At 52.0% G+C, this 230,686-nt stretch carries 179 protein-coding genes, 2 tRNA genes and 1 pseudogene (2 of these 182 cut by a window edge); 95 read left to right on the forward strand and 87 right to left on the reverse strand.

All coding sequences use genetic code 11. The annotated features are described in order from the left end of the window. Nucleotides 1–330: the final stretch of an aromatic ring-hydroxylating oxygenase subunit alpha gene (locus D4L85_RS26045; protein WP_119757054.1), read on the forward strand. The gene continues 711 nt to the left of window position 1, outside the view; only the last 330 of its 1,041 coding nucleotides appear in the window; its start codon lies off the left edge, out of view; its stop codon occupies nt 328–330. A 648-nt stretch (nt 331–978) separates the two neighbouring features. Here the strand turns inward: D4L85_RS26045 and D4L85_RS26050 are convergent. The 3 genes from D4L85_RS26050 to D4L85_RS26060 form a co-directional block, all read right to left on the reverse strand. Beyond that, nucleotides 979–1,533, reverse strand: a complete 555-nt coding sequence (locus D4L85_RS26050) for a hypothetical protein (RefSeq protein WP_119757055.1) — start codon at nt 1,531–1,533, stop codon at nt 979–981. A gap of 128 nt (nt 1,534–1,661) precedes the next feature. Continuing rightward, the gene (xylA, locus tag D4L85_RS26055; protein WP_119757056.1) at nt 1,662–2,990 is read right to left on the reverse strand and encodes a xylose isomerase; all 1,329 of its coding nucleotides are present in this window, start codon (nt 2,988–2,990) and stop codon (nt 1,662–1,664) included. Nucleotides 2,991–3,029: 39 nt separating this feature from the next. Beyond that, nucleotides 3,030–4,529 carry a xylulokinase gene (locus D4L85_RS26060; protein ID WP_119757057.1) on the reverse strand — a complete coding sequence of 500 codons (1,500 nt, stop codon included), beginning with the start codon at nt 4,527–4,529 and terminating at the stop codon, nt 3,030–3,032. A gap of 100 nt (nt 4,530–4,629) precedes the next feature. On the opposite strand from D4L85_RS26060, the gene D4L85_RS26065 reads away from it, so the two are divergent. The 5 genes from D4L85_RS26065 (at nt 4,630) to ctlX (ending at nt 10,638) form a co-directional block, all read left to right on the forward strand. Beyond that, nucleotides 4,630–5,325 (forward strand): NUDIX hydrolase, encoded by a 696-nt coding sequence (locus tag D4L85_RS26065; RefSeq protein ID WP_119757058.1) that lies wholly within the window; start codon nt 4,630–4,632, stop codon nt 5,323–5,325. 497 nt (nt 5,326–5,822) lie between these two features. Beyond that, nucleotides 5,823–7,100: an MFS transporter gene (locus D4L85_RS26070; protein WP_119757059.1), complete on the forward strand. Its 1,278-nt coding sequence runs from the start codon at nt 5,823–5,825 to the stop codon at nt 7,098–7,100. Between the two features lie 102 nt (nt 7,101–7,202). Next, nucleotides 7,203–8,174, forward strand: coding sequence for a GDSL-type esterase/lipase family protein (locus D4L85_RS26075; RefSeq protein WP_160144011.1), 972 nt, complete (start codon nt 7,203–7,205; stop codon nt 8,172–8,174). Between the two features lie 88 nt (nt 8,175–8,262). Further along, a complete protein-coding gene (locus tag D4L85_RS26080; protein ID WP_119757060.1) occupies nt 8,263–9,705 on the forward strand; it encodes an arginine deiminase family protein in 1,443 nt (480 codons plus the stop codon). A gap of 12 nt (nt 9,706–9,717) precedes the next feature. Further along, entirely contained in the window at nt 9,718–10,638 is a 921-nt protein-coding gene (gene ctlX / locus D4L85_RS26085; protein WP_228450636.1) for a citrulline utilization hydrolase CtlX, read from the forward strand. A gap of 86 nt (nt 10,639–10,724) precedes the next feature. On the opposite strand, the gene D4L85_RS26090 is transcribed toward ctlX, so the two are convergent. From D4L85_RS26090 to D4L85_RS26155, 14 genes are all read right to left on the reverse strand, one after another. After that, on the reverse strand, nt 10,725–11,969 hold the full coding sequence (locus D4L85_RS26090; protein ID WP_119757062.1) for a hypothetical protein: 1,245 nt from the start codon (nt 11,967–11,969) through the stop codon (nt 10,725–10,727). Nucleotides 11,970–12,039: 70 nt separating this feature from the next. Continuing rightward, nucleotides 12,040–14,325: a glycoside hydrolase family 65 protein gene (locus D4L85_RS26095; protein WP_119757063.1), complete on the reverse strand. Its 2,286-nt coding sequence runs from the start codon at nt 14,323–14,325 to the stop codon at nt 12,040–12,042. A gap of 57 nt (nt 14,326–14,382) precedes the next feature. After that, nucleotides 14,383–15,033 carry a beta-phosphoglucomutase gene (gene pgmB, locus D4L85_RS26100; RefSeq protein ID WP_228450637.1) on the reverse strand — a complete coding sequence of 217 codons (651 nt, stop codon included), beginning with the start codon at nt 15,031–15,033 and terminating at the stop codon, nt 14,383–14,385. A gap of 55 nt (nt 15,034–15,088) precedes the next feature. After that, nucleotides 15,089–16,063 (reverse strand): carbohydrate kinase family protein, encoded by a 975-nt coding sequence (locus D4L85_RS26105; protein WP_119757064.1) that lies wholly within the window; start codon nt 16,061–16,063, stop codon nt 15,089–15,091. Nucleotides 16,064–16,075: 12 nt separating this feature from the next. After that, complete coding sequence (locus D4L85_RS26110) at nt 16,076–17,014, reverse strand: ROK family protein (RefSeq protein WP_119757065.1); 939 nt, start codon at nt 17,012–17,014, stop codon at nt 16,076–16,078. A 107-nt stretch (nt 17,015–17,121) separates the two neighbouring features. Beyond that, nucleotides 17,122–18,765 (reverse strand): glycerol-3-phosphate dehydrogenase/oxidase, encoded by a 1,644-nt coding sequence (locus D4L85_RS26115; protein WP_119757066.1) that lies wholly within the window; start codon nt 18,763–18,765, stop codon nt 17,122–17,124. Between the two features lie 22 nt (nt 18,766–18,787). Next, entirely contained in the window at nt 18,788–20,266 is a 1,479-nt protein-coding gene (gene glpK / locus D4L85_RS26120) for a glycerol kinase GlpK (protein ID WP_119757067.1), read from the reverse strand. An 11-nt stretch (nt 20,267–20,277) separates the two neighbouring features. After that, nucleotides 20,278–20,988 carry an MIP/aquaporin family protein gene (locus D4L85_RS26125; RefSeq protein WP_119757068.1) on the reverse strand — a complete coding sequence of 237 codons (711 nt, stop codon included), beginning with the start codon at nt 20,986–20,988 and terminating at the stop codon, nt 20,278–20,280. 380 nt (nt 20,989–21,368) lie between these two features. Next, complete coding sequence (locus tag D4L85_RS26130; protein WP_119757069.1) at nt 21,369–21,863, reverse strand: hypothetical protein; 495 nt, start codon at nt 21,861–21,863, stop codon at nt 21,369–21,371. 86 nt (nt 21,864–21,949) lie between these two features. Continuing rightward, nucleotides 21,950–23,296, reverse strand: a complete 1,347-nt coding sequence (locus D4L85_RS26135) for a vanadium-dependent haloperoxidase (RefSeq protein ID WP_119757070.1) — start codon at nt 23,294–23,296, stop codon at nt 21,950–21,952. Nucleotides 23,297–23,373: 77 nt separating this feature from the next. Next, nucleotides 23,374–26,718, reverse strand: coding sequence for a VCBS repeat-containing protein (locus D4L85_RS26140; protein WP_119757071.1), 3,345 nt, complete (start codon nt 26,716–26,718; stop codon nt 23,374–23,376). Then, on the reverse strand, nt 26,718–30,032 hold the full coding sequence (locus D4L85_RS26145) for a VCBS repeat-containing protein (protein WP_119757072.1): 3,315 nt from the start codon (nt 30,030–30,032) through the stop codon (nt 26,718–26,720). The genes D4L85_RS26140 and D4L85_RS26145 overlap by 1 nt, the downstream gene beginning before the upstream one ends. Nucleotides 30,033–30,124: 92 nt before the next feature. Beyond that, entirely contained in the window at nt 30,125–31,639 is a 1,515-nt protein-coding gene (locus D4L85_RS26150) for a RagB/SusD family nutrient uptake outer membrane protein (protein ID WP_119757073.1), read from the reverse strand. Nucleotides 31,640–31,652: 13 nt separating this feature from the next. Then, a complete protein-coding gene (locus D4L85_RS26155) occupies nt 31,653–34,685 on the reverse strand; it encodes a SusC/RagA family TonB-linked outer membrane protein (protein WP_119757074.1) in 3,033 nt (1,010 codons plus the stop codon). Nucleotides 34,686–35,013: 328 nt separating this feature from the next. On the opposite strand from D4L85_RS26155, the gene D4L85_RS26160 reads away from it, so the two are divergent. The 5 genes from D4L85_RS26160 to msrA all read left to right on the forward strand — a co-directional run bounded on the left by D4L85_RS26160 (nt 35,014) and on the right by msrA (nt 42,251). Continuing rightward, a complete protein-coding gene (locus tag D4L85_RS26160; RefSeq protein WP_119757075.1) occupies nt 35,014–36,063 on the forward strand; it encodes a LacI family DNA-binding transcriptional regulator in 1,050 nt (349 codons plus the stop codon). 136 nt (nt 36,064–36,199) lie between these two features. Continuing rightward, complete coding sequence (locus D4L85_RS26165) at nt 36,200–38,611, forward strand: glycoside hydrolase family 31 protein (RefSeq protein ID WP_119757076.1); 2,412 nt, start codon at nt 36,200–36,202, stop codon at nt 38,609–38,611. Between the two features lie 143 nt (nt 38,612–38,754). Continuing rightward, nucleotides 38,755–40,044: an MFS transporter gene (locus D4L85_RS26170; protein ID WP_119758953.1), complete on the forward strand. Its 1,290-nt coding sequence runs from the start codon at nt 38,755–38,757 to the stop codon at nt 40,042–40,044. A 156-nt stretch (nt 40,045–40,200) separates the two neighbouring features. Beyond that, complete coding sequence (locus D4L85_RS26175) at nt 40,201–41,337, forward strand: hypothetical protein (protein ID WP_119757077.1); 1,137 nt, start codon at nt 40,201–40,203, stop codon at nt 41,335–41,337. A gap of 353 nt (nt 41,338–41,690) precedes the next feature. Further along, the gene (gene msrA / locus D4L85_RS26180) at nt 41,691–42,251 is read left to right on the forward strand and encodes a peptide-methionine (S)-S-oxide reductase MsrA (protein ID WP_228450638.1); all 561 of its coding nucleotides are present in this window, start codon (nt 41,691–41,693) and stop codon (nt 42,249–42,251) included. A gap of 197 nt (nt 42,252–42,448) precedes the next feature. On the opposite strand, the gene D4L85_RS26185 is transcribed toward msrA, so the two are convergent. The 3 genes from D4L85_RS26185 to D4L85_RS26195 form a co-directional block, all read right to left on the reverse strand. After that, nucleotides 42,449–42,985, reverse strand: coding sequence for a hypothetical protein (locus D4L85_RS26185; RefSeq protein WP_119757079.1), 537 nt, complete (start codon nt 42,983–42,985; stop codon nt 42,449–42,451). Nucleotides 42,986–43,030: 45 nt separating this feature from the next. After that, on the reverse strand, nt 43,031–43,582 hold the full coding sequence (locus D4L85_RS26190; protein ID WP_119757080.1) for an RNA polymerase sigma factor: 552 nt from the start codon (nt 43,580–43,582) through the stop codon (nt 43,031–43,033). Between the two features lie 77 nt (nt 43,583–43,659). Continuing rightward, nucleotides 43,660–45,093, reverse strand: coding sequence for a CCA tRNA nucleotidyltransferase (locus D4L85_RS26195; protein WP_119757081.1), 1,434 nt, complete (start codon nt 45,091–45,093; stop codon nt 43,660–43,662). 526 nt (nt 45,094–45,619) lie between these two features. On the opposite strand from D4L85_RS26195, the gene D4L85_RS26205 reads away from it, so the two are divergent. After that, nucleotides 45,620–46,705 (forward strand): LamG domain-containing protein, encoded by a 1,086-nt coding sequence (locus D4L85_RS26205; protein WP_160144012.1) that lies wholly within the window; start codon nt 45,620–45,622, stop codon nt 46,703–46,705. Between the two features lie 238 nt (nt 46,706–46,943). Here D4L85_RS26205 and D4L85_RS26210 read toward each other — a convergent pair whose 3' ends face one another. The 4 genes from D4L85_RS26210 to D4L85_RS26225 all read right to left on the reverse strand — a co-directional run bounded on the left by D4L85_RS26210 (nt 46,944) and on the right by D4L85_RS26225 (nt 61,848). Continuing rightward, a complete protein-coding gene (locus D4L85_RS26210; RefSeq protein ID WP_119757084.1) occupies nt 46,944–49,349 on the reverse strand; it encodes a bifunctional YncE family protein/alkaline phosphatase family protein in 2,406 nt (801 codons plus the stop codon). Nucleotides 49,350–49,654: 305 nt separating this feature from the next. Then, nucleotides 49,655–52,042: an ABC transporter permease gene (locus tag D4L85_RS26215; RefSeq protein ID WP_119757085.1), complete on the reverse strand. Its 2,388-nt coding sequence runs from the start codon at nt 52,040–52,042 to the stop codon at nt 49,655–49,657. A 288-nt stretch (nt 52,043–52,330) separates the two neighbouring features. Continuing rightward, complete coding sequence (locus D4L85_RS26220; RefSeq protein ID WP_119757086.1) at nt 52,331–53,356, reverse strand: PorP/SprF family type IX secretion system membrane protein; 1,026 nt, start codon at nt 53,354–53,356, stop codon at nt 52,331–52,333. Nucleotides 53,357–53,445: 89 nt separating this feature from the next. After that, nucleotides 53,446–61,848: a PKD domain-containing protein gene (locus D4L85_RS26225; RefSeq protein WP_119757087.1), complete on the reverse strand. Its 8,403-nt coding sequence runs from the start codon at nt 61,846–61,848 to the stop codon at nt 53,446–53,448. Nucleotides 61,849–62,317: 469 nt separating this feature from the next. Here D4L85_RS26225 and D4L85_RS26230 point away from each other — a divergent pair, with 469 nt between their 5' ends. The 4 genes from D4L85_RS26230 to D4L85_RS26245 all read left to right on the forward strand — a co-directional run bounded on the left by D4L85_RS26230 (nt 62,318) and on the right by D4L85_RS26245 (nt 71,562). Further along, complete coding sequence (locus D4L85_RS26230) at nt 62,318–63,937, forward strand: CTP synthase (RefSeq protein ID WP_119757088.1); 1,620 nt, start codon at nt 62,318–62,320, stop codon at nt 63,935–63,937. Nucleotides 63,938–64,052: 115 nt separating this feature from the next. Beyond that, complete coding sequence (gene yidC / locus D4L85_RS26235) at nt 64,053–65,867, forward strand: membrane protein insertase YidC (protein ID WP_119757089.1); 1,815 nt, start codon at nt 64,053–64,055, stop codon at nt 65,865–65,867. Between the two features lie 158 nt (nt 65,868–66,025). After that, a complete protein-coding gene (locus tag D4L85_RS26240) occupies nt 66,026–68,767 on the forward strand; it encodes an ATP-binding protein (protein WP_160144013.1) in 2,742 nt (913 codons plus the stop codon). A gap of 86 nt (nt 68,768–68,853) precedes the next feature. Then, the gene (locus D4L85_RS26245) at nt 68,854–71,562 is read left to right on the forward strand and encodes an ATP-binding protein (protein ID WP_160144014.1); all 2,709 of its coding nucleotides are present in this window, start codon (nt 68,854–68,856) and stop codon (nt 71,560–71,562) included. Between the two features lie 26 nt (nt 71,563–71,588). Here D4L85_RS26245 and D4L85_RS26250 read toward each other — a convergent pair whose 3' ends face one another. After that, on the reverse strand, nt 71,589–73,175 hold the full coding sequence (locus D4L85_RS26250; protein WP_119757092.1) for an OmpA family protein: 1,587 nt from the start codon (nt 73,173–73,175) through the stop codon (nt 71,589–71,591). 73 nt (nt 73,176–73,248) lie between these two features. Next, nucleotides 73,249–73,848 (reverse strand): DNA-3-methyladenine glycosylase, encoded by a 600-nt coding sequence (locus tag D4L85_RS26255; RefSeq protein ID WP_119757093.1) that lies wholly within the window; start codon nt 73,846–73,848, stop codon nt 73,249–73,251. Nucleotides 73,849–73,942: 94 nt separating this feature from the next. Here D4L85_RS26255 and D4L85_RS26260 point away from each other — a divergent pair, with 94 nt between their 5' ends. After that, nucleotides 73,943–74,791, forward strand: a complete 849-nt coding sequence (locus D4L85_RS26260) for a DUF2911 domain-containing protein (protein WP_228450639.1) — start codon at nt 73,943–73,945, stop codon at nt 74,789–74,791. A gap of 367 nt (nt 74,792–75,158) precedes the next feature. Here the strand turns inward: D4L85_RS26260 and D4L85_RS26265 are convergent, their stop codons facing one another. From D4L85_RS26265 to D4L85_RS26290, 6 genes are all read right to left on the reverse strand, one after another. Beyond that, entirely contained in the window at nt 75,159–75,491 is a 333-nt protein-coding gene (locus D4L85_RS26265; RefSeq protein WP_160144015.1) for a hypothetical protein, read from the reverse strand. A 5-nt stretch (nt 75,492–75,496) separates the two neighbouring features. Beyond that, complete coding sequence (locus tag D4L85_RS26270; protein ID WP_119757095.1) at nt 75,497–75,775, reverse strand: hypothetical protein; 279 nt, start codon at nt 75,773–75,775, stop codon at nt 75,497–75,499. A 141-nt stretch (nt 75,776–75,916) separates the two neighbouring features. Next, the gene (locus D4L85_RS26275) at nt 75,917–76,342 is read right to left on the reverse strand and encodes a nuclear transport factor 2 family protein (RefSeq protein ID WP_119757096.1); all 426 of its coding nucleotides are present in this window, start codon (nt 76,340–76,342) and stop codon (nt 75,917–75,919) included. A 71-nt stretch (nt 76,343–76,413) separates the two neighbouring features. Beyond that, entirely contained in the window at nt 76,414–78,111 is a 1,698-nt protein-coding gene (locus D4L85_RS26280) for a sodium:solute symporter family protein (protein WP_119757097.1), read from the reverse strand. A 175-nt stretch (nt 78,112–78,286) separates the two neighbouring features. Then, nucleotides 78,287–80,815 (reverse strand): PIG-L family deacetylase, encoded by a 2,529-nt coding sequence (locus D4L85_RS26285; protein ID WP_119758955.1) that lies wholly within the window; start codon nt 80,813–80,815, stop codon nt 78,287–78,289. A gap of 142 nt (nt 80,816–80,957) precedes the next feature. Then, on the reverse strand, nt 80,958–81,431 hold the full coding sequence (locus tag D4L85_RS26290; RefSeq protein WP_119757098.1) for a hypothetical protein: 474 nt from the start codon (nt 81,429–81,431) through the stop codon (nt 80,958–80,960). Nucleotides 81,432–81,928: 497 nt separating this feature from the next. Between D4L85_RS26290 and D4L85_RS26295 the strand changes: the two genes are divergently transcribed. From D4L85_RS26295 to D4L85_RS26310, 4 genes are all read left to right on the forward strand, one after another. Beyond that, entirely contained in the window at nt 81,929–83,782 is a 1,854-nt protein-coding gene (locus D4L85_RS26295) for a 3-keto-disaccharide hydrolase (RefSeq protein WP_119757099.1), read from the forward strand. 50 nt (nt 83,783–83,832) lie between these two features. Continuing rightward, a complete protein-coding gene (locus D4L85_RS26300) occupies nt 83,833–85,833 on the forward strand; it encodes a plastocyanin/azurin family copper-binding protein (RefSeq protein ID WP_119758956.1) in 2,001 nt (666 codons plus the stop codon). Nucleotides 85,834–85,935: 102 nt separating this feature from the next. Further along, nucleotides 85,936–86,163, forward strand: coding sequence for a hypothetical protein (locus D4L85_RS34655; RefSeq protein WP_174236173.1), 228 nt, complete (start codon nt 85,936–85,938; stop codon nt 86,161–86,163). Between the two features lie 106 nt (nt 86,164–86,269). Next, nucleotides 86,270–86,593, forward strand: coding sequence for a tetratricopeptide repeat protein (locus D4L85_RS26310; RefSeq protein ID WP_119757100.1), 324 nt, complete (start codon nt 86,270–86,272; stop codon nt 86,591–86,593). A gap of 2 nt (nt 86,594–86,595) precedes the next feature. On the opposite strand, the gene D4L85_RS26315 is transcribed toward D4L85_RS26310, so the two are convergent. Both D4L85_RS26315 and dnaB read right to left on the reverse strand, forming a co-directional pair. After that, entirely contained in the window at nt 86,596–87,381 is a 786-nt protein-coding gene (locus D4L85_RS26315) for a hypothetical protein (protein ID WP_119757101.1), read from the reverse strand. A 96-nt stretch (nt 87,382–87,477) separates the two neighbouring features. After that, the gene (dnaB, locus tag D4L85_RS26320; protein WP_119757102.1) at nt 87,478–89,010 is read right to left on the reverse strand and encodes a replicative DNA helicase; all 1,533 of its coding nucleotides are present in this window, start codon (nt 89,008–89,010) and stop codon (nt 87,478–87,480) included. 230 nt (nt 89,011–89,240) lie between these two features. Between dnaB and D4L85_RS26325 the strand changes: the two genes are divergently transcribed. Continuing rightward, nucleotides 89,241–90,617 (forward strand): UDP-N-acetylmuramate--L-alanine ligase, encoded by a 1,377-nt coding sequence (locus tag D4L85_RS26325; RefSeq protein WP_119757103.1) that lies wholly within the window; start codon nt 89,241–89,243, stop codon nt 90,615–90,617. 38 nt (nt 90,618–90,655) lie between these two features. Then, on the forward strand, nt 90,656–91,459 hold the full coding sequence (locus D4L85_RS26330) for a 3'-5' exonuclease (RefSeq protein ID WP_119757104.1): 804 nt from the start codon (nt 90,656–90,658) through the stop codon (nt 91,457–91,459). Nucleotide 91,460: 1 nt separating this feature from the next. On the opposite strand, the gene D4L85_RS26335 is transcribed toward D4L85_RS26330, so the two are convergent. Both D4L85_RS26335 and D4L85_RS26340 read right to left on the reverse strand, forming a co-directional pair. Beyond that, nucleotides 91,461–92,078, reverse strand: a complete 618-nt coding sequence (locus D4L85_RS26335; RefSeq protein ID WP_160144016.1) for a DUF1684 domain-containing protein — start codon at nt 92,076–92,078, stop codon at nt 91,461–91,463. Nucleotides 92,079–92,118: 40 nt separating this feature from the next. Further along, a complete protein-coding gene (locus tag D4L85_RS26340; RefSeq protein ID WP_119757106.1) occupies nt 92,119–92,913 on the reverse strand; it encodes a M48 family metallopeptidase in 795 nt (264 codons plus the stop codon). A 171-nt stretch (nt 92,914–93,084) separates the two neighbouring features. On the opposite strand from D4L85_RS26340, the gene D4L85_RS26345 reads away from it, so the two are divergent. From D4L85_RS26345 to D4L85_RS26380, 8 genes and pseudogenes are all read left to right on the forward strand, one after another. Then, nucleotides 93,085–93,699, forward strand: coding sequence for a fumarylacetoacetate hydrolase family protein (locus D4L85_RS26345; protein WP_119757107.1), 615 nt, complete (start codon nt 93,085–93,087; stop codon nt 93,697–93,699). Further along, the gene (locus tag D4L85_RS26350; protein WP_119757108.1) at nt 93,668–95,614 is read left to right on the forward strand and encodes a M23 family metallopeptidase; all 1,947 of its coding nucleotides are present in this window, start codon (nt 93,668–93,670) and stop codon (nt 95,612–95,614) included. Before D4L85_RS26345 ends, D4L85_RS26350 begins: the two co-directional genes overlap by 32 nt. A 5-nt stretch (nt 95,615–95,619) precedes the next feature. Continuing rightward, nucleotides 95,620–96,066 (forward strand): annotated as a pseudogene (bcp, locus tag D4L85_RS26355) (thioredoxin-dependent thiol peroxidase); the annotation flags it as partial. A gap of 336 nt (nt 96,067–96,402) precedes the next feature. Next, the gene (locus tag D4L85_RS26360) at nt 96,403–97,251 is read left to right on the forward strand and encodes a transketolase (protein ID WP_119757110.1); all 849 of its coding nucleotides are present in this window, start codon (nt 96,403–96,405) and stop codon (nt 97,249–97,251) included. Between the two features lie 120 nt (nt 97,252–97,371). Continuing rightward, nucleotides 97,372–98,772: a vWA domain-containing protein gene (locus D4L85_RS26365; RefSeq protein ID WP_119757111.1), complete on the forward strand. Its 1,401-nt coding sequence runs from the start codon at nt 97,372–97,374 to the stop codon at nt 98,770–98,772. A gap of 259 nt (nt 98,773–99,031) precedes the next feature. Then, on the forward strand, nt 99,032–100,507 hold the full coding sequence (gene cls / locus D4L85_RS26370; protein WP_119757112.1) for a cardiolipin synthase: 1,476 nt from the start codon (nt 99,032–99,034) through the stop codon (nt 100,505–100,507). Nucleotides 100,508–100,620: 113 nt separating this feature from the next. Beyond that, the gene (locus D4L85_RS26375) at nt 100,621–101,574 is read left to right on the forward strand and encodes a transketolase family protein (protein ID WP_119757113.1); all 954 of its coding nucleotides are present in this window, start codon (nt 100,621–100,623) and stop codon (nt 101,572–101,574) included. Nucleotides 101,575–101,941: 367 nt separating this feature from the next. Then, nucleotides 101,942–102,706 (forward strand): MBL fold metallo-hydrolase, encoded by a 765-nt coding sequence (locus tag D4L85_RS26380; protein WP_119757114.1) that lies wholly within the window; start codon nt 101,942–101,944, stop codon nt 102,704–102,706. 65 nt (nt 102,707–102,771) lie between these two features. Here the strand turns inward: D4L85_RS26380 and D4L85_RS26385 are convergent, their stop codons facing one another. Together D4L85_RS26385 and D4L85_RS26390 are read right to left on the reverse strand one after the other, a co-directional pair. Then, entirely contained in the window at nt 102,772–103,986 is a 1,215-nt protein-coding gene (locus D4L85_RS26385; protein ID WP_119757115.1) for an alkaline phosphatase family protein, read from the reverse strand. 117 nt (nt 103,987–104,103) lie between these two features. Continuing rightward, entirely contained in the window at nt 104,104–104,346 is a 243-nt protein-coding gene (locus tag D4L85_RS26390; protein ID WP_119757116.1) for a hypothetical protein, read from the reverse strand. Between the two features lie 508 nt (nt 104,347–104,854). Here D4L85_RS26390 and D4L85_RS26395 point away from each other — a divergent pair. Then, nucleotides 104,855–104,928 (forward strand) — tRNA-Asp (locus tag D4L85_RS26395). A gap of 205 nt (nt 104,929–105,133) precedes the next feature. Here D4L85_RS26395 and D4L85_RS26400 read toward each other — a convergent pair. From D4L85_RS26400 to D4L85_RS26435, 8 genes are all read right to left on the reverse strand, one after another. Next, a complete protein-coding gene (locus tag D4L85_RS26400; RefSeq protein WP_119757117.1) occupies nt 105,134–107,530 on the reverse strand; it encodes an ABC transporter permease in 2,397 nt (798 codons plus the stop codon). 155 nt (nt 107,531–107,685) lie between these two features. Further along, on the reverse strand, nt 107,686–110,049 hold the full coding sequence (locus D4L85_RS26405; protein ID WP_119757118.1) for an ABC transporter permease: 2,364 nt from the start codon (nt 110,047–110,049) through the stop codon (nt 107,686–107,688). Between the two features lie 250 nt (nt 110,050–110,299). Beyond that, entirely contained in the window at nt 110,300–111,574 is a 1,275-nt protein-coding gene (locus tag D4L85_RS26410) for a hypothetical protein (RefSeq protein ID WP_228450640.1), read from the reverse strand. A 217-nt stretch (nt 111,575–111,791) separates the two neighbouring features. Continuing rightward, nucleotides 111,792–112,190: a winged helix-turn-helix transcriptional regulator gene (locus D4L85_RS26415; RefSeq protein ID WP_228450641.1), complete on the reverse strand. Its 399-nt coding sequence runs from the start codon at nt 112,188–112,190 to the stop codon at nt 111,792–111,794. A gap of 60 nt (nt 112,191–112,250) precedes the next feature. After that, nucleotides 112,251–112,928 carry an SDR family oxidoreductase gene (locus D4L85_RS26420; RefSeq protein ID WP_119757120.1) on the reverse strand — a complete coding sequence of 226 codons (678 nt, stop codon included), beginning with the start codon at nt 112,926–112,928 and terminating at the stop codon, nt 112,251–112,253. Nucleotides 112,929–113,056: 128 nt separating this feature from the next. Further along, a complete protein-coding gene (locus D4L85_RS26425; RefSeq protein ID WP_119757121.1) occupies nt 113,057–115,435 on the reverse strand; it encodes an ABC transporter permease in 2,379 nt (792 codons plus the stop codon). 229 nt (nt 115,436–115,664) lie between these two features. Continuing rightward, complete coding sequence (locus D4L85_RS26430) at nt 115,665–119,477, reverse strand: glycosyltransferase (RefSeq protein ID WP_119757122.1); 3,813 nt, start codon at nt 119,475–119,477, stop codon at nt 115,665–115,667. Then, nucleotides 119,474–120,784, reverse strand: a complete 1,311-nt coding sequence (locus D4L85_RS26435; protein WP_119757123.1) for a glycoside hydrolase family 2 TIM barrel-domain containing protein — start codon at nt 120,782–120,784, stop codon at nt 119,474–119,476. Before D4L85_RS26435 ends, D4L85_RS26430 begins: the two co-directional genes overlap by 4 nt. 350 nt (nt 120,785–121,134) lie before the next feature. Between D4L85_RS26435 and D4L85_RS26440 the strand changes: the two genes are divergently transcribed. The 3 genes from D4L85_RS26440 to D4L85_RS26450 all read left to right on the forward strand — a co-directional run bounded on the left by D4L85_RS26440 (nt 121,135) and on the right by D4L85_RS26450 (nt 124,185). Then, complete coding sequence (locus D4L85_RS26440) at nt 121,135–121,521, forward strand: hypothetical protein (protein ID WP_119757124.1); 387 nt, start codon at nt 121,135–121,137, stop codon at nt 121,519–121,521. 205 nt (nt 121,522–121,726) lie between these two features. After that, nucleotides 121,727–123,277 (forward strand): beta-N-acetylhexosaminidase, encoded by a 1,551-nt coding sequence (locus D4L85_RS26445; RefSeq protein ID WP_119758958.1) that lies wholly within the window; start codon nt 121,727–121,729, stop codon nt 123,275–123,277. Between the two features lie 2 nt (nt 123,278–123,279). Beyond that, on the forward strand, nt 123,280–124,185 hold the full coding sequence (locus D4L85_RS26450; RefSeq protein WP_119757125.1) for a Gfo/Idh/MocA family protein: 906 nt from the start codon (nt 123,280–123,282) through the stop codon (nt 124,183–124,185). A 90-nt stretch (nt 124,186–124,275) separates the two neighbouring features. Here D4L85_RS26450 and D4L85_RS26455 read toward each other — a convergent pair whose 3' ends face one another. Beyond that, a complete protein-coding gene (locus tag D4L85_RS26455; RefSeq protein ID WP_119757126.1) occupies nt 124,276–124,959 on the reverse strand; it encodes a DUF3800 domain-containing protein in 684 nt (227 codons plus the stop codon). Nucleotides 124,960–125,342: 383 nt separating this feature from the next. Here D4L85_RS26455 and D4L85_RS26460 point away from each other — a divergent pair, with 383 nt between their 5' ends. The 3 genes from D4L85_RS26460 to D4L85_RS26470 all read left to right on the forward strand — a co-directional run bounded on the left by D4L85_RS26460 (nt 125,343) and on the right by D4L85_RS26470 (nt 127,405). Continuing rightward, nucleotides 125,343–125,753 carry an RrF2 family transcriptional regulator gene (locus D4L85_RS26460; RefSeq protein ID WP_119757127.1) on the forward strand — a complete coding sequence of 137 codons (411 nt, stop codon included), beginning with the start codon at nt 125,343–125,345 and terminating at the stop codon, nt 125,751–125,753. 69 nt (nt 125,754–125,822) lie between these two features. Next, nucleotides 125,823–126,476: an NAD(P)-dependent oxidoreductase gene (locus D4L85_RS26465; RefSeq protein ID WP_119757128.1), complete on the forward strand. Its 654-nt coding sequence runs from the start codon at nt 125,823–125,825 to the stop codon at nt 126,474–126,476. 68 nt (nt 126,477–126,544) lie between these two features. Next, entirely contained in the window at nt 126,545–127,405 is an 861-nt protein-coding gene (locus D4L85_RS26470; protein WP_119757129.1) for an alpha/beta fold hydrolase, read from the forward strand. Between the two features lie 3 nt (nt 127,406–127,408). Here the strand turns inward: D4L85_RS26470 and D4L85_RS26475 are convergent, their stop codons facing one another. The 6 genes from D4L85_RS26475 to D4L85_RS26505 all read right to left on the reverse strand — a co-directional run bounded on the left by D4L85_RS26475 (nt 127,409) and on the right by D4L85_RS26505 (nt 133,549). Beyond that, nucleotides 127,409–127,819, reverse strand: coding sequence for a hypothetical protein (locus tag D4L85_RS26475; protein WP_119757130.1), 411 nt, complete (start codon nt 127,817–127,819; stop codon nt 127,409–127,411). A 244-nt stretch (nt 127,820–128,063) separates the two neighbouring features. Continuing rightward, entirely contained in the window at nt 128,064–128,381 is a 318-nt protein-coding gene (locus D4L85_RS26480; protein WP_119757131.1) for a phosphoribosylpyrophosphate synthetase, read from the reverse strand. 117 nt (nt 128,382–128,498) lie between these two features. Beyond that, nucleotides 128,499–130,010 (reverse strand): caspase family protein, encoded by a 1,512-nt coding sequence (locus D4L85_RS26485; protein WP_119757132.1) that lies wholly within the window; start codon nt 130,008–130,010, stop codon nt 128,499–128,501. A 29-nt stretch (nt 130,011–130,039) separates the two neighbouring features. Continuing rightward, nucleotides 130,040–130,963, reverse strand: a complete 924-nt coding sequence (locus D4L85_RS26490; protein WP_119757133.1) for a hypothetical protein — start codon at nt 130,961–130,963, stop codon at nt 130,040–130,042. A 70-nt stretch (nt 130,964–131,033) separates the two neighbouring features. Next, nucleotides 131,034–132,464, reverse strand: coding sequence for a caspase family protein (locus tag D4L85_RS26495; RefSeq protein WP_119757134.1), 1,431 nt, complete (start codon nt 132,462–132,464; stop codon nt 131,034–131,036). Nucleotides 132,465–132,919: 455 nt separating this feature from the next. Next, nucleotides 132,920–133,549, reverse strand: coding sequence for a TetR/AcrR family transcriptional regulator (locus tag D4L85_RS26505; protein ID WP_119757136.1), 630 nt, complete (start codon nt 133,547–133,549; stop codon nt 132,920–132,922). Between the two features lie 135 nt (nt 133,550–133,684). Here D4L85_RS26505 and ggt point away from each other — a divergent pair, with 135 nt between their 5' ends. From ggt to D4L85_RS26520, 3 genes are all read left to right on the forward strand, one after another. Beyond that, nucleotides 133,685–135,316 (forward strand): gamma-glutamyltransferase, encoded by a 1,632-nt coding sequence (gene ggt, locus D4L85_RS26510; protein WP_228450642.1) that lies wholly within the window; start codon nt 133,685–133,687, stop codon nt 135,314–135,316. A 145-nt stretch (nt 135,317–135,461) separates the two neighbouring features. Beyond that, the gene (locus D4L85_RS26515; RefSeq protein WP_160144017.1) at nt 135,462–136,502 is read left to right on the forward strand and encodes a sensor histidine kinase; all 1,041 of its coding nucleotides are present in this window, start codon (nt 135,462–135,464) and stop codon (nt 136,500–136,502) included. An 11-nt stretch (nt 136,503–136,513) separates the two neighbouring features. Next, nucleotides 136,514–137,224 (forward strand): LytR/AlgR family response regulator transcription factor, encoded by a 711-nt coding sequence (locus D4L85_RS26520; RefSeq protein WP_119757139.1) that lies wholly within the window; start codon nt 136,514–136,516, stop codon nt 137,222–137,224. A gap of 30 nt (nt 137,225–137,254) precedes the next feature. Here the strand turns inward: D4L85_RS26520 and D4L85_RS26525 are convergent, their stop codons facing one another. Then, nucleotides 137,255–137,962: an RNA methyltransferase gene (locus tag D4L85_RS26525; protein ID WP_335621951.1), complete on the reverse strand. Its 708-nt coding sequence runs from the start codon at nt 137,960–137,962 to the stop codon at nt 137,255–137,257. A 112-nt stretch (nt 137,963–138,074) separates the two neighbouring features. Here D4L85_RS26525 and tamL point away from each other — a divergent pair, with 112 nt between their 5' ends. Beyond that, nucleotides 138,075–140,501 (forward strand): translocation and assembly module lipoprotein TamL, encoded by a 2,427-nt coding sequence (gene tamL / locus D4L85_RS26530; protein ID WP_119757141.1) that lies wholly within the window; start codon nt 138,075–138,077, stop codon nt 140,499–140,501. A gap of 34 nt (nt 140,502–140,535) precedes the next feature. Here the strand turns inward: tamL and D4L85_RS26535 are convergent, their stop codons facing one another. From D4L85_RS26535 to D4L85_RS26550, 3 genes are all read right to left on the reverse strand, one after another. Then, a complete protein-coding gene (locus tag D4L85_RS26535; RefSeq protein ID WP_119757142.1) occupies nt 140,536–141,735 on the reverse strand; it encodes a T9SS type A sorting domain-containing protein in 1,200 nt (399 codons plus the stop codon). 303 nt (nt 141,736–142,038) lie between these two features. After that, nucleotides 142,039–143,241 carry a T9SS type A sorting domain-containing protein gene (locus tag D4L85_RS26540; RefSeq protein ID WP_119757143.1) on the reverse strand — a complete coding sequence of 401 codons (1,203 nt, stop codon included), beginning with the start codon at nt 143,239–143,241 and terminating at the stop codon, nt 142,039–142,041. Between the two features lie 483 nt (nt 143,242–143,724). Continuing rightward, nucleotides 143,725–144,045 (reverse strand): putative quinol monooxygenase, encoded by a 321-nt coding sequence (locus D4L85_RS26550; protein WP_119757145.1) that lies wholly within the window; start codon nt 144,043–144,045, stop codon nt 143,725–143,727. Nucleotides 144,046–144,347: 302 nt separating this feature from the next. On the opposite strand from D4L85_RS26550, the gene D4L85_RS26555 reads away from it, so the two are divergent. The 12 genes from D4L85_RS26555 to dapA all read left to right on the forward strand — a co-directional run bounded on the left by D4L85_RS26555 (nt 144,348) and on the right by dapA (nt 159,026). Continuing rightward, nucleotides 144,348–146,582: a transferrin receptor-like dimerization domain-containing protein gene (locus tag D4L85_RS26555; RefSeq protein ID WP_119757146.1), complete on the forward strand. Its 2,235-nt coding sequence runs from the start codon at nt 144,348–144,350 to the stop codon at nt 146,580–146,582. 152 nt (nt 146,583–146,734) lie between these two features. Next, entirely contained in the window at nt 146,735–147,172 is a 438-nt protein-coding gene (gene arsN2 / locus D4L85_RS26560; RefSeq protein ID WP_119757147.1) for an arsenic resistance N-acetyltransferase ArsN2, read from the forward strand. 363 nt (nt 147,173–147,535) lie between these two features. Beyond that, nucleotides 147,536–149,428 (forward strand): phosphoglycerate dehydrogenase, encoded by a 1,893-nt coding sequence (gene serA / locus D4L85_RS26565; protein WP_119757148.1) that lies wholly within the window; start codon nt 147,536–147,538, stop codon nt 149,426–149,428. 456 nt (nt 149,429–149,884) lie between these two features. Then, a complete protein-coding gene (locus D4L85_RS26570; RefSeq protein ID WP_119757149.1) occupies nt 149,885–150,967 on the forward strand; it encodes an aminotransferase class V-fold PLP-dependent enzyme in 1,083 nt (360 codons plus the stop codon). A 142-nt stretch (nt 150,968–151,109) separates the two neighbouring features. Next, nucleotides 151,110–151,646, forward strand: coding sequence for an RNA polymerase sigma factor (locus D4L85_RS26575; protein WP_119757150.1), 537 nt, complete (start codon nt 151,110–151,112; stop codon nt 151,644–151,646). A gap of 38 nt (nt 151,647–151,684) precedes the next feature. Beyond that, on the forward strand, nt 151,685–152,089 hold the full coding sequence (locus D4L85_RS26580; RefSeq protein ID WP_119757151.1) for a hypothetical protein: 405 nt from the start codon (nt 151,685–151,687) through the stop codon (nt 152,087–152,089). A gap of 11 nt (nt 152,090–152,100) precedes the next feature. Beyond that, on the forward strand, nt 152,101–152,613 hold the full coding sequence (locus D4L85_RS26585) for a hypothetical protein (protein ID WP_119757152.1): 513 nt from the start codon (nt 152,101–152,103) through the stop codon (nt 152,611–152,613). 56 nt (nt 152,614–152,669) lie between these two features. Then, complete coding sequence (locus tag D4L85_RS26590; RefSeq protein WP_119757153.1) at nt 152,670–153,593, forward strand: hypothetical protein; 924 nt, start codon at nt 152,670–152,672, stop codon at nt 153,591–153,593. Between the two features lie 48 nt (nt 153,594–153,641). Next, complete coding sequence (locus D4L85_RS26595) at nt 153,642–155,516, forward strand: M1 family metallopeptidase (protein ID WP_119757154.1); 1,875 nt, start codon at nt 153,642–153,644, stop codon at nt 155,514–155,516. 87 nt (nt 155,517–155,603) lie between these two features. After that, the gene (ligA, locus tag D4L85_RS26600) at nt 155,604–157,616 is read left to right on the forward strand and encodes an NAD-dependent DNA ligase LigA (protein WP_119757155.1); all 2,013 of its coding nucleotides are present in this window, start codon (nt 155,604–155,606) and stop codon (nt 157,614–157,616) included. Nucleotides 157,617–157,656: 40 nt separating this feature from the next. Next, a complete protein-coding gene (locus D4L85_RS26605) occupies nt 157,657–158,142 on the forward strand; it encodes a DUF6913 domain-containing protein (RefSeq protein WP_119757156.1) in 486 nt (161 codons plus the stop codon). Nucleotides 158,143–158,150: 8 nt separating this feature from the next. Then, entirely contained in the window at nt 158,151–159,026 is an 876-nt protein-coding gene (gene dapA, locus D4L85_RS26610; protein WP_119757157.1) for a 4-hydroxy-tetrahydrodipicolinate synthase, read from the forward strand. Between the two features lie 95 nt (nt 159,027–159,121). Here the strand turns inward: dapA and D4L85_RS26615 are convergent, their stop codons facing one another. Together D4L85_RS26615 and D4L85_RS26620 are read right to left on the reverse strand one after the other, a co-directional pair. Continuing rightward, nucleotides 159,122–159,298, reverse strand: coding sequence for a histone H1 (locus D4L85_RS26615; protein ID WP_073131007.1), 177 nt, complete (start codon nt 159,296–159,298; stop codon nt 159,122–159,124). Nucleotides 159,299–159,384: 86 nt separating this feature from the next. After that, a complete protein-coding gene (locus tag D4L85_RS26620) occupies nt 159,385–160,641 on the reverse strand; it encodes an aminotransferase class I/II-fold pyridoxal phosphate-dependent enzyme (protein ID WP_119757158.1) in 1,257 nt (418 codons plus the stop codon). Nucleotides 160,642–160,892: 251 nt separating this feature from the next. Between D4L85_RS26620 and accC the strand changes: the two genes are divergently transcribed. Next, on the forward strand, nt 160,893–162,392 hold the full coding sequence (accC, locus tag D4L85_RS26625) for an acetyl-CoA carboxylase biotin carboxylase subunit (RefSeq protein ID WP_119757159.1): 1,500 nt from the start codon (nt 160,893–160,895) through the stop codon (nt 162,390–162,392). Nucleotides 162,393–162,428: 36 nt separating this feature from the next. Here the strand turns inward: accC and D4L85_RS26630 are convergent, their stop codons facing one another. Together D4L85_RS26630 and D4L85_RS26635 are read right to left on the reverse strand one after the other, a co-directional pair. After that, nucleotides 162,429–163,574 (reverse strand): site-2 protease family protein, encoded by a 1,146-nt coding sequence (locus D4L85_RS26630; protein ID WP_119757160.1) that lies wholly within the window; start codon nt 163,572–163,574, stop codon nt 162,429–162,431. Next, nucleotides 163,564–164,235, reverse strand: coding sequence for an HAD family hydrolase (locus D4L85_RS26635; RefSeq protein WP_119757161.1), 672 nt, complete (start codon nt 164,233–164,235; stop codon nt 163,564–163,566). The genes D4L85_RS26630 and D4L85_RS26635 overlap by 11 nt, the downstream gene beginning before the upstream one ends. Nucleotides 164,236–164,272: 37 nt before the next feature. Between D4L85_RS26635 and D4L85_RS26640 the strand changes: the two genes are divergently transcribed. Next, a tRNA-Ile gene (locus tag D4L85_RS26640) sits at nt 164,273–164,346 on the forward strand. 133 nt (nt 164,347–164,479) lie between these two features. Here D4L85_RS26640 and D4L85_RS26645 read toward each other — a convergent pair. Together D4L85_RS26645 and D4L85_RS26650 are read right to left on the reverse strand one after the other, a co-directional pair. After that, a complete protein-coding gene (locus D4L85_RS26645) occupies nt 164,480–165,394 on the reverse strand; it encodes a PD40 domain-containing protein (RefSeq protein ID WP_119757162.1) in 915 nt (304 codons plus the stop codon). A gap of 173 nt (nt 165,395–165,567) precedes the next feature. Further along, nucleotides 165,568–166,041 carry a hypothetical protein gene (locus tag D4L85_RS26650; RefSeq protein ID WP_119757163.1) on the reverse strand — a complete coding sequence of 158 codons (474 nt, stop codon included), beginning with the start codon at nt 166,039–166,041 and terminating at the stop codon, nt 165,568–165,570. A gap of 429 nt (nt 166,042–166,470) precedes the next feature. Here D4L85_RS26650 and D4L85_RS26655 point away from each other — a divergent pair, with 429 nt between their 5' ends. The 12 genes from D4L85_RS26655 to D4L85_RS26705 all read left to right on the forward strand — a co-directional run bounded on the left by D4L85_RS26655 (nt 166,471) and on the right by D4L85_RS26705 (nt 176,506). Next, a complete protein-coding gene (locus D4L85_RS26655; protein WP_119757164.1) occupies nt 166,471–167,331 on the forward strand; it encodes a heme/hemin ABC transporter substrate-binding protein in 861 nt (286 codons plus the stop codon). A gap of 7 nt (nt 167,332–167,338) precedes the next feature. Continuing rightward, nucleotides 167,339–168,406, forward strand: coding sequence for a FecCD family ABC transporter permease (locus D4L85_RS26660; RefSeq protein ID WP_119757165.1), 1,068 nt, complete (start codon nt 167,339–167,341; stop codon nt 168,404–168,406). After that, entirely contained in the window at nt 168,406–169,218 is an 813-nt protein-coding gene (locus D4L85_RS26665) for a heme ABC transporter ATP-binding protein (RefSeq protein ID WP_119757166.1), read from the forward strand. The genes D4L85_RS26660 and D4L85_RS26665 overlap by 1 nt, the downstream gene beginning before the upstream one ends. A 40-nt stretch (nt 169,219–169,258) precedes the next feature. Further along, nucleotides 169,259–170,335: a hemin-degrading factor gene (locus D4L85_RS26670; RefSeq protein WP_119757167.1), complete on the forward strand. Its 1,077-nt coding sequence runs from the start codon at nt 169,259–169,261 to the stop codon at nt 170,333–170,335. Nucleotides 170,336–170,339: 4 nt separating this feature from the next. Further along, entirely contained in the window at nt 170,340–172,490 is a 2,151-nt protein-coding gene (locus D4L85_RS26675; RefSeq protein WP_119757168.1) for a TonB-dependent receptor plug domain-containing protein, read from the forward strand. Between the two features lie 30 nt (nt 172,491–172,520). Beyond that, nucleotides 172,521–173,150 (forward strand): HmuY family protein, encoded by a 630-nt coding sequence (locus D4L85_RS26680; protein WP_119757169.1) that lies wholly within the window; start codon nt 172,521–172,523, stop codon nt 173,148–173,150. A 46-nt stretch (nt 173,151–173,196) separates the two neighbouring features. Then, on the forward strand, nt 173,197–173,526 hold the full coding sequence (locus tag D4L85_RS26685; RefSeq protein ID WP_119757170.1) for a DUF6686 family protein: 330 nt from the start codon (nt 173,197–173,199) through the stop codon (nt 173,524–173,526). A 162-nt stretch (nt 173,527–173,688) separates the two neighbouring features. Then, nucleotides 173,689–174,615, forward strand: a complete 927-nt coding sequence (locus tag D4L85_RS26690; RefSeq protein WP_119757171.1) for a S1C family serine protease — start codon at nt 173,689–173,691, stop codon at nt 174,613–174,615. Nucleotides 174,616–174,740: 125 nt separating this feature from the next. Then, nucleotides 174,741–174,914: a hypothetical protein gene (locus tag D4L85_RS34525; RefSeq protein ID WP_160144018.1), complete on the forward strand. Its 174-nt coding sequence runs from the start codon at nt 174,741–174,743 to the stop codon at nt 174,912–174,914. Nucleotides 174,915–174,932: 18 nt separating this feature from the next. Beyond that, a complete protein-coding gene (locus D4L85_RS26695) occupies nt 174,933–175,346 on the forward strand; it encodes a DUF5655 domain-containing protein (RefSeq protein ID WP_228450643.1) in 414 nt (137 codons plus the stop codon). A 182-nt stretch (nt 175,347–175,528) separates the two neighbouring features. Continuing rightward, complete coding sequence (locus tag D4L85_RS26700) at nt 175,529–175,942, forward strand: hypothetical protein (protein ID WP_160144019.1); 414 nt, start codon at nt 175,529–175,531, stop codon at nt 175,940–175,942. A gap of 96 nt (nt 175,943–176,038) precedes the next feature. Further along, nucleotides 176,039–176,506, forward strand: a complete 468-nt coding sequence (locus tag D4L85_RS26705) for an NUDIX hydrolase (RefSeq protein WP_119757173.1) — start codon at nt 176,039–176,041, stop codon at nt 176,504–176,506. A gap of 54 nt (nt 176,507–176,560) precedes the next feature. Here the strand turns inward: D4L85_RS26705 and D4L85_RS26710 are convergent, their stop codons facing one another. Continuing rightward, on the reverse strand, nt 176,561–177,187 hold the full coding sequence (locus D4L85_RS26710) for a MarR family winged helix-turn-helix transcriptional regulator (protein ID WP_119757174.1): 627 nt from the start codon (nt 177,185–177,187) through the stop codon (nt 176,561–176,563). Between the two features lie 106 nt (nt 177,188–177,293). On the opposite strand from D4L85_RS26710, the gene D4L85_RS26715 reads away from it, so the two are divergent. Together D4L85_RS26715 and D4L85_RS26720 are read left to right on the forward strand one after the other, a co-directional pair. Continuing rightward, nucleotides 177,294–178,262: a hypothetical protein gene (locus D4L85_RS26715; RefSeq protein ID WP_119757175.1), complete on the forward strand. Its 969-nt coding sequence runs from the start codon at nt 177,294–177,296 to the stop codon at nt 178,260–178,262. A 164-nt stretch (nt 178,263–178,426) separates the two neighbouring features. Then, a complete protein-coding gene (locus D4L85_RS26720) occupies nt 178,427–178,609 on the forward strand; it encodes a hypothetical protein (RefSeq protein ID WP_119757176.1) in 183 nt (60 codons plus the stop codon). Nucleotides 178,610–178,623: 14 nt separating this feature from the next. On the opposite strand, the gene D4L85_RS26725 is transcribed toward D4L85_RS26720, so the two are convergent. The 12 genes from D4L85_RS26725 to D4L85_RS26785 form a co-directional block, all read right to left on the reverse strand. Next, a complete protein-coding gene (locus D4L85_RS26725; RefSeq protein ID WP_119757177.1) occupies nt 178,624–179,577 on the reverse strand; it encodes a bifunctional helix-turn-helix transcriptional regulator/GNAT family N-acetyltransferase in 954 nt (317 codons plus the stop codon). A gap of 338 nt (nt 179,578–179,915) precedes the next feature. Beyond that, nucleotides 179,916–181,082 carry an iron-containing alcohol dehydrogenase gene (locus D4L85_RS26730; protein WP_119757178.1) on the reverse strand — a complete coding sequence of 389 codons (1,167 nt, stop codon included), beginning with the start codon at nt 181,080–181,082 and terminating at the stop codon, nt 179,916–179,918. A gap of 10 nt (nt 181,083–181,092) precedes the next feature. Beyond that, entirely contained in the window at nt 181,093–181,392 is a 300-nt protein-coding gene (locus D4L85_RS26735; RefSeq protein WP_119757179.1) for an antibiotic biosynthesis monooxygenase, read from the reverse strand. 137 nt (nt 181,393–181,529) lie between these two features. Next, entirely contained in the window at nt 181,530–182,615 is a 1,086-nt protein-coding gene (locus D4L85_RS26740) for a mechanosensitive ion channel family protein (RefSeq protein WP_160144020.1), read from the reverse strand. A 234-nt stretch (nt 182,616–182,849) separates the two neighbouring features. Further along, nucleotides 182,850–184,520, reverse strand: coding sequence for a hypothetical protein (locus D4L85_RS26745; protein ID WP_119757181.1), 1,671 nt, complete (start codon nt 184,518–184,520; stop codon nt 182,850–182,852). After that, complete coding sequence (locus D4L85_RS26750) at nt 184,517–185,692, reverse strand: hypothetical protein (RefSeq protein WP_119757182.1); 1,176 nt, start codon at nt 185,690–185,692, stop codon at nt 184,517–184,519. Before D4L85_RS26750 ends, D4L85_RS26745 begins: the two co-directional genes overlap by 4 nt. 144 nt (nt 185,693–185,836) lie before the next feature. Then, nucleotides 185,837–186,526, reverse strand: a complete 690-nt coding sequence (locus tag D4L85_RS26755; RefSeq protein ID WP_119757183.1) for a hypothetical protein — start codon at nt 186,524–186,526, stop codon at nt 185,837–185,839. Then, complete coding sequence (locus D4L85_RS26760; RefSeq protein ID WP_119757184.1) at nt 186,523–187,275, reverse strand: LVIVD repeat-containing protein; 753 nt, start codon at nt 187,273–187,275, stop codon at nt 186,523–186,525. Before D4L85_RS26760 ends, D4L85_RS26755 begins: the two co-directional genes overlap by 4 nt. Further along, nucleotides 187,275–187,790, reverse strand: coding sequence for an LVIVD repeat-containing protein (locus D4L85_RS26765; protein ID WP_160144021.1), 516 nt, complete (start codon nt 187,788–187,790; stop codon nt 187,275–187,277). Before D4L85_RS26765 ends, D4L85_RS26760 begins: the two co-directional genes overlap by 1 nt. A gap of 202 nt (nt 187,791–187,992) precedes the next feature. Next, nucleotides 187,993–189,084, reverse strand: a complete 1,092-nt coding sequence (locus tag D4L85_RS26770) for an SGNH/GDSL hydrolase family protein (RefSeq protein ID WP_119757186.1) — start codon at nt 189,082–189,084, stop codon at nt 187,993–187,995. 93 nt (nt 189,085–189,177) lie between these two features. Further along, complete coding sequence (locus D4L85_RS26775) at nt 189,178–191,547, reverse strand: ABC transporter permease (RefSeq protein ID WP_119757187.1); 2,370 nt, start codon at nt 191,545–191,547, stop codon at nt 189,178–189,180. A gap of 201 nt (nt 191,548–191,748) precedes the next feature. Further along, nucleotides 191,749–192,255 carry a hypothetical protein gene (locus tag D4L85_RS26785; protein WP_160144022.1) on the reverse strand — a complete coding sequence of 169 codons (507 nt, stop codon included), beginning with the start codon at nt 192,253–192,255 and terminating at the stop codon, nt 191,749–191,751. Nucleotides 192,256–192,792: 537 nt separating this feature from the next. Here D4L85_RS26785 and D4L85_RS26790 point away from each other — a divergent pair. Beyond that, nucleotides 192,793–193,176 (forward strand): hypothetical protein, encoded by a 384-nt coding sequence (locus tag D4L85_RS26790; protein WP_119757190.1) that lies wholly within the window; start codon nt 192,793–192,795, stop codon nt 193,174–193,176. 42 nt (nt 193,177–193,218) lie between these two features. Here D4L85_RS26790 and D4L85_RS26795 read toward each other — a convergent pair whose 3' ends face one another. The 11 genes from D4L85_RS26795 to D4L85_RS26850 all read right to left on the reverse strand — a co-directional run bounded on the left by D4L85_RS26795 (nt 193,219) and on the right by D4L85_RS26850 (nt 203,246). After that, entirely contained in the window at nt 193,219–193,902 is a 684-nt protein-coding gene (locus tag D4L85_RS26795) for a hypothetical protein (RefSeq protein ID WP_119757191.1), read from the reverse strand. A gap of 19 nt (nt 193,903–193,921) precedes the next feature. Next, nucleotides 193,922–195,763 (reverse strand): hypothetical protein, encoded by a 1,842-nt coding sequence (locus D4L85_RS26800; protein WP_119757192.1) that lies wholly within the window; start codon nt 195,761–195,763, stop codon nt 193,922–193,924. Nucleotides 195,764–196,129: 366 nt separating this feature from the next. Further along, nucleotides 196,130–196,783 (reverse strand): cation efflux transmembrane domain-containing protein, encoded by a 654-nt coding sequence (locus D4L85_RS26805; RefSeq protein ID WP_119757193.1) that lies wholly within the window; start codon nt 196,781–196,783, stop codon nt 196,130–196,132. A 52-nt stretch (nt 196,784–196,835) separates the two neighbouring features. Next, nucleotides 196,836–197,348, reverse strand: coding sequence for a DUF2306 domain-containing protein (locus D4L85_RS26810; protein WP_119757194.1), 513 nt, complete (start codon nt 197,346–197,348; stop codon nt 196,836–196,838). 103 nt (nt 197,349–197,451) lie between these two features. Continuing rightward, the gene (locus tag D4L85_RS26815; RefSeq protein WP_119757195.1) at nt 197,452–198,342 is read right to left on the reverse strand and encodes a phosphatase PAP2 family protein; all 891 of its coding nucleotides are present in this window, start codon (nt 198,340–198,342) and stop codon (nt 197,452–197,454) included. Nucleotides 198,343–198,904: 562 nt separating this feature from the next. Further along, nucleotides 198,905–199,441 (reverse strand): RNA polymerase sigma factor SigZ, encoded by a 537-nt coding sequence (sigZ, locus tag D4L85_RS26825; protein WP_119757197.1) that lies wholly within the window; start codon nt 199,439–199,441, stop codon nt 198,905–198,907. Continuing rightward, nucleotides 199,410–200,507: an ArsO family NAD(P)H-dependent flavin-containing monooxygenase gene (locus D4L85_RS26830; protein ID WP_119757198.1), complete on the reverse strand. Its 1,098-nt coding sequence runs from the start codon at nt 200,505–200,507 to the stop codon at nt 199,410–199,412. Before D4L85_RS26830 ends, sigZ begins: the two co-directional genes overlap by 32 nt. A gap of 2 nt (nt 200,508–200,509) precedes the next feature. Further along, the gene (arsB, locus tag D4L85_RS26835; protein WP_119757199.1) at nt 200,510–201,553 is read right to left on the reverse strand and encodes an ACR3 family arsenite efflux transporter; all 1,044 of its coding nucleotides are present in this window, start codon (nt 201,551–201,553) and stop codon (nt 200,510–200,512) included. A 10-nt stretch (nt 201,554–201,563) separates the two neighbouring features. Further along, a complete protein-coding gene (locus tag D4L85_RS26840; RefSeq protein WP_119757200.1) occupies nt 201,564–202,205 on the reverse strand; it encodes a low molecular weight phosphatase family protein in 642 nt (213 codons plus the stop codon). A 44-nt stretch (nt 202,206–202,249) separates the two neighbouring features. Continuing rightward, nucleotides 202,250–202,579 (reverse strand): ArsR/SmtB family transcription factor, encoded by a 330-nt coding sequence (locus D4L85_RS26845; protein WP_119758960.1) that lies wholly within the window; start codon nt 202,577–202,579, stop codon nt 202,250–202,252. A gap of 409 nt (nt 202,580–202,988) precedes the next feature. Continuing rightward, nucleotides 202,989–203,246, reverse strand: coding sequence for a hypothetical protein (locus tag D4L85_RS26850; RefSeq protein ID WP_119757201.1), 258 nt, complete (start codon nt 203,244–203,246; stop codon nt 202,989–202,991). Between the two features lie 162 nt (nt 203,247–203,408). On the opposite strand from D4L85_RS26850, the gene D4L85_RS26855 reads away from it, so the two are divergent. The 24 genes from D4L85_RS26855 to D4L85_RS26970 form a co-directional block, all read left to right on the forward strand. Further along, a complete protein-coding gene (locus D4L85_RS26855) occupies nt 203,409–205,046 on the forward strand; it encodes a hypothetical protein (protein WP_160144023.1) in 1,638 nt (545 codons plus the stop codon). Nucleotides 205,047–205,253: 207 nt separating this feature from the next. Then, entirely contained in the window at nt 205,254–205,901 is a 648-nt protein-coding gene (locus D4L85_RS26860) for a DUF4136 domain-containing protein (RefSeq protein ID WP_119757203.1), read from the forward strand. 11 nt (nt 205,902–205,912) lie between these two features. After that, nucleotides 205,913–206,515, forward strand: a complete 603-nt coding sequence (locus D4L85_RS26865; protein ID WP_119757204.1) for an outer membrane beta-barrel protein — start codon at nt 205,913–205,915, stop codon at nt 206,513–206,515. A gap of 115 nt (nt 206,516–206,630) precedes the next feature. After that, nucleotides 206,631–207,788 carry a BamA/TamA family outer membrane protein gene (locus tag D4L85_RS26870; RefSeq protein ID WP_119757205.1) on the forward strand — a complete coding sequence of 386 codons (1,158 nt, stop codon included), beginning with the start codon at nt 206,631–206,633 and terminating at the stop codon, nt 207,786–207,788. Between the two features lie 64 nt (nt 207,789–207,852). Continuing rightward, complete coding sequence (locus tag D4L85_RS26875; RefSeq protein WP_119757206.1) at nt 207,853–208,383, forward strand: PepSY-like domain-containing protein; 531 nt, start codon at nt 207,853–207,855, stop codon at nt 208,381–208,383. Nucleotides 208,384–208,521: 138 nt separating this feature from the next. After that, nucleotides 208,522–209,319, forward strand: a complete 798-nt coding sequence (locus D4L85_RS26880) for a hypothetical protein (protein ID WP_160144024.1) — start codon at nt 208,522–208,524, stop codon at nt 209,317–209,319. Between the two features lie 41 nt (nt 209,320–209,360). Continuing rightward, entirely contained in the window at nt 209,361–211,706 is a 2,346-nt protein-coding gene (locus tag D4L85_RS26885) for an arylsulfatase (protein ID WP_119757208.1), read from the forward strand. Nucleotides 211,707–211,740: 34 nt separating this feature from the next. Further along, nucleotides 211,741–212,742 carry an HAD family hydrolase gene (locus D4L85_RS26890; RefSeq protein WP_228450644.1) on the forward strand — a complete coding sequence of 334 codons (1,002 nt, stop codon included), beginning with the start codon at nt 211,741–211,743 and terminating at the stop codon, nt 212,740–212,742. 28 nt (nt 212,743–212,770) lie between these two features. Then, nucleotides 212,771–213,553, forward strand: a complete 783-nt coding sequence (locus tag D4L85_RS26895) for a DUF2490 domain-containing protein (RefSeq protein ID WP_160144025.1) — start codon at nt 212,771–212,773, stop codon at nt 213,551–213,553. A gap of 132 nt (nt 213,554–213,685) precedes the next feature. After that, entirely contained in the window at nt 213,686–215,368 is a 1,683-nt protein-coding gene (locus tag D4L85_RS26900; protein ID WP_119758962.1) for an arylsulfatase, read from the forward strand. Between the two features lie 309 nt (nt 215,369–215,677). Further along, the gene (locus D4L85_RS26905; protein ID WP_119757210.1) at nt 215,678–216,415 is read left to right on the forward strand and encodes a LytR/AlgR family response regulator transcription factor; all 738 of its coding nucleotides are present in this window, start codon (nt 215,678–215,680) and stop codon (nt 216,413–216,415) included. A 528-nt stretch (nt 216,416–216,943) separates the two neighbouring features. Then, a complete protein-coding gene (locus D4L85_RS26910) occupies nt 216,944–217,246 on the forward strand; it encodes a hypothetical protein (RefSeq protein ID WP_119757211.1) in 303 nt (100 codons plus the stop codon). 54 nt (nt 217,247–217,300) lie between these two features. Beyond that, entirely contained in the window at nt 217,301–217,867 is a 567-nt protein-coding gene (locus tag D4L85_RS26915; protein ID WP_119757212.1) for a Pvc16 family protein, read from the forward strand. Continuing rightward, nucleotides 217,867–218,919 carry a hypothetical protein gene (locus D4L85_RS26920; protein WP_119757213.1) on the forward strand — a complete coding sequence of 351 codons (1,053 nt, stop codon included), beginning with the start codon at nt 217,867–217,869 and terminating at the stop codon, nt 218,917–218,919. The genes D4L85_RS26915 and D4L85_RS26920 overlap by 1 nt, the downstream gene beginning before the upstream one ends. A gap of 13 nt (nt 218,920–218,932) precedes the next feature. After that, the gene (locus D4L85_RS26925; RefSeq protein ID WP_119757214.1) at nt 218,933–220,771 is read left to right on the forward strand and encodes a phage tail sheath family protein; all 1,839 of its coding nucleotides are present in this window, start codon (nt 218,933–218,935) and stop codon (nt 220,769–220,771) included. Between the two features lie 20 nt (nt 220,772–220,791). Further along, complete coding sequence (locus tag D4L85_RS26930) at nt 220,792–221,274, forward strand: phage tail protein (protein WP_119757215.1); 483 nt, start codon at nt 220,792–220,794, stop codon at nt 221,272–221,274. Between the two features lie 6 nt (nt 221,275–221,280). Further along, entirely contained in the window at nt 221,281–221,742 is a 462-nt protein-coding gene (locus tag D4L85_RS26935; RefSeq protein WP_119757216.1) for a phage tail protein, read from the forward strand. 9 nt (nt 221,743–221,751) lie between these two features. Further along, a complete protein-coding gene (locus tag D4L85_RS26940; RefSeq protein WP_119757217.1) occupies nt 221,752–221,937 on the forward strand; it encodes a DUF5908 family protein in 186 nt (61 codons plus the stop codon). 4 nt (nt 221,938–221,941) lie between these two features. After that, nucleotides 221,942–222,721 (forward strand): CIS tube protein, encoded by a 780-nt coding sequence (locus tag D4L85_RS26945; protein WP_119757218.1) that lies wholly within the window; start codon nt 221,942–221,944, stop codon nt 222,719–222,721. Further along, complete coding sequence (locus D4L85_RS26950) at nt 222,718–224,433, forward strand: phage baseplate assembly protein V (RefSeq protein WP_119757219.1); 1,716 nt, start codon at nt 222,718–222,720, stop codon at nt 224,431–224,433. Before D4L85_RS26945 ends, D4L85_RS26950 begins: the two co-directional genes overlap by 4 nt. A 52-nt stretch (nt 224,434–224,485) precedes the next feature. Further along, nucleotides 224,486–224,794: a PAAR domain-containing protein gene (locus tag D4L85_RS26955; RefSeq protein WP_119757220.1), complete on the forward strand. Its 309-nt coding sequence runs from the start codon at nt 224,486–224,488 to the stop codon at nt 224,792–224,794. Between the two features lie 10 nt (nt 224,795–224,804). Beyond that, a complete protein-coding gene (locus D4L85_RS26960; protein ID WP_119757221.1) occupies nt 224,805–225,242 on the forward strand; it encodes a GPW/gp25 family protein in 438 nt (145 codons plus the stop codon). Beyond that, a complete protein-coding gene (locus D4L85_RS26965; RefSeq protein WP_119757222.1) occupies nt 225,239–229,330 on the forward strand; it encodes a hypothetical protein in 4,092 nt (1,363 codons plus the stop codon). Before D4L85_RS26960 ends, D4L85_RS26965 begins: the two co-directional genes overlap by 4 nt. Before the next feature lie 11 nt (nt 229,331–229,341). Further along, nucleotides 229,342–230,686, forward strand: the start of a protein-coding gene (locus D4L85_RS26970; RefSeq protein WP_119757223.1) for a hypothetical protein. 1,943 nt of this gene lie beyond the right edge of the window; only the first 1,345 of its 3,288 coding nucleotides appear in the window; it begins with the start codon at nt 229,342–229,344; its stop codon lies off the right edge, out of view.

Here is a 230,686-nt window from a genome sequence, read left to right on the forward strand (position 1 = left end):
AACGACGAGATCGTTTCGATCACCTGCCTCACGCCGATCAACGAGCACGAGACCGAACTCAACCATATCTTTTTCACCACCATCGGCTTTGTGAAATACGTCTGGTGGCCGCTGCGCCAACTGGGCAAACAATTCATTCACCAGGATCTCGGTGTGTTCGAGAAACTGAGCGAAGGCCTGAAATCAAAGCCCACCCTAATGCTGCTCGGCGAACCCGACCTGCAAGCGCGCTGGTATCATGAACTGAAACGCCAGTGGGATCTGTCGCAACAGAATAAAACGCCGTTTGTGAATCCGGTGGAGCCGAAGACGTTGCATTGGATCACGTAGCCAAGTGGCAATGATACCTGACGTTCCTCGTGCAAAAGCACGTCACTTCGTAATCGGGAGAAGCGGAAACGACGGGATCAATGCCATTCTCGTTGATCCTTATTATAAAATCAGTCCAGCCACAAGTACGCAACCGCATTTGAATCCCGTAGGGATTCCCCATCATAACCACGGGTGAAACCCGGGGCAAACGAAACACAGCATTCAACCCCGGAGGGGTTACCCGTTCGGATACGCGCGTTCCAAGTACCTACACAAAGTCAATGTGCACTTTACTCTTCCGAATAAAGGCTGCTTCATCACATCATGATGCATTCCTCTACAGAAATTAATTGAAACGCAACCTGTCCTGAGTCGAGGACGTACCCTTGCGATAACTTTAGTTGTTGGGAGATATTTAACAGCAGCCCGGCCAGGGATAGAAATGGAAAGCCCGAAGTGCGTATGCATGCGCGCGGCCGGACTTGTAATGGATAGCCCGGTCCGAGGTTTCCGAGGAGGCCGTCATTCTATCATTATTTTACGCTCGCGATTGCGAACGGACCCCCAATAGGTAACCTGCCTAGGCGGGTTGAGAGCATTTGAGTCTCTTACCCCCGGTTTCACCGGGGTTATGATGGGGAACCCCTAGCGGGGTTAGTTTTTTAGTTACCAATCATCACTATCCTTCTTCTTCCCTTTCTCCACATACTGCAGCTTGTCTGTGAACGACTTGTCAAGAAGACCCAACGTGTTCGGCTTGCACCATTCCTGGTTCATGATGGTGCCGTTGTTTTTGGCGGCGTAGTTGGTGAGATTGTCTTTGGTGGTGATCTTTTTGTAGCCGATGTCGCCGGTGAGTTGGATGGAGCGGACCGTGACGCGATATTTTCCGTCCTTCACGCCGACCGTGACCTTGCCGCTGTACTTTCCGGTTTGGATGATCGAGGGGGTGGCCACTTGGGTGAATTGGAATTTCTTATAATCTACGATGATGTCGTTCATGTCGAACGTGATCTCGTCGCCGGTGGCTTGGAGGTTGGCGGCGAAGGGTTGGGCTTTGTAGAACTCGGTGAGCTTGGCTACGGTGATGGAATCCTGGGCGAACACTTTTTGGTAGAGGATCTCCTGGTCGGCCAGTTTGAAATTGCCGTAGGTCGTGTTGCCCTGGGCGAAGACAACGATGGAACATGCCACGAGGATCAGGGAAAGCAGTGTTTTCATAGGTCGGTTAACTTTGCGGCCAAAGGTACAGAACAAAATGCATTGGCACGGCGGGGCGATCAAAAACAAAGGTCATTCAAACGCGTTGCGCGCTGAATGACCTTTAGCGTATTTTATCGGTTACAACACTAAACGAACTTGTTCAACAAGTTCTCGTAGTATTCCTGTTTGCCGCTGATCTGTTCGGGCTCACCGTTCTTGAGGGCCAGCTTTCTCAACTCTTCCAATCCTACCTTGCCTTGTTCAAACGCTTTGCCTTTTCCGGCGTCGAAAGAAGCATAGCGCGCTTTGCGCAGGTTGGTGTATTCGCCGTTGTCGAGGATGGCTTGGGCGGTGATGAGGCCGCGGGCAAAAGAGTCCATGCCGCCGATATGGGCATAGAAAACATCGGCATTGTCGGTGGAGTTTCTGCGGGTCTTCGCGTCGAAGTTCACGCCGCCGTTCTTGAAGCCGCCGGCTTGCAGGATCACGAGCATGGCTTCGGTCAGCTCATACAAGCTGTTGGGGAATTGGTCGGTATCCCAGCCGTTTTGGTTGTCGCCGCGGTTGGCGTCGATGCTTCCCAGCACGCCGGCGTTGGCGGCCACCTGGAGTTCGTGATCGAAGGTGTGTTGCGCCAACGTCGCGTGGTTCACTTCGATGTTGAGTTTGAAGTCGTCCATCAACTCGAACTCGCGAAGGAAAGCGAGACAGGTGGCGGCGTCGAAATCATATTGGTGTTTGGTGGGCTCCATCGGTTTGGGCTCGATGAGGAACGTGCCTTTGAAGCCTTGTGCACGGGCGTAGTCTTTTGAAGCATGCAGGAAGCGCGCCAGGTGTTCTTGTTCGCGTTTCATGTCGGTGTTCAGCAGCGACATGTAGCCTTCGCGGCCACCCCAGAACACATAGTTCGATCCTCCCAATTCGATGGTGGCGTCGAGTGCGTTCTTCACTTGTGCACCGGCCCAGCACACCACATTGAAGTCGGGGTTGGTGGAGGCGCCGTTCATGTAGCGCGGGTGCGAGAACAGGTTGGCCGTTCCCCACAATAATTTCACGCCGGATGCTTTTTGCTTTTTCTTGGCGTAGTCGACGATCTTTTGAATGCGTTCCTCGGATTCGCTCAGCGTGGGCGCTTCGTCCACGAGATCGTAGTCATGAAAGCAATAGAAAGGTGCGCCGATCTTGGTGATGAATTCGAAGGCGGCGTCCATCTTGTCGTAGGCGCGTTGCATGGCGTCGCTGCTTTGGTTCCAGGCAAAGTTCTTGGTGCCGGGACCAAACGGGTCGCCGCCGGTGCCGCAGAAGGTGTGCCAGTAGGCGATCGCAAAACGGAAGTGTTCTTCCATGGTCTTCTTGCCTACTTTGCGCTTGGCGTCATAGAATTTAAAAGCCAAAGGGTTGTCCGATTCCTTGCCTTCATACTTTATCGGACCGATGCCTTTAAAGTATTCCTTGTCTCCGAGTGTAAGTTTCATGTAATTGTATTTAGCGTTGGGATATTCCAGTTGAAAATTTCAGGAAAGCGCTTTTTGCAAGTGCGCCAGCCAGGTTTGATAAGCATCTTTATATTGACCCGCCAGCGTGGCCGACGGCTGTTCGGTGCGGATGATCTTCAAGCCGCGGAAGGCTTCTTCGAAAGAGCCATACACGCCTGCTCCCACCCCTGCGCCGAGCGCTGCGCCCTTTGCACCGTCGGTATCGTACAGTTCCAGCGGCGCGCCGATGGTGTTGACAAACGCTTCGCGGAACAGTGGACTTAAGAACATGTTGGCATGGCCCGCGCGGATCACTTTTGTATTCAGCCCCATGCCCTGCAAAACATCAAAGCCGTACTTGAGGGCAAACACAATGCCTTCCTGCGCCGCGCGAAACACGTGGGATTGACCGTGACGGTTGAAGTTCAGTCCATGGAACGACGCATCGAGGTTCTTGTCTTCCAACACGCGCTCGGCGCCGTTGCCAAACGGGAGGACGGAAAGCCCATCGGCACCGATGGGTGCTTCTGCCGCGATCTTGTTGATCTGGTCATATTCATAGAGCGACCCACTCCCGCGCGCCTGCTTGCGCAGCCAGCTGTTGAGGATACCCGTACCGTTGATGCACAACAATACTCCGTTGCTTTTCACGGGTTTATTGTCGTTCACGTGAATGAACGTATTGACCCGCGACTTGGGATCGAAGGCATTTTTATCGGTGACACTATAAATGACCCCGGAGGTTCCCGCCGTGGCAGCCGTCTCGCCGGCGTTTAAGACATTTAAGGAGAAAGCATTATTGGGCTGATCACCAGCGCGGTAGCTCACGGGAGTTCCTTCCTTCAGACCCAACACTTGCGACATAGCTTTTGTCACTTTGCCGTGGATAGAAAAGGTGGGTACCTGCGTGGCCAGCATCGACGCGGGGATGCCGTAGAGGGAGAGCAATTTCTCGGAGGGTGCTCCCGCAGCATAATCCCAAAACATGCCTTCGGACAAACCGGATGCTGTGGTGACAACGTCGCCCGTGAGTTTCATGGCGAGGTAATCGCCGGGAAGCATCACTTTATAGATGCGTTCAAAAATGGCAGGCTCATTGTCTTTTACCCATTTGAGTTTAGAGGCAGTGAAGTTTCCCGGGGAGTTCAACAAATGCTTTAAGGAGTAGTCAGCGCCCAGGCTTTGAAAGGCGTTGCGGCCAATGTCAACGGCACGGCTATCGCACCAGATGATGGAAGGGCGAAGCACCTTTTGGTCTTTGTCCACACACACCAGCCCGTGCATTTGATACGAGATGCCGATGGCGGCGATGTCTGCACCGCTGGCACCGGATTTCTTCAAGCAAGCCTGGAGGCTTTTCTGCGCATGTTCCCACCACATCTCCGGATCCTGCTCCGCCCAGCCGGCGTGTACGGCCAGCATGGGCATTTCTTCGGCCGGCGACTGCGCCGAGGCAACGGATTGGCCGGTGGCCGCATCAATCAGCGATGCTTTGATGGAGGAACTGCCCAGGTCATACCCCAACAGGTATTTCTTCATATTTTGTAAAATTACAATCGTTTGAAAGTGCGGTAAATATATAACTTATAGTACATTTGACTACAAGTATCCTAAAATATTTTTTATACCTTAACAGCGTATGACGACCCTACCCTTTCCCGATACCATTATAGATGCCCTCTCCATTGACTGCCTGATCTTTGGCTTTAAAAAAAGCGAGCTCGACATCCTGCTCGTCCAGCACGGTGAAGGCATCAGCAAGGGGAAATGGGCGCTCCCCGGCGGCTGGATCAAATACAATGAAAGCACCGACGGCGCCGCCACGCGGATCCTCAACGACCTCACCGGCGTGTCCAATATCTACCTGGAGCAACTGCGCGCCTTTGGCGACGTGCACCGCTACCCTACCAAGCGCGTGATCACCATTGCTTATTATGCGCTGGTAAAGCCCGAGAACTACACCCTGCACGCCGGTTTCACGGCGGCTGATGCGCAGTGGTTCAAGATCAGTGAAGTGCCGGAAATGCCTTATGATCACAAGATTATCCTCGACGAAGGTCTGGCGTACCTGAAACATAAAGTGCGGCATGAACCCATCGGATTCAATCTTCTCCCCAAGAAATTCACGCTGCTGCAATTGCAGGAGCTTTATGAAGCCATCCTGGACAAGAAGCTGGACAAACCCAATTTCCGACGCAAGCTGATGCGGATGAATCTGTTGGAGCCGTGTAAGGAGAAACAGACGGATGTATCGCATCGGGCGGCGGGGCTTTATCGGTTTGATAAGAGAGCGTACAACCACTTGAAAGAGAAGGGTTTTATGTTTGAGTTGTGAGGGTTCAGGAGCCAGAATCCAGGAGCCAGGAGCCAGGAGAAATGCAAAATGCATCTGTCGATAAAGTAGACTTCAGGTCTGAACGATTTACGCAAGGCTTATAACTCGCGGTATGCGAAAAATCATTTTACGTTCCTCACGCCCCATCCCATTGTTGGCTCCTTAGATCCTGACTCCTGAAAAAACCGCCTGGCATCTGGCTTGACCAATTTCAAAAGATCTTATAACTGACTGTACGAGAAAAAATTATGTCCACAACCTTTATCTTGCAGTCACACCGTACCCGTTCCCGCACCCCTACTGGCTCCTGGCTCCTGGATTCTGGCTCCTGAATTCCAAATCCCCGTCTCAAAAAAAACCGCCCCACCAATAGTCATAAGGACTATAAGTTTTCCCCAATTCTTGTAGATTGCAATCCATTGCATTGTTGCAAGGGCGGATTTTTAACTGCATCTTAACGCCACACTAGACTATAACCTTAAACCTTTTAATTCATCATGGAACAGAAGAATATTAACCGCACCAGCCTGTTTTGGGCAAGTTGTATGTCGCTACTGGTGACATCGCTTTCTTTCGGGATCCGGGCCGGTATCTTAAACAGACTCGGGGTAGAATTCAGTCTTAATGCCCAACAATTGGGTACGATCGCCGCAACGGCTTTCTGGGGATTCCCGCTGGCCGTTGTTATCGGTGGTTTCGTTGTAGACATCATTGGCATGAAACGCCTGCTCGTTATTGCCTTCCTGTTTCACCTTCTGGGTATCGGACTCACGGTATTTGCGAACGGCTACTGGTCCTTGTTCCTTTCCACTCTTTTGATCGGTATTGCCAACGGTACTGTTGAAGCTGCTTGTAATCCGCTAGTGGCCACCATTTACTCCGAAAACAAGACCACGAAATTGAATCACTTCCACCTCTGGTTTCCAGGAGGTATCGTGATCGGTACGCTTATCGTTATGCTGTTCGACAGAATGGGATTGGGATGGCAAGTACAGGTGGCGACGATGTTTCTTCCCACCTTGGTGTATGGCTATATGTTCCTGAAACTGGATTTCCCCGTTACCGAACGCGTAGCATCGGGTGTTTCCACGGGCGACATGTATAAGGCGGTCCTCACTCCTCTTTTCATCTTCATGTTCATCTGTATGTTTGGAACGGCCATTACTGAATTGTTCACCAACCAATGGGTAGGGTTGCTGCTTTCGAAGGCAACGAGCAATTCATTGTTGCTCCTTACCATCACTACCGGCATCATGGTTATCGGCCGTGGTTTTGCAGAGCCTATCGTTCACCGGTTTTCACCTGCTGGCGTACTGTTGGCGTCGGCTATCCTGGCAGCGCTAGGTCTCTACTTAATGAGTACAGTAACCGGAAACATGTTGCTAGTGGCAGCATTGCTTTTTGGAATTGGGGTTTGTTATTTCTGGCCCACCATGCTGGGATTTGTGTCCGAAAATATCCCTAAATCGGGTGCCGTAGGAATGAACCTGATGGGAGGCGCCGGCATGTTTGCCGTGTCCGTTTATACGGCTTTTATGGGTGGTGTTTATGACAACATTATTTCCAAGAATCTCCCTTCCGGTGCCGATCTCAAAGCGTATCAGGCTGCCGGTGCAGGAAGCACGGAGGCGACGGCCTTTGCCAACGCGCAGTTGGTCGCCGGGCCGGAAGTTATCCGTACCACGCTGGTAATTCCTATTGTTCTGGTGGTTGCCTTTATCGGATTGGTGATCTATATGCGCGGTCGAAAAGCGCAGGCACCTGCAACTGCCTAAGAATAACGATTCTAAGAATTAAGAATACAGAGGATGGCCCAAAACCATCCTCTTTCTTTTTTACGTACATTCCATTAAATCCTCCCGGAGGCTTCATTGAGTATGCGTAAACTTATCGTGATATTGCTGCTGCTTTCTTCGACGGCTATGGCTCAGAAACTGATCATTACGGAAAAGGTAAAATTCCTCGCCCTGGGCGATTCTTATACCATTGGCGAGAGTGTGCCGGTAAGTGAACGCTGGCCGGTCCAGTTGATCGATGCCGTTACGTTGAAAGGCCTTGATTGTTTTGAGCCGAAGATCATTGCCACCACGGGTTGGCGCACGGATGATTTAAAAAACGCTATCGCGGCCGCGAAGCTCACCAACGACTACACGCTCGTGTCGTTGCTGATCGGCGTGAACAACTATTACCAGGGGAAAACGGTGGAGAGTTATGCGCCGGAGTTTGAAGAATTGTTGAACACGGCGATCCGGTTGGCGGGTGGTAAAAAGTCGCACGTGTTTGTGGTTTCCATTCCCGACTATGGGTATACACCTTTTGGAAAAGACAAGCAGGCGACGATCAGTGTGGGCGTCGACGCATTCAATGCCGTGAATAAATCCATTTCGCAAAAGCTTGGCGTTCCCTACTACAACATCACAGAAATATCCCGAAGGGGTCTGGTGGATCCCGACCTCGTTGCCCCGGATGGTTTGCATCCTTCCGGTCTCATGTACTCGCTGTGGGTGCAGTTGATCTTGCAAGATGCCACGCTGGTACATTCCGGTACCGATGAAGGAGACAGTGGCAACGATCCGGTGACGGGCGTTGCCGATGAACAATATGGTGTGAACATCTACCCCAATCCCTTTGAGAAGACTATCATCATCGAGAACCTCCCTCCTGCACAAAATGCCCTACGGGTGGAGTTGCTGAACGACCAGGGCGCGGCGGTGACACTGGACGAAACCCTCGCGCCAAAAGGGGGACGCCTTGAACTGGATACCCGGCGGTTAAATGCGGGATTGTATCATTATCGCATTCAAGGTTCGGCTGGCTTTTTATTGCAGGGAAAATTAATCAAGGTTTAAACGGTTTAAACCCACATTGCTGGGGAAAGTGGCGGGGGGATTTGTAAATTAAAAACGGCGTTTGTTCCTTGGGGCCTTTATTCGTTTTATGGCCCAAAAATCAATGCACGTCACCTCCGAGATTGGAACCCTGAGAAAGCTTTTGGTGCATAGTCCCGATAGCAGTTTGGGGAAAGTGGTGCCTTCCAAAGCACAGGACTGGTTGTTTGAAGACATCGTGCACCTGGACACCATCCGCAAAAAAGAATACGACTATTACACACGCATCCTGCTCTACTTCCTCGATCCCGAAAAGATCGCCGGCAAGCTCAAACAGATCGACGCTCCCGAGAACCATCGCAAATTCTATAAACCCGACGACGACGGCTTTCACCGTTCCGAAAAGGTGATCGAGCTGCAATGGCTGCTGGCCGACATCCTGAAAGACCACACCATCAAATTGAAATTGGTGGCGTCGGTTTGCGCCATCGAGTTTTGCTCTTATGAAACCCAAAGCAAACTCTTCGCCTTAGATCACGTGGAGCTTTCCAAGGTGCTCATCAGCGGCACGCTGTTGGATGGACGCATGCTCTTCGCCCCGATTCCCAATTTCATTTTTACGCGCGATATCGGTGTGGTGGTCAACGATCATATTTTACTAAACCGCCCCGCAAAAAAAGCCAGGACGCGCGAAGCGTTGCTCACCAAATATATTTTCTTTAACCACCCCCTGTTTACCTCCTTCGAAAACAAGATCATCGAAATCGAAGACACGTCGCATCACTTCCTGATGCCAAAGGAAAGCGACGACAAGAAGGTGACCCTGGAAGGTGGCGATGTGATGATGGTGAGCACCAATCATTTGCTGGTGGGCGTGAGCGAACGCACCACGGTAGAAGCCGCACACCAGGTGGTGAACCTCCTGTTCGAACGCAAACTGGTCGACAAAGTGACCGTGGTGCGCATTCCCAAAAAGCGCGACTACATGCACATCGATACCGTGTTCACCCAAGTGAAGCGAAACATGTGGGTGATGCTGGGCAACTTCTCGCGAAAGAGCATCAAGAAGGAAGATGCCGACCCGGTGGAGCGCATTTTAGAAAGCAAGAAGAAAGACGATCCGATCAAGATCGTGCAATTCAACCGCCACGATATTGACCGTCCCGTATATTTTGAGACCCTCGAAGACTTGCTGATCAACATCAGCGAAGTGGACCTGAAGAGCCCGGAGAAGACCGCGTTTATTTATTCCGGCAACAGCGAGTTCCCCTATGACGTCCGCGAACAATGGACGGATTCCTGTAATGTGCTGGTGTTGAAAGAAGGTGTTGTGCTGGGCTATGATCGAAACGACAAGACCACGGAAGCGTTCACGGCGCAAGGTTTTAACGTCGTACACGTACACGACCTATTGAATGACCTGGAGGCCGGCAAGGTGCGCGTGGAAGATCTGAAAGATACCGTCATCCTGATGCCATCGGCTGAACTGTCGCGTGCGCGCGGAGGTTTTCATTGTATGAGCCTGCCCTTGCTGCGGGATGAAATCAACTAACCGTCTTTGAGGATGAGCCGCCAAACTACCTCCCATTTATTGATGATCCGTCCCGTGCAGTTTGCTTTCAATGCGCAGACGGCGGTGAACAATGCATTCCAGTCCACTCAAGACACAAACGCTCAGGAGCTCGCGCTGAAAGAGTTCGATAATTTTGTCGGCTTGCTTCGAAAAAAAGGCGTGGACGTGACGGTGGTGAACGATACGCCGGCGCCACACACACCCGATTCTATTTTCCCCAACAACTGGATCTCGTTTCACGACGATGGCAGTATCGTGCTCTATCCCATGTATGCCGCCAACCGCCGCCAAGAACGAAAGCCCCATGTGCTGGAGACACTGGAAAAACATTTCAGCATAAAGCAGCGCATTGACCTTTCCGCGTACGAAAACAACAACGTCTTTTTGGAAGGCACGGGAAGCATGGTCTTGGACCGTGAGAACAAAATAGCCTATGCGTGCTTATCGCAGCGAACCGACGCCAAAGTATTGAACGATTTTTGCGCACGACTGGGGTATACGGCCCAAGCCTTTACCGCCACCGACGCCAACGGCTTTCCCATCTATCACACCAACGTGATGATGTGCGTGGCCGACCGCTACGTCATCATTTGCCTCGACTCCATCCCCGATGCTGCGGAGCGAAAAACAACCGTCACCTGCATCACCAAAACAAACAAAGCGATCATTGCGATCACCCTGGACCAGATGAATCATTTCGCCGGCAATATGCTGCAGGTGAACAATGCGAACGGCGATACATTCCTGATCATGTCATCGCAGGCCTATAAAGCGCTAAGTTCTGAGCAGGTGGAGACCATTGAAAAATACAATCCTATTCTTCACTCCAGTCTCGATACCATCGAAAGAAATGGCGGGGGAAGTGCCCGATGTATGATGGCAGAGGTGTTTTTGCCGGAACGCGCTGTTTAATCTGTTTTTTTCGGCCGTTAGAAAGCAAGTCCCATCGATCACAATCGGAAACGTATAAAAAAATTCAACGCTTGTCTATTCCTTCGTCAGCGATTAAATGGGTACTCGTTAATCCAATGGAATCCGCGATTTAGTAAAAGAAACTCTTCTGAATTTTTGCGCATAGCGACCTGAATGGAATCTTCGTTTAGTTTTCCTTTTAAGGTGTAAAGATTGTCCTTGGCGATGGCATATTGAAAATGGTAGATCGTTGTGGAATCCGGGCTGGAGAGGCGCATCGTGCGCGCCACGGTATCGGCGGCAAAGTTCCATCGGATCGTGGCCCCGTCCATGTACACCAGGCTGCATTTGTCGTTTGGCATGACATAAAGTTTTTTCCAGCGACGGGTTTTGTCTTCTTCCGGAACAGCCATGCCATTGGTCTTGTGTTCTACGACTTCATAGGCATCAAAACGCTCGGGGAAAAATGCAGCCATCTCAGCTTCCCTTTTCATGCCGGAAACAATCAATTGTTGGGCCATGAACAGGATGACGATCGCCTTCCCAATGCCATGGAACAGCCTGGCTTTGGGGTGGGTGAACGCGGGACGGATATTTTCGGGTGCCGTGGCCTTGTTCAAAATAAAAAAGGAAATCAACCTTTTGAGTTGTGGCGCGGCGATCACCATGGCGATAAGCAGAAGATGCGCGGAGAACAATTTCACGGGAACGTCATAGCTCAGGTTCAACATCAGAATGTTGACCATGATCGAAATAGTGATCAAGGCGCCCAGCAAGGTAGTCCGCCGGAAGAAGAGCAAAGTACCCGCTAATATTTCGGCACTGCCGGTAAACAAGTTGTATGTTTTGGAATACCCCATGAAGGTCCACAACAAGCCCATGGGCGAAAATTGCCCGAGCGGTGTTGCCAAGCGCTCCAGCGGCGGGAACGGAAACTGGGTTTTGAAGACCTTGGCGAAGCCATAGACGAGCATCATGTACGCCAGGAAATAGCGTAAGAAGATCAAAAACCAAAACCACAGCTTGTCATAGTCATTGCGTTTTCGATCGAGCCAGGTCCACACTACGGTGCCCACCAGCGAGATCGATCCAATCACCACCAGTTGCACATAGTTCCAGGTCGTGTCGCCGCTCCCGTTGGGCATCACGGTGATATCGATGTTGAAAATGTGATGCCCTGCAAAGACTACGATGGCATTCCAGGGCGAGAATGGGAAGAACTCTACCCACCAGGAAGCCGGCGCATAGCACAGGAGATAGATAAAGAAAAACCGGAAGAGAATTTTAGTACCAGTGGTCCATGACGCCTGGGTGGGTAATACAGTTTCCATAAACGATATCAATAAAAAAATTTCCGACACAAAGTCGTGCCGGAAATCTTAGTGAAGTGCTAATGTTTCTCTAACGCTTCAACATCACCGGCTTGCCATGGAGACAGATCTCCAACGGCGCCCCGGATTCGAGGATCGTTTCCACGTTATCTTTCGAGATCTTTATTTTGATGACCCGCTCTCTAAATTCCAGCCGGAACGAATACGACTTCCATTGATCCGGCGTAAACGGATTGAAGTGAAGCATCCCATCTTTCACGGTCATGCCACCGAAACCTTTCACCACACTCATCCACGTGCCGGCCATCGAGGTGATGTGGCATCCATCTTCGGTGTCGTTGTTATAATCGTCCAGGTCGAGGCGGGACGTGCGCAAATAGAATTCGTAGGCGCGTTCTTTATAGCCCAGCCGTGAGGCAAGGATCACGTGTACGCAGGGCGACAACGATGATTCGTGCACGGTCATCGGCTCGTAGAAATCGAAATTCTTGCGGATGGTCTCAATGTCGTAGCGCTCCTCGAACAGAAAGATGCCTTGCAGCACATCGGCTTGTTTGATGAAACACGAACGCAGGATGCGATCCCACGACCATTTCTGATTGATGGGGCGGTCTTCCGGTCTCAGGTCGCTCACGCGCAGCAATTCTTTGTCAAGGAAGCCGTCCTGTTGCAGGAACACGCCGCGACGCTCGTCGACCGGATAGTGCATCTTGGAGATGATCTCTTTCCAACGGGTGGTCTCCCCTTCGTCAAAATTGTTGGCCTTTGCGATCGCCGTGTAGCGCTCACCGTGTGTCTTCTTCACCTGCGCCAAAGAATCGATCGTGTATTGCAACGTCCAGGTGGCGATGGTGTTGGTGTACCAGTTGTTGTTTACGTTGTTCTCGTATTCGTTGGGGCCGGTAACGCCCAGCATCACAAACTTGTTCTTGTCCGACGACCAGGTGATGCGCTGCGACCAGAAACGCGAGATACCGATGAGCACATCGAGGCCATATTCAGCCAGGTAAGCGTCGTCGCCCGTGTAGCGAATGTAGTCGTAGATGGCAAACGCTATCGCACCGTTGCGGTGGATCTCTTCAAAGGTGATCTCCCATTCGTTGTGGCACTCCTCCCCGTTCATGGTCACCATGGGATACAGTGCAGCCCCTTTGTTGAAGCCCAGTTTGCCCGCGTTCTCGATGGCGCGTTGCAGATGTTTGTGGCGATAGACGAGCAGGTTGCGGGCCACTTTTTGTTCGGCGGTGCCGAGATAAAACGGCAGACAGTACGCTTCGGTGTCCCAGTAGGTGCTTCCGCCATATTTCTCACCCGTAAATCCTTTCGGGCCGATGTTGAGGCGCTCGTCTTCGCCCGTGTAGGTTTGGGTCAGCTGAAAAATATTGAAGCGGATCCCCTGCTGGGCGGCGATGTCGCCTTCGATGGTGATGTCGCACTCGTCCCATTTGTGGGCCCACACTTTGCTGTGGGCTTCCAGCAAGGCATCGAAGCCTTTCGTGGTGGCCTCGGTGAGCACCTGTTCGCAGGCTGCAACCATTTTGTCTTTTGCATGATTTTCGGAAGACAAAATAGCGGCGTATTTGTAAACGACCATCTCCTTGCCTTCGTGCAGATCCAACTGGATCACGTTGCCTGCATACTTTTCGCGCAATTCCATGTTCACCCGGTCGAACGCGGCTTTCTTGCCTTCCTCCAGGACGACATACTTCATGCCGGTGGTCACATGGAAAAATGTTTTCTTGGTCTGGGCGGTCACGATGGCCTTTCCTTCGGCGGCCTCTTTGTAGACCTCTTCCCAGAATTTTTCATCGTAGTTGGAATCTTTGTTCACCACGTCGGCGTCCACATAGATCGAGAGCGTGGCCTTAGCTGAAAAATTTAGCGGCGTGATGGAATAGCGGATGGCGCCGATCTCCCCGTGCGCCATGCTGCAAAAGCGTTTGGATTCGACACGTACTTTTTTGCCATCGGCAAGCGTGGCGGCAAAGCTCCGCGACAGCAGTCCGATCTTCATGTCGAGCACGCGGCGGAAGTCTTCCACTTTGCACTTGGCGAGGTCGAGCTTTTGGTTGTCGATGGTGATGCGGATACCGATCCAGTTGGGTGCGTTCAATACTTTGGCGAAGTATTCCGGGTAACCGTTCTTCCACCAGCCCACACGGGTTTTGTCTGGGTAGTAAACGCCGGCCACGTAGCTTCCGCGCAGCGTTTCGCCGGAGTAGTCTTCTTCAAAATTGGCGCGCTGGCCCATGTGGCCGTTGCCCAGGCTGAAAACACTTTCCGATATTTTATTGTAATGCGGATCGAGACCTTCTTCAATGATTTGCCATTCGTGATGCTTGAGATACTCCTTCATAGCTAAGCCGATATTATGTCTTACAATATGTTTTACCGAGGATGCTCTGCGTTCCTCTTAAAGTTGTTCCAATTCCGCAGGTTTGAACTGCCCCGTTTTCTCGATCACACGCTGGGCTTTCCCCAACTGCACGGGCGATCCCACGCCCACACACTTCATGCCCGCCGCCAGGGCCGCTTCCACGCCGGCCTCGGCATCTTCGAACACCACGCAATCTTTTGAGTCCACACCGAGTTTGCTGGCGGCCAGCAAAAAGATCTCGGGGTCGGGTTTCGAATGAACGACCATCGTTCCATCCACCACCACATCGAAGTATGACTCGATGTGCAGGCGTTGTATCACGGTCTTCGCATTTTTACTGCTCGACGCCAGCCCGGTTTTAATGCCCTGCTTGCGAAGTTGTTCGAGCAGCGCTTTCACGCCGGGATAAATTTCTTCGGGCATCATGCGCTCCACATAATCCACGAACCAGGTGTTCTTTTTATTCGCCAGCGTTTCTTTATCGTGTTGGCTCAAGGCCACGTTGCCCAGGCCCAGCAAGATCTCCATGGACTGCATCCGGCTGACGCCCTTCAGCCGTTCGTTGTCTTCCACCGTAAACCGGATGCCGAGTTCGTCGGCAAGGCGTTTCCAAGCCAGGAAGTGATAGTGTGCGGTGTCTACGATGACACCATCGAGGTCAAAAATGCAAGCCTTCGTCAAAATCAAAAGGGTCAGTTAAAAATGAATCGAATGGGTGTGGGAATGAGTGCGAAAACGAGGTCTAAAAGTACGTTTCCTGGATGAGTTTATTGGTGTCTTCCAGCGACTTAAATACGGCAAACGTTTTCCCCTGTGTGCGCAAGGCCCCGAGCGCGTTGCCATAGCGGGCCGCGCCCACATAGTCGTTGGGCTTTTGGAGCAACCCAAACCCAACGCCGCCGGCAAAAGAGTCGCCACAGCCCGTGGTGTCCACGACGTTGTCTACGGGCACGGCAGGCACCATTTGCTCTACGATCTTTCCTTTCTCTTTGTAGTAGGTCAGACAGCCGCGCGAATCAACCGTGATGTAGACGCACTTCACGCCCATGTTCAGGCAGTGGGCGGCGAACTTTCCAAGTTCTTCGCGATTCACTTCATCACTTTCGATATAATAATCGCTGGTCTCGTATTCTTTTCTGAACCAGGACGCATGCGCTTCCTCGAGATTCATTTTCAACACGTCGATATAGGGCAGCCAATGGTCGCGATCGATCCAGAATTTGCGCTGACGCTCGCCGTTGAACAGACAGGCTGTGGTAGGGCCATGCGCGTCGAAGATGATCGTGCCTTTGCTATTCTCTTTCAGGTATTTCAAGGTGTCGAGCGAGATCTCGTAGTCGCTGATGGGGATGAACACAAACACCTTGCAGTTGAGCAGGTTCTTCACGTCGGCCGGAACGATGGGGTCCATAAAGCCCGTTTGCCGCTCGATGCGGTTGTTCATATCGATGAACTTCAGGCTGATGATATCGCCCTGGTCGTTTTTGGTGGTGAGGTGCTTCGTATTGATACCTTCATAACCTCCGAAAACTTCCTTCACGTTATCGAGGTCCACCTGGCGCACGTGACACACGGGGATGATCTCGATCTTGTCGCCGGCCAACGTTGAAAGGGCGATGACGGGATGCGTGACGCACCCCCACTTCTGGATAAGGTCGCCCTGGTGCGTCACGATGTGATCGCGGGGTATGGGGCCAAGCACGGCGATTCGTTTCATATTGTCAAGTAGTTAACTCACCAGGAAAGCCGCTCCGATCACCCCCGCACTGTCGCCCAGCAACGGGCGGACTACCGGCGTGTCGAGCGCATTGTTGAACACATATTTCCGGAGTGCATCCAACCCCCGGTCATACAGCAGATCGATGTTGCCCACTCCCCCGCCGATAACGATCACGTCGGGGTCGAGTATGTTCACGATCACGCTAAGTGCTTTTCCATAAAATTCTACCAGCCGCAACATGGTCTTTTGTGCGGTGGGGTCCACTTTCGATTCTGCCAGGGCCACAATGTCTTTGAGGGGCTTTTTGTTACCGGTTTCGTCGAAATAATATTTTTCGAGCGCGGGTCCCGCAATCACTTTCTCCACGCAGCCGGTCTTGCCGCAGTAGCACGGCCCACCCGATTCGTCCAGGAAGTTGTGGCCCCATTCGCCGGCGATGCCCTGCAGGCCGATAATGGGTCTGCCGTCGATGACAATGCCGCCGCCGACGCCGGTGCCCATGATCACCCCGAAGACTACGCGCGCGTCGGGAAATTGTTCTTTCACCACCCCATAGCGGGCTTCGGCCAGGGCAAAGCAATCGGCGTCGTTGGCCATTTCTATGGGGAGGCCCAGCAGCTTTTCGAGGTCGGTTTTCATGGGGCGGCCGTTCATGGCCGTGGTGTTGCAATTCTTCATCACCCCCCGTTTGGGATCGAGGGTGCCCGGGGTGCCAAAGCCGATGCGGGCGGGCGTGAAGTTGGCTTCGGTCTTCATTTTGTCGATCAGTTTCTTGGCCTGGCCCAGCATGTGTTCATAACCCTTGTCGGATTCCGTGGGCACCCGGTCGCGGTAGAGCACCTCCGGATCTTTCGCTGATTTCAAAATGACACCTTCGATCTTGGTGCCTCCCATATCTATTCCCCAGAGACTGTTTTCATCTCCAATGCGCGTGCTGGTCTTTGTCATGCAACCCCGATTACAATCGTTATTCCCCCGTAATTTAAGAGTCTAATCGGAAAAACTATCGCCGGGCAGATCTTAAATTTAAGATGAGGTTTTCGTCGTGTTTGGGGTTAGTGAAAGCTTTTCAGCGACGCGATGAATTCGTCGAGTTGATCCAATTGTTCCGCCAGGAGGATGTCGTCCCATTTGAAATAGACCTGGCATTCGCGGGCGATGGTTTCTTTCCATTGGAGCACACGGCCGAGGTCGAAATACGTGAGGCCCGTGCGGCGGATGAGGAAGTCGCTCAAGGTGCACACCATCTCGAAATGAAGGCAGTGCCACAATTCCGCCTTCAACAAGGCCAGGTCAGCCGCCTGGCTGGTCGCCTGGCTCTCGAAGCGCTTGAAGATCGTATCGGCCTGCTGGCCGTAATTCTCCACCAGGTAGGCCGCCGTGTGGGGTGGTAATTTATGCGGGGCAAGTTTGCGCTGCAGGTCGCGCACAAAATCGCGCACCTGCCGCACGCCCGAAAAACTGTGTTCCGACAAGCGGAGCGTCTGGGTCTGACATGGCTTGAGCTTTCGATCTTCGAAATTATTTTTGATGACCAGGTTCACCACCCGCTCGGCCATTTTCCGGTAGCCGGTAAGTTTACCCCCTGCTATAGAGATCAGGCCCGTCGGCGACTCGAAGATCTCGTCTTTCCGCGAGAGCTCGGAGGCCGACTTTCCATCCTCATGGATCAATGGCCTCAACCCAGCCCAACTGGATTCGATATCGGCGACCGATAGGCCTACCGATGGGAAGGTGGCGTTCACCCCCTGGACCAGATAGGTGGCATCCTCCGGGGTGGCCGTCACGTGGTCTTTGTCGCCGTCGTAGTTGGTGTCGGTCGTTCCCACGTAGGTGATTCGCCCCCGTGGAATGGCAAAGATCATCCGGCCGTCGTCCACGTCGAAATAGATGGCTTGCTTCACGGGCAACTTGTCATGGGGCAGCACAATGTGGACGCCCTTGGTCAGGTGCAAGCGTTTTCCGGTTTTGGATTTGTTGATCTCCCGCAACTCATCAACCCACGGCCCCGCAGCGCTGACCACCGTTTTGGCCTGTATAGAAAATGTTTCTCCCGACAATCCATCCTTCACCCTCACCCCCGACACCTGGTCATCGGTATAGATAAAATCCATCACGCGGGCATAGTTCAAGATCACCGCCCCATGGTTGACCGCCGTTTTGATGATCTCCATGGTGAGACGCGCATCGTCGGTTCTGTATTCGGCATAGATCGCCCCGCCTTTGATGTCATCTTTCTTCAGCAGGGGTTCGTAGCGCAGAGTTTGGGCCTTCGTGAGCATTTTGCGCCGGTCTTCGGCTTTCACACCGGCCAACAGGTCATATACCTTCAAGCCGATGGATGTGAGCCAATAGCCCAACCCTTTTTTTTCCGACAAGGGCAGCAGCATTTTCTCCGGCACCACGAGGTGCGGTGCCAGGTTGTGTACCACAGCCCGCTCGCTGCCTACCTCCTTCACCAACCCAAATTCGAGTTGCTTCAGGTAGCGCAACCCGCCGTGGATGAGTTTGGTTGAACGGCTGCTGGTGCCATAGGCAAAATCCACCTTCTCCACCAACGCAGCCTTCAACCCGCGAGAAGCCGCATCCAGGGCAATGCCAGCGCCCGTGATGCCTCCGCCGATGATGACGATGTCGAATGGATTGCCCGTAAGTTGTTTGATGAGGACAGGCCGGTCGTGATATGAGAAAGGGGTCATGAATGAATTTTGTTTTTAAGCCTTAATCTTCCCAGCCTTTTGTGCGCTCTACGGCCTTGCGCCAGCCTTTGTACAGTTTGGCGCGTGTAGCCTGATCCATCGCGGGTTCGAAACGCTTTTGGATCTTGCGGTTGGACACAATGCTTTCCTTTTTCCATAGCCCCACCTCGATTCCGGCCAGATATGCCGCGCCCAGCGCCGTGGACTCAATGATCTCCGGCCGTTCCACAGGCGTGCCCAGGATGTCGGCCTGGAACTGCATGAGCACGTTGTTGGCACAGGCCCCGCCGTCCACTTTCAGGCTGGCCAGGGCCATGCCAGCGTCTTCCTCCATGGCGTTCAGGATGTCCTTGGTCTGGTAGGCCATCGACTCCAGGGTGGCCTTGATGATATGATCCTTACCCGTATCGCGGGTGAGCCCGAAGATGGCGCCACGGGCATACATGTCCCAATAGGGCGCTCCCAATCCCGCGAAGGCGGGAACAACATACACCTCGTTGGAGCCCAACGCCTTCGTGGCAAAATATTCTGTGTCTTTACTTTGGTCGATCAGGTGAAGGCTGTCGCGCAACCACTGCACGGCAGCACCGGCGATGAACACGCTACCTTCCAGCGCGTATTCAACTTTGCCACCCAGACCCCAGGCGATCGTGGTGATGAGCCCGTTCTTGGAGAGCTGGATGTTGGTGCCGGTGTTCATCAGCATGAAGCAACCCGTGCCGTAGGTGTTCTTGGCCATGGCCGGCTCAAAGCACGCTTGGCCAAACAACGCCGCCTGCTGGTCGCCGGCAACACCCGCCAGCGGAATGTCCACACCCTGGTAACTCCAGTTTCCAAAATGGAACGACGATGGTTTCACTTCCGGGAGAATGGCTTCGGGAATGTCGAGTTCTGCCAGCAGGGTTTTATCCCACGTCAGCGTGTTGATGTCGAACAGCATGGTACGCGAGGCGTTGGAGTAGTCCGTGGCGTGCACTTTGCGGTTGGTGAGATTCCAGAGCAGCCAGGTATCTACCGTCCCGAAAGCCACATCGCCTTTGCGGGCGCGCTCGCGGGCGCCGGGCACGGTATCGAGGATCCATTTGATCTTTGTGGCGGAGAAGTAAGAATCGATCACCAGACCGGTGTGGTGCCGTACGTGGCTATCGAGACCCTTCTTTTTTAGTTCTTCGCAGATTGGCGCCGTGCGCTTGTCCTGCCAGACAATGGCGTTGTACAACGGTTCGCCTGTATGGCGGTCCCACAACAAGGTGGTTTCGCGTTGGTTGGTGATGCCGATGGCCGCAATGTCGCGGGGATCGAGGCTATGCTTTTGGACAAGTTTCTCCAGCACCAGCCGTTGCGTGTTCAGGATCTCGCCTGGATCGTGCTCTACCCAGCCCGGTTGTGGGAAGATCTGGCGGAATTCCATTTGTACAATGCCTTTGATATCGGCCCGTTCGTCGAAGAGCACGGCCCGCGAACTGGTCGTTCCCTGATCGAGCGCAATGATGTATTTCATGAAGAAAGGTGTTAAATAACAAACAATGCTTTGAAGCACCACGCCCCCAGGATGCCCCCAATGATCGGTCCGATGACGGGGATCCAACTGTAGGACCAATCGGACGAGCCTTTGCCTGGGATGGGCAATATGAAGTGCACCAGCCGTGGCGCGAGGTCGCGGGCAGGGTTGATGGCAAAACCCGTGGTCCCTCCTAAACTAAGACCAATGGAGATGATGACGCTGCCCACGATCAACGGATTGAGCCCATCGGCAAACTCGTTGGCGCCGATGAAAAGAATGGCCAGCACCAACACGAAGGTGGCGATGATCTCGCTCAACAGGTTGGCGGGTGTGGAGCGTATGGCCGGGGCGGTGCAGAACACGGCAAGCTTCTTGGCGGCGCTATCGGTCCGGCCCCAATGTGGTAAGTACGCCAGCCATACCAAAATAGCACCTACAAAGGCTCCGGCAAACTGCGCAATGATGTAGCCAGCCACTTGTTCTTTTGGAAAGTCGGCCATGAGAAACAGGGCCAGCGTGATGGCTGGATTGAGATGGGCATTGCTGATGCGGCCCACGGCATAGACGGCCAACGTCACCGCCAGACCCCAGGCCACGACGATGGTGAGCCATCCGTCGTTCTCGGATTTCGTTCCCTTCAAAACAGCTCCTGCCACAGCGCCTTCGCCGAGCAGAATAAGGATCATGGTGCCAAAAAATTCGGCGAGGTAAACACTCATAAGAATAGGTTTGGTTCAGTCATGGTACGCAGCATTTCTGATCCGTTCATAGAAGAGAATGCTTTGGTTTTTAAGTTGACGAAGATAAGGAATGAGGCAGGATTTTTCAGGAAGTGGTTTTATTAATTTCCTGAAGGCGTTGCGGTGCGAACCGCTGCTGCGGAGTATGATTTCGCATTAAAATATCAAAGCAAAATGCGTGTTCGCTCGCGTGGAACGTGAAGGCGCACAAAAATGGAGCGTGACAGATTTGTCCGTCAGGGTGTTACGAAGATAATACGTCCTCGAAATCTTGGTAGCGACTTCCAGAGATGACCCATGGTAACGCGGCATTCCGCGCGACAAAAAAAATGTTTTGAATTGAAGGAGGCGCTTTCGAGCTACCGCAACTGGTTGATCTTTTCGTTGACTTCTTCGATAAAGTCGTGGAGATATTCCGGTGTTTCGCGGTTATTGTTGTCGATGTACCAGAATCGTTTGCCGTCCGCTGAATTTATTTCGATGTAAGTACCCCCACCGTCGGCGCAATCCGGACAGCCGATGGTAGTCGATGATTCGGAGAGAAGTTCCTGGGGAATTTTATTGACGAGGTCTTTTACCAATTGATATTTTTCATCACTCAAGGCTTCATAATCTCCCTCATGCGGGGTGCCGTTCTTGGGATATTGGTCTTTTTTATCTTCATAGAGCTTGCCATTGCGAACCAGAAAAAATGCAACGCAATTTTCTCCCTGGCACATGCCGTAGAAGCTTCCAAAACTGAAATAGGCATCTGAGGCCGAGAGCAGGTCTCTCCCGTGTTTATCGTCGTTATCGTGGCATGCGCCGAAGGTGAGGGCAGCAAGGGCTAAGAGGGAAATGCGGAGGAGTTTCATGGTGTTCCGGTGTTGTTTTTTTATTAGACACCGGAATGTTTTGGAAGGTTGGAAGGGGGTAGTGTTAAGAAATCTTTAAGAGGTTGCTAATGGTTTTGGGCGACGTCTTCCTTGCGCGTTTTTATTTTTTGCGCGATGAATTCGCCTACCTGGTGGCCTTGCTTCAGTCCGTTTTCGCAGGCGGGGCGATAGTGGATGCCGCCATACATACGGCTGATCGCGGCCTCGCTACAGGCCGCTTCAAACGACTTGAAGCTGCGTACGGACAGACCGAATTCAACTTCCGTGGAATCGGTGAAGGCAAAGTTGTCGCCAAACAATTTGGTGAGCGCAACGGCCGATGCGCCGGAAATCACGCTATGGCCACTGGTATGCTCCGGGAATGGCGGTGTTTGCAACAGGGGCACCCATTCCTCGTCGATATATTGATTGATGTAGGTCTCGGGACGCACGAGCGTGCTTCTGTATTTTTCATCCCAGCAAGAAATAAACCCGTCCACCAACGAGATGGCCACCCGCGCATAGGCCTCGGCCGACCGCGGGAAGTCTGCTTTGGCACCCAGGCATGCCACGTGGGTGATGTTCATCCAATGGCCGCCGGGAGAGATCTTTTTGGTAGCAAACATCACGTGTCCTTTCACATTCATGACAAAGGGGTTGCAATCCCAAAAGGATGCGATCTGCCGTTGCTCCGGGGTGAGGTTCACGCCCATGTCGTGGACTTCCATGGCTTCCTTATAGAACTGGCTTTTCTTATCGATCGAGAATATCGTGTGTGAACTGGGTCTGAATTGCGATGCGGAATCTATCGCAAAGGTCCTGATCTTGCTCCAGTGGGGCTCCACGGCATCCATGTAGGCCGGTGGTGTGGGTTTCCACGTGCCGGGGTCGTCCTGGATGGAGTATTTGGGGAACGACCGGCTTTGTTTGTAGTTGTCTTTCGACGACCATTTGATGATGTGCTCGGCCACTTCGGTGCCATAGGCAAGGGAGCGCTCGAACACGTCGTCGGGCATGCCGGTGTCTCTGAACTCCTGCATGACGTGATTGTAGAACACATCCATTTTATCTTCCGAAAAGACCAGGGCCCGTCCCACTTTCAGCATGGCTTGCACCGACGCCAGAGGGAAACAATATTCCTGGCCGGCTTGGGGTTGCGGCACTTCCGTGAGGCCATGCAACTGGCCTGCAAAGCTGACGTATTTTTTATCCTGGTGAATGGCCGCTTCATAGCCGGCCACGCTCATGTAGGTGTAGATGCGCGATGCTACCGGCGGCGAGAAAATGTCGTGTACGATAATGTCGGTTACCTGCTTGACAGACCGGTGCAAAAATTCAGGATTCTGAGCTTGCGTTTTCCAGTCGGCGTTGTTCTTCGAGCAGGAGAAAAGTAAAAGGGACAGGCATAAACCTTTCCACAAAAAAGTCTTCATGGGTCGCGGGTATGATTCTCTTCAAAGGTATCAGATGACGGCAACAAAAAAAAGGCCCGGCGCCGACAACCTTTTCGTCATTTCTTTAGCGCAAAAGACACCACCGAATCATTGTTGCGGAAGCCCACATAGTGCACGCGCCCGGCCAGGGTGATGGGTTCGAGTCTGCGGATTTCCCCCTTCAAACAAGCACCCGAATCCTTGTTGGCCATGGCCTTGAAATGCCCTTTGCCATCGCCCACCAGCAACGTGCCATAACTGGCATCGTAGCGCCCCATCTGGATGTTGATGGGATAAAAATTGCCGGCGACAAAAACATCGGTGTGGCCGTCGTGGTTGAAGTCTTCCAGGATCATGACGTTCACGGTCGAGAACTGCACCACCGGGGGCAGCGGGCGCACCTCGAATTTTCCGTTGCCTTTATTTTCGATATAAGCGCTTTCAAACGTGAAGGCCTCAAAGACCTTTGCCTTTTTCAGGGTCTCCTCGTCAAAAACATCCTTGAATGTGGCGGAGGCGAATTTGTTGGCCGAAAGAAATTTCTTTTTGAGGATGGGCATCTGCTTCACCATCTCGTCGCGCGTGTAGAAAGGGTATTCTTTTCCCTGCGTGAAATGCGTGAGCACCTGCTCGAAGCTGCCGTTGTTGTCGAAATCCGAGTAATACATTTTCACGGGTTCGGTCAGGGAGGCTTTGAGTGTTGAATTGAGGCCCAGGTTGCCCGCCACAAGATCCAGGTCGCCGTCTTTGTCGAGGTCGCCCAGCGCGATGTGGTTCCACCAGCCGTTGGTTTTTTCCAGGCCCGAGCCCTCCAAAGGAAGTGGCGCCAGTTTTCCGTTGGTGTTGACGAGAATGGTGATGGGTTTCCATTCCGCAGCCAGGATCAAATCTTCGTCTTTGTCGTTGTCGATATCGGCCCAGACCGATTGTTTGATAAAACCAAACTGCTCCAATATCGGCGCTGCGCTTTTGGTGACGTCGGTGAAATTTCCCTTGCCATCGTTCTGCAGCAAATAGTTTTTCGGTTCTTCACCATACTTGTAGGGAATGGTGCGCACAGCGATGAAAATGTCCGCGTCGCCATCCTTGTCGAAATCGCTGACGCTCACCGAAGATCCGGTGATCATCATTTCCGGGAGCCCTTTGGCCGAAGTGAAATTTCCTTTGCCGTCATTGGTATAGAGCTTGGGCTGGCGATGGATGGAGTTTCCGGTAAATTCATTTCCGCCCGTGACGACGATCAGATCTTTATCGCCATCGCCATCCACATCGACGAATGCTGCATCGACATTTTCCTGAATGCTGTCCTGCTCAAATGAACGCTGAAAAGAGTTGGTGAACTTTCCATTTTTGTTTTGTACAAACAACCGGGACGTCTGCCATTTTCCACCCCCCACAAACACGTCATCCAACCCATCGTTGTTCACATCCCCTATCGCCGCACCGGGCCCTTCCTCCGACAGCATGTGGGGCAGCAACGCTTCGCGTGTAAACTCCACGAACTTGTTTTCGCGGTGCGTAAAGTTGATGCCGAGTGCTGCCGTAGTTTCTTCAAAGATGGGCTTTGCCCGATGGAAGCGGCCGTAGTCAAATTTCCCGCTACTCTTGGATTGATCCAATTCCAGCTGCTGATCGACGGCCACCTGCTTCAATACTTCAAAGGCATCGTTGGGCCAGACGACCAACACGGAGTCGATGGTCTTGTCGTTGCCGGTCCCAAAGATCAATCGGGTATCCACCGCGCTTTGGTAGCCGCGCACGGGTGTACATTCCTGCACTTGCACCTGGCCCCCGTTGTAGAGAAATACTTTTGTGCCCAGGCCGTAGAGGTTCCCCGAGACACCTTTCAATTTCACACCCAGGTAATGGCTGGACTGAGATCCCGGTTCCTTGCTGCGGAAAAGGTTCTCCATCACGAAAGCCTCGTCTTCCACGTTGTTGGTCACCAGGTCCAGGTCGCCGTCGTTGTCCAGGTCGGCATAGGCTGCTCCATGAGAATACGAAATCTTGTCGAGGCCCCATTCCGGCGCTTTGTTGGTGAACGTGGAGTCGCCGTTGTTGTGGTAGAGGTAGTTGGCCAATTTGATCTTTGGCATTTTTTCGATCAGCTTCAAATGCTCCTCGTCCATCTTGTACCGTATGCCTTCCTGTATGGAATCCGTGGTGATGAAGTTTATGTAGTCCAGGTCGTTGGACCGGCGCAAGATGCCGTTGGAGATGAAGATGTCTTTCTTTCCATCGAGGTCGAAGTCGGCAAACAAAGTTGACCAGCTCCAGTCGGTGTTGGAGACGCCGGCGTACAACGCTATTTCGCTGAACGTGCCGTCCTGGTTGTTGAGTTGGAGCGCGTTGCGGGTGTATTGGTAGTTGTAGCCATAACGCAACTTGAAGTCGAACAGGTCATAGGCATCTTCGGCGGCAGAAGCTTTCAGGATGAAAGGGTCTTCCGGGAGCATGTCCATCGCAGCCAGGTCGGGGAAAGCGTCGTTGTTGAAATCTGCAAAGTCGACACCCATCGTATAGCGACTGGTGTGGTTCATGCTTTTGTCCAACACTTCGGCGAAGGCGCCGTTCTTTTGATTGATGTAGAGATAGTCGTTCTCGTGAAAATCGTTGCCCACATAAACATCCGGCCAACCGTCGAGATTGATGTCGCTCACCACCACGCCCAGTCCGTAGCCGATGGCGTTATCGAGAATGCCCGAACCTTTGGTGACATCGATGAAATGCCCGTCGTCGTTGCGCATGAGCTTGTCGCCGGCGAGTGGATGCGAAAGGAAGCGCAGATTCTTGGACGTGCCAAAGGTCCCGTTTTCATGGAGGGAATGGTTGAGCATGAACATGTCGAGGTCGCCATCGCGATCATAGTCAAAAAAGGACGCCTGCGTGGCAAAGCCCACCAGATCCAAACCATACTCCATGGCCCGGTCCGTAAATTTCGGAACGCCGTTCTCGTCGTTGCCCTCGTTGATGAAGAGTTGGTTTTTGCCTTTGAAAATGAGATAGTCTCCCAAATAGCCGACATAAATATCCAGGCGGCCGTCGTTGTTCACATCGGCCATCGTCACGCCTGTAGTCCAGCCGTTGAATCCGGCCACACCGGCCGCATCCGTCACGTCTTTGAACTTGAGATCGCCCTGGTTGAGGTAAAGTTTATCGGGATCCTGGTTGGCTGTGAAATACAAGTCGACCAATCCATCGCCATTCACATCCCCCACCGCTACACCTCCCCCATTGTAAAAATACATATAGTTGAAAATGTTGAACTCCACAGTTTCCTTCAACACGTTGCGAAAGGTGATTCCCGATTCCGAGGAAGGCACAAATCTGAATCCCTTGCCTCCTCCCGTCTTGTCCGAACAAGCCGACAAGCCGAATACCACCAGGACCAAAAAAATATAACGTAAACGTATGCTCAGCATCACTTCGTAGCTTTATAGAATTTTATTGAATCATTGTTCCGGACAAACGCGACCACCTCTCCTGCTTTTGTTTTGAGACGCGTGATGTGCCGCACCTGTCCTTCCAGTTTAATACCCGATTGCTGCGATTTCAGCGGCGTGAAATTTCCCGTTCCATCGCCAACCAAAACCAACCCGTGCAGGGCGTCATAGCGTCCCACCTCCGGTTTCACCGAAAACAAATTGCCGCCCACCACCAGGTCGGGTTTGTTGTCGTGGTTCACGTCGGCAACGTCGATGGCAAACACGGGCGAGAACTGGGCTTGTACGGGAAGCGACTTGCGCACAAATCCTTTCGCGCCTTCGTTCATCAGCACCAGCGTATTGGGTTCATAGAAATTAAGCTTTGTCGCCTTCGCCAGCAGCGCCGGGTCAAAAATGTCGGCGATCGATTTTTGCGCGTAATCCCTGTAATAGACAAACTTCTTTTTCAGACTGCTCATCTGTTTGATCATATCCTGGCGCAACGCCGTGGGATACTCTTCTCCATCTTTGAGAAATGTGAAGATGGGTTCAATGGAACCGTTCTGATCGAAGTCGTTCACGTAAAGCGAAATGGGATGATCTGTGGTCGGCTTGAATTTGGAATTGCGGCCGAGGTTGCCCAGCACAAAGTCGGTATCGCCATCGCCATCCAGATCCGACGCGGTGATGCTGTTCCACCAGCCCTCGGTTTTTTCGAGACCGGGGATGTTTTCCACGCGGGTCAGCTTTTTGCCGTCGTTTTTATAAAGGGTGACGGGCATCCAATCGCCGACCACCATCAGGTCGGGGAACGTGTCGTGATCGTAGTCAAACCATTCGGCGGCGGTCACCATGCCGGCGTGTTTCAGCTGTGGGGCCAGGGTGGCTGTGGCGTCGGTGAAATTTCCTTTCCCGTCGTTCAGCAAAAGAAATTGATCACACGGTAAACCGTAGTAGGACGGCAACATGCGCGTGCCGACAAACAAGTCCAGGTCACCGTCGTGATCGATGTCTGCGGGGCGGACACAACTTCCGGCCTGGTAGATCGTCGGCATTCTCTTCTCGGTTTTCACGAATTCGGGACGGCCGTTTCTCATGCCCTTATTCTCATAAAGCCTGTCCAACAAAGGAATGCCCAGCGAGGCACGCTCCGAGCCGCCGGTAACGACATACAGATCCAGATCTTTGTCGCCATCAAAATCGAAGAACACCGCGTCGGTGTCGTCGGCCAACGAATCGGCAAGAAATAGTTCGGGCTGAAGTTTGCTGAATTTCCCGGAGGCTTGCTGCAGGTAAAGCGCCCCCCCGTGGCCGGCAGAACCACCGAGGAAGAAATCATCCAAATGGTCGTTGTTCAAATCGGTCTTGGCAAACGCCGGGCCTTCCGTGGACAACATGTGGTATAATAAACGGTCCCTGTCGAACTCGTTGAAATCATTTTCTTCGTGTGAAATAACATCGCCATTCGCCAGCTCCGAAAACAGCGCACGCTCAGGCTTGGGCGCTTTTGCTTTTACGGATTTCGCTTGCGCGTGATCGAGTAACAGCTTCTGATTGGTCGGCACATTCTTCAGAACTTCCACTTTATCATCCGGCCACTCCACCACCAGGCTATCGACGGACGTGCTGTTGCCCGTGCCGATCACCATCGTGTAGTCCATGCTGGATTGAAACCCGCGAATCGGCATGTTCTCATAGTAAAGCAACTCGCCTTTTATGTAAGCGTGCACCTTTGCGCCTAGCCCAAACGTGTTTTTATCAAAACCTTTGAACGCGAGCCGCAGCGAAGTATTTTTCAGCAACGTGTCGGCGCGGTTTTGGAAAAAGAAAAGCTCCTGGTTCACGTTGTTCACGATCAGGTCGAGGTCGCCGTCATTGTCCAGGTCGCCGTAGGCCGCACCGTTGGAGAACCCCGGCTCATCCAAACCCCACGCCTTCGACTCGTTTTTGAATTCGAAATCTTTTGTGGGTACAAGCATGTAGTTGCTCATTTTTTGAGACGGCATCTTATCGACAAATTCCTTGAAGTCCACCTTCTTGCCTTCAATGGCCGACCGCATGTTCTCGCTGCTGCCCAGGAACTCCACAAAGTCCTGGTTGATCAGGTCCTTGTAGATGCCGTTGCAAACGAATATCTCTTTGTGAGCGTCATTGTTGAAATCGGAAATCAACGCACCCCAACTCCAATCCGTAGCGGATACACCGGCCAATTGACCGATCTCGCTAAACGAGCCGTCGCTGTTGTTCAGTTGCAGCATGTTGCGCATAAACTGATGGTAGTAGCCGTTCCTGAGACGCAATTGATAGACGTCGTACGTCTCAAAGGCCACGAGTGTTTTCAACCGGTAGTCTTCCTCGGGGAGCATGTCGGTAGAAAAGATGTCGGGGCAACCGTCGTTGTTGATGTCCGCCAGGTCGGCGCCCATGGAAAACATGCTGAGGTGACCCATGTATTTTTCAAGCTCCTCTGAGAAGGTGCCATCGTGTTTGTTGATGTAGAGGTAGTCGCGTTCGTAGAAGTCGTTGGAGATATAGAGGTCGGGCCAGTTGTCGAGATTGACGTCGCCCACGGTCACGCCCAAGCCAAAGCCGATCACGCTGCCGTAGATGCCGGCCTGTTCGCTCACGTCAGTGAACTTTCCGTTGTCGTTGCGGTAGAGTTTATGGCCTCCCAATTCGTCACGCTGGTCACGCAGGTTGCGATAGCCGAGCGTGGACACAGGGCGAAAGGAATTGTTGAGGATGTAGCAATCGAGATCACCGTCTTTGTCGTAGTCGAAAAATGCTGCGTGGGTGGTGAATCCTTTGTCGGCCAGGCCGTATTCTTCTGCTTTTTCGGTAAAGGTGAGGTCGCCGTTATTGATGAAAAGCTCGTTGCCGCGGTTGCCGCCCTTCACATCGCCGGAGTTGCTCACATAGATGTCCAACAAACCGTCGCCGTTCACGTCCGCGAGGCTCACGCCCGTGGCCCACGTCTTGGTGCCGGCCACGCCAGCCTTCTTGGTAATGTCTTCAAATTTCAGGTTGCCTTTGTTGAGGTAGAGTTTGTTTTCTCCCATGTTGGAGGTCAGGTAAACATCGGGTAGCCCGTCGTTGTTAAAGTCGCCAATGCCCACACCGCCCCCGTTGTAGAAGTTTCGGTAGCGAAAGACGTCGAGGTCTTCCTGGACAATGAGGGTATTTTCGAAGTGAATGCCCGTTTCTTCGGCGGAAAGCCGTTTGAAAAGGGTATTTTCATTCTGGGACGTCTCGCTTTTCTCCGGACCGCAAGCCCACAATGCCAGTAACATGAATAGGTAAAATCTCCGCATTCGTATCCAGGGTAATATCAATCTGAAAAGTAAAAAAAAGAAGGCAAGTAAATGAATACTTGCCTCCTGATCTTTTCAACGGCTTACTTCAATTATTTCGCCCCCCCGTAACCAGGGTTTTGGGTCAGGTTCGGGTTGGAGTCAACAGCCTGTTGAGGAACGGGGAACAGCACGCGATAATCTTCCGTGTTGTCTTTATCCTGCCAGGTTTTGCCAAATGATCCAAAGCGGACCAAGTCAACACGACGGATGCCCTCCCAGTAAAGTTCTCTACCTCTTTCGGCCAGCATATCCGCTTCGGTGACCGCACCCAATGCGGGTGCACCACGCAAGGTTCTCAATTGGTTCACCAACTCGAGCGCCGTCTTGTCACCGGTGCCGCCGCGCATAATGGCCTCAGCTTTCATCAGGAACACATCGGCGTAGCGGAGCAGGATGTACTGTCCTTTGTCTGCCGGGTGATACTTGATAACGCGGATACCTTGCTCGGTCGCTGCACCAAGGAGCGGCACTTCGGGTGTGAATGCCAAAGGCTTCTTATTACGCGAATTAATAACCTGCTCGTTCTTGTCGTTGTATTGTTGACCCACCAGAAAACCGCGAGCGATGCCAGAAAATTCTGTTCCATCGGGTGTAGGATAGCTACCTCTGCGTTTATCTGCAGGATCGAACGTTCCATAGAAGTCGGCAAGTGTTGCAAATCCGTTCCAGCCGTCGGGGTGGTTATCGTAGTGCAAGGTCATCCGGTATCTGTTTTCCGGTGTACCTGCAGCGCTCGTGAAAATGATCTCTTTCGATGCCGAAGTGCTGAAGTTTTTGAAGTATTCGGTTTCCAGCGAATAGCCGTCGGCCGTTACCGCATCGCAATACTGCACTACTTTGTCCATGTCGGCCTTGTCGAAAGTGTAGGGTCCGGCAGCATTTTCAGCCTTGTAAACTGCTTTGTTGAGGAACAAGCGGGCTAACATGGCGTTGGCGGCGGCACGGGTGCCTTTGCTGTTGGTTGCAACTGGTCCCGTGGTGGGCAGTCCTGCAATGGCCTCCGTCAAATCCTGAACGATGTGATCAAAGGCTTCCGAACGGCTCAAAACTTTCGGATTAACGTCAGAGCCTTCGGTAACTTCGCGGTAGGGAACTTGACCAAAAAGGTCCATTGCATACCACATGAAAAAGCCGCGGAGGAATTTAGCATGAGTCGCCTCGTCTGCCGAGGGAGATGAACCCAAAATCTGCGTGCATTTGAAAATCCGGTTGTGAATTTGATTCCAGGTGTTCAGGATGTATGAGTGGGTAGGGTCCCAGGTATGCTGATACAACTGGCGCCAAACACCGTTGTCGCCCCAGTCGGTACCGCGTGTAGGTGGAATCAACTCATCGGACGTGTGCTCAAAGAGTGAATAGATGTTGGCCTGATCAGTGAACGCCCCCATATCAGAACTATAGATACCTGCTAAGGTGGTCGTCGGGTTAACCGTGAGAACACCACCGGTCGATTCAACGACGGTAGAATCAAGCTCGTTGTTTTTCAAATCGGTACAAGCCGAAAATACAAGAGTAACACTAAAAACTCCAGCAAAAATTGGTTTTGAAAAAATATGTTTCTTCATAATGCTTGGCTAATTAAAATGATGCATTGACACCGAAAGTAAAAGTTCTCGCCCTTGGATACGATGTATAATCGATGTTCAAAGAAGGTATTCCATTCAGTGACTTGTTGGTATTCACTTCAGGATCCTGACCTGAGTAATCGGTGATCACAAACAGGTTTTGGCCGGTCACAAACACCCGCAGGGAAGAAACGAAGGTGTTCGCCACAGGGATGTTATACCCGAATGTAACGTTTTGCAGTCTCACAAACGAGCCCTTTTCCAGGAATCTTGTCGAAACGTCGGGAGAGTTTGCTCTGCTTTCGCCGTTTCCAGGAACGTCTGTGGTCGTATTTCTACCAGCGGCCAATGCACCGGCTGTGAAGAAGGCGTTTGCGGTGTTGTTGTAGATATAGTGTCCAAATTGACCGTTGAAGAAGATGCTCAGATCAAATTTTTTGTATTTGAAGTTGCTGGTCAAGCCGGCATTAGCTTTTGGAATAGCTGATTTTCCGACAAATTTCTGAACATCACCGCCATTGTATTTGGCGATGCCGTTTTCATCATAGCCGCCGAAATCGCGGACGAACCATGCGAATAAAGGTTGTCCTTGGGCAATCCGTTGTGCAAACGCACCCGACAACCCCTGGCCGTTAATCACACCCGTATCGATCGTGCTGTTGAAATCCTTTACCTCGTTATGGTTGAAGGCTGCGTTGGCAATCAAGGTCCAGGTGAAGTCTGTATTAGCAATCACGTTTCCTGTTAAACTGATTTCCAAACCGCGGTTGATCACGTGGGCAGGAGCATTAAGCCACAAGAATGCATCGGCAGAAGGGAACGGTTGCGCATAAGGTTTCTGGATCAGCAAGTCACTGGTGTTTTTATTGTAGTAGTCCAACGAACCGGTGATCCGATTATTGAAGAAACCAAAGTCAATACCGACGTTCAGTTGCGAAGTGCTTTCCCATTTCAACTTTGCATTGGGGAACGAAACATAATTATAGGCCCCCCCACCAATTGAATTTGATGTATTTAGCGTCCAATCCGAATAACGCTGGCGACCTTGGTAGAGGTTGTGCGGAATTTCCTGGTTACCAGTTACACCGTATCCTATGCGGGCGCTCAGGTCTGAGAACATTTCAGGAACAAAGCCTTCTTCGATCACTCTCCATTTGAACGCAGCCGAAGGGAAATAGCCGTATCTGTTGGATGGACCGAATTTCGTCGAACCATCGGCACGCAACGTAGCCGTAAAGAGGTACCGCTCCTTGATACCAAAATTGACACGTCCGTAGAAAGACTGCAGTTCATCTTTGGTCAATGAAGAGTTGATGGCCAAAGCGGCGGGTTTCGTTCCATCGATCTTGTTCGGATCGGGATATTGCTCATCGACAGCCGCCATGTTGTTGATCATTTGATCTAAGTCGCCTGTTCTGAAATGGGTGTACTGCGAATTGTTGGTGGCCTTCGAAAACGACTGATAGGAATAACCCACCACTGCATTCAAAGATGTATTGGCGAATTTCTTATCGTACGTGAAATAGTTTTCCCAAAGATTGTTGCTGATATCGATGTCACTCACGTACAAGCGGCCGTCGCCAGAGATACCCGATACCAAGAGGTCCTTGGACATGGCTTGTCTGCGCATAGACATTGACTTGTCAAAACCTACCACGGTCTTGAACTTGAGATTTTTGATAATTTCCAATTCTCCGGAAACGTTACCCAAAATGCGCATTGTGTTGGTTTTGTCGCGAGTCAGTCCCAGGATGGCTGCTGGGTTGGGCTCGTTTGTCGAAACCTGGTTATAGCTTCCATCTGCCTTGCGCACCGGCAGTGTTGGATTTGATTTCAACATGGAACCGAGCAAGTCGCCTTCAAAACCGGAGTTATCCGTAATGGGCGCACCGCTATCCTGCGTGTTGGCAGCGGTCAATTGCGTTGAGATTCTAAATCTGTCATTAATAAAGCTCTTCGTGCCGTTGAATCGGGCGGTATAGCGCTTCAGACCGGATATCTTTACAATACCCTGTTGGTCCATATAGCCTACTGAAAATCTGTAGTTGCTGCTTTTATCGCCTTGACCATAGGAAAGATTATGTTGATGGGTCACGGCTGTTCTCAGTACTTCTTTCTGCCAGTCTGTGTTCGCACCACCATCAATGGCAGACGGAGAGGCACCACCATTATAGGCCGACCAGGCCGAAAGATATTGTTCACGATCCAAGAGATCATATTTCTTCGTGACCTTTCCAACGCTAACGTTATAAGAGTAATCCAAAGTACCCTTTCCTCCAGAGCCGGATTTGGTCGTGATCAATACCACACCGTTGGCGCCGCGTGAACCGTAGATCGCCGTAGCCGACGCATCTTTCAATACGTCGATACTGGCAATGTCGTTGGGGTTAAGAAAATTGAGTGGGTTCCGGGCAGCACTCATGCCTAAGCCCGAACTGGAGGCACCGCCGCCGGCCGAAATATCATCACCTGCGAGCGGCACGCCATCGATGACGAAGAGTGGATTGTTACCGGCACGTACCGAAGAGCTACCGCGGATACGAATGTTCACGCCGGCACCAGGTTCACCACTTGCAGATGTAATTTGCACGCCAGCCGCGCGACCTTGAATCAATTGTTCGGGAGACGAAATAACCCCACCGTTAAAATCAGTAGGCTTCAAGGATACAAGAGCACCCGTCGCATCTTTCTTCTCGATCTGACCGTAACCGATAACCACCACTTCAGAAAGTGCGGTCACATCGGGTTCGATCGCTACATTCACGGTAGACTGAGCACCTACCGGAATCTCCTGGGCTTTGAAGCCAACGAACGAAAACACCAAGGTTGCATTGCTGCCGACGGTAATAGAGAATTCGCCGTCAGTATTGGTGATCGTACCGTTACTAGTCCCCTTTTCAACAACGTTCACTCCAGGCAACGAACTGCCGTCTTCCTTGGAGGTCACTTTTCCTGTCACGGTCTTGCTTTGCGACCAGGCCACCGAGGTGACCAGCACAAGCATGACCGCCAAATACCTGCTTACGCACAGATAAAATTTTGTCATACGGTTTTTGTTTGGGTTAGAAATACATTTCGAGGTTTTGAGGGGTACAAATCCTCATAAAACCACATCGTAATGTAGTAGAAAGTACATCAGAATTGATCCCAAAAACGATAGTATTTTTATCGGAATCGAAACCGCAATCGATTACGAAAAATAAAATACTCAATTTTTAATACAACAGAGGGGTAGTTTACACGGCACACGGATTCCCAAAAATGACCCCCGGCATCCCCTTATAGTCAAACTGACCACAATCGTTTGCGGAGATTCTCGAAAAATTGCGCAACGATTTGCGGTGATTGTACCCAAGTATTTTTAAACTTGCAGTATGAAGTACAATCAGGTAACTATTAAAGACATCGCCCGCGAACTGGGCATCTCTCCCTCCACAGTTTCCCGCGCGCTGAAAGATCACCCCGACATCAGCCCTCAAACCAAGAAGGCGGTCAACGAGCTGGCAGAGAAATTGAACTACCAACCCAACATCGTCGCCCTCAGCTTGCGCCAAAGCAAGACCAATACCCTGGGCGTGATCATCCCCGAACTGGTGCACTTCTTCTTCTCCACGGTGATCAGCGGCATCGAAGACGTGGCCTACAGCGCCGGCTACAACGTGATCATCACCCAGTCGAACGAATCGCTCCAACGCGAAAAGACCGATATCAAAGCCCTCTTCAATAGCCGCGTAGACGGCATGCTCATCTCCGTATCGCGCGAGACCAGTAGCTTCGAACACATTGAAAGCATCCTCGCCAAAGGCGTGCCGATGGTGTTTTTTGACCGCGTATATGAGAATGCAAACTCAAGTACAGTTATTGTGGACGACTTGAGCGGCGCGAAAGAAGCCACGCAACACCTCATCGACCAGGGTTGTACCCGCATTGCCCACCTCGAAGGCCCGCCCAACCTGGGCATCACCAAGCAACGCCTCGAAGGCTACGTGCAGGCCCTCAACGAAAACAAGATGCCCGTGCAGAAGGAGCTCATCGTCTCCTGCCCGCTCGGCACCATCGAAGAAGGCAAGATCGCGGCCGAACAGCTCCTCAAAATGCCGAACCGCCCCGACGCCATCTTCGCCACCAACGACCCGGCAGCCATGGGCGCCATGCAAGCCATCAAGGAAGCCGGCCTCAAGATTCCCCAGGACATCGCCGTGGTCGGCTTCAGCAACTGGTTCTTCAGCTCCCTGCTCGAGCCACCGTTGACTTCTGTGGACCAACCCGGTTTCGAAATGGGTCAGGAAGCTGCCAAGCTGCTCATCCGCCAGATCGAATTCAAGTCCAAGGACAACGAAGACCCGGCACCCGAAACCAAAGTGTTGAAAACGCGTCTCATTGTGCGCGATTCCTCTCTGAAAAAAGGCAAGCCAAAGAAATAAATTGTATTCTTCAGCAACATCACCCTACGCAGCGCTCCCACGCTGCGTATTTTTTTTATTCACCGGAATCGTTTCTTGCCCGGCAAGGGCTCTTTTCTTTTTTATCTTTACTTAGATCGCAACGACCCCATTCCCTATGGCAAATCTTCTCAAATCCTCGCTCAGCCAATCCCTGGGCACCCTGCAAAAGTGGACTCCCATCACGGGGGGCCTACACGGGGAAACGGATCAGGGCAGCTTCCGGCTGCTGGTGTACAACGCCAACATCATCCGGCTGAGTGTGGCCCGGGCTGGCGATGCATTCGAGGACTTTTCCTATGCCGTTATAGCGTCGCCGGAAACAGACCATCATCGGGTTTCCGAAAAAGACGGGGTCGTCCGGGTGACCACGACAGCCCTATCGGTCGAGATCACCAAGAGTCCCGTGCGCTTCCGTTTTCTCACCGCCGACGGAAAAACGATCAACGAAGACGACCCGGCCTTTGGCACCAGCTGGAATGGCGACCAGGTGACGACCTATAAAAAACTCCAGGAAGGCGAGCGCTTTATCGGTTTGGGTGAAAAGACCGGGCCGCTGGACCGCCGCGGCCAGGGCTACACCAACTGGAACACCGACAGCTTTGCCTACTCCACGGGCGCCGACCCACTGTACAGCACCATCCCGTTCTACATCGGCGTGCACCACCACCTCAGCTACGGCATCTTTTTCGACAACTCCCATAAATCGTTCTTCAACTTCGGCGCGTCCAACAACCGCTTCTCCAGCTTTGCAGCCGACGGCGGGGAGATGAACTACTATTTTATACACGACACTTCAGTGGCCGGCATTGTGAAGCACTATACGCACCTGACCGGGCGAATGGAAATGCCTCCCCTGTGGAGCATCGGCTTCCAGCAGTGCCGCTATAGTTACTACCCCGACAAAGAGGTGCTCACCCTGGCGCAAACTTTCCGCGACAAAGACATTCCCTCGGATGTGATCGTGCTCGACATCCATTACATGGAACAGTACAAGATCTTTACCTGGAGCAAAAAGGATTTCCCTCAGCCCCAGAAGATGCTGGAGCAACTCAAGGCGCTGGGCTTTCATGTGGTAGTGATGTGCGACCCCGGCATTAAAGTGGAAGAAGGCTACGAAGCCTATGATTCCGGGGTGAAGCAGGAGGTTTTTATCCGGTATCCCGACGGCACCAACTACAGCGGCCAGGTGTGGCCCGGCTGGTGTCACTTCCCCGACTTCAGCAGTCCCAAAACGCGCCAATGGTGGCAGGAACAATTCAAGGCGTATGTAGCCATGGGGTTGGAAGGCTTCTGGAACGATATGAACGAGATCGCCACCTGGGGGCACATGCTCCCGGAAAACATAGAGATGGATTTCGAAGGCAACAAGGCCACCATGCGCCGCGGGCGCAACCTCTATGGCTTCCTGATGGCCCGCAGCACCTACGAAGGCACCAAGGCGTTGCTGAAAGGCAAGCGCCCCTTCAACCTGACACGCTCGGGCTACAGCGGCGTGCAACGCTATGCCGCCTTGTGGACCGGCGACAACGTGGCCTATGACGAACACATGATCATGGGTGCGCGCATGGTCTCCAACCTGGGTCTTGGCGGTATCGCCTTTGCGGGCTATGACGTGGGAGGATTTGTGGGCGATGCCAACACCAAGCTTTATGCCCGTTGGATCTCCATCGGCGCCTTCTCCCCTTTCTTCCGCGGCCACTCCATGATCAACAGCCGCGACTCCGAGCCGTGGGCCTATGGCGAAGAGGTGGAACAGATCTCCCGCAACTACATCAAGTTCCGCTATCAACTCCTCCCCTACATCTATTCGCTGTTCCATGAAGCTGCCGAGACCGGCATGCCCGTGCAGCGCGCACTGGCCCTGGACTATACACACGACTTCAAGATCTACGACGGACAGTTTTACAACCAGTATTTATTCGGCCCGAACTTCCTGGTAGCACCCGTAGAAAGTACGCGCGATTTTGTGAAGGTCTATTTCCCCGAAGGCAAGTGGTACTCGCTGTACGACGGCAAACCCTTTACCGGCAACACGGAGGTGATCGTGGAGTGCCCTGCGCATAGGCTTCCCGTATATGTGAAAGCTGGGGCCGTGATCCCGATGCAGCCGGTGCGATCGCATACCAAAGAAGCCACAGACACCCTGATCGTGCACGTGTACACCGGAAGCGATTCGCGTTTTTGCTACTACACCGACGACGGGAGCACGTTTGCTTATCAACAAGGAGAATTTTCAAAACGCTGGATCACCTATAGCGATCGTCAACGACAAATCACCTTCGAAGAAGTGGAAGGCATGTATACGTCGCCGGTAAAACACCTGGCGGTGGTGGTTCACGGCCTCGACCAGAGCGTGTTGCACGTCCAGGTGAACGGCGAGCACAAGGCCTTCCGCCACGAGACGAATACGTTCTTTGCTGCGCTGGAAAAATTCGATCCCATCTACGATCCGGAGCCGGCGCCCTATGAGGACGTGCACCGCGTGGACGTGGACTATCGCCACGGGGCGATCGTGCTGCAGTGGTAATGTTAACGATTGCTCTTGGGAATTTCGCGGGTTTTGTTCACTTTTAACGGATCACCATCCGCCACTGAGCAACCTAGACCGTGCAAACCGCCACTGCTACCCTAACGGAAAAACCCCGCCTTACCCGCGCGCAAATCTGGAACATGAGCTTCGGATTTTTTGGCATCCAGTTCGGCTTTGCACTTCAAAATGGAAATGCTTCGCGCATCCTGGGCATCTTTGGCGCGGAGGTGGAGCACTTGTCGCTGTTTTGGCTGGCGGCACCGCTCACGGGGATGATCGTCCAACCCATCATCGGCCATTATAGCGATCGTACCTGGACATCATTGGGACGGCGACGCCCATATTTCCTCGCCGGCGCCATTCTTGCGTCGAGCGCGCTCATCTTCATGCCCAACGCCGATTGGCTTGTGAGCCTGCTTCCGCCGTTGTACGTAGGCGCGGGCATCCTCATGATCATGGATGCGTCCTTTAACGTGGCCATGGAGCCCTTCCGGGCCCTGGTGGCCGACCTGCTTCCTTCTGATCAACGTACCCTGGGTTTTTCAATACAGACCTGCCTCATAGGTCTGGGCGCCGTGATCGGCTCTTTCCTGCCCCTCATTTTTGCCGAGCTCATTGGCGTTCCGAAAGTAGCGCCTGCTGGTGAGGTGCCCTTGAACGTAACACTTTCGTTCTATGTGGGCGCCTTCATTTTTCTGGTCGCGATCATATGGACCGTTGTCACCACGAGAGAATATCCACCCAGCGAGGATCAAAAAGAAGATCATAAAGAACAGGCACATCGTGGCCTTTCACAAATATTCCACGATTTCCGGGCTATGCCGAAGACCATGAAACAACTGGGCCTGGTTCAATTTTTTTCATGGTCGGCGCTTTTTACGATGTGGGTTTTCACGACATCCGCTGTATCTACGCACGTCTATGGCGTGCCGCTAAGCGACAGGAGCTCAGTTGGTGCGCAAACGGCAGGCAATTGGGTGAGCGGGTTATTTGGAATCTACAATGGCGTATCGGCCGTGTATGCTATGCTCTTGCCTTATGTGGCCTTTAAGCTGGGTCGAAAATTGGCTTATTCGCTGTCGCTTACAGCGGGTGGCCTGGGCCTTATTTCGATGTATTTCATCTCGGATCCCGGGGTCCTGGTATTTTCCATGGTGGGGGTAGGCATAGCTTGGGCCAGTATTTTGGGCATGCCGTATGCTATTCTGGCGGGGGCCGTTCCCTCTCATAAGATGGGCGTGTATATGGGACTGTTCAATTTCTTCATCACCTGCCCGCAAATTGTGACCAGCCTCGCAGGCGGCCCCATTGTGAAATATGTGTTCCATTCGCAACCGATCTACTGCATTGTTATGGCAGGGACGCTCCTTCTGATCGCCGCGCTTTGTGTCCGGTTTGTCGATGACAAGGATGATCCGATAAAGGCGTGACCCAAAGTGGAAATCATGAAAATCAGAGGGACCTGGACACATGTAACTTTTTCTAAAAGGAAGCGCCTCCTAAACCCGGTTTGACGCTTTGCTGGCTTTTACTTTTCGCGCCATACTGATTACCTTTCGACACTCAAATACAACAGGATCACCCCCATGAAACCAGGACGCCTACTCATCCTCTTTTCCCTTATCCTTCTAGCATGCAGTTCCGGTAAACAGGCCTATGAGCGCGGCGACTACTACGGCGCGGTCATGAAGGCCGTGCAGCGCTTGCGACAAAATCCCGACCATTCGAAATCCCTGGAAACGCTGAAGAGCGCATATCCCCTGGCGGTGGAATATTTCGAGACGGAAGCCAACAACCAGATCGCCTCTAACTCGGCCTTCAAGTGGAAGAACGCCATTCAATCCTACGACCAGATCAACAATCTGTACGAGGCCGTGCGGCAATGTCCCGGTTGCAAGAAGGCAGTGTCCAATCCCAAAAACTACTATGCCGAGATCGGTCCGCTAAAAGAAAAGGCCGCCGATGAAAGCTACAATGCCGGCATCGAAGCGCTGATGAAAGGTGAACGCAACGAAGCCAAAAAAGCCTTCTTCAATTTCTCGGACGCGCAAGTGTTTGTGCCCGGCTACAAAGACGTGGTCGAATACCTGGACAAGGCCAAATTTGAAGCCACGCTGAAGGTGATCATCGAACAAATTCCCGTGCCGGCGCGCTACAACCTGAGCGGAGGGTTCTTCCAGGACAAAGTGGAAGAGTTTCTGCATAACAACTACACGGAAATGACCTTTATAAAATTCTATACTCCCGAAGAAGCTAAAGTTGCCCAGCTTCCCTATGCCGACCAGATCATCCGCATCCAATTCGATGACTTTTCAGTAGGCAATACGTTGATGAAGGAAAAAGAAGAGACCGTGAGCCGCGACAGCGTGAAGGTGGGCGAAACAAAAGTGAATGGCAAAATGGTTCCTGTCTACAACACCGTGAAAGCAAAGCTCACCACCTATCGCAAAGAACTTAGCTCCAACGGTCTGCTGAGCATGATCGTGGTTGATGCCAAGACCAACGGGGTGCTGACACACCGCAAGTTCCCGGGCGAGTATGTGTGGGTGAGCCAATGGGCACGCTTCAACGGCGACGAACGCGCCTTGAGCGACGAACAACTGCGCACGTGCCGGCTGAAAGAGCTCCAACCTCCCGGCCCGCAAGACCTGTTCCTGGAATTCACCAAACCGATCTATAACCAACTGATCCCGTCCGTGAAAAACTTTTACCAGAGCTATTGATCGCCGCCAAGAAAGCAGGAATATATTGATCGTGATAGCCCGGCCGTTATGACCGGGCTTTTTTGTTGGCGCCGCCTTTCGGCGAATGAGAAATCAGGCTTGGGTGGGTGTTTGAACGCTGGATCATTCCTTCGGGCACCCCTTTTGGGTTATGGCCGTGAGCGGTCGGTCTTTTAATCGAGGGAAATGTAGCCTGTCCGACACTTCGGGAGAACCGGGTAAACTATTTTATTCGTATCTAGGTTAAGTAAACAAATCCTATAAATATGCGATCCATCTTCATTTCACTGGCCTTTGTAGCCTTGTTCGCAGGGGTTTCTTGTGGTCAAAAAAACAAAAACACAAAGAAGACAATGACAAATCCTATTCAAACAGAAGGCCTGGAGCTTGCCACTTTCGGTTCCGGTTGCTTCTGGTGTACCGAAGCTGTTTTCCAAAATGTAGAAGGTGTCGAAAAAGTTGAATCCGGTTATTCAGGGGGCAAGGTAAAGAACCCGACCTACAAAGAAGTGTGCAGCGGTCTCACCGGCCACGCTGAAGTGATCCAACTTACCTACGACCCGAAAAAGGTGACCTACGACGAGTTGTTGGAGATCTTCTGGAAGACCCACGATCCGACCACCCTAAACCGACAGGGCAACGACGAAGGGCCGCAGTATCGCTCGGTGATCTTTTATCACAACGATGAACAAAAGCGATTGGCCGAATCTTATAAGGCAAAACTTATCCAGGAGCAAATATACGATCGTCCGATCGTCACGGAGATCACGCCTTTCAGTGTGTTCTACAAGGCCGAAGACTATCACCAAAACTACTACAACCTGAATGGTAACGCTCCCTACTGCTCGTATGTTATCCAACCCAAGGTTGAAAAGTTTAAGAAGGTGTTTAAAGACAAATTGAAAAAAGAATAAATTTTTTTTCGATCCGTGAAACCTACAGCCATGAGTAGCGTTAGTATTCTTGAGTAGAGTAATTCTTCTCATAGGTTTAGGTTTAGGTAACAAAAAAGCCCAGAGACGCTGGGCTTTTTTGCATTTATACCGTTGTGTAAATTCCTTCTTAAATTTTCCTTAAAGCGAAAGCTTAATCAACCACAGAATATTTCCTTCTACACAGATTCTTCCTTCTTTTCTTTCTTATCCTTGTATGATTCACCCTCTTTCTTTTCCAGCGTGTGCAGTTGCTGGTTCAGCAGGTCGATGCGAATGAGGAGATTGAGCACGAGCGCGTCTTTCACTTTCTGGCTGGGATGCGCTTTCATTTCTTCTTTCAACACGCTGTACATCGCCTCGAGCTGTTGAAAATCTTGCGTGAAGCCATTCAGTCCTTCGTTTCTTTGAAACTCGTCGATGAGTTGTACTTTTTCAGAGATCTGGTTGATGTAGAAACGCTCGACATCCCTGAATTCGTTGGCTGCCACCTCGGAGACCGCGGGCTTTGCATTTGTTTTCTGGTAGAACAGATAACCCGACAGGGCCATGAACACCACGGCCGCGGCGCGCCAGAGCGTGAGCGAGTTCCAAACTGTCGTTCGTGAACCTTGCTGTGTGGCGGCATGGATGTTTTTCCACACCCGTTCAGACGGCTCCTTGTCGTCGAAGGCGGCGCGGTTCCGGTGTACAAAATCTTCCAGTTGATCTTTCATATGCGTGCTCGTTTTCGTTCTCTTCTCGATCCCTGATATAGGGTGTTATCTCAGGTGAACCTGGGTTAATAATTGTCTCAATTTACTTTTCGCGCGGTTGAGCTGCGATTTCGAAGTCGACTCCGTGATGCCCATGATCTCGGCGATCTCCTGGTGGTCGTAGCCTTCCAACAAATATAGCGAGAGCACGGACCGGTAGCCATCGGGCAACTGTTCGATACCCCGTTTCACCCGGTCAACCGTGAGTTCATTCCCATAGTCGGCGGGTGGCTCCTCCTCGGCAACATCCCATTTTTCGTCGTCGGGTATGGCTTCGTGCTTTTTCTTGTTCAGAGCGTTGATGGCCTTGTTCACCACGATGCGTTTCAACCAGGCGCCAAAGGTGGCGTCGCCACGGTAGCTATCGAGGTTGCGGAAGGCGTTGATGAAGGCCTCCTGGAGCACGTCCTCGGCCTCCTCCTCGCTTCGGGTGATGCGGTAGCCCACATTGTACATGGCCTTGGCATAGAGCTTATAAAGGCTATGCTGCGCCACGCTGTCGCCCGCCTTGCAACGCTCGATCAGGTCGTGGTGAATGTTTACTCCCGGTTGGTCCACAACGAAGACAGTCTTTTAGTTTTCAAAGACCAAGGTAAACAGAAATGGTTGCATGGAATGGCCGGAAAAATGGGTTGTCATTCCGGATTTGGCAGGGGATCGGCGTTTCTCACCAGCCCCTTTTCGGCGGCGATCCGGTGGAGCAGGGCCAGGGCCTCCTCCTTGTCGTTTCGGATCTCGCCTTCCAGAATGGCTTCCTTGATCTGCTCCTTGATGTCGCCGATGATGCGGCCGGGAGGCAGGTTATACATGGCCATGATCATGTCGCCGGTCACGGGCGGCTGGAAATTGCGGATGTTGTCCTTCTGCTCCACCTCGGCGATCTTCTGCTCCACGAGGTCAAAATTCTTCAGGAACCGGCCCACCTTTTCCATGTTCTTGGAAGTGATGTCGGCCCGGCACAGGGTCATGAGCGCGTCGATGTCGTTGCCCGCGTCGAAGAGCAAGCGGCGGATAGCGCTGTCGGTCACCTCCTTGGCCAATGGAATCGGGCGCAGGTGCAGACGCACGAGGTTCTGGACAAACAGCATGTGCTCGTTCATGGGCAGTTTGAGGCGCTTGAAAATGCCCGGGGTCATGCGCGCGCCACGGTCTTCATGGCCGTGAAAAGTCCAACCGTGGTCTTTGTCATAGCGCTTGGTGGCCGGCTTGGCGATGTCGTGTAGTATGGCCGCCCAGCGCAACCAGAGGTCACTGGATTCCTTGGCGACGTTGTCCAGCACCTGCAGGGTGTGGAAGAAATTATCCTTATGGGCGCGGTTCCCCACGTACTCTACACCGTGCAACGCCACCAGCTCGGGGAAGAACTGGTTGAGCAGGCCACTGTGAAAGAGCAGCTTGAAGCCGTATGATGGTATGGGGCTCAGAATGATCTTGTTAAGTTCGTCCGTAATGCGCTCCTGTGATACGATCTTGAGACGGGCCGCTTGGGTGGTGAGGGCCTGAAAGGTGTCGGCCTCGATGTCGTAATTCAGTTGGGAAGCAAAGCGGACGGCGCGCATCATGCGGAGCGGGTCGTCGGAGAAGGTGACCTCCGGGTCGAGCGGGGTGCGGATGCTTTTTTTGCGCATGTCTTCCTGGCCCCCAAACGGGTCGATGAGCTCGCCAAAATTCCGCTGGTTTAGGCTGATGGCCAGGGCGTTCATGGTGAAGTCGCGGCGCTTCTGGTCGTCGTCGAGGGTGCCGTCTTCCACGATAGGTTTGCGGGATTCGGCACGGTAGGATTCTTTGCGGGCCCCCACAAACTCCAGGTCCATGTTGTCGAACCGGATCTGGGCGGTGCCAAAGTTTTTATAGATGGCCACATGCACATCCGGGCCGAGGGCTTTGGCCACTTCCTGGGCCAGGGCGATACCACTGCCGATGCAGACGAAATCGATGTCTTTACTTGGACGCTTCAGAATGAGGTCACGGACATAGCCTCCCACCACGTAGGTATCCAGACCCAACCGGTCGGCTACAGCGCCGATGCGGCGGAATACGGGGTGATCGAGGGAGGTGGCCAGGTTCATTGTGCGTGAAAGTGTTTCGGTCAAAGTTAGCAAGCAAAAGTCCGATTTAACAAGCCTGCTTTTCAATTGCCTTCTTGATAAAAGAAATTGCTGGTCATCGTCGGCAGAAAGGCCGTAAACCACGGGGCAATTCCTTCGCAGGCGATAGAGAAATCATTTTTCAGTTTGAGGCATGTGGCACACCTCGTGCTGCGTCGCCAAAGTATCAACGACCAATGGCTCGTCGATCCATGGGTAGTTGTGATCGGGAAAGATAGATTGCCTCTGAAGTTTCGATCGATCGCTATCGGTTTGACATAGAGACCCGGTGATGGCCAATCGCCGTCATCATGCCAATAATAACGTACCGAATCACAGCCTTGCCGGGTCTATTTACCCTATATTCTTTTTGGGTAGCGTTGTTTGGTATTTCAAAAAAATAAAACGTTCTTAGCTATCGCCGGCCAATCCAACATGACCCTGATTGGGCAGAGCCAGCCAATTTGTATGTCATTTTAAAAACATTCCAACCATGCTTCCTAATTTTATGAAATTTCGTGACCTGTCCGGGGGTCTTTTGCTTGTTTTGATTTTTGCCATCGTTCTTGAAAGTTGCAAAGACGACGCCCCCGACCCGGTGGTGCCTGTAGTGGTCAATTTTCAAAGTAAGTCCGTGTCCGTCAATGAATCGAAAGTCGATGGCGAAGTCGTTACCCTTGCCTTGCAAGGGCCAGCCACAAGAGACCAGAATGTTAAAGTATCGATCAGTGATCACACGACTTCTTATGGGGACGACTATGTGACAGAGCCTGTTGCCGTTGGCGGTATGATCACTTTGCATGTTGCGAAAGGCGCGACAAATGCTTCCTTTAAAATCGTTCCAAAAGTGAATTCGGCTTTTGATGGAGACAAAGACGTGACCTTTTTCCTCACGGGAACCGATAGCGTTAGCGTTGTGGGCAATGCGGAATCGCGGGCAACCATTGTCGATGACGACTTGGTATTTTTTCTTCCCATGCTGGCATCGATTGCCGACAATTCTCATTTTTCGAATCAGATCTTGGAGGGCTCAGGTTCTTTTGTTCCCGGCACGACTGGCAAACCGGCCACGGCTTATCATTTGAATGGCTATTCCGATCGGATCATCGTAAAAAATGCGTCGGCGTTGGATAAAATTGAAAAGATAACCCTTGCAGCCTGGGTGAAGCCGGAATCCTTCTATGGTAATGGAAACAACGGAATCCTGGAAAAACCCTATCAAACGCACTCAGGCCCGACGTATCAATACAAACTCGGACTGACCGGCGACGAGTATCCGAACACAACGGCCACGTTCAACTTTGCGCTGTCACTGAATCTTCAATATAAAGTAGTGGTTTCGCCTGCCACATGGGTGACCGGACAATGGTATTTCGTCGTGGCGACTTATGATGGAGCGGCCATGTCGCTCTACGTGAACGGAGAACTTTCGATATCTCAACCCGCAACCGGGGTGATCAACCAGTTTGGCCAGAACCTGGTGATCGGCGAGACCTACAATATCTCGTCCTATACTCCAGGAAATTTTGGTGAAATGCGCATTTATAACCGTGCGTTGTCGGCTGCGGAGATCAAGGATCTCTATCAGCGCTAAAGGGGGGACCATTCCACCCCGATCCGTTCCAACAGACAAAAAAGGGTCCTTACGTTCTTCCTTTACGTGAAAAAATGGAAGGCATCAATGAATGGAATTCTATTCTTACAAATTTGACCAGCAAAAAGGAGAGCTTTCATAGAAGGCTCCCCAAAGCTTGTCAAGTAACGCTGACTCCACCCATTGATGGAATTTTATAGTTTCACCTGTGATAAAGGCAGATAGCTTTCATTAGGCGTCAATCATCATCGTTATCGTCTGCCAAGGGAATAACAAAAGCGGCCCGCTTGGGCCCTGGGAACGGGGTCTCCCCTTTCAACCCATGCCAAAGCACCTGATTAAATTCGATGTCGTTGTTTGAATCTTCCTTGTCGAAGGAGAACTGTTCAGACTTTTTCTGCCATTGATTGATCGCAACATTTTTTTCATCCAAACTTACTCTGGGTATGATAGCATGAAAAGAAAAAGGCGCAGGACTTGTATTGAAACAAGACCACATCGGGGTGGCCGCAGCGTCATATTGGGTCATGGGCTCCATGCCCAAGAGCAGCTCCATGGTTCTAAGCATTGACGCCGTTGTGTAAAGCGTGTGATCCACCACTTTTCTTTTGATATAACCTCCGGCAATGTAGGCGGTGCTGCGGTGCGCATCCACGTGATCGGCACCGTTCTGCGCATCATCCTCCACAATAAAGACTACGGTCTCATTCCAGATGGGGCTTTGTGAAAGTGTTTCTATAAACATCCCCACAGCCAGGTCATTGTCGGCCACGTGGGCATAGGGCGAGGGCCGGCCCAGGCGGACGCCTTCGGTGTGGTCGTTGCCAAACCGCACCGTGTTAAACTGCGGAAGCTTGTTGTTTTTTAGCAAGGACAAGAAATCTTTTTTCCAGACATAAAATCGCGTCGTGTCGCGGATCTCCAAGCTGTAGCTGGGGTAGGTCGGACAATTGTGGCCGGCCAGTATGGGAATCGTGGGGCGTTCGTGTTCCATGAACTCTCCATACGTTCGATACGAGATTCCGTATCGCGAACAATTGTTCCAGATAAAACCATTTTTGTTATTGGCGATCTCGCGCTCACCTTCGCCACCATAGGTTCCACCGCGCCCGCTATAGCTGGAGGGCCAGGTCTTTTCGAGATAATCAGTGGCATAAGCACCCATGCTCCAACTGTGCCCGTCGGCGCTGACTTCGGCATTGACATAAAAATTATCGAGCAGCACAAAAGACTCTACCAAAGCATGTTGGTTGGGCGTATATTTTCTTCCGAAAAGAAGCAATGTCGTGTCGCCGTTCCCTCCTTTCACGTCGGCCAGCACCTGGTCGTAGGTCCTGTTTTCTTTGATCACATAAAAGACATACTTGATGGGTGATTCTTTGCCCATTTTGATCGGTGCCGGCCTGTCGAGCGTGTCGCGCCGGTATTGTGAATACGGGGAATTACTATAGACTTTGCCCGAGTATTCTTTCAACGCCTTGGCGGAAGGTATATCGATGATGCTCATCGTGCCTTTTAACAAAGAACCGATATACTGCACATCGCTTCCCTCCTTCGTGATGCCGCCATGGTGAATCACATCTTCCTTTTTTCGCACCGGCGAAGGGCCGAACGGGTTAGCTTTCGATTCAAATCCTTTGCCATTGGAAACCCACAATTTTTTATTGATCAGTCGAACACAAGTTGGATACCATCCCGTAGGAATAAAACCCATCGCCGAACTTCTTCCGGGCTTCGACACATCGAACACGGCGAGGCAATTGTTATCGGCGTTGGCGATGTAAAGCTTTTTTTCGGAGGGATCGTATGCCAGGCTATTGGTCGTCGAGCCGCTGGGGGAATCCGGAAAGAGCGCGGCGTCGAGTGTTTCGATCACTTTTTTACTTTTGTTGTCGATCACGGAAACACTGTTGTCGTTGGCGTTGCAGACGTACAGATACTTGCCATCCGGGGTGAGCAAAAGTTCATTGGGATTGTCGCCTACCGTGATGGGGTTCTTCCAGATGTTTTTTTCCAGGTCCCAGGTGAGAAGCTTGTCGCATCCCCAACAGGAGATATAGAGTTCTTTTTTGTCACGGCTTAGTTTGCAGGCGTAGGCCTCCGCTCCCAGCCCGAGGGTGTTCAGGATTTTCTTTGTTTTCAGATCGATCACATATAATTTCTGATCTTCCCGGGTCACGACATAAAGCCGTTGTCGCTTATCGTCCACCTCGATCCCCGCAGGTCCGATTTTCTCGGGCCACGGTTTGCCAAGTTTCAGTGTGTCGGTGAGTATGAGTTTGTCTTTTTGTACTGCGAATTGAAGGATAAGATTATCGTGGCCGCCGGAAGCAAAGAGATATTTTTCATCGCCTGAGAACGCAAGGCCGTACCATGATTTTGACACCACCACGGAGTCAATCTTTTTTTGTTTTCGAAGATCGATGAGCTCAATACTTTGAATGCCCTGGCCGTTGTTGGTGACAGCTAAATATTTTGATGACGGGCTGATTACCATGTTCAAAGGCAAATCGCCCAAGGGAAAGGACGTGCCGGCCGGGGTGAGTTTCCAGCCATTTGGCAATAGCACGGGTTTGGGGAGGGCTTGCGCCAGTAAGGATTGTGCGGTAAAATAAAGGACTATTAGAAGGAACGACCGTGCCATGGGTTCACAAGAGTAGGTTGTTGTAAAAGTAGGTTAAAAACAGGGCACGCGTTGTGTTTTTTACTTTATCGGTGTTTTACTATTGTGTTAGCGGGGGTGTTATGAGGTGATGGAATATTGTGCGTGTCGGGCTCGGATGACGGTGGCTGAGAATTTGTTGGTGGGACACCAACAAGTAGGTGGTAGGTTCTTTTGTGACTATGGCAAGGATTGGGGCGGTGGCCTGCGAGGAGTTGGTCGTAGTAGTGACCGCGGCCGCTATCCTTGTTGGTGAAGAACACCAACAAGGGCGCAGGGCGGAAGGGCTATTCGTTTCGGAGTGCTTTTGTTGGGTTTGAATTGGCAGCTTTGAAGGATAAGTAGCTGATGGTGATCCAGGCGATGGTCAATACGGATAATCCGGCCACAATAAAATTGATGGGACCGATCGTAACCTTGTCTGTAAAATTGTCTAGCCATCGCGTGATCAGGAACCAGGTTATCGGGATGGCGATGACGAACGATAAGAGGATCAATCCGACAAATTCTTTGGAGATGATCAGGACGATGTTGCCCAGGGTTGCGCCGAGTACTTTCCGGATGCCGATCTCTTTTACCCTGCGCTCTACGGAGAACGACGTCAGGCCCAGCAGCCCAAGACAGCCTACGGCGATGGCCAGACCAGCGAAGATGCCGGCGACCTTTCCGAGTTGGGCATCGGCCTTGTACAGGCGGTCGTATTCTTCGTCGAGAAAGGAATAGCGGTAGGGCAAATTGTTGGTGAGGTCCTTCCACTTGATGCCGATCGACTTGATGATGGTTTGCATGTCGTCTGACCTGATCTTTAACGACAGCGTGGAGTAGGCCCATTTATTTTCTTGCAAGATCAAGGGTGCCACCTGGTGATGCAGCGACTGGTAATGGTAGTCCTTCACCACGCCGATGATCGTACCTCGTTTTCCGTTTTGATCGACCTTCTTTCCGAGGGCCTGTTCGGGTTTCCAGCCAAAATCTTTTACGGCGGTTTCGTTGATGATGAACGCGGTCGTATCGTCCGCACGGGAGCCTTTTATGAAATTGCGACCGGCGATGATCTCAATGCCGTAGGCGGGAAGAAAATCGCTGTCAATAAAATTCGTGTTGATGTTGGAGGGCGATAGCTTGCCGTCTTCCATCTCGATGGTGGCATAGAGATTATTGGATGGCTCCCCTGGCACCGTGCTGCACGCCGCCGCCGACAACACGCCGGGCACTTTCAGCAACTCTCCTTTCACGGTTTCCCAACGGTCTACCATTGCACGGTCGCCGTTGTTGCGAATTAACAATGTCGCTTCTTTTACAAAGCCCAGGTCTCGGCTACGCAGCAGGTCGAGCTGCTCGAAGACGATTAGCGTGCCGGCGAGCAGCACAATGGAAATTACAAACTGGACGGACACGAGCATCTTGCGGAGCCCATTATGGCCGAATATAGATTGGGGTGCGCCGCGGAAGATCTGCAGCGGCTGAAAGCCGGAGATCACCAACGCCGGATACACACCGGATAGCAACCCCAGCACAAGCGCAATCAACACAAACCCTCCCCATGTGGTCAACGAACCCGGGAACAGGCTGAAAACCAACGGAGTTTCTACCAGTGTATTGAACACCGGCAAAACCAGCGCGGCGAGCATGAAGCCCATGCAGGTTGCCAGGATGCTCACAATGATCGATTCGCCAAGGAACTGGTAGACCAGCGCGCGTCGTTGCGCGCCAAGCACTTTGCGCAGCCCCACTTCTTTCAACCGCCGTGAGGCACGCGCCGTGGCGAGGTTGATGTAGTTGAAACAGGCGATCAACAGGATAAAGCCCGCAATGATCGACAACGTGTAAATGTTATTCTGACTTCCACGTTTTCCATTTTCCCACGACCGCGGCGTTTCCAAATAGATCGACGTCAGCGGCTGCAAGGGAAGGTCCTCGTAATACATGCCGCCCTTCTCGATGTTCCGGGTGATGAAGTCGGGCATTTTTGCCCTGAGCTTTTCCACCTGCCCCTCGCCTTCTTTCAGCAACAAGTACGTATGGAAGCCATTCCAGAACCACATATTGTTCATGGGCTGATTCACCTGGTCGCTCCAGGTGCGGAAGGAGACCAACATATTGAACCGGATGTGTGAATTTTCGGGGACATCAGCCACCAGGCCGGTGACTTTATATTCTTCACCATTCATGTTCAGTGTTTTGCCCAAAGGGGGCTCGTCACCGAAATACTTCTTCGCCGTGGACGTCGTCAACACGATGCTGTAAGGTTCGGTGAGCGCTTTTTTGGGGTTGCCCTCCAGCAGTGGAAAGGAGAAAATATCAAATACCGATGAATCGGACAGCAGGCAACCTTCTTCAAAGACAGACACGTCGCCCTTGCGCACCAGGAAGCTCCAGTCCTGCATCCGGACAAATTTGTCCACTTCCGGCATCTGGCTGGCCAACGCAGGGCCCATCGGGGGCGAGCTGGTGGACTGGAAGAGCATCTCGTTCTCGGTACGCAGGTTTTCGACGATCCGGAAAATGCGGTCAGCCTTTTGGTTGAACCGGTCATAGCTCAGCTCGTGGTTCACATAGAGGGCAATCAGCACAAAGGAGGCGATGCCGATAGCCAGGCCGAGGATGTTGATGATGGAGAAGCCTTTGTTTTTAAGCAGGCTTCTGAAAGCGGTTTTTATGTAGTTGCGCAGCATGGAGAGGGTACTTTGGGAGTTGGAGAAAGTTACAAAATCAAACCGATCATATTGAAAATTGAGGATCGAATGATCCTACCGTTTGGGGTGAGATGATGGAATTGGGGAAATAGTTTGATTGTTGAGGAACCCCATCTGGACTAGACCAGCTCAATGCATTGAATCCCTGCGTGTTAATACACCACAGAAAACTTCCTCACCCATCACCCAAGTGAGTAAACAACGTGGCCCGGCGAAGTATTGATTGACAAACTACATCTGACGGTGAACTACTGCCGTCCGATTCCTTTAATTCCAGAACCCTTCCTTGCTATTAAACGTCGGACAGGGAATGAGCTTGTACTTCTTCTTCACACTCTTATTCGAAGGCTTCGAATTGAATTCATACACAATGGAGATCTCGTGTGCGCCGCCGGACGCGGTCTGCATTTCGGAGATGGTGAAGTCGTAGCTATAGCCGATGGTGAGGTTCTTGAAATACAAACCAAGATACAGGATGAGGGCATCTTGTGTGATGCTGTTGATCACCGTCTTTTGGAACGGCTTGCCACGGTACCAAACGCCAACGGAAATCGGGTCTACGTGATAATTCAGACCGAGATCCAATTGCGTGAAGGTGTTGCCCTGCATGCGGTAGATGAACGAGGGCGTAAGGTAAGACGCACGGCCCCTGTTGCTTAGGCCATTGCTCAGGTCGAGGCGAATACCGCCGTGAATGGCTGTTTTCATACCCAGGCGACTAACGTCATTGAGCACGGACAAGTTGGGCCGGTTCATATGCGCGAAGGAGGCGCCGATCCAAAGACTTTTTGAATAGAGCAGGAAGCCGGAGCCAAAATCAAAATAGCTTTGACGTCCCAACTTGTTGACGTCGGGGTCCAGGGAAATACCATCGTATTCCAGACCGTCGCCGAGGCGGAGCTTGGAGCGATCGAGGCCGTTGGTGCCATAGCCGAAAGAGAGGCCGGGTGAGAACACGATCTTCTCGGTGAGCTTGATCTTATAGGAATACAACAGGCTGGCCGTTGTGGTGCGCCAGCCGGCGGAGCCCATTTTATCGGTGGTGACCAGGAGGCCAAAACCGCTGCGTAGTTCGTTCACAAAAATATCGTACGAGAAAGCCGATGTCTGGAAAGCCTGGGGCAAACTGGGCCACTGGATCCGGTGGTTCAGCACAATGCGTTGCTGGGGCGTGATGCCCGTAAAACCCGGGTTAAGATACAACGGTGCCTGATAGTATTGCGAAAATTGCGGATCCTGTGCCGCTGCCGTGAGCCCTGCAAAGACAAAAGCGATGAGTAAAAATCTTTTCATTCCCGGTTAGTCAAATTCCTCGTTACAAAAATTTCAAAATCAAAAAATGTACACCCTGGGATCGCTTTGCATCCCAGGGCATCACAGGTTTACCGTATCAATGTCACGTCGCCGAGCTTGGTGGTCCGCTGACCATCGGAGAGCCGTAAGACGAGTTTATAGACATATACCCCCGCTGGCATGAGCCTTCCGTTTTTGTCATAGCCATCCCAGCCGATGTTCTTGTCCTTGCTTTCGAAAATGAGGTTACCCCAGCGGTCAAAGATCTGCATGGCAAATTCCTGTACACCGCGGGTGATGGGCAGGAACACATCGTTAAACGTTCCGTTGCCGGCGACGCCTCCAGACGATCCGTTAGGGCTTGGCGTAAACGCGTTGGGCAGTTTGATAAAACCTCCATCGAGGGCCACTACTTCTTGTTGCGCCGTATCGTAGCAAACAATGTTTCCATCCAGCACGCCGTCACCATCCACGTCTTTGTTACCGTTGTCATAGCCGGCAGTAAGCGTCACAATGTATTTGCCTTCCAGTTTGTACAAGTGCCGGGGTTGGAAGTCGGTTGACTTGTCGCCGTCGTTAAAATCCCACTCGTATTGGCTTGCGCGCAGCGACTGGTTGAAGGTCTGCATTTCCGTGTCGGGCACATAGAGCGGATTCGGCCGCAGTTGGAAGAGTGCTGACGGTACATCGAATACTTCTATACCCTTCTGATTCGCAAAATCGGTCTGCCCTGTTGCCAGGAAACTAGCCGTAAGGTAAATATCATACTTACCGGGCTTCAGGATGCGGAACACAGGCTCGCGCAAGTTGGACGTCGTCACCAGGCCATTTTGATCATACAATTCCCAATAGAATGTATCCGCACCAGGCGACAGGTTTTCGATCGTGATGTCCACCGGGAAGCAAGCAGCAAGTGGAGTGGCCTTGAAGGCGGCCTTCAGCAGCGGCAATTCGATATTGATCGGCTTGCTGACAACACTCATACACTGTTTGTTATCAATAGCGAGGGCGTCGATATTGACGGCTTTGAGGATCACGTTCTTGACACCCGGCGAAAAGTAGTCCACGGTAAAGGGCCCTGCTCCGTTGGCTGTGGGCGGTGTGGCTTTGATGTCGTCGAAGTCCCAGGTATATTCAAACTGTGTCGGATCGACGGGGGTCGAGTTATTGATAAACTGCACGGTTGAAATACCACCAACAAAAGGCGACGGAGGATCTGGAACATTGCCAATGGCAGCCGTGACACCGCGATAAACTTTCACTTCTTTCTTGTACACGTCGCTACATCCTTCGCTGTTGGAGGCTTCATACACGAATTCATACACGATAGGGTTGGTGGTCGTGTTGTTGGTCATCACAAAATTGACATCGGGTAGCGGGCCGGTGCGCTCATCGAGGCGGTCGGTCTTACCTATTTCGTGATAGTACCACTTGCCAATGTCCACTCCCTCCGACTGATCTTTGAAACGAATGCTCTCGCCACTGCATAGGATCGGATCACCGGGTGCGATGTTAAGCGCGATAGTTGGGAATACGGTGATCGGTTTACTGGTAAACTTTGGAAGACAAAGCGCATTTTCAGCTTGAAGTCTTACTGGATAGACCGTGGGGGTCGTTGTCGAACCAGATGTAAAAATGTGTTTTCTAATGTTAGGTCCCAGGGGAACATCACCAGGGTTGATAATATCCTGCTGGCCATCTGACCATATCCAGGTGTACTTGACTCCTTGTTCGGCGACCCATTGAAACGAAAACTCTCCGCCCGAACATTGTGCATCAGGGGCGAGTACATCGAAATCAGTATTGATCTTAATGATGGTGATAACCTTCGTTTGGGGCACATCTGGCGAAAGGCATCCGGTGAGGATATCTTTCGCTCGCAGTAAGGTATAAGTCTCGTCGTGCTGAAAATTGCCGATCGGAATGGTTGGATCTGTTCCAGTCAGACCAACGAACGTGGTACCTCCGACTGAATAATCATATTCGATGGCCACATTGTTCGTAGTAATGCCGAGGTTGAACCCATCACCCTGACAAACTTCAGACGGCCCGGTGAGCGTAACATGCGGGAGAGGATTCACCGTCACTTTTACTATGTTTCCGTCGCCTCTAACTACACAAGAAGTACCGGTTCGCAGAGAAACGCTCTCTACTAATCTCCTATAATAAGTGGTCTCCGTTATTCTCGGCGGGTTATAGGTTGCCGTAGTGACAGGTGGCAATAAGTCAAGCCAACCCGTTGCTGGATCAGTGGTAAACTGCCACTTCATCTTGTAGTTACCAACCCCTCCGGAAGGAGGAAATATCTCATTGATCTGAACCGGATCATCACCGATGCAGATCGACTGGTCCGATCCGATAAAGCCCGCGTTTAGCTCCGGAGGGTTACCGATAATGGCGGAGGCTGGAAGAGACAGACAGCCCTTTCCATCCTTGGCGATCAGCGTATAGTTCCCGTAACCAAGATTGGGAAAAGTGTAGTTTTGATTAGTCGTATTGGCAATAATAGGGTTTGCCGGATCGCTGGCTTTCGACAAGGTCAAAGTATAGTTCGGAGGATTGTTACCGCCGGTGAATGTTGTGGCAATTTCGCCATCCAGGGCATCGTGACAGCTTAGATTAAAACCATTTGCATCAACGGCTGCCAGCATGCTGGTGATCTCTACCTGATCGGGCGGTACCAGGGGAACGAGGTTAGAGGTGGCCACGCAATTGTTAGCATCAGTCACCCTTACGCTATAGGAACCTTCACCCAGGTTCTCGAAGATACCATCGTTATTGGGATCGGTCGTGTTGGTCTGTAGCAAGAGATACGACGAATACGGTGCTGTGCCTCCCGAGGCTATGGTTTTGATAATGCCGTCTTTGTAGAGGTAACAAGTGATCTCCTGGGATACGCTCGAGACGGCTCCGAGCGTCACGGGCTCATTGACTTGAATGGATTCTGACAACGTGCATCCCCTTGCATCCTGCACCTCCACCGAGTGAGCACCCGCAGCTAACGCCGAGAACGTATAGAAGCTCGTACCGGCATTGATAAACGGCCCTCCATCGATGCGATAGGAATAAACCGGAGTACCTGTTAAGACGTCGACGCGAATCTCACCCGTATTGTCGCCATTACATTTGAGATCGGTAATGGTTTTATTGATCGAGAGATTCGGGTTCACGGTGTGGGTAACCGACACCACCTTCTTACACATCGTAGGCGTGTAAACAACTTCCACAAAAAGAGCAACGCCATTGGTTACGACATAAGCCGGCAGGTTGGCCGGGGGTATTGCCGTGGCCGGGCCCAAACGTGGATCGGACGTATACCAGGTGATGGTAGTAGTCGGTGTTCCAGCATCGGGCGTAACACTGATTTCCAGTGCCGTCAAATCCGCCGTATACGTTGTGCCGCCCGGCGCGTCGGAACAAACCGTCAACGTCTGGCTATTGGCTACGGGCGATTTCAATACGGTTACGGTAAAGATCTGAACAGGATTGTCACATCCGTTGATGCCTTCTTCTGTAGAAGGATTTTTCGCACGCACTTCAAACGTCACAACACCATCCAGGGTTGAGGATGTGTTCGTCAGAATCATGTTCGAGATATTGCCCAGGCCTGCGGCAGGACTGCCGATGTTGATGTTGGGATCGTAGCTCTTCACGAGCCATAAAAAGTTTGCGTCGGAATTGTTGGGCGAGGTGAACGCCACATTCAAAGGATCGCCATTACACAGATCCGGCACCACCACGGGGTCGACATCCGAACGGGGGTAGATCGTAACCGTGACCGTCGTTGCCGGGCTTCCGGCACATCCCAGCGACGAGCTGTACGGAAGGATCACGTATTTGACGTCCTGGTTTACTCCGGTCGTATTGACCCAGGTGTTGTCATGAATAATGTCGTCGAGATATAGCGTGGTCCCATCGGCTACCGGTATGGCAGACGTCGGAGCTACGCCAGGAGGCACGATAATGTTATTGATAATAAATCGGTCTGCAGGGAACGTGTTGGCTCGCGATATCAACGTAATGCCGGTGGGTTCGTCACTACAGATCATCTTGTCGAGACCCGGGCTCAGCTGAGGCTGTGGACGAACAGTCACCGTGATGATTTGGGGCGTACCCGGGCATTCTTTGGTAACGGATCCGATGGGCAGAGGAAAAACTGTGGTTATTTCACTGATGGGCGTCACCGTATAACTAACGGGCAACGGCGAAGCCGACAAATTCTCGAATACGTGGTTTTCGATAAAATTGGCCGGGAGATTGGTCTGCGGGAAAGTCTCCGGTGCCGTTGGCGATACATATCCGAGGCCAGCAGAATAAATAGCATCGCTGATGGTGTATTTATCGATATCGACAGGGCTTACCGGGCCCGGTCCTGTTGATTTTGCAAAGACTATATTCGTCGGCGTGTCGCTACATACGGCCTGATCGTTGTCGGCCATAATGGGCCTTTTGTTGACTTGAACGTTATACGTGCCTTCGGGGCTCACGCACACGTTGTTCACCTCCGTCACGGCGAGAACAACATCCTCGTTTGAAAACTCCACAAAGATGTCGGGGAAGGTCTGACCGCTGCTCACAAAGGCCCCTCCGATCGAGTTGTCGGATTGCCTGCGGATCTCCCAGTTATAGTTGGATGCCGGGTTGGGCAGCGAAACATGATAGGGTATGGAATTGTCATTTTCACAAACCACAGGATCTCCCGTGATGATTGGCGCCACAGGCTGAGGAGACCTCAGGATGGTGAGGGGCACATCCGATGTACTACAGCCGTTCAATTCAATCCTTACTTTTATATCGGCAGCAGCAGGTGCCGCCGTGTAAGGGAACTGGAGCAGCACATAAAAATCGTTGACCGTGCCGCCGGCAAAAACAATGAATTGACCGGGGCCCGTAGGGACGGTCCAATAGTATTTAGCGCCAGGCACACTCGTTACCTGGTAGGTTTGAACCGGCAAAGTATTGACGGGTTGTCCTGAGGCACCCATACACACCGTGGGGTCACCAATGATGGCCTGGTCGTTGGGAAGTAAGTTGACTTGCAAAGTAAGCTTCACAACGGTAGGGCAACTGGGCAAGGTCATATACGTGACGCGCGCAAATACGTCCAAGCTTCCTACGACGGAAGCAATGGGAGCCGTGATCGGGTTAACGTTATTCTGGGCGTCGGCAAGTGTATTGAACCAGGTGATGGCATTGCCTGGAGTGGTCACTGCGTTTCTATAGCGTGTGTCTCCTATCAAATCAACGTTGGAGGTCGTATTGGAGCCCGGAGTATCTTCACAAAGCGCCACGGTGGCGTCTTGTGCGCTGGGAAGTGCGCGGATGTTGATGATAACACTTCCATCGCTGGTACAACCAGTAGCCGTTTCGCGAATGCGGGCGATGTAAACTTTGCCATCGGGCACATTATTGAAAGGAATGGTCGGATCAGCCACCAATGTCCCTAAAGGAGGAGGACCGTCCTGATACCACTGAATGGTGCGGTTCGCTGCGGGAATCGAAGTTATGGTACTTTCGTAATCCGTCAACAAAACCGTTGTGGTTATCGGCGCTCCTGCGGGTGCGACTTCGCAAAGAACCGGGTTCAGGTTTGATGCGTTGGGTGCGGTGATCCGGTTGATCACCACGTCGTCAGCGTCCGTACACAAATTGCCGCCGGCGCTGGTCAAGGTCCAGCGTACGGTCACAGAGTTGCCGGGAGCCGGAAGCCCGCCAATGGTGGCGTTGGGATCGGTGTCGTCCGAGATCGTCGCAGTTCCTGAAACAACGGTCCATTTACCCGTTGCCCCAAAGGGTGGCGGATTCTGAGCATTCATCTGAACGCTGGTCTCACAAACATTGAGCGGCGACGGTCCTGCATCGGCCAACGGCTTCCGGTCTACGTTGATCGTAAATTCCTGATCGGCCGCGACACAGGTGCTTCCGATTTGTGGAATGGCAGTGGCCTTGATCTTTATCGGGGTGCCGGCCAGATAATCGGCATCCGTGGCGTTATAGACGGACGATAAATTGCCCCCACCAGAAGTAACACTACCGATCGCACCATTACCCGTTACCACTGAAAAAGTTCCTCCCACGGCCCCACCACCATACGTTCCGCTAATGGCGATGGGTGTGATGACGGCTGCGCCGGGCAAAAGACATACATTATTGACATCGGGCGCCGCGACTTGAGGCTTTTGGTAGAACGTTACCGTCACCGTGTTAAAAGCCGGGGGGCAGTTACCGCTGGTGACTCTCCATTCCAATACATAGGCACCATAAGCAAAGGCCGGTCCATTGAGGTTCACATCCGTGGTAGGTGACGTGGGATCCACGATCGTGAGGGCCGCGGCGGAACCGCTCGTGACAGTCCAGACGCCTGTACCGATCGTCGGTACGGGCGCTGCCAAGGTTGCTGTTTCCCCGCACGCATTAATTGGTGGCATGGCGGCAATCGGAGTCGGGTTTGCACCAAAATCAATGACAACTTCATCGGTGAATGTACAAGACCCGGTAACGACCGTCCATACCATCGTGTACTCTCCGGCAAGCGTAGGACTTCCGATGGTAAGGGCCGTATTGGGATCGTTGGCGTTTGTTGTATATCCAGGGGCAGGTCTTCCTGCCGGTATGCTGGATTTGTAACTCCAGGTACCGGTTCCCGCTGTCAGCGTGGCCGTCAGCGGCGAAGAGGTGAGCGATCCGCAAAATGCCTGGTCTGCTCCCGCCGTCGGAGGCGTCGGGTTCGGGGTGATAACTACGGTTTGTATGTTGCTGTTCACCGTGGCACAAGGACCGTTGTCAACCACTGCTCTGTAGGCATAGGTTCCGGCCGTTAAGACGCCGGGCGTAATCGAGCTACCTGATGCGGGGCCGGTGTATGTGTTGAATCCACCTCCATTGATCTCGACTTCCCAGTGATCAATCGTACCCACATAACCCGATAAGGTCAAGGGGCCTACCGAGGTTCCCTCGCAAGCATTGGGTACACCACTCAGGGTGCCGGGCACGGTTTGATTAAAGACACGGACTGTGAAGTCCCGATCGGTCGTACAGTTAGGGTTGGAGGTATAACGGCGGCTAACCCTCACGTTGCGGTCGACAAAGAGTTGGCCCGGTGCAAACGCGACGGCGACGTTAAAGGTTGTTGAGGTAGCCGTGGTTCCACTGGGGGTCACCCCGGTGTCGCCAGTAAAGACATACTCTGTAGTGCCACCAAAGGTAGTTGTCGCCGGGGCAGGCATGACCACGTTGAATGAATTACCGTTACAAATCTGCGCGGGTGGTGCCGTTGTCGGATTCGGAACGGTGATCGCCTCACGAATGGTTTTTGTCAGTTTTACAGCCGGGCTTTCACAGTTCAATGCATTCGCTACGTTGGGTCGGTAGGTTGCCCAGACAATATAATTACCGGCGGTTGTGTTATTGGTATATCCTGGCACGGCCGACACCGGGAGAGAGGTAGAAGTACCGGATGAAATCGGTGTACCCGGTGCATCCGGAGTTCCCGGCACATTTCTATACCAGGTGACGATGTTTCCACCGGGGACGCCAGTCACGTTAAAATTGCTCGGTGTCGTTCCGTTACAAACCGTCTGGTCGGTTCCGCCCGGCGGAGGCGGTTGGTCAACAATCCGGATCCGTGCGGTTTCTATAACCGGTGGCCTGACATTATAAGGATTACAGGTATTCCAATAATTCATCGTGATCTCGAAGATTTCGCCCACCTGTGCCGTTGCAGGCACCGTGATGATCTGCGTGGTCGATGTGGGGAATCCCGAGTTTGTTACGGTGGCGGGGGAAGCGTCCACCGCACCGTTAAAAGGAAATGCGCGGGGTGTACCACCAATTTTAACTGCCCCCGTGATGTTAGAAGCGCCGGTGCCATAAATGAATTGTCTCCAGCGCTGTTTGTCGTTAGGACCCAGCACGAGGTCGGGTGGTACGCAGTTGAGGATCGACCGGTCGGTAAAGGTAACGTTGGTTTCAACGCCGGCACAGACCAGGTATTCGTTTACGTTAGTGAGCGTTTCCAGTAGCGAAAGTCTCCCCGTGTTCTCATCGTCCGTGTTCCAGCGAACAAAGCGGGGCGGTGTTCCCAGGTTGGCTGCGCAGACTCCGCCGTTGAATACGAGACGAACATCGGGACGGTATTCGCATTTAACCTGTCCGCCATTTGGCGGAAAAAAGTGTGTAGCAGAAGCAAAGAAACGATTGGGCCCGATCTTGGCGGCGTTTACACGCACAGGTGCCGAACCATCGTCCCAGTTAATGTCAAACTGAATGGTTCCTGCCTCGTCAATATTATTGATGTCGATTTCGATTACGCCGGGTGTGATGGGGCTGTTGGCGCAGATGGTCCCGTTGTCGCGGTTGGCAATAGAGCCTGTGAAGATACCCGTTCCGTCCGCACCGTTACAGCCTTGCGAAAACGCCTCAAAAGAAACCAGATTGAGTGCGGAGACAATAAAAACAAGCCAAAAAAATGGTCGACGTAGAAGTTTAGGCATACGCAAATGCGTTTAAAAACTGCGAATTAACAGGTGTTGCCGATTAAGCCAAAGACTTACCTTTTCCTAAACTATAGACAACCCTGTATCCCTATTAAAAAATCAAAGTAACCCAACCAGGTTAAAAAGTGTCCTTTTCCAAATTACTTCTGCTGATGCCGGCCTTGACTTGCAGGCCGGTCGTTGCCGGTCTCTATAGCACGGAAAAAAATTGCGCTCATCCCTTCAACCCTGCGAAGTGTCCACGCGAAGCCCGCTCACATACTCCACCCAACGTCAACGACGCAGACAAAAAGCAAAGGTAGTAAGTTTTGGCAAACGGCCGACCGGGGCCATCGGCAATCCGGCAAGCTCCCGATACAGCCGTTGAATTCCCCGCGGGATTCGGGAAAACCTTCAGAATAATCCCTTGTAGTTTGAACCGATACCCCTACCTTTGCCCCCGATTTTTTACGCCTTTTTCAGATCTATGTCAACCACTGCCAAGTATATCTTTGTTACCGGAGGCGTTACATCCTCCCTCGGAAAGGGCATTATCGCCGCCTCCCTGGCCCAATTGCTCCAGGCGCGCGGTTTTAAAGTCACCATCCAGAAATTCGACCCCTACCTCAACATCGACCCCGGCACCCTCAACCCCTACGAACACGGGGAATGTTACGTGACCGACGATGGGGCCGAAACCGACCTTGACCTGGGCCACTACGAACGCTTCCTCAACGTTCGCACCTCCCAGGCCAACAACGTGACCACGGGCCGGATCTATAACAATGTCATTACCAAGGAGCGGAAAGGCGAATACCTCGGCAAAACCGTCCAGGTGATCCCCCACATTACCGACGAGATCAAGCGCAACATCTTCCTGTTGGGCGAGAGCGGCGAATACGATTTCATCATCACCGAGATCGGCGGTTGCGTGGGCGACATCGAATCCCTTCCTTTTATTGAAGCGGTACGCCAGGTGAAATGGGAACTGGGGCCCAACAGCTCCATGGTGATCCACCTGACGCTTATCCCCTACCTGAAGGCTGCTAAAGAACTGAAAACCAAGCCCACACAGCACTCCGTGAAGGAACTGCTTGAAGCGGGGATCCAACCCGATATACTTGTCTGCCGTACGGAAATGCCCTTGCCGATGGATATTCGCAAGAAAATGGCCCTTTTCTGTAACGTACACCTCAATTCCGTTATCGAAGCCATGGATGCCGACACCATTTATGATGTGCCGATCCTGATGCGCAAAGAGAAACTGGACGAGCGCGTGCTCGCCAAACTGAAGGTGGCCTCCAAAGAAGAACCGGATCTGGAGCAGTGGAAGAACTTCCTGGGCAAGCTCAAAAACCCCGTCAACGAAGTGACGGTCGGACTCGTTGGTAAATACGTGTCCCTGCCCGATTCCTATAAGTCCATTGCCGAGGCGTTCGTACACGCCGGGGCGGAGAACGATTGCAAAGTGAACGTAAAATGGATCTCGTCCGAAGAGGTGACGAAAGATTCCGTGGAACACATCTTGAAAAACCTGGATGGCGTATTGGTAGCGCCCGGATTTGGCGAACGCGGCCTCGAAGGAAAAATTGAGACCATCCGCTATGTGCGGGAGAATAAGGTGCCGTTCTTTGGCATCTGCCTGGGCATGCAATGCGCCGTGGTGGAATTTGCCCGCAATGTGCTGGGTCTGGAAGCCAGTTCCACGGAGCTGAATCCCAAGACGAAGAATCCCGTGATCGACATGATGGAGGAACAGAAAAAGATCACCATCAAAGGCGGCACCATGCGCCTGGGGTCTTATGACTGCAAACTCAAAAAGGGCACAAAAGCCTATGCCGCCTACGGCGAGAGTCTGATCCACGAACGCCACCGTCACCGGTATGAGTTCAATAACAAGTACCTCGATCAAATGGAGCATGCCGGCCTCAAGGCCGTGGGTGTGAACCCCGAATCGAACCTGGTGGAAGTGGTTGAATTAAAAGACCATCCGTGGTATGTGGGCGTTCAATACCACCCCGAGCTGAAAAGCACGGTCCTGAACCCGCACCCCCTGTTTGTAAAATTTGTAGAAGCTGCGCTTGAGCATAAGAAAATAAAAGCCTGACCCTTCTCGTCTCTTCCCTTGCGCCTTTGCGAGATCCTGAATATCGCGAAGACACAAGACGCCAAGAGAGGGCGCTAAGGTCTGTCATCTTGAAAATTGAAACACGAACGTAGAAATGGATAGAAATTCCGCCATTGGCATTACTTTGATCGCAGCGTTATTGCTGGTTTACTTTTATTGGTTCTCGCCCGCGCCCAAGCCTGTGGCTCAGAACGTGGAGCCAACCGTCCAAACCGAAGCAAAAGCGGATACGGTAAGACGACTTGAAGCCGTTCCCGACAGCGTGCTGGCCGCCAAGTATGGCGACCTCTCCACCGCTATGAAAGGCGAAGAGACCTCTACCCTATTTGAAAACGAAGACCTGAAAGTGACCTTCAGCAACAAGGGCGGTCTCATCCGCGAAGTGGAGCTGAAGAAGTTCAAGACCTACAGCCAAAAGGCATTGAAGTTGATGACACCCGATGCTTCAACCTTCAAACTGAAAACCATTTATCAAGGCAAAGACCTTGACCTCTATGGTTTATACTACACGCTGAGCCAACGCAAGAACGCCGACAGCACCGAAGTAGTTTATACCGTCGCGCTGGCCAATGGTGCAAAGATCGAGCAGATCTACAGCATCCCGGCACAAGGCTATGAGATCGGCTACAAGCTGCGCACCGAAGGACTGAACGAGCAACTCGCTGGCGAAAACCTGGCACTCCACTGGACCAACATTGTGCGGCCCATTGAAAAAGATCTGGCCGATACCCGCATCAATACCACCATCTCCTACTATACCGACGCCGACGGCTTCAAAGAGCTGAATCAGCGTTCGAAAGACAAAGAGTCGGCAGCCGTCGCCCAGCCGTTGAAATGGGTGACCGTGAAAGAGAAGTTCTTCCTCTCGGCGATCATCGCGAAGACAGCTTTCGCAGGCGGTAATGTAGAGACCTCCATCGACAATGCCGACAGCTCCGTGGTGAAGCATGCCAACATCGACCTTCAAATTGCGAAGAGTCAGCTTGCCGCCGGCAAAGCCGATTTCAAATTCTACTTCGGCCCCAACGACTACAAGAAGATCGGCAAAGTAACGGAAGGTTTCCGCAAGAACGTGTACCTGGGCTGGCCTCCCGTGTACTGGATCAACAAGTTTGTCATTTTCCCGGTGTTCCATTTCCTCACGGGCATCATTTCCAACTATGGTCTGATCATCATCATTCTCGTGTTGTTGCTCAAGCTGGTATTGTTCCCGCTTTCATATAAGTCCTACCTCAGCATGGCCAAGATGAAAGTGCTGAAGCCGGAACTCGACGAGATCAAGGAGCGCGTCGGCGACGACATGACCAAGGTGCAACAGGAACAGATGAAGTTGTATTCCCAAGTGGGCGTCAATCCCATCAGCGGTTGTATCCCGGTGTTGCTGCAGATGCCATTGATCTTCGCCATGTTCTATTTGTTCCCCGCCAGCATCGAGTTGCGCCAACAGCCTTTGTTGTGGGCGGAAGATCTTTCGACCTACGATTCGTTGATCCGTCTTCCGTTCGTAGTGCCCTTCTTAGGCAATCACCTGAGTCTCTTCACCCTGTTGATGACGGCCTCGACGCTGATCTACACCTGGCAAAACAACCAGATTTCATCGGTTCAGGGACCGATGAAATCCATGTCCTACATCATGCCGCTGGTGTTCCTGTTCGTTTTGAACTCGTTCTCTGCGGGCCTCACTTTCTACTATTTCATTTCCAACCTGGTGACGTTCGCACAACAAGCCATCATCAAACGGTTTGTGGACGAGGACAAGATCCGGGCGATCATGGAAGAAAATAAAAAGAAAAATGCATCGGGTGGCGGCAAGAAATCCAAGTTCATGAGCAAACTGGAAGAAGCGATGAAGTCCAGCGAAGAAGCTCGCCGCAAAGCGGAAGAGGAACGGAGGAATAAGAAAAAATAAATACTCGAATCGCGCCGAGTGGATACCTCACATACAAAAATGTGAGGTATTTTTTTTGCCTTCGCATTTTGGAATGAGTGTCGCTTGGTGCAGACGCGGTTGGGCCTTCGCGCTTTTTTTACTTATCTTATATGCGATCCATGCTGATATCCCCCTTTATGGGCAAGTGCATTTTTTTGGTCCTGGCTTTTGTCCTCGCGCTGTCCGACTGCCGGGCACAATTTGCTTCTGTGGAAGACAGCCTGGAGACTTTGCTACCGCGTCTGCGCGGGAGGCGGTTGGCCGACGCGGTCAATGCCATCGCCGAGGAAAACATCCACTCCGATCTGGACAAGCTCGATCGCTATGCGGATTGGGCCGACAGTCTTTCAAATGACATCCACTATCCCGAAGGATCGTTGCTGGCACAGGTCATCAAAGGTTTTGGCCTTTACTGGCGTGGGCGCCTGGCCGACGCCAACGCCGTATTTCAGGAAGCGTATCCCAAGGCGCTGGCGCTGCAATTCACCAAAGGCATTCATATGAGTCTGAACGGTCTCTTCATCACTTCCCTTCGGATGGGTAAGGTGAAAGAACCGGATAATTATATTCAATGGGGATTGCAGCACGCAGGAAGAATTTCCGATCCGATCGAAAAGATTTTTTATACCATTCAGTGGAATGACGACCGGGCGACGTATTACTCGAACCTCCACGAATTTTCCAGGGCCCGGCAACTGATGAACGACAACCTCGCCTATGCCCGGCGTTATCATGCCGGCGCATTTTCGTTAGGCACTTGTTTGCTCAGCCTGGGTAGATTGAATGATCTGAAACGCCACACGATACCGGCCATCGATCACCTGGAGCGCGCCATGGAGCAATTCAAGATCGCTCGCAGCCGTCATTTTTATATGGCGTGTCAATTTTATCTGGCCAGCGTCTATGTCTTGGATGGTCAGATGGAAAAAGCCATCCAGATCTATGAAGGGCTGATCGCCGACACGGAAAAACGGGGCTATAAGATCGGGATGGCCAATGCCTACATCGACTTGGCGGACCTCTATGTGAACCAGGGAAAATTTGCCAAGGCCATCACGCTGCAGATGAAAGCCATCCAATTGTTCCAGGAGCTTAACCGCGTCACAATGCTGATGAGCACCTGGGAAGCGCTCGGCAAAACGTACATGAAACTGGGCAATTATCCGCAGGCCATTTTCTATTTCCGCCAGGCCATCGACGTATCGAAAAACAACAACCCGACGGAGGCTTATGCAGTGTTGTCGGAGCTTTATATTCTGCTAAGCCAAACATCACTGCAGTTGAACGACCCGACAGAAGCGGGGCGTTACGCGCGCATGGCCCTGGCCCTTCCCCTTGAAAATAAAACCATCACCCTCTCCGCACCTTCACTCAACAACATGGCGCGCGTCTACCTGTGGTCTCAAATGCCCGACAGCGCGGCCGTGATCCTGGACACCCTGTCGCGTCACCTCGACAAGTTCGAGTCTGTGCAAGAACAGGCGATCTATTACAACTCCCTGGGCGAACTGCAACGACAACGCCAGCATCATACACAAAGCCTGAACGCTTTTGAAAAAGCGCTGGCCCTGAGCCAGGCGACGCACTATGCCGACAACGAGATGACGGCCCTCAAAGGACTTTACGAAGAACACAAAGCCATGCGACACTCCGACGTGGCCTTGAGCTACCTGAAGACGTATCACGCGATGAAGGACTCCATATATTCCATGGCTACCTCCAACGAGATCACCGACGTCATCATCCAACATCAAACCGCGGAGAAGGACAAGGAACACGCCATCCTGGTGAACAACGAATTACTTCAAAAGGCAGACCTGCGCACACGAAGCATCACGCTGATCATGGTGAGCGTGGTGCTGTTGTTCGTTTTTTTGCTGGCGTTGGTGCTCGTCCGTGCCAACAAGATCAACCGGAAAAACAACCAGGTGCTCCACGACAAGAACCAGGAGATCGCCGTGCAGAACGAGGAGATCACATCGCAAAATGAAGAGATCGAATTGCAGCACAACCGCCTGAAGCAATCGTTGCATGATCTGAAATACACACAGACCATGTTGATCCACTCGGAAAAAATGGCGTCGCTGGGGCAACTCACCGCCGGCGTGGCACACGAGATCAACAACCCGGTAAATTTTATTTCAAATGGTGTGGAAGGACTGATCCAGCAAACCGAAATCCTTATCTCCGTCTTGCAGCAATACGAAGCCGCCGCCCCACAACTGCCGCCGGAAAAAAGAGCGCTGATCGCCGCCCTGAAAAAAAAACTGGGATTCGACGACACGCTGGGTGATATTCAGGACCTGACCAAACTGATCAAGACGGGTGTGGATCGCACCACGCACATCGTGAAAAGCCTGCGGACCTTTTCACACGAAGGACAAAAGGCCTTTAGCAAGATGAACCTGAACGAACAACTGGAGGCCACGCTCATCATGACCCAAAGTGAAGTTAAAGGCCGCATTGACGTGGTGCGTGACTATGATCCCCAATTGCCTTTGGTGGAGTGCAACATCGGCGAGATCAACCAGGTGTTCATGAATATGATCATGAACGCCATCCAGGCCATCCGTGAAAAGGGAACGATCACCGTCACCACAAAACAGCTCACTACTGAGCGAAACGTTCGGGTAGAGATCGCCGACACTGGTCCGGGCATTCCCAGCGAATTGAAACACCTGATCTTCGACCCGTTCTTCACCACCAAGGAAGTGGGCAAAGGCACGGGACTGGGACTGGCCATTTCCGCCACCATCGTCGAAAAGCACCATGGACAGATCACAGTCGAAAGTGAAAAAGGACAGGGTGCCCGCTTCATCATTGTGCTTCCCATAACACAGCCAGCAACCGTGACGCGGCTCGCGCCGGACGTGGAATGAAACGCGCTAATCCATATAAGGTGACTGCCCGCGCCCCCTCACATCACCGGCCTATACAACGGTGTGTTTACCTGATCCTTCTCCTAATGCTCTCTGCTCCCAGCTACGCACAATTTGTTTCCGTGGAAGACAGCCTGGAGGCACGGCTGCCGAATCTTCACGGCAAAGCGTTGGCCGATGCTTACAATATCATTGCCAAAGAAAATGTTTACTCCGACCTGGACAAGCTTGACCGGTATGCCAACAAGGCCGACAGTCTCTCGCAACGGCTTGGGTATGCGGAGGGCAGATTGTATTCGCGGATCTATAAAAGCCACGCCGTCTATTGGCGTGGGCATTTGCCGGAAGCACAGGAACAATACGAACGGGAATATTCGGAAGCGCTCGTCTTGCATCTGAGCGAAGCCGTTTACCAAAGTCTGGGTGGATTCTTTATTGCATCGTTGCGACAAAACCAGATCTCAAAAGCCTATGCCGCGCAACAGGCCGGCTACCGGTTTGCCCGACAGTTGACGGATGAACGGGAACGGGACCATTACATTATTGAGTGGAACATCCTGTCGTATAACTACGACATCCACATCAATGCGTTTGCCAAAGCCCGCAAGAACCTGGAGGAGAACCTGGCCTATGCCGAACAACACCGTGCGGGACACAGGGCTTTGGGATTGTCTCTTAAAACACTGGGCGACTGCGAATCCAGCGTCAATCATTACCGTTCGGCCATCGATTACCTGGGGCGTGCCCTGGAACATTTGCGGATAGCGCGCGAGCGGCATCACTATCTGGCCACGCTTTATGTTCTCGCCGAAATTTATGGCATCAGCGGCGAACCTGAAAAGGCCATAAAACTTTATAAAGACCTCGCCGCCCAGGCCGAACGACGCGGCTATAAAATGGGCGTAGCGGAGGCGACCGGAAGTCTGGCAGATCTGTATTTCCGGCAAGGAAAGTTTGCCCAGAGCCTGGGTCTTCAGCTAAAAGCTATCGAAATCTACGAAGGGATTCAACGCCATCTCAAGTTATTGTATGCACGGAAGGACCTGGGAAGAACGTACATGAAGCTGGGTGACTTTCAAAAAGCCATTTCCAATTTCAAACAAGCCTTGACACACGTTCATGATCCCATTGCGGGTGAGACCTTTGACGCCGTGACGTCGACCTACATCTTATTAAGCCAGAGTTCTTTTCTGCTGAACAACCGGCCGGAAGCGTTCCAATACGTACGTAAAGCACTCAACGTTGAAAAAGTAGGGCTCGAATTTCCGGTTCGATCCCTCAACCATATGGCAAATCTTTACCTGCAATGCCAAATGCCCGATAGTGCCTCCCTTCCACTGGCCACCCTAACTGAGAACCTCGCCAGGATCGAATCCAGCGAAGACCAGGCAAACTATTTCAATACACTGGGCGAATGGCGCCTGCAACGGATAGACTACGGGCCAGCACACCAGGCATTTTCGAACGCCCTGACCGTTGCCGGCGATTCGCACTATGCCGATGCTCAACTCGCGGCGCTTGACGGACTGCGCCAGGTTGAAGAAGGGCGGCACCGCAGCGAAGCGGCACTCGCCTACCTGGAGACCTACTCCACCCTGAAAGACTCCATCTATTCGATGGCGACGTCCAACGAGATCACGGATATTATCATCCAATACCAGGCCGCCGAAAAAGACCGCAAGATCGCTTTGCTGAAGGATCGCGAACGTCTGCAGGCTGCGGAACTTCGCACCCGTGGCATTACTTTGTGGCTGGTCAGCGCCGTGCTGGTCGTGGCTTTTGCACTGGCCGTTGTGCTGGTCCGCGTCAACCGGATCAATCGGAGAAACAGCCGGATATTGCTGGACAAAAATCTGGAGATCGCCGCGCAAAACGAGGAGATCCGGTCACAAACCCAGCAGATCGAACTCCAGCGCGACCGGCTGCAGGAGTCGGTGCACGAACTGCAACACACACAAGCCATGCTGATCCACGCCGAAAAAATGGCATCATTGGGTCAACTCACGGCTGGCGTGGCCCACGAGATCAACAACCCGGTGAATTTCATCTCCAACGGCGTGGAGGGCTTGACGCAACAAATCGAGATCCTCGTTGCCGTGTTGAAAGGGTATGAAACGGTCATCACCCCTTTGCCTTCCGAAAAATATGCCGTGTTGAAGGGAATCCATGACGAAAGACAACTCGCCGAGACGCTTGCGGACTGCGAGGCACTGACGAAATCGATCAAGACCGGCGTGGCTCGCACGACCGAGATCATCAAAAGCCTGCGCACGTTCTCGCATGAAGGTCAGAAAGGCTTCAGCCATGTGAACCTCAACGAGCAACTGGATGCCACGCTGCTGATGACGCAAGGCGAGATGAAGGATCGTTTCGTGGTCGTAAAGGACTACGACCCGGAGCTTCCGAAGGTAACGTGCAACATCGGCGAGATCAACCAAGTGTTCATGAACATCATTTTGAACGCCATCCAGGCCATGCATGGCAAAGGTACGCTCACGGTCATCACCCGCACGCAACGGGCGGCCGGGCGTCAGAAAATCTTTGTGGAGATTGCCGACACGGGGCCGGGTATTCCGCGGGAGCTGCGGCACAAGATCTTCGATCCGTTCTTCACAACGAAGGAAGCGGGTAAAGGCACGGGTTTGGGGCTGGCCATTTCGGCCACCATCATCGCCAAACACCATGGCGAGATCAGGATAGACAGCAATGAAAGCTTGGGCACGCGATTTACCATTGTACTACCCGCCACACAACCTCTGGCGACCGCACAAGCTTTACAGGATTTGGATGGATAACAAAACGCCTGTTGAAAGTTAAGAGCTTAAAATTTCCGGATAATGAATTCCACGCGCCGGTTGAACTGCCGGGTCTCTTCTGTGTCGTTGCTGGCGATGGGCTTGGAGCCGCCGTATCCTTTGCCTGTGATGCGTTTACTTTCCACTCCTTTCGAGATGAGATAGGCGCGCACTTTATCGACGCGAGCTTGCGAGAGCTTCACATTTTGCGCGGGGATGCCCCGGTTATCGGTGTGGCCGGCCAGCTCTATTTTTACTTTTGGATTGGTCTTTAAGAAAGAAACGACGAGATCCATTTCCGGGTACGATTGCGTGAGCAGATTGGTGGTGCCTTGTTCGAAAAGGATGTCTTTCAGGTTCACCGTCACGCCCATCGCCACGGGCTGAAGTTTAAAATTCATTTCCAGCTCCTTCATTTCGTAGGTATTCACATTCAGCTTTTCCATGGTGCTGATGTAGCCGGGAGCTTCAATGGTGATGTTGTACTCGCGGGTGGACGGGATGAGGATAGCGTAGCCGTTGCCCACGGTGGCTTGCACGGTTTCCGATTGTTCCGGAGAATAAAAAAGTACACTCGCTTGCAGATTTTCCCCGGTTTTGGAACTGGTCACTTTGCCGTGGACGCGGATGCGCTGGTCCTCGTTGAAGGAACGCGACAGGGGAACGATCTTGGTCACCGTATCGGGTGCGTTGTGCACGGAGGCGACAATGGTGCTATCCCTGTGGATGGGGTCGTTGGAAATGAACAGTTCGATGTTGGCGTAGCCGTCGCTGTTGTGCGTGCTGGTGTAAATCGAAAATCCGGCGTGGTCGTAGTTGCGGAAATACTCTTCGCGGCCTTCCGTGTTGAAAGGCGAGCCCAGGTTCACCGGCGTGGTCCACGCGGTCCAGGTGTCATCGAGACGGCTACTGGAAAAGATGTCAAAGCTGCCATAGCCTTTGCGGCCATTGCTGGCGAAATAGAGGGTCTTGCCGTCGGCGCTCAGCGAGGGGCTCAGTTCCTGGAGTTGGGTGTTGATAGTGCTCCCCAGGTTCCGGGGTTCCGACCATTTGCCATCAGCGCCGCGCAATGTCACATAAAGATCTTCCACACCGCGGGTGCCATAGGTCTCGGCGGAATACACAAAAACCGATTGGTCAGCGGAAACAAATCCGGCCAGGATATCCGATTTGTTTTGAAAATAGGGAATGTTGATGTTCTCGGGTCTGGACCAACCGTTGCCGGTGTTGCGCGAAACGGCGATGCCTTGCGTCCGCGAAGTGTTTCCCGAAGGGTCGTAGTGATTGACGAGAAAGAGCTGGCTTCCATCGGCAGAGAATCCGGCGACGGCATTGTATCCTTTGTCGTTCAGGACCGGACCGGCATGCACCGGTGCCGACCATTGCCCGGTTTCCGTGAGCACCGACACCCAGATATCACCCGGATCCTTTATGCCACCACTATTCGCCGGATGACCGGCCACGGTAATATAGAGACTCCTGCCGTCGGGACTGACGACGGGGTTCAGCTCGTCTTTTGGTGTATTCACCAGTTGGAGGGACTGACGCGTTAATGGCTGTGCGGAAAGGGTTTGGAGGACGCTATAGAACCCGATAACTAGAATTGCTCTCATGAAATTTTCAAAACAAAGCTGCAAATATACACAGACCCCCCTGGATCCCCCCTACCACCCGTATATTCTCAGGCTACTTGCTTACCCAGCGGTTTCCTTTTAGTGTAAAGCGCCAGGGAAGTTTCGCGTCTTCGCCGGCATAGTCGATGCCGATGCGAGGACTGGCTTCAATATTCTTCGAGGGGGTCTTTCGGCCGAAGTCTTCAATCCAAACTTCGTTATCCAGCAAAAATTTTCCATTCCACTTTCTGTCAATGCCCAATGCTTTGGTCAGTTTGCCGGGACCGGAGGTAAGATGAAATGGGTTGGCCAGTTTGCCCCGGCGCGCCTTCATGATCTCCACACCTTCCAGGGGCTCGATCGCCCGGATCAGCACGGCGTCGGCAACGTCGGGACGGTTGGTGACGACGTTGAACAGGTAGTGCATGCCATAGATCAGGTAGACATAGGTGTGGCCGCCCTTGTCGAACATCACGGCATTGCGCGGCGTCTTTTTAGCACCTTGGGGTCCATAGGCGTGGCTGCCCCACTCCTTCCAGGAGTAGGCTTCCGTCTCCACGATGATGCCACCGGTGACCTCGCCATCGATCCGGGTGTATAAACCTTTGCCCAGCAGTTGGCGGGCGATCTTGACGACGTTCGTCTGTTGATAAAAGCTTTCTGGTAGCTTCATACGGAGACTGATCGGGATGTGAAAAGATTGGCTAAATTTGACCGCTAAAATTTAAACAACTAACCTTTTTATACCACCAAAAATCAACCAGCTCATGAAAAAAACTCTAATGATCGTTGCCCTGGCATGTTTTAGCCTCATTACGTATGCCCAGGTGCTTACACCCTCCGCCAGCCCTGCCGGATCGGTGTCTGCGACCGTCGGACTCACTACGGTGAAAGTTGACTACTCCCGTCCACGCGTGAAAGGCAGAAAGATCTTCGGTTCGGATGCCGGCGTGCTCCTTCCCTACGGACAGATCTGGAGAACCGGAGCTAACTATGGCACCAAGATCTCCTTCAGCGATGATGTGAAAGTAGAAGGCATTGCCGTTCCTGCAGGTGAATACCTCATCTTCAGCTGGCCCGGCGCTACCGAGTGGACCGTCGCCTTATACAAAGACATTTCCCTGGGTGGAAACACGGCCAAGTATGACAAAGCCAACGAAGCCGCTAATTTCAAAGTGAAGTCCGAAAAGCTCACCGAAAAGGTGGAGACCTTCACCATCAACGTCGGCGACATCAGCGACGATTCGAAAAATGCCAAGGTTCAACTGGCTTGGGAAAACACTTCCGTGAAATTCGGCATCGCGGTAGACTTCGATGCGAAAGTGATGGAGTCGATCAAGGAAAACACCCAGGTTGATCCGGGTAACTATTTCTCCGCGGCCGTCTATTACCTCGAAAATGGCAAAGACCTGAAGCAAGCCCTGGAGTGGATCAACAAAGCTGCAGCAGCCGACCCTGCCTTTTACATCCTCTACCAAAAAGCCCGCATCCAAAAGGCATTGGGCGACAAAGCCGGTGCTATGACCACGTCTACGGCTTCGCTGGAAGCTTCCAAAAAAGCCGGCAACAGAGACTACCAGAAAATGAACGAGGAACTGATGAAGAGCCTGAAGTAATCGGCGCCTTCCCTATAAAAAACAAAACCATCCTGATCGCTCAGGATGGTTTTTTATTTCTCCCACACATTGGAGAAGCTAGACCTTGTTCAGGTTAAGACATTACTTACTTGCTGCGCGCTTCTTTCTTTGCCTTCTTCTCGGCACGTTTTTCTTTCAGCGTCTTGGTTGGCTGCTTCTTGGTCTCCTTTTTAGCATCTTGTGATTTAGACATAGCTATGTGATTTAAGTGTTCATTTCAAAAATAATCAAAAAGTGAATATCTCAAAATGAGGGAGCCGGAAAGTTGCAAAAAGTAAGAGCAGCCGGTTCAGGTTGGTCGTTGGTATCTTGGCAGGTGCGTTCTTGTGGTTCCGATTGATCGGCTTCATTCATAGATGTGCCGCTTCAACACTTTCTCTACATCGGCATAGAATAACTGCTCGTTACCTTCCGAGAGCGAAGCGGTGTCGGTTTCCCGGATGTGCGTGATGAGTGACCGGTAATGATTCATGTCCACCGGCGTTTGAAGAAGTTCCTTCAGGTCTTTGCGGATAAATTCAACGGCGATGTGCGACAGCTCTCTGATTTTGAACTGCTCGTTCACATACACTTTCAGAAAACGGTCGTCCAGAAAATCTTTCAGGAGATCGTTCCGTACTTTGAGGATGAGTTCGGCAATCGTTTCGTCGGTCCAGCGGGTGTGTTTGATATCTTCCATAGGGTTCATTTGTTCTTGAGGATCCAGCGCATGAGGTTTGTCCACGTAGGATGGTATTGCTCGCGTTTCAGGATGAGGTTCAGCAAGGGCTCGATCTTCTTTTTGCCAAACTCAGCGAAGGCCTGCCGCTCCGAAATGCCACGCGCCTGACTCTGAAAGTAGTGGTTGAAGTCTGCTTTCCACGCGCGTAGATTAAAGGAAAATCGCTGCTCCAGGACTTTCCAGGTCTTCTCCATATGGACCTCTTGAAACTGGCGCGTGATGTCTTGAGGAAGCTTTTCCATAACTAAATACGTTAGTTAATGGATCAAATATACAAACTAATAAAATTAGTATTTACGTGCGGGTGTGATTTATTTTGCCTCTGGAAGCGCAGAAAAAGCCTTTGCACTGACTTTGCGTCTTCTGCCCCTCCAAGGTTAAACCTACAGTTTAAAAGCCTGTCGGCCGATAAGTTTCCACTGGCCCTTCTGCTTCTGCCACACCAGCAACACCCCCAAATTGACCGTCCCAGGCTGACCGTCGTTGTTGGTCTCGCCGCTCAATTTGTGACGCACCAAGGCGAGGTTCTCAGAAACGGTGATGGTCTGGTCGGCAAGCTCGATCGTTTTAAAGTCCGACTTGCCCGTCACGATGGCGTCTACAAAGGCAGCCTTGTCTTCTATTTTGCCGCTGGAGTGGCCATAGCTCAACGCATCGGCCGTGATCTTTTCCAGGGCGGCTTTGTCGGCGTCGACCATGGCTTTGCGCAGGATTTCCACGGCAGCGGCCACGGCTTTCTGGTCAGCGGTTTGTGCCCGCATTACCAGCGAGCAACCGAATAGCAAAAGAAAAAGGAATGTTCTCTTCATGGTTGTTTGTATTTAATCAAATGAAAGTTGAAACACGTTGATGATCATCGCACTGGGCGCCTGACGTTGTGCTATTGCTTCGGGGTGGTTGCGGGCATCACCGTTTGCAACAAGATCGACAACCCGATGACGACGGCACAACCGATCAAATTATAGAGCAAGTACGCGATGTCTGTCGCCGCATAGCAATATAAAACAATTCCCTCAGCCACGATCGCCGCCCAAAAAACAGCATGCCCGTGCACGCGCTTCACATAGAACGCCGCCAGGAAGATCCCCAATATGGTGCCATAAAAAAGCGATCCCACGATGTTCACGAACTGGATCAGATTTTCGGCAAAGGTTGCCAGCATGGCGAAGATCATAGCCAACAATGCCCACAACACCGTGAACCACCGCGAAGCTTTCAGATAATGTTCCGCCGGCTTCTCTACCTTGTTCGAGCGTTTATAAATATCCATGCACGTGGTCGACGCCAGCGCACTCAACTCCCCTGCCATCGACGACATCGCCGCCGAAAACATCACAGCCATCAGTAACCCGATGATGCCATGAGGCAAGCTGCTGAGCACAAAGTTGAGAAAGATATAGTCGCGGTCTTGCGTTTTGGCACGAGGGATGGCTTGCGCAATGGTGGCCTTCACCGAGTCGCGGATCTCCACCTCCTTGCCTTGTAACAATTTCACCTGGTCGCGCGAAGCATCCACGGCAGTTTCGTCGCCCTCATGGATGGCATTCACCAGTTTATCTACGGCATCACGCTTCTGAGCATAGATCGCATTGTATTCGCCTTCCAGCGATTGCAAGGTGGCGGCCTGCTCCGTTTTCATGGCCCGGTCTTTCAACACACCGTTGTGAAACACGGGAGGCTGCGTGAATAGGTAAAACACATACACCATCACCCCGATAAAGAGAATGATGAATTGCATAGGGATCTTCAACAATCCGTTGAAGAGCAACCCCAACCGGCTTTCGGTCACGGAGCTTCCCCCCAGGTAGCGCGCCACCTGTGATTGATCCGTGCCGAAATACGAAAGAAAAAGAAATGTTCCGGCGATCAGGCCCGACCAGATGTTGTAGCGATCTGCCAGGCTGAAGCGCAGATCCACGAGATTGAGTTTCCCCATTTTGCCCGCGATCTTCACCGAGTCGCCAAAAGTGACGTTGTCCGGCAATAGGTTGAAGGCCAATATCCCCGCCAGGATCATCCCGCTCATGATCACGGTCATCTGCTGGCGTTGCGTGATGCTAACAGCTTTAGAACCGCCCGTGACCACATAGATCACCACCAGGGAGCCGATGAGCATCGTCGTGATGGGAACGGGCCATCCCAAAAGCGTTGACAGGATGAGCGACGGCGCAAACAGCGTGATGCCCGCAGAAAGCCCGCGCAACAAAAGAAAAAGTATGGCGGCCAGCCAACGCGTCTTTAAATCAAAACGGGTTTCCAGGTATTCGTAGGCTGTGAATACTTTCAAGCGATAATAGATGGGCACCATGGTCACGGAAATGATGACCATGGCCAGAGGCAATCCAAAATAAAACTGCAGGAAGCGCATGCCGTCCTCGATGGCCTGTCCTGGTGTGGACAGGAACGTGACGGCGCTGGCTTGTGTGGCCATGATGGATACGCCGATCATCCACCACTTCATGGCGTTGTCGCCCTTCAGGTAGCCTTCCATGGTCTTGGCGCCTCGCGTGCGCCAAACGCCATACAGCACGATGAAGGCCACGGTTCCTCCCAGTACAACCCAGTCGAGATAATTCATGCGAACGATTGGGTTAACCAATAATACAATACCATCTGAACAGCCAGTGCACCCAACACCAGCCAATACCATTGACGCCAGGAGTTAAAAACGGGAGGTTTCTCTTCAGGCTGCATGGTGGTGTATCGGGTTGGTGGAAAATGTTTAGTTGCAGGGACTTCAAAAAAGTAAAGGCTCACTTCGCTTTGGTCGAGGACTTGGTCTTCGTCTTTATTTTCGGGCTCTCGGCTTTTTTTGGTTTGCCCATAGACACCAGGTTGGCGAAAAGTTTATACGCCCCGGCCACGCCTTCGGGAAGTTCCCGGAAGAAAGACAACCCTGTATAGACATAATATCCTTCGCCATAAGGGGCCACCAGCAGGCTGGCATCTTTTGGCGTCTCGTTCTTGTCGTTCATGGACAGGATCGCTTCGAACTTTTCGTCCCACTTGCCGGGAAAATACAAGCCCCGCTCCTGCACCCATCCGGTGAAATCACGGTCTGTTATTTTATTGGGCGTGTTCAGCACGGCGTGTTCCGGTTTAAGAAAGCGCACGGTAGCATCTTCTTCCGTCACGCGGTCGCGCGAAAGTGTGAGCGGATAAGGAGCGAATTTGTCGGTTTCCAAATCGTTGTTCACGTTGTACTGCACCACCAGCGTTCCGCCTTGCTTTACATAGTCGAGCAATACCGGCATAAAAAAAGGTGCCCGTGTGTTGGTGTTCATGATGCGGACACCCAGCACCACCGCGTCGACGCGTTTCAAATTCTCGGACGTTATTTCTTCGTTCTTCATTTCCCACACATCGTACCCCATCGTGCGCAAGCCTGCCGGCACATCGTCACCCGCACCACGGATGTAGGCGATGGTATGTCCTTCTTTTTTCAGGTTGATGCGCACCAATTTGGCCTGGGCCTTGGGTAGCAAGGTTTGGGTTGGAATATGATCGTAGGCTATCGTCTGCAGGGCCTGGTCGTAGCTTTTACCGTCCACTTCCGCCACCGCTTTTAGCGTGGAAGTGATCTCGTTGCGCGACGGGTACACCGTGAACATTTTCTCATCCTCTTCTCCGCGCGAAGCCAATGTGAAGGGAATCATGGCCGGTTCGGCGCGCCACCCGTCGGGGAGTTGCAGTTTTACATTTCCGGAGAGCGGCTTCTCGCTCGCCGACTTGATCTTCAGCCGGACGTCGCGCGGGTTTTCGTCGCTAAACACGAGCACGTTGTCGGCAAGATTCACAAACACGGGCGGGACAATTTCAAACGGTCGGGACAATTCTCCTTTTACGGGATCCGTCCATTTATATTGGAGGGGCTTGGTGACGATCACCGGCTGGCCTTCCACCGTCAGGTGAAAAGCAAAGCTTATGGCCGGATCGTTTTCCGGTTTGCCGATCAGGTTGGGATTGGTCACGGTAAACAAACCGACGGTGTGCTCCTTTTGCAACCAATAGGGATCGCTATAGCCGGTGCCGGTGGCCACCGCGTGGTTGCGCGTGAACACCAGGGACGCGTTGTTTTCCAACGGTTGGTTTAGGGTGGAATCGACACCCAGCCCGGGGCTTTTGATCCCCGACAGGGTGATGGAAACGGGCGAACGGTTCACCAGTTCAAAGCTCGTCGCAACGTGCTGGCCGGGCGCCACCCAGTATTGGTCGGCCGTTACTTCGATGAACACACCCGCGCAGTCGACGATGAGTTGTTCCACTTCTGCCAGTTTTCGATCCCGCCACACGCCCGGTTGCAATGCGGTGATGGCCTGACGGATCTGGAGCAATGCCGCGATGCTGGCGTAAGGTTTCTCCACGTCAAAGTTTTTGATCACGGCGTCCACCAGGGGTTGTATTTTTTCGCCGCCTTTCAGCCGGCTCCAGGTAGTGTTCACGCCTTCAAAAATATCTTTCTCTGCCCGCTCTCCTTTCATGTACTCCAGGAATTCCTGTTGTTGTCCACGCATGCCTTTCGACCCGAAGCCCTGACTTTTGTGTTGGCTCCGGCTCACGGCCGCGATCTCGGAGAAGGACTCACCCAAAAGCGGGCTGAAGCCGCCCACATTCAGCGTGACGATGCCCGGGGTGTTTTCATTGATGGTCGAGTTCCACCAACGTCCGGTGTTGGTATATAAACGTTTCACTTGCCAGGTGCCAAATTCGGTGAGCTGCCCCTGAAACATATCGGTCCGTGCCGCAGCCTCGAACGCTTCTTGCGCAAGAATGGCCGACGCCGTGTGATGGCCATGCCCGGCGCGCTCGTCCGGTGGAAAGCGCGTGATGATAACGTCGGGTTGATATTGGCGAAACACTTTCACCACATCGGAAAGGACCTCATTCTTGTTCCAGATGGCGAAGGTTTCGGTGGCAGACTTGGAGAAACCAAAGTCGTTGGCCCGTGTAAAGAACTGGTGGCCACCATCAATGCGCCGCGCCGCCAGCAATTCCTGCGTGCGGATCAACCCCAACAGGTCTCGAATCTCGGGGCCGATGAGGTTTTGCCCGCCGTCGCCGCGGGTCATGGACAGATAGGCGGTTTCCACCTGCCGGTCGTTGGCCATGTAGGTGATGATGCGCGTATTTTCGTCGTCGGGATGGGCCGCTACGTAGAGCACGGAACCCAACACGTTCAGTTTTTTGAGTTGGGCTTTGATGTGCGCGGCATCCGGTGTGGGCTGTTGTTGGGCAAAGGCTATTGCGGGGACAAACAAAAGGCAATAAAATAACCTCCTCATGCGGGTGTCGTGTTGGTGGATGATGCGAATTAACAGAGAAAAATCGATTCGACGCACAGGGATTTATGTAACCTTCAGGCGGCCGCACAATGAGCGGTCAAAATCCGACGAATGACAGGCTGGGTATGACGAAGAACCGTTTTCAGATCTTCCCGCGCTTTTCGCCGTTCACGAGGTAGGTGCCGTCTTCTTCAAAGCGGACCACGATGCGGCTCAGGCTCTTCTTGTCGTCGTCCTGGTAAAGCAGGGTGTATTCATAGGGGCTCACGCGGTCTTTGATGTCATCGGTGTAGCCCAGTTCCAATTTTAATACGGTGGCGGTGTCGACTTTGCGGTTGAGCATGACCTTTTCGTCATTCTTCACCACGCGTACGCGCACTTCGCCTGGTTTCAAGGTCAGGGCTCGCACATTCAGGAACAGGTAAGGCAGCGGCCCCGAGGCTGAGGCCCGGGTCAATTCCTTGTGGGTTTGTTCCATGTCGACCGTGTTCGGGTCGGGCAACGGGCGCGTGCGAAACTCGAAATTGAGTTTGATCTCAAATTCCTCCTTGGTTTTGTACGGCACCTCTTCCTGTACAAAAAGGGAAAACGCAAAAAGGAACGTTGCAAATTTCATGTCGCCGGTGGTGTTTAACGAAGATAGTGATATTAATGCTCAGGGCCTAGCGCGGCACCGAGCTCGACACGCGAAAATGAGGAAAGAAACACAAAGTTAACCAAGTATGCGGGAGGGAATTCCCGCGCCAGTGGCAATGTCATGGAACAGGTCAGCTCACATCACGCGCAACACGTTGAAAAAGGTAAGATCGCCAAGCGTTGGTATGAAAACATAGCGCATAATTTTAATCGACCATAAAAATTTTTCTAAGAACCGTTTTGCTGTAATGACGTCGAAAAAAAGAGGAAAGAATAAACCGCCGGTCATCAATTCTTGCCTTCGCAAAAACAGCGTTACGAATAGCAACCCGATACCGAGTCGATTAGCGTATTTTTCCGAAGTATTACCCGCTTGCCATCCGCAACTTAAAAATTATCGCCCGCTTATGGTCAAAATGACTTTTTGAAATATCTTTGGTTCCCATTTAAACCCTACGACCAAACACCCACACTCCCATGCTGAAAAGAACTTTCCTCACGCCCCTCCTGCTCTTTGTGTTGTTGAGCGTGGCGTCGGCGCAAAAGCAGGTCTATAAACTTACGCCTCTCGCCCTCCAGGATCTGTCGGGATTTAAAACGCCCACCAAAAATTGGCAGATCGTGGGTGATGTTTCGGGAAGCTTCGACAGTCCGACGCTGAAATCACAAAAAGGCGCCGGCGTGCTCCTGAACGACTTCGACGAAGCGCGTTTCAAACCCGAGACCAACCTGTTCACAGCGCTCGAACACGGCGACCTGTACTTGTCGCTCGACTTTATGATGCCCAAGGGCTCCAATTCCGGGATCTACCTGATGGGGCGCTACGAAATTCAGCTCTTTGACAGTTGGGGTGTGAAAGTACCCCACGTGCAGGATTGCGGAAGCATCTACGAGCGTTGGGACGAAGCCCGTCCGGAAGGAAAAAAAGGCTATGAAGGCCACCCCGCGCGTATCAACGCCAGCCTGGCGCCTGGCTTGTGGCAACATTTGGAGATCGAATTCAACCGCCCCCGCTTTGACGAAAATAAAAAGAAGATCACCCCCGCCCGCTTTGTAAAAGTGGTGTTGAACGGCATGGTCATCCACGAGAATATCATCGTCACCGGCCCCACGCGCGCCGCCGCTTTCCAGGACGAGGTCGCCAAAGGTCCGCTGATGATTCAAGGCGATCATGGTCCGGTAGCGTTTCGCAACATTCAATATGCATTGCTGGATGATTTCAACATCAAACTGAGCGATGTGCGATATGAGTATTACGAAGGAAGCTTCCAAGACTTCAAACTCACACCGGACGCACTCGTCAGAAAAGGAAGCGCCGAGGCCATCGACGCCAAGCTGGCCGACAATCCCAACAAACTCGGCCTGGTGTTCACCGGAACACTCGATATCAAAGAGAAATCAGAATATCAATTTATCCTGAAGAAGGTGGGCAAGGCCAAATTGAACCTCGATGGCCAAGACATTGCCGGGTCCGAAGAATGGTTTGACGATGCCGTGGCGTCCCGAACCCTCGACGTAGGCAAGCATACACTCGTAGTGACCTATGTGAAAGGCTCTGCCTGGGGGCCAGCCGGTGTAGGCGTGTTCATCGGAAAGACCAACGCACGACCACAGCCTTTGCATTTAGAAAACTCGCTGCCCGCCATACCGCCGACACCGCTCATCGACGTGAGCGCGGGATTGGAGCCGGAGTTGATCCGCTCCTTCATGTACTACAAAGGGAAAAAGAAAACTCATGTGATCTCCGTGGGCGACCCGGCCGGCATCCACTATGCCTACGATCTCGATCAAGCCGCTGTGTTGCAATCCTGGCGGGGCGACTTCCTGAACGTGACCGAGATGTGGTATGAACGCGGCGAGCCACAAGTTGCCTCCCCGATGGGCGCACCGGTAATGTTGAGTGGACGATGCCCGCTTGCCCTTGTTGCCGACAACAAAGCGGCCCTCCCGGATACGTTGAACGATCGCAAAGACCTGATCTATAAAGGCTACCGCCTCGACGAAAAGCGGTATCCCAAATTCAAATATCAATATGGAAGCATCACCTTCGAAGACTCCTTTCAACCCGACGCCAACGGCCAGGGCCTAGCGCGCACGCTGACGGTGAGCCAGTTCCCCCAAGGCCAGGTGGTCATCGTGCGGTTTGCAGAAGGAAATCAAATCCGGGAGGTTTCCGACAATCTCTATGCTGTGGATGAAGCGTATTATGTTCGCGTCCCCGTCACGGGAAAAACAAAACCATCGATCAGGGTCAATGGCAATAAAAAAGAATTGGTATTGGAATGGGGCGCACCCCTGTCAACTTCTTTAACCTACACACTGATATGGTAACGCTTCAAAACATATTCCTCCCCATGCCATCACACAACGGATCCCCTCTTATGAAAATATTCGCAGGCTTATTCTTTTTGGTGTTTCTCGTTTTCGACGGCAACGCCCAAGCCACACGCCCGCAAGCCGAAGCAGACTATTACGCGCTGAAGACCATCTCCATTCCCGAAAATGTGAAATTGGAAGTTGGCGGTCTGGCCGTATTGCCCGATGGCCGCGTGGCCGTGAGCACACGGCGCGGTGAGATCTGGATGATCGAAAATCCGTACGAGGGCGAACCTCGCTATTCGCGTTTTGCCTCGGGCATGCACGAAACCTTAGGATTGAATTACCGCGACGGCGCATTCTACTGCACCCAACGCGGGGAACTCACCCGCATCACCGACACCGACAATGATGGCCGCGCCGATCTGTTTGAGACGCTCTACAAATTCGACCTCAGCGGCAACTATCACGAATATGCCTATGGCCCCCTGTTCGACAAAAACGGAGACATGTATGTCACCCTCAACGTGGCCTGGATCGGCTATGGTGAAGGACTGGCCAAATGGCACGGATGGTTATTGAAAATCAAGAAAGACGGCACCATGGAACCCATCGCCACCGGTCTCCGCTCGCCTGCCGGCATCATGGTCAATTCTTCCAACGATATTTTCTATGCCGAAAATCAAGGCGACTGGGTTGGATCCGGCCGCGTGACCCACCTGGAGAAAGGCGACTTCGCTGGAAACGCCGGAGGCTTGCGCTGGACAAAAGAACCTGAATCGCCCGTGAAGCTTACCCGCGAGGACCTGGCCAAAGTGGATAACGGTCAGCCCATGTTCGAGGCGGCCAAAGTGATCAAGGAACTGAAGCTGCCGGCAGTGTGGTTTCCTCACACGCTGATGGGAATTTCCACGGCCGACATCCTCGAAGACACGACCCAAGGCGCATTCGGTCCTTTTGCAGGACAGTATTTTGTGAGTGACCAAGGCCATTCCAAGATCATGCGCATGACGCTGGAAAAAGTGAATGGTAAATATCAAGGTGCCTGCTATCCCTTCCGCGAGGGTTTTGCATCAGGGCTCATCCGTCTCCGCTTTGGGCTGGATGGTTCTGTTTTTGGGGGGATGACCAGTCGTGGCTGGAGCAGCACGGGTCCCGAGCTCTACGCCCTGCAACGCCTGGTCTGGACGGGAAAAGTGCCGTTCGAAATAAAAACGGTGCAAGCGCGTCCCGATGGCTTTGAATTAGAATTCACATCGCCCGTGAACAAGACGGTGGCGAAAGATCCGGCACACTATGAATTCAATGGATTTACGTATCACTACCATCACCAATACGGCAGTGAGATCATCAACAGCGAAAAATGCACACTAAAAGGCATCATTGTATCCGACGATGGAAAGAAGGTGCGCGTTGTGCTCGACAATCTTCGCGAGGGCTACATCCATGAGGTGAAACTGACCGACTTCACCGGCGAAAACGGACTGCCCCTGTTACACAATACGGCGTACTATACATTGAATGCTATTCCGTCGGGCGAAAAAGTTACGCTCACCGAAAGCCAGATGGTGCATGCGCACCACGCCATGGCTATGCCTGAAAAGACTCCGGCTGCCTCGCCTGCCAAAACTGCTACTACACCCGCCAAAGCCACGGCCAAACGCCAGTTGAAGATGCCGGCGGATTGGAAACAGCCGGACCAGGTGATTGCCATCGGTACGAAGCCGGGATTGAAATTCGATATTACGGAGTTGCAGGCGAAGGCGGGTAGTAAGATAAAGCTCGTGTTTAGCAACAACGACGATATGACCCATAACCTGGTGCTTGTGGAGCCGGGGGCGGCGAAGGAAGTGGGTGATCAGGCGTTCAACCTGGGGTTGAAGGGGTCGCAGATGAATTATATTCCTAACTCGGCGAAGGTGTTGTTTCACACCAACCTGATTCAGCCGGGGACCTCGGAGACGATTTATTTTACGGTGCCGTCGAAGCCTGGGGTGTACACCTATCTGTGTACTTATCCCGGGCATGCTATGATTATGCAGGGAACTTTGCGGGTGACGAAGTAAGATCAATTTGAACCGCCTCGCCTTCGCTAAAAGCTCCCACCTTCGCTAAAGCTATGGCGGGCAAGACGGCGGGCAAGCAAAGTCAGCGCAAAGGTCTTCGGCTTGGAACTCTATGATTGGTCGGATGGCGGCGTCCTCAACGATACCGATATACGGTTGTTTGTATTTTTTGCGGGTCCAGAGATAGCAGAACATTTGCCGCGGATGCAAAAAAAGGCATGCCGTATTTTAAGGCTCCCGTTTGCCCGGTTCTTCTTTTTGAAGAAAATATTCCTTGGGAGCGGAAACCATGCGCTGTTGCTGGGTGTTGATTTTATCGCAGGCCGGTAAAGATCGTCATTTCCTTTTTTTCTGATGGATGTGAGCTTTAGTGCTTTTTTGCACTTTTTCGAAAGCACCGGTTTTGCGACTTTAGCAATCCTTCAAAACCCACGTTATGTCGTCTTCGCGCATCGACCAACTTGAACAGTTCTACCAGGAAGATCCGACCGATCCCTTCAATCTTTATGCGCTCGCACTGGAACAGCAAAAGCTCGACGGCAACAAGGCCATTGAATTGTTTACCCGCCTCATCAAAGAGCATCCGGAGTACATCCCGACCTATTATCATTTGGGAAGGGCCTACCAGGATCTGGGAAACCGCGACCAGGCGTTGAAAATTTTTATGGCCGGCATCGAGCAAGCCCGGCGTCACAGCGACCTGAAAGCGCTTCGCGAGTTGCACGCGGCGCACCAGGATCTACTTTTCGATATCGAGTAAGATCAATTGGCCAGCGCGCCATCGTCTACCCAGCAAGCAATGAGTTGGATCTCCGCGTCGGTGAGCGACCCTTCTTTCGGCATGCTGCGGTCTTGCGTTTTCAATTTCATGTTCTTGGCGTTGGCCTTTGCGTTTGCAAAAACGCGTAGGTCGGGTCGCGTACCATCATGGCATCCGCTCACGGAGCACTTCGTCTCGATGATCGGTTTGATGTCGTTGGCCCAACTGGTGCCACTGAACCCGCGTGAAATGGTGATCCCCAAATTTACGGTACATCCTGCATTGTCTTTCACCACGATGGTTTGATAGCCTACCGGCAGGCCGGTGAATGTATTGTTTTCCGAAAAATCGGATGTTCCGATGGCAAACAGGTAGGGCGGGTTTCCGCTGGACACTTGTAGGGTAACGGCACCGTTGCTTCCCAGGCACGAATTGTCATCCGTGATGTCGGCGGTGAACGAAAAATCTTGTGCTTTTATGTAAACATTGTCGATGGTGGTGTTGCAGGCGTTGGCATCCGTCAGAACGATGGTGTAGAGGCCGGCGGGCAGGTTATTGAACTGGCCGTTGTCCTGGGTTGGGCCGTTTTTGATGGAAAATTGGTAGGGTTCCTTTCCCCCACTGCCAAATACTTTCAGGCTGCCGTCGGGCACGCCGCATTGGCTGGCGTTCACCACCGTGCCCAGGCTTAGGATGAGACCGGACTTTTCACAATCCACCGGGTCTTCATCATTCGAGCAGGCCATCACACCAAAGGCCACGGCCAAGCCAAACCAAAACTTTTGCATGTTCCTATTGATCAACAGACAAAGGTAAGGAGAAGCACCGTATGAAACCCGGGGTTGCTTTGGCGGAATCGTAGGTTGAACGAAAAATTCGGCAGCTTAGAACGGCGTCTCGTCGTCGTCGCGCATGGGCGGCAACGCCGGGGGTTCGCTGTCGGGGTTAAACGTATTGAGGCGGCTTTCGCGGGTGATCATGCCCGAGAAGGGGTTGTCGTAGGACGACATCGGCGCATCGAGGTCGCCAAACTTGGTGTACTTGCCGATGAACTTCAGCTTCACACTGCCCACCGATCCGTTCCGGTGTTTGGCAATGATCACTTCGCCCATGCCCTGTGTGGGCAGGCCTTCTTCGTCGACGGTGATCTTATAGTATTCGGGCCGGTACAAGAACATAACGATGTCGGCATCCTGTTCGATGGAACCCGATTCGCGCAAGTCGGAAAGTTGAGGGCGTTTGTCGCCACCGCGGGTTTCCACACCCCGGCTCAACTGGGACAGGGCCAGCACAGGTACACTCAATTCTTTTGCGATACCTTTCAGCGCCCGCGAGATGGAGGCGATCTCCTGTTCGCGGTTACCGCCCTGGTCGCCCCGCATGAGCTGCAGGTAGTCGATCACGATGATCTGGATGTTGTTCTCTGCTTTCAAGCGACGGCACTTGGCGCGAAGTTCCAACACGGAAAGCGCGGGGGTGTCGTCGATAAAGATCGGGGCGGTGGCCAGTTTGTTTGTTTTGTGTACCAACTGGGTCCACTCGTGATCGGCCAGGGTACCGCGTTTTATTTTCTCGCCTTCCAGTTCGGCTTCGGCTGAGATCATCCGGTTAACCAACTGGATAGACGCCATTTCCAACGAGAAGATGGCTACGGGAACTTTGAATTCCACGGCCGCATTGCGCAACGCCGACACCACGAAGGCGGTCTTACCCATACCGGGGCGGGCGGCAATGATGACGAGGTCTGACTTCTGCCAGCCGGACGTCATGCGGTCCAGTGCGGTGAAGCCGCTGGGCACACCGGTCAAGCCGTCTTTGTGTTCTTTTAAGGATTGAAGTTCCTGGATCGCCCGCGTCATGAGGTTGCGCATGTTGTCGTAGTTCTTGCGCAGGTTGGAGTCGGAGATCTGGAAAATGGATTGTTCGGTTTTGTCGAGCAGCTCGAACACATCGGTCGTATCTTCGTAGGCATCGTGCTGGATCTGCGACGACACCTGGATGAGTTCGCGCTTGATGGCCATCTCCATGATGACACGTGCGTGATACTCGATGTTGGCTGCCGAGCTCACTTTGGACGTAAGCTCCGCAATATAGTAAGCACCCCCAACCAGCTCGATCTTGCCGGACTTGCGCAGTTGGTTCACCACGGTACGCATATCGACGGGATCGGAAGACTTGAAGAGTTCGACGATGGCGGAATAGATTTCCTTGTGGGTCTCGCTGTAGAAGTGTTCGGGCTTCAAAAATTCCACCACAGCGTTCAACGCATTCTTCTCCAGCATGAGCGCACCCAACACCGTCTCTTCAAGATCAAGTGCCTGAGGGGGCAACTTGCCTAACCCTTCCGAGATCTCTCTGGGAATGAGTTTGTTCGACTTGTTACCGACCCTCAGTGACGTTGATCTTCCTTGCTCCATACAGTGGTTGTTGTACGTGTTTTCTTTGTAAAGGCGACAAACGTACAATCATTACGAATCAGTCTGCCCACAACTTATACACAATTCACTAACAAAGTAAATGTTAATAAATTCCAAACGACACTTTACCGGAAAGATTGTTGTGTGAAGCCTGTGTGAAGCAGCGAACAGACAGTGAGGACTTTCAAACGCCAAACATTTTTAGTTACTTTAACCGGAATTTTTTTTCGATGCAGCAAAAGAAGCAAAAGATTCATTTCATCGCCATTGGCGGAAGCGTTATGCACAATCTTGCCATTGCGCTGAAACAAGGCGGGCATGAAGTGAGCGGTTCGGATGATGAGATCGTTGATCCTTCACGGAGTACATTAGCACAACACGGCTTACTGCCTGATACAGAGGGCTGGAACCCCAGTAAAATTAAACCTTCCCTGGATGCCGTCATCCTGGGCATGCACGCCAAAGTGGACAACCCCGAGCTCTTAAAAGCACAAGAATTGGGGCTGCGCATCTTCTCGTTTCCGGAGTATATCTATGAGCACTCCAAGAACAAGCAGCGCATCGTCATCGCGGGCAGTCACGGAAAGACCACCATCACGGCCATTGTGATCCACGTGCTCCACTATTTTAAACATAAATTTGATTACGTGCTGGGCGCCAAGGTGAAAGGCATCGAGAACACCGTAAAGCTTTCGGATGCACCGATCATCGTGATCGAAGGCGACGAGTACTTATCCTCCGCGTTAGACCCCACACCGAAATTCATTCGCTATCAACATCATATCGGCCTCATCAGCGGCATCGCCTGGGATCACTACAACGTGTTTCCCAACGAAGAAGAATACGTAAAGCAATTCGATCTCTTCGCCGACGCCACACCCAAAGGTGGCATCCTCATCTATTGTGAACAGGATTCCATGGCCCTCATGATCGGCAAGAAAGAACGCGTCGACACGTTGGAGCTCAGTTACAAAAACCATCCCCACACATCCGACAACAACGGGCAATTCTTTCTCACCAACGGCAAGGAGCGTTATCCCATCAAGATCTTTGGCAGTCATAATTTCCAGAACATCAGCGGAGCCAAGGAGATCTTGAAAAAGATCGGCATCACGCCCGAGCAGTTCCTGGAAGCGATCACCAGCTTTGAAGGCGCCGCCGGCCGGTTGCAGAAGATCAAAGAGTACGCATCCACCTCGGTGTATAAAGACTTTGCACATGCACCTTCCAAGGCCAAAGCCACGGTGAAAGCATTAAAGGAAATTGCGCCTTCGCGTGATTTAGTGGCTGTGTTTGAGCTTCATACGTTTAGCAGTCTCAACAAGAAATTCATTCCTCAATACAAAGACAGCATGAAAGCTGCCCAGCAGCAGATCGTATACTTCAACCCCGAAAAAATGAAAGCCAAGGGAATGGAGGTCCTCACGGAAGATGAGATCCGTAAGGCGTTTAATGCTCCCGGTCTTTTGGTTTTTCAGGACAAGACGGCGTTGGAGAATTTCCTGCTCCAGCAATCCTGGAAGAACAAGAACTTGCTGTTCATGAGCTCGGGCCAATTCGGCGGACTGGACATCCCTGCACTGGCCGACAAACTCCAGGTGTCCTAAAAAAACGGACACATTTTTTTACTTCTTCACCGCCCCTCATGAAACTGAATTTACGGAACCCGCTTTGCTTTTTCGATCTCGAGACCACCGGCATCAACATCACCCAGGACCGCATCATTGAGATTGCCGTCATCAAGCTGATGCCCAACGGTGAAACGATCCACAAGTCGAACGTGCTCAACCCCGGCATTCCCATTCCGGCCGAAACCTCGGCTATTCACGGGCTGCGGGAGGAGGATGTGAAAGACAAGCCCACCTTCAAAGAAGTGGCCAAAGACTATGCCCGCTTCTTCGACGGCGCCGACCTGGCCGGCTTCAACATCCTGAAGTTTGATGTGCCCATGCTGGTCGAAGAATTCCTGCGCAACGACATCGAGTTCGACTACCACCGTAAAAAGATCATTGACGCCCAGAAGATCTTTCATCTCATGGAGAAACGGACGTTGGGTGCTGCCTACCGTTTTTATACAAACAAGGAATTCGAAAACTCGCACACCGCCGAGGCGGATACCCAGGCCACCATGGAAGTGCTGCTGGCACAAGTGGAGCGCTATGAAGGCCAGGAAGTGACCGATGGCCTCAACCGCAAGATCGGCGAGATCAAAAACGACATCGAAGCACTCCACAAGATCACCTCCACCGGGATGGTGGATTTGGCGGGCCGCATGATCTTTAATCAAAAGGGGGAAGAGATCTTCAATTTCGGCAAGCACAAAAACAAGGTGGTCACCGACGTGTTCAAGATCGAGCCACCCTACTACGAGTGGATGATGAATGGCGACTTCCCGCTCGACACCAAGCGCAAGCTCACCGAGATCAAGCTGCGCGGCTTCCGGAAATAATTCAGTGTGCGCTTTCTTTGAACCGCTTCTCTCCCGCCCTCACTTCCAACGGCAGATTGTTGGCTGCCGGCGGGATGGGACACGAAAACCTGGGGCTATAGCTGCACGAAGGATTGTAGCATAAGTTGAAGTCCACGACCACCTCCTCCGACTTTGGTATTTTGAAATCGATATACCGGCCCACATCGTAGGTCTCCTCGCCGTTGGTCTGGTCGGTGAAGGGGATGAACAGGTAGTCGGCAAACTCCTCGCGCTGAGACAACGCGGGGTTTTGATACACTTCTAAAACATATTCTTTTCCCTGCAGTTCAAAGTGCACTTCGCCATACTTCAGGTATTCGGGCTGGCGCGTCGTGGTGGTTTGCATTTTGAAGAGCACGGGGTTTTCCGTTTTCACGAACGTGGCCTTCACCCGATAGCTAAGATCGATGGGATAGTACTTGAGCCCTTTGAAATGCTTCCGGTCGCGTTTCTCCAGGGGTGACGCATCGGGGTCGCGGAATTCTTTTTCCTGTTTTTGACGATGCTCGTTGATCTCTCGCCGGGCGTCATCGTCGGTTTGGGCTACACTATAAAATGATGCCAGGGTCAGCAGCGCGATGGCTACTGACCTTGGCATGATTGATTTTCTTACAGGGGGGGTCATGACGGAACGGTTTCTACTTTCGGTAAGTCAAGGCTTCGGGGATCCAGCCTTTCAAATCCTGGATGCGGGTAGCATGCGAGGGGTGAGTGGAAAGGAATTCCATGGGCTCGGAACCGCCGCCCATGGAGGCCATGCGTTCCCAAAAAATGGGGGCCTGGTTAGGATCGTAGCCGGCCATGGTCATGAAGATGAGGCCGATGTGGTCGGCTTCGGATTCCTGTTCGCGGCTAAACTTCAAGATCCCCAGGTTGGTGCCGGCGCCAACGGCTTGCATCAGCAACTGCTGACCGCCCGTGGGGTTCTGCCCTAATAACTCGCCGAGGGTTGCCAGGCCGTATTGGGCCACCATCTGCTGGCTCATGCGTTCGCGGCCGTGGTTGGCAATGGCGTGGGCCACTTCGTGCCCCATCACAATGGCGATACCGGTTTCGTCCTTGCAAACCGGCATGATGCCCGTGTAGAAGGCCACCTTGCCACCGGGCATACACCAGGCGTTCACCGTCTTGGGGTCGTCGATGAGGTTAAATTCCCAGGCAAAGCCCGAAAGTTCGGAGGAGAGGCCTTTGCTGGCCATGTACTCTTCCACGGCTTTTTCTATTTTAGCACCGACCTTTTTCACCATTTGGGTTTGCTCCTGGTTGGTGGAGAGAGGTCCTTTTTTGATCACTTCGGCATACTGCTGTGAGGACATCGGGATGACTTCTGCATTGGAAACGAGGCTAAGTTGCTTACGGCCCGTCACGGCCACGGAGGCACAGGCATAGATAACCAAACCGGTAATAGAAAAGATGAATAGCTTCTTTAGCATATGACTTATTTTTGGGTAAAAATACAAATCCGGGCGAGGATTGTTTCATAGATTTGCTGGAATCCAGTTCATTTTCGCCCGGTGAGCGGAGTAGTTTGTACACACATCATGCCATCACACGAAACGCGCTAAGCCCAGATTGATAACCCAGCCTTAACCAAATCGTAACCCATGAGAATCTTCGCCATCGGCAGAAATTACGCAGAGCACATCAAGGAACTGAACAATGAAAGGCCCGACGAGCCCGTTATCTTTACCAAACCCGACACCGCCATTTTGCGCGACAACGCCCCCTTTTATTACCCCGACTTTTCCAAGGACATTCACCACGAAGTGGAATTGGTGCTACGGGTGAGTAAAGAAGGCAAGAACATTGAGGAGAAATTTGCCCAAAAATACTACGATGCCATCGGTCTTGGAATCGATTTCACAGCACGGGATTTGCAGCAGAAAGCAAAAGAGAAAGGGCTGCCTTGGGACATTGCCAAAGGTTTTAACGGGTCCGCACCGCTGGCAAACACCTTCAAGCCCGTCTCTGAGTTCAAAGACCTGAAGAACATCAACTTCAGTTTGAAGGTCGATGGAGAAATAAAGCAACAAGGGAACACAAGCCTTATGCTTTTTAGTTTTGATTATATAATTTCGTACTTATCTAGATTTTTTACGCTGCGGACTGGCGATTTGATTTTTACGGGCACGCCAAAAGGTGTTGGCCCTGTCAAGGTTGGGAATGTGTTAACAGCTTACATGGAAGATGAAAAACTTTTGGAATTTGAAGTCAGGTAGCGTCGCTGCAATACTTTTAGCGACCACACCATTTTTTGCCTCTGCCCAATTCAGCAAGCCGGTTGAAAAATTCCCGGCCGATGGCGAGCGCTATCTCTATCCCATTTATCCGGGTCAGCCCGGTTCGCTGGCCGGCACGATGGGTGAACTCCGAAGTACACACTTCCACTCCGGCATCGACATCCGCACCGACAACCGGATCGGCTTGCCGGTTCGGGCCTCCAAAAGTGGCTACATTTCCCGCATCTCGGTGACCTCGACCGGCTATGGTAACGTGATCTACATCACCCACCCCGACGGCTACACCACCTTGTATGCCCACTTGGACAAATTCCTCGGTCCCGTGGCCGAGCATGTCCGGAAGGAACAATATGCCCAAAAGACCGGCGAGATCGACCTCTCCTTTACCGAGGATCAGTTCCTTGTGAAGCAAGGCGATACCATCGCCCTCTCCGGAAATTCCGGGGGCTCCAGCGGCCCGCACTTGCATTTCGATATTCGCGATCCGCAGAATTTTGCCGTGGATCCCTTGAAGGTGGCCGACTTTGCCGAACTGGTAGACAAGTTTCCCCCGGCCGCCGAAAAGATCGCCCTGCGCACCCTCGACATCAACTCCCGCATCAACGACCGTTTTGGCCGCTTTGAGTTTTATGCTCAGCGCGTGGGCAACAACTATGTCATTGCCTCCCCCATCCTGGCCCATGGCAACATTGGCGTGGAAATGGTGGCCAAAGACAAACTGGCCAACCAAAGCCCGTTCTTTGGCGGCGTGAATTATATTGAGATGAGCGTCGACAGCCAGCTCGTTTTCAGCCAGGCCATCGACAAGGTGAACGTAGCCGAGCCACGGGCCATCTACACGCTCATGGACTTCAAGACCATGCGCAACAAAGGCACGCGCTTTTATAAACTCTATATTGACGACGGCAACGATCTCCAATATTATGGCGCATCACCCGGGCGCGGCATGATCAAAGTTGATTCTTTGAAAGAATCCAGTGTCGTTATCCGCATGAAAGACAGCGATGGTAACGCCAGCAAGGTGAGCTTCCGCTTGAGGCCTTCGCCGCTCACCCAAAATGTAATTTCCCTGGAAAGCTACCCCTCCACAGAGTTGGCGTATGACATCACCGAAAATACTATGCTGGTGGTGGCCAAGCCTTGCGCTGAATCGGGCAACAAAGCTAACGTATATACAAAGGGCAATGTACAGGTACTGGAACCGGCCTACTTCAATGCCAACCGCGCAGTCTACCTGTTTGACTTGCGCAAAGGCCTCCCCGACTCCATCGGTGTGTGCCAGAAGATGATCGCGCCAAAGGTCAACGCCAGCATTCCGTCGTCCACGGAATACAAATATTATGGCGACCTGTTCGACATCGAATTTCCCCTGAACGCACTCTATGACACGCTCTACCTGAACACCGACTACTCGAAAGACAGTTCGGGCCATGAGTTGTTCACCATCGGCACGCGCACCGTGCCCTTGAACAAGAGCATCAACGTGTCGCTAAAAACACAACGCGAATATCCCAACCAGAAGAATGTCTCTGTGTATCGCACCGCCGGAAAATCCTATACCTACTTGGGTGGCGAATGGGTGAATGGCCGGATGAATTTTAGCACCCGCGAGTTTGGTGAATTCACTATTTTGAAAGACACCGAGGCGCCCGCGATCCGGGTGGTGTCGGTCAATGGCCAGGGTGCGCGTTTCAAGATCAAAGACACCCTTTCGGGGATCGATAAATTTGAAGCCCATATCAATGGGCAATGGCTGTTGATGGACTACGACGCCAAGTCATCGACCATCTGGTCGGAACGCCTTGACAACAAGGTGCCGTTGAGGGGAATGCTTGAGCTGCAGGTAACGGACAATGCCGGAAACACCTCTACCTACAGACACAAAATCCTCTAAACCTTATGACATTAAAGATCGGTGACAAAGCCCCCGCCTTCTCGGCAAAAGACCAGGATGGCAAAGACGTAAAACTTTCCGACTTCAAGGGCAAAAAACTGGTGCTCTATTTCTATCCCAAAGACATGACCCCCGGCTGCACGGCGGAAGCCTGCGACCTGCGCGACAACTACAATGTGTTGCTGAAGCGAGGCTACGAAGTGCTGGGCGTGAGCACCGACAGCGAAAAGATGCACCAGAAATTTATCGCCAAGGAAAAACTGCCTTTCCGCCTGCTGGCCGATCCGGATAAGACCGTGCACGATGCGTATGGCACCTGGGTCGAAAAATCCATGTATGGCCGCAAGTATATGGGCACTGCCCGCGTCACGTTCATCATCAACGAAGCCGGCGTCATTGAAGACCTCATCGAAAAGGTCGATACAAAAAATCACACCAGCCAGATCCTGAAAACCAACGGCACGCCGGCATCGCCCGCGCCGGCCAAAAAAGCTGTGGCAAAGAAAGCTGCCCCTGCTAAAAAAGCGGCCGCTGCGAAGAAGGCTTCACCGGCAAAAAAGACCGCAGCAAAGAAGAAATAAGGAAAACGTTTCCGTTGCCTTTTTCACCGTCATTAAACAACTGATTTCCCGTTGTTTGCGACAAGTCATCGCTTGTGTTCGCGAACATCGGCAAGGCTTATAATGCCATCGAAACCGGGCTCTAAAATTTACAAAGTATTCTTCTTCCGCCATTTGGTGCGGGTTATCGGGTGCGGTATATTCGCAGCCAAAACATGTGAAAAACCCATGAGCCAACCCGACATCCCACAGCTGAAAAGAATTGCTTCCCAAGTCCGCAGAGATATTGTTCGCATGGTGCACGCCTGCCAGTCAGGTCACCCCGGCGGTTCGTTGGGCTGCACGGACTTTTTCGTGGCTTTGTATTTTCACATCCTCAAACACGATCCTAAATTCAACATGGCCGGCAACGGTGAGGACCTTTTCTTCCTTTCCAACGGCCACATCTCACCCGTGTGGTACTCCACGCTGGCACGCTCCGGCTACTTCGACATCAAAGAGCTGGCTACCTTCCGCAAGCTGGATTCCAGATTGCAAGGCCATCCCGCCACCCACGAACACTTGCCCGGTATCCGCATTGCTTCCGGCTCCCTGGGACAGGGTCTCTCCGTAGCCTTGGGTGCAGCCCAAGCCAAGAAATTGAGCAACGACGATCGCTTCGTCTTCGTCCTCATGGGCGACGGCGAATTGCAGGAAGGCCAGGTATGGGAAGCAGCCATGTATGCGGCCCACAACAAAATGGACAACGTCATAGCCTCCATCGACTACAACGGCCAGCAAATTGATGGCCCGGTGAATAAGATCCTCAACCTGCTGGACCTCAAAGCCAAATGGGAATCCTTTGGCTGGGAAGTGATCGACAGCAACGGCAACAACATGGAAGAGATCGTGAAGACCCTGGAGTACGCCAAGACGCAAGCCAAAAAAGGCAAGCCCGTACTCAACCTCATGAAAACCGAAATGGGCTTCGGCGTCGACTACATGGTAGGCTCCCACAAATGGCACGGCGTGGCCCCCAACGACGAAGAACTCGCCAAAGCCCTTGCCCAACTGGAGCAAACCCTCGGCGACTACTAGACCGCCGCGTTCTCCTTTGCGCCTCTGCGCCTTTGCGGTGAAATATCCCAAGGCGCAGAGGCGTTATACTTTTACGACCATCCCAATCCAACCGTCACGGCATATCCTTACCTTAACCCCATGGAATTGAAGCCCCTCAAATCGTTGCTCCGCATTTCGCTCCTCATCCTCCTCGTCGCCGTCGCGCAAAGCGTTTCCGCCCAAACCAAAGTGGTGCAGAAACTCCCCGAGAAAACCCGTATTCTCTTTTTGCTCGACGCCTCCGGAAGCATGCTGGACCAATGGGAACGCCCCAACCAAACCCGCTGGAGCGTGGCCAAGTCCATCCTCACCCACATCGTGGATTCGTTGGGGAAGAACACCAAACTGGAACTGGCCTTGCGCGTGTATGGCCACCGTTCGCCGCAGGAAATCAAGAACTGTAAGGACACGTGGCTGGAAGTTCCGTTCAGTTCAAAAAGCGCGCCCCTCATCATCGACAAACTGAAAGAGATCAAGCCGAAAGGCGTTACCCCCATCACCTACTCGCTGGAGCAATCGGCCAACGATTTTCCCGCAGGTCCCGGCTATCGGAATATCGTGATCCTGATCACCGACGGCATCGAGTCGTGTGGCGGTGACTTGTGTGCCATGTCGCGGGCTATGCAAAAGCGCGGCGTGTTCTTAAGACCTTATATTATTGGGTTGGGACTGCGCTCGGAGAAAACGCTGGAGTGCGCCGGACGCTACATCGATGCCGACACGCCGGGAAAATTCAGCAACGTGCTGAACGAAGCCATCGAAACGAGCTTCGCCAAGACAACGGTGAGCGTAGAACTGCTGGACGCCAGTGGCAAGGCGCTGGAGACCAACGTGAACGTATCGTTTGTGAATGCACAAACCGGCTCGCCCATGTATGACTTTGTGCACTACCTCGACCGGCAAGGCCGGCCCGACACGGTGCAGATCGATCCCATCGTAGACTATGACCTGGTGGTGAATACCCTCCCGGCCGTGGTGAAGCGGAACCTCGCGCTCGAGCCGGGCAAACACAACGTGATCCGCATCCCCGCACCGCAGGGAAACCTGCTCATCAAACAAGAAGGGCGGAGAGACAATAACTTGCAATCCATCGTGCGTGAAAAGGGCAAGGTCGAGATCATCAACACGCAACAAACCAACGAGACCTTCCGCTACCTCACGGGAAAATATGAAGTGGAAACCCTTACGTTGCCACGGCGCATTTTTACCATCGACATTCAACCCAACAAGACGGAAAACATCTTGTTGCCTGCGCCCGGCGTCGTGAACTTTAACACTACGGCTACGGGCTATGGCAGTCTGTACACCCTCGCCGATGACGGAACACAACAGTGGGTATGCAACCTCAACGAGCTCAAGCCACAGTTTTCATTGACGCTGTTGCCCGGTCAATACAAGATCGTTTTCCGGGTGAAGCAAACCACGGGAAGCAAGTATACGGGATTTAAAAAATTCAGTGTGCGTTCGGGAGAGACGGTGTCGGTGAACGTATTCAAGTGAGGCGTTATTCGAGTGCACCCACCACGAACCAGGGCAGCACGGCGAGGATCAAGGCGATGATGAACCACCACCACAGCTTGCGGTTGGTTTGGGATGTTTGTTGAATGCCTTCTTTGGCCATGATCAAACGAATGTTTAAACGTTTTTACGCAACGGCCCCGGTCGGGGTTGATCGCCACTCGCGTAATGGCCGGTGTTTAACAAATCATTAACAAGATGCTGGCTTTCGTTGTTGAAATGCCACTATCTTCACCCTGTGATGAGTCCTGTTATTGAATTTTGGGAGTGGACCTTTGGTCTGTTTAAGACCTGGTACTGGCTTCCCCTGCTCCTGGCCTACATCGGCGTCATCATTTCCATTTTGCTGGACAATCGGAATCCCATCAAGTCCGTGGCCTACATCATGCTGCTTGTCTTCCTGCCTGGCCTGGGCTTGGTCGTGTATTATTTTTTCGGAAGGGATCTGCGGAAGCAACGCATCTTCAACCTGAAGGGTGCCGGCGCGATGCCGTTGATGGAGCGATTCTGGAATACAAACCTGCACGAGTTTGAGAGGAGGTTCGAACGCGCGGAGGAAAAATTCGGAGGACTTGTAGCCGCTTCACGCCTGGTCTTCAACCTGCACCAGACCGTGCTCACCGAGAACAATCACTTCGAACTGCTCATCAACGGCGAACAAAAATTCCCCAGCGTGTATGCCGCGTTGGAAGAAGCCGAACATCACATCCACATCGAGTATTACATTTTTACCTATGACGATGTGGGCCGCAAAGTGGTAGACATCCTCATGCGCAAAGCGAAGCAAGGGGTTGAAGTTCGCCTGGTCATCGACGACATGGGTTCCAAAAACAACAAACGGATGGTGCGCCGCCTGAAGCGCGCCGGCATCGACGTGTACCGGTTCATGCCCGTCACGTTTCCCTTCGCGGCCCAGGCCAACTACCGGAACCACCGCAAGATCATTGTCGTGGATGGCAAGGTGGGTTTTGTCGGGGGCATCAACATGGACGACCGCTACCTGAACAATGGGAAGCATGAACTCTTCTGGCGCGATACGCACCTTAAGGTAGAAGGCCCGATGGTGAACCTGTTGCAGTTCCAGTTTTTGCTGAGCTGGCATTTCACAGCAAAGAAGAACTTCGACTTGAAGCCGCCCTATTTCGAAAACACCGGCCCCGCCAAAGGCCGCTCCCCTGCCACATTGGTAGCCAGCGGCCCCGACTCGCCCCGGCCGTATTGCATGGAAGCGATATTGACCGCCATTAACCGGGCATCCAAGATCATACGCATCACTACTCCCTATTTCATCCCCTCCGATCAACTCACGACCGCCTTGCTCATGGCCGTGGGCAACGGCGTGGAAGTGGAGTTGATGCTGCCTGGTAAAACGGACTCTTACATTGTGCAACACGCCTCCTTCTCGTACCTGACGCCGCTGCTGCGTGCAGGTGTGAGGGTTTTTCTCTACGAAAGAGGATTTGTCCATGCTAAGAGCATCACCGTCGACAACCAACTGGCCATCGTGGGCACGGTGAACATGGACACTCGCAGCTTCTACATCAACTTCGAACTGGCCGCCCTGGCCTATGACGAAGCCCTGTGCAAGGCGCTGGACGATGCCTTCGAAGACGACCTTCAATATTCGCGCGAGCTGAACTATCACATCTGGGGAAGCCGCCATATCGTCCGTCGCGTCACGGAGTCGGTTTGCCGGTTGCTGACGCCCTTGCTTTAGGGTGATTATTTGTGAAAAACCCTGTGGGAAGAGTCCAAAACTTTTGCGACTTTCGCAACGCTCAACCGAGAGCTTTAAACCCATTGATTTACTTTTAAACGCATTCCTACCGCATGACCAAGTTCACCTTCACCGAAAAGAAAGATACCCGCTCCGGCTTTGGCGTGGGCCTGCATGAATTGGGACAAAACAACAACAAAGTCGTTGCCCTCTGCGCCGACCTGACCGGCTCGCTGAAGATGGATGCGTTCAAGAAAGATTTCCCCGAAAGATTCTACCAAGTGGGCATCGCGGAAGCCAACATGATGGGCCTCGCCGCCGGCATGAGCATCAGCGGAAAGATCCCCTTCACCGGCACGTTTGCCAACTTTTCGACCGGCCGCGTATACGACCAAATCCGTCAATCAATCGCTTACTCAGGTAAAAATGTTAAGATTTGCGCCTCCCACGCGGGTTTGACCCTCGGTGAGGACGGTGCCACGCACCAGATCCTGGAAGACATCGGCATGATGAAAATGCTGCCTGGCATGACCGTGATCGTACCCTGCGATTATGCTCAAACCAAGGCCGCCACGATCGCCCTGGGCAGCCACGTGGGCCCGACCTACCTCCGCTTTGGCCGCCCCAGCTGGCCCATCTTCACGGCGGACCGCCCCTTCACCATCGGCAAAGCCGACAAGATGATCGAAGGCAAGGACGTGACTATTTTTGCCTGCGGCCACCTGGTGTGGAACGCCATCGAAGCCGAAGCCGTACTGGCCGCCAAAGGCATCAGCGTGGAGCTCATCAACATCCACACGATCAAGCCACTCGACGTAGAAGCCGTACTGGCCTCTGTAGAGAAGACACGCTGCGTCGTGACCTGCGAAGAGCACCAAATGAACGGCGGCCTCGGCGACAGCATCGCCCAAGTGCTTGCCCGCACCAATCCCACGCCGCTCGAAATGGTAGCCGTGAACGACTCCTTCGGCGAAAGCGGAACCCCTACTCAGCTTCTTAAGAAATACGGCCTCGGCCCCGAGAACATCGTCGCTGCCGTGGAGAAAGTTTTGAAGCGCAAGAAGTAAGCTTTACTCATTCTAGTTTGTTGATGTGCTGTTGTTGGTGTCCCACCAACACCTTCATTCAGCATCCCGTGTCGAAAAGGAAAACCAGCGCGCCTGTTTTCGCGATCGCTCGTATATTCCACCCGTGGCCTTTGTTGGTGTATTCAATCGTGCATGATGCGTCGACATTATCGATCGGAAATGCACTCCATCGACCACACCAAAAATTCCACCCAACGTGGGGTCGCATGACGAAACCCTCGACCAGGTTCGCGAGTTTAAATCCTAGTTTTTTATCACTATGAACAGACGAACCTTTCTACAAAGTGCCTCTGCTCTTTCGGGGATCCTCGCAGTGCCGTCCCCAGCATGGGCCAAAAAATCTCCTATGAAAATTCATTTTCTCCGACACGCCACCTTCCTGCTGGAAGCCGAGGGTGTAACGCTCCTGATCGATCCGATGCTCAGTCCCAAAGATGCCATGGATCCTGTAGCGAATGCCTCTACCACCCATCGCATTCCCATGGTAGACCTCCCGATCGACGAAGCTTCCCTCAAAAAACAATTGGCCAAGATCGACGCCGTGATCGTTACCCACACCCATCGCGACCACTGGGACGCCCGCGCCAAAGAACTCCTGGCCAAAGACATTCCCCTCATCAGCCAGCCGTCCGACAAAGACGCGCTGACCGCTGCAGGGTTCACAAACCTCCTGCCCGTAGAAGACACCATCGAATTCAAAGGACTCCGGATCCATCGCACGGGCGGCCAACATGGCACCGGCGAGATCGGCCAAAAGATGGGAAAAGTATCCGGCTTTGTGATCGAACAAAACGGCCAACGCCTCTATGTCGCCGGCGATACGATTTGGTGCGACGAAGTAGCCGACGCCCTGAAAAAACACACACCCCATTTCGTCGTCGTCAACGCCGGCGCTGCACAATTTCTTCAAGGCGGTCCGATCACGATGAGTGGTGACGACGTCGTCACCGTATGTAGCGCGTTACCCTCTGCAAAAGTGATTGCCGTCCACATGGACACTGTCAACCACTGCCTCCTGAAACGCACCGACCTCCGAAAGATCCTCGAAGAAAAAAAACTCACCAAACGATGCACCATCCCCACCGACGGCGAAGTGCTCTCCCTGACCTGACAAATCCGGAGGACGTGTGAAGAGTGACTACTGAGTACTGGTTACTGGCTACTGACTACTGGCTACTATTTCCGATAGACCTCCTTCAACACTTCCCCCTTCCCATCAATAAGCGACGTCACTTTCAGCCCCAACAACTTTGCAATGAAGGGATACACATGAATGTTCTCAAACGGCGCGATGGTCTTGCCCTTCTTTATGTGAGGTCCGCGGGCATAAAATATCCCTCGCATTTCTTTGACCACTGATGGATCGAAACCATGTACCCCGAAATAGGGATTCCATTTCTGGCTAGGGTCGCGTGCCACGCGAATGTAGTGTCCGGGCTCTACCACCAACAGCAGATCGCCGGCGCGGGGATGATCATAGTGCCACGCCTTCGGCAGCATCTGGCGTTTATAGATCTTGTAGTTTTCCTCTTGTTTTTTCAACACATCATAGAGCGAGTCGGGCTTGGCCGTGTACAGGTGCGCCTGGGTGCCTCCATTGGCGATCACCACCGACTTGTCGCCGATGTTGAAGAGCTTGCCGAGGGTGACATAGGTTTGTTCCTCTTCTTTTAGCTCCAACATGCCATGGTCCGATACGATGACCATGTCCACGGGGAGCTTCAACTCATCGACGCCGTGCATGAGGGTGCCCAACAGGCTGTCGGCTTTTAGCGCCGTGCGCTTCAGAGCGTCGGAATTGGGACCGGTGTCGTGGCCTTCGGTGTCGACGAGGGAGAAATAGAGGGTGATGAAATGGGGTCGCTCCTGTTCGGGGAGCTTGAGCCATTCGAGGGTTTGCTGGACACGCTTGTCGTTGGAGAAGGCCTCGTCGTAGCTGAAATAATAGTCAGGTTTTACGCCCTGGATATCGGTCTCCGAGCCCACCCAAAAGCACGACGCCGATCGTACACCCTGTTGCTTGGCTAATACCCACAGCGGCGTGCCTCCATAGAAGGCCGGGTTTTGCACGACGGTCTTGTTGCTGATGGAATACTTTATTTTCAACTGGGGATCATAGAACTGGTTGTCTACCAGGCCGTGATGCCCCGGGTAGAGCCCGGTGACGAGGGTATAGTGATTGGGAAAGGTCTTGCTGGGAAAGGACGGGATCATCCCTTCGGCGGCCGTGCCCTCGCGGATAAACTTTTCAAAATTCGGAAGGTGAAAACGGCTTACATAATCGTAGCGGAACCCATCGAAAGAGACGAGCACGACGTACGGCGATGCCGTATGCTGAGCCTGTAAAACATGGGGGATGAAGAAGAGAAGAACAAAGAGAATCCGGTTCATTCAAGCGTCTGGAGTATCGCGGAAATGTAAGAAACAATTTGTCAGCCCCGGGTGACCCATGCGTAAAAAATATGGAGATTTTCGACAGGAGGACGATCCCCTATTCATATCGTAGCGCTACGGGTTTGCCGACAAAAAGTCGTCGAAGATCTTCATCACCAGCGGCGCCAGGTCGTTCTCCGAACCCAGCTCGTTGTTGACATATTCATAGGGGTGATTGAGCACGCTCGTCTTGGTACGCTCCACGAACGAAAGCCAATCCTTCCGCTCCATCTTCCGCTTCTGATGCATCATCATGACCTTCACCGGCTCCAGGGCATTGTTCAGCTTGCGTCTTACCGTTTTGAGTTCTTGATCCATAGCGATTTACGGACGAAACAGGGTTTTCAAGGGCGCTCTGAGACGCCGCAGTTCGGGGGACCTGTTCCAACCATTCGCGAAAGTCCTTCGAATTTCAGACAACGAAAACAAAATCGTATTATCAAAATATTATGCTACAACGAACAGACATAACATACAATTGATGATCTCTCAACATAAATCGGGTGGATATTTTTGGCCAAAACAGCAAAGTCGCTAGCGCCCGACGCCGAGTTTATTCCGTTTCCATGCTTCATCACCGGCCCCTAAGGCTACCGTTGTGACACGCTATCTTGGCGCCACTCCACCCCTCTTGGGAGCGCTCCGACCGTCTGGTCGAGGCTCTTTTTCGGGATGAAACCAGGGCTTATTACGCCGGGCGGGCGCTTGGGGATAAAACCCTTGAATGAACTTCCTTTAAAATTTTTCGTTGAAATTTTGGAGAAAAGAAACCCAAAGCTATCTTTGCACTCCCTTAAAGGACACACCCACACAAAAACATCAAAATGGTCCGGTAGTTCAGCTGGTTAGAATGCCTGCCTGTCACGCAGGAGGTCGCGGGTTCGAGTCCCGTCCGGACCGCACATCTTACTGATTATCAAGGAGTTATGAAAATAACTCCTTTTTTATTTTCAGCTATTACCGGCACTAATTTTAAGGTAAACCGTTGTCTTGATTCGCGTATTTTTAGCCCAACAAAAAAAGCAGGTCTAGTAGCCTGCTTTTTTCATGAAGTAGTGAATCTACCAAATCAAAGTAGTTGGCTGGATAGAAAGCTTCACGTATTCTACTCCGCCCTCAATATTTTCGCTGGATTCACCAACGCCGCCTTAATCGCCTGCGCACTTATGGTCAGCACCGAAATCAACAACGGTATCACCAGCGCAACCGCCAGCACGATCCATCCCACATCCGTATGATACGTAAACGTCTCCAACCACTCCCTCATCAACATCCATCCCACTGGCCCGGCAATAAGCACCGACACCAGCACGAGCTTTGAAAAATCTTTTGTCAACAACACCACAATTCCTGCCACCGGTGCACCCAACACTTTACGAATGCTGATCTCTTGCAAGCGCTGGCGGATCATGAACGTGGAGAGTCCGAACAATCCGAGGCACGCAATGAAAAACGACAGCCCGGCAAAAACATAAAACACTGTCTGCATCTTGCGCTCAGTTGCATATTGCTGTTCAAGCGAGTCGTCCACAAATGCGTAGTGCAGCGGCACGTCCGCTACCATCTTGGCCCACACCGTTTCCAGGTGTTTGATAGCGTCCTGGATATGCGCCGTCTTCACACGGAGCGACATGCTGCCGCCGGTCTTGGCGTAGCCGATCAGTAAGGGCTGCACGGACATGTGGAGGTCTTCGAAGTGAAAGTCCTGGACAACACCAACGACGTAGCGGATGTCGTCACCGCCGCCAAAGGGTTTGCCAAGGGCGTTGTCGGCCGTGCCCCAACCGAGGTTGCGGACGGTGGCTTCATTGACGATGACGGCCTTTGCCGAGTCGGCCGTGGCGCGCAAGAAGGCGCGGCCTGCTACGAAGTTCATTTTGTAGGTGTCGAAGTAATCGGGGTCCACGTTCATCCGGTAGATGCTCGTGGTCACTTCTTTGTCGTTGTTGTCGCGGGTGTTGATCCAGCCGTTGCCCAGGCCTCCTACCACATTAGAGTTGTGCAGACTGGTTTGCTCGATGTAGGGTACCGAAAGCAGTGCATCGCGCAAGGTTTGATATTTCTTCTTCACGGCATCGTCGCCGTTGAAATCGACGGTGATCACGCCATGGCCTTCATAGCCCAGGGGTTTGCTGGCGATGAATTGCATTTGGCGGTTCACGGTGAGAATGGAAATCAGCAACACCGTAGAGATGACGAACTGCACAATAACCAGGGCCTTGCGGAAGGTTTGTCCGCCCTCGCTGCTAAAAAACTTTCCGCGCAATGCCGCCATGGGTTGAAACGACGACAGCACAATGGCCGGATAGATGCCCGACAGCAACGTGACGATCAGTACAAAGGCAGCCAATGCTAATAGATTGGTGACATCAAACGGCAACTGGTACGGTTGGCCCATCCACCACGAAAAGTACGGCAACACCATCTGTGCCAACGCGACACCCAGCACTACCGCCAACAGCGTAGTAACAAACGTTTCGAGAAAGAACTGACGCATCAGGTTCCCTTTGCTTGCCCCGGCCACCTTGCGCAGCGAGATCTCTTTCGCGCGGTTCACCGACGTGGCGGTGGTGAGGTTGATGTAGTTGAAACAGGCGAGCAGCAACACCAGGATGGCTACTGCAATGAATACGCGCACCGTCATCAGGTCGCCATTGTTGGCCGAGTCATAGCGATGATGGGAACGGAGGTGGATGTCTGTAATAGGCTGGAGAAAATATTGGTATGACATTTTGTTGTCGGCCCACTCTTTTTTTGAATGTTCGGCCACCACTTCATTGACCTTGTTTTCTACCGCCTTCCACTTCGACGGATCATGGATCTCGATGTAGGTGTGAGGCCATCCTCCTACCCACTGGTTGTCGATATCGTCTTTCCAGTTCTTGAGGGCATAGGCATGCAAGGTCACGTAGGGAACCACGAAGTCGAATTGAATGTGTGAGTTTACCGGCGGATCTTCCACGACAGCCGCCACCGTGTAGGGTTCGTCGTCCATTAGCACGGTTTTATCCACGGCATTTTCAACACTTCCGAAATAGGCTATGGCCTTCGCGCGCGTGAACACCACCTGGTCGGGTGTACGAAGAAGTTGGTGCGTCGAGCCGGCGATGATGGGAAAGCCGAAGAACGAGAAGAAGGTGGAATCGGCAAAGATGCCTTCTTGCTCGAAGTTCACTTCCTTGTTGTAGCGGATTTTATAGTTCGCCCTGAACACGCGGCAAGCGCTGGCGATGTCGGCGATTTCTTTGGGCAACTGCGCCCCCAAGGCCACACCCGAAGGTGCCTGGGAGAACGTTTCGGCTTCGCTCTTAAACGTATTCCAGATGCGGAACTTTGCGTCGGCGTTGGGATGGAAATTATCGAACGTCAATTCGCGTTCGGCCCAGATGGCGATGACAAGACAGGTGGCAAGTCCGATCGTGAGGCCGGTCACATTCAGGAATGCCGACACTTTGTTTTTGGCAAGGTGTCGCCAGGCGGTGGAGAGGATGGCTTTGAACATAGGTTGGATTGGTCGCTATTCCCGGTCAACGCTTGAATATCGTGCCAACCTGCGAAATGACAAAATCAACCCATTCAAGGTGTTGGCTTGTTCGATGCTGAGCCTTGCATGTTCGTTTCCGGGACGGAATGCTCACCTGCGACGCGTCACAAGTTTTACTCCGACTTCAACGAATTCACCGGATTCGTCACGGCCGCTTTCAAGGTTTGATAGCTGATGGTCGCCAACGTGATCAGCAACGCCGCGAGCCCGGCCTGCGCAAAAGTGACCCAGGAGATCGCGACCCGGTAGTCGTATTGGGCCAACCACTTGTTCATATAGTGAAAAGAAACGGGCACGGCCAACCCACAGGAGATAATAACCAGCACGACAAAGTCCTTCGAGAGGAGTTGCCACAACTGGGGTACGGACGCGCCCATTATTTTTCTCACGGCGATTTCCTTTGTGCGTTGCTCCGCCACAAACGACGCCAGTCCAAAGAGGCCAAGACAGGAGATAAAGATGGCCAGGGAGGCGAAGATGCCGGCCAGGGATGCCATCCTTTCTTCGCTGGCAAATTTTTTCGCGTAGGCTTCGTCGACAAATTCGAAATCGAAGGGTACGGAGGGATCATATTTCTGAAACACAGGCTCAACTTTCTTCAGCGATTCGCTCATGCTTTGGTTGGCGGCTAGTTTTACGGTGATGAAGCCCATCGGAAATGGACTGGCATAGTAGATGGTGGGCTTTACCATTTCGAAGGGCGATTCCATGAGCATGTCTTTCACCACGCCGATCACGGTCAGATTGTCTCCATACAACGTGATGCCCTGTCCTACCGGGTCTTTGAATCCCATCAGCTGAGCGGCGGTCTGGTTGATGATAATTGATTTTATATCGGCCACTTGCCGCATCATATCACGGCCAGCAATGATTTCGTAGCCCATCACTTTGCCAAACTCGGGGCCTATGCCGATCGTGCCAAAAAGTGGATGGTATTCGGGATCCTTGCCTTGCCACGTGAGGGATGTCGTCAGGCCGCCGTAGCCGGTGACGGCGGTCGATGATTCGGCAACTTCCTCGATGGCACCGGTCTGCAGCAGGTCATGGCGCAGGGCATCGAAGTGGTCGTGCAAGGTGGTGGTGTTGGATTGAATGGTGATGAGTCTTTCACGGTTATATCCCGAAGGCCGTGTCTTGGAGTGTTGGATCTGGTTGTAGACGATCATGGTCGATACAATGAGAATGATCGATACGGAGAATTGCGTGACGACCAACACTTTTCTGGGAATGACGGCAAACTTGCCGGCGCGGGATGTTCCGCGTAAGATTTTAGCCGGTCGAAAAGAGGACAAGTACAACGCCGGGTAACTGCCGGCAAAGAAACCAGTGATCAAACAGAACGACAATGCCGACAACCATAAAAGGGGATTCGACCAAAGTATCGTGATGTCTTTGTCGGCGATGGTGTTAAAAGTCGGAAGCGTCAATTGCACCAGGACCAATGACAGGCCAAAGGCAAGACCGACCACCAGGAAGGTCTCGCTGAAAAGCTGCGTGATGAGTTGAGTTCTGAACGAACCGAGCGTCTTGCGAATGCCGATTTCCTTCGCGCGCTTTTCCGACCGCGCCGTGCTGAGGTTCATAAAGTTGATGCAGGCCAACACAACGATGAACACGCCGATCAGAGAAAAGACCTTCACGGATTCGATGCGGCCACCCACCAGCTTGCCGTCTTGCCAGGTGCTATGCAAATGCCATTGGCTCATCGGGTGCAGGAAGAACTCGGGTTTGTAGGGGATCTTGCTATCCTTCTTCATCCGGATGTCTTTGATCAATCCCGACACGACAGCGAAGTCGGCTCCTTCTTTTAGTTGTGCGTAGACCTGGTAATTATTGTTCTCCCAGTTTCCCACATTTGACTTTGCAGCAAAATCATTGGTGACAAACAGGCTCCAGGGGGCAATGAAATTTACGTTCCAGAAGTCGCTGTTGCGGGGAATGTCTTCGTAGACACCGGCGACGGTAACGGTGAGCTTGTTGTCGATGGTCAGGATCTTGTTGATGGCGCTTTCGTTGCCGAAGAGCATCTGCGCATAGGATGCCGAGAGCAAAATGGAATTCATGTCCTTCGAATCATTTCCCTCGACCACTTTCACACTCATCATGCCGGTGAAGTCCGGCTCGGCATAGATGCCTTGCTTGGCGAATTTATTGTCTTCGTAGGCCACGGTGGGCATGGAGAAATAGGCCATCGCGACTTTTTCAAAGTCGGGATAATGCTCCCGGAGTTCGTCTGCCATGGGGCTGGGCATTACTGTATAAGGTGCTTTTTTGCCATCGAAGGTCACGAACTGGTAAACCTGTGCGACGCGCGGGTATTGACTATGGTAGTGATTGAAGGACAACTCATCGTACACCCACAACCCAATCAGCATCGCGACCGCCATACCTGCAGCAAGCCCTCCGATGTTGATGACGGAATAAACTTTGCTTTTGAGGATGCTTCTCCAGCCGGCTTTGATATAACTTTTGAACATGGCGTTGTCGTTTAGTTAGGGGATCGCTTTGAGATCACAGACGGGTGCCTGCAGCATGCTGAGATAAGAATAGTGCCAGAATTTTCTGGCGTAAACGAGGCGAAAAACAAGGATCGCTAGAAAGTAGCTTGCCCGATTCCGGGCGATCATGTTCGGAGGTGGTGGATGACGCTAAGGTTCTTTACAAGAATGAGATCCAAGGTGAGCCGGACGAAGAGCCGACACCCGCCGCGAAAAAAATTACTCCATCCTAATCCGACGCCCAAAGATCTTTTATGGTTTCCTCTTGCGAGTAGCCCACCGGGCAGGATTTACTTTTTAGATTTGCCCTATAGCTACCAAAGGTCTCATTCGGACAAGAGATCATCCGGCAGCCGGGCATCTCCAGGTGGCCATTGGGATCATTTTGTTTTATCCATTGGTGAGCATAGACCAGCCATTGATTTCTATAGGCCTCGGGTTGTAGCGAAAACCAGGAGATCTCATCCCATCCCCAGATAAAATGCGAGGTGGTGTCGGCTACGTTGGTTTTGTCGCTTCTTCCAAAATTGTCGAACTCCACCAGGTACGGGAGGCTCTTGCTTTCCCATCCGCTTGGCGAAATACAGCCTTTGCTTTTGTGGTAGAGGGCATCCAGGTGGCCTGCTTCCAGTTTTCCTTCATACGGTTTTGCCGGGATAGCTTTTATCCGTAGTGGAAAGGAATTGAAATCGATGAGGCTGACACCATCCTTGATCATATCACCTTTGGGCACATGGGCATCGAGCAGCACCCAATGGCGCCGGGCGTGTTTTGTTGCATAGCGTCGTATATCGGAAAGTAAGGTGGCCCACGCTTTCCGGTCCGGGTCGTTCATGCCCATCAGTTCAACCTGTCCCAGGTGAAAGGCCTCACAGCCAATGTTGATGTAGGACGCGGCCAGATAGTAGAACCACAGTTGGGTCTCCGGGCGGCTGATGTCTGGTACGCTGCTTCCTTTTCTCCAGTGATCAACTCCTTTGCCTCCGGTGTTGAGCATGGATCGATAGGAGAAGTTACGATCGTCGACCGGCAGGTTGTGATCTTTAAAAACCCAGGCAGGTATTTTTACTTTATCGACATCTTCGGTTATGATTTCGAACAGGCATCCTTGGAAAATGATCTCGGGGTCTGTCCGGTGCAAGGTGTCGATGATGGTCTTCGCCTTCTTCCAAAAATTCGGATCGTTCAAGAGGCTTTCTTCTCCCCACCGGTAAATAGCCCGGCCAATAAATTTGGCTCCGATGTTCCGGATCATTCGCACGTCGTCTTCATGATACGGGTAGGTCCGTTTGCCCTCTGGCTTTTCGGGCACCAGGAAAAATGCCATGGTGATGGATTTGTCGAGATAATTTTCCAGGACTTCTCTGGAAATGCCTTTCTCATCAAAGTAATAGGATCTTCGCGGAGGGTTTGATCCTGCCGAGATAAAAACCAGGACAGACAAAGCCAGCACAACTACTTGTCGGCATCGACGTACTCCTTCCCTCCTAACGTTTGCTTTCATTATTTTCCATTTAAGAATTCACTCAAGAAAATCACTTGACGATCTCAAAGGTATTGCGGTCCGATTAATAAGGAATTAATAAGTGATTAATCGAGACACTCGCGTCATTTCCAATGGAAGGTTTGCGACATTTCACTGACGAAATATGCCGCTCTTATAAAAAATCGAAACAGGGTTATTTCAACGACTTATCTGGATGATCACCGGAGCAAAGGTTTTAGGGCGTTTTAACATCACCCCCGGTACTCAAACCCCAGGTGCACATGGCTTCGATAACGGGTATGAAGGTTTTTCCTTTTTCCGTCAGGCTGTATTCGACTTTTTTCTGGCGCTGGTCGTACACCGTGCGTTGTAAAATACCATCGGCCTCCATCTCCCTCAGCTGTGTGGTCAATACTTTTTTACTCAACCCCTCAACCAGGTGCGCGATTTCTCCAAACCGGTTCACATCATGGACAATGAGATTAAAGATCACCGGTTTCCACTTTCCCCCTATCACGTTATTGGTTAATCTGACCGGGCAATTGCCGACCTGATGCACCATCGACAAAAAATGATCAAACCTCCGGGATTTCTTTTGCTCCTGTAAAGTCTGTAAATAGCTGATCCTGTCCATGCTGCAAGTTACCCAAAAACCAAGCGCTATGGCAGAAGCGCAAAGAGGATCGATTTATTTTTACAGGATTCCTGTACCTCCATCCACGTCTATTACCTGCCCGGTCATGTAGGGATTGGTCATGAGAAAAATGACGGCGTGACCCACATCGCGATTCGTGCCCATAAACCCCGTAAGACTTTTGGTTGTCGCCGTATGATCGCCCTCTTTGTCGATCCAGGTTGGACGAATAGCATTGACTCTTATTGGTGCCAGGCTGACGGCCAACGCCCTGGCAAGCCCCTCCGTGGCGGCGAAGGCCACGGTGACCAACGTATAGTCTGGGTGCGGCCTGACGGCGTATCCACCGGACATCAGCGTAATCGAACCGCCCGGGTTGATATACTGGGTGGCTTGCTGCAAAAATTTAAACGTGTGCCAGAACTTGCCATACAGATAGGAACTCTCTATGGTGGGGTATTCTGATTTGAAGCTGGTTTCTCCTCCGGGTGAAGCGGATATGAACAGGTGATCGAACTTGCCGATCTCTTCCAGCCACGTGGGATACGTATCCGGCAAGGTCAGGTCACCAACGACCGCGCGTGTTTTTGGCCCCAAGGTTTCTTTTACCGACAGCAGTTGTTCTTTGCTGCGGCCGACAAGGATAACCTCAGCACCTGCCGCCGATGCAATTTTGGCTGTGCCAAGTCCCATGCCATGGCTCCCACCGATAAGTACTACTTTTTTCTCCAGTTCCATTCCCGTGATTTAATTTGACGTATGCCGACGATACCGGCTCAATGTACTGGGATCAATTTTGAAGATCAAGTAGTTACCTGAAAGTAACCAGAGATCAACGGGTACCTTAGCAGGAATCTGTTCCCACCTTATTCCGTTCTTAAACTTTTTGTAGGATTCATCCACGCGGCCTTGAGCGCCTGATGGCTAACGGTGAGCAACGTAATGGCCAGGACAAGCAATCCTGTGGCAACGAAAGTCACCCATGATATTTCGACGCGATATTCATATTGTTCCAGCCATTGGGTGGCCAAATAATAGGCCAAGGGCGCACCCAATAAAATGGCTGCCAGGACCAGACGCACAAAATCGCTGGAAAGCATTTTCCATAAATTAAATACCGAGGCTCCCAGCACTTTGCGGATGCCAATTTCTTTCGTGCGCTGGCTGGCGGCAAATGCGGCCAAGCCAAAAATCCCCATGCAACTGATAAAAATTGTCAGGATGGAAAATATGGTAGCCAACTTACCAATGCGTTCCTCGCCACTAAACTGCCGCGCGTAATCATCGTCCAGAAATTTGTATTCAAACGGGGCTCCAGCGTCGAACTTCTTTATGACAGACTCGATCTTTTCCAAGGCATCGTGCGGCCTTGCCTGTGGATTCAAACGGATCGTTAAATAGCCCACGCTCGTATAACTGACATAGTACAGGTGTGGTGACTGCTTTGCAAACGGGGTCCAACGGACCTGATCTTTTATCACGCCGATGATCTCCCGCTCCTTTCCGAAGAAGCTCAGCTTTTTGCCTATGATATTTTTCTCAGAGATCAGTTTCGCGGCCAGTTCGTTTATGATCACCGCGGCAGAATCCGAGCTGAACTCCCGCGAAAAATCACGCCCCTCAACAAATTGAAAACCATTTGTTTTTGGAAAGTCATGGCTGCAACTGTTCATGGCCACCAAAGGCCGCAGCGCCGGATCTTTCCCCTCCCAGGTCAGGGATGCGTCGGCGCTCATCGCGCCCGTGATGGGGAAGTCGGATATCGCCATATTTTCAACAGCCCCCGACGACAGAAGTTCGTGACGCAAGGAGTTGTAATTCGCTTTTGCCAAATCTTCCGTTCGGATGGCGATGTGGAGAATGCCCTCCCGGTCAAAGCCCACCGGTCTGTCTTTTGCGTGTTGAATTTGACGGAAGACGATCATGGTACTAATGATGAGCACAATAGAAGTCGTGAATTGAAAGATGACCATGATCTTTCGCGGCAAGGCTGCAAAACGGCTTGCTTTGAATGCACCTTTCAAAACCCTGACCGGATTGAAAGACGATAAATACAATGCCGGGTAGCTGCCAGCCAGAAAACCCGTGACGACGATGAATGTCAGGGATACCAAAACAAACTTCAGATCCGTCCATGGCATGGTCATCTTTTTATCGGCCAAGACATTGAACCAGGGTAAAGAAACAGCTGCCATGACCAGCGCCAATAAAAAACCAATCGTCACCATCAGCAGCGACTCGCTCAGGAACTGGGCCACTAATTGGTTGCGCGCAGACCCCATTACTTTTCGAACGCCTACTTCCTTTGAGCGTTTCTCGCTGCGGGCGGTGCTGAGGTTTGTAAAATTTATACACGCCAAAAGCAGGACAAAAACTCCAATAATGCCAAACATCCACACAAACTTGATTTGCCCACCCTTGTTAATGCCATCTTTAAATTCACTATAGAGATGCCATTTCTTCATGAGAAATATAATGCCTTCGGGTTTGACGGCTTTCCCATCGTTCGAGGCTTTATCATAGAGGACATGTTTTATTTTGGGTTCAACCTGATCGAACAGCCCTTCATTTTTCAAGAGCACGAAACACTGAAACGTATAGCTTTCCCAGCTATTCTGGGTCTTTCGGTTGGCTTCGCTGGCGCTGAAGTAATACGCCATCGGCAACAACATCTTGATGTCTGCAAAGGATGAGTTCGCTGGAAAATCTTCAAATACACCGGTAACCGTGAGCAGGTCCCGGTTATCGAATTTTATCATTTTACCAACCGGCGAATCACCAAACAACGAACCAGCCAGTGTTTTGGAGACCATGACGGAGTGAACGTCGTTCAACGCCGACGTGCCCTGCGCTATCTGAATAGAAAACATGCTGACAAACTGAGGCTCCACAAAAAGGCCGCTCTTCGACAATTTCGTTTCATTATAAGCAACAATATGTTCCCGGGGCCAGGAGGCCATGGCCACTTCTTCAAATTCGGCAAAATTGCTTTTTAAGGCCTCACCGATCGGCGCGGGAACATCATTGAGCGTCAGGGTCTCCTCGCCGAACGTCATATGATGATAAACCTGCCCGAGGCGATCATAGTTTTTAAACGACCTGTCATAATTCAATTCATCAAAAACCCACAGCCCAATCAGGAGGGCAACGGCCATGCCAATGGCCAGACCACAGATGTTGATAAAAGAATATCCTTTGGTTCTGATGATGCTGCGCCAGCCGATGGTAAAGTAGTTCTTGAGCATAGGGAGGGTGGTTAAAGTTGAAGCTTCGAGGCTTAGGATGACGCGGACGGCGAAAAAGTTTCAAGGGAGCCAGAAGCCGGGAGTCAGGAGCCAGAATCCAGGAGCCAGGAGCCAAGAGCCATGGGTTAGATCTAGAGTTGGTGTCAAATTGGAAGTAAGCACTCGCCTGACCGCGTGGCGAAATAGCCAATTGCAATCATGCGTTATCATGCCTCCTAAGTTCCTGAATTCAAAATTTCGAATTCTGGCTCCTGGCTCCTGGATTCTGGCTCCTGATTTCGAACCACGGTGTATTCAAAGTGCCGATCGCTGTATACACTTCTCCGTCCTTCTCCCCGATCAGGTAGAGACGGTATGTAAGGGGATCCTCTGGAATCTCGAGTGTAATCTGGGGTCCGGTGCCTAGTTTCTCGAGATAAACACCGTTGCCAAATGCATCCAATTTGAGAAGGTACCATTCAAAGTTGAGTGCCGGGGTTGTGGCGTCGGGAGTTTTCCAAATTGTTCCGGCTTTGATGATCGCGTGATACGTAAGTTGTTGGGTTGGGATCGTCGCGATCGCGGGGCGGAGAATTTTAATTTGTAACGTGTCCGCCTCGGGTCTGGCTCCGGTCGGCGCCCAAAGCTGGCGTAGCTGAAAGTATTCCGGTTTCGGTCGCCCCCAATGATCGACCAGGCCGTCGAGTGTGACGATGTTTCTCTCTTGCAAATCCTGCCACTCGGCGATGTACCCGCCATTGAACCTGCTTTCGAGTTGGCGCAAGGCCGACACGGGCGCTGCACTCAGGAACAATGGCCCATCAATATTTTTCAATATGTCGATCCCGGTATCCTCTTCGCGAATGACCACGCCGAAAGCGTCTACGCCGTGAACATTTGCCTGAAGCAATGTGAGATCATGTTTGATCGTTTCGGAAAAAGGCAGATCGAGTGTCACGGGGCGGTAGGGATCGATTTTCTTGATGGAATGAACTAAGTTATTCAGCCAATGCATGTAGGCCGATTGATGAAAGAAAAGTTCAGGTTTGGGGTAGCGTTCTTTCTGGCGTTTCCACAAAAGATTGTCGAGATTCCAGGCAATGATGTTTGGGTCATTTTTATAGCGCTCAACGGCGGCAAGAATTTCGGTTTGGCAATTATTCAACTGCTTGCTGTTGGTCAATACATACAACTGGTCATCAATCCAGAAGTTATAGTGGATCTTCATTCCCGCCTCAGCGGCGACGCTCAGTATATTTTTGTCATAGACACCGGGTCCGTAACGCTTGATCGTCGTGACCCCGAGTGCCTTCATCTCCCCGATGTCGTGACGCAATTCCTTTCTGGTGAGGGCGTGGAAATTCTTAAACCAGTTTTTTCCTTTTGAAAAATTCATTCCGTGTAGGGAACGCAGCCATGCCGTGTCCGTTGGATGCGTTTGCTTTGCTTCCCACAACATTTGTGGAGGCATGTCCATGACACGGGGATGCCTGGCACGGATTAGGTTTGCCACAGGGTGAGGAATGCTCCAGTCGAGCTTGTGTAGCCCTGCCGTTACGCCGGGAACCACGTTGTCGTCGAATGCCGAATTGAATAGAATGCAGCCTTCGATCTCGTTAAAAACGGTGTCGATAGAACTGCGTGCATCTCTGAACCATTTTTCCTGCTCCTGGCGATTCAGCGTTCCCATCTCCGCCACCATCACCGGAACGCCGGAGCGAAATAGTTCGAGGGCATGGAAGGGAGCATAGATCGAATCGAAGGGGATGGCGGAATTTCCGGGTAATGAATAATCCAGGCCGGTGATCGAAAGCCAATCGACATACGCCGTGCCCGGAAAGAATGCCGTGGCGTTTTCGGCTTTCCATGGACTCCACACCCAGATGACGTTGGTGGCGCCTGCCCATTGAAAGAGATTGAATACGTGAATCCAGGCCTGCCTAAATTCGGCCGGCGTATTCTGTCCGGTTCCCGACCAGGGATAGGCCGGGTTATCAAACTCATGCGCAAACCGGAGGAACACCGGCTCATGAAACGATTTCAACTGCAACGCGAATTTCAGAATATAGTCATCAAACAGACCTTTGCTGATGTTCGCCAGGGCCTTGTGCTCCCTGCTCAAATCACGGTGATCTTCTGCTTGGGGAAAATGACTTACCCACGGCTCCCAGGTGATGAAGGGTATCGACCCGCGATCGTACACAGCCTGCATAGCCGCGGCATCGGGAAAAGAATTGGTATCGACACCCCACGGAATATAAAAGGAAAGCAGGTCAAAATGAGTGCCCGCCGATTTTTCAAAAGCGGCAACATCATTGAGCGAAGTCAGCCCGTCATCTTTTACCGGTTGGAAAATTCCGTTGTAAAAAATTTTCTCCGGTGGAAAATAGACAAAAGGCACATCCGGTATCTGCTGCCCGCGATGCACGACATATCCGGTGAACGCCATCGCCGCCAGAACAGCCGGGAGTGCAAGCCCGCGCATGGCGAAGTAAAGCTGATGCCGGAACAGCCAGAACAGCCGCTTGCCGTAATGTAAATATCCCGCCATTTTCCTGACCGCCTCCGAAGGATGGTACCGGAGTGCCACGGGCTGTCGCGAGGCCATCACCATAAACGTCATGAACAATACGTTGAGGCTGGTGACACCCGCCATAAAAATAGAGTATGGGTTCCAGTCGATGTAAAGTCCATAGACGATCGCGAGCAGCGACAACACCCCCACGATAATATTGGGAATGGATATCGACCAACTGTCGCGTTCGGTGGTTTCCTTGGGGGTAGGAATATAGGGAACTTTTTTCCGCACGATCGTATAGACCAGCCCCACCATATAGATCCACCACGTGCCGATCAACAGAATACCGCCCACCACATGAAAGCCTCGCTCCTCTTCCTCCATGACCCAGCGCTGCACATATTGCCGGATCATCAGGACCGAGACCACAAAAGGAAACCCGACGATGGCAAAGGTGACCAGGTCCACCTTCAGCGGAATAATGCCCAGCGTGAGCGACACCACCGGCACGATAAAGTTGATCAGAAAGATTACTCCCGAAAAATAGTGAAAGGGCAATATCCCGTAGTGCAGGCGTTGGCGCCAGGTGAATTTTGTGAACAACCTTGGATAAGTGGTGAACAGCAATTCAAACGTTCCGCGCGCCCACTTCAGTTGCTGTTTGTAGTAGGCCGACAAGGTCGAGGGAACCAAGCCTCGGGTCAGTACTTCCGGAACATAGACCGATCGCCATCCCCTGGCGTGCAACTGCATCGCGGTGTGCATGTCTTCGGCCAGCCCCGCGGCGTGACCGCCAATGGAGTCCAGCGCACTTCTCCGGAAGGTGCAGTTGGCCCCGATGGCCATCACGGTTCCATATTGGTTCATGGTCATCATCATGGGACCATAGAACTGAAAGGTCTGCTGCGCTGCACCTTTCGCCACGAGAGACTCATCAAGATTGCTGTAGGCCTGCACCACCTGGACATAGCCAATCTGCGGGTCGATAAAATACGGGACCACGCTATCCAGAAATTCCGGCACCGGCACATGATCCGGATCGAGCACCACGCAGAGCTCGCCCGTTGCCTGCTTCAGGATATTATTGATATTCCCAGCTTTCGCATCTTCCCGTGTGTTCCGGGTGACGTGCACTACGCCGAGTGCGTCACATAATTCTTTGATATAGGGGTCATTGCCCTCATCGCCCAAATAGGTCGTGTGGGGATAACGGATCGCCTGGATGGCGCGCAGGGTTTCTTCGATCATCTCGTAGGGCTCGCCCGGGCAGAATGTGGTCAGGATATCGACCGTGAACCGTTGTTGTGTGTCGGGCCTGTCCGGCACACGGATATGAAAGTAATGGTACCACTCGTGCAAAACTTTCAGACAGTTGAAGGCGATGGCAAGGATCAGCAGCCAGTAAAAAACACGGTGCCCGATGTATTCCGGCTGCAAGAGATTGTAGACAAAGTACAACATGCTCAGCAAACCAAAGATGATCATCACCTGCAACATCAGTCGTTCCAACCGCGAAGGGGCTTTTACAGGCGTATGCTTCTTCATTTCACAACATAAAAAGGTGTGTTGGCCGACGCAAAATTTCCATAGGCGTCATAGATCCAGCAATAGATACGATAGGGGCCTTCGGTTTTCGGTACGCGAAAGGTCGCGTTGAGCCCATCTACCTGGGATAACAACGAATCCAATGCGGGGGGAGGTATCTTGTTCTTGTTTGAGTCGTCAAATTGTTCCTTATACCAGTCTTCCGGACGCACTTCCCATCGCAGCCGCAGGCCTTCCGCCGGTTGTGTCAATAGGATCTCTGCTTGGTGAACCGTATTCGGCTGGAAAATGAGATTGTCGTGCGCGCCTTTTTGATCGACGAGCATGTAATTCAACGGTGGCCCTGGATGAAGCACCGTCGGGCCGTTCCATAGGGTGGTCAGCGAGCCAATAGATGCCGACTTCGCTCCGTCGTCCGAAAACATGCTGAACCACGTCGGTGTTTTCTCGTGCTGAAATCCCCAGTAGAATACCAGCGATCCCAGGTAACGCGGATTGTCATAAGGCATAAGCGTCGTATAGATCGATTTATAACGCTCGGCTTTTTTGGTGCTGGTATCTTCAATCGGTGCACCCCAGGCTGTGCTGTCGCTTTCCCAATAGCCATTGATCCCCCATTCGCCTACCACGAAGGGACCATCCCAAAACCAGCTGAAATGATCGAGATCTTCTTTTAAGGACGAAATTCTGCCATAGGTGTTTATTGAAATGATGTCCAAATCAGGAACTTTAGTGCGAACGTGGTAGATATTTTTTCTTCCGAAGCCCAGAAGCGCCGTGGTTACCGGATGGTCGGGGTCCTTTCGGTGGATCATTTTCAGGAGGTTGTTGTAGGCCGTAAAGAAATCATCCTGGGGCTCGTAGAAATAGTGCAGTTCATTTCCCAGGCACCACATGAGCAAGGCCGGATGATTTTTGTAACGGTTGACAATCGCCTCCATTTTTTGGTGGAGCTTGTTCACGGCCTGGCTGTCGCTGTAATATTCCTTTACGTGATTTGAGTTGTACAAAGGGAGGCCCGCCACCACCGCGATGTGATAATGCTGTGCGCTGTCGAGGATGTTTTGAAGGTTCGTGGTGTCCCAGGTCCGGATGGTGTTGCCGCCGGCATCCCGGAGCTCTTTCAGATGGGTGAATCCAGCAACGCCCTTGATGACAAAAGGCACCTGATCGCGGATCAATGTATAGTGCTCGCCTTCACGCATGACGTGAACTTTACCGGTGGCGGTATATTCCTTTCGGTCTGAACAGGTCAGTACACTCAGACCGATGAAAACGAAAAAGAGCAGGGTCTTTAAAGATCGCATAGATCATCTACAAGTTACATGAATTTCCGGGGTAACGCGTTGGCATCCAATCAAAAATCATCAAACTAATGAAGCCTTGCGGCCTTGCAGAAACCATGCTGATGATCGCCGGCATTTGGTGGGCTCAACCCTTGCCTGCGAATCCACCCGGCACCGCCAGATACACCCATCCCAAAATTAACAATTACACAACCCAATGGTTATAATGTACTTTTACATGAGTGGCTTACACCGATAGCTCTTCGGCATGAATATGCCAACCGATCATCAATGAAGATGATAAAGTGCTCCGCGCATTTTTTCGAAGCATAGGATAGTCGTTATCTTTCGCCTGGATTTTGACCTATCCCATGCCGCACATTTACACCCTTCACCAGGATGCCGATGAGATCTTCGTTGTTGACTATACGGGAAGTAAAGAGGCCCAGATGATGCAGCTCGCTACGAAATTCAGGGAATTGATCCAGACCCGTTCCAAACCCGTACTGGTGATGGCGGTCTTCAACGACAGCACCTACGTTACCCCAACATTCATGCGTCATGCCGAAAAGGAATCCGGGGCGGTTATGCCGTTGCTCGAGAAGGTTGCGTTTGTCGGGCTGTCGACGACCAAGAAGATCATCCTTCAAGGGTACAATATCTTGTTCGGAAGAAGCTTTCAGGCGTTCGATACACAGGAAGAGGCTATCCGTTTCCTGGTGGACCGCAGCGCATCGGATAAAAGGAGTCCATTCTAGCTGCACCGGAGAAACACACGCACACGCAGCTGGCTTTTTTCATTTTCAGCCTTCCCATCATTGTCGCTCAGATAATCCTTCGCTGATTTTGTATCGTAAATTATTACATTCGCCAGCAGCGGTTCCACCCCGCTTCATAAACGGTCCGTGAACAAATTCCAACTGCGGCGACATTCATAGCGACCGATAAAAAAGACAAATGACCATGAGAAAAATTTTATCCGCCTTCCTCCTCTTTGCCTGCCTCTCCCATGGGTCGGCTCAACCCACCAAAGCCAAAGATTTTATTGTAAAAGGTTTCCACCTGGACCTGCGCATCCAGGTAATGTCGCCCGAGGCATTGAAAGATCTAGCCTTGCGGCTGAGTCGCAGCGGCATCAATACGCTGGTCATGGAATGGGAAGGAACGTACCCTTTTGAAAAGCATCCGCTGATCGCCAACCGGTATGCCTATAGCAAAGAAGAAGTGACGGACTTTATACGCTATTGCAAGGGGTTGGGAATAGATGTGATCCCGCTGCAGCAAAGCTTTGGGCATGTAGAATATATCCTGCGGCACCCGCGCTACAAAGATCTTCGCGAAGATCAGAAAGACTATTCGCAGGTCTGTCCGCTGAAGGAAGAATTGAACCGCGCGCTGTTCAACGATCTGTTTACCGAACTGGCCTCCACCCATCCCTCCAAGTATTTTCATATCGGGGGCGACGAAACCTATTTGCTGGGCCACTGCGATCAATGCCGTTTGAAAGCCGAGAAGGAAGGAAAATCCAAGCTCTATATCGATCATATCAAAATGCTGGCCGAGCTGGTGATCCGGCTGGGCAAACGCCCGGTGCTCTGGGCCGACATCGCCTTGAAATATCCTGAGGCCTTAAAGTCGCTTCCCCCGGAAACACTGTTCATCGATTGGAACTACGGATGGGAAATGAACCGCTTCGGCGACCACCAAAAACTCATGGAGAGTGGTTTTGAGATCTGGGGTGCCCCCTCCCTGCGCAGCCATCCCGACAACTACTTCCTGACACAGTGGGAAAAACATTTCAAAAACATCCGCGATTTTGTTCCGGCCTCCCGCAAGCTGGGCTACACCGGCATTGTGATGACCTCCTGGTCGACGTCCGGGATCTATTCGTCGGTCTTTGAGTCCAGCAACGACATCATCGACCTGTATGCCATCCGCCATGTCTACCCGCTAACCGGTTTCCCGATGTTGCTGGCAGCCTATACCGAAAGCCTGAAATCAACGGCACCGCTGGACATTCCGGCTTTCATTCAGAAATATGGAAGTGAGACCTATGGTTTTACGAAGGAGCAGTCGCTTCAATTCTGGAAAGCACTGCGAACGGCTCCCTATGAAATCCAACAAGGAGAAGTGGCGGCACCGATGACCTTATCGATTCAAAATGTGTTGGACAGCGCCACGATGGCAGCCCAGTGGCTTCGCGAACTTCAGCCTTCAAAAAACAAAGATGAGTTTGAGCATTACCGATTGATGGCCGACATACGGGTGCTGTACCTGGACTACCAGCGCATCGAAAAGCAAGCGAACGCCGTGTCGTTCAGTCAAAAAGATCTTCCGGAGGTTTTGAAAAAACTGAAAGGCCTGATCGATCAGTCCGGCGATCTGAACCGACGGTTTATTGCTTTGAATAAAGGAACGCTTCATCCCGCAGAAATGGAACAGGAAAATGCTTTGCGCATCGACAAGGCAAAACTGCTCTATGCGCGGTTATCCAAACAGCGAACCGCTCCATAGCCATGTTAAAAATAGGAATAGTCGGTCTGGGCGACATTGCGCTAAAGGCCTATCTCCCGGTGATCAGCACCCGGGATGTCGAAGTTCATCTCTGCACCCGGAACGAAGCGCAGCTAAAAAAAATTGGTGCGCAATACCGGTTCAATCATTTGCATCGCACGGTGGAGTCGCTTATTCAAAGTGGCGTTACAGGTGTGTTCGTGCATACGGCAACAGCATCGCACGAGGCGATTGTGGAGCAGCTCCTGTTTAACAACATTCATGTTTATGTGGACAAGCCCCTTACCTACCATTACGCTTCCGCGGAAAAACTGACGGGGCTGGCCACAAAAAACAATCTCCAGCTTCACGTCGGGTTCAACCGGAGGTTTGCGCCCGCGTATCAATATGCGGGCGCACTCCCGTCTGCAAATCTCATGGTCCTGCAAAAAAACCGGAGCTATTTACCCGGCGAGGTCCGGACGTTTATTTTTGATGATTTTATTCACGTCGTCGACACACTGCTCTACTTGTTCCCCCACCCGATCGAAAAAATGATCGTCAATGGCAAAAAGAAAGACGGGCTTCTGAATCACGTCGTCGTCCAGTTCATTGCTGCCGACGGCACGACGGCGATCGGTATTATGAATCGCGACAGTGGCACCGTGGAAGAACGTTTGGAGGTCGCTAGTCCGGACGAGAAGCGGGTTGTCGTTAACTTGACGGATGTCACCGTATATCGCGACAGGAACGAGACGCACATTGTGCGCGACGATTGGGAACCTACGTTGCGGAAGCGGGGCTTTGATCAGGTTGTTGATCATTTTTTGCAGGCTTTGAAATCAGGCTCATCGCATCCAATTTCTACACCCGATTTCTTGTTCACGCATAAAATCTGCGAGCAGATCGTGGAGCAGTTGAAGGATTGAGGTTTGAGTCAGCCAACATTGCTTTATTGGTCTCGCGTCTCCATTTGGAGTGGGGCGATACTGAAAGCCGTTCAAGTTTCAAATGCGTATTCATGCTGGTTGTCCGGAGTGCTTCTCGAAGAACAGCGATTTTTCAAAAAAGTGGGTCCCCATCAGTTTCGAAAGTTCACGATACGCTTCCGATCTGCCGTGCTCATGATGTCTCCATACAAAGTTCGCCAACCAATCGGCCAGCCAGATCCCTTGATTTTTGTCGCTCGAATCATACGAGCACCGAATATCGACATCCAAATTCAGGTCGCCCCAACATTTGGTTTTGATGTAATCGTTGAAGCTGTTTCCACTGTTCACCTTGATGGTCCTCCTGTCGAGGATCAGCTCGATGGTTTTATAATGCTTCAAGGTATCCGGCAGCAGCACGCCAAGCATATAGTTGTAGAAAATGTTTCTGTCTTTTCGAAGAGGGAGATAGACTTTCTCCTTTCTGGCGGTGATAGCGATAATCTTGAATGACCTGGCCTTGTTATAAATGGCGTTCAGGTTTCGAATGATGTAGGTAGCATCTTCTTCAGAGAAATTGGCGCCTTTCTTTTCCTGCTTGGGTGTCAGACTGTATTTAGCATACAGATGAGCGATCTGGCGCTTGATGTATTTTATTTCTGCCTCGTCGATCACGATGCCTGCAATGGTGATGAATCTGCTGGAACCTCCTGAGTTGTTCGGCCTATCGAAAGTCCACCCAAGGTCGCCGCTCTCGTCTAAAAAAATTTGCATAAAAAAAGGGCTGAATTTTTTGATTCAGCCCTACGTATAAATGTCTTTAGAAAAGATAGCCCCAAGGAGCGATGCAGGTTACACTACATTTATGGCAGATGTTTCACTCCCACACTTGACTTGGCATTACCTATCACACGTAAAAGTAGATTTAATTTTCTCAATTTTCCACTTGCAGCCATCAGAAGACGATTAACTGACTGACTATCAGTAGATTTTTTTCCAAGAAAAATTCCTTTTTACGATTCCAGTCACGAATGGCGGCTTTCCTAGTGCCCCGAAGCACAACTTCCTGGAGTCAGGAAAAAAAATATACTAAAATATTTCAACACCCCGGAACCAAATAAAGCCCTACCTTGTACTGTAATAAATAACATTACAGAATGAACAACGGCCGCTTTTCGATATCCCTCCACATCCTGACCCTGCTGGAGATGCTTTCGAACGAGCTTTTGACGTCGGATTATATCGCCGGAAGCATCAACATCAACCCGGTGTTGGTGCGCAAGGAGATCAGCAACCTGAAACAGCATGGGTTGGTGGAAAGCAAGGAAGGAAAAGCCGGTGGCTATGCCTTGGCCAAGCCCGCCCGCCAGATCCGGCTTTCGGATGTGTACCAGGCCGTACGACAGGCCCCTTTACTGGGGACCGCCAAGAACTTGCCCAATCCATCCTGTCTGGTGGGCAAACAGATCAACAAACACCTCGATGCGCTTTATGCCGACGCAGAAGACGCGGTCATAAAAAAATTGGGCAAGACTACCCTGGCCGATTTCACCAAGCAGTTTGCTTGATTTTTTTTAAACAAAACTGTAACAATAATTATTACAATAAACAAATTTCCACAATTAAAACTCAACTTTATGAAAATTGCATTGATCGGCGCTTCCGGATTTGTTGGTTCACACGTGCTGGCAGAAGCCTTGCAGCGCGGACACTCGGTGACGGCCATTGTTCGTCATCCCGAAAAGATCACTACCGTGCATCCCCGTCTCACCGTAAAAAAGGGTGATATTCTCCAAGACGACGAGGTGGCAGCCCTCGTAAAAGGTCACGATGCCGTAGTGGGTGCCTACAATCCGGGATGGGGCAATCCGAACATTTACAACGAATTCCTGGAGGGCTCGCAAGCCATTCAGCGCGGCGTGAAAAAATCGGGTGTGAAACGGTTGTTGACCATTGGCGGAGCGGGTAGCCTGGAAGTGGCGCCAGGACTGCAATTGGTAGATACCCCGGAGTTCCCTGCCGAATACAAAGCCGGTGCCCAGGCCGCCCGGGATTACCTGAACATCATCCGGAAAGAAGATCAGCTCGACTGGACCTTCCTCAGCCCCGCCATCCTCATGCACCCCGGCATCAAAGACGGCCGCACGGGAAAATACCGGACCAACACCAACCAACCTGTCTTCGATGCCAAAGGCGAGAGCCGTCTTTCGGTGGAAGACCTCAGTGTAGTGATCCTCGACGAATTGGAGAACAACCGGTTCGTTCGTCAGCGGTTCACTGCGGCATACTAAGACTATCTGTTTCTGTTCAACACCAAAGCGCTTTGGAAAGCCAAAGCGCTTCCTATCCCCCTTTAAATATGTCAACCCTTCGTTATAAAACCATTGTCATTGACGGGATCTCTATTTTTTACCGCGAAGCCGGAGATCCCAACCACCCTACCCTATTGTTATTGCACGGCTTTCCTTCGTCCTCACACATGTATCGTGACCTGATCCGCGACCTGGGCGACCGCTATCATATCATCGCCCCCGACTATCCCGGCTTTGGAAACAGCGACATGCCAGCCCGTGAACGCTTTGCCTACACGTTCGACAACCTGTCGGCGGTCATGGAAAAATTCATCGATGCCTTGAAGCTTACCCGCTTTGCGTTGTACATGCAAGACTATGGAGCACCCGTGGGCTATCGCATCGCCGTACGGCGGCCGGAACTGGTCCGGGCCCTGATCCTTCAAAACGGAAATGCCTATGAAGAAGGCCTGGGGCCGGCGATCGACGACGGCAAACGCTTCTGGGCCAACCGGAATGCGGAAACCGAAAATGCGATGCGTGGTGCCCTTACGTTGGAGGGCACAAAATTTCAATACCTGCACGGGGTGGAAGATCCTTCGAAGATCAGCCCGGATGCCTATCATCACGATCAGTATTTCCTGGACCGGCCGGGGAATGCGGCGATCCAGTTGGATTTGTTATACGACTACCGGAACAATATCAAACAATATCCGGCCTGGCATCAATATTTGCGGGAACGCCAACCGCCGGCGCTGATTACCTGGGGAAAAAATGATCCATTCTTTACAGACAAAGGCGCGCTGGCCTATTTGCGCGATCTACCGGAGGCAGAAGTCCATTTTTTGAACACGGGGCATTTCGCCCTGGAGGAGTTTCATGAACAGATCGCGGAATACATCGATGTCTTTCTGAAGAAAATCCCGTAATCCCTAGTTGCCAATGATGGCATTGAGGATCTCCGGATTTAACGCGATGGTGCTCTTATCGACACCGTAAAAGAGAACATACGCTCCAAACAAGGCCTCCAGCATTTTACGACGAAGCTCAAGCTTTTTTTGTTGCAGCAACGAGGTTTGCTTCTGGTCGTCTTTTGTGTTGTTTTGTTTGAAGATGAGTTCCCGGTATTCATTGACCATCTGCATCATCGAGTAGTTTGCCCGGGAGGCAGCCAACGAGAAAAGATAATCGTCGTCGAGAACTTTGAGCGTATGACGCCCCTTGAGGTTGCCGATCGTTTGCTTCAGATTATTTTTATACACCGTGGTTTGGGAACGTTTCAGCCGGGTGTATTCCTCGAGTGAGAATTTTTTGTTGAGATCCAATACTAGGTCTTCCATCATGATTTGAATTCGAAATTGTTTTGATGCACCGCTAAAACGGTTTGTTTTCCGCTACCACAAGTTTTGGGAAACTTTGCTAAAAAAATATAACCTTTTTCAACCGATGCGGTTAGATGTACAGAAAAATAAAACGCCTTTGTAACTCTCAATAAAACGTATTAAAGTAAACCGTTGTTCTGATTCGCTCTGAATTATTAAAGCCCAAGGAAAACGGTAGTCGTAAGGCTGCCGTTTTTCGTTTTTTTTAGCCTTGATAGGTGCTCCGGTCGATCTGCAGCTTCTTTATCATATCGGTGCTAATGGATTCGGCATAGGCACCATAGGCATCCACCAGCAGGCCTTTGGTTCCGGAAGTAGACGAGACGGCATACAGCACAGCGCTGTCGTCAGGGTTGGTCATGCCTTCAAAGCGATGTACTTCGTCCACATGAAACTCTTCGGGCCGGAACTTGACATTCAGGGGTGCGCATTCGATCCATTCCGGGTGAAGGTTGAAATCATTGGTATACCCCGCCCCTTTCAAGGCGTTGATGGCCTGGGAGAGTGTTTCAAATGTTTTCATATGCGTTGAAGCTATTTATGTGCCGAGGGGTTCAGGTACCCGGATCGCCATCTTCCGGTAGGATTACGGTAAAGGTAAGACCATTTTTTGTGGCTTTGCAAAAAATCCATGAGCGGCTTATCGCGTCTCGGGGAATTTAAAATAGAATTCACCGATAATGTTGGAGCTATCCCACGTGTTTTGCTTGTTGGCCGAAAGCCGGAGCACACTTTGGCGCACCTCCTTGAAAACCTGCTCGATGGTTAGCCCGGGCTTGCGCATGGCTTTAAGGAGTTCCTGGGTATACAGCCCATTGCGCCCCGGCCCGTCTGACGCAATAGAGCCCGGAGCGGTGGCATAGGCGATGAACGACCCGCGGGCGCGGCGCATCTCCATGAGGCCCTGCTCGCCCAGGGACCGGCTCAGGGCGGGGAACGGGTTGTTGCGGCAGGCGTCCAGGATCACGATGTTCATGCGGGAATTGGAGCGCTCCATGTTGGCCAGCACCATGCGCTGCACGGGAAAGCAATAGCGCGCAATGTCGTCCTCGAACTCGATCATGGCATCGATGGGCACCAGGTAGTTCTCGTCATCGCGCTGCAAACCGTGTCCGGCGTAGTAGAACAGCGACACGGTCTTGTCGCGTTCGCCGGCGTCCACCTTCTCTTTGAAACGGAGCATGGCGGCACGCATTTGTCCATAGGTGGCATTGGTGAGCAGTTGCACCTCGAAGTTGGAGTTCTGCAATTCCTTGGCGAAATCGGTTGCATCGTTCACGGGATTCTTCAAAACACCGATGCTCTTGGGGTAGTTGCTGTTGCCGATCACGAGGGCATAGCGTTTTTCATCCTTATAAAAATCAGCAACAGAAGGCGTTGCCACCACGGGTACCGCCGCCGCTACCACCTTGTCTTGGGTCACCGGGGTTGTGGTTGACGGCACAGCGTCCTGCTTTGCCGTCGTGTGGGCCGGCTCGTCCTTTTTGGCCACGACGGGATCTTTTTTAACGGACTCGTCCTTTTTTACCCCGGTGTCTTTCTTCGTCTCGGGGGTATTAGCCGGTTGATTGACGGGGGGCCCTGCGACCGCTGTATTCCGGCCGGCCACGTTTTGCTTGTCCAGTTTTTCGAGGTCGCGCCGGATGTCGGCGTTGTTGGGTTGCAGGGTGGCACCGCTCTTGAGATCGGCAACCGCCAACGCGATCTGCCCGAGCTTGGTGTACAGCTGGCTCCGTTCGTAGAGAAGCTTCGCTTTTGCTTCGGCATTAGCATCCAACTCCCGGAGCGCACTGGTGTAGGCCCCTACCGCTTCTTTGGTGTCGCCGGTTTTGTCATAGCTTTTGGCCACAAACCAATAGATGTTGCCTTTGTTGGGATGGTCGAGCAGAACGGCTTCTTCAAAATCGGCGACGGCGTTTTTGAAATCGTTGGTCTTGTAATAGGAAAGCGCCCGCAGGTAAAACACCTCGCCGTCCATCGACTTGTCGCGGGTGGCTTTGCCGAGGTATTCTGAAAAGTTTTTGATGGCCTCCGCATATTGGCCCGACGTGTAGCTGTCGTGGCCTTTCTCATAGAGCTTGAATTGCGCCGCGGCAGATTGCCATAGCCCCAGCGTTAGAAACAAAATAGTGGTAAGCTTCCCGGTTTTCATCTCACGTCACGTGTCAAATTGTTCTCTGCTTAGAAATTATAAGAGGCTCCTACTTGTATGTTCAGCGATGGAAATCCCTTTTTAACAATCGGAAACTCGTCTTTTGCGTAGTCCGTCACCGTTTTGTTATACGCTTGCGTGCTGACATACGACACTGGGAATGTATAGCCAATCGCGGCCTGTAGAAAGAACGAAAAGGATTTCGTGGGCATCACTTCAACGCCTGGGCCAAGAAAGACTCCGCCGGTCACTTTCGTTTCCGATTTTAAAGCATCATATTTTTCCGGGCCCCATTTGCTGGTATAGCCATCGGCATAATAAGTATTATCGCCCTGATTATAGTATAAGATATCGTCCGCCGTGGTCGCGGTGTTGTTGTCGTCTTCAAAGGTTTCATAGGTGTATCGCGCGTCGGAACCGTGCACGGCTTTCCGCGAGGATATGCTGACAAAGGGTTTCACAAAACCGTAGACGGAGATCTTTGTATTGTCTTTTACCGGAATGAAATTCACTTTTACATTCACCGCCAAGGAGGTAAGGCTCAGGTCTCCGCCTTCCAGATTGAGCAGATAACCATAGCCGTAAGTCAGGGACGGGAACGCATACTTGGTACGCCAATCGTTCGGGTCTCCGGATCCTTTATACAGGGCATCGCCCGTGATATCTTTTGGATTCGTGACCGTAGGGTCATATTGAAAACTTTGGTACGACACGGAGGGACCGATGGAGAGCACTCGATTTAGTCGCTTCAAAAATCCCAGTTCGATATTATAGCCAACGCTGTAATCACCGATGTTTTTTCCGAAGGTGAAGGAAGGCCCAATCCCTAAAAACAGGCCCTTGCTTTTATCGATCCGTTCACGTTTAACGATGGCACCTTCATCCTGGGCCGAAAGAGTAAGAACACACGCGGTCAACAGGCATGTGCACACCAAGCTTAGAGTATTCTTCATACAGAGGGGTTTTGATTAAAGCAACTATACCAACTCGCCGCAATACACCGTCAGGCTCCAAGTCGCCGGCCTATTGCAGCTTGAAATAAAATTCTCCAATGATGTTCGAACTGTCCCAGGTGTACTGCTTGTCGCCCGACAGGCGGAGTACATTCATGCGCACGTCTTTAAACACTTGTTCGATGGTGAGGCTCGGTTTCTTCAGGGCTTTCAGCAGCTCCTGCGTGTAGAGACCGTTGCGGCCGTTGCCATCGGAGGCTACGGAGCCCGGTGCCGTGGCATAGGCAATGAATGATCCACGGGCCCGTTTCATTTCGCCCAAGCCCGACCCGATAGACCGCGAAGTAGCGGGGAACGGATTGTTGCGGCAGGCGTCCAGGATCACGATGTTCATGCGCGAATTGGAACGCTCCATGTTGGCCAGCACCATGCGTTGCACGGGAAAGCACATGCGCGCGATGTCGTCTTCAAATTTCACATCGGCGTCGATCGGCACCAGGTAGTTTTCGTCCTGGTATTGCACGCCGTGGCCGGCATAGTAGAACAGGCCCACCGTTTGATCGCGCGGCCCGTTAGTGAGCTTTTCGTGAAACTTGCGCATCGCTTCACGCAATTGCACATAGGTGGCGTTGGTCAACAATTGCACTTCAAAATTTGATCGTCTCAATTCCGTTGCCACGTCGGTGGCATCGTTCACAGGATTTTTGAGGATGCCGATATCTTTATTGTAGTTGCTGTTGCCGATCACCAGCGCGTAGCGTTTTTCATCTCTATAGGTTGCCGCGATGGCCGACACCACTTCCGCGTTGGCCGCGGGCTGAGAAGCCGGCTGCGACACGGGTTGTGTAGTCTGCTGTTGATCTTTTACCGCGGGCGTCTCCGTCTTTTTGTTTTGTGGATTACTCTTCATGATCACCTGCGTTTTGCGCTCCTCGCCGGCGGCACGGTTCGTGGCCGGGGTGGAGGCCGAGGCGCTGGCAAGGGTAGTGCCGGCTACTTCGGGATTGGAAGGATCCAGCTGCTTGGCCTGGGCCAGGTCGTGGTCGGCACCGGCCTTGTCGCCATTGCGGGCCAGGAATTGGGCGCGGTCGGCCAGGATGCGGGCGGTGGTCTTTTTGTTGTTTTGGGCTGCGTCGAGGGCCTCTTTGTAGAGCGATGTGGCCTCGGTTGTTTTGCCGAGTTTGTCGGAGCAGCGGGCTTTATACCAATAAATTACGCCTTTATTATAGGGATTGAGCGTGAGGCAATGGTCCAGGTCACTCAGCGATTCGCTGTATTTGTTGACGTGGAAATAAGATTGGCCGCGATAGAAATAGAGGTCCTCGTCAAAGCGTTTATCATGGGACGGCTTTGCGAGCAGGGCGGAAAATTTGTCGATCACCTCCTGGTACTCCTTGTTGCGGAATTGGGCCACGCCGGCATCAAATTCTTTGGAGTCCTGGGCCTGCACAAGGGTGATGGCCCATATGAAAACACACAGACTAGACAAGATCTGCTTCATATAGTTGAGTAGTAGGTTATATCAAAGGTAGTTATACGGCAAAAATTAATGAACCGTTTCTCAAAAGAGTTATCGCACCCGTAATGCAAAAAGTGGTATTTTTAGGCGATTTGGAATCCATGAGAAGACTATTCCTATTTTTTTTCGTCACGCTCACCCTTTGTATGTCCGCCTGCAGCCCCAAGTCCAATTCAACCGTTTCGGTGGTAAAGCCCAAATATCACCACCGTTGGTACGACCGCAAAAAGGACCGCCATACCAAGCGCACGAAGACCATAAAAATGAAAAGTTAGCCCTCCTTCGCTAAAGCTTCGGCGGGCAAGCCCTCGCCTTCGCTAAAGCTTCGACGGGCAAGCCTCGCCTTCCTTAAAGCTTCGGCGGGCAAGCCTCGCCTTCCTTAAAGCTTCGGCGGGTAAGCCTCGGCTTCCTTAAAGCGGCGAGCAAGGAGTTAAAAATCACGCAATTCCCTTCATCAGAAGGTCCACATTCTTTCTAAAAAAGAGCTTTAGCGGACTCTGTTGCCCCAGGTGCCCCATGACGATACCGCCGATGAATACGGACATGATGAGGTTGGTGATCTCGCGGGTGTGAATAAATTTGGTGATCTCCTTCCGGAAAATCGCCTCCAGCGTAAATTTTTCGAACATCTGGTCGGTCGACATGATCTCGACGGAGGTGATATTGGTGATCTCCGGGAAAAGCAGCTTCTTTTCTTCCGGCTTCACGGGAAAGGGTTTGGGTGGGCGTTTGAAATCCGACAGGTATCCCATCAGGCTGAGCCAAAGACCGGGGTGTTCTTCGCAGCCTTCGCTTAATTTATCGAAGAGGTAATAGATCCCCACCAATCCTTCTTTGGGTTTCTGGGCCAGCTCCACCGAACGGGTGAGGCACCATACGCGGAAGTAATATAAGAGAATGTCTTCCTTTTGGGGAAAGTATTTGAACAAGGTAACTTTTGAGATCTTCACCTTCGCGCAAATATCCTCCACATACAAATCGTCAAATGATTTTCTGCCTATTAATCTCAAGGTGTGGTCAAGCACGTGCACCTTCAATCGAGCGGCCTTTTCTTTTCGCAGGCTCATGTACTATGCTTAATAAGTTTTTTATAAAGTTTCTCTGGAATTAATACTTTTATAACGACTAAACCAATAGCCCCAATGATGAATCGCGTATTTCCGCTTTTACTTGCCATAACACTAGTTGCCTGTAAACCGGCAATGCGAAAGGAAAGCATCAACGGACGCATCACCGACTCGGCTATGGTGGTCTGTGCCCATCCCTTGGCGGCCCAAATCGGCGCTGCTATTTTGCGCAAGGGGGGCCATGCCGTTGACGCGGCCATCGCCACCCAACTCGCGCTGGCCGTGGTCTATCCGTCGGCGGGCAACCTCGGCGGTGGCGGCTTCCTGTTGTTGCGCGAACACGACGGCACACTGGCCGCACTCGACTACCGCGAAATGGCGCCGGCCTCGGCGGCCACCACCATGTACTTGGACGAGAGCGGCAACATCATCGATGGCCTCAGCTCGAAGGGCCACCGCTCGCACGGTGTGCCCGGAACGGTTGCCGGACTCATCGCCGCGCATGCCAAATACGGCAAGCTGCCGTGGAAAGAACTCGTTGAACCCGCTATCGCCCTTGCCCTGAACGGCTTCGCCCTGACGGAAAAAGAAGCCGACGGCCTCCATGGTATTCAACAGGATCTTAAAGAAAACAATGTCGTGCCGCCATTGTTTTTTCTGAAGGACAACTGGCAGGCTGGCGACAGCCTTTTCCTGACCGACCTCGGCCATACCCTGGAGCGCATCCGCGACCTCGGTGCAGCCGGCTTCTACGAAGGCCCAACCGCCGACAGCATCGTGGCTGAAATGAAACGCGGTGGCGGCCTCATCACGCACGACGATCTGAAGGGCTACAAAGCCATCTGGCGAACACCCCTTACCGGCACCTATAAGGACTACAAGATCATCTCCATGCCACCGCCGTCCAGCGGTGGGGTGGCATTGTTGCAACTCCTCAAATCGGTAGAGCCCTACCCGATCAACGACTGGGGACACAACACCGCCAAGACGATCCACCTGATGACCGAAGCGGAACGACGCGCCTATGCCGATCGCTCGGTATACTTGGGTGACCCGGATTTCTACAACGTGCCCGTGGCCCGGCTCACCGACAAACTCTACATCGACCAGCGGATGCGCGACTATGACCCCGAACATGCCACGCCCAGCGGCAACATCAAGGAAGGCATGATCTCCACCATAGAATCCGAGCAGACCACCCACCTCTCCATCGTCGATGCCCAGGGCAACGCCGTTTCCGTGACGACCACGCTCAACGACAGCTATGGGTCCAAAGTGGTGGTGAGCGGTGCAGGCTTCCTGCTGAACGATGAAATGGATGACTTCAGCATCAAACCCGGCGTTCCCAACATGTATGGCGCGATCGGCGGTGAAGCCAACAAGATCGAGCCCGGCAAACGCATGCTCAGTTCCATGACACCGACGATCGTCGAAAAAGATGGAAAACTCTTCATGGTCGTCGGCACACCCGGAGGTACCACCATCATCACCTCCGTTTTTCAAATCATTGTCGACGTGCTCGACCATCGCATGACCATGCAGGAGGCCGTGGACGCCAAGCGCTTCCACAGCCAGTGGCTCCCCGACACCATCGCCATGGAACACAATGCCATGCTTTCGGATGACAGTCTTACCCTGGTAAAGATGGGCCATGCCTTCCGGCGACGCGGTGGAATTGGCCGCGTGGATGCCATCCTGGTGCTCCCCAACGGCAAACTGGAAGGCGGCGCCGACCACCGCGGCGATGACACCGCCGATGGGTTCTGAGTCATTCGGGGGGTGATGAGCGAAGTTGGTCCGGGAGAGGCCGTCCTTCGGGTATTGTCGAAGTACATCCCCTTTGTTTACCGTATTTTTACCGTCACGATCCCGCGTCCCAAGGACAGGGGATCTATACTTTAAAGCACACGCCTTGCTAAAACGGAGACTCGATTGGCTGCTGCAGAACCGCATTTTACAACACCTTTTATTCTGGGTTTGTCATGTGGTTTTCTATGCTGTGTTGTACGGAAGCTTTGCCGACACGTACAAACAGAATTTCATTGAGGAACTGGAGTATCTGCCCGTAAAGATCATCTTCACTTATTTCACGTTGTATTTTCTGTTGCCTCGCTACTTGTTGCCCGGGAAATATGGTCTGTTCTTCATGTGGCTTGTCCCCTCCTCTTTCCTCGCGGGGATCGTGCAGCGGTACGTCGCATTCAATTTTGACTATCCCTATTATTATCCCGAGGCTCTCAACGATCCATTCTTCTATTTTGCCAAGATCGTGAAGATGGTGGCGTCGATCTATCCGGTCACTTTTTTTGCTGTGGCCATCAAGCTGCTGAAATATTGGTATGCCAACCAGCAGGCACAACAGGTACTGACCAAAGAGAAGCTGGAAGCAGAACTAAAATTTTTGAAGACCCAGATCCATCCGCATTTTTTGTTCAACACCCTCAACAATCTCTATGCGCTCACGCTGAAGAAATCAGACAAGGCACCCGACACGGTGCTGAAGCTTTCGGAGTTGATCAACTATATGCTCTACGAATGCACCAGCGAGCATGTGTTGCTCACGAAGGAGCTCAAGTTCATTCACAATTACATTCACATCGAAAAGATGCGGCATGGCGACAAACTGGATATCGATGTGCGGGTCAACGGCGAGGTGAACGACCGCAAGATCGCGCCGCTCATTTTGTTGCCGTTTGTGGAGAACAGCTTTAAACACGGGGCGAATGAGGAATTGCAACACGCCTGGGTGAAGATCAGCGTCGACATTCAACCGACGGTCACGGTCATTAAAGTGGAGAACAACAAAGCGGCCCTCAACGGCGTGGCGCGCAAGCCCGGCATCGGCATCCAGAATGTGCGACGGAGGCTCGACCTGCTGTACCCGGGGCTTCATGAACTGAAAATTATAAACGGCGAGGAAACTTTCCTGGTCATTCTCACGATTCAGCAATAAACCCGAATACTATGTCCGCGAAGTGCATAATAGTAGACGACGAGCCCCTGGCGATAGAGATCATCGAATCGTACGTAGCCAAAGTGGAGCAACTGGAACTGGCCGGCACCTTTCGCAATGCCATTGCCGCCTTCACGTTCCTGCAACAAAACACGGTGGACCTCATCTTCCTGGACATTCAGATGCCAAAACTTTCCGGCATCGAGTTCCTGAGAACCTTGAAAGATCCTCCCCGGGTGATCTTCACCACCGCCTATCGCGACTATGCCATCGAAGGTTTTGAATTGGAAGTCGTGGATTATCTGCTGAAGCCCATCCCCTTCGATCGCTTTCTGAAAGCGGTAGCGAAATTCATGCACCAACCCACCGCGCTGCCCCTTATCCCCAAAACAGACGCCCTCACCGACGATCACGTCTATTTTAAAGTAGACAAGAAAATGATCAAGACACGCATGGCCGACGTGCTCTATATCGAAAGCATCAAAGACTACGTCAAAGTGAAAACGGCCGATAAGGAGATCATCACGCAACAAAAGATCGGCTACCTTGAAGAGAGTCTGCCCCGTCATCAGTTCCTGCGCATCCACCGCTCGTTCATCATCAACATCGACAAGATCGACGCCTATTCGGCGGTTGGCGTGGAGATTGGCAAACACACCATCCCCATCGGCCGGAATTATAAGAACGATGTGATGAAAGTGTTAACCAAAAATGTATTCTGAAAGAGGACCCCGGTCTGAACGTTCGCGGGTTTAGCGGCTCACGCGCGGCCTGCGCACGTTGTCGCACACCACGGCTGTGGCAATCCCCGCATTCAATGACTCCGCCAGCCCAAAGCGGGGAATGGTGATCTTGTCGGTGATGTATCGCTCCAACGGTGGGGCAATGCCTTTTGACTCGTTGCCGATCACGATGAGACCACCCGCTCCGAAGTCGACCGTGTGCACGTCCTTTCCATCGAGGTAGGTACCAAAGACGCGGTGCGCAGTATCTTTTAAATAGGTAGCGAGATCGGTGTAGAAGACCGACACCCGGGTGAAGGAACCCATGGTGGCGCTGATCACTTTGGGTGCGTAAACATCGGCCGTTTCTTCGGAAGCGATGATCTTGGCGATGCCATACCAATCGGCCGTGCGGATGATGGTGCCCAGGTTGCCCGGGTCGCGCAGATCGTCCAGAACCAGGGCAAATTCGTTGGCAGCCAGGGGAAAGGGCTGGTTGGGCTTTTGCCGGGCCACGGCCAGCGCGGCATCATTCGTTTGAAATTCGCCCAGGCCTTCCAACTCCGAAGGCTTCACCTCGATCACCTCCATTCGCCCGGTGGGCCGATGGCTGGAGAGAAATTCTTCCGTGCCCAACAGCAGTGTCACCTCGAAATCGGAGGCCAACAATTCGCGAACACTCTTTGCTCCTTCCACCAGAAAACATTGTTCCTGTTTGCGGTATTTCTTTATTTGCAAAGATTTAACAAACTTGATTTTAGCTTTTGATAGCATTTTCCACCCCTTGACGACATCGAAGTTCAAATATATAGTCTTGGCGCTTTGGCTTTCCGCATCCCTTTCAGGATGCTTGGGCATAAAGCACCTGAAAGAAAACGAAAAACTGTTGTTCCGCCAAACGATCCAGGCGCCGGGCACCATCAACCAGGAAGACCTCCGGAATTTATACATCCAACGCCCCAACCGTAAGATCCTCGGGACCCCCGTCACCCCCCTGGTGAGCATCTACTATTTTGGTGAACGCCGCTACCACCAGGAGAAGTACATCCGCCGGAAAGAGGCCGTTGAAAAGAAATACGACGATAAGATCGCTTCCACCACGTCGCAGCGCAAGATCAACAACTATCAATTCAAAAAGCTGAAGAAGGTCGACAAGCTCAACGGCTTTATCGAGAACGGCAACGTCTGGATGCAGTGGGGCGAGCCCATCTCGGTGTTCGACAGTGCCAAGGCGGCGATGACCCGCGAACGCTTCCAGGAGTATCTTTTTGGCAAAGGGTATTTTAAAAACAAAGTAACCGAACACGTAGGCAACACCGGCAAGCTCGTGACGGTGAACTACAAAATCGATCCCGGGCAACCTTACTTTGTTGACTCCATCTTCTATGACGTGGCCGACACCGCCGTGCTGCACATCGTGAACGACAATGTCCGTAACAGCTTTATCGTCAAGAACACACGCTACGACCAAGACAACTTTACCAAGGAGCGCGAGCGGTTGGACCTGCTCATGAAGGATTACGGCTACTATGACTTCAACCGCCAGTACATCGACTTCGACATCGACACCACTTTCCGCACACCGGAGCGGAAGATCGCCGTGGTCATCTCCATTAAAGATCCGGCCAAGCGCGGCTATCATAAAAAATTCAACATCGACCAGGTGACCTTTACCACCGACGTGGGAGTGAACGCCCCAGACCAGCAACGCCAGACCCGTTCCTACCGCGACATTCAATACAAATACTACAAGAACCAATACAACCTGAAGATCCTCAGCCAGCGCGTGTTCCTGCAACCTGGCGAAGACTACAGCCGCACCAAGACCCTAAGGACGCAGCAACAACTGGGCAACGTGGAAGCGTTCAAGTTTGTGAACATCAACTACGACACGGCCGGCGGAAAATTTATCGCCAACATCTTCGCCAGCCCGCTCTCGCGCTACGAGTGGACCAACGAGGCCGGGGTGAGTGTGACGCAAGGTTTCCCCGGGCCGTTTTATAATATCTCCTTTAAAAAGCGCAACGTTTTTCACGGCATGGAAACCTTCGACCTGAACGGGCGCTTCGGTTTTGAAGGTGTGGCGTCGGCGACCAGCAGCGAGAACGTGTACAAAAGCACAGAGGCCGGCCTCAATGCCTCGCTCACCTTTCCCCAATTTATCTGGCCTTTTAAGGAACGCCAGCGCTATAAGTTTGCGCAATACAACCCCAAGACCAAATTCACAGCCGGTTATGCCTATACCGACCGCCCGGAATACCGGCGTACAGTGATCTCCGTCAACGGTACCTATACCTGGCAAAGTGCGAACCGGAAGCGATTATATTCACTGATCCCGCTCAACCTTGGCGTGATCGATACGGCCAACCTGTCGCAGAGCTTCCGGGAGCTTTTGCTGAAGCAGCACGATTTGGGGAACAACGCTCTGACCAACTCTTTCCGGCCGTCGTTTGTAAACAGTATCATCTTCGGCATTACCTGGAACCTCAACAATTACGGCAATAAGGAACGCGATTCGTGGTACATCCGTACACAATTGGAAAGCGGTGGGACCATCTGGAATTTTATCAACCCAAAATTTATCACCGATCTCAAGCTGGAATATTTCAAATACATCCGGATGAGCATCGATGTCCGCAAGACTGATCCGCTAAACAAAAACACCGTTCTCGCCTATCGCCTCAATTCCGGGTTTGCCTACTCTTATTCCGACAACGAAAGCTTGCCCTATGAAAAATTCTTCTTTGCCGGAGGTAGCAACAGCCTCCGGGCCTGGCGTCCGCGAAGACTCGGTCCCGGTTCGGCCAAGCCTCCCGAGAGCAAAAATCCAAAGGGCGATGGACTTTATGACTACAGTATCGAGAAGCCTTCGGAGATCCTGATGGAGGCCAGTATCGAGCTGCGTCAAAAATTATTCGGGTTTGTGAATGGCGCCATCTTTATCGATGCCGGCAATGTTTGGAACTTCCGGCCCTCGAACGTGGTGGACGCCGAGGGGAATATCACGCAAGACCGCAGCTCGCAGTTCAGCATCGACCGGTTTTATAAAGAGATCGGCGTGGGCACCGGCTTTGGTTTGCGTTTTGACTTTACCTTCCTCATTCTCCGTTTCGACGTGGGGATGAAGGTGTATGATCCCGCCCGCGACCAGGGCGACCGTTTTGTGTTGGACAAAATCCGCTTCTGGAAACCCTACGCGAAGGAGGCCGCCGATGGGACGTTCTATGGCTATCGCGAGCCCGTTATTTACAACGTGGGGATTGGCTTTCCCTTCTAATGACGAGCCTGGGTTGAAGCAAATACGGGACTCGTCACCGGCTCTCTGTGAAGACGATCCGGTTTAACAAAACCTCATCACCGGTTTTGGTCTTCAGAAAATATACACCCGGTTTGATGTTCCGTATGTTGAATGTTCCGAGCGACGTATGCATCGTGAGATGTGTGATCGTTCTGCCAAAGGCATCCACAAGGGTGTGGGTAGTTTCTTCTCCAGGATTGAAATTGAGACGTATGGTCACCGCATCGCCGGCCGACGGATTGGGATATACATCGATCGCCTTCGAAGACAAGTAGCGCACGGCGACGACATCCGAAAATTCTTCCTTGCCGTCGAAGTCCACAGAATGCAGGCGGTAGTACACATTTCCAATCAGCGGGTTTGGGTCGGTCAGTGAGTAATTTCTCAGCACAGTGCTGTTGCCAAAGGCTTTGACGGCGCCGATGTCGTTGAACACCTGCCCTTCGACCGAGCGTTGAACGGTAAAATAGTCGACGTTGATCTCGGTGGCCGTGGTCCATTTCACCTGCACGGCATCACCGGCAACCGTCGCCTTGAATTGAAACAACTGGACGGGCAGCACCACGTTGCCGCAAAACGCGACAGGCCCGGTACACGTCCGCGATTTCATAGCACCCGGCTGCGCGTTGCTGGTTGAACCTGTACTCACCACGATGTCGCCGGTAACGATCATGGTGGCCGTAGCAGCCATGTTGGCGATCGTATTCTTCCCGGCGGTCAGGTTTCCTTCAATCACAATGGTGGCGTTGTTGCCAATGGTGAAACTGGCATTATCACCTAAATTGACATCCCCTTTAATAACAATTTTCTTATTCGACACAAAGGCGAAGTTGCCGGTAGCGTTAACGCTTCCCCACACGGTGATGACACCCAAGGAAGAGTTCAGGCTTCCCCCCACTGCCGTGACATTTTTTGGCGTGCCCGCCTGGCCAATGTTCAAAACGTCTTGTGCAACAATGGTATTCGACTGCAGATTAACATTCCCAATAGTGTAGGGAAAGAATAGCGACGTGGTGGCGGTTATTCCGGAAGCCGCGTTGAAGGTCACGTCCTCCGTAATGAGGTCGGCAACATTGCCGCCCTGCCAAGTACCTGGGATATGCCACCAGCCCGTGGAAAGAATTTTGGTCTGTGTCTGCCCCGAAGCGTAAGAAACGCAGGAACAGAAGCCGATGCATAACAGGATGCGCGTGAATGTGAAACGGAGAATCATAATGTGTTTTATTAAGTTCCCTGCAAAGAAATTCCACCCCACTGCAATGTATTTGCAGTGCCATGTTCATGTAAGGAAATATGCTAGGACGGTGCGATGGCGAAATGAAATGGCTGTTTGTATGTCGCCTGATTTCACTACAGCAAGTGATTTTGTTTGCGCGACAAAAAAAGGCTGCCACAAAGCAGCATCTTACATACAACGTTTTTTTTGTGCAAACGAAAAAATAGCAACAGAATCACTTCGATGTTCGATCGCAGTGAATGTCATTGAAACCTGTTTGTGGATGCGTCGCGAAAAGACTCATGGTCTTTCCGTGAAAACGATGCGGTTTAAGAAGATATCCTTTCCGCTTTTGGTTTTCAAAAAATATACACCGGGTTTGATGTCGGGCACCTGCAGTGTCTCGCGTGGCATGCGCGTGATGAATTGCGCGATGGTTCTGCCGTAGAGATCGGTGAGGGTGTGCGTGGTCTGTTCTGCCGGAATAAAGTTGAGTTGAATGTTCAACTGTTTGCTCGCCGGATTGGGAAATATTTGCACAGCGCTGGATGAAAGATATCGCACAGCAATGACGCGTGAAAATTCCTCCTTGCCATCGAAGTCCACCGAGTGAAGCCGGTAGTAGAGATTTCCGATCACAGGCTGATCGTCCGTCAGCGAATAGTTTTTGATGGTGTTGCTGTTGCCAAACGCCTTGACCTTCCCGATGTCGGCGAACGTATGGCCATCCACAGAGCGTTGAACGGCGATGTAGTCGACGTTGATCTCGGTTGCTGTGGACCAGTTTATCCGCACTTCGTCGCCCGCAACGTCAGCATTGAACTCCAACAAACGAATGGGAAGTATTACACCGCCACAAAAATCCGTCGGGCCGGAGCACGACCTCCCTTTGATGACTGCCGTGCTAGAGAGTCTGGAGGAACCTGCACCCACGGTAATATCGCCGAGAACTTCCAACGTCGAGCCGTTGGCAATATTGGCAAAGGTGCCGTCACCGGTGATCAGGTTCCCTTCTATTCTAATACTCTTGCCCGTAAAGATGGTGATCGCGCTGTTGTCTGCCAGATTAACATCTCCTTTTATGATGATCTGTGACACGGAAGAAAGCTGGAAAGACGAGCCAGCGGTTACATCTCCCCAGATCGTCAACATGCTGAGTGTGGAGGTTGTGGTGCTCAAAGATGCGGAGTTTCCGGCCGTGACGTTCTTGGGGTTTCCCGATTCGCCGACATCGAGTGTGCCCTGGACCACGATCATGTTCCATTGCATGTCTACATTGCCCACGGTATAGGATGTACCCAAAGGCACGGTCGCGGTTGTACCGGAACTCGCCAGGAATGAGACGTCCTCTCCTACGTTATCGCCAATGTTGGAACCCAACCATGTGTTTATGTCATTCCAATCGCCACTGGTGATGATCGTGGTCTGCGCTGACACAGGCAGCATGCCCATGCACAGACACAGGCACAACAGCACACGCCGGGTGACAAGATCGAGGGTCATAAGTGGGTACTTTACAAAGTCCCGCAAGGAATCTCTTCCCGCTCACTTTTCATAGTATTTTGTGTGCGTTCCTTGAGAAATATGCGAGTCCATAGGTCACCGGATAAAATCATGGCTTCCTTCCAGATGAACCGAAATTAGCCAATCGAAAACATCCCCGCTGTGGCTCCTTACCCGCCGGGATGTGTCTTTAGATGGATCGTTCGCCCATCAAGACAGTATATCAAGCCTCACGTTCAAGTGTGAAGAAGGATATAGAATTCTATGATGGAGTAGATCACCAATGCTGCACCTGTTCCCATGAAAATGAGAATCGCCTTGAGATAAGATCTATGACCTTTATTTTGCAAGCCCTGCACCAGGTACCAGAATGTTGCCGCCCAACCCAACACAACGATAAGATATTTTATAAAGGTGGCAATAACCATGGTAAAATCAGCTGTTCAAGTTATAAGAAATTATTAATCTTTCCCAACGAAAACGTTACTTCAAGCCGGCGCCACCGAACACTTTGAGGCTCATGCCCTGTGGTTTGCCCTCCAGCAACGGCATGGCTTGTGCGATCAGGCCTTTGCTGTCTTCCATTTTTAAGGAATTGTCATGATCCTCGCGACTGTCCCAGGTCTCGAACACGTGGATGTTGTCCGGGTCTTTTTCGTCTTGTGAAATGATGTACAGGTGGCATCCTTTTGCTGTCCGAACACTTTCGGCGGCCTGGAGCAGGATGGCGATCATGTCAGCTCCTTTGCCGGGTTTGGTCTTGAAACTTCCGGTGAAACCATAGCGTGTTTTTGATTCGGTCATCGTATTAGGGGGTTTGTGCCTGGATCGGCGTGAGTGATAAATTGAAAATGATCAGGAGGGCCCGCGGCAAGCCCCGTGCGAGCCGTCGATGTTCCCGGTGTTGCATTCGATTCCATTGTCCTTTGCGTTCAGAAAATCAAAACTATACGTCTCTGTGACAATCCTATGTCAGCAGCCATCTTTACAAAGCATTCTTTTCAAGAAATGTTTTTACGGCAGGTGCTCATCCCGACCATTTATATAAAACCCTGGGTTCGCAAAACCGCTTTCAGTATATTTCTCGTCTGAAAAACCATTAACCTATGAGAAAAATCCTGCTGCTATTTTTCACGTTCTCCATTACGGCCGCTTTCGCGCAACAGAAAACACTATCGGGCTATACGAAAACCTCCTCCGACCAGGAATGGGAAGCCGAGAAGAAATTCGATAGTTATCTGCAACCTGCAAACCTGGATGTGTGGATGAAACGCCTGGCCGGCCGGCCGCACCACCTGGGATCGGCCTATGGAAAACAAAACGCCGAATTCATGCGCGACCTCTTCAAAAGCTGGGGCTACGACGCACAGATCGAAACTTACAAAGTACTTTTCCCTACACCCAAAGTGCGGCAGTTGGAATTGGTCGGTCCAACTAAGTTCACCGCCCGCCTGGCCGAACCGGCGCTGAAAGAGGATGCCACCAGCGGCCAAACCAAAGAACAACTCCCCACCTATAATGCCTGGTCAGCCGACGGCGACGTGACCGCCGAACTGGTCTTTGTGAACTACGGCGTGCCCGACGACTATGACCAATTGGAACGCATGGGCATCGACGTGAGGGGTAAGATCGTGATCGCCAAGTATGGCGGGTCTTGGAGGGGCATTAAGCCGAAGGTGGCGCAGGAACACGGCGCCATCGGTTGCCTCATCTATTCCGACCCGGAAGGCGATGGCTATCACCAAGGGGATGTCTATCCCAAAGGCCCTTTCCGGCCACAACACGGCGTGCAACGCGGGTCCGTGTCGGATATGCCCATCTATCCCGGCGACCCGTTGACACCCGGCATTGGGGCCACGGAAGATGCCAAGCGCCTCGATCGCAAAGACGCTGGCAACCTCCTGAAGATCCCCGTCCAACCCATTTCATATGCCGACGCTCAACCTTTGTTAGCCGCACTCGGCGGACCTGTGGCCCCGGAGAAATGGCGTGGCGCGTTGCCCTTCACCTATCATGTGGGACCCGGCGCGGCGAAAGTGCACCTGAAACTTGAATTTGATTGGAAGCTCGTGGATTGCCACAACGTGATTGCCAAACTGAAGGGCAGCGAGCTGCCCGATGAATGGGTTGTCCGGGGCAATCACCACGATGCGTGGGTGAATGGCGCCAACGATCCCATCAGCGGCATGGTGGCGCTGATGGAAGAAGCCCGCGCGGTGAGCGAATTGGTGAAGACCGGCTTTAGACCGAAACGCACGCTGGTATACTGCGCCTGGGATGGTGAAGAGCCTTCGCTGATCGGCTCAACGGAATGGGTAGAGCACCACGCCACCGAGCTGCAACAAAAAGTAGTCGCCTACATCAACTCCGACGGCAACGGAAGAGGGTTCCTGGATGCGGGCGGATCGCATACACTGGAGACGCTGATGGATGAAGTGTCGCGCGACGTGACCGACCCCCAAACCGGCATTCCTGTCCGCGACCGGGCGCGCGCTTACAAAGCCACGACGGCCGTGGGTGCAAAAGCCAGAAAAGATATCCTCGACAAAAAAGTGTTGACATTGAGCGCACTGGGTTCGGGCTCCGACTACAGTCCCTTCTTTCAACACCTGGGCATCCCTTCGCTAAACCTGGGCTATGGCGGTGAAGACGACGGTGGCGAATACCACTCCATCTACGACTCCTACGACATGTATGTGCGCTTCAAGGATCCCAAGTTTGCCTATGGCATAGCCCTCGCCAAAACGGCCGGCCGTGCAACCCTTCGGTTGGCCAACGCGGACGTGCTGCCGTTTGATTTCAAAGCATTTTCCAAAACCGTGAACGGCTATCTCACCGAGGTGATGACCCTCTTGGACAACCTGCGCGAGTCCACCGAGGTAGAGAACCAAATGATCAAGGACAACGTGTTTGTGCAGGCGGCTGATCCGCTGATCAAATACGTCCCTCCTACTCCTAAGGACGCCGTGCCTTTCCTGAATTTTTCAAGCCTTCAAAATGCTTTGACCAGCTTGGAGAAGGCGTCCACACTCTATGCCGACCTTCGTGCCAATAATACTGTGCCGAACACCAACCTCACTACGCTGAACGAAACGTTGTATCGTGCCGAACAGAAATTGATGGCCGATGCAGGGTTGCCCAGAAGAGCATGGTATCGCCATACGATCTATGCACCCGGTTTTTATACCGGCTATGGCGTGAAGACGTTGCCCGGTATTCGCGAAGGCATTGAGCAACGTGCTTGGGCAGAAGCGCAGGAACAGATCGAAGCTACGGCGAAAGCCATCGAGCGCTACACCAAAGAAGTGGAAGCGGCTTCACGCATTTTGATGATGCGATAAAACCTTTTGGCCCGCACAACGGTTTTTCAAAATGAAAGCTATTGTGTGGGCCATTCTTCTTTGTTGCATCGCCCGCCATTTTTCAAAAAAAATTCAGTCAAGAATTTTAATGCCCGGGAAAAATGCGTGGAGAATTCTTTTACCTTTAGTCTATGGAACCGAACCTGAAGATCATCAACGATGCAGAAAGCTTTGATGTTTTCCGCAACCTGCTGCGCTCCTCCAGCCTGCCTGCCGACGACCTGGATTTCAAGCGCGACATGCTCGTGGGCTACGTGGAGGATGATGCCATGGTAGGCACCGGTGGTTTGGAAGTGTATGGTGACTATGCCCTGCTGCGCTCCCTCTCGGTGAAGCTCGGCATCCGCGGCAAAGCGTTGGGTACCACCATTACAGAACATCTCATTGAGCAGGCACGCAAAAGAAATCTGAAGGGAATTTTCTTGTTGACAGAAAACGCGCATGGATTTTTTCAGCGAAAAGGATTTGTTGTGATCCCGCGCGACGCCGTTCCCAAAGAACTGAATGCCTCCTCGGAATTTTCACACGTGTGCCCTACCTCGGCCGTGGTGATGCATCTTGCTTTGTAAAAGGCATAGTGCTTATAAGGCTGCATATAAAACCGCCCCTCTCCCTCTATTCGCTTATCTTCTCTTTGCGCATGTAATGCCATCCGAACGCATTCGACTCAGCAACCATCCCTGCCCAGCGATGTGATTCACAGCCCGATTTTAACGCATGTCATCGCGCTTCGCGGGGTTGATATGGTCTTTTACCGTGGGATGGAACGGTTTAATGTTCTGTATACTTGACTTTTGACGGGCATGCAAAAACTGCCCTCAAAGTAGCTGAAAAGCAAGAATTTGCACTAGCATTCGTTAGGCAACAAATAATTGGGCCGGGTAAATCGTAAGTCACAAATCCAAATTACATTTGCGGTTTACAACCAACCCATGAAACTGAACAAGTACTTTGTAATCGATTTCGACAGCACCTTTACCAAAGTAGAAGCCTTCGATGTTCTGGCGGACATTTCACTGAAAGACCATCCCGACAAAGAACAGCGCAAGGACCAGATCGTTTCCATCACCAACCAGGGCATGAACGGCTCCATCTCCTTCCGCGAATCGCTGGAGAAACGCCTGAACCTGCTGGCCCCTTCACAACACCACCTCGGCCCCCTCATCGCCTTGTTGAAAGACAAAGTCTCCGAATCGTTCAAGCGTAACCGCGAATTTTTTGTGAATTACGCCGACAACATTTATATCATTTCAAACGGTTTCCGCGAGTTCATCGAACCCATTGTGACCGAGTTTGGCATCAAGCCGGAGAATATCCTGGCCAACGAATTCCGCTTCGACACCGAAGGCCGGGTGATCGGCTTTGATACAGACAACCCGTTGTCGGCCAACAACGGCAAAGTGGAACAATTAAAAAGATTGAACCTGCCCGGCGATGTATACGTTATTGGTGACGGATACACCGATTATGAAATTAAACACTCCGGGCTGGCCAATAAGTTTTACGCCTTCACGGAAAACGTAGAAAGGGAAAACGTATTGAAACAGGCAGACCACATCACCCCCAGCCTCGATGAGTTCTTGTACCTCAACAAGCTCAACACGGCCATTTCTTATCCCAAGAACCGTATCAACGTGCTCTTGCTGGAGAATGTACACCCCGTAGCGATCGAACTGCTGAAATCGGAAGGCTTCAACGTAGAGACCTATCACGCTGCGCTGACCGAAGACGAACTGATCGAAAAGATCAGGAACGTTTCTGTGTTGGGCATCCGCTCGAAGACCCAGGTAACGGCCCGCGTATTGGAGCACGCCAACCGCCTGATGGTGATCGGCGCCTTCTGTATCGGCACCAACCAGATCGACCTGAAGACGGCCACCAAAAAAGGCATCGCTGTTTTCAACGCCCCGTTCAGCAACACCCGCTCCGTGGTGGAACTGGCCGTGGCCGAGATGATCATGCTCATGCGCAACATCGTGGACAAGTCCACAAAAATGCACAAGGGCGCGTGGGACAAATCGGCGAAGGGAAGCTTTGAAGTGCGCGGCAAGAAATTGGGCCTCATCGGCTATGGCAACATCGGCACGCAGCTTTCGGTCATTGCCGAATCGCTGGGGATGAAGGTGTTGTATTATGATACAGAAGAAAGACTCTCGCTGGGCAATGCTATCAAGTGCAAGTCGATGAAAGAGGTGTTGGAGCAAGCGGATGTCCTGTCATTGCACGTCGATGGCCGCGAGTCAAACCTCAACCTGATCGGCGCGAAAGAATTTGCACTCATGAAGAAGGGTGTCATCTTCATCAACCTCAGCCGCGGACACATTGTCGACATCCAGGCGTTGCGTGAGAACGTGTTGAGTGGTAAAGTGGCGGGCTGCGCGATCGACGTGTTCCCCTATGAGCCCGTGAGCAACGATGAAGAGTTTCAATCGGAATTGCGCGGACTCCCCAATACGATCCTGACGCCGCACATCGGCGGCAGTACATCGGAAGCGCAGGAGAACATCGGCAATTTCGTGCCCGGTAAGATCATGGATTATATCAACACGGGCAGCACGTCAAACAGCGTGACCTTCCCGAACCTGACGTTGCCTTTGTTGGAGAATGCACACCGGTTGATCCACATCCACGAAAACGTACCTGGAATTTTAGCAAAGATCAACCACATTCTGGCCAACCACGGCATCAACATCGTGGGACAATATTTGAAGACGAACGAGACGATCGGGTATGTGATCACCGATATCAATAAGCAATACGACAAGGACGTGATCAAAGAGTTGAGAGAAATTGATCACACGATTAAGTTCCGTGTGCTGTATTAATTTTTAATGCCACGCCTTCGTTAAAGCTTCGGCGGGCAAATAAAGAACGCTCAATGGAAAGTCATCAGGCTTTTCGTTGGGCGTTTTGCCTTTTGGAGGGGAAATAAAAAGCCCACTGGGTTTGGGGAGGTGTTTCTGAACCCCCTAAAGACAAGTTTTGAGCTGCCGGCATCCGCAACCTTCTTCTGTTAACCTGCTTTTTGGGCGAGGTCCGCCAATTGGCGGATGAAGCCTGATTTTGGACGAAAGCTTCACTCGGTATTGTTTATAATGTTAGGTTCAGCAAACGTGTCCCAAACCCGAGTGGGATTTGGTGCAACTTAGAAAAAACATGCTTTTGCGCCAACCTTGATCCGGAAGAATTTTTGTGTATGCTTTTCCTGCCGGTGGTGGTCATCGATTGCACCCCGCAGATGCAGACGGTATCAATATCTTTTTTAGTTTTGTTGCCGCATTATGAACCCGACTATAAATTTCACCCCCGGCCCATCCCAACTCTACTTCACGGTAGAAGACCACATGCGCACCGCCTTCCGCGAAGGCATTCCGTCGCTCTCGCACCGCACGAAGAAATTTGAGAGCATTTATCAGTCCACGGTAGAAGGCTTGCGCGCGTTGTTGGGCATACCCGCGGGCTATCATTTGTATTTCACGGGTTCCGCCACGGAGATCTGGGAACGGATCATCCAAAACCTGGTGGAAGAAAAGTCTTTTCACCTGGTGAACGGCGCGTTCTCAAAACGCTTCTTCGAAGTGTCGCAGCAATTGAACCGAAAGCCCGTCAAGCTGGAGGCCGCACAAGGCCAAGGCTTCGATGCTCATTTCAAGGCGCCAGCGGGCACGGAGTTGATCGCGCTTACACACAACGAGACCAGCACGGGCGTGATGCTGCCCCTGGATTTTTTCCGCACCGTGAGAACCAACCATCCGAACGCGTTGCTCGCCGTGGATGCTGTATCGTCATTGCCTTTCCCTGAATTCGATTTTTCGCTGCTGGATTCTGTTTTCTTTTCGGTTCAAAAAGGATTTGGTCTTCCCGCAGGACTGGGTGTCTGGCTGGTCAACGACGCGTGTGTGGCCAAGGCCGAGCAGTTGCTCTCCAAGGGCCTATCCATCGGTTCGTATCACACCATCCCAAGCCTGCATACACACGCCTTGAAATATCAAACGCCCGAGACACCGAATGTGCTGGGCATCTACCTGCTCGGAAAAGTGGTGGAAGACATGAACCGCAAAGGCATCCATGCCATCCGCCATGAGACCGAATACAAAGCCGCTGTGTTATACCAGGCCTTGTCTGAAAATGCAGCCATCAGCCCTTTGGTGAAAGATAAAGCGTTTCGATCGAAAACGGTGATCGTGGCCGACACCGGCGAACACACCGAGCGCATCACCAAGATGCTCCTGGAAAAAGGCATGCAACCCGGCGACGGCTATGGCGCCGCCAAGAAAACACAACTCCGGTTTGCCAACTTCCCCACCCACGCCAAGGAAACGTTCGAATGCCTGGCCGACATGCTGGTGGCCTACAAGCCTTAGACCCTCCGCACGCTCAAAAGCTTTATTACGCGCTCTGTGGGAAAGAAATTCAATCCCCGAAACGGGTTTGAAAAGAATTAACGCGTATTTTTAAACCTTACAACCGCGCCTGAGTCTAAGCTCCAATTGATGCCTTTCTTCCTTGGAAGACAAAGAACTGTTACTCAAACTGCGAAATTCGGAAACCCGTAATTATGGGTTCAACTTGCTCGTGCGCGAATATCAGAGGCGGGTGTACTGGCATGTCCGCAAAATGGTGATCGACCACGACGATGCCGACGACATCACCCAGGAAGTCTTCATCAAGATCCACAAACACATCGACAGCTTTCGCGAGGATGCCCAGCTCTACACCTGGATCTATCGCATTGCCACCAACGAGTGCCTCACCTTTCTCCAACGCAAAAAACGCCGCTTCTTTTTACCCATCGGCGATGTGGAAGGCGAGCTGACGGCCAAGCTGGACAGCAACCCCACCCTCACCGGGGACGAGATCCAGTTGAAATTGCAAAAAGCCCTCTTGAAACTGCCGGACAAACAACGGCTGGTGTTCAACATGAAATACTTCGACGACATGTCCTACGAACAGATCAGCGAGATCACCGACACCACGGTGGGCGCGCTGAAGGCGAGCTATCACCACGCGGTGAAGAAAATTGAAGATTATTTATCAGAATGATTAAACTTTTAAGAGATTAAGATGTCAAACCCCCGATCATGAAAAAGCTTGAAGATATTCCGAAAAAAGAGGTTTTCGACGTCCCCGAGGGATACTTCGAGAAGCTGCCGGGCATGATCCAGTCGCGGGTGGGCAGATCCGCCGCCATCGGCCGCCCGGTTTGGGTCTATGGCCTGCGCTACGCCCTGCCCGCCGTGATCCTCCTGGCCGTGGCTATTTTTTGGTACGAGCGATCCTCTGCCGACCATTCCCCTGAAGGCCTGCTGGCCTCCGTCCAAACCGAAGAACTGGTGGCGTACCTGAACGACACCGACCTGACCACCGACGAGCTGCTGGAGCAGGTGCACCTCGATGGCGTGGACGCCAGCGAAATTGAAAGCGACGTCTACGGCCTGAACATCAGCGCCGACGACCTCGACACCATTTTAGACGATATCGATTAAAGTTATACGAGATGAAGGCGATTCTAGGAATCTTATTGACGATCATCCTGCTGCCCGCCTGGGCGCAAGAGGACGAACTTCCCCCCGCAACCGACACCAAGGCCCGCAACAAAATACAGGCCGCACGGGTGGCCTACATTACCGATCAGCTCCAGCTCACGCCGCAGGAAGCCGAGAAGTTCTGGCCCATCTACCGCGAGTTTGCCGAACGCCGCAAGGCCCTGCGCCAGCAACTGAGGGAAGCCAAGCAAAACCCCACCCCCGACCAAAACCAGGAACAAAACGGCCAAGCCGCCCTGGATGCCCAGTTCAAGATAAAGCAACAGGAGCTGGACCTGGAAAAAGATTACTCCGGCCGCTTGCTCAAAGTGATCTCGGCCCAAAAACTGCGCACCTTGCCCGACGCCGAGCGAAGGTTCCGGCAAATGATCCTCGACCAGATCCAGCGACGGCAAATGCAACAGGAAAGACGACAAAACCTGCGCGATCAGCAACAACAACGCCTTCAGCAACGAAACAACTAATCTGATCTAACACGCAGGACATGCATTGGTGTAGAAGATGGCTCTTCACTATCCTAATGTCTGCTTCCGGGGGCACCTTGTTTGCCCAGGAGGCAGATTCGCTTTTACTATCCCGTGTAGACGATGCGTTGACCTTTGAAGATTCGTTGACCATCTTCAACCTCATCGACAGCCTGCTCACCTATGGCGAACCGATCCGCTCGCAATTTGCCGTGCGCATGGGATACAACAGCAACGTGCTTTCAGCAGGCCGCACGTTGGGGATCGAGAATTTCGGGTTGGCGCCCGGCGTCTCGTATTATCACAAGTCGGGATTGTTTGCGGACGTGTCGGGATTTTGGAGCAAGGATTTTGTGCCTTCCTACTACCTCACCATCGCATCGGCCGGCTACATGCACAGCTTCTCGAAGGCGTTCTCCGTCATGGGCGAATACGACCGGTATTTCTACAACACCCCCAGCGACAACGCCTACATTCCGTACAAGAACACGCTCTCCGTCACGCCGATGCTCGAGTTCAAGCCCGTGCTGCTCAGCTTGAATTACTCCTATTATTTTGGCGATGCCCATGTGCACCGCATCATGCCGGGGGTGAGCGTTATCCTGGAAAAGAAAAATTTCAAAGGGATCGACCGCATCGCCATCTCCCCTTCGTTCTTTGCTTTGCTGGGGAACGAAACCCTCACTTCGATTGACTATGTGGCGCCCAAGTCGCTGCGGGAGGCCATTCAGAATTTCAGGCAATACGGCACCACCTACAGCCTGGTGCAGACCACCACCAATGTGTTTGGGGTGATGAACTATGCGATCAGCGTTCCGCTCTCGGTAGGTTTTAAAAACTGGGGATTTGCGTTCATGTATACCTACAATATCCCGAAGGCATTGCCGGGCGAACCGCTCACCCTTTCGGAAAGCTCGTTCCTTTCCGGCAGCCTCACCTATTTCTTTAAGGGGTTCAGGAAGAATAAATTCCCTTTGTAACCTACCGGGTTTTCAATATTTTGCGCACGTTATTCAAACGTGTGCGGAATGTTAAAATTTGCGAGTGCCTTTCTTATTTTCTTCTTTTTCACCATCATCCACCCCATTTCAGCACAGGATTACCGCTGGCAGCAGCGCGTGGAATACACCATGGACGTGCAACTGGATGTGAAGACGCACAAGGTCACCGGCACGCAAAAGCTCGTGTATTACAACAACTCCAAAGACACGCTCAACAAAGTCTACTACCACCTCTACTTCAACGCGTTCCAGCCGGGCAGCATGATGGACGTTCGCTCGCGTAACTATCCGGATCCCGACCCCCGCGTGAAGGACCGCATCTTTTATCTGAAAGAAAACGAGATCGGCTACCAGCACATCCAAAGCCTGAAACAAGACGGCAAGGACGTGGGCTATCTCGTGGACGGCACCATCCTGGAAGTGACGCTTGCCAAACCGATCCTTCCCAACACCAAGACCGTGTTCGACATGAAGTTCGACTCGCAAGTGCCCATCCAAATCCGGCGCTCCGGCCACGACAACAAGGAAGGCATTGCCTATTCCATGACCCAATGGTATCCCAAAATGGCCGAGTACGACTACCGCGGCTGGCACGCCTACCCCTATGTGGCCCGCGAATTTCACGGCGTCTGGGGCGATTTCGATGTGAAGATCACCCTCGACCCCACGTTTGTGGTGGCCGGCACCGGCAAACTGATGAATGCCGACAAGATCGGCTATGGCTATGAGAAAGCGGGCACCACCGTGAAGCGCCCCGAGGGAAACCTCACCTGGAATTTCGTGGCCAAGAACGTGATCGATTTTGCCTTTGCCGCCGACCCCGACTACACCCACGACAAAGCCCAGGTGCCCAACGGCCCCGAAGTGCATTTCTTTTATCAAAAAGGCGAAAAAACGACCGAGAACTGGGCCAAGATGGAACCCTATGCCGTGCAGCATTTCGAGTTCATGAACAAGACCTTTGGCAAATACCCCTACGACACCTATTCCATCATCCAAGGTGGCGACGGCGGCATGGAATATCCCATGTGCACGTTGATCATGGGCGAAGGAACCTTTGCTGCCCTGGAAGGTGTCATGTCGCACGAAGTATCGCACAGTTGGTTCCAGGGCGTGCTGGCCTCGAACGAATCGCTCTATCCCTGGATGGATGAAGGCTATACCGATTTTGCCAGTCACGAATCCAAAGCCGCGTTGTTCAACACGCCGGTGGCGGAGGCACACCAGGGAAGTTATACCGGATATTTTACGCTCATCAAACGCGGCCTGCAGGAACCCATCAGCCAGCATGCCGACCACTACAACACCAACACCGGCTACAGCACGGCAGCCTATTCCATGGGTACCATCTTCCTTCACCAATTGAAGTATGTCATCGGCGAAGAGAATTTCTACAAAGGCATGCGTCAATACTACAACACCTGGAAGTTCAGGCATCCCGAACCAAACGATTTCATCCGCGTGATGGAAAAAGTTTCGGGATTGCAATTGGGTTGGTATTTGCGCTATTGGGTGTTCACCACGAAGAAGATCGATTACGGCATCCAAAGCGTTGTGGACCAGGATGGCAGCACCTATGTGACGCTGGAGCGGATCGGCGAGTTCCCCATGCCGGTGGACCTGCTGGTGACTTACAAGGACGGCTCCAAAGAAATGTTCTACGTTCCCCTCAATGAAACACTGGGCAACAAACCCGTAGAAGACAAAACCATTCCACGCACCGATCTGGAAGCGTGGCCCTGGGTGAATCCCACCTACACCGTGAAGGTGGCGCACAAAGCAGACGACATTGCGTTTGTGCAGATCGATCCCTCACAACGCATGGCCGATGTGGAGATGAAGAACAACACCATCGACATCCAGGAAGGCTTGAAAGCCTACGAAGATCCCACACAAAAGTAATTGCCGGATCGCGCGCGTTGATGACGCCCGCATGGGACATTAAACACTAAATTTTTCTAGCTTTATGGCCGAGTGTTTATGCAACCTATGAAACCCGAACAGGCAAAAGCAGAGATCGAAAAACTCACCGAAAAGATCAATCACCACAATGATCTTTACTATCAACAGAACCGCACCGAGATCAGCGACCTGGAGTTCGACAAGCTCCTGGAAAAACTGATTGCGCTGGAGGAAGAATTTCCGCAGTTCAAGGACTCCCACTCTCCCACACAACGGGTGGGTGGCACTGTGACCAAGGAGTTTGCTACCGTCTATCACAAGTATCCCATGCTCTCGCTGAGCAATACCTACAGCCAGGAAGAGCTGGAGGACTTCGACGGGCGCGTCGCCAAGGCACTCGACGGCGAGGCCTATGAATATTTTTGCGAACTAAAATTCGACGGCGTCTCCATCAGCCTCACCTACGAGAACGGTCTGCTCACCCGGGGCGTCACCCGCGGCGACGGCGTGCGCGGCGACGATGTGACAGCCAACGTGATGACTGTCCGCAACATTCCCCTGAAAGCAAAAGGCAAAAACGTTCCACCCGCCTTTGAAGTGCGCGGCGAAGTGTTCATGCCCAAGCATGCCTTTCAACAGTTGAACAAAGAGCGCGAAGACATTGGCGAAGAAAAATACGCCAACGCCCGCAATACCACCTCGGGCACGCTGAAAATGCAAAACTCCGCCGAAGTGGCGCGACGCAAACTGGATTGCTTTGCCTACTATCTGCTGGGCGACGAAACCGGGCTGAAGACGCACGAGGAAAGCATTCACAAACTCGAATCGTGGCGCTTCAACGTATCGCCTACCTACAAAAAGTGTAAGAATATTCAGGAGGTGCTCGAATATATTCAGCATTGGGAGAACAAACGCCAGGAGTTGCCCCTGGAGACCGACGGTGTGGTGATCAAAGTGAACAGCCTTGAGCAACAACGCCAGCTGGGCTTCACCGCAAAAAGTCCGCGGTGGGCCATTGCCTATAAATACAAAGCCCAGAGCATCAGCACGCGGCTGAACGGCATCACCTACCAGGTGGGCCGCACCGGTGCCGTGACACCAGTAGCCGAACTGGAACCCGTTTTCCTGGCCGGCACCACCGTGAAGCGCGCGTCGCTTCACAATGCCAACGAGATCGCCCGGTTGGACCTGCGCATCGGCGATTATGTTTATGTCGAAAAGGGTGGCGAGATCATTCCGAAGGTCACTGGTGTGGAGATGGAGAAACGGCCCAAAGGAAGTGCGCCCGTGGTCTACATCGACAAATGTCCCGAATGTGGCACCAAACTCGTACGCGTGGAAGGCGAAGCCGCGTTCTATTGCCCCAACCTCGACGGCTGTCCACCCCAGATCAGGGGGCGCATCGAACATTTTATCCAGCGCAAGGCGATGGACATCGACTCGCTGGGTGAAAAAACGATCGAGCAACTGCACCTGCTTGGGCTTGTAAAAAGTCCCGCCGATCTCTACGACCTGAAGAAAGAAGACTTGCTGCGCCTGGAGGGTTTCAAGGAGAAATCGGCGCAAAATCTGTTGGCCGGCATCGACAAATCGCGCGAAGTGCCGTTTGAGAGTGTACTGTTTGCCATCGGCATCCGCTACGTGGGCAAGACGGTGGCCGAAAAGCTGGCGCGCTATTTCAAGACCATCGAAAAGGTAGCCGCCGCCTCCAAAGAGGAATTGCTGGCCGCCCCGGAGATCGGTGAAAAAATCGCCCAAACGGTTTTTGATTACTTCCGAAACCCGGAAAGTCAGCGAGAGATCGCGCGCCTCAAAGCGGCCGGTCTCCATTTTGAAAGCACGGCTAAAGAACCCGAAAAGGAAAGCGATGTGCTCGGAAACAAGTCGTTCGTGATCTCGGGTGTTTTTGAGAAGTACGAACGGGAGGAATTACAGGAGATCATCCTCAAGAATGGCGGCCGGGTGCTGTCTTCTGTTTCCGGAAAGTTGGATTATTTGCTGGCAGGTGATAATATGGGGCCTTCAAAGCGCGAGAAGGCGGAAAAACTCGGTGTGACGATTATTTCCGAACTGGATTTTGAAAAATTGATGAAAGGATAAATAACCTCTAGGACTCTTGATAAAGCTGAATTTTCTAAAAATGAGGACGGACCGGTTGCTGAAAAAAAATAAGGCAGTCCGGAGTACCGTATCGTATAAAAAAGCGGAGAAGATCGGCATTATTTTCAGCGTAGAGGATAAACCCAAGCACGACACGGTAAAAGAACTGGTCCGTAAATTCGAACAGGATGGCAAGCAGGTAGAGGTGCTGGAGTTTCTACCCAACAACAAGGACAACTACGAATTCAAATTCAACTTCTTCTCCGAAAAGGACCTCTCCCTATTGGGCCACATCACCTCGCCGGACGCCATCAACTTTGCGGAGGTCCCGTTCGACTTTTTATACTATCTCGACACCACGCCCAATCCGCTGGTGCTCAACATCCTGGCGCGCAGCCAGGCCAAGTGCCGCGTAGGATGCGCCTGGGAAGACGGCCTCCCGTATTTTGAATTCATGATCGATTCCCTGAATGGCCTCCGGGAAATGATCGACAGCATGTACAAGTACACAACCCAATTAAAATAAGCGAAAAAATGAAAAAACTTTACGGAACAGGCGTGGCACTGGTCACGCCGTTTACGGAGACCTTAGCGGTAGACTACAAGGCCTTAAAAAAACTTCTTCAGCACACCGCCAAGGGTGCCGACTACTATGTGGTGATGGGCACCACAGGCGAGTCTGTTACCTGTTCGGATGAAGAAAAGGCCAAGGTGCTCCAGTTCGTAAAGGATAACAATCCCAAAGGCCTTCCCATCGTCTATGGCATCGGGGGCAACAATACGGCTCACGTCGTCGACGAGATCAAAGCCGCGGACCTCCGGGGCGTGACGGCCATCCTGTCGGTGAGCCCCTATTACAGCAAGCCCTCGCAGGAAGGCATTTACAGGCATTATAAGGCCGTGGCCGATGCCAGCCCCATTCCGGTGCTGCTCTACAACGTTCCGGGCCGTACGGGCTCTAATGTGACCGCAGAGACCACTTTGCGGCTGGCCGGGCACAAGAACGTCATCGGCGTAAAAGATGCCTGCGGCAGCATGGAACAGTTCCTGAAGATCGCGAAAGAAATGCCGAAGGATTTCCTGCTTATTTCGGGTGATGATATGTGGGCGCTCCCGGTATATGCCCTGGGCGGAAAAGGCATCATCTCCGTTTTGGCCAACGCCTATCCACAGATCTTCAAGAAGATCAAGGAGCACGCCTTTGCCGGGAGTTTCCCGAAAGGCGCCCTGGAGCAAGCAAAATTGCTGGAAATCAATGGCCCGATGTACGAGGAAGCCAATCCCGTGGGCATCAAATATGTATTGTCGAAGATGGGCATCATCGCCCCCCACGTGCGCCTTCCGCTGGCGGGTCCTTCCGAAGGGCTGAAAACAAAGATCGACCTGTTGATGGCCGACATCAAGAAATAAGATCTATTCAAAAACGCCCAAAAAATAAGGGATAACTTTCTTCAAGTTATCCCTTTATATTTTTGTTTCCGGCGAGCTGGATAAGCTGGGGTGGCTTAGGCTTTATTCTTTATATCCTGAACCTCAGAACGAATAGCTTGAGCAAGGTTTTTCAGATCTTGCATACCCTTTCTTACACGGGTGCCAGCGGCGCTGTTGCCTTTATTATAGAATTTGTCAGCATCTCCTTCAAGCGAAGCAATGAGATTCTTGAGCTCTTCAAACTTTTGCATTTTATTAGAGTTTTAGGATTAAAAATTAGTTTCTTACTGCCAATTTAGAAAAAAACCTTTTAAACCCACTCAAAAAGCGGTTTTTTTTACATTCCCTTGGTCACCGACACCAACACTTCTTCCTTGTAGAACCCGTTGTCGAGCTTCTCTTTCAGCTTGGAGAAGGCGCTCAAGGTCATCTCTACGTCGGCCAGGGTGTGGACGGCGGTCGGGATGATCCGGAACATGATAACATCCTTAGGAACAACAGGATAGATCACCACCGAACAGAAAATATTGAAGTTTTCGCGCAAGTCCATCGACATGTTGGCAGCTTCGCCCACACCGCCTTTGAAAAGCACGGGCGTAACGGGCGATGTCGTGGTGCCGATATTGAAGCCACGGGCCTTTAAACCGTCCTGCATGGCGTTTACGATCTTCCAGAGGTTATCCTTCAATTCGGGGTTCTTCTTCAACAATTCCAGGCGCTTCATGGCACCGATCACCAGTGGCATGGGAAGGCTCTTCGCATAGATCTGCGAACGTACGCTATAGCGGAGATACTTGAGGATCCTCTTGTCGCCGGCCACAAATGCGCCAATGCTGGCCATGGATTTTGCGAAGGTGGAGAAGTACAGATCCACTTCATCCTGTACGCCTTGCTCTTCGGCTGTGCCGGCACCTGTCTTGCCCATCGTGCCAAAGCCGTGTGCATCGTCGACGAACAATCTAAAATTGTATTTCTTCTTCAGGGCCACTACGCCCTTGAGGTCGCCTTGTTTACCTGACATACCGAAAACGCCTTCGGTGATGACCAGAATGCCGCCGCCGGTTTCGTCGGCCAGCTTGGTGGCGCGCTGGAGTTGTTTCTCCAGGCTGTCCATGTCGTTGTGGGAATAGACAAAGCGCTTGCCCATGTGCAGGCGAACACCGTCGATGATACAGGCATGTGACTCTGCGTCGTATACGATCACGTCTTTGCGGTCAACCAGCGCGTCGATGATGGACACCACGCCCTGATAGCCGAAGTTGAGCAACATCACGTCCTCCTTCTTCACAAACTCCGCCAGCTGGCGCTCGAGCTCCAGGTGGTGCACCGAGTTGCCCGACATCATGCGCGCACCCATGGGAAGACCCATGCCGTATTGCGCCGCCGAATCCGCGTCGGCTTTTCTCACTTCGGGGTGGTTGGCCAACCCGAGGTAGTTATTCAAACTCCAATTCAATACTTCTCTGCCGTTGAACATCATGCGGGGACCGATCTCGCCTTCCAACTTGGGGAAGAAGAAATAGTCGTCCGGAAGGTGTGAATACTTGGCCAGGGGTCCGGCCTCCATTCTGAGCTTTTCAAATAAATCTACCATTGCGTCTTGATTGAATTAAAATTGTGCCAAAAATAAGGAAAAAACCCAAATAACGGGCTTATACTTAGTGTCCTACGGCTAAAAAACGTCATTAAACTTACATTTACAGTGACCCATCGATCGAAATAAAAAAATCAACCCGGGTTAAGTGTGGAAATAAGGAAACAGTCACGGAATTTTAGCAAGCTTCGTGCCGTGTGATTTCGTGTATTTAATACATTTGGGATGGACTTCATTTTGCTTTTTTGATCATGCCGAAAATTAAAAAGATCCTCATCGCCAACCGTGGCGAGATCGCTTTGCGCGTGATGCGCAGTGCCCGTGAGCTGGGTATTAAAACCGTCGCCGTCTACAGCGAAGCCGATCGCTCGGCGCTGCACGTGCGCTATGCCGACGAATCGGTTTTCATCGGGCCTCCCCCCTCTTCGGAATCCTATTTGCGCATGGACAAGATCATCGCGGCCGCAAAACAAACCGGCGCCGACGCCATCCACCCCGGCTACGGATTTCTTTCGGAGAACGAAGACTTTGCCCAACTGGCCGAGGACGCAGGCATCATCTTTATCGGCCCTTCGGCGAAAGCCATCGAACTGATGGGCAGCAAACTCGCCGCGAAGGCCGCCGTCGCCAAATTCAACGTACCGCTTGTGCCCGGAACCGCAGAGCCCATCTCCGATATCAACAAAGCAAAAAAGATCGCCGCCGAAGTAGGCTATCCCATTCTCATCAAGGCCAGCGCCGGTGGTGGTGGCAAAGGCATGCGCGTGGTTGAAAAAGAAAGCGAGTTCGATGAGCAAATGGAGCGCGCCACCAGCGAAGCCAAATCCGCCTTTGGCGACGGCTCGGTGTTTATCGAAAAATATATCACCAAACCCCGTCACATCGAATTCCAGGTGTTTGGCGACCAGCAAGGAAACGTCGTGCACCTCTTCGAACGCGAGTGCTCCATCCAGCGCCGCCACCAGAAAGTGGTGGAAGAAGCGCCGTCCTCCGTGCTCACACCCGAAAAGCGAAAGCTCATGGGGGAAGCTGCCATCAATGTGGCGAAGGCCGCCAACTACTATGGCGCCGGCACGGTGGAGTTCATTCTCGACGATCACCTCAATTTCTATTTCCTCGAGATGAATACGCGCCTGCAAGTGGAACACCCGGTCACCGAAATGGTCACGGGTCTCGACCTGGTGAAGCTGCAGATCAAAGTGGCCGAGGGCGAAAGCCTCCCCTTCAAGCAAGAAGACCTGACCCTGAACGGCCACGCCGTAGAAATACGCGTCTACGCCGAAGACCCCGCCAACAATTTCCTTCCCGACATCGGCCGCCTGCAGACCTATAATCGTCCCCAGGGCATCGGCATCCGCGTAGACGATGGTTTTGAACAAGGCATGGACATTCCCTTCTACTACGACCCCATGATCGCCAAGCTGATCTGTTATGCGGACACGCGCGAAAATGCGATCGAGAAAATGATCCGCGCCATCCGTGAATACGATATCACCGGCCTGGAAACAACACTGGGCTTTTGCCTCTTCGTAATGCAACACGAAGCCTTTCGCAGTGGAAACTTCGATACACGCTTTGTCGAGAACTATTTCAAACCGGCCGTGCTGCAGCAAAGCGCCGTCGCCGAGGAAGAGCAGCTAGCGGCCGCGTTGGCGGTGATGATACAACAACAGGAAAAAGTCGCCGCACCCGGGGGTGTTTTAGCGGACGGCCAGCAAAGCAAATGGAAAAAGAACCGGCTGGCAAACTGATGCCGGTCATTCCATTCTGCAAAGAGCAACCCTGCGCTATGGGTTCTTCATGAGCAGGTTGAGTTCCAACGGTGCGGGGCTGAAACAAAGCACAAAGATGATCAGGGCGATCCAGCCCAACACCACGCGTTTCTCGTCGAGCGGCTCTTCGATCTCGGATGGAGGATGTTGTATACCTACAAATCTGCCCAGCAAAAGCGCGAACAGTAAAAATCCTGAGTATCCTTGCAGCGAGGGCATCAACCGCGCGAGGGTGAACAACACAGCAAACATCAGCAAAGCATACATGAGCGTATCGCGCTTTGACAGCCGGAGTCCCAGGAATGCGGAATACAGTATGAAGATCGCTATGGGCACCGCCGTAATCAGCTTTTCATTTGGATAGTCGGTGGGATTGAGCACGCCCAGGCCCGAATAGAAAGTAAAGGCAATAAAAAATACGGTGGCAATGATCTTGTGCCGTTGGTAGCCAAACAACCCATAGACTACGTGCCCGCCGTCGAGTTGGCCGATGGGAAGCAAGTTCACGAAAGTGAAAATCAATGCCAGAAACCCGGAAAACAACAGCGGGTAGTGCATCAGCTCGTGGGGGTTGGGCACGCGCGCCGGATCGGCCACGTAGGTCTCGAAGAACCAGAAGATCAGGTTTTTGCCGATCACGACATCAATGACCGGCGTGTCGGTGGGCTGATATACCTTTTCGGCGTAGTTCAATCCATAGGCCTTGTATTCGGGGTGGACCTGGAAAATATATTCCGGCTCGGGCAAGTGGGTGAATCCATAAAACAAAACGATCATCGCCATGACAAACCCCGCCAACGGGCCGGCTACACCAATGTCGAAGTTTTGTTTTTTGGAGGAGATCCGCTCCTGGATCCGGATCACCGCGCCAAACGTGCCGATGGTGAACGGCATGAACGGCAACGAGGGCAGCGGGATATAAAAGGGCAGCGTAACTTTTACCCGGTGATACATCGCCGTGAAATAATGACCGAACTCGTGCACGGTGAGGATCAGTAAAAAGGGAACGGAGAATTGAAAGCCTGAAAAAAAGTCATCCCAGGAAAAGTCGCCCGCGAACACCGATTTACCAAATGAGTTTTCCGCCCCGGCCAGGGTGGTGGTGATGACTGTCGCAATAAATAATGCCGCCTGGATGATCCCTCGTCTTCTATTGCTCATGGAAATAGTCGAGGATAATATCGGGATGGGATACGTGCAAGGTTTTGATGCCCAAGGTGCGGGCGCCTTCGAGGTTGGACAGGTTGTCGTCGAGGAAAAGGGTCTCTTCAGCCGCCAGGTCGTTCTCGTCCAGCACTTGCTGGAAGATGTCGGCGTTGGGCTTGCGCTTTTTCATGACGTGCGAATAGTAGGCGCGGTGAAAGAACTCGTCGAGGGACGTGCTGTTGGTCAGCATATTCTTGTTGATGTGCACCAGGTGGATGTTGTTGGTATTGCTCAACAGGAAAACGCGGTAAGAATTTTTGAGGCGCTCCAAAAGTTCCAGCTTGCGCACGGGGATGCCCCGCAACATGGCCAGCCAACAGGTGTCGATCTCTTCGTCGGTGGACGTGACGCCATATACGGTTCTTACAAACGAGCGAAAATCCTCGTCGTTCATCAGGCCCATTTCATAGACCTCAAATCCTTTTGAAGAATGGAACAGGTCCGTCACCTTTTGTTTATCCATGCCGGAGAGTTTGGTGAAGGCTTGCAGGGTATGGTCGATGGAGAGATCGAGGATGACGCCGCCGAGGTCGAAGATGAGATTTTTGATGGAAGGATCGCGCTGCACGGTTTTCAGTTTTGTGTATTCAACTTCAAATATGTAACATTGCAGCACTTTTTCAAACCGCCAAAAGGATGGCCGGTGCGGAAAGGGGCCCTTAGCTCAGCTGGTTAGAGCAATTGACTCATAATCAATAGGTCCCCGGATCGTTCCCGGGAGGGCCCACTAAAAATTTAAAGGGGAGTTGCGAATAGCAGCTCCCCTTTTTTCGTGTTTTTAGTCGAGGTGTTAAAAGCCAACCCTACAAATTTACACTACACCCCGCAATGGCATATGCCTTTGTTGTCTGGCGTATTTTCTAGTCCAAAATTGATCCCGATGGCTTAGTCGCATTTTCAATAATTGGAGTCAGTTTCCTTAATTCAAAGTCGTACGCGTAAATGGTACTTTGTCGTTCGTTTTCTTTGCTCGCGCTAAACACCAACTTGTTCTCGCCAATCATATAAAGGTCACTCGCATACATTTTTTTTGGCGAGATTCTCACGGATTCTTTAGTCTGCATGTTGACGTACAGAATCGCATAGACTGGGCCCTCTACATCATCCATCCTCTCGTCAACACCTGCATTCAAAAAGAAACTGCTTTTATCTTTTGATATCCAAAATCGATTGTCGCTTGCCAGCGCTAAATCTTCTCCTAAAGTCTCGCTGATATTTATTTTTTGAAGTTCAGCTCCGGTAAGGTCGAATTCAAAAATGTCCATTAAATCGTGGGCAATTATTGATTTACTGTCAGGCGACCAGGTAGGTTGATAAAGTCCATATCCCGGAGTTCCCTTAATTTTTGTAAATCCAGTATTGTCACTTTTGACGACACCGATCGCCCAGTCGCCATCGTCCCAGACATTAAAAGCAACGTATTTTCCGTCAGGCGACCAAACCGCGCCGTAGAAATTATCACTATCAACTTTTAATCTGACCTCTTTCATTGTCTTCAAATCAACCAGGAATATCTCTCTGGCACTACCACCATACTTAAGAAAGGTTAATCTCTTCCCATCTGGAGAAATACAAGGGTCATAGCCAGCTAATATTTGCTTCTCCGGGTCCTGTCCGAGTTTACTATAAATCACAGTGTCTCTCTGAAACACCATGAATGTCTCCATTGTCTGTTTCCCCAAAGTTTTATCAGGGGCTGAACTTCCAGTCTCAGATTTTTTTTCTGAGCACGAAATCACCAATAGCCCGATGGATAGTATTTTTAATAATCTCATTTGTCCTGAAAATATGACCAGCAACGTTGTAATAAAAGAATGTCTTAGATTTTTTTGGTTTCAATGTTAAAAGCTGGATTTGGTAGGTGGAGATTTCGATGTGGTCTGACCCAAACTTGTTTCAGCATGCTTCCAGGCCCGCGCGTAGCCAACGATAGCACCAAATGTCCTTGTTATTTTACAGGAAGACTGTCCGGCGAAGATAGGGTGGGTTTGTCAAGTTGTTTGAAGTAACGATATATCCCAAAGGTGAGTGTTGCTAAACTCATTAACCACAGCCAATAGCCAAAATTCAAACTTTTAATAGGCGCTGTCCTTCCGCTTTCTGCTGCCAGAATTCGTTGCCACATCACAAATGAAAATGCAAGAAGGGTTGCGGCCATAGAAACCTTCTTGCTTGCCTTGGCCGATCTCGCGAAAGCGAGTAGCCCAAAAAGATAGAGGGGATTGGCAAGCCAAACTATCCATTCCAAAAACCCGCCACCAAGAATGGCCAATGCGCCCATCAAAAGCACCGAGAGCGAGGAATGTGTTTTCCGGCCATCGAAGTCATCATAGGTTAGTGCGGTCTGTGTCAACGAAAGTATGTAAAGCGCCAGGCTGAGGAGTATACTATAGATTTTGACCCGTTTTAATTTCCTTTCCATGTTTTATGATCGTTCGATTCAGTTGCCCATAGGACATATCCATTCAATATAAGCACATCACTCCGTAAAATGGTCACTTGATCCGTTAAAACCTCATCTTCTGGTGTACTGTTTTCAACGCTCCGAAGCAATCAGGCCTACCGTTGTTACAACAATCACGGCCTGCTTCGTATTTTCATCGTGGTGATCAAGCTGCATGAGCTTCAAAACCAACCCTTTCCTTTACGAATTTCGCTACTCATCTCCATCGATGCATGCAATATAACATCGCTTGTTCAGGGTATCCTCGATCGACGACTCTACCCGGTTCTGAGTACAGATCCCATCCTTCCCTACCCAGCTTTCGCTTCAAAAAATTGGCTCTCACAAGCGATTGACGCAGGGTGAGCTGAGCCACTACATTTGTTTAGAATCAATCTAAACAAAAACATGAAAACGCTTTTCAGTCACGCTATAAATAACATTCTCTCTCTACTCCTACTTCTCATTTCCACCATTACCATTGCGCAGGAACGGATCATCACCGCCGGCAGTGCGCTCACGGAAACGGTATGCGCCCTCGGTGATTGTGACAAGATCATCGCTTCCGACCGCACCAGCCTCTACCCTGCTCACATCCAGCAGCTACCCTCTATAGGTTACCGCGGGGGGATCAATGCGGAGGGGATCATTAGTTTGAAGCCCACACTTATTATAGCGGAGAAGGATTATGTGGAAGACGCAGTGCTCGAACAGTTAGGGCAGAGTGGTATCAAGTTGCTGATCATCGATCGTAAACTGGAGATCGGAGAGACTAAAAAATTCATCATGCAAATCGCCGCGGCGCTGAAACGCGAGGCTGAAGGAAAAAAGCTCATTGCCAAGATCGACAGCGATTTGGCCGAAGCCAATGCTTTGTTGAAGAAAACGACTTCCCATCCGAAAGTGATCTGCATCTACAACCGCGGCACGGCCACCGTGAGCATGGCGGGCAAAAATACATTCGGCAACATTCTTTCTTATGTGGGCGCCACCAGTGCCGTGGCCGACATCGAGGGCTACAAACCCTTGAATACAGAGTCCCTGATTGCGGCCAACCCAGACTATCTCCTTATGGTGTCGACGGGATTGGAAAGTATCGGTGGCGTTGACGGCATGTTGAAAGTGCCTGGCATAGCGCAGACCACTGCCGGAATGAAACGGCAGATCGTGGCTATCGAAAGCCTGAAGCTCACCAACTTCGGTCCGCGTGTAGGCGAGGCGATAAAGGAGATCGTCGTGTTGTTGCATCCTGAGTTGCGTTCAAAATAAGCGCGTCATGAATCTTGTACTCGCTACACGTGACTATCGGACCACGCTCATCCTGGCAGGGCTAGGCCTCTGCCTGATCATGGCAACGCTTTTCTCTTTGTCGGTTGGCGCGGTGTCTATTCCTGTGAAGGATGTCGCCGTCATCCTACTTCAGAAGCTGGGGCTCTTTCGAAATGTAACCGTAGAGGGCATGCATGAAGTTGTGTTGTCGTCTATCCGGCTTCCGCGGATCATCATGACCATTCTGATCGGGGCGTCGCTGGGTGTGAGCGGGTCGGCGTTGCAAGCGTTGTTCCGGAATCCTCTGGTGGAGCCAAGCCTGATCGGTGTTTCTGGTGGCTCGGCTTCGGCGGTGGTGACGGTGATCGTTTTTGGCAGCGCATTGCCGTTGCCGGTGAATGGATGGCTGTATCATTCGCTTTTGCAATTGGTGGCGTTTGGAGGTGGTATGTTGGCCACCTTCATTGTGTTGGAGTTGAGTACTCAATTGGGTAAAACCAATATCGCTGTCCTTATTCTCACCGGTGTGGCGCTCAATGCGCTGGCCGGAGCTGTGATCGGGCTTGCTATTTTTTATGCCGATGAGAATCAACTGCGCACATTCACCTTCTGGACTTTGGGCGATTTAGGCGGCGCCACCTGGGACAAATTGCGCTTTGCTGCTCCCCTCCTGGTTACCGCGTGCGCAGGCTTATTATTCTTCGCGCCTTCACTGAACCTCTTTTCATTGGGAGAAGCCGAAGCCTACCACACCGGCGTGAATGTTGAAAGCGCCAAACGACGCATCATCATTTTTGCAGCCCTCGCGGTGGGCATCAGCGTGTCGCTTTCGGGTATCATTGGATTTGTGGGATTAGTGGTTCCGCACGTGATCCGCGTCTCCTTTCACTCCGACAACCGGTTGGTGTTGCCCGGCTCAGTTTTGGGCGGGGCTTTATTGCTGGTTTTGTCCGACGTGATCGCCCGTACGGTAGTGAGCCCTTCCGAATTGCCCATCGGCGTGGTGACGGCGCTGATCGGCGCGCCGTTTTTTATGGGATTGTTGATGAATGCCAAACGCAAACACGAACTATAATGTACCAGGCCTCCCATCTTTCGTATCGCGTTCGCGAAAAAATTCTTCTGCAAGATGTCAGCCTGGCGATTGCTCCCGGGCAGTTCACGGCCGTGGTGGGTCCCAACGGCGCGGGCAAGAGCACGTTGTTGAAGACGATGGCCCTGGAGCACACTGGTTACCACGGTGACATCGTAATCAACGGTAAGCCTGCCAAAGCTTACTCGCCGCGCGAGCTTTCCTTCGTCCGGGCGGTGTTGCCACAAAACACGACGGTGCAGTTTGCTTTCACGGTGGAACAGATCGTTTCACTGGGGCGGCATGGTCACCGGGCGTCGCGCAAAGAAAACGAGACGATCGTGGACGAAGTGATGGCCCTCACGGGAACGGATGTGTTTCGCGAGCGGAGTTATCTCACCTTATCCGGCGGCGAAAAACAGCGGGTACAATTGGCCCGGGTGCTGGTGCAGGTTTGGGAGGAGACGTTATATCCGCGGTATGTATTGTTGGACGAGCCCACCAGCAGTCTCGACATCGCCCAGCAGCAACACATTTTCAGTCTCGCAAAAAAAGTATGCGAACGCAACATCGGCGTCATGGCCATTGTGCACGACCTGAATCAGGCGGTGTTGTTTGCCGATCATCTTTACTTTCTCCGCGAAGGTAAACTCGTTGCCTCGGGTGCGGCGCAGGAAGTTTTCACAAAACCCATTATCGAGGAAACGTTTTGCTGTCGCGTCAATGTGTATCGCGATCCGTGCAACAACTGTCCCTATATCATTCCCGAGCGCGAAGTATTTGTACCGTCACATTCCCTGGTTATCGAAAAATAAAATCAAGTCTATAATAAACTCTATTTAACTCCATACTCACATGAGCACCATCATTGAAAGCAGATCATTCACCCTCAGCGAAGCCTGGAAAGGCGTTCAAAGTGCAAAACCCGGCATTCGCATTCGCGAAGCAGCAAAAGAGCTCGGCGTCAGCGAAGCCGAATTGCTGGCCACCAAACTACACGAGGGCGTGACACGCCTGCAGGGCCCCTGGCCCGAGTTGTTGACGCGTTTTAAAACCCTGGGCAAAGTGATGTCACTCACACGCAACAATGCCTGCATCCTGGAACACAAGGGTCCCTTCCAGGCCGTGAACGTTATGGGCGCCGACACCCGCGCGATGGCGACCGTGATCGGCCCCATCGAAACACGGGTATTTTTTGCCAACTGGCATTTTGCCTTTGCGGCGACGGAAGAAAAATCGGATCGCGTATTAAAAAGCATCCAGATCTTTGACAAATCCGGCGAAGCTGTTACAAAGATCTATCTCCAGGAAAAAAGCGACGAGGCAGCATACGAAAAACTAGTGGAAGAATTCCGCGCGGAAGATCAAAGCCGCGAGCTCGATGTGGAACCCTACGCTGTTGACGTTCACAACGGGCCGGCCGATCCCGAAGCGTTTTTGAAAGAGTGGAGCGAGCTGAAAGACACCCACGACTTCTTCGGTTTGCTGCGCCGCCACCAGGTGAGTCGCTATCGCGCCCTGGAGTTGGCCAGTGGCCGGTTCACGTTCCAGGTGAATGCCCGGGTGAGTCCCAAGCAAATTCTGGACAACGCCTCCATCATCAAGCTTCCCATCATGATCTTCGCCGGCAACCGCGGCAACCTGCAAATCCACCAGGGTAAAGTAAGAACGATACGTCTGCTCGATCGTGGACACACCGGCGCGGAGCAATGGCTCAACGTGCTCGATCCTGATTTCAACATGCACATGCGCATGGACCTGGTCCACACCGCCTGGGTAGTTCGCAAACCCACCACCGAAGGCGACGTGACCTCGGTGGAGCTTTTCGATAAAGAAAAGAATCTCATCGCTCAATTTTTTGGCTTGCGCAAACCCGGCATTCCGGAAAAGTCAGAGTGGCGAGCGCTTGTCAACGAACTCCCGGCCTTGTAATGCCATGACGATCTTTTCTACGCCCCCGATATTTTTGCGCTCTGTCTTTCAGAAACGGGTTCTGGCTGTCTATGGTCTGGCACTCGTGGCTTTGTTGGGAAAAACAGATGCCCGGGCACAAGACTCGCTCGCCTCACGCCAACTCGACGCCGTGGTGGTGACCGCCACCCGCAGCGAGCGCGCGTTGTCGGACTTGCCTGTGCCGGTGACGGTGATCCCGCAGCAGCAGATCAAGAACATGGGATCGCTCAGGCTCAACGACGTGCTGGCCGAACAAACCGGGCTTACCTTGGTGAGCGATCACGGCACAGGCGTACAGATGCAAGGCTTTACGCCGGAGTACACGCTCATCCTCATCGATGGAGAACCGTTGATCGGTCGCACGTCGGGAACGTTGGAGTTGAATCGCATCGCTGTGGGCAACATCCGCCAGGTGGAGATCATGAAAGGCCCCAGCTCAAGCCTGTATGGCTCCGAAGCGCTGGCGGGTGTGATCAACATCATCACCGATCGTCCATCCGGAACCAACGGAACCTTCTCGGCACGCTACGGCAGTAACCAAACGGCAGACTTTTCGGGATCACTGAATTATCAAACCAAAAAACTGGGCTTGTATGGATTTGCCAACCGCTACAGCACCGACGGTTATGATCTGTCGCCGGAAACGCAAGGCAAAACGGTCAGTCCGTTCACCAACTATACCTATCAGTTGCGTGCCGGGTATGAATTTTCGAAGCGGGTGCGGCTGTCGCTTTCGGGCCGGTATTTTACGGAAGCGCAGACGAGCATCACCGATATTGGTGCCACCGGAACGCCCGTGCTGCTGGATGGCAAGGGCAACGTCAAGGATTGGAACCTCAACCCTGTGGTGTATGTCAACGTATCCGACAAATTCAAGACCACCCTTCGTTTCTACAATTCAAAGTACAGCACCACGTCCACACTGAACTACCAATCCGACGGTGTGATGTATGACGACACGTTCTTTGATCAGACGTTCACGCGCCCGGAAGTGCAGGGCGAGTATTTCTTCAACCCAAAAAATGTGATGACCCTGGGCGTCGGCCGCATTTGGGAAAGCGTAGAGGCCACGCGGTATGATGCCAAGATGAAGTATCAGACCGATTATGCTTATGCGCAATACGAATGGCAACCCCTTACAAAGCTGAACCTGCTGATCGGCGGGCGATTTGATCATCACAGTGCCTATGGATCGCAGTTTAGTCCGAAGCTTTCGGCGCAATATGAAGTGAACCATTGGCTTGGCGTGCGCGGATCGTTTGGGATGGGCTTTAAGGCGCCGGACTTCCGCCAGCTTTACCTCAACTTTACCAACTCCACGGTGGGCTACACGGTGCTCGGCTCGCAGGAACTCGTGGCCGGCATCGCCCAACTCCAGGCGCAGGGACAGATCGACCAGATGCTGGCCGACCCCGCCTCCTTTGGCGAGATCAAAGCGGAATCGTCGCGTGCTTACAATCTTGGGTTCAAGTTGCAGCCTTACAAAAAGACCTCGGTATCGATCAATGCCTTCCGGAATGACATCAAGGACATCATCGACACCAAGCCCGTGGCGCGCAAAACCAACGGCCAATTTGTGTACAGCTACTACAACCTGGCCAAAGTGTATACGCAAGGGCTCGAGCTGGATGCCGTCCACACCGTGACGGAGGCCATGACGTTGTCGCTGGGCTATCAATACCTGGTGGCCAAAGACAAATCGGTGGTCGATGAATTGAAGGCCGGCAATGTGTATGCACGCGATCCTGAAACCAACATCACGCGCCGGGTGAAGCCGGGCGAGTATGGCGGTCTTTTCAATCGCTCGCGTCACATGGTTAACGCCAAGGCATTTTACAACCACAGCGCCACCGGCTGGAGCGCCACGCTCCGGGCCATCTACCGCGGCCGCTATGGGTTTGCCGACATGAACAACAACACCATCCTCGACGACGACAGCGAATATGTGAAGGGCTACGTCACCGTAAATGTTTCCGTAGCAAAGACCTTTCGCAAATCGCTGCGCTTGCAGGCGGGATGTGATAACCTGTTCAACTACACCGACCCGCAATACATTCCTTCCGTGCCCGGGAGACTTTTGTGGGCCAGTGTCGCCTATACATTCTCAGCAAAAGACAAATCAACAACGCATTAAAATTTTTAACCTTTAATAACCTCCACAAAAATGAACTACAAAACAAAACTAAATGTCGCACTCCTTTTTCTTGCTTCCCTTTCCATCACCGCGTGCAACGACGACGATGACAAAGAACCCGTAAAACTCACTGCCACCGAAGTGACCGATCTCAACTCGGAGAGCACCACAAAATTCACGCTCTTCAGTTTTAAGAGCAACGCTGTGGTAGCCAACACCGATAGTATTTCCACCCAATGGGACATCGGCTTCCGCGGCACCACGCTCATTCTCAACGGGGGCACCAGTGGCCCGGGTCAGGCACAAGGACAAATTGTGAGTGGCATCTTCGACGAACTCACTGAAGCACCCGAGACCGGTTTTGTCTCCGATGCCACGGCCGGAAAAGCCATCACCGGCAGCAACGGTTGGTATACCTACACAGGCACCACCAGTGTACCCAACCACGCCATTCTTCCCATCGCCGGCAAGATCATCGTGGTGAAGACGGCCGATGGCAAATATGCCAAGCTGGAGATCATCAGTTACTACAAAGGCAACCCTTCTACTACCACTGCGGAATTTGCAGACCTGGCCACGCGTCCGTTGGCCCGCTACTTCACGTTCCGTTTTATTTATCAACCGGACGGCACGCGCAATTTTGAAATGACGAACGAATAGTTATTGAGCATAAAAGATCCTCTCCCATTTTTTAAACCTCTTTCCCATGCATAGTGAATCAGACCGCGAGATCCTTGCCGAATCCGTCAATGGTTTTGTGAGCCGTTGCCCGTGTTGCCTTGAATACAATGTGGCTTACAAAACCGTGTTGCTGGTATTCGATGAAGAGGCCATGTTGCGCTTCTTCGAGTGGGTGCTCTCCTATCGCCATTCGCTCGAAAATTTCCATGTCTTTCCGCATGGCCGGCATCACATTTATTCGAGCCCCCACAGCAATCTTTTCCTGGTGTACAGCGATGCGGAATTGGACGAGCTTTCCGGCATGTTTGCCGAAGTCCAAATCCTATTGGAAGCACGAAAGCTTGTGGGACGATAGCTTGTCGGGGCATTTTGTTCTGAGGTCCAGAAATTTGTCAGGCGCGAGTCGGGATGCCCCGTACTTCTGTCATTTTGACTTTTCCCGGATTCAATAAGCAGCCAAATCTACCTCTGGCATGTACTGGACTTTTTTTTGAGGGAAGAGAAGAAAATTCTTCCTATGGATGCTTTTTCACAAACGATCATCTCGGCGGTGAACATCGCCAAGAATGCCGTGGTCAAGATCGATGTCTTCAAAACCGTTCAAGGCAAGCTTCGACCCGCAGGCTCCGGCTCCGGATTCATCTTTTCGTCGGATGGTTTTGTCTTTACAAACCACCATGTCGTACAGGGAGCAGAGAAGATCATGGTATCGCTCCTCAATGAAAATGAGATCGAGGCCACGGTCATCGGGCAAGACCCTGATACGGACCTGGCCATACTAAAAATTTACAGCGACGGCTATTCGGTGGCTGCCCTTGGCGATGCCCAGCAACTGCAAATTGGACAACTGGTCATCGCGATCGGCAATCCCTATGGCTATCAACACACCGTCACCACGGGCGTGGTTGGCGCGTTGGGGCGAACGTTGCGTTCTCAATCGGGTATGCTGGTCGATAACGTGATCCAATCCGATGCCGCGCTCAATCCGGGTAACTCCGGCGGACCGCTCATCAATACCGACGGCGAAGTGGTGGGTGTGAACACGGCCATCATCACGGGTGCTCAAGGATTGAGTTTCTCTGTGGACATTAACACAGCGAAAGAAGTAGCCAGCCAGATCATCAAGAACGGTAAGGTCTTTAAGGCGTATCTCGGTTTTATGTTGCAAGAAGTCAACATCACACCGAAAGTGCTGCGTCATTTTCATTTGCCCAATCAAAAGGGATTGTTCGTGGTGAGCATCGAACCCAACTCTCCCGCGGCGTTATCGCAGGTAAGAGAAGGCGACATCATCACCTCGTTCAACGGCAAGCCCATGAATTCGCTGCAAGAGCTTTTCAAGGAGCTTACAAAAAAGGATATTTTGAACATGGTCGATATCTCTGTGGTCCGCCACACGGAGTTGCTCAACTTTGGGATCTTTCCCGTTCAAAAGGCGGCGTAAACGCTCGCAAAACAATCCCACGAAAGGGGGCGCCTTCGCGGCCACCCATTCCGTGGGATTGTTCTTTTTTGGCTGGGAGAAGCTGGTGAAATTTCCTACCTTTCATCAAATCAAGCCCCTCTCCTATGATTTACTACAAGCTGATTTTCGGGATCATTTTTTTCTGCTCGTTTACCCTGCTACTTATCCGCACGGGAAAAAAATCGCACTATAGCTTTTTATATCTCCTGGGCCGATTGGAAATTCTGGTGGGCATCGCCGCCGGTCTGTTTCTGATCATCACCGCATTCAAGGGCTAAACAAACACGAAAGATCATATGTGGACGTGTCCCCTGTGCCAGCAAACTTTTGTTAACACCAACCAAACCCATTCTTGCGGCGACAAGGTGCTGGCCGATTTCCTGCACAACAAGTCCGAGCACACGCTGGCGTTGTTCCGTCATTTCATGGAGCAATATCAAAAAATCGGTCCCGTCACGCTGCATCCAACCAAATCCATGATCGGCCTGGCCGCAAAAACCCGGATCGCCTACGTCATCCGCCTGGGGCGCGATTTTGTGGATGTTGTGTTTCCGTTCGACAAGCCTTACGAAGAGAATTTGTGTTTTCAGAAAATAGCCCAGGTTCCGGGCACCTCACAGTACAACCACCATTTGCGCCTCTCCAGTAAGGAAGATATCAACGCCGAAGTAAAGAAGTTCATGAAGATGGCGTATACGGCGGGAAAGTGAGCAATCCGTTTTATAGACCGATCGAAGTTGATCTCGTTGTGGAAAAAAATACTCGTCTATACACCCCTGTAGAAATCGCGCACGAATTTATACTCAGTATCCTTCGATTTTAGCCTTCCTGCAATGTTTGCCTGTGGTATACCTTTTGAATACAGCTTGGCAGAACTAACTCAAAACAACTTATGAAAAAGGTATCAATTCTATTGTGCCTGCTTTGCGTCGCCTTTATGGCGGCTCTGGCACAAGAACCCGCCATCATGTTTAGCAACAAGCCCGGATGGCACAAGATCGGGGAAGTGAAAGCCGACTTTAAAATGGAAAACGAATCCATCGCGGTGATGGGCAAAGACAAATTCAAATCCATTCTCCTTAAAGTGACCGACGCGCCCATCAACATCGCCAATGTAGAGGTCATCTATGAGTCGGGCGATAAGGAGAATTTCGACGTGAAGAACGAGATGAAACCCAACTCCGAAACACGCGTGATCGACCTGAAGAGTCCCAACCAGGAGATCAAAAAAGTGGTCTTCACCTACAAGACCTTGCCGAATAGTCAAGCCGACAAGGCCCACGTGGAACTGTACGGTCTGAAATAATCTCTTGTCCCGTTTTCATGTAAAGAGGACGCGCTGTAAGGCCGTCCTCTTTTTTATGGTTGGGAATTTATTCAACTTGCTGTAAAATAAGTCGTCATGTCTCTGATCACTGCCGGAATGCTGATGTGCCGGAACGCTTCGAGTGCACTTGAATTTTTTCTTGTACACCCGGGCGGACCTTTCTTTGCACGCAAAAACGAAGGTGCCTGGAGCATTCCCAAAGGCATGCCCGACCAAACCGAAGACCTGCTCGTCGCCGCGCAACGCGAATTTTTTGAAGAGACGGGCATCACGCCGACTCCGCCGTTTCATTCTTTGAAATCTACAAATTTGAAAAGCGGCAAGATCATGCATGTGTGGTTGTTCACCGGCGATTGGGATCCGTCCAGCGGCATTGTTTCCAATACGTTCTCCCTGGAATGGCCGCCGCGATCGGGAAAACACAAAGACGTTCCCGAGGTGGACCGCGCCGAATGGATGTCCTACGAAAAGGCAAAGGAGATGATCAATCCGCACCAGGCGATTTTTTTGGACCGGGCGTGCGAATTTTATTCCAAGGCATAGTCTCCTTATCAGCTGTTGCCCGACCTATGTTAGACGTCGTCTCGTCTTTCTATCTCAAGACCGGTTTGTCTCATTCATGATGGCGGTATACATCGCGTCAAACGGTTCGTTTTTCAATTGCACCGCCAGCTGGGAATGCTTTTTCTCCTGGGGCGACAAGAGCTGACAACACAAGTCGATCGTGTCGTCGGGGAGTCCACTGAAGATCATGTCGTTTACTTTGGCGGCCTTGCGAATGCATGACTGCAGTTTGCGCGTTCCCTTTTCGGTGAGTTTCACCAGCTTGGCGCGGCCGTCGTCGGGATCGGCCCGTTCTTTTATAAAGCCTTCGGCGATGAGGGTGTTGATGGCCAGCATGCCCGTGGTGGTTTCTGCAAAGTGATATTGGATCAATGCCATCTTTTTCACTTCGCCCAATTGGTTCAAGCTGTTGAGATAGTAGAAACTATCGGGCGTGGGCAGCTGCAAGTCTGCCATCGCGGCGCGGTGATAAAGTGCATAGGCGCTGGAGAGCCGGCCAATGATGCGCGCCAACTGACCGGGCTTGTCTTTCTCTTTTTTTCCACCATCACGCGCTTTCGTCCGGGCAGCCAAATAGCTTGCAAAGGCCTCCAGCGTTGGATTTGGATGATGCTCTTCAAATTTGGACCATTCGGAAACGAGTTCGATCAGCGGCTTCATCTATTATATTTTGGGTATAATTTACTAAACAAAATATCATTTTGGTATTATTTATTACATTTCAGAAATACTTTAATGAATTTTATAACCAAAATATAATTTATTTATGAAACGCACTCCCAGCCATTCGTTCACTTTCGGAATCTATCCAGGGGGCATGAGCGGGACTGACAAGGGCCTCACCACGGGCCCGGCCGATTCGGCCCAGGCCATTGAAAACGCTTTGCGCATCCTGCAAGGTGATGTTCCCTCCTTTCTCGTTCGCGCTTATATTCCCTACAAATCAGGGCGAGCGGCCGTCCATCCCACCCCAGTTCAACCCAGTCAATACGCCAAAGAAAACCGGTTGCTGGATCTTGTACTCTGCTTTCAAAGTGATGAGGAAGACATGTCCACTTGGAAGGCCTTTATCCGCGACACGATTCGAAAGTATGGTGCACGACTGGCTAAACTCCAAGTCACCGAAGAGGCCAACGCCAACCTCCCTTCGCTGGACGGTTTTTACAAACATTCACGCAAAGCCTTAGTCGAAGGCATCGTCGCCGCCAAAGAAGAAATACAAACCCTGGGACTGCAAACGATCGTCGGTTTCAACGCCACGCCCGACTTCAACCCCGAAAAAAAATTCTGGCTCGAGATCGCTTCGCTGGCTACTCCCGCATTCTATGACGCCCTCGACTATGTTGGCTTGGACTTTTTCCCCGATGTATTCAGACCTATCGCCGGCGAAGATCTGGAAGGCCCCATCACGGGACTCATCGCCATGTTCAGGGCGGACATCGGGCAGGCTGGCATTCGCAGTACCATTCCTTTGCATATCACCGAAAACGGCTGGCCAACCCACCATGATCGCACGGAACAACGGCAGGCGGCACAGCTGGAAAAAATCATTCGTATCGTACACCGTCATCGGGAAACTTTTCACATCACGCACTACGAGCTCTTTGCCCTTCGCGATGCCGACAGTAATGTGCAGGACCTTTTCTATCAGTTCGGTATTCTGCGCGACGACTACTCACCGAAGCTGGCGTTTGAAATGTATCGCAAAATCGTCGCAGAGCTCACGATCGCGTGAGCGCAACATTTTTCGAATGTGATTTTCACTGAGGAAATTTTACCCCATTGAGGCATAATGCCGCGGGAGGTTGTCGACATCGGCTTCGGGGACGCTCTTAATCCGTGGGCGTATCTAACGGCATGAATTTTACGGTGTACTAAGCGTACCAAGCATTTACGATCATGAAAACTTCACAAAAAAACCAACCGGCGCACAACGTACACACGCCCACGCCACCGCAAGTGATGGATCCATCGCGTCACGGAAAGCAGAATAAAAATTCAAACCGGCCGAAGGATGCCAAGTCAAAAAAAATGCAGGAGGAGCTCGAAGATAGAAAGCTTGCTCCACGGGAAGAACTGTAGTCGCGACGAAGGGCTCACAGATCCAACACCATGATTTTCTCGGTGCGCTTCAGCACGCTCATTTGTTTCGGCGCTGGGCGGTCTGTGAAGCCGAGTTTGTAATATAACGCATGGGCTTCCGGCATGGCCATCGTGGTTTGCAGCCACAGTTGAGTGGCATAGTTTTCTTTGCATCGCGAGATGCATCGTTCGATGAGCCGGGTGGCAATGCCGGCCTTGCGGATCGTGCGGTCTACAAAAAGTTTTGCAAATTCAAACGTGTTTTCATCGAGCCGCTTTAGCGCGACCACACCCGCGACTTTTTTGTTGTGCAAGGCATAAAAGACAAAACCGCCCGCATCGAGGTAGGCCTTGTCCGGATGTTGCAGCGTGATCTTGTCCTCTTCCTCCAATTTTCCTTTTAGCACTTCCAGCAGCCAGGGCGCTGCGAGTTCATAGAAATATTTTTTGAGAGAGGGTTTGTAGTCTACCACACGAATATCGGGGAGTGTATGCAGGTGCTTTAGTCTTTCGTGGATGGGGTGGGTTGACAGCCCCGCTTCGATGCGGCCGAGAATGTTGGGGAAATCGGGGTGGCCGGCGTCCAGGAGATGTTTCAACGTCGCACCAAACGATCCCCATATTTTTTCCAGCTTGGGGAGCAGGTTTTTTCCTTTCGTGGAGAGCTGGATTTGCTTGGAGCGTTTGTCGGTGGGATGCGATTTTATTTTGACGAGGGCTTGTTCTTCCAGCTCACGCACGATGTTTTTTACGGTGATGTGGGAGACGCCGATTTCGGCAGCGATCTCGAGCACGGTGCGGGGGGCTTCGGCGGTGGCTAGAATATAATAGACGGAGAACCAGCTGGCTTTGAAGTCCACGTGGTTGTCGCTATAGATCTTATCGCCGTCGATGTGGAGTTTTTCGCTGATCCTGCGGAAGCGGGTGGCGCAGGCGAGGTAGCCGAGTTGGGTGATCTTGTCGGGCATGGGAATTAGGAAAGTAGTTTTGTAAAATTATGAAAGTACTTTCATATATACGGCATCGAAAGGAGGAAGTTTCATCAAAGTTTAAAGTGGGTGGCTTTGGGAAACCCCGTTGGGGTTGGCTGTCGCTGTGACTTTCTACCCCCAGTTTCACCGGGGGCCATTGTTCGGGAAGCCCGTTGGGCTTGGGGGATCGGGTTATCTGGAGGGGGCGCTATATTGATCATGGTCGTGATCACTGTTATGGGATTTACATTGGAGAAATCTTGTTCGGGATGTCGCCTTAGAGCGATCGGTTCCAAGTTTCAATCTCAAATTCAATTTCGGTCTCAATCAATGGCCTAGCTGTTTTGCAGGACCTCGGTCATTTCTTCGGGGGTTAGGGCGATGGGGTTGTTTTTGTTGTCGGAGGCGGATAGGATCTTGGGGAAGTCCTGGGGAGTGATGCCGTTTTGGGATAGGGTTGGGATGGTCATTTGGGTGCTCCAGGTGGCGATGAGGTCGAGGAGGAAGTCGGTGTAGTAGTCGCTTGTCTTTCCGGGAAGGGCGGAGAATAATTTGCCGACGGTGGCGTATTTTGTTAGAGCTTGTTCGTTGGCTTGTGTGGCGCGGAGTTTTCGAACCGTTACGCGGTTGGCGGCGGTCATGAGGGCGCTGCAGATCACGCCGTGGGGGATGTTGAAGTATCCGCCTACGGCGGAGGCGAAGCCGTGTACGAGGCCGAGGCCTGCATTGGCCAGCGTGATGCCGGAGAGATAGGCGGCCAGCATCATGTCGGCGCGGTCTTCAACGTCTGTGCCTTCGCGGAAGGCTTTGGGTAAGGCAACGGCGATGCGTTTTAACCCCTCCAGTGCAAGCGCATCGGTGACGGGGTTGGCAGCGGTGGAGAGATAGGACTCCAGGAGTTGTGTGAAAGCGTCCATGCCGCTGGCGGCCGTGATGGCGGGCGGGCAGTGCAGTGTAAGGGTCGGGTCGAGTATGGCGGTCTTGGGTACGAAGTTGTTGTGGCGCAGTGATTTCTTAAAGCCTTGCGCTCCTGTCTCCGACAACACGGCGTTCTTGGTTGCTTCGCTTCCTGTTCCTGCCGTGGTGGGCACCGCCACGAAGGGGAGCGTGGTGCCCGGATGGGATTTGGTTCCGACGCCTTCCAAGTACTGAACGACGGGCTCACCCAAAACCAGCATGGCCGCTATGGCCTTACCGGCATCCAGCACACTGCCGCCGCCAATGGCCAGGACCGCATCGGGTTCGTAGGCAGAGAATTTTGTCACCGCCGTATCGATCACGGCCGGCGTGGGTTCACCGGGGATTTTATAGATCTCGACGCTGAAGTGTTTTTGATGCAATTGCTCCAGCAGGGTCTGGCCTGGCGTGGACGACAGAAAAGAATGCGCCCCGGTCACCAACACGATTTTCTTTCCATAGGTCTCCAGCACTGTCGGGGCAACCGAGATCAGGCCGGCGCCAAAATATACCTGGGGTGTGGCGGCTAATCCAAAGGCTTTCATAGCGTCAAACTTATACGGAGGCGGGATAGAGCATGTTGTGTTTCACGCCTTCGCGTGGTTTGGCCATCCAGTCGGCTACGGTGTCGCGCCATTTCTGGTAGTGGGGAGTTTCTTTGTGGGCGGCGGCCGCTTGCTCGGTGGCATAGGCTTCGTAGAAGACAAATTTGTTTGGGTCCTGCAGATCTTGCAGGATATCGAAGCGGAGGTTGCCGGGTTCCTGGATGGATCGTTCGTGATTTTGGCGTGTGGCTTCGATGAAAGGCTGGCGGAACTCGCGTTTTACCTGGACGTAGATGACGGTGGCGACCATTTGCTTTTTTTTGCTAACGTACGAGGAAAAGGTTTAACCGCAAAGACCCCCTACGCCAAAGCTTGGGCGGGCCCTCCTTCGCTGAAGCTTCGGCGGGCAAGCAAATTAGCGCAAGGAATTCCAATGCGTTTCGACTTTTATTTGTCGATAGCATGGGGGGCTTCTTGTCTTTGTTTGGCGGCTTGCCAGTCTTCGCGGATGAGGAAGTGGATGTCTTGTTGTTCGAAGGTTTGGAGCAGCTTTAGGTTGATGTATTGCTGGATGTCCATGTAGCGAAGGTAGTCGGCCACCGTGACAAAGTAAACTACTTCGAACACAACGCCGTAGTCGGTGAGCCGTGCCAGGTGCGCGCGGTCAAAACGAACGTCCCGGGCGCTTTCGATGATCGACTTGATGAGGGCGGGGATCTTTTCGAGCTGGTCGGTGGTGGTGTCGTATACCACCGTGATGTTGAATTGCACGCGGCGGTTTTCCTGGCGCTTGTAGTTGTGTACGCGCGATTTGGTGAGGTCGCTGTTGGAGATGACGATCTGTTCGCCCGTGAGGCTGCGCAAGCGTGTGGTCTTCACGCCGATGTATTCGATGGTACCGTTCTTGTCGTCCACGTTGATGGCGTCGCCCACTTCGAAAGGTTTGTCGAAAAAGATCACAAAATAATTGAACAGGTCGCCGATGATGTTTTGCGCAGCCAGTGCCACGGCGATGCCCCCAATGCCCACGCCGGTGAGAATAGTAGAAACGTCATAGCCGAGATTTTGGATAAGGAATACGCCACCCAGGATCCACACCACGAGGTTGATGATGATCATCAGCCCTCCCACCTGCAACACTTTCGTCTCGCCCTGCTCCTGCTTTCGGATATGGTTGATGAGAATGATCTTGATGGTGGTGGATATAAAGCGCAGTACAAAAACCATGATGACCACCCCCGTCGCCACCTCCACCACACGGCTCGCTTTCACGGACAGCTCCAGGCTGTTGATGCCCCAGTAAATGACCAGGAAGCTAAGAATCGGCAGCACAAATTTCTCGATGCCGGCCACGATCTGGTCGTCGGTTTGGGATGGGCTCTTCGCCACCATTTTCTCCACTTTCGTCATGATGACCCGCTTGAAGATGCGGATGAGGAGCAACCCTAAAACAATGATCCCGGCAGCGATGAGATAGGTCTGAACGGAATTCTTACCGTACTCCCTTGAAAGTATTTCCTCGAAAGAATCCATGCGCTTTGCGTTTTGCATTCTTCTGAAGGAAATATTGTGCCGGAGATGCACATCCGTCATAACAAATACAAAGAATCAGGGAAATGTATGGGACTCACGCCCAATGTTGCAAAGGGTCGATCGCCGATTTGTTTGATCTCCTGCACAGCGGGAAAAAATTCCACAGTTCCGAACTTTGGCAAGGACGCGAAGTGTGGAGAAACGTCGACAGGATCACTTCCCCTTCTCTCCCTCCTACTCTACTTCCGCATCAAACGCTGCGTTCACAATCCGGTCGTTTCTTTTCAGTTGTATCCAAATGCGATAACGGCCCGGCGAAGGAAAGGCATAGGGAAAAGAGACCATCGTGTGTTCCGGGTCGCGCATGGCGTGGTCCATGTTTCCTCCATAATAAATGTTGCGTTCGGCTTCCGTCATTTTCTCAAGCCGTGCCAACTCGTGGTTCACGCTATCCATAAAGACCCTCGATCGTGGCAATTTCTTAACATCCACGGGGCCTTCGTTCGTGGCAAAGCGGTTCAGCATGGTTTGTTGGGAAGCCATAGAATAACTGCCCACTGGGTGCAGGTGTATGTACACACTTCCGTCGTCCTTCATGACTACGGCATGCCCCATCATGCCCAGGTAAGGCTGAAGTACGGCGGGCTTGCCGGCTTCGTCCTGCACGTTGAATTTGAGCGAATATAAATTTTGTGACACCAAGGGTTCGGATGGATTGTGTTCCCAGGTCACGGTTGCACCGTCGGGCAACGGCGTGCGCACGCCGGGTGTTCCGCAGATGATCACATCGGCCGGTAGCTGTGTCGTTGGTTTTGTAGCGGCGATGGGGTTTGTGAAAAAATAGGTATCATCCTGATCGGACGCGCTGGTGTCGGAGGACATCATGACGTTGGCGGTATATTGCCCGGGTATAGTCAACGTGTCGGGAATGGTTTCGGAAAAGCCGCTGAGACGGGTTACGTCTGCAAAGACAAAGTATTTTCCTGCCGGCAGTGGAGGCATGGGGGTCACGAACGTGACGGAGTCTTTTCGTTTTGGGTGCAGGTGTGCGAACGCATCCAGTGTGTTGGCGCGGACGAGGAAGAGGTGCATCAACTTCCCGTGATCGGGAATGATGTAGCTGATGTTCCGGGTGAACGTCAGGTTTGAAAGCTTTGTGGTATCGACCGCAAAAACCAGCTGTCTTCCATTTCCTTCGGGAACGATGGACGTTGTGGCCCGGAAAGGTTTGAACATGAAGCGCTGATAGGAATCGGCCCAACTGTTCCACCACGATCTTCCTCCCCAAAGCACCAACAATAACAACACCGAAGCGGACACCGCGCCGATGATGCGCTTCCGCTGGATGGCCTTGGCCTGGTCGAGTCCGGGCTTCACCAATCCATCGCTCACGCTCGCGCTGATGATGGTGACCATGAGCACGACCAAAAGGATCGCGAGGCCCAATAGCGACCAGCCCAGTTTAGCGTCCATCACTTTTTGTGTCGTCGATACGGCCATCACGGGAATGATCACCCGGCCCGTCTCAGCGCTGCCTCTCACTTCCACTTCGATGCCGGATGTGCCGACGTCTATCAGCCAGATGATGCCGCGGTAGTGGCCGGGCTCTCCGGGGACGGGCTTCATTTCGTCGGCCTGGGGTGTGCCTTTTGCGCCGGCAAACCAGTAGACCGGTTTTGCCCACACGGACGCCACGCCGGTGGCATGCGTAAAGATGTCGACAGTGGCCGTTCCGGGGATCACCTCGGGCGGGTTGATCAGGGCCATCAGCGAATAACTTCCGGCGCTGCCTTCAAAACTAACGCCAGGGCTACCCACGTGCGCCCATCCGCCGAAGGAGATGCAAAGTCCCAGACAGGTTCCGATAAAGATGCGGAGCAATTTCCGCTTGCGGCGGGCCCTCATCGCACAATGCGTTTTAGCCACGAGCCCCACGCCAACCCTACGCGCGACGTGAGCATACCCAAAACCAGGGCGATGGCCAGTCCTTTCACCAGGTCGAGTCCCGACGAGATCATCCACGGGCCAAAGGCGTAGCGGAATTCCCAGTTGGCATCAGAGCCAAAATACCATTTTGACGTGCCGAAGAACCAATGTCCTTTGGAGGCCATGAGCACGTTGGCGAAAGGCCACTGCACGGCGAGCAACAAAACAAGAAATGCCAGACTGCAGACGACCGACCTTAACCAAGAGTTGGCTAAGGATGGCCGGTGTATAATGAGATCGATGGCCAAGGCCGGAAACACGAGCAGCAACGGAAAATCAAACGGCTGAAACGTGGTGATGGGATTCAGCACCGGTCCAAGCCGGGGTGTGGCGGGGAACAAGGGGAGTATCCACAACATCACAAGCATTAACACCGAATACACGGTTGCCGCCTGGGTGGCACCCCACCGCGAATGCGAGGCCACGGAAAAGGCCACGAGGAAGAGCGGGAAGATGAGCGATGCGACTTCATAAAAGAGCACACCGTGCATATCGTGACGGCTCAGGTATTCGGATGCCATGGTGTATAACATCGCTACCATAAATCCGGAAGAAAAGCCAAAGAGCCACGTAAACCGGGTCTGCGTGTCGGGCGTCATGGTTGCCCCACCCAGGTTTTGGTAGGCCACTACGCTAACGATGGCGCCTAGCTGTATCGTGATCATGCCTAAAAGCAAAACGGTGTGTGGTGGTGAGAGGATGGTGACATCGAGGCCATAGGTATTGTGCCACCAATCGTCAAAGGGTGCGGAGGTTAACATGGCCAGCGCGCCCCAGATGCAAAACAGGTTGCCCAGCGAGCCATAAAAAATGCCCCAGAATTTTACGCTTCCAGCCCGCTCCACGGCATTGCCGGCAAAGGTGAGCCGCAACACCCGGTAGCCCGAGAACAGTCCGGCCGTTACGCCGCCGAGATAGATGGCCAGGTGCGGCGCGGAAAACAAACCATCCCTCCCAATGCTGAGGTGCCACGAGATGTCCCAGATCAAGCCCACCATAATGCTGAGCGATGAGAGCACGGTTACATAAAGATAAGGCGGAACAGCTTTTGATTCCGAACGGGCCGAAGCCTCCAGTGACAGAGCATCCATAATCAAGTGTTACAAACCAAAGATACTTTTTAATTCCTGGTGAAAAATAACGACATCCCGGGATTTTAAAGTGTGTCTTAATTTTTTTTGGATGCTGCCACCTCGGATTTGGGGTGAGCGATCGAAGATTGGGGTGAGCGATGATCAAAAGATCCGATACCCCAGGCGGACGCCTACGACCAACCGGAATTCTCCATGATCACGTTCCGTGGGCGCAAAGATGTCGTCGGAGTGGTTGTCAAACGACTCGCTACCCGGGGCAATGGGTTTGCCGATGTCGGTGTACAGGATGCTGCGGTAAGCCATGCCGACATTGATGTCGAAAAAGAACGACCGGTTCTTGTTCCATCCTGGAAAAAGTAACAATCCAAACTTCATCCCAGCCCCCTGGTTGTGATGCACGACTTTATAGGTGGCGTATTGAAAATAATCGCAATTGCCTGATACACAATCGTAGCCAATCACCTCCGAGCGATCGAAGGTTACCCGGCTGTAGTAGTATTCGCCCGCAAGATAAAAAGGTATTTTCGGCGGCGACGGCAAGTAATAGCGTAGCTCGGCTATGCCACGATAACCGGACTTGTTGCTGAATTCTTCGGTGCCAGACGCGGGATAATTCAAGATCCACCCCAGGTCGTATTGCAGGTTGATGTGCTGCGTGAGTTTGTGTTCCAATGCGACCTGGAACGACGGATAGAAATAGATCAGGTGGAGCGGGCTCCATTTTACCGCCAGTTTAGGTTGCTCGATGCGGGAGCTTTGCTGCGCCACGCCGGGAAGGGTCTGGCACAAAACCATACCCATCAGGCAAAAGATCCAGATGCTTTTTTTCATGGGGCTACCGGTATCAGGCTTAACTTTTTTATAGCGTCGGGGTCGGTGTAGTCATACTGCGCCACGCCGTCTTTTCCGGTGAGGATCAATGTGCCGTCGTGGGGGATCACATCATACGCATCGTCTTCGTCATAGCGTTTGATCAAGTGGATGTTCATCGGGTCTTTAACATTGAGCACCGTGAGACCCGACTCGCCTTCGCAGACAAATAACAAGTCACCGTCCACGCCCAAACCGTAGGGCGAATTGAGGCCGTAGCTGCTTAACCTAACCGGTTGCTGGGGGTTTTTGATGTTGATGATCTCCAATTGGTTGGTGTTGGAAGGACGACAGCTGAAAGTGCGCAACGTAACAAACGCCAGTGTATCCTGGACCACCACCGGGTCGCAGGAGACGACATGTGAATAGGATGACACAAACAACGGGTTTGCGGGTGTCGCAATGTCGTAGGTGATCATCGCGTCTACTGTTCCCAGGTAGAGCCAGTGATCGCGGGTGAAGATGGTTTCCACGCCGGGGTTGAGTTGGATCGCATTTATTTTTTCCAGGGCACCGTTGCCCATGATCTGGTAGACCTTCAGGGCGTCGTCTTCCACGGCAAAAAGGTGTGTTGCTGTAACGGCGAAGCGTGCCGTCGATCCGCCCTTGCCGCTGAGACCGTCGGTCGTTGTTCCATCCGAATCCTGGCAGGAAAATGCGGCGAGGCCCGCCATCACGATGCAAAGGATGAAGAGGATGCGCGTTCTCATTAGCGGAAACATTTAGGGTTGTTCAATGTGGTCATCTCCCACCCGATCACCATGCCGCGTGTGTCGTCGGGACATTCGAAGTATCTTCCTTCGCGCGGGGGAATTCTTTGCGACCAGTGCTCTTGCTTTAGCCGGCTTAGCTCGCGGATGTTGCTCCAGTCGGAGACGTCGAGGGCCACCAGGTCAGTCATGTGGTCGGCGTAGAGCACGTTGTTGCGGATGGCCATCTCGGTGTTGCCCGCGAGTTGCAGAAATCCCAACGCCTTGGGATGTGCGGGGTCGCTATTGTCGAAAACGTGAATGCCCTGATATTTTTCGTTGATGAGCAGATACGTCGACACCACATAGATCTTTCCCGGGCGAACCAACGGCCGCGCGGCACCAAACGCGAGAGGCACCTGGTCATCCGTAGCATAAATGGGTTTGTATCCCTCGACTTCTCCCACGGGAAAGTCGGGTGCAAAGGGCGACTCCGGGTAGCACCCTGACGCGAGGATCAGGGCAACCATTAGCATGCGCGTCGCGATTTTCATCGTTATAAGAGATTAGATGTGAATTCAATTCGCCGTTGACACCTTACCCTGCTCACCCCCAACTGCGGCTTTTGTAAAGACACAGTTTTCGGGGATTAGGTTGGAATGTTCTTTTTGCGACTGGAATCCTTTGATCTCCTTTATTACGCGAAGCTTATCAAGATGAAGCCGGTGTAAATATCATTTACCACTTCAAATGTTGTTCAATGAAGGCAATAAGGCTATCGGCCATTGCTTTTTGCTCGGCTTCCCGTGGGTGGCCTGCGGTATTTTTGTAAGGAAAGAAACACGTACGAATTTTTTTATCACGGATTTCCGTGATGGCTTTTTGAACATAGCCCGGCCAGGGAGATCCTTCCCGCGTGGCGTCCATGTTACCGAGCGAGCATATGATTTGGGCGCGCGGATATTTTTTACGAATCGCAGATACGAAATCTTTATAGGCTGCCACGATAAATTTTTCATCGGGAGCCTTCGTTCCGAAGCGTGCGCGGAACTGTGCATTTTCAGGAAGGTTGATGATCCAGGAATCGTTTTGAAATAAATCGATGACGACGATATCGGGCGTGTATTGAGAGAAGTCCCACTTGGACAACGAGTCGGTTGGATCGAGGCGGTCGTACATCTCGGGCATGATGAGGGGAAACCAGCTGACCATGACACCGATGCCGCTTTTGCCGATGCAGGAATATTGCGCGTTGAAGTGCCGCGCCGTGAGCGCTGCATACGTGATGTAGTTGTTCTCGAAATAACCGTCGCGGGAATCTTTGCCCCGCGTGTCTTCCACGCCATAGCCACAGGTGATGGAGTTGCCGTAGAACTCGATCTTTCGTTTTGGTTTAGGTTGAGGCGGCAGCACGGTGGCACCTTCCTCCAATTCAAAGCCGAAGAACAAGGTCTTGCCCTTGTCCCATTCCGTGCGCTTGAAAAGCTGAACCTTGTGTTTCCCTTCGCTCAAGCCCGACGCCAGCACATAGCTTCGCCTGGTGGTGTCCGGGTTTATTTTCACGATCGTGGTGTCGTCGATGATCGCATTGTAATAGTTGGCCGTGTCGACATCTTTCAAAACGGCCGATAACGTGGTGCCCTTGAACCAGACGGTGGCCGATGTGCCGGACCACATGAGCTCGGCGGCCTCGTCTTTATAGGCGATCCGTCCTTCGTAGGCAATGTTGGTATCGCGAAAGGAAACCGTGCGGACTTGACTCCAGCAGGGAAAAATAATGATCGTCAGAAAAAGGGAGATCCAGGTTGATCTGGAGGATAGCAATACCATGGCACGTTGAATTTAACCGACCGGAAAGATCATGCAAAGTCAACGCATCTCCATGCAAAGACCACTATTTTTTCAACGCGTGTCTCCGGAAAACTATTCGCTTCTCAACGCCTTCACCGGGTTGCGCAGGGATGCGCGGATCGCTTGGGTGCTCACAATGATGGCCGTCACGCCCAGCAACATCAATCCTGATATGGGGAATACCCACAACGGCAGGTCTATTCTTACCTGGTATTGTTGCAGAAACTGCTGTGCTGCCCAGCCGGCCAAGGGTGCCGAAAAAATAAAGGCTATGATGACCATACGCGAAAAATCTTTTGTCAAGAGCAACACCAATCCGGCTACGCTCGCGCCCAGCACCTTGCGGATGCCGATCTCTTTGGTGCGTTGCTCGGCCGTGAAGGCGGCCATGCCGAACAATCCCAGCCCGGTGATGAACATGGCCAGCAAGGCAAAGGCGCTGGTCAGCCGTCCGATCATGTTGATGCTGGAGAACTTCCGTTGAAACTCGTCATCGGCGAAGCGATATTCGAATGGATACTCGGGGCTATATTTTTTAAAGACGTTGCCCACGTGGTTGACGGCTGCTTCCAGGTCAGCGCTTTTGGGTATCCGTACGGTGATGGTGCTCGACCAGGTCGGGTCCATCGTCATCACCAGGGGGTCGATGTTGCGCGAGCCGGAGCCCATCAGCACGTCGTCCATCACACCGACGATGGTCCAGGTTTGGCCCCACATCTGGATCCGGTCGCCGATGGGGTCTTTCAGGTCCATGGCGAGGACGGCGGCTTTGTTCAGGATGATGGCGGTGGTGTCGCTTTTGAAGTCTTCGGAGAAATCACGTCCCTCGAGCATGCGGATGCCCATCGTCTTGGTGTAGTCGTATTGGGTGGCGATGTTGGTGGCTTCCACACGCTGATCGGGTCGCATTCCCGTCCATTTTTCTATCGGACTGGAGGCAAAAATATTCGTGATCGGGCTGTTGGACTTGGTCACCGACACGGCAGCGCCCGTGTTGACAAGCTCCTGCTTCAGGGAGGCGTAATTCTTTTCGATATCGTTCGAAGACCAGATCAGCATCAGGTTCTCGCGGTCATAGCCCACCTCGCGACGCTTCAAGAATTCGACTTGTTTATAGATCACGACGGTGCCCACCATCAACAAAATGGAAAAGCCAAATTGCAGCGTCACCATCACTTTGCGCGGCGTGCGGCCTGCCCTGCCGGTTTGCACTTTTCCCTTCAGGATCTGTGCCGGGCGGAACGACGACAAGTAGAACGCCGGATAGCTGCCGGCCAGCAAACCCGTGAAGAGAATGAGCGTAAGACCAAACAGCCAGATCTGCGGCGAGGTGTAGTCGATGACCAGGTGCTTATCGATCAGGCCATTGTAAAACGGGCGCACTAATTCTACCAGCACGATGGAAAAGAAGAACGCCAGTGCGGAGATGAGCAGCGACTCGCCAATGAATTGCACCACGAGTTGGTTTCGGCTGGAGCCCACGCTCTTCCGGATGCCGACTTCGCGTGCCCGGTGTTCGGAGCGGGCCGTGGCCAGGTTCATAAAATTGATACAGGCGATCACGAGGATAAAAACGGCAATGCCAGAAAACAACATCACATAGTCGATGAGGCCGCCGCTTTCTTTTCCATTTTCAAAGTTGTTGTAGAGACGCCAGTGACTCATCGGGTGAAGGAACAAGGAAGCCTCTCGTCCCTCGGGTTGGTGCTTGCTTATGACGTCGTGCAGGAAGCGGTCTACACCGGCCCTGTCGGCTCCGGGTTGGAGCTCTACGTAGGTATCGAAAGCGTTGTTGTTCCAATTGTCGCGGGCATACTTGATCCAGTCGGCCGTGGCTTCGAAATACGCGAAGGGCAACAGGTAGTCGAAGGAGAAGGAGATGTTCTCGGGTGGATCGGCCACGATGGCCGTCACTTTCATGGGTTCGTTGTTGGCGATCTTGACCAGCACGATCTTACCCATCGGATCTTCGTCACCGAACAAAGCGGTGGCGGTCGATTGGGTCAGCACGATGGAATGGGGCTCGCGAAGGGCGGTGGCAGCATCACCTTGCAGCAATTGGAATTGAAACATTTCCAGGAAGGCTTCACCGGCATCGAGGCCTCCCTTATTGAGCTTCTTGTCGCCCACCGTCAGCAACGCATGTTGCCCCACGGTGAGGACCGAGCGCTTGATGCGGGTATCCTGGGCCAACGGTTCGCGCAGCGGCAGCGGCGTGTATTGACGGGTGACTACGCCGTTGTCGGTGGTCGTGTTTTGTTTTATATGATAGAGATCCCGGTAGTTGGAAAAGTAGTGGTTGAATGTGAGTTCGTCCTGCACCCACAGCAGGATCAGGATGGACGCGGCTATGCCAACGGCCAGGCCGGCAATGTTGATAAAGGAATAGGCTCCGTTTCGTTGGAGCGTGCGCAAGGCAATGGTGAGGTAGTTCTTAATCATAGTCGCCGGGACCAAGGCTAAATTCAAGCCAATTTAAAAACCGGGCTTGGTATTGCAATATAGGCTCTTTTAGAAGCCCCCGAGGCCGTTGGCGGGCATTCTTGTGCGCCTGCGGACGTAGGACAGCGCCGACCTTGACGTCGGCGGCAATTTCAGCGCCGACGAACTCAGCGAACACCAGCAAGCGATCTTGCCAGCCATTTACTCGATTCGCCGATAACCACTCAAAATAGAAGGCGTTAGGTTTGTTATTAATCTATCCCCGAACTTCGTTGTCAAAACAGCCTTCTTCCGGTCAAGAAATTGTCTCCTGTATTTCTCACTCTTTGTTGCCAGCGGATACACCTTCCCATCGAGAACGACCACCATATAGTACTTCGCATATTGACCATCACTATGATCCCTATGAAGTACGTGGCGAACAGGCTTGGAAAAAGTCGCATAATAGTAGATCCCATCACACCCCACACTATCCATGGCCGCCGGAGAATAGTCAAAGCGAACGGCGTCGCGCTTCTTTTCATCTTTGGGGATCAGGTCCCCGACACGCAATCCCTCGAAACATGTTCTTGAACGATTCTCCGGCAACACATCGTTCGGTGTGTTCGCCATCTGAATATCCTTTGAGCATCCCATGCTCAAAAGCAAAATCATAGACCAAGTCAACGTGTTTCTAAGCATCACAAAAAAACTGTTTATAATTTCCATGGACAGTTACTTTATCATTTCGTCCCACGGATGCCCGTAGGGCATACCCATCATAACCCCGGGTTTCAACCCGGGGTTAGCAACTGGCTGCTATCAACCCCGTAGGGGTTACCCTCTTCGAGGAGTCTTTCTCGGTGCTTCACACTTCAAAAGTATGCCTACGCCGCGGGTAACCCTTACAGGGTTGAAATACAAGCTTTCACCACCCCCAGTTTCACTGGGGGTTATGATGGGAAAGCCCTACGGGCTTGAAAACTGGGCACCTTGTCCCGTTAGATTGTAGCATCCTAAAATAAGTTTTACGATTCATTGTAAACCTAATTCAGAACATAAGTCTACAGTTATAACCTGCTATAGAACTGATCAACATTAATCGAACGCAGGCTACTTACCGTCCAGTTGCTACAGAAACAGACCCCTATTCTGATTCATCGAACGCGCACATCACCGTTGCACAAATCGTGTTATTCTTTGAATGGTTTGTAGCGATCGAAGACACTGTAAATTGGGATATTCGTCCTCATAACCCCCAACACCATGAAACTTCCCATCGCGCTCCTCCTGACGGTGCTCGTCACGGTCTCATCCCATGCCCAATACAAGAACGACAGCACGGAATACGTCGTAAAGATCCGGAACTACCGCGACATGCGAACCATCGGCACGATCTTGACGGTCGTAGGAACCGGGTTGTTTGTATCCGGACTGGTTACCATGGCCGACAATTTATGGGACGATCAAAGATTTGAAAACGGCTTAGTCATGTATGTGGTCGGGGCCGTGAGCTTGGGCGCGGGCATTCCCTTGTGGATCGTGGGGGTGCATCAGCACAAAAAGTATTCGGAGAAATTAAAGGCGCTGTCTTTGAATTTTAACGCAAGCACATCGTATCAGGGCTTGACGATACGCTATCGTTTTTAAAACTGTCACGCCTGTTCATTTGGTCTCAACAGTCCCACGGTTTCACAACGAAAATTTATACCCAACCCCGGCGTTAACGCGATAGCTGGAAGCGTCCATGGGAAACTCGTCGCGTGGGTGTCCGAACGCTCCGAGAATGTGCTTTTCATAACCGGCATTCAATTTTAAGAAAAACCTTCCCACGCTTTCCTGCACCTCTATATAAGGTTGTATGGCGAGATTCAGGCAGTGATAGGTTTCCGAATCTTCTTCATGGTAGTCCACGAGGTCCAGTTTATAATTATATTTTAAGGTATTATACCAGGTCGTTGTCTGCACGCCAAAAAAAATATCCGTTTTGCCAATGGTGTGCAGCCTGACGGCGCCCTGCACGCCGGCATAGTTCATGCGTATTAGCTGATCGAGCGTGAGTGCTCCTGAATAGTCGCCATACGATATTCTGCCCGACGTTGACGTATGTCCGAATACGACGCCTACATAAAACTTGTCCGGGGTCCAAAGAAAGTTGGCGCTATAGTTTATATACGACGGAAAGGACTGTGTGATCTGCGCATCCAGGTAAGGACTGCCGTACTTCAGATCCTGGACCACACGGGCCTGAGAATCTTTCACGTCGCGCAGGGCAAAGCCTGCATATCCAACACTGAAACCGGCGGCGAAGTTTTGGGCCTTCAGGTCGAGCGTGAAGCACACCACGATGAGAAACAAATGCAATAGCTTAATCATATCCACCAGGATAAAGTTGTCAGGGGCGATAATAATCGGAAAGGGGCAAAACGAATCCTTTTGATGAGATCAGGGCATTGTTCAGGGGCATTACGATTTCATCGTTGCCTCTATTGATGTCGGCAATCGGAATAACACTTACCGGAGCATCCTGATCCAAGCGGTAGAGATAAAGCACGTCAGCGGTCGACTGCACCGCGCCAAACGTCAGCAGTTCGCTTTGAGGGTCATAACGAAAATAATCCGCATTGACAGCGAATGATCGCTCCGTGACGAGTGATACCAGGTTGATGACATCGACGGCCCCCGTGCGACGAAACAGAAATCTATCATTTCCCAGGAATTGAAAAGGGTAGCTATTATTGGAATATCCGGTAGGCACAAAGTGAGTCCCGTTCCAAGTGTAGAGCTTGCCACCGTAAAACATTTTATCTCCCTCAGGAGAAATGATAATGTCGCTGTAGTAATCGGGAGAAAAAGATTCGATCTTCGAAAAATCATCCATGTTCATAACATAACATCCGTAGGTGTTTTTTAGCGTCAGCCGGTTGTTGTTAGACACGGTCATTGCCCGTCCCAGAAATGCTCCGGACGGCGGAGTGTCGATATCACGGAACTTATAATCTCCCAACACTTCAAAGGTGAGCGGATCCAACCTGGAGAAGCCGTCTATGTCATAGTTGGAAACATAGAGATACTTGCCATTTTCCGACAGGGCAAATTCATATGAAGAGGTCATATGAAAGACCTGCTCGATATGATAGGTGGCGTCCAGGCGGACAAAGTCCACACCCGTCCCGTTTTTTTGAGCACCAAAGTATTTATTCAGTACAGCATTGTATTCCAGGTGCGACCACACGAACTTCGGAAATGGATTGCCTTTCACAAAGGTGGTTGCCGCTACCGGCTCTTTCGCACCCATGTCCAATGGTCTGGCGGGATGAACCGCCATCGACAAGGATGCCTGCCCTCCGAAGAGCGTTTTAGGTTTATAGACGAACACCGTATCGCTTACGGTTTTGATCTCGGCGTTGGCGTCTGCTGAATTTCCCAGCGCTACAGAATAGGAGTCGAAGTTCCCCGACAACGGAGCTTTTCTCCAGGTGAGTTTTACATCCGTGCTGTTGACCCACTCCGCCTTCAGTGCGGGATCATATAATAATTCGTACTCCTTTTGCGTGGGCGACCCCGATTTGCCGGTGACGGTCTGTTCAACCCATATGGCATATTTCACCTTTCCCGTCATAAAGGTGCTGTCGCGCAACGTAGTCATTTCGCGGCGACTCAGTTTTTTTGTCCAGCAGACCTGATACCATTGGTATTGGACATTGTAGCAATATTTGGTAACACCGTACCGCCCGAAATCCGATTTTGGATATTGCTCCCAACGCATTTCCAGCAGGCCGTTCACGGGTTTGATCTCAACAAAACTGATGGCGGGTGGGGCTGACGTATCGATGTGCACTACCCACTTCCGCTGGAAGGTTTGTACTTCTCCCTCAAGTTTATCGGATAGGCTACCGCTACCGGAGGTGGTAGCAATGACAAGGTCCAGGACGTAATAACCGTCGGGATAGTCATACGTATCGATATTAAACGTTCCGTCGTTGTACAGGGGAATAGGTTTCCCATCCAGTTTCAGATTCGCGCCCAACGGCTTACGATTCCCGATATATTTGGTTACGGAGAACTTTTGTGAGGCCAAGACAAGTATGGTATCCCCCTCATTTCCGGTAAGTGCGATGGTCACGCCGTTAAGTGTCGGCGGGGGAACCTCTTTAAAATATTCCTTTTCCGGTTCAGAATCGCAGGAAAACAAGCAACCCAACCCAACGATCAGGCCAAACGACAACTTTTTCATAACAAGCCAAACGTAATAGACGAACGAATATAGGCAAATGTGACTTGTATCTAAAATGTTCCTCTAAACTTCCTTATCAAGCCACTTTGCCCGCCACCCTACCGCTGTCCGTTTGATCCCACACCGTCGACGGCTACGGCAATGGCCATTCCAGGAATTTATTGCTTCCTCCGTATCGTTGTTATAATCCCCTTCGAATGGTGTTCGAATGTTGTTCGGATCCCCTTGCAATGTTCTTCGAATGGTGTTCGGAGTAGGTTCGAGTAAGGCGGCCTGGAGGTAGCTATAATGGGCCTCTTGAAACGACCTTAGCCGGCAAACGCGTTGGTTAATCCGGAAGACAATCCGGATCTGGTTCGCAAAAATTCAGCAATGATCGCATGAACAGTTCTTATCCGTTCTGGCCTTCTCAAAACATTCGCGCCCTTCTTTGAAAGAAAGATAGGCAAGGCCGAATGTTCCGATGATATCAGCATAAGCAAATTTAGTAAGCTCATAAATTCCACTGGATGCCAACAGAACGATCGACATATAAATACACACTTTGGTGCATTCCGCGTCGGCCAGTATGGCCTTAGAATTAAGCTGTCGCCCTACTCTGATTTTTCCATAAATAAGAAAACCCATCACCAAAATAGAAAGGAGTGAAATGACGACTCCCCAAAAAGTGGACTCGGGCTTATGTCCGGTCCATAAATTAAATATTCCCGTTGAGGCGAGTCCCAATACCAAAGCAAAGAAAGCAGACCCCGTAATGCGGAGCGCCGTCCGTTCAAAATCATCACGGTTGCTATCGGGTTTCTGTTGAATGCGCAGGATCATGTGCACAATGCCCAATCCTGAAACTACCTCGATAAAACTATCTGCCCCAAAGCCAAACAAGGCAAGGCTTTCATCCTCATAGCCAAAATGCGTTGAAAGTAATCCCTCTAATACATTATAGACGATCGTAAATACACCCAGGGCAAAGGCAATCTTGTAATACTTCTTTAGCGAGGTTTTTTCTACCACGAGATCCATTCCTAAAATGATTTAGAGTCCAAAGGTAAGTATCATACCGCTAAAAGTGACTTTACTTTTTCTTATTCAAAGGGTGCCTTAACAAGGTATATACTATAATCGGTACCCCTACAATAGAAGGAAAAACCCAAAAGAAAGTCTGCGGGAATTGCCTCCAAAAAGGCAAATTCTTTCCATTGTCAACATAAAAGCCCGTCAAAAGAAAAATATACGATAGCCCCATACAGAGGGTATGCAGCCGGGTCCACCCGCTTGCACGGTTTTGGGCAAGTCTCCGGCCAGCAAAGGTCAATGCAAACGCAACGGTGCCAATGGTTAACAAATGAATATTGTGAGGCCACCGCATTGCCGAGAGCACTACAATGGTGACAAAGGCAAACACCATGCACCAAAAATAAGTCTTGCCTGCAAGGGTGTGGCTTTTCCCGCCTTTCTCGCTGAGCATAGCGGCAAGTCCGGCCAGAACGCAAAGAAGTCCAAACAGGATGTGCACTACCACTATGGCTAAAAATAGTTTACTGGTGGACGGTATCGGTATACCGAATAAAATGGTTTCCTCTTCCATGCTAGGATCGCGCCTTCTATCCGATCCATCTAAAAATACCAACTTATTACCATACTTGAGGAAAACCGGGGCGACGTTCTGGCCGCCCCGGGAATGGCCATGATCATTTTTTGAAATTTTCTTTTGCCTTTGCTGCCCACTCTTGTTTTACTTTTTCAAAATCCTGCAGGAAGGCTTTGTTCTGAAACAACATGTTCACAAACTGCCGGGCAAAGATCCTTGACGCTTCCGAATCGCTTGGATAATGAACACCCAGGATCTCGCGGGAGTGTGCCATGTCGTAGGCATCCTTGATGAAGACGTCGGTGAATTCGGGAGCAAGCTCCTGGTAGATATAGGCATTGATGTAGGAGTTCGCTGCATGACCGCTGGGATAGGCTGCCCAGTCGGTGTCTTGCAGGTTTTTTAAGTCGTGGTCGATAACATAGGGGCGAATGCGGGCATATTTGAATTTGAGCGACCAGATGAAAAAGCTGGCGTCGCGCCATACCTTGGCCATGAAATCGGCGGTGACCGGCAGGGTTTCGGGATTGAACCACGAACCGATGGAGCGGCCAATGTGAAAGAGGTTCCGGCGATAGCGGGCATAGGAAGAATCGCCCGGTTGAATGCGATGGCTATAATACACATCGGCCATGTAAAGACTCGAGCGAATGTCTTCTTCGGTCCGGTACTTTTGAAGAGCCAGCAAGTAGTTGATCTCTGCCCGCGTTTGTTCGGAGCTGTTGGCGGGTGCATCCGGAATTTTGAAATCGTCGACCTTGACGCTGGTCAGGTATTGCGGGGTGAGGCTCATCCTTCTGTCCACCGTCTCCTGATCGGTTATGAATTTTTGTTTGTCGATGGGTTCTTGTGACGATCGGGCTTTGGGATTGAATTGGAGCAACTGTTTGTAATGACCGCGAATGGGTGTCAACTCGCGGTAGTTACTTTTTTGTGCGATGGCGATTGCCGGTAGAAGAACGAGTAAGAGAAGTGAATAAACTGTTTTCATGCTTTCGTTTTTGATAGGGAGACGGCGAGGGCTTTAAAAAGACGCAAAAGAAGTTTTAAAAAAGTCGTAAAAAAGATTTGCGTCTTTTTCCGGGTGACGTCGTCCATAAGGCGAGTGAGAGTTCACTCATCATGTCAAACTAAAACAAATAAATGTATGGTAAATCAACATGATCCCGGCGATTGCTGTGGCGATGACTGCTGCGGTGGTCTGATTGGCGGATGCTGCTAAAACGAAAGAGACTGTCTGAAACGGCAGTCTCTTTTCATTTATAATCCCTGGGGCTTTCGCACTTTCGCGTTTGTCCACTCACGTTGTTGGCTCTTCCCGCCTTGTCGGTGTTCCATCGCCAAGTGTAGGGCGGGTTATCCGTAAAATTGACCGATGCATTTTTGATGTTGTTCTTTGCGTGAGACGCTTGGTCGAACGCCATGTGATCGTGTGAACCCACGCCGCGTGTTGTTGGTGGGACACCAACAACGGCGGCTCCCTCCTATTTTTTTGATTGTTGAACTTGATGCCTTAGGCATTCAGATGCCCTTTTTTGAAGTGCTGCAAGGGTTTAACAATGGCATGGGCCGCGGTTCTCACAAACCGTCACGTTGCCATAGGCATCGAGCTTGATGGTATAGTGCTCGTCCATTTTTCGTTTTAACATTTGCCGTGCGCGCTGAACTCTTGATTTGGCGCCGGAATAAGAAATGTTGAGCCTTTCGGCTAATTGCAGTTGTGAGAGATCCTCCAGTTCGGTGAGCTCGATGGCCTGGCGGTATTTGGCGGGAAGGGTTAACAGCATCTCTTTCAGACACGACGAGACGCAATCGTTGAGATTGGTGTGGTCGCTTTCCCAGTCCAGGTCGAGCAGGGTGACGGATTTGTTTTGGCTCCGGAAATAGTCGGTTATCGTGTTTCGGGTGATCTGGTACATCCACGCCGTGATCTTTTCGGAGTCGTGGAGTTGATCCATGCGGGTATACATCTTTACGAAAACATCTTGCAGGATGTCGTCGGCTACGGCTTTGTCTCTTACGCGACGATGAACAAAGGCTTTTAATGCCGCTTGGGTTTCAGTCCAGAGAATACTTGCTGGTGCTTTCATAGGATTTGTCTTTACCGATTCCGGAAATGTATTGCACGATTTCTTCGACAGTGGTTTTTGCAGAACGCCCTACCCCGATCAATGTGGCCGACGCAAAACCGGTCCAGTTTCCATAGCCCACAAACCAAAGGCCCTCTATGGTTTTGGATCTTGTTCCCTCGGTGGCGGGTCTTTTGTCGTCGGCACCGATATGAAACGATGAGAGGTGTTTGAGCGCCGGGTTGAAGCCGGTACAAAAAATCACCACGTCGATCTTCTCCTCTTGTCCATCGGACCACACGATTGAATTTTCCGTGAACCTTTCGAAGGGCCTCCGGCTGGTGAGCACGTTTCTGATCTTGGCGTCTTTCACCGAATCGACCATAACGATGTCGCCGAGCGAAGGTGCTTTATAGGATACTCCCGCTTTCTGCGCTTCATACATCTGCGTGGCCGCATCGAAAAGATAACGACCGTCGATATGATCGGGCAGAAACCTGGGTTCTTTTTGTGTGATCCACAGCGTTTCGGTAGTGAGGGACACTTCTGCCAAAATTTGCGCACCCGAATTCCCTTCACCCACTACAGCCACTCGCTCGTTGGCAAACTCCACAGGCGAACGATATTGGGCGGAATGCAACACCCGTCCTTTGAACAAATCCTGTCCTTCTATTTTGGGGATAAACGGGTTAGAAAAAGAACCCGTTGCGTTGACCACGGTTTTTGCAAAGTATGTGCCTTGCGCAGTTTCTATTTTGAATACCTCACCCTCCTTCGAAACGTCTGTTACCGAAACCGGGCGCCTCACCTGCAGGTTGTATTTTGACTCATAGTTCGCCAGATACTCGACCACCGCATTTCGCGCCGGGTACTCACTGCCGCCACCGGTCAGGAGCATGCCGGGCAACGCGCTCCACTGGGCAGGTGAAAACAAGCGCAACGATCTCCAGGTGTGGGGCCATGCGCCACCGGGCTGTTTTTGGTTATCGAGGATGACATAAGACAAGCCTGTGCGCCGGAGATAATACCCCATCGCCAGGCCACTCTGCCCGCCGCCGATCACCACCACGTCAAACGTATTGTCCATGCTCAAACGGCTATTTTATACAATCTTTTCCTGAACCAGAAGGCCAGGTTCACCAGCAGGATCAACGCCGGCACTTCGATGAGGGGGCCGATGACCCCGGCAAATGCCTGCCCCGAATTGATCCCAAAAACACCAACGGCTACGGCGATGGCGAGTTCGAAATTGTTGCCCGTGGCCGTGAACGACACCGAGGCATTCTCCGCGTAGCTGGCTCCCAATCGTTTTGATAAAATAAAACTCAACACGAAGATGATGAGAAAGTAAATCATCAGCGGTATGGCAATGCGGACCACGTCCAATGGAATATCGACGATCATCTTGCCTTTGAAGCTGAACATGATGACGATGGTGAAGAGCAAGGCCATCAACGTCAATGGGCTGATCTTAGGGATTACATGTTCTACATACCACGCCTCTCCCTTTATCTTTTTAAAGCTATAGCGTGTCAGAAAACCGGCTACGAACGGCACGCCCAGATAGAGCAACACGCTCTCTGCGACGTCGCGCATGCTCACGTTTACTACCGATCCTTCCACCCCAAAATAAGGCGGCAGCACCGTGATGAACAACCAGGCAAATGCGCTATAGAACAACACTTGAAAGATGCTATTGAGTGCCACCAACCCTGCGGCATACTCTTTATCGCCTTTGGCCAGATCGTTCCAAACCAGCACCATGGCGATGCAACGGGCGAGACCGATGAGGATGAGGCCCACCATATATTCCGGTTTGTCGCGCAGAAAGATGACAGCGAGCGTGAACATCAGTAACGGCCCCACGATCCAATTCAACAACAGGGAAAGGCTGATCACCTTGACGTTGCTGAACACCTTGTCCAGGTGCTCGTACCGGACCTTGGCCAGTGGTGGATACATCATTACGATGAGTCCCCCGGCAATGAGCACGTTGGTGGTGCCCACCTGAAAGTGGGCCATGAGCTGCTCGATGGGCAGGAAGTAGCCCAGGGCGATGCCGATCACCATGGCCAGAAAAATCCAGAAGGTCAGATAGCGGTCCAGGAATCCAAGTTGCTTTTTATTGCTCATGGCATCGGGGTTAGACTTTTATCTGTGAGAATGCATATAATATCTCCCGGCCGATCTCATGGACCCTTTCTGCATACTTGGCCGCCTCCTGGGGCGTTCCATCAAAGTTTTTTGGGTCGTCGTAGGTCAGGGCGATTCTCGCTGTGGCTCCTAGCACCACAGGACAATTTTCGTCGGCGTGTGAGCAGGTCATCACGGCCGCGAAGTTGCTGCTTTGATTGAAGGGGTCGTCGTATTTTTTTGAGAAGGCTCTAATGCCGGGAGCATCAGCGGAAAAGCGCACGTTGTAAACCGGGTTCTCACCGTGGTCAAATTTGTCGATCGAAAATCCGGCATCCTGCATGGCCTTCACGGCCCTGGGGTTGAAGGCCGTCGCTTCCGTGCCACCCGAAAAGCAAACGACGTTGGGTATACCATAGCGATGTGCAGCGGTCTGTGCCCATATTTGCGAAAGATGACTTCTCCTTGAATTATGTGTACAAATGAAGTTGAGGTATGCCTTCTGACCTGCGTCGATCTTGTTTTGAACAAAAGCCGTCAGTTGGTTGAGAATCTGTTTTCGTTCCGGCGGAATCTGATCGAATTCCCGGGTGAGTTGTTCGACAGTTCCTTGTAAGGGAGACAGTAGTGTGGCGGTTCGCGTCGCTGACATGGTTATGTATTATTGTAATATTACGGTAGCACTAGTCAAAAAAATCAACAGCAATCGTTCTTCTTTACAAATTTAGAGAACATGTTTATGAAGATGTCTTTGGCTTCTTCCCACACATTCTCGTCGATGCAGTAGTTCACCTTGGGGCCTTCGATCTCTCCTTTTATGATGCCGATCTGTTTCAATTCTTTGAGGTGTTGATTGATGGTGGATTGTGAAAGCGGGAGCACGTCAACCAGGTCGTTGCAAATACAAGTTTGATTGCTCAACAGGTGTTCCAGTATGGCTACCCGGGCAGGATGGTCAAAGGCCTTGGCCAGGTTGGCCACCCGGTTCTGACGTTTCTTGAAGAGTTCCGATTTTGTTATTCCCATACCGTTATAACGCAATATTACGTTATCATGTTTAGGAATCCAATTTTTCAGCAATCCTTTTTTGAGTGGTGAATGTTTCAAGGTCATCAAGCGATTATTGAAATAATCGTCGGGCCGATATTTCGCAGGATAACATGACCAGGCATCGACCAAAATCAAAACAGGGCCGGGTGCTGGTGTAACGACCGTCATTTTGCAGGGTTGCTTTACGAACCCTCTTCTGCGTTCAAACAAGCATTATGCCTTTGGACTCAGCTCACTGAAAATACGTAAGTATATTTACTGACTTAACTGTCGTCAACTGTTGCTTGGACTTCTTGGTATTTATCGTTATCGAAGGCGCAAGCGTTGCCAAGGACCGCAACCAAGAGGATAGCTTTCATCCCGCATAACAACGGGAATCGACGACTCAAGGGGTGATCCTCTTACTACCGTCTGAATTCAAGTACTCGACGATCTCTTTCTCCAAGTCGGCGAAAACGCGTTGATACTCTAGTTCTCCTTTCAGATTTTTAATCATATCGTTCTTATAGTTCTCGATCGTCCTCGCGCTAAAGTAGAAATCCTGACACAAGCTTTTAAACTCGTCGTTCGTGTTGTACGCGTTAAGAATTATTTTCCGATGCTTGGGAAACCGGTCAAGCATGTAAATAATCTCCTCGTTCATAATTTTTTGATAAGAAATATGTACCTTCCCTTCGGTTGTATATGCAAGTACCTACGGTTGTATATTCAAAGTGCCTGAACGAATGTAGAGGCTTCCGATGTGAACTATAAGTGAATAACCGTATTTAACAGTAAAACCTGTTTAGTCGCTAAACCTGACCCGATGTTAAGAGAAGAAGTTTCCATTCAACTTCGTAGAATTCTCAATTCTGCCCCCATCATGAACTCCAGTGTGCTCACGCAGTTCCTGAATTTCGTCGTGTCTGAAACGCTCGCGGGCCGGAGCGACAGCCTGAAGGAATACACCATCGGTGTGCAGGCCCTGAAGAAGGACGCCGACTTCAACCCACAGATCGACTCCATCGTACGCATCCATGCCGGCCGGCTGCGGCGCGCGCTCAAGGAGTACTATTATGAGGCCGGCCAGAACGATCCCATCGTCATCGACATCCCCAAGGGCAGCTATACCCCGGTCTTCTCCTTCAAGTCCGACAAAGACATGATGGTCTTGACCGATCAAAGTCACGACGAGTTCACCAGCAATCCTCTCGACCCGGAGCTCTCATCGCCGGCCGCACCAGCGGTCACCGTCCAGGATAAACCTACTATCGAGGTACTCCCCTTCAAAAACGTCACCTCGCAAAAGGAGGTCCAGTTCTTTGCCCGGGGGCTAACCGAATACATGAGTGCGGAGCTCACCCATTTCAGAAACGTGAAGGTCATCACCCCGGACCGTGAACAATCTTCCAAGGCACGCGACTTCGTCCTTACGGGAAGTGTTCAGTGGGTGACCGGCCGCATTCGAACCTGGGTACACCTCACGCATTTCGATACACAGGAGCAGTTGTGGGCGCAGACCTTCGAGCGGCATATCTCCTTCGAAAGCTATTGGGAATTCCAGGAAGAGATCGTGAACCAGGTGTTGGCCGAGATCATGGGACTGTACGGGATCCTCTCGCATTTTTACATCAATAAGACCGACAACCTGAGACCGGAAGAACGAACGTCGTACCCGATCCATTACTGGTACTTCCACCTCGTAAAGAACTTTGATCTGCCCGCCCTTCAACAAGCCAAGCAAGCCTACAGCGACATCGTCCGGAATGACCCGAACAATGCCTTGGCCTATGCCTACCTCAGCCAGGTCTGCACCAGCGAAAGGGTCCTGGTCAACGTAGGCTTTGAAAGAGGATTGGACGACGGCCTCACCTATGGGCAGCTGTCGCTAAAGCGCGACTCCCTTTGCCAGGAGGCCTACAAGGCGTTGGCGGCCAACCAGATGTTGCGGGAGCATTACAAAGACGCCGCCCAGCTATTGGAGCAGGGCATACGCATCAACCCGAAGTCCAACGATTACAAGGCCTTCATGGGCGCGACGCTTATCTACAGTGGATTTTACGAACGCGGCAAAGAGTTGCTGGATGAGGCCTTCCAGCGCGATCCATATTTACCCTGGTGGCAGGTGCTGGCCTTTGCCTATTACGCGTTTAACCGTGAACACTACCAGGACGCTATTTTCTGGACCGAACGCATCGAGATGACCACCGAAAAGATCTCCATCCTGAAAGCCGCCTCCTACGCCTTCCTCGAAAACTATAGTATGGCTTTCGACGTGTTGTCCATGGATCGCCCGGACTTGCCTGTCGATCAACTGCTGGACCTGAACCGGCTAAATGTTTTTTTCACCCCTCAAACCCTCGCGCTGCAGGTACGCGAAGGATTAAAGAAACTGATCCAACACCAGTCGTCGGGCGTGTTCGGCATCGTACTCATCCTGATCCTGCCTTTCATTTTCTACTGATCCCCTTCGGCGGTTTCGGACATCTCCCCTCTTTTTTCACGGCAAACCCATACGCTGTTTAACGGTGTAACACCGTGTTTAACTATCATTTCTAATCGTGTCATGGTAACTATGTCTCCCGAAGACAGGGCGTTGTGTCAAGCATACCCTATGCGTTGCGCACGTTTGCCCGTGAATTGAAATGCAGGTTCTACAAAAGATGTTATCATGAAAAGACATTACAAAAAAGGATTCGGTTCCGTACTGCTTGGGGTCGTCATGTTAAGCTTTGCGGGATGCTATGAACGAGGTGCGGACTACGTCGAGGACTTCGATATTGTCGTGACAAAACATGACACAAAATTTGACTTCAAAAAGCTTCACACCTATGCCATCCCCGATAAGGTTGTCAAGATCACCGGCAATTTAGTGCAGGGCGATGATCTCGAATTTGTCAGCGATGTGTATGCGAAAGTCATCCTGGACAACATCAAGAAAAATCTTGACGCCTACGGTTGGGCGATGGTGGACAAGAATGCCAATCCGGATGTGATCATTCTACCTACCTCCATGTCGTCGACCGTGATCTATTACTATTACGACTGGTGGTATTGGGGTTGGTATTATCCCTACGATCCCTGGGGTTGGTATTATCCTTACTACCCATACTACGGAGGGTCCTACACTACGGGAAGCCTATTCATCCAGATGACCTACCCCGATGGCATCACAGCCGCCGGCAACATCCCCGTCATTTGGTCGGGGGTCCTGAATGGACTATTGGAAGGCAGCACGGCCAACATCAACGCCCGTATTGCTACAGGCATCGACCAGGCCTTCACGCAATCGCCCTTTTTAAAATTGACCAACAACTAAAGACATCGACCATGAGAAAAGCACTCCCCATCTTCCTGCTGTTGCTCGTGACCGTTGTTGTCTCGAGGGCACAGCAAAACACGTTTGCCCTGTCGTATACCATCTCCTTCCCGATGGGTTCCACCAGCGACTTCTTATCCAAGACCAGCTTTCGGGGTTCCACCGTGGACTGGCGCTATGCGCTGAAGCCCAATGTTCAAATCGGGGCCAGCGTGGGCTGGTATAACTTCTACGAGGACCGAAGCTTTAACAGCTACACATCTTCTGATGGAAGCACGGTAGCCAGCGGCAAGCAATACCGCTACATCAACACCGTGCCCATCCTCATCCTGGCCGACTACTCCTTCGCTAGCAGCGACGAGCAGAAGATGAAGCCCTTCGCCGGTCTGGGCATCGGCACCACCTACACGCGCCAGGACACAGACATGGGCCAGTTCACATTCCGTGACGACGACTGGCAGTTCACGCTGGCGCCCGAGGCCGGCGTTAAGATCGGATTTCAGCCGGGGTTCAACGGCTACCTCTGCGCGCGCTACAACAACAGTTTTTCCACGACCTACATGGATACGCAATCCTACCTATCGTTGAACATCGGAATGGCCATTGACTTCTAATGAAATAAGGACCCTCTCTTTTTTCATAGTAGTTAAGGTAGGAAGGAACGGAAGCGGGAACTGGAGTCACCGCTCTCCGTTCCGACCTTCTTTTTGCAAACGACACTTCTCGAGAATGAAATCGCTCAGTACGCTTGTCATGTTGATTTGTTTCTTCTTCATTATCGTTCGCGGTCAATCGCAATCAAAGAAATTTGACATGCACGTATTCCGCGATTCGCTGGATGGGGCGTTGGACTTCAGTGCATTTCTCATCACCATGCGCGGCTTTGTTCCCGTGCCCGTCATCGTCACGGAGCCGGCCCTTGGCGGGTTTGGGTTGGGCGTCGCGCCGGTGTTTTTGAAAAAGCGTCCGCCCCAGATCGACACGCTGGCCGCACGCATCAAAGTAACCCCGACAGCACCCGATATGACCGGTGGGGCTGCATTCTATACCCTGAACAAGACCTGGGGTTTGCTTGCCTTCCAGTCCGGCACATGGCTAAAAGCGCGCAGCAAATACCGCATTGCCGGTGGCTATGCCAACGTGAACCTTTCGTTCTACCGCACGCTCCATAACACCGAGCAACAATTCCGCTTCAACCTAAGGACCTTCCCCTTTATGGGCTACCTGCTCAAGGGCATCCGGGGAACGAACTGGAGCGTCGGGCTGCAGTACATGATGCTCCACACCAAACTGAAGACCGACTCCGAATCGCTCCCTGCGTTTGTGACCGGCAAAGAAGTGACCAGCATTGTGAGCATGCCCAGCGCGGTGATCGAATACGACAACCGCGACAATATCCTGACACCCAACCAAGGCTTGCGCTGGCGTACCAGCGTGGGATGGTCGGACAACGCTTTTGGCAGCGACTACGACTATGTGAAGCTGACCAGCTATGTAAACTACTACTACCCGGTATTGAAAAACCTGATCGGCGGGTTCCGGTGGGAGATGCAGGAGGTTTTCAACGAACCGCCTTTCTACCTGCTCCCCTTCATCGACTTGCGCGGCATCCCCATGGCACGCTACCAGGGCAACATCTTTTCACTGGTGGAGACCGAATGGCGATGGGATTTTGTGCGGCGATGGAGCGTCGCAGGATTTATCGGCACCGGCAAGGCCTACGATACGTGGAGTGCCTTTGGTGAAGCCGACTGGGAGACGAGTGGTGGCGCCGGGGTTCGCTATCTCATTGCCCGCAAATTCAAATTGCGCTGTGGTGTGGACCTCGCCCGCGGGCCTGAGCAATGGGCGTATTACATCGTGTTTGGCAGCTCGTGGTTCCGGTAAAAAACGACGAAAAGAAAATACCATGAAACATAACCTTATATACTTCATCCCTAAAAACAATCCTATGAAAAAGATCATCGTAACATGTTTGATTGCCCTCTGCGGCATGGGTTTGTATGCGCAAGAAAAAGTGTTGAAAGAAATGGACGCCGTGAAAATTTCGAAGTCCGATGCGCCCGGTCCGGTTGTCAAGCAGGCAGAAGTCGATTTCCCAGGGGCCAGTCCCTTCCAGTATTATGCCGTAGGCGACACCACGCTGTCTAAGGACTGGAAAGTCACAGAAGAACAGAACTTTTCGAAAGGCGATAAAATAAACCACTACAGCGTAGAGATGCGGGGAAAGGATTCTTACTACCACGCCCTGTACGATGCGAATGGAAAGCTGCTGATGTCGCGCAAAGAAGAAAAGAACGTGGCTTTGCCTAAGGCGATCCTGACCGCCTATGAGAGTGGCCCCTACAAAGGCGTGCCGCTCAAAAAAGACAAGCATTACAAGATCACCGATCATGGTAAGAAGAAAAATTATTATGAAGTCTACCTGACCAATGGCAAAAAGTTAACCTACAACGCTGATGGAACGCTAGTCAAAAAATAGAGCGGACGGTGAATTTTTAAAAATCATAAGTCGTGAGTAGATAAATGTTCATCGCAAAGGCGCCAAAAGAAACATGCACGCCTCGTCTCCTTTGCGTTTTTGCGGTGAGCCTGGTGTGTCCACCCTAATCCATGCCGCATGAAAATCCCCTTCATTTCTACCCTCCTGTCCATTTTGTTGTTGGTATCGCAGCTTGCACACGGCCAAGGTCCATCTGAAGAGGAAGTGAAAAAGGCCAACAATCCACTGGCCAATTCCAAGGCGCTCAACCTTCAGAATTATTATATCCCCACGCTTTACGACAATCCCAACCTGAAAGCCAATACGGCACTCATCCGGTACGCCATGCCGTTTGCCGATGGCAAGGTGTTGATGCGTGCAACCCTGCCATTGGGAACAACGCCGTCAGGATATTCGCCAAACGGATCGCCGAAATACAGCTCGGGACTGGGTGATCTCAATTTCTTTGTGACGTATACTTTCTCCAAGCCGGACGCAAAAACATTATTGGGCGTAGGCCCCCAAGTGGTTCTTCCCACGGCCTCTGCTGATGCGCTCGGTGCCGGCAAGTGGCAGTTGGGGGGCGCGTTCGTTGCCTTCAACGCAGCATCACCGGCCTTTCAGTGGGGAGGGCTCATCACGTATCAAACGTCCATTGCTGGCGACGAAGATCGGGTGTCTACGGCGTTGCTGGTCGTGCAGCCCATCCTGCTTTTTCAGTTGGGCAAGGGGGCATACTTGCGTTCTACAGCGTTGTGGAATTTCAATTTATATAACAATGCTTATAACGTGCCCTTTGGCGTTGGCGCGGGGCATGTGGCCAAGGCGGGCAATCTTTTATTCAACATATTCTTAGAGCCGCAGTTCACCGTGTTGCACGAGGGTGCAGGTCAGCCGGCGTTGCAGTTCTTTGGTGGCATTAACTGTCAGTTTTGAAAGAGCAAGTACTATCAATGAGCTCCTTAATCTGCTGAATCATGAAAACTAAAAACTTCGTATTGATCATCGTGATTTTCTTTGGCGGATGCCTCGGGCGCGTCACGAGAGCGCAGGAAAAGAACAGTACACCGTCCGTGTTGCCGCGGCCTGACTTTCATTTCCCCGGTAGCGTTGGGCGGACCTATCTGGAATCTGATCCGCCTCAATTTCCCAAACCGGTGGAGGCGCCTAAAGGGGCCCCCAACGTGTTGCTGATCCTCCTCGACGATGCGGGGTTCGGACAGTTCAGCACCTTTGGAGGTGGCGTACCCTCCCCTACCATGGATAAGTTGGCGGCAGAAGGATTGCGCTACAACCGGTTTCATACTACCGCATTATGCTCACCAACACGGGCAGCATTGATCACCGGACGAAATCATCACTCCGCATCCTTCGCGGTCATCACGGAAACGGCAACCGGCTATGACGGCTACACCTGCGTTCTTCCTAAAAACTGCGGAACCATCAGCGAAGTACTCCGACAAAATGGATACATGACCGCCTGGATCGGCAAGAACCACAATACGCCGCCTTGGGAAACAAGCCAGGCCGGCCCGTTCGACCGATGGGCGAATGGACTTGGCTTTGACTACTTCTACGGTTTCAATGCCGGCGACATGAATCATTGGAATCCCATCTTGTATGAAAATCATAACCTGGTTCCCGCGTCAGGCGATCCCCAATATCATCTGACTACCGACATTGCCAATCACGCCATCCAGTGGGTGAGGCAAGTAAAGAGCATCGCTCCTGACCGACCTTTCTTTTTATATGTTGCGCCGGGTGCCACACATGCACCCCATCAAGCACCGAAAGACTGGATTGCAAAGTTTAAAGGAAAGTTTGATGGCGGCTGGGATAAGTATCGTGAAGAAACATTTGAGCGTCAGAAAAAACTAGGCGTCATTCCGCAGAGCACAAAACTGACGACACGTTCTGAAGGATTGCCTGCCTGGGAGTCCTTGAATGCAGACCAAAAAAGACTTTATGCCCGCATGATGGAAGTGTTTGCCGCCTACGGTGCACACTGCGACTATGAAATGGGACGTGTCGTCGACGCGGTGAAGCAACTGCCCGATGCTGACAATACCATGATCATCTATATCGCCGGCGATAACGGATCGAGCGCCGAGGGCGGCATTGAAGGATCATTGAATGAAAATCTTTTCTTCAACGGGTTTCCCGAGAAGTGGCAGGACAATTTAAAAGTGATTGATGAACTGGGAGGGCCAAAACACTTCAATCACTTCCCCAGCGCATGGGCACATGCCATGAACACTCCCTTCCAATGGACAAAACAAGTAGCCAGTCATTTTGGAGGCACGCGCAATCCTTTGATCATTTCCTGGCCCGCCAAAATAAAAGACAAAGGCGGTTTGCGCAGTCAGTTTATTCACACCATCGATATTGTGCCAACGATCTATGAGGTGTGCGGTATCACGGCGCCGCTCGAGTTGAATGGTGTCCATCAAAAACCAATCGAAGGCGTCAGTTTTGCTTCTTCGTTTTCGGATGCTAAGGTGATTACCCGGAAAACACAATATTTCGAACTGGGTGTCAACCGGGGAATCTATAGCGACGGCTGGATGGCGTCTGCACTTTCCTTTCCCCCCTGGCAACCTAATCGCGAAAAATTTGATGTAGACAAACAAAAATGGGAGCTCTATAACATCGATGAAGATTTCTCCCAGGCGAACGATCTCGCTGCACAAAATCCAGAGAAGCTTCGCCAGATGCAAGACCTCTGGTGGGTAGAGGCATCGGCCTACAACGTACTTCCACTCGACTGGCGCGCCAGCATACGATTGAATGCGGAAGCCATGGGCCGTCCTACCTTGATGGGCCATCGGAAAACCATGACCTATTACTCCGGAACCATCGGTCTTCCGGATGCCGCATCACCCAACATGACCAATAAATCCTGGACGATCACGGCCGACATCGAAGTGCCTGCGAAAGGAAATGGAATGATCGTAACCCACGGTGGTCTTGAGGGAGGTTATGGTTTGTATCTGCATGACGGCAAGCCTGTTTTTGTTTACAATTACCTCGCCATCGAAAGATCGCTCTTTACATCAAAGGAAGTGCTGGCGAAAGGAAAAAATAAAATCGTGGTTGACTTTGCTTATGACGGTGGTGGCATGGGCAAAGGTGGAAAGATCACCATGACCGCCAATGGAAAGAAAATTGCGGAAGGACGACTTGAGAAAACCATACCGATCCAATTCAGCTTAGGCGAAGGGTTGGACGTCGGTATGGATGTAGGCTCGGCCGTCGACTTCAGCTACAAACTTCCCTTTGCATTCACTGGAATGGTGGAGAGGGTGACGGTGGAGTTGAAATAATGGAATCTTGGACCAAAACTTTTAACTGCTTACCATGATGAAAAAAAATCTACTTGTAATCATCTTCCTGCTGTTGGTGGCCACATCCTGCCGAAAAGTTGACAGGGAAGAGACGGACGTGCCCGCCGTCGTCGACACCGATCCGCTTCCCTCCTGGAACGACGGGGAAGTGAAGCGCGCGATCATTGACTACGTGAACCGTGTAACGAAAGATTCCTCTGCCGACTACATTCCCGCCGAGGACCGCATCGCCACCTTCGACAACGACGGCACCTTGTGGGCAGAGCGACCCTTAGTGCAGGAGCTTTTTGCTTTCTATCAAGCCAAACAAATGGTGGCCAAACAACCCGCGTTGGCAAAGAAGCAACCGTTCAAAGCGATGGTGGAAGGAGACAAAACCTTTTTTGCCAAAGGTGGTGACAAAGCCCTCATCGCGGCGGTCGGTGCCACCCATACCGGCATGACTGAAGATCAATTCGAGGCCAGCGCGAAAACATTTTTTTCTTCGGCCACCTATCCCGGAAAAAATGTGCCGTTAAAACAGATCCGTTACTTGCCACAGTTGGAACTGTTGGATTACCTGCGTGTACACGGGTTTAAAATTTATATATGTACCGGAGGAACCGTCGAGCTGGTGCGGAGCATGGCCCGGGATTTTTATGGCATACCTCCGGAACAAATCATCGGCACATCCTTCAAATACGTTTATGCCGACAGTTCGCGCAAAATCTACCGCGAGCCCATCCTGAACCACTTCAACGACAAAGAGGGAAAGCCGGTAGGCATCCAGTTGGCGATCGGAAAGCATCCGGTGCTGGCTTGTGGCAACGAAGGCGGCAAGGGAGACATTGCCATGCTAGCGTTCAGCCAGGCCGGTAAATATCCTTCGCTGCAATTGCTGGTGAACCACGATGATGGCGCCCGTGAATTTGAGTATAGCGAACCGGACTCTGCATCGCTCAAAGCAGCGAATAAAAATCATTGGCGCGTCATCAGTATGAAGAATGATTGGAGAGAAGTTTTTCCCAAGCCCTAAACCAAAAAAACAAGGAATACCAAAGCGCATGCGTTCCCAGACGATCACGATCATGACAGGCATTCTCATCGCGGCCTTCCAGGCAACGGCTCAGGAAGTTGTGCCACACAACTTTGCCGTCTGGCCAGGGGTCGAGCTTTTTCTCCCCTTTCGCGAAGACAGTCGCTGGGGATTGTTTGCCGAAGGCTATGTGAAGCGTGTGCATTTTCTAAAAGATCCTCAAGGCCTTTTCTGGCGCCTCGGTGGAAGCTATTATTTAAAAAACGGCAATCGCATTTCGGGTGGCCTGGCCTGGCAATACAACTATCCGTATGACGCCGCCGCCCTGCCCTACCCGTGGACGGACTGGCGCATCTGGCAACAATACATGATCCGCCATGTATCGCCAAAAAACAAAGAGCACGCATGGGTGTACAGGATCCGGTTGGAGGAACGATGGTTTGGAAGAAAAAATGATCCGACGGACGAGGGATATGATTACTATAAGTTCGAGACCACCCTCCGCCTGATGCTGCGCAGCCAATGGTACATCAAGCCCCGGGTTGGGGTGGCCGTTTATGACGAGGTCCACCTGCGGGTGTACTCGGAAGAGCGCGATGAAAAGATCTTTGACCAGAACCGTATCTATGCCGGGTTGATCTATGCCCTTGACCGGGACCGATACTGGCGTATCGAGACGGGCTACATGTTTCATTCGATGTGGAACGCACCGGAAAGCGAACCCGGGCGTGAACGCATAAATCACACCTGGCGCATTACCCTGACCGGCGATGTGCCCTTGAGAAAAAAATTGAGCACGGTACGTCGTTAACCCTTTCACGGTGTTTAACGGTGTTTAACTATCTTTTAAAACAACCGAAGTGTAACTAGCCAACGGTTTTGAAACCCATAGGTGTTACGCTATTGGGCCGCAAGACCACTGTACAACGTAAACCCTATCATCATGAAAGTATCGTACAGCACAAAACTGTTTTCATTACTCACTTTTGCAGTGAGCTTCGTTGCGTCTGTTTCGCAGGCGCAGCAAAAGCCGAACATCCTCATCCTGTGGGGTGACGACATCGGCATCAGCAACATCAGCGCCTACAGCGATGGACTGATGGGCTATACAACGCCCAACATCGATCGCATCGGCAACGAGGGCATTCGTTTTCTACACTACTATGGCGAGCAGAGCTGCACGGCCGGCCGGGCCGCCTTCATCACGGGGCAGCATGGCATCCGCAGCGGCCTCACCAAGGTGGGTTTCCCGGGCGCGCCGATGGGTATGAGCCAACTGGATCCTTCCATCGGCGGCCTACTGAAACAGCTTGGCTATGCCACCGGTCAGTTTGGCAAAAATCATGTGGGCGATCGCAACGAAAGCTTACCCACCGTGAACGGCTTTGACGAATTCTTTGGCAACCTCTATCACCTCAACGCCGAAGAGGAACCTGAACTACCCGACTACCCGAAAGACCCCGGCTACCTGGCCAAGTTTGGTCCGCGTGGCGTGTTAAAATGCAAGGCCACGGACCGTGACGATCCCGCCATCCCCGATGCACGTTTTGGCAAGATCGGCAAGCAAACCATCGAAGACAGCGGTCCGCTCACCAAGAAGCGCATGGAAACCATCGACGATGAAACGTCTGCTGCCGCCATCGATTTCATGAAGCGGATGCACTCCGCCAACAAACCCTTCTTCTGCTGGTTCAACGCCACGCGCATGCACCTGCGCACCCACGTGCGCGCCGAACACCGTGGACGATACAAACACGGCGACAGCGAATACATCGACGGCATGATCGAACACGATGAAACCATCGGCACTTTGCTCAAGGCCTTAGACGACATGGGTGTCGCCAACAATACCATCGTCGTATATTCCTCGGACAATGGTCCTCACATGAACACATGGCCCGATGCTGCCATGACGGCTTTCCGCAGCGAGAAGAATACAAACTGGGAAGGTGCCTTCCGCGTGCCCTGCCTCGTGCGCTGGCCTGGCGTGATCAAACCCGGAACGGTCACCGACGAGGTGATGAGTCACAACGATTGGATCCCCACGCTTTGCGCCATTGCCGGCGAGCCCGACATCGTTAACAAATGCTTGAAAGGATATGTAGCCAATGGCAAGACCTACAAAGTGCATCTCGACGGCTTCGATCAATCGACCTTCCTCAAGACCGTGAGCGGCACCGTAGGCAACACACCATCCGTGAAGAGCGCCCGCAATATTTTCTTTTATGCCGATGATGATGGCGCCCTCGTAGCCTTGCGGCAAGGCGACTACAAATACGTTTTTGAAGAACAACGCCTGGCGGGTACAATGGGTTTGTGGGCAGAGCCCTTCACAAAACTTCGTCTTCAGAAGATGTATAATATCTATCAGGATCCCTACGAACGGGCCGACTTCACCTCGAATACCTATTGGGACTGGAATCTGAATCACGTTGGATCCATGTACGGCGTAATGGCCGAGGTCTTCAAGTTTGCCGACACCTTCAAGGAGTTTCCGCCGCGCTCAATTCCACCGAGTTTTAACCCGGCGACGATTTTAGAAGAAGTCCTCGACGAGATAAAAATGGAAAAACGCGAGGCCGCTGCGATGCCCCCAAAGGCAGAGGCTCAGAAAAAGAAAAAATAATCCATATGTTTCTTTAGAAACAACACCCATTGTCATCCGGATGGCGATGGGTGTTGTTTTATTTATGTTCATAACCGTATTTGTTCCAACATTATTCCAGCATTACTCCCTACCCGGTTTCATCTCACTGAAAACATATAAAAAAAACAAGCCAGGACGGGGACAGAATTAGGCTCATCTGCGTACCTTCACATCGTAAATTTCCGTCGGTCCAGTTCCTGTTGCCGGTGCATTCATTTTCTTCCTGACCTATTCTGTTTCCTTTTCCGGCTTGTTTTGTTTGGCGTTATTTTTAACCCGTATGGTGAGATGAAGATTGAGTCTATCATCGTTGATCGCGAACCCGGTATTTCTTCCTACCTGAAGAAATGTTTGGTGTCGAAGTTTCCGGAGATCGTTATCCGGGGCGAGGCATCGAACTATGGCGAGGCGTGCGCGCTCATCAAAACAATCCATCCCGATCTTATTTTTTCGGATGTCAATATTTTCACAAAAAATACGACAGCGCAATCTTCGAACCACGGTGATGGCGGTTATGAGATGATCTATCTGAGCGACAAGTCGGAAGATGCGATCCGGGCGATCCGGCAAGATGTTTGTGGATTTTTGCTAAAGCCCCTGGATGTGAACGATATTGTCGGCGCGGTGGGCAGCGCCGTTCGCAAGCTTTCGCAACGTCTTTTTCCGAGCCTGGCGCCGGATGCGGTTCCCATGCTACTCCCCCATACGAAGTTAGTAGGCATCCCCACGTTGGAGGGGATCGACTTTTTGTATGCGCATGAGATCGTGCGCTGTGAGGGTCTTCAGAAGTGTACGCGCATTGTCTGTACGCGTAAAAATAATCTCATCAGCTCCTACAATGTCGGGGAGTTCCGGAAGTTGTTGGAGGAATATGGTTTCTTTTCGTGTCACAAATCGCACCTGATCAACCTGATGCATGTGCGGCGGTTTACGCGGGAGGGATTTGTGTTTTTGATCGACAATACGGCGATCCCCTTGGCGCGGAGGAGACGATTGGAGTTCCTTCAGATGTTGAAGCATTTGTGAGGAGGTTGTGTTTCATGTTTCTGTGCGTGCTGCTCACTTTTTACAATGCCCTTGCGATTAGATTTCGTTGTCCAAAAGGGGAACCCCTACGGGGTTGAGATGTATTGTTCTTTTGGCCCCGGGTTTCACCCGGGGTTATGATGGGTGAGCCCTCCGGGCTCGGGGAGCCGCTGATAGTTCCGCCAACCTTTCGGGACTTCTTGCGCGCTCTATATATACATTCAGACATTTCCAGATACATTCAGACATTTCCAGATACATTCAGACATTTCCAGATTAATAACAAAACGTTTCGACGATGAACGGTATGTTAAGGATACATATCGGGTTGTTGGATCCCGCCTGGCCATATTCTGTGAGTCATTGACGCCTGATGCTTTCATTTTTTTGTGATGGGCATGTAAACCATTATACCGATAACGGTTCGTAGTCTACCGATCGTTGGACGAACTTTTGTCGTGGTCAGATGGTGGTTGCGTTTTGGGTTGGGTTTGTGGTAAGCTTATATAAAATTTCCAGCCGCAGGAAATGAATGATGTCATAAAAAAAATAAGCCTAAGCGACGACCTGAGCGAGGAAGATGGCCCCGGTGGTTCGGATGTGATTGTGCAGTTTGGGAACAATGACTTGTACGTGGCCACATTCTATTCGATCGGCAACCTGGAGCATATGATTGCCTTGCATAACGCGTCGGAGGAGCGGGACTCGGAAACGTATTACAAGATCTTCAACGCAGTCATTGTGAACGACCTCCGGGAAACAGACCTGATGCCGGTCATCGAGGCGATGGTGGTGGAGGGGGATTTTCAACTGGTCTTCAAAAAAGTATAGAGCATATTTTCCGGACGAGGCGCCCTGGACGGTCGCCTGAAAAATGTTACCGCCATGATTGATTTACTAGTGGACGAAGTCAGCAGCCAATTGAACGATCATCTCCGGTTGAAGGGCATGGACGACCTGTATAAATGCACCGTCGGCGACGTGACCGTTCACGACAAGAACAACGAAGCCGGTGGCGACAACGAGATCGTCGAGAGCATCATCCTTTCTTTGGTTTCGGTGGAGGAAGAGAATGCCCTGAAGAACAACTATCCGCTTCGAAAGGTGGGCTCGAGTTTTCTGCAGGAGAAGAGTTCGGTCTACATCAATGTGTACCTGTTGTTTGCCGCAAAGTACAACAACTACGACACCGCCCTGAAAGCGTTGAGCCAGGTGATCACCTGCTTCCAGACGATCCGCAGGGTTTTCTTTGTGTTCGACAACGAGACCCAGGAGTCGGTGCTGAACCTGCACAACATGGGGTTCGAGAATCTGAACAACCTGTGGACGGTTTTGGGTGGACGCTATTTGCCCTCGGTCATTTACAAGGCGCGCGTGCTGATGTTCCAGCAATCGCCGCCAGTCAGCGGTTCAGCCATTGTGGATATCCAGGAACAAGAAGCCATACCGTGATGCTACACTTCAAGTACAAACCCTTTCTATCGGTCACGGTATTGCACAATTTCTACTTCGACAATACCAGTCATGACTTTGTGTTCGCGGCCGACGCCGACACCCTGCAGACATTGACCAGCCTGGGTCTGCGCGCACGCAACGCAGACGGCAAGCTCGTGCTCTACCAGGAGTTGGATGCAAACGACATCCCCTTCACAGCCATCGACGCCGTAGCTGATCTGTACTTCACGGTGCAGCCCAAAACCGATGTGCTGAACATCATGGAAACCCCGCCCCCATCGCACTACTGGTTCTCGAACCTGAGAGAAGACGGCACCTACTCCAATGTGCTCACCCGCAACGCCACGCTCACACTGGCCGACGCCCTTCCCGACGTGAGCGGCCAGGTGAAGGGGTTGAACTTTGCCCTGGGAACAATAAGCACCTTTACCCTAAAGAAGCTCACCGCGGCCGTAGGCTGGACAACCGTGAAGCAATACCCGGTAGACGCCCAAATGACCGACCTGAAGCTGGACGTAAATACCGGGGGACTGTACCTGCTGGAGACAAAGCTCACCGACAACAGCGTAACGCAGCAAAAGATGATCCTTCACAACGCCCTCGCAGCGGCTGGGAGAGCGTGGTCCATACTCCACTTACAGATCAAACCCGGCGATACCAATCAAGCCTACACCATCCCGCTGTTGCCGCGCGAAGCCGTGTGGCAATACTATTTGGTGGAATCCAAGCATCGCGCTACGACGCTCGACCCCACAAAGTTGTCGCTGAAATATACGGCGGCCGTGACCTCGCGCTACCCGGTCAATGTGGCCATGAGCCGCATCGATCCGGGGGCCTACTCCACGGCGACAAAAAAATTTGTGGATGGCATCAAAGAAGATACGGCGAACATCCGCGATGTGTACCTGTTCGAGACCGGGGGCAAGCTGAAACTATTCGACGGCGAGCAACCCGAAGTAAAGATCATTCACAACGGCGTGGACCTTGCCGGGCGCATTACCATACCGCGCCGGAGCATGAACAACGCAATCATCACATACAAACTTTAAAAACCCTTATACAATGGCAGCCTTATTAGACCTTAGAATGCCTGGCGTGTACACCCAGGAAATTCCCACCCTTCCTCCCACGGTAGGCGTGATACCCAGCGCCGTTCCCGTCTTTATCGGCTACACGGAGAAGGCCGACAAGAAAGGCGAATCGTTGCTCCTGAAACCCACGCGGGTAAAATCCATGAAAGAATTCGAGAGCTGGTTTGGCGGCGCCCCCAAAGTGGAGCTCACGGTAGACATCGACGATTCGGAAGGCGTGTCACCAAAGCCTTCCATCAACGTGGTCTATCCGGTGAGCATGACATTCAAGATGTATCACTCCATGCTGTTCTACTACGCCAACGGCGGAGGCCCGTGTTTTATCGTTTCGGTGGGCGGCTATACCAGCGGTGGCAATCCCGCGACGCCGAGCGACACCGAGTTGGCGAAAGGGTTGGCCACGCTGTCTAAAGTGAAAGACGTCACCATCATCGTCTATCCCGACGGCACGTCGTTGGAGGAACCGAAATATTTCACCCTCATCAATTCCACCTTCGACCACTGTCAGAAAATGAAGAATCGTGTCACCGTCATCGATGTGCACGAAGACAACGGCGAAGATCTTGATGCGTTCGAGGTTTTTCAAACCGGAATGGCTACGGATATCGAGTTTAAAAAATACGGCATGGCCTACTATCCCTACATCGACACCGTATTCAGCTATGCGTATGATCCTCTAAATGTGCACATCCGTTTTCACAAACAAACCTTGCCCAATCCCACGGCTGCGGCCACCATTGCCTTCAAAGCACTGACGGATGCTACGGATGGTGCGATCAACGCATATGTCACGGCCTTGAATGGCGTGAAGGCGCCACTAGCGCAGAAGAAATTTATAGAAGGCCTGAATACGGCGCTGCAACAATTCAACACCGACAATCCCGGCTCCACACCCGACACACTCAAGGCCAAGCTCATTGAATTTACACGTGGCAAACCGTTGCCACAAGCCGTGACCGACGCCCTGGCTCTTCCCAACCCAGATGTACTCGCCATCATGACCACGGCGGTGACCACGGCCACCACTGCGCTCACAACCGCACAGACCGCCGTGACCACGGCAAAAACAGCGATGGACACGGCCGCCACTGCCGCTGCCGGCGGGCTGGACTTAGGTGGGGGTAAAAAACTCTATTCGTATGCCAACACATCGATGGCGAAAGTGGCCGAGAAAAAGGACGACCTGCTGTTCAACAAAATAAAAGAGGCCGTCGCGAACTATCCGGTGAGGCTCCCCCCTTGCGGAGGGATCGCAGGCATCTACGTCCGTACCGATGCAACGCAAGGGGTATGGCGCGCCCCGGCGAATGTCAGCGTTTTTGGCGGCATCAAACCGGCGCTGGAGATCGACGACGATCTGCATGCCGAGTTGAACGCACCGTCGAGTGGAAAGGCCATCAACGTCATTCGCGCCTACCCCGGCCGTGGTCTGCTGGTGTATGGTGCGCGCACGTTGGCCGGCAACGATTTGGAGTGGCGCTACGTGAACGTGCGGCGTACATTCTGTTTTATAGAGGACTCGATCGCACGGGCTATGCAGGATTTTGTGTTTGCGCCAAACAACGAACAAACCTGGATCAAGGTGCGGGCCATGATCCGGAGCTTCCTGAACCGCCTGTGGAAAGCCGGCGGTCTCTTTGGCAACACGCCCGAAGATGCCTATGAAGTGATCGCCAGCGAGCCCGAGTCGATGAGCGTCGACGACGTGCTGAACGGCATCATGCGCATCTATATAAAAGTGGCCGTGGCGCGCCCTGCCGAATTTATCGTGCTGCAATACGAGCACAAGTTTGAAGTAACCGAATCCTAACCCTTAAACGCATCAAGATCATGGCAATAGGTTATCCCATTCCCAAATTCTATTTCAAGGTGTCGCGCCCCGAACAGGAGTTCAGCAGCGCGGACCAGATCGGCTTCACGGAAGTGAGTGGCCTCGACTATCAGATCGATCTCATCGAATACCGCCACGGCAACGATATCAACTTCTCCAAGATCAAGTTGCCCGGCTTGCGCAAGTTCAGCAACGTGACATTGAAGAAAGGTGTGATCCAGGGGTTCAAAGATTCCAACGCCGAATTCTTTACCTGGATCGGCGACGGCAAGAAAGACGGCACCGTGCGCAAACGGTCGGGCTACCGGCGAAACATTGTCATCACCCTCAACGACGAGGAAGGTCACGCCGTGGTGGCCTGGACGCTCACCAACGCCTGGCCTGTGAAAGTAGCCTTCAACGACATGAAAGCTGACGCCAACGAGGTGGCTGTGGAAAGCCTCGAGCTCGCGATTGAAGATCTCGCGGTCGAATATAAATAAACGGCGATGGCAGCGGACACACAGTACCCCCCGGCGGGCTTCTATTTCAAGATCCAGATCGACGGCATGCCCGACAGCGACTCCGAATTTCAGGAGCTCACGGGCCTTTCGATGAGCCTGGAGCTGCAATCGGTCAAGGAAGCGGGCGAAAACCGGTTCACACACCAATTGCCGTTGCCGGCGCGGGCGGAGCCTTTGGTATTGAAACGCGGGCTGCTCATCAGTTCGCCGCTCATCGAATGGTGCCGCAAAGCGATCGAGGAGTTTACGTTCTCGCCCAAAAATCTCCATGTATTCCTCCTGGACGTGGAGGGTGGAGCCAATGGCCAACCGAAACCTTTGATGGCCTGGTATCTCGTGCACGCTTTTCCCACCAAGTGGGAGATCACGGGGCTCAACGCCATGAACAGCGAGGTGGCCGTGGAGACCATCCAGATCAATTACAACTACTTCACCAAATCATCCTAATCCAAGCCTATGCCGGTTGTTATTCGCGACTTGGTCGTTTTGGCCCACATCATCGAGAGCACCGAAAAAAAAGACGGTGCCCAGCGCGAGGCATCGACCCAAGGGGCCACGCTGAATGAAGAAATGCGGTTCCAGATCGTGAACGCCGCCGTGCAACAGGTTATGGAGCTCCTGGAACGTCAAAAAGACCGATGAATTTATGGACACCACCATCAATAAACTACGCATCATTTCCTTGCCTTCGCCCGACACCAGCGCGGCCGGGAGCCCGGCGGCGGCACTGGGTGCTATAGCCGGGGCGTTGCTCACGAAGATCTTCGAAGTGCAGATCAACCCCGAACAGATCACGCGCAACTTCGGCATCAAGTATCGCGAGCCCAATGCGCCGGGGGCCAACGGTTCGGAGTTTCAATTTGACAAGGTGAACCCCGAAGAGTTGGAGCTTCGCTTTATCCTGGATGGAACGGGCGCCGTGCTGCAAAACAACATGCCCTCGCCCGACATGGTGGGCAACCTGTTGAACGCCTTGCCGGCGGAAGCGCAAGCGGCCTATGTGCCCGTGAAGGTCCTGCAGCTGCAAGCAGCCGTCTATGATTTTATCGACGAGAAGCATCGCACACCGTTCATCCTGGTGCAATATGGCAAGTTGGTGTTTATGGGGTTGCTCATGAACATGTCGGTAAACTACAATCTTTTTAGCCCCTCGGGCATTCCGTTGCGTGCAGAGGTAACGTTGAACCTGAAAGCGCACACGCCTTTCAAGGACAGCGCCGCGCTGCTTTCCCTGCTCTCTCCGGACCTGACGCGACGTCACCAGGTGGTGGCGGGCGAAAATATCCTGCGCATCTGCGACGATGTGTACGAGGCAGAAAAATATTACCTGGAAGTGGCCAAGGCTAACGGGCTGACCAATTTCAGGAATCTGAAACCGCTGACGAATCTCATTCTTCCTCCGCTTGAAAAAACTCCGGCATCATGATCATTCCCGGCACGGCACAAGAGCAAAATAAAAAAACGGATACCGTAGCGGTCACCGTGCGCATCGACGGCAAGGATGTGACGATGGACCCCGGTGGCTTGATGGCGGTGTCGATCGGCCTGGAAGCAAACAAAGTGCCTTGGGCTCGCCTCATCTTTGCCGACGGTTCCGTGGAAAAGCAGACATTCGAAAAAAGCGATACCGATACCTTCTCGCCCGGTAAAACCGTGGAGATCCTGATGGGCTATGGCCAGGACAAGGATACGATCTTCAAAGGGGTGGTCACGCGCCATGCCGTGAAGATCATGCCGAATGCGCCCTTCCGGCTGGAGCTGGAGTGCAAAGACCCCGTAGTGAAAGCTACAGTCGTAAAAAAAAGCTTGTATCACTATAAACAAACCGATAAAGCGATTATCCAGGACATTCTCGGCACGTACCCTGACGTGAAATCCGGCGACATGAAAGAAGAAGGCACGCAACACGATTCACTGGTGCAATACAATGTGAGCGATTGGGATTTCATGGTGATGCGCGCCGACGCAAACGGCATGTTCCTGCGCGCACAAGGCGGGTCGGTGGACTTGCTGAAACCCGAAATAAAGGGCACCGCCGACTTGCAAGTACAGTTCGGCATGAGCAGCAGCGGGCTCTCGCTCCAGGAGTTTGAATCGGAGATCGATGTGCGCAATCATTATCCTAGTGTAAAAGGTCACACATGGGATGCTTCAAAACAAGAAGTTGCCGAAGAGAAAGCCAGTAAGGACGGCGGAGGTGGTGGCGGTGGCCTGGGTGGTGTGGTCGGCCAGGTTGCAAGTGTCATCGGAGGTGGTGGCGCGGCAAAAAAGGATTTTCCGGACGTGTTGTATTCGGATAAAAATACGGTGGAGCTCTATCACGGCGGCGACGTCGATTCAAAAGCATTAACGGCATGGGTAGACGCAAAGATGAAGCGTGGCGAGCTTTCGCGCATTCGCGGACGTGTGGCCTTGAACGGGGCGAAGATCTTGCCCGGCGACACACTGGAAGTGAATGGCGTGAGTTCGCGCTTTAATGGCAAACACCTGGTCACCGGCGTGTTGCACCAATACGCCCGCGGCCATTGGAAGACCGACATCCAGTTCGGCTGGATGCGCGACTTCGTGGCCGACGAGTGGACCTCATCCCAACCCGACGCGTCGGGCCTCGTGCCGGGCATTCGCGGATTGCACGTCGGGGTGGTGTCGAAATTGGAAGGCGACTCGCGCTCGGGCGATTTCCGCATCCAGGTGCGGCTTCCTTTTGTGGCCATGAATGCCAACGGTTCGCAGGCGGATGGCATCTGGGCGCGTCTCGCCAACGTCTATGCCGGCGACAAACGCGGCTTCATCTTCCGGCCGGAGATCGACGACGAGGTGATCGTCGGTTTCATCAACAACGATCCCAACGATGCCGTGGTGCTGGCCGCCATGAACAGCGAAAAGAACGTGGGCCCTTCCGAGATCAAAGCCAGCGATAAAAATGAGAAGAAGGGCTTCATCTCCAAATCGGGCATGCAATTCCTCTTCGACGACGACGCGCAGAAGATCACGGTGAGCGCCGGCGACAGTTCGGCGCCGCATATTGAACTGGATGGAAAAGGCAGCAAGGTCACCATCGCCTGCGACAGCAGCAACTCCATCGAACTGTCGTCTTCCGGCGTGACGGTGAAGGGAACGCGAATCGACTTGAATTAAAAATTAACCCGTGTAAAAACAGTTAAAAGATCAACCACATAAACTCATCACTATGCCTGGAAAACCCGCAGCAAGAAATATGGACAAACACGTTTGTCCACAGCCGTTATCGAGTGGCACCGGTGTTCACGGGCCGGGCACCATCACCGCCACGGGCGCGGCGCAGGTGTATATCAATCAACAAATGGCGGCGGTGGAAGGCGACATGTGTATTTGTGTGGAGCCCGGCAACACGATCAAGCAGGGGTCGTCCACGGTCTTCTTCAAAAGCAAAGCTGCGGCGAGACAACTGGACCCGACGACGCACAACCCTGGAGGCTTTATTATGTTGGGTTCTCTCAATGTTTTTATCGGCGATTAAAACGAGTGCTATGGACTATTTATTCAACAACCAGCAAACGGAACAAAAAGCTTTTCTTGGAAAGGGATGGGCATTTCCGCCACACTTCGATCGCGCCACGGGCACAGCCGAGATGGTGCAGTATGAAGAAGATATCTGGCAGAGCCTGCAGATACTGTTCAGCACCAGTATCCGCGAACGCGTACTACAGCCGACGTATGGCTGCAATCCCGAGGACTATGTGTTCACGTCGCTGAACGTGTCGTTCCTCACCTACCTCGAAGACCTCATCCGCAAGAACATTGCCCAGAACGAACCGCGCATCAAGCTGCAAACGCTTTCCATCGTGACCGGCCAGTTGGAAGGCACCCTGGAGATCGTCCTGGACTACATCGTGCGAAGCACCAACACGCGGTTCAACCGTGTGTATCCTTTCTACAAGCAAGAAGGCACAAACGTTGAATTATGATCCTACACTGCAACACCCTGTCCCATTCCCTCGTGCACAGCGGCACGCAGCAGCGCGACCGCTTGTTGCTGAGTCTCATCCCCGGGCAACTGAAAATAGACGATCGCTCCATCGAGCAACTGATCGCCTTTGCCGGAACCCTATCCAAACACGTGCGCTACTGGAACGACGCCAACCAGGACGGCGGCGACTGGCTTCCCTTCTGGGAGTACGATCTCACCAGTCTGCTCGCTATTCTCGCGGCCACCGACCTGGAAGGGCCGCGCACAAATTATCGCGCCCGCGAACTGGAATATTATAAGCTGAAAAGAAAACAAGAGCAAGGCGCCAACGTCACTCCCAACGCCGTGATCGACGACCTGGTGACTAACCCGGAGTATGGCATTTATGGGCTGGCCCTCCTGATCCAAAACATCTGTCAGAAAGTTCCACCCACTCATCCGCTGAAAACCGACATCTGCAATCTCATTGCGGGCACACTAAAAGATCCCCTGTGCCGGCTCATCTCTTTTCACAAGGCCATCGATCCGCAAGCGATCCAAAAGTACGGCATGTTTATCGGCGGCGGCGCATGTTCCGACAGTTGGGGCATGCCCAACAACGCAGCGTTTGAATGCATCAACTTTGTGCTGCCTTACGAGTATATCGAAGAACTGTGGAAGTTGTTCCTGATCTTCTATAAGGCGCTGACGGTCATCCTGGGAAAAGTGAAAAAAGCGTTTCAAACCGCGCTGCGCATCCGGCACGATCATCAACCACACGTTGCCCTGTTCATTACCTTTCTCCAGCTTTTTAAATACATCCAATCGGACCTGAACGGCTTGCTGGAGAAACACCTCATGTTTTTCTATCACGACGTGTTGCGCCTGGAGAGACGACGTTTGGTGCCGGACAAGGTGCATGTGGTGTTCGAGATCGCCGCCAACCTGGTGCGTTATAAAATTCCCGCCGGCACCGAATTGAAAGCCAACGTGGACAAGGCCGGGAAGCCCATGATGTATGCGTTGGAGGATGAATTGGTGATCTCCAATGCAAAATTGATCGAGCAACAGAATCTGTATGTGATCAAAACCATTGACGCCACCACGCAAGCCCAATCCCAATTCGGCATTTATTTGCCAGCGGCCGACAAGCGCGATGGTTTTGAAGAAGCGTGGCCGGAGGGTACCAAGAATTGGAGTGCCCTTTCGGGTATGCCGGTGTATGAACGGGTGGTGTATAAGTTGAGTCAGTTGCAAAAACTGGCCCGGAAAAGAGAAGTGTTGCCGGCGGCCTTCCGGGAAGAAAGAGAGAAGTATCAGACCTGGTTGAAAAAGCTGGAATACTTTTCGGGGTTTAGCGTGAGCAGCGCGGAACTTTGGATGAACACAGGCTTTGACCGCGACGTTGAACTCACCTTTTCGTTCTCCCAAACCAATCCGCCGTCAGCCGACTACTCTATCCTCGATGATTTTATTGTGGAGTTGTCCACGGAGAAAGGGCTGGTCCCATTAACCTTTGGCACGATGTCCGAAATCGACTCGGAGGGTGCCGTAGGATTCGTCCCGTCTCAGCCCACCAACACCGCGGAGGACTATAGTGGTTTGAGCATCATTGCGCGCGAAAGTCTTACCGTGTACCACATCAAGCTTTTTGACGATTTCCCCTCGGTGCTTCCCGTTGACGATGACCTGCCACCGTTTCTTCGATTCCGTTCGAAAGAAGGAAGGATAGCGCCGGCGATAACCTCCATTTTGATCTCCACGACCGCGAATGGAACGCTCTCGAATTTGCAAAAGGGAACGCCTGACCTGATGTTCTTTGAAAATAGTGATGGCAATATCGACTCGGGAGCCAACATCCTGATAAAACCAGGAAACGGTCAGTTCATGGCCATAAAGATCCCCGAGATCTTCTATAAGAAGATCAACCTGCTGGAGATCGAAAATCAAAGCGCCAATAATCTGACCACTGATGCGGTCATGGTGCTCAACGGAACTCGGCAGAATCCCAATGCAGCCGGCGGCTTGCCGGATTATACCGAAGGGACGGGGACGCTGAGCATACCGGATGCGTTCGACTTCAACGCTTTAAAAAATAATAGAAACGGCTGGTCCGGTATTGAATTTGACCTGACCTTGCCTCAGGATGTGCCCGCAGTAGTCCTACGGGCTTCCGACCTATTCTTACGTTATCAATCTGTCCCCGTCCAAATTCCACTAGCTGGCGCTCCGGACCGGTCCACACGGCTGCACCACATCGATTACTTCAGCTCGCTGGGCAATTGGAATGCCAGCGGGGAATCCAACAGGGCCTTGCGGCCGATTCCAGAAATCAAGCAGCCCGCATTGAAACCCGTGCTGGGCGAGAAAATGTTGGACGACGCCCAAAAGAACGTCACGCCCGACGATGCCAACGGCAACCTGTTCCTCGGTTTTGAAAACCTGGTGCCCAACCAAACCCTGTCGGTTCTTTTTCAAATGGCCGACGGCACCAGCAATCCCGATCACTATCCGCCGGTGGTGACGTGGTCGTACCTGACCAAAGAGCACTGGCAGGAAATACCGCCGCAATTCATTTTGAAAGATACCACGGAGGGTCTGGAGCAAACCGGCATTATTCTCTTCCAAATACCGGATGATATCACCAACAACAACACGGCGATCGTGGGCAAGGATGGACGCAAAGACCTTTACTGGCTTCGCGTGTCCGCTACAGAAATACCGGATGACCAAGTGTTTGTCGACGCCCTGCCCCACCTCATCGACATCCGCGTACACGCCGCCGAGGCCCTCTTCGAAGACAACGACAACACCGAAGAGCACCTCGACGCCGGACTGTTGCCCGGCACCATCGCCGCGCTGCGCTTTCGCGATGTGAACGTGAAGACCGTTCAACAACCGTATGTCTCCTTCCAGGGCAGACGCTCGGAGAAGGACGACAAGTATGGTTACTGGCGCCGCGTTCACGAACGGCTTCGTCACCGGAACCGGGCCGTCACCTTGTGGGATTATGAGCGGCTGGTGCTGGAGGCATTCCCCGAAGTGTCGGTGATCAAATGCCTGACGCACACCCGCAGGATCTATACCGCACGGCCGGGCTATGTCACGCTGGCCGTGATCCCGTTCCCCAATAAAATGGTCGCCAATGGCATCTATCATCCCACGTTCAACGCCGGTGAGCTTACGCGGATCAACAAGTTTGTGAGCACCCGCAACAGCTATTTTGTGAGCGGCTATGGCGATCCGGGATTTTGTTGTTGTGAGGACGATTGCCAATGCGATCACAATCACAACCACCTCGAAGTGATCAACGCCCGCTTCGAGCCCGTGCGCCTGCGGTTGTGTGTCCGCTTCCGCGAAGGATTGGATATTCCGTATTACACAAAGGAACTGAACGAAGCACTGAAAACCTTCCTGGCGCCGTGGGCACACGACAACAAGCCCTTGCTTTTCGGCGTGCCCATCAGCGTGACGCGGCTGCTGCAATTCCTGGAAAACCTGACTTATGTCGACGTCATCCTAAGTCTGCGGCTAAAACATTTCAGTTCGCAGCAGATCGCAGAACAATTCGAAGACAATGTGGATTGGGAAATTCCCAACGCGGCCGACCAGGTTGTTCCCTTCACGGCAGCATCGGTGTTGACCACCTACCTGGACAAGCTGAACGAAGACAACCCCAACGTGATCGATCACGTGATCAACGTCGTGGCTACCCATGAGAAGTGCGCTTGTGAAGCTTGCGCAGAAGATCAGGAGCCCGTGGTGGCACCCCCTGCTCCACCCGATGGAGTCGTGGTGCAACCTGGCGATCTTTCCACCGAAGACCGGAGGAGGATTGATGACTTGACAAAAAGCGTGGTCAGGAGCTGGAGAAACGCAGACGCCAGCACCGCGTTCCGTGAGCTTCACACAACACTGAATGAAATGGTGGAACGCGGCGACCTGAAAGGGAAAACGGTAGCCAATCCTGAAAACGGAGTCGAAGCAACCGACGCCTATAAGATCGAAAAAATAAAAGACGGCCGGCTGATCCAGCGTCTGAAAGTGAGCGTGGCCCTAAGCCCTGGTCGATTCACCACGTTTGAAGTGACCAAACCTAACCCTTGAAATCCTGACGCATGAGCACCTCTCTGACCATACCCCAGAACCCCCAGTATCCACCCTCGATGGACTGGCTCTTTCTCCGCCGCGAAGGCATGCGGCACATCGAGCAATTGACCTCCGACATCTGGACGGACTACAACCTGCACGACCCTGGCATCACGTTCCTGGAAGCGTTGTGCTATGCCATCACCGATGTGGGCTACCGCTGCAATATGAATGCAGCCGACCTCTTTGCACAAGCCGAGGGCAAATCGTTTTTCACGGCCGTGGAAATGTTGCCGTGTGGTCCGGTGACCGCGCTGGACTATCGGAAAATACTCATCGACATTCCCGGTGTCAAGAATGCGTGGGTGGAACAAATGCACGATGCAGAGGTGTGGTTTCAATTTCAGATCAACGTCAAGCTGTTCATCGATACACTTTCGCCTTACTTTGAAAAAATTGATGCCAATGCCGGTGATATCGAAAATTCCCTGAACGCGCTCATAGCGATCATCGAAAAGGGAATACCCCTGTTCATTAGAGAAATAAATGAATGTCAGCCGGAGAAAGATCGCGAAAGTAAAAAAATGGCATTCAAAAAATCACTCTTAAATAAAGTTGATTTATCCGGCAACACCAGCGCTTTAGCTGAAAATTTGAGAAAAGCGATCCTGCTCTATTTCCTCGACCGCTATTATCCCGAATGGATAACCTTTCTCTCCGACCAGCTCTCCTCAGCGGACGATACCGAAAAGCTAGCGTTGATGCGCATACAACTCGCAACGCTTGGCCTAAAGAAAGCCGATGACTCCAAGCTTCTCGAAGCCCTGCAACTTTTAGTTGATTTCGTTAAAGCCGGTCCTCCAGAAATTAGCGACTTCGTCTTTGGAGAGACGTTGCTTACCTTGCTGTTCGCTGGAAGTTTACAGGTTCGCGCGGTCGGCGATCCTACCGATGCGAATAGCTACAACATTTTTATTCCACAAGGTATCTATTCCGTCACGCTTCAGTTGGAGCCCGACCGTGCCGGCGACGAGGCAGACATCAAAGAAATTGCGCTCCGGAAAATGCACCGCCACCGGAATCTGTGTGAAGATATCCACCCCGAAGTTCACATTGTCGAATACATCGACATGGGTATCCGTTTGTCCGTGGCCATCGACCCGGAATGGGATACGCTGGAAGTGATGGCACAAATATATCATTGCATCCAACATTATTTGTCGCCGGACATCCGGTTCTACAGCCTGGAGGAAATGATGAACCGCCACGCCGCGTTCACATTGACCGTCGACAGCTTTATCGCCCTTCAGGGCGCCAATCTCCCGCAAGATCTGATCGATGCCTTAAGCCCCTTGCTGAACAAAAAAATTATTG

The organism is Chryseolinea soli (assembly GCF_003589925.1).
GTDB lineage: Bacteria > Bacteroidota > Bacteroidia > Cytophagales > Cyclobacteriaceae > Chryseolinea > Chryseolinea soli.

What these genes read in the sequence shown, in the direction of transcription:
- D4L85_RS26050 (WP_119757055.1), bottom strand. Translation starts at nt 1,533, where the DNA reads ATGAAAACACTGCTTTCCCTGATCCTCGTGGCATGTTCCATCGTTGTC.
- xylA (WP_119757056.1), bottom strand. Translation starts at nt 2,990, where the DNA reads ATGAAACTTACACTCGGAGACAAGGAATACTTTAAAGGCATCGGTCCG.
- D4L85_RS26060 (WP_119757057.1), bottom strand. Translation starts at nt 4,529, where the DNA reads ATGAAGAAATACCTGTTGGGGTATGACCTGGGCAGTTCCTCCATCAAA.
- D4L85_RS26065 (WP_119757058.1), top strand. Translation starts at nt 4,630, where the DNA reads ATGACGACCCTACCCTTTCCCGATACCATTATAGATGCCCTCTCCATT.
- D4L85_RS26070 (WP_119757059.1), top strand. Translation starts at nt 5,823, where the DNA reads ATGGAACAGAAGAATATTAACCGCACCAGCCTGTTTTGGGCAAGTTGT.
- D4L85_RS26075 (WP_160144011.1), top strand. Translation starts at nt 7,203, where the DNA reads ATGCGTAAACTTATCGTGATATTGCTGCTGCTTTCTTCGACGGCTATG.
- D4L85_RS26080 (WP_119757060.1), top strand. Translation starts at nt 8,263, where the DNA reads ATGGCCCAAAAATCAATGCACGTCACCTCCGAGATTGGAACCCTGAGA.
- ctlX (WP_228450636.1), top strand. Translation starts at nt 9,718, where the DNA reads ATGAGCCGCCAAACTACCTCCCATTTATTGATGATCCGTCCCGTGCAG.
- D4L85_RS26090 (WP_119757062.1), bottom strand. Translation starts at nt 11,969, where the DNA reads ATGGAAACTGTATTACCCACCCAGGCGTCATGGACCACTGGTACTAAA.
- D4L85_RS26095 (WP_119757063.1), bottom strand. Translation starts at nt 14,325, where the DNA reads ATGAAGGAGTATCTCAAGCATCACGAATGGCAAATCATTGAAGAAGGT.
- D4L85_RS26105 (WP_119757064.1), bottom strand. Translation starts at nt 16,063, where the DNA reads ATGAAACGAATCGCCGTGCTTGGCCCCATACCCCGCGATCACATCGTG.
- D4L85_RS26110 (WP_119757065.1), bottom strand. Translation starts at nt 17,014, where the DNA reads ATGACAAAGACCAGCACGCGCATTGGAGATGAAAACAGTCTCTGGGGA.
- D4L85_RS26115 (WP_119757066.1), bottom strand. Translation starts at nt 18,765, where the DNA reads ATGACCCCTTTCTCATATCACGACCGGCCTGTCCTCATCAAACAACTT.
- glpK (WP_119757067.1), bottom strand. Translation starts at nt 20,266, where the DNA reads ATGAAATACATCATTGCGCTCGATCAGGGAACGACCAGTTCGCGGGCC.
- D4L85_RS26125 (WP_119757068.1), bottom strand. Translation starts at nt 20,988, where the DNA reads ATGAGTGTTTACCTCGCCGAATTTTTTGGCACCATGATCCTTATTCTG.
- D4L85_RS26130 (WP_119757069.1), bottom strand. Translation starts at nt 21,863, where the DNA reads ATGAAACTCCTCCGCATTTCCCTCTTAGCCCTTGCTGCCCTCACCTTC.
- D4L85_RS26135 (WP_119757070.1), bottom strand. Translation starts at nt 23,296, where the DNA reads ATGAAGACTTTTTTGTGGAAAGGTTTATGCCTGTCCCTTTTACTTTTC.
- D4L85_RS26140 (WP_119757071.1), bottom strand. Translation starts at nt 26,718, where the DNA reads ATGCTGAGCATACGTTTACGTTATATTTTTTTGGTCCTGGTGGTATTC.
- D4L85_RS26145 (WP_119757072.1), bottom strand. Translation starts at nt 30,032, where the DNA reads ATGCGGAGATTTTACCTATTCATGTTACTGGCATTGTGGGCTTGCGGT.
- D4L85_RS26150 (WP_119757073.1), bottom strand. Translation starts at nt 31,639, where the DNA reads ATGAAGAAACATATTTTTTCAAAACCAATTTTTGCTGGAGTTTTTAGT.
- D4L85_RS26155 (WP_119757074.1), bottom strand. Translation starts at nt 34,685, where the DNA reads ATGACAAAATTTTATCTGTGCGTAAGCAGGTATTTGGCGGTCATGCTT.
- D4L85_RS26160 (WP_119757075.1), top strand. Translation starts at nt 35,014, where the DNA reads ATGAAGTACAATCAGGTAACTATTAAAGACATCGCCCGCGAACTGGGC.
- D4L85_RS26165 (WP_119757076.1), top strand. Translation starts at nt 36,200, where the DNA reads ATGGCAAATCTTCTCAAATCCTCGCTCAGCCAATCCCTGGGCACCCTG.
- D4L85_RS26170 (WP_119758953.1), top strand. Translation starts at nt 38,755, where the DNA reads ATGAGCTTCGGATTTTTTGGCATCCAGTTCGGCTTTGCACTTCAAAAT.
- D4L85_RS26175 (WP_119757077.1), top strand. Translation starts at nt 40,201, where the DNA reads ATGAAACCAGGACGCCTACTCATCCTCTTTTCCCTTATCCTTCTAGCA.
- msrA (WP_228450638.1), top strand. Translation starts at nt 41,691, where the DNA reads ATGACAAATCCTATTCAAACAGAAGGCCTGGAGCTTGCCACTTTCGGT.
- D4L85_RS26185 (WP_119757079.1), bottom strand. Translation starts at nt 42,985, where the DNA reads ATGAAAGATCAACTGGAAGATTTTGTACACCGGAACCGCGCCGCCTTC.
- D4L85_RS26195 (WP_119757081.1), bottom strand. Translation starts at nt 45,093, where the DNA reads ATGAACCTGGCCACCTCCCTCGATCACCCCGTATTCCGCCGCATCGGC.
- D4L85_RS26205 (WP_160144012.1), top strand. Translation starts at nt 45,620, where the DNA reads ATGAAATTTCGTGACCTGTCCGGGGGTCTTTTGCTTGTTTTGATTTTT.
- D4L85_RS26210 (WP_119757084.1), bottom strand. Translation starts at nt 49,349, where the DNA reads ATGGCACGGTCGTTCCTTCTAATAGTCCTTTATTTTACCGCACAATCC.
- D4L85_RS26215 (WP_119757085.1), bottom strand. Translation starts at nt 52,042, where the DNA reads ATGCTGCGCAACTACATAAAAACCGCTTTCAGAAGCCTGCTTAAAAAC.
- D4L85_RS26220 (WP_119757086.1), bottom strand. Translation starts at nt 53,356, where the DNA reads ATGAAAAGATTTTTACTCATCGCTTTTGTCTTTGCAGGGCTCACGGCA.
- D4L85_RS26225 (WP_119757087.1), bottom strand. Translation starts at nt 61,848, where the DNA reads ATGCCTAAACTTCTACGTCGACCATTTTTTTGGCTTGTTTTTATTGTC.
- D4L85_RS26230 (WP_119757088.1), top strand. Translation starts at nt 62,318, where the DNA reads ATGTCAACCACTGCCAAGTATATCTTTGTTACCGGAGGCGTTACATCC.
- yidC (WP_119757089.1), top strand. Translation starts at nt 64,053, where the DNA reads ATGGATAGAAATTCCGCCATTGGCATTACTTTGATCGCAGCGTTATTG.
- D4L85_RS26240 (WP_160144013.1), top strand. Translation starts at nt 66,026, where the DNA reads ATGGGCAAGTGCATTTTTTTGGTCCTGGCTTTTGTCCTCGCGCTGTCC.
- D4L85_RS26245 (WP_160144014.1), top strand. Translation starts at nt 68,854, where the DNA reads ATGCTCTCTGCTCCCAGCTACGCACAATTTGTTTCCGTGGAAGACAGC.
- D4L85_RS26250 (WP_119757092.1), bottom strand. Translation starts at nt 73,175, where the DNA reads ATGAGAGCAATTCTAGTTATCGGGTTCTATAGCGTCCTCCAAACCCTT.
- D4L85_RS26255 (WP_119757093.1), bottom strand. Translation starts at nt 73,848, where the DNA reads ATGAAGCTACCAGAAAGCTTTTATCAACAGACGAACGTCGTCAAGATC.
- D4L85_RS26260 (WP_228450639.1), top strand. Translation starts at nt 73,943, where the DNA reads ATGAAAAAAACTCTAATGATCGTTGCCCTGGCATGTTTTAGCCTCATT.
- D4L85_RS26265 (WP_160144015.1), bottom strand. Translation starts at nt 75,491, where the DNA reads ATGGAAGATATCAAACACACCCGCTGGACCGACGAAACGATTGCCGAA.
- D4L85_RS26270 (WP_119757095.1), bottom strand. Translation starts at nt 75,775, where the DNA reads ATGGAAAAGCTTCCTCAAGACATCACGCGCCAGTTTCAAGAGGTCCAT.
- D4L85_RS26275 (WP_119757096.1), bottom strand. Translation starts at nt 76,342, where the DNA reads ATGAAGAGAACATTCCTTTTTCTTTTGCTATTCGGTTGCTCGCTGGTA.
- D4L85_RS26280 (WP_119757097.1), bottom strand. Translation starts at nt 78,111, where the DNA reads ATGAATTATCTCGACTGGGTTGTACTGGGAGGAACCGTGGCCTTCATC.
- D4L85_RS26285 (WP_119758955.1), bottom strand. Translation starts at nt 80,815, where the DNA reads ATGAGGAGGTTATTTTATTGCCTTTTGTTTGTCCCCGCAATAGCCTTT.
- D4L85_RS26290 (WP_119757098.1), bottom strand. Translation starts at nt 81,431, where the DNA reads ATGAAATTTGCAACGTTCCTTTTTGCGTTTTCCCTTTTTGTACAGGAA.
- D4L85_RS26295 (WP_119757099.1), top strand. Translation starts at nt 81,929, where the DNA reads ATGCTGAAAAGAACTTTCCTCACGCCCCTCCTGCTCTTTGTGTTGTTG.
- D4L85_RS26300 (WP_119758956.1), top strand. Translation starts at nt 83,833, where the DNA reads ATGAAAATATTCGCAGGCTTATTCTTTTTGGTGTTTCTCGTTTTCGAC.
- D4L85_RS26310 (WP_119757100.1), top strand. Translation starts at nt 86,270, where the DNA reads ATGTCGTCTTCGCGCATCGACCAACTTGAACAGTTCTACCAGGAAGAT.
- D4L85_RS26315 (WP_119757101.1), bottom strand. Translation starts at nt 87,381, where the DNA reads ATGCAAAAGTTTTGGTTTGGCTTGGCCGTGGCCTTTGGTGTGATGGCC.
- dnaB (WP_119757102.1), bottom strand. Translation starts at nt 89,010, where the DNA reads ATGGAGCAAGGAAGATCAACGTCACTGAGGGTCGGTAACAAGTCGAAC.
- D4L85_RS26325 (WP_119757103.1), top strand. Translation starts at nt 89,241, where the DNA reads ATGCAGCAAAAGAAGCAAAAGATTCATTTCATCGCCATTGGCGGAAGC.
- D4L85_RS26330 (WP_119757104.1), top strand. Translation starts at nt 90,656, where the DNA reads ATGAAACTGAATTTACGGAACCCGCTTTGCTTTTTCGATCTCGAGACC.
- D4L85_RS26335 (WP_160144016.1), bottom strand. Translation starts at nt 92,078, where the DNA reads ATGCCAAGGTCAGTAGCCATCGCGCTGCTGACCCTGGCATCATTTTAT.
- D4L85_RS26340 (WP_119757106.1), bottom strand. Translation starts at nt 92,913, where the DNA reads ATGCTAAAGAAGCTATTCATCTTTTCTATTACCGGTTTGGTTATCTAT.
- D4L85_RS26345 (WP_119757107.1), top strand. Translation starts at nt 93,085, where the DNA reads ATGAGAATCTTCGCCATCGGCAGAAATTACGCAGAGCACATCAAGGAA.
- D4L85_RS26350 (WP_119757108.1), top strand. Translation starts at nt 93,668, where the DNA reads ATGAAAAACTTTTGGAATTTGAAGTCAGGTAGCGTCGCTGCAATACTT.
- D4L85_RS26360 (WP_119757110.1), top strand. Translation starts at nt 96,403, where the DNA reads ATGAGCCAACCCGACATCCCACAGCTGAAAAGAATTGCTTCCCAAGTC.
- D4L85_RS26365 (WP_119757111.1), top strand. Translation starts at nt 97,372, where the DNA reads ATGGAATTGAAGCCCCTCAAATCGTTGCTCCGCATTTCGCTCCTCATC.
- cls (WP_119757112.1), top strand. Translation starts at nt 99,032, where the DNA reads ATGAGTCCTGTTATTGAATTTTGGGAGTGGACCTTTGGTCTGTTTAAG.
- D4L85_RS26375 (WP_119757113.1), top strand. Translation starts at nt 100,621, where the DNA reads ATGACCAAGTTCACCTTCACCGAAAAGAAAGATACCCGCTCCGGCTTT.
- D4L85_RS26380 (WP_119757114.1), top strand. Translation starts at nt 101,942, where the DNA reads ATGAAAATTCATTTTCTCCGACACGCCACCTTCCTGCTGGAAGCCGAG.
- D4L85_RS26385 (WP_119757115.1), bottom strand. Translation starts at nt 103,986, where the DNA reads ATGAACCGGATTCTCTTTGTTCTTCTCTTCTTCATCCCCCATGTTTTA.
- D4L85_RS26390 (WP_119757116.1), bottom strand. Translation starts at nt 104,346, where the DNA reads ATGGATCAAGAACTCAAAACGGTAAGACGCAAGCTGAACAATGCCCTG.
- D4L85_RS26400 (WP_119757117.1), bottom strand. Translation starts at nt 107,530, where the DNA reads ATGTTCAAAGCCATCCTCTCCACCGCCTGGCGACACCTTGCCAAAAAC.
- D4L85_RS26405 (WP_119757118.1), bottom strand. Translation starts at nt 110,049, where the DNA reads ATGTTCAAAAGTTATATCAAAGCCGGCTGGAGAAGCATCCTCAAAAGC.
- D4L85_RS26410 (WP_228450640.1), bottom strand. Translation starts at nt 111,574, where the DNA reads ATGAAAGCAAACGTTAGGAGGGAAGGAGTACGTCGATGCCGACAAGTA.
- D4L85_RS26415 (WP_228450641.1), bottom strand. Translation starts at nt 112,190, where the DNA reads ATGGACAGGATCAGCTATTTACAGACTTTACAGGAGCAAAAGAAATCC.
- D4L85_RS26420 (WP_119757120.1), bottom strand. Translation starts at nt 112,928, where the DNA reads ATGGAACTGGAGAAAAAAGTAGTACTTATCGGTGGGAGCCATGGCATG.
- D4L85_RS26425 (WP_119757121.1), bottom strand. Translation starts at nt 115,435, where the DNA reads ATGCTCAAGAACTACTTTACCATCGGCTGGCGCAGCATCATCAGAACC.
- D4L85_RS26430 (WP_119757122.1), bottom strand. Translation starts at nt 119,477, where the DNA reads ATGAAGAAGCATACGCCTGTAAAAGCCCCTTCGCGGTTGGAACGACTG.
- D4L85_RS26435 (WP_119757123.1), bottom strand. Translation starts at nt 120,784, where the DNA reads ATGCGATCTTTAAAGACCCTGCTCTTTTTCGTTTTCATCGGTCTGAGT.
- D4L85_RS26440 (WP_119757124.1), top strand. Translation starts at nt 121,135, where the DNA reads ATGCCGCACATTTACACCCTTCACCAGGATGCCGATGAGATCTTCGTT.
- D4L85_RS26445 (WP_119758958.1), top strand. Translation starts at nt 121,727, where the DNA reads ATGAGAAAAATTTTATCCGCCTTCCTCCTCTTTGCCTGCCTCTCCCAT.
- D4L85_RS26450 (WP_119757125.1), top strand. Translation starts at nt 123,280, where the DNA reads ATGTTAAAAATAGGAATAGTCGGTCTGGGCGACATTGCGCTAAAGGCC.
- D4L85_RS26455 (WP_119757126.1), bottom strand. Translation starts at nt 124,959, where the DNA reads ATGCAAATTTTTTTAGACGAGAGCGGCGACCTTGGGTGGACTTTCGAT.
- D4L85_RS26460 (WP_119757127.1), top strand. Translation starts at nt 125,343, where the DNA reads ATGAACAACGGCCGCTTTTCGATATCCCTCCACATCCTGACCCTGCTG.
- D4L85_RS26465 (WP_119757128.1), top strand. Translation starts at nt 125,823, where the DNA reads ATGAAAATTGCATTGATCGGCGCTTCCGGATTTGTTGGTTCACACGTG.
- D4L85_RS26470 (WP_119757129.1), top strand. Translation starts at nt 126,545, where the DNA reads ATGTCAACCCTTCGTTATAAAACCATTGTCATTGACGGGATCTCTATT.
- D4L85_RS26475 (WP_119757130.1), bottom strand. Translation starts at nt 127,819, where the DNA reads ATGATGGAAGACCTAGTATTGGATCTCAACAAAAAATTCTCACTCGAG.
- D4L85_RS26480 (WP_119757131.1), bottom strand. Translation starts at nt 128,381, where the DNA reads ATGAAAACATTTGAAACACTCTCCCAGGCCATCAACGCCTTGAAAGGG.
- D4L85_RS26485 (WP_119757132.1), bottom strand. Translation starts at nt 130,010, where the DNA reads ATGAAAACCGGGAAGCTTACCACTATTTTGTTTCTAACGCTGGGGCTA.
- D4L85_RS26490 (WP_119757133.1), bottom strand. Translation starts at nt 130,963, where the DNA reads ATGAAGAATACTCTAAGCTTGGTGTGCACATGCCTGTTGACCGCGTGT.
- D4L85_RS26495 (WP_119757134.1), bottom strand. Translation starts at nt 132,464, where the DNA reads ATGAAGCAGATCTTGTCTAGTCTGTGTGTTTTCATATGGGCCATCACC.
- D4L85_RS26505 (WP_119757136.1), bottom strand. Translation starts at nt 133,549, where the DNA reads ATGAGCCTGCGAAAAGAAAAGGCCGCTCGATTGAAGGTGCACGTGCTT.
- ggt (WP_228450642.1), top strand. Translation starts at nt 133,685, where the DNA reads ATGCGAAAGGAAAGCATCAACGGACGCATCACCGACTCGGCTATGGTG.
- D4L85_RS26520 (WP_119757139.1), top strand. Translation starts at nt 136,514, where the DNA reads ATGTCCGCGAAGTGCATAATAGTAGACGACGAGCCCCTGGCGATAGAG.
- D4L85_RS26535 (WP_119757142.1), bottom strand. Translation starts at nt 141,735, where the DNA reads ATGATTCTCCGTTTCACATTCACGCGCATCCTGTTATGCATCGGCTTC.
- D4L85_RS26540 (WP_119757143.1), bottom strand. Translation starts at nt 143,241, where the DNA reads ATGACCCTCGATCTTGTCACCCGGCGTGTGCTGTTGTGCCTGTGTCTG.
- D4L85_RS26550 (WP_119757145.1), bottom strand. Translation starts at nt 144,045, where the DNA reads ATGACCGAATCAAAAACACGCTATGGTTTCACCGGAAGTTTCAAGACC.
- D4L85_RS26555 (WP_119757146.1), top strand. Translation starts at nt 144,348, where the DNA reads ATGAGAAAAATCCTGCTGCTATTTTTCACGTTCTCCATTACGGCCGCT.
- arsN2 (WP_119757147.1), top strand. Translation starts at nt 146,735, where the DNA reads ATGGAACCGAACCTGAAGATCATCAACGATGCAGAAAGCTTTGATGTT.
- serA (WP_119757148.1), top strand. Translation starts at nt 147,536, where the DNA reads ATGAAACTGAACAAGTACTTTGTAATCGATTTCGACAGCACCTTTACC.
- D4L85_RS26570 (WP_119757149.1), top strand. Translation starts at nt 149,885, where the DNA reads ATGAACCCGACTATAAATTTCACCCCCGGCCCATCCCAACTCTACTTC.
- D4L85_RS26580 (WP_119757151.1), top strand. Translation starts at nt 151,685, where the DNA reads ATGAAAAAGCTTGAAGATATTCCGAAAAAAGAGGTTTTCGACGTCCCC.
- D4L85_RS26585 (WP_119757152.1), top strand. Translation starts at nt 152,101, where the DNA reads ATGAAGGCGATTCTAGGAATCTTATTGACGATCATCCTGCTGCCCGCC.
- D4L85_RS26590 (WP_119757153.1), top strand. Translation starts at nt 152,670, where the DNA reads ATGTCTGCTTCCGGGGGCACCTTGTTTGCCCAGGAGGCAGATTCGCTT.
- D4L85_RS26595 (WP_119757154.1), top strand. Translation starts at nt 153,642, where the DNA reads ATGTTAAAATTTGCGAGTGCCTTTCTTATTTTCTTCTTTTTCACCATC.
- ligA (WP_119757155.1), top strand. Translation starts at nt 155,604, where the DNA reads ATGAAACCCGAACAGGCAAAAGCAGAGATCGAAAAACTCACCGAAAAG.
- D4L85_RS26605 (WP_119757156.1), top strand. Translation starts at nt 157,657, where the DNA reads ATGAGGACGGACCGGTTGCTGAAAAAAAATAAGGCAGTCCGGAGTACC.
- dapA (WP_119757157.1), top strand. Translation starts at nt 158,151, where the DNA reads ATGAAAAAACTTTACGGAACAGGCGTGGCACTGGTCACGCCGTTTACG.
- D4L85_RS26615 (WP_073131007.1), bottom strand. Translation starts at nt 159,298, where the DNA reads ATGCAAAAGTTTGAAGAGCTCAAGAATCTCATTGCTTCGCTTGAAGGA.
- D4L85_RS26620 (WP_119757158.1), bottom strand. Translation starts at nt 160,641, where the DNA reads ATGGTAGATTTATTTGAAAAGCTCAGAATGGAGGCCGGACCCCTGGCC.
- accC (WP_119757159.1), top strand. Translation starts at nt 160,893, where the DNA reads ATGCCGAAAATTAAAAAGATCCTCATCGCCAACCGTGGCGAGATCGCT.
- D4L85_RS26630 (WP_119757160.1), bottom strand. Translation starts at nt 163,574, where the DNA reads ATGAGCAATAGAAGACGAGGGATCATCCAGGCGGCATTATTTATTGCG.
- D4L85_RS26645 (WP_119757162.1), bottom strand. Translation starts at nt 165,394, where the DNA reads ATGAGATTATTAAAAATACTATCCATCGGGCTATTGGTGATTTCGTGC.
- D4L85_RS26650 (WP_119757163.1), bottom strand. Translation starts at nt 166,041, where the DNA reads ATGGAAAGGAAATTAAAACGGGTCAAAATCTATAGTATACTCCTCAGC.
- D4L85_RS26655 (WP_119757164.1), top strand. Translation starts at nt 166,471, where the DNA reads ATGAAAACGCTTTTCAGTCACGCTATAAATAACATTCTCTCTCTACTC.
- D4L85_RS26660 (WP_119757165.1), top strand. Translation starts at nt 167,339, where the DNA reads ATGAATCTTGTACTCGCTACACGTGACTATCGGACCACGCTCATCCTG.
- D4L85_RS26665 (WP_119757166.1), top strand. Translation starts at nt 168,406, where the DNA reads ATGTACCAGGCCTCCCATCTTTCGTATCGCGTTCGCGAAAAAATTCTT.
- D4L85_RS26670 (WP_119757167.1), top strand. Translation starts at nt 169,259, where the DNA reads ATGAGCACCATCATTGAAAGCAGATCATTCACCCTCAGCGAAGCCTGG.
- D4L85_RS26675 (WP_119757168.1), top strand. Translation starts at nt 170,340, where the DNA reads ATGACGATCTTTTCTACGCCCCCGATATTTTTGCGCTCTGTCTTTCAG.
- D4L85_RS26680 (WP_119757169.1), top strand. Translation starts at nt 172,521, where the DNA reads ATGAACTACAAAACAAAACTAAATGTCGCACTCCTTTTTCTTGCTTCC.
- D4L85_RS26685 (WP_119757170.1), top strand. Translation starts at nt 173,197, where the DNA reads ATGCATAGTGAATCAGACCGCGAGATCCTTGCCGAATCCGTCAATGGT.
- D4L85_RS26690 (WP_119757171.1), top strand. Translation starts at nt 173,689, where the DNA reads ATGGATGCTTTTTCACAAACGATCATCTCGGCGGTGAACATCGCCAAG.
- D4L85_RS34525 (WP_160144018.1), top strand. Translation starts at nt 174,741, where the DNA reads ATGATTTACTACAAGCTGATTTTCGGGATCATTTTTTTCTGCTCGTTT.
- D4L85_RS26695 (WP_228450643.1), top strand. Translation starts at nt 174,933, where the DNA reads ATGTGGACGTGTCCCCTGTGCCAGCAAACTTTTGTTAACACCAACCAA.
- D4L85_RS26700 (WP_160144019.1), top strand. Translation starts at nt 175,529, where the DNA reads ATGAAAAAGGTATCAATTCTATTGTGCCTGCTTTGCGTCGCCTTTATG.
- D4L85_RS26705 (WP_119757173.1), top strand. Translation starts at nt 176,039, where the DNA reads ATGTCTCTGATCACTGCCGGAATGCTGATGTGCCGGAACGCTTCGAGT.
- D4L85_RS26710 (WP_119757174.1), bottom strand. Translation starts at nt 177,187, where the DNA reads ATGAAGCCGCTGATCGAACTCGTTTCCGAATGGTCCAAATTTGAAGAG.
- D4L85_RS26715 (WP_119757175.1), top strand. Translation starts at nt 177,294, where the DNA reads ATGAAACGCACTCCCAGCCATTCGTTCACTTTCGGAATCTATCCAGGG.
- D4L85_RS26720 (WP_119757176.1), top strand. Translation starts at nt 178,427, where the DNA reads ATGAAAACTTCACAAAAAAACCAACCGGCGCACAACGTACACACGCCC.
- D4L85_RS26725 (WP_119757177.1), bottom strand. Translation starts at nt 179,577, where the DNA reads ATGCCCGACAAGATCACCCAACTCGGCTACCTCGCCTGCGCCACCCGC.
- D4L85_RS26730 (WP_119757178.1), bottom strand. Translation starts at nt 181,082, where the DNA reads ATGAAAGCCTTTGGATTAGCCGCCACACCCCAGGTATATTTTGGCGCC.
- D4L85_RS26735 (WP_119757179.1), bottom strand. Translation starts at nt 181,392, where the DNA reads ATGGTCGCCACCGTCATCTACGTCCAGGTAAAACGCGAGTTCCGCCAG.
- D4L85_RS26740 (WP_160144020.1), bottom strand. Translation starts at nt 182,615, where the DNA reads ATGGATTCTTTCGAGGAAATACTTTCAAGGGAGTACGGTAAGAATTCC.
- D4L85_RS26745 (WP_119757181.1), bottom strand. Translation starts at nt 184,520, where the DNA reads ATGAGGGCCCGCCGCAAGCGGAAATTGCTCCGCATCTTTATCGGAACC.
- D4L85_RS26750 (WP_119757182.1), bottom strand. Translation starts at nt 185,692, where the DNA reads ATGGATGCTCTGTCACTGGAGGCTTCGGCCCGTTCGGAATCAAAAGCT.
- D4L85_RS26755 (WP_119757183.1), bottom strand. Translation starts at nt 186,526, where the DNA reads ATGAAAAAAAGCATCTGGATCTTTTGCCTGATGGGTATGGTTTTGTGC.
- D4L85_RS26760 (WP_119757184.1), bottom strand. Translation starts at nt 187,275, where the DNA reads ATGAGAACGCGCATCCTCTTCATCCTTTGCATCGTGATGGCGGGCCTC.
- D4L85_RS26765 (WP_160144021.1), bottom strand. Translation starts at nt 187,790, where the DNA reads ATGCTAATGGTTGCCCTGATCCTCGCGTCAGGGTGCTACCCGGAGTCG.
- D4L85_RS26770 (WP_119757186.1), bottom strand. Translation starts at nt 189,084, where the DNA reads ATGGTATTGCTATCCTCCAGATCAACCTGGATCTCCCTTTTTCTGACG.
- D4L85_RS26775 (WP_119757187.1), bottom strand. Translation starts at nt 191,547, where the DNA reads ATGATTAAGAACTACCTCACCATTGCCTTGCGCACGCTCCAACGAAAC.
- D4L85_RS26785 (WP_160144022.1), bottom strand. Translation starts at nt 192,255, where the DNA reads ATGGAAATTATAAACAGTTTTTTTGTGATGCTTAGAAACACGTTGACT.
- D4L85_RS26790 (WP_119757190.1), top strand. Translation starts at nt 192,793, where the DNA reads ATGAAACTTCCCATCGCGCTCCTCCTGACGGTGCTCGTCACGGTCTCA.
- D4L85_RS26795 (WP_119757191.1), bottom strand. Translation starts at nt 193,902, where the DNA reads ATGATTAAGCTATTGCATTTGTTTCTCATCGTGGTGTGCTTCACGCTC.
- D4L85_RS26800 (WP_119757192.1), bottom strand. Translation starts at nt 195,763, where the DNA reads ATGAAAAAGTTGTCGTTTGGCCTGATCGTTGGGTTGGGTTGCTTGTTT.
- D4L85_RS26805 (WP_119757193.1), bottom strand. Translation starts at nt 196,783, where the DNA reads ATGGATCTCGTGGTAGAAAAAACCTCGCTAAAGAAGTATTACAAGATT.
- D4L85_RS26810 (WP_119757194.1), bottom strand. Translation starts at nt 197,348, where the DNA reads ATGGAAGAGGAAACCATTTTATTCGGTATACCGATACCGTCCACCAGT.
- D4L85_RS26815 (WP_119757195.1), bottom strand. Translation starts at nt 198,342, where the DNA reads ATGAAAACAGTTTATTCACTTCTCTTACTCGTTCTTCTACCGGCAATC.
- sigZ (WP_119757197.1), bottom strand. Translation starts at nt 199,441, where the DNA reads ATGAAAGCACCAGCAAGTATTCTCTGGACTGAAACCCAAGCGGCATTA.
- D4L85_RS26830 (WP_119757198.1), bottom strand. Translation starts at nt 200,507, where the DNA reads ATGGACAATACGTTTGACGTGGTGGTGATCGGCGGCGGGCAGAGTGGC.
- arsB (WP_119757199.1), bottom strand. Translation starts at nt 201,553, where the DNA reads ATGAGCAATAAAAAGCAACTTGGATTCCTGGACCGCTATCTGACCTTC.
- D4L85_RS26840 (WP_119757200.1), bottom strand. Translation starts at nt 202,205, where the DNA reads ATGTCAGCGACGCGAACCGCCACACTACTGTCTCCCTTACAAGGAACT.
- D4L85_RS26845 (WP_119758960.1), bottom strand. Translation starts at nt 202,579, where the DNA reads ATGGGAATAACAAAATCGGAACTCTTCAAGAAACGTCAGAACCGGGTG.
- D4L85_RS26850 (WP_119757201.1), bottom strand. Translation starts at nt 203,246, where the DNA reads ATGAACGAGGAGATTATTTACATGCTTGACCGGTTTCCCAAGCATCGG.
- D4L85_RS26855 (WP_160144023.1), top strand. Translation starts at nt 203,409, where the DNA reads ATGTTAAGAGAAGAAGTTTCCATTCAACTTCGTAGAATTCTCAATTCT.
- D4L85_RS26860 (WP_119757203.1), top strand. Translation starts at nt 205,254, where the DNA reads ATGAAAAGACATTACAAAAAAGGATTCGGTTCCGTACTGCTTGGGGTC.
- D4L85_RS26865 (WP_119757204.1), top strand. Translation starts at nt 205,913, where the DNA reads ATGAGAAAAGCACTCCCCATCTTCCTGCTGTTGCTCGTGACCGTTGTT.
- D4L85_RS26870 (WP_119757205.1), top strand. Translation starts at nt 206,631, where the DNA reads ATGAAATCGCTCAGTACGCTTGTCATGTTGATTTGTTTCTTCTTCATT.
- D4L85_RS26875 (WP_119757206.1), top strand. Translation starts at nt 207,853, where the DNA reads ATGAAAAAGATCATCGTAACATGTTTGATTGCCCTCTGCGGCATGGGT.
- D4L85_RS26880 (WP_160144024.1), top strand. Translation starts at nt 208,522, where the DNA reads ATGAAAATCCCCTTCATTTCTACCCTCCTGTCCATTTTGTTGTTGGTA.
- D4L85_RS26885 (WP_119757208.1), top strand. Translation starts at nt 209,361, where the DNA reads ATGAAAACTAAAAACTTCGTATTGATCATCGTGATTTTCTTTGGCGGA.
- D4L85_RS26890 (WP_228450644.1), top strand. Translation starts at nt 211,741, where the DNA reads ATGATGAAAAAAAATCTACTTGTAATCATCTTCCTGCTGTTGGTGGCC.
- D4L85_RS26895 (WP_160144025.1), top strand. Translation starts at nt 212,771, where the DNA reads ATGCGTTCCCAGACGATCACGATCATGACAGGCATTCTCATCGCGGCC.
- D4L85_RS26900 (WP_119758962.1), top strand. Translation starts at nt 213,686, where the DNA reads ATGAAAGTATCGTACAGCACAAAACTGTTTTCATTACTCACTTTTGCA.
- D4L85_RS26905 (WP_119757210.1), top strand. Translation starts at nt 215,678, where the DNA reads ATGAAGATTGAGTCTATCATCGTTGATCGCGAACCCGGTATTTCTTCC.
- D4L85_RS26910 (WP_119757211.1), top strand. Translation starts at nt 216,944, where the DNA reads ATGAATGATGTCATAAAAAAAATAAGCCTAAGCGACGACCTGAGCGAG.
- D4L85_RS26915 (WP_119757212.1), top strand. Translation starts at nt 217,301, where the DNA reads ATGATTGATTTACTAGTGGACGAAGTCAGCAGCCAATTGAACGATCAT.
- D4L85_RS26920 (WP_119757213.1), top strand. Translation starts at nt 217,867, where the DNA reads ATGCTACACTTCAAGTACAAACCCTTTCTATCGGTCACGGTATTGCAC.
- D4L85_RS26925 (WP_119757214.1), top strand. Translation starts at nt 218,933, where the DNA reads ATGGCAGCCTTATTAGACCTTAGAATGCCTGGCGTGTACACCCAGGAA.
- D4L85_RS26930 (WP_119757215.1), top strand. Translation starts at nt 220,792, where the DNA reads ATGGCAATAGGTTATCCCATTCCCAAATTCTATTTCAAGGTGTCGCGC.
- D4L85_RS26935 (WP_119757216.1), top strand. Translation starts at nt 221,281, where the DNA reads ATGGCAGCGGACACACAGTACCCCCCGGCGGGCTTCTATTTCAAGATC.
- D4L85_RS26940 (WP_119757217.1), top strand. Translation starts at nt 221,752, where the DNA reads ATGCCGGTTGTTATTCGCGACTTGGTCGTTTTGGCCCACATCATCGAG.
- D4L85_RS26945 (WP_119757218.1), top strand. Translation starts at nt 221,942, where the DNA reads ATGGACACCACCATCAATAAACTACGCATCATTTCCTTGCCTTCGCCC.
- D4L85_RS26950 (WP_119757219.1), top strand. Translation starts at nt 222,718, where the DNA reads ATGATCATTCCCGGCACGGCACAAGAGCAAAATAAAAAAACGGATACC.
- D4L85_RS26955 (WP_119757220.1), top strand. Translation starts at nt 224,486, where the DNA reads ATGCCTGGAAAACCCGCAGCAAGAAATATGGACAAACACGTTTGTCCA.
- D4L85_RS26960 (WP_119757221.1), top strand. Translation starts at nt 224,805, where the DNA reads ATGGACTATTTATTCAACAACCAGCAAACGGAACAAAAAGCTTTTCTT.
- D4L85_RS26965 (WP_119757222.1), top strand. Translation starts at nt 225,239, where the DNA reads ATGATCCTACACTGCAACACCCTGTCCCATTCCCTCGTGCACAGCGGC.